Source organism: Streptosporangium sp. OZ121, assembly GCF_051918885.1.
Classification (GTDB): Bacteria; Actinomycetota; Actinomycetes; order Streptosporangiales; family Streptosporangiaceae; genus Streptosporangium.
In genome coordinates this window covers 1-204,668 of sequence record NZ_JBPXMC010000015.1, presented here as the reverse complement: position 1 = coordinate 204,668, position 204,668 = coordinate 1, and the positions used below count along the sequence as shown (strand labels likewise).

Here is a 204,668-nt window from a genome sequence, read left to right as displayed (position 1 = left end):
ATCGCCACGTGGAACTCCTTGTCTCCGGATTTCCATCATCCGGCACTCAAGGTGTCCACACATCGGGGTGAGGGCCCGGTCTCGGCCTACCCGACCACGCCCGCATGCTCTTCGGCCTGGCACCCCTCGACACCGCATCACCAACTGGCAACTACGGCGACCACCACCAGGAGCAGAGCGAGGAACTGACAGCCCGGATCGAAGCAGCCGCCGCCATCGACCCCACCATGGTCATGATCCTCACCACCGACACCAACAACCTGCGCCTCATGGACCGCCGACTCGGCGGCATCGCCATCGCCGACAAGATGCGCGCCCAGATCTCCCACGTTGAACACGCCCACCGCCACGCCGTACGCCCCGGCATCCGCGCCCAGCTCGCCCACGTCCTGGCCGAGACCGCCTCACTGGCCGGATGGCAGGCAATTCACACCGGAGCGCTCAACGACGCCTGGAACCACTACGAGCACGCCAAAGCCGCCGCCCGCGAAGCCGACGACCCCGCCCTCATCGCCTACGTCTCCGGCGAACAGGCATACGTCCTGATGGAACTCGGCCGCCCAGCCGAAGGCACCGAACTCCTCCAGTACATCCACGCCACCTACCGCGACCGCATCCCCGCCCGGCTACGCACCTGGATGTCCGCGGCCGAAGCTGAAGGCGCCGCGATCCTTGGCGACGAGACGACCTGCCGTACCGCCTTGGAACAGGCCGCCGCATTCCTGCCCGATGGTGACACCGACCCCGACATGCCTTACCTGTCGGTCAACGCCCACCACCTGGCCCGCTGGCGGGGGAGTTGCCTCGTGCGCTTCGGCGATCCGGGAACCGTCGAGGACCTGCGCTCAGCACTGGCCGGGATGGACGGCACCTACAACCGCGCCGAATCCGGCGTCCGCTGCGACCTGGGCCACGCCCTCCTCGCCCGAGGAGAGCCCGACGCCGCCCAACCCCACATCCAACGCGCCCAGCACCTCGCCACAATGACCGGATCCAGCCGGCAACGCTGACGCGTCGAAGAACTCGCCCGAGCCGTCAGCCGCTCGTTGCGCTGAGCCGATCCCGCGCCGCGAACAGACCGATCAACGTCCCCGACGTCCAGATGTCCCCGCGGGCGATCATCGCCGGGATCTCCGCCATCGGCACCCACTCGATGAGATCCGCCTCGATCTCCCCGGTCGGACTCCCGACCAGATCGGCACCCCGCACCAGGAACAGACTGTGCTCGGAGTCGACCATGCCCGCCATCGGCTGGTAGGTGATCAAAGGCTCAATCTCCTTGGGCCGGTACCCCGTCTCCTCCTCCACCTCACGAGCAGCCGTCGTGATCGCGTCCTCACCGGCTTCGACCAGGCCGCCGGGCAGCTCCCAGCCCCACCGGTCGAACAGGAACCGATGCCGCCACATCATCAGCACCCTGTTCTGCTCATCGACCACCACGGCGATCGCCGCCCGATCCAGATGCACCGCGTGATGCTCGAACCGCTCCCCGTCCGGGATCGCCACGTCAACGAGCCCCAACCGGATCCACCGGTTGTCATAGATGAGCCGTTCCCCGTGCACGATCCACCGCGACCGCTCTTCGTTGGTAGCCACACAGCGAAGTTGCAGGCCAACATCCCCGACGTACACGGGCATGAGCACAGAGCCATCGCGCTGCCGCGGAGCATTGTCGAATTAATCTTGTATGGATCAAGGCGACGGCGCGGCGCGCCGCCGTACTCCCGGCCCTGCGCCCGCCCGCCGTCCGGGCGTGCGGCCTGGGGGCCGGTCCCGGACTGCGGCGGGACACCGGGCCGGGCACCGCACGCCGCCCCCGCCGTACCAATCGAACGCACCGGCCGCGGTTGCCGCGCCGCATCCTGGTGTCTTCCGCGACAATCAGCACCGTGATCGATCATTACCGCAATCTGTTCGACCGGCACCAGTGGTTAGAGGGCGCGCTCTGCTGGACTGTGGTGCAACCCCTCGACGAAGAGATCAGTGCGGAAGGCCTCCTGCGACGGCTGAACGGAGGCCGGGACCCCCAGCAACGCATCATGGAATATCCCACGGAGGAGGCCTGGAGGGAGGATCTGCCGGTGCTCTTCGCCTTCGGGGGCGAAGGAACCTACGGCTTCCTGGAGTTCAGCTACGGCTATGCCACACCCGATCACATCCTCGTCGAACTCAGCAAGACGTCACGGGTCTGGATGACGACCTGGCACACCAACGGGGGATACACGATCCTCAAGGCGGCCGACGGCCAGATCAAGGCACGGATGGGCTACTTCATCTTCGCCGAGCACCGCATCCAGGAGGGCGACCCCAACATCCTGGCCGATTTCCTGCCCATGCTCGACAGCCTCGACCAGGAGGACTACCGCGGCAAGCTCAGCGCGGCATTCGCCTTCATCGAGGCGTCCACCGGCATGCGCCTTGAAAGCGAATGGCTGGATGTAGAAGAGGCACCCGTCATCATCCTCGACAACTGGAATGAGGACTGAACGCAGCTGACCGGACATAGCGCCGGTGACCCTCAAACCCATGCCTCCGGCGGGGGCGCTCCGACTCCGGGATCATCACCGCGTCCGCTGTCTGGGCCGTAGGTGGCGGAGGTGGAAGCCTGATCATCCCGCCCGCCATCGACCCGGGACAAGCCGAGCAGACCAGGGCCACGGGGTCAAGGTCGTTCGTCCGGTGGGGCGCTCCACCTTGACCCCGTGGCCCTGGCCCGCTTCCCCTTCGGGCGGGTCGACGACAGACGGGATGATCAGGCGGCCGGCGTGTGCGCGTCGCGCGAGAAACACCAGGTCGCGGGCTGATCGTCGTGCCATTAGCGTGCCATTAAGGGCGGTAACGAGGGGGCAACTACGGTCACTCATGACCGACCGCAGACCCAGGTCAACGCCCCTACAAGCCAAGATCCTTACAATTCCCAAGCTGACAGCGCGGGTTCGATTCCCGTCACCCGCTCCATTTTCCAGTCCTCCGTTCGTGACAAGGTCAGTCGGCCCAAGGCCGCGCCAACAGCACCACTCGATCGGTCTCGACATCAAACCCGAGTACCGGGTTGCCCGGATCCCAGTCCCCCTCCGGCGACATCATCACCGGCTTGCCCAGCCGCCGCCCGATCACCGTGATGAACTCACACAGGATGTCCAGCCGCTCCTGCCCCTGAAGCTCCCGCAGGTCGACGTCGAAGTCGATCGCGTCATCCGCCATGAACCGGAAGATCGCCAGTACATCAGGCGCCGGCCAAACGCGAAGCTCCGCGCACTCGGCATCCACAGGTCGGGATAGCACCTGCTCGGCACGGGGCAACGGCATGACGACGTCGCCTTCGCGATACTCGCTTCTCCAACCATGGACTTCGATCAAATCGAGGACCATCTGCCAGTCCTCAACCGAGGTGTCCGTAACCCAAACATCCGGCAGCGTCCCCATCAGGCCAGGATCGAAGAAACTCTTAACCTCATCCCACACCAAATCCGACACCCCGCCATGCTGCCCGCTGATGCGAGCTACCGCACCTCGCGTAGATCGAGCCATCATGATCGCGTGCCAGATCCGTGCCAGAACAGGCGGGGAACCACGGTCACTCACGGGGAACCACGGGGACTCGACCACTCCTGACCTGCACCCCCGTTTTCCCAGCTCAGGACAGCAAGGTCAGCAGATGATTCCCAAGCTGACGGCGTACGGACCGAACACGTGAGTTTGTCGGACCTCGCTGCCACGATCTTCGTGTCCATCGCTCTCGTGGGAAGGCATGAGAATGAGCAGCGCTACGGCGGCAGCCTACAAGTGGCTCTGCCAGGAGTTCAGTGACGGCCTCGGAGAGATATGGCTCTTCGCCGGCTTCGTCCGGGATCTGTCCCCCGAGCAGGCCCTACAACGCATTGGCGTCATCCCGGGGCCTCTGGGGGAATCCGGATTCGGTGTCGCGGCCTATGCGGCCGATGGCGGAACCGCTCTGATCGAATACGGCTGGGGCGGCATCATCTATGGCTGCGGTAGGGAACTGTCGGAGGGCACAGCCGCGGCCGCAGTGCGGGCGACCATCAACAACCGGGACTTCACCCACTCTGTCGACGGCCGCTTGATCACCACGTTCAGTCTGTACTCCTACCGTTTCCGGGAGGGGGACGACCCTGACCGGCTCCAGGCGGATGCCGAAGACCTCGGCATGGACATCAACAGCGACCAGCTCGACTTCCCCGACGACCCCGTCTCCAGCGCTCTGGCCCTTGCCGAACGCGCCACGGGCGTCCACCTGTCTCCCGCCCGTTTCGCTCATCCGGCTCTGATCGGATCCACCGACCACCTCCATCCCTACCGCTGACGCCCTTGGCTCATGAAGATCCAGAACATGGGCGGAATGGTTTCGGTACGTCACACCCGATGCGGCGCGAAACTTCAGGTCACGGCACCACGCGCCGCGTAGGAAGCCCGCCATTTGTAGTCCGCAGGTTCCCGGGGGAGTCGTGGGCTCCTCGGCCAAACTGTGGCTGTGCAATATGCGTGCAATGATTATGGTGGCAGGGGGTCTGTGAGCGTGCTGCGAACCAGGTCAGCGGCCATGTCACTCGAAGAACGGTCACGTCCTGTAAAACCGTCGGCTCAGCCTACGCAGGTTCAAGTCCTGCACCTGCCACACCAGCAGAAAAAGCCCTCTCACCAGCGGAAACGCGGTGCGGGGGCTTCTTCGTTTCTGATCTACGACTCCCCGTGATTCCCCGCCGTTTCCCGTGAGATCCGGCTTCCACCTCAACCGTCTACGGCCTTCGTGGTGCGACGTCGATCATCCCGGAGCCGAAGTGCCTCCGCCGGAGGCACCAAAGGCGCAGGAGCGCGCTATCCCGTCTTTCTGCTTCTAGGGGTGATCGAAGAGGATGAGCTCGCTACGATCGGGAGCCTCAAAGATCTCGGCCCACTGCTCGATCATGCTCCGGCTGATAACCGCTACGCCCGGCGACTCCTGCCTGTTGCGGGCCTCCAGTCGGCGCCATAACTCGTCAGTGGGGACCGGCAGGTAGTGCAACTCGACTGCGGCTCCGAGGGCGCGAGCACGAAGTCGCATCTCGTCGCGTTCGGCACGAGCCCAGAAACCGAACTCCAGGATCACACTCACTCCGAGCCGGACGAGGTCTTCTGATTGCTGCCGGAACAGCCCTTCCAGCCGATCACGTGGCTCTGCCTCGTGGAGGTCGATTCCCAAACGGGCCAACCAATCGTCAGGGCATAGGCGAACGGCCGGAATCTGGTCAGCCAGTCGCTTCGCCAGAGATGTCTTGCCTGCCCCAGGCAGCCCGCACAGCAAAATCAATCGCCCCGGCCGACCCTCGTTCATGCCAGACACCCTATGTCGCACCACCGTTCCGATGGTGCCGACCACCACCGAGCACACCCGCTGACAGACGATCGACACGCATGATCCCCGCCTGCCACCAGGGAAGGAGACACTCCTACCTCTGCCCGTAGTAAGGCCGGCGATCCATTTCGGAGGCAGGCCCGCATTGGGCCCGAGGAGAAGAATCACGGCGGGCGCGACGACGACGAAGGCGACGGGAATGACCATTCGCCACATCGTGGTCAGGGCATGGGCGGTCTCCTGAGCGGGGATCTTGGTGTTCAGCTCGCCCTTCGACTCTCCGTGGAGGGGACGGGCGCTGATCGTCGGATTGGCGACTGCCGAGGGGGCTCTTCAGCCGGCTCGGTGGTGGGGGACGGAGTCCGGGACGGCTCTGCTGCCACGGCGGTACGGGGAATGCCGGGTACCCGCGTCCACGTACGGAAATGCTCAGTCCACCAGGCCGGCGCGGTAGGCGGCGATGGCCACCTGTACCCGGTTGGTGACGGCGAGCTTGTCGAACAGGTGGGATACGTGGCTTTTGACGGTTGCCTCGCTCATGTGCAGGCTGGCCGCGATCTCGGTGTTGGAGCGGCCGAGCCCCACCTCGGTGAGCACCTCCCGCTCGCGGCCGGTGAGGGTTTCCAGCCGGGCGAGCGCGTCGCGGCGACGCCGGATGGGCACGTCGGTGGTGACCCGGTGGATCAGCCGCCGGGTCACCTGCGGGGACAGCATCGCGTCACCGCTGTGCGCGAGGCGTACGGCACGGATCAGATCGTGCGGCGAGGTGTCCTTGAGAAGGAATCCGCAGGCCCCGGCCTCCAGGGCGGTGAAGACGTGCTCGTCGCTGTCGAACGTGGTGAGGATCACGACCGCGGGCGCACGGGCGAGCCGGCGGATGGCCTCGGTGGCGGCGAGGCCGTCGGTCCGCGGCATCCTGATGTCCATCAGGACGACGTCCGGCCCCAGGCGGTGCACGGCGTCGACCGCCTCGTCCCCGTCCGCGGCCTCCCCCGCGACCTCCACGTCGGGCGCGGATTCGAGGATGAACCGCAGCCCGGCGCGGATCAGCGATTCGTCATCCACCAGCAGCGTCCTGATCATGTGTGTCCCTCGCGGACGCGTCCCACGGCAACCGGCCCTCGAGACGCCAGCCTCCCGCATCGCCGGGCGCGCCGTGTACCGTTCCGCCGATCAGCCGGAAACGTTCTGCCAGGCCCACGAGACCGGCCCCGGCGCCGGAAGGGCGCGCGGCGGGCCGGAGCGATCGCTCGTTGGTGACCGTGATCGTGACGCCGTCCTGCGGGCTCCCGGTCACGGAGACGGTGACGGGTGCTCCGGCGGCGTGCTTGTGCGCGTTGGTCAGCCCTTCCTGTACGAGCCGATAGGCGGCCCGGGCGGTCGCCACCGGCAACGTGCCGAGGTCGCCGTGCAGCGTGACGGCGTTGCCGGCCGACGTCCAGGACTCCACCAATCGCCGCAGGTCGGGAAACCCGTCGTCATGTCCGGCCCGCAACACGCCCACGATCTTCCGTAGCTCTTCGAGGGCCTCCTGCGCGGTGACCCGGATCAGCGCCGCCTCCCGCTCGATCCGTGCCGATTCCGCGCCGGGGTTGACCTCCAGCCCGCCGGCGTGCAGCGAGATGAGGGTGACCTTGTGCGCGAGCACGTCGTGCATCTCCCGTGCGATCCGGCCGCGTTCGGCGGCCTTCGCCTGTTCGTCGCGCAGGTGCCGTTCGGTCTCGGCGCGCTCCGCGCGTTCCCGCAGTGATCTGGTGAGCTCGCGGCGGGTGGCGGTGTACCCGCCGGCCACCAGCACGGCGGCGGTGGCGGCCATCGCGGAGAGCAGCGCGTCCGTGCTGAACCTGCCGTCGCCGACCCACTGCTGTGCCAGGAATCCCGCCACGCCGATCGCCGCCAGCGCCGCGAACCGCGGGCCCAGCCGCGCCCCCGCACCGGAGAACAGGCCGATCAGCAGCGGCCCGGGGTTGCCCGACAGCGCGTACGCACCCGCCCCGATGGCGGTGACCGCGATCGGCCACCGATCGCGGAACCACACGGCACCCGTGGCGACCAGCCCGGCGGACGCGATGACCACGCGCGGCAGCGGCGCCCACGGCACCCTGACCGCCAGGATGGCCAGGACCAGGCAGAACGCCACGGAGGCCGCGCTGATCGCGTGCGGGCCGAGTGTGACGACCCGCCGCAGCGCGTTCCGGTACGTCACCATCGGCCCAGCGTAGCCAGGGCGGCGGCGCGTCACCTCCTACGAACGTCGATGCCGTCCGTCCGGAAATCTCCCACTTAAGTGTGATGCGACCATGGCCGCGCCGGCGATGCGGCCACGCCCTCGCCGGCGGCACCGTTGATGACTCCCGACAACGTCAGGAGTCACGCCGTGTGGCCAGTCGCCCTTCCACGCCTGCTGCTCATCGCCGCGCTGTCGCTGGTGGCCGCCTGGCCGCCTGCCGCGGCGGCGGCGGCCTCGGCGCGCGTTCCGGACACCCGTCAACTGGCGGACTTCTTCGACGCCGCCATGCCGAGAGGACTGGAGGCCAACCACGTGCCGGGCGCGGTGGTCTCAGTGGTGGGCGCCGGGAAAACCCTCTTCAGCAAGGGGTACGGCCTGGCCGACCGCGAGAACGGGACGCCGTTCGACTCCGGCACCTCGTTGGTGCGGATCGCCTCGATCACCAAACTGTTCACCTGGACCGCGGTGCTGCAACAGGTGCAGCGGGGCAGGCTCGACCTGCACGCGGACGTGAACCGCTACCTCACCACATTCCGCGTCCCCGCGACGTACCCCCAGCCGATCACGCTGGCGCAGCTGATGAACCACACCGCCGGGTTCGAGGACCGCACCATCGGCGTGGGCGCGCGGCGCAAGGCAGACGTGCCGCCCCTGGGCACGTATCTCGCCGAGCACATGCCGGCGCGGATACGCCCGCCCGGAGAGGTGTCGGCCTATTCGAACTATGGCGCGGCGCTGGCCGGACACATCGTGTCGCAGGTGAGCGGGCAGCCCTACGACCGGTACGTACAGGACCACATCCTGGACCCGCTCGGCATGCGGCACAGCACGGCCTCCGAGCCGGTCCCCACCCGCCTGGCCGCGGGCCAGGCACGCAGCTATGACTACGAAGACGGGATGTACCAGCGCAAGCCCTTCGTCTTCGACAACCTCCCGCCCGACGGATCGATCAGCGCCACCGCGAACGACATGGCCCGCTTCATGATCGCCCATCTGGAGAACGGGCCCGTCCTCGACGAGCCCACCGCCCGTCTCATGCACCGGCGGTCCTTCGCCGCCGACCCCCGCATCGACGGGTACGCCCACGGGTTCAAGGAGCAGACCGTCAACGGGCATCGCGTGATCATGCACGACGGCAGCTGGGAAGGCTTCCAGAGCGCGCTCCTGCTGGTGCCCGACGCCGATATCGGCCTGTTCGTCTCCACCAACGGCATGGGCGGCATCGATACCGTCACCGAGCTCATACCCGCTTTCTTCAACCGTTTCCTCCCCGGCGACCGCGCCGCGCCCTCCGCCTCTCCCGGCAAGGCGGCCACGCCCGTGGCGGGCTTCTACAAGCCGGCCCGCACCGTCGAGTCGACCATCGAGAAGGTGCTCACCCTCACCGGCTCCTCCCGGCTGCGGGTCGAGGACGGCGGGAAACTCGCCTTCAAGGGCATGACGTGGAGCCCGCTGGCGCCAGGGCTCTATCAGCAGGACGGCGGTTCCCAGCGGCTGGTGTTCGTCACGAACGGCGCCGGCGTCACGTACGCGGCCACCGACGGGCCCGCCTACGAACTCATCCCCTGGTGGGACACCCCTCCGGCCAACCTCGTCGTCGTCTCGGTGTTCGCCGTCACCGCCCTGACGGCCGTACTCGGCCTGCCGTCGGCCGCCGCGCTCCGGCGACTGCGGAGACGTCCCGCTCGAACGCCTCGCGCCTGGCGCGCCGGCCGTCTCCTCGCCGGCCTGGCCGGCACCGTCGGGCTGGTGTTCGTCGTCATGTTCGCGCTGACGCTGACCGGCGAGACGAGCATTCTGTACGGCGTGCCGGCGACCCTCCGGGTCCTGCTGCTTCTTCCCCCGCTGTTCCTCGCCCTCACCGTCGCCGCGATCGCGACCACCGTGATCGGCTGGAGACACCGGCCCATCGGCATCCTGGCCCGCGGTCACCAGGTGACCCTGCTGGCCGGAATGCTGGCCCTCGTCTGGTTCTGCCTGCACTGGAACCTGCTCGGCTGGCAGTTCGGCTGATTGTCGCCCGCTGACAGACGATCCACCGCCATGATCTTCACCCCGCCACCACGACGTTCACACCCAGCCGCCACCACACCAGCCCGTTCTAATCGAAGCGCTGCTGACCGAGACCGAGATCGAGGCGGTACGACTGCCCTGAGCGCCTTGCCGACGAGCCGCCCATCCCCGTCGAAGGCCGCTTCCAGGGCGTTGGAAGCGGCCTTTGGCATCGGGGGATGTCCGCCGGCCGACCGTCGCGACCCGTCGGGCCCTGTGCCCCGACGTACGGGGGAGTCAGCGGCGCGGGTAGGTGAGGCGCCGCAGTGCGGCCTCGGCCGGTCCTCTTCGCCCACCGGGCGCCAGCAGCGCGGCGAGCACCACGGTGGCCAGCCAGGTCACCACGGCGATGCCGGACGCCGCGGCGTCGCCCACACGCGTGCCGAGCCCTCCGACGTACGGTGCGAACACCGCTACGAAGATCACCGATTGGAGGAGGTAGCAGGTCAGCGACCATTGACCGCACGCGGCCAGAGCCCTGACGACCGGGCCGGAACGGCCGCGCCGCATCCGGCCGGTGGCGAGTCCGATGATGGCCGCGTACGCGAGCCCGCCGGCGATGCCGGTCACGCTGTGCAGTGCGTACGCAGACACGGCCACCATGTCAGATGGCGTCCAGACGCGGGTGTCGATCAGCATCAGCGGCACTGCGCCGACGACGGCCGCCCCGGTGCCCAGGACGGCGACCCGGGAGAGCAGGTCCCGGTGCGAGATGGGGTCTTCCAGCAGGCGGCGCCTCGCCGCCCAGATCCCGAGCAGGAAGGCCGGCACCACGCTGGCGGCGAAGTAGGTGGGCGTCATCGCGGACCATCCGACGAGCCGCATCACGGTCGCCTCGATCGGGTCCGCCATGGCGGCGGGCGTGTCGCCCTTGGGCGCGGAGACGGTGAGCAGCCCGAAACCGAACAGGATCACGACGTGCAGCACCAGCCCTACGACGGCGGCCCGTAGCACGACCCTGTCCTCGCGCCGGATGAACCCGACGAGCACGAGCCCGACCAGCCCGTACGCTCCGAGGATGTCACCGAAGAACAGCAGCAGCGCGTGGCAGAACCCGAACGCCAGCAGCCACAGGCTCCGCCGGCGCAGCACCGTGCGCACTTGTGGCCAGCTCCTGCCCGTGGCGAGCTGCCGGTTGGCGAGCTGCACCAGGCCGTAGCCGAACAGGGCGGCGAACATGGGCAGCGCACGTCCGTCCACCAGCAGGATCTGCGTCCCGGCGACCAGTTGGTCCAGGGGGCCGCCGTCGAGCGCGTAGCCGCGGAAGCCCGCCTCGTGGCCTGACAGGTACATGTGCGCGTGCGCCAACGCGATGAGCAGCAGCATCAGCCCACGCGCGAGATCGGGCGCGAGCGCGCGCCGGGTGATCGGAGTGGCCCCGTGAACGGGAGCCGGTGGGGCGATGGACATGGTTGTCCCCTTGAAATTAGATACAGATGTGTAGCTAATGTTTGAGAGTAAGCTACAGTCGTGCAGCTAAGCAAGGGGGGGTGATGGGCGATCACAACGCCCGGACGCGCCGGCGCGGAGAAGAACTGCTGAAGGCCATCCAGGACGCCGTGTTGGAAGAGGTGGTGGAGGTCGGTGCGGGGCGGCTGACCATGGACGGCATCGCCCGGCGCGCGGCCACGCCCCGCACGACCCTGTATCGCCGCTGGTCGGACCCGCTGGAGGTGCTCCTCGACGCGCTCTACCACCAGCACCCGGTCGAGGAGCCGACGGCGGGGGCCGACGACCTGCGCGGTGACCTCATCCGCGCCCTGCGCCTCATGGTGGACTGGGCCCTCAGCCCGGCGGGCCGCGCTGTCGCGGCGATCCTCACCGATCCGAAAAGCGCCGCACTGATGTCCGAGGCCCTGTTCGAGCGGGTCTTCGCCAACCGGGGCGGCACGTTCACCCGCACCGTGCTGCGGCACTACGCCGACCGGGGCCACTTCCCGGCTGAGCTGCTCACCCCGGTCGTGGCCGACATCGGCGAGGCCCTCGTCACCAAGCGTCTGATCGACGCCGGGGCGCCGCCCAGCGACGAGGACCTCGCGGCGATAGTCGACCAGGCGATCCTGCCCGCGATCGGGATCCCCACCGGCAGCCGGTCCGGCCCCGGTGGAGGATCGCGTTGACGATCTCCCGCATCCCGTAGCCGGCCGCGTGACAACGGGCGCGGACGATCGCGAACGTCGACGGACGTGTCCGCCGCCGAAGGGGTCCGGTGGTGGCCGGGACCCTGATCGTGCGGCGCGCTTCTCATGCGGTCAGCGCGTCACCGATCCGCTTGTTGGCGACCTTTTTCTGTCCGGCGACCTCTTTCTGTCCGGTGAGGCCGAAGGGCCACGGGTCGGCCTCACCGGGGCGGAAGGGAGGATCGCTCAGTTCGATGCCCGCCAGGAGCGCGGGTCGTCGAGGGTGTTCCTCGGAGTCCCCTCGTTCGATCAAATCGGAGCTCGAACGGGCGGTGAGCTCTGATCACGAGTCGACGCCTGGAGGCTCCTCGTGCGGCAGGCTGGACGCGGTCATGTGCTCGGTCAGACAGCCCCTGACCAGGCTTTGCGGGCGAGCAGGTGAACCTCCTGGAACTGCCGCCGGTCGGTGGGCTGAGGCTCGCGAACCATCCGGGCCACCTCGGACAACCCGGACTCGCGCAGCATCGTGGCGAGGTGATCGGGCCACCACCGATAGGCCGGCGCGACTGTGTGATCGAAGACCTGCGTCGGGTGAGACGGATCATCGCTTGCCGAGAAGCCGACCAGAAGGTGTCCGCCAGGTGCCAGCACACGATGGAACTCCGCCAGGATGACGGGGATTTCCTGCGGCGGAGTGTGGATGATGGACCACCGTGAGAGTACGCCGCCCAGCACGCCGTCAGCGATGTTCAACGCGGTCATCGAGCCCACGTCGAACCGCAGGCCCGGATAGGCCTGTCGAGCCAGCTCGATCATCGCAGGAGAGGCATCGACGCCGAACGCCGCCAGCCCCAGCTCGTCCAGGTGAGCGGTGACATGGCCAGGCCCACACCCCAGGTCCGCGACCTGACCGTCACCACCCGCACGTACGACCTCGGCGAAGGCACCCAAGATCGCGCGGTCCAGGGGACTGTCACGCAGCGTGTCGCGGAACAGCTGCGCATAGGTGAGGGCAACAGCGTCGTAAGCCTCGCGGGTGGTACTGAGGACATCGTGTTCGGCCATGCTCGCGACGATAGTTCCCGGCCTCGAGACGAGCCGAGAGAATCACGATCTTCCTTCCCGCCCGTTCGCCGGCTCAGGGAGGCCTGAGGCAAGTGAGGTAGGGCGTACCTGCGTCACCGGTATTCAGGGGGGCTCCAGGCATGTCAGCGCGGCAGCCGACAGTCTGGAAACGCCCGAAACCCTGGGCCTCCCGACCCGAGGGCACCCCGGCTCGAAGCATCCGCGAAGAAGGTCAACGACTGATGCGGAGAATTCGCCGGGACGCGGTCAGGTGGCGTCATCCAGCTGTTCGGCCAGCTGCTCCAGGCCCCTCTTGATGAGCCGCCCGTACTCGTCGTCTCCCAGTGCGCCGATCCCGGCTCGCGCCTGCTGGAGGTGCTCGCGGGCGCGGCCGAGGTCGCCCAGCTTGCGATAGCAGTCGCTCAGGTTGAGGTGTAACGACGGATACAGGCCGGCCACCGAAAGCGGCACCCCGGCCTGCGCCACCTGCTCGTCGGTGACCAGATCGGCGGCGGCGAGCGCCCGCAGATCCCACATCAGCTCCTGGTGCACGTCATCCTGCACGTCGGCCATCGAATGGGCAAGGACGCAAACATGCAGTGGGTCGCCTTGCTCGCCGCCGATGTCGTCCCAGATCTGCGCGAACAAGTCGCGAGCGGCTTCACGCTGACCTCGGTGGTGATGCAGTTCCACCCCCTGGCCGATCCGGGCCATCGTCGGGTCGGCGGTCATCGGCGGCTCCTTCACCGTCGCGGGCGATCGCGGTCAGCGTACTTGCTTCACGTGACTCAAGGATCTTCAAGCTTCTGACCATCCAGTTCGCCTGACAACCCCACACCAGCGGAAACGCGGTATAGGGGCTCTTCTCGCACGCTCGGCTGTTCATGGTCGTCAACGGCGCTCTACGGTTGCTCGCGTCGTATGCGCGTCGTCGTTGGAGCAAGGTCGTACGGCCCCGAGCCCCGAACGGCTTGGTAGTGCTGTCCGGTGTACGGGACTCGTCGCACGGGCCTGACGGACATCCCGACCACGGAACTAGCCGCTCAGGCGCCGGCGCAGCAAGCAGAACTCGTTGCCCTCCGGGTCGGCCAGGACGTGCCAGGACTCCTCGCCCGTCTGCCCGACATCGGCGTGCCGGGCGCCGATGCTCAGCAGGCGGTCGAGCTCGGCGGCCTGATCGCGATCGGTTGGATTCACATCGATGTGCAGCGGAAGCCGACCCGCCTTGGGGGTATCGGTCGGGTTGAACACGATGGTCGGCCGCAGGCCGCCGAAGCCCTCCTTCGGGCCGATCTCAACGCTCCCGTCGACACGATCGAGCACCACGTAGCCGAGCACCTCGCACCAGAACGCCGCAAGACGCTCTGGTTCACGGCTGTCGAGCACCAACTCGCTGATCCGGCACGCCATGTGGTCACGGATACCCGCCGTGGCCCCCGCCATGCACGCGTCGAGTCGACAGACGGCACCCCCGACCGCCATGAGGGCCCACCTCGGCCTGGTCACTCCTTTCCCGCCATCCGGCGTGCCGCCGGCACAGCCGGGCCACATCGTGGAGCCGTTTACCGGGCGAGGCAAGGTCCCGGTCGATGATCGCAACCGGCCGCGGCCCCTGCCCGAGGTCGCGATGGCGGTCTCGCGCGAGGCCCGCCGTACCGGGTGCGGCGCTCGCCAACGTGGACGGCATCAAAATAGACTTTCCGTGCTTTCTGCATAGTGCTTTCCGCATGAAGGAGAAACATGGCGGCCGAGGGCTGGGAATCGATCGACTCCGCCGACGAGTTGCGGGAGCTGCTCGGCACCCCCAAACCGGCCGCGATCGCCAAGGAGCGGAAGACCCTGCACGAGCTGGACCGGGCCTGGCTGGCCGCCTCGCCGTTCTGTCTCGTCGCGACCTCGGACACCGACGGCGCCTGTGACGTCTCGCCCAAGGGCGACCCGCCCGGGTTCACCCTGGTCCTGGACAACTCGACGATCGCGATCCCCGAACGGCCGGGCAATCGCAGGGCGGACGGGTTCCACAACATCCTGCGCAACCCGCACGTCGGCCTGATCTACTTCGTCCCCGGCCGCGGTGACACCCTGCGCGTCAACGGCAGGGCGCGCCTGGTGCGCGAGGCCCCCTTCTTCGACCGGATGGTGGTGAAGGGGCACCGGCCGCGGCTCGCGATCGTGGTCGAGATCGAGCAGGTCTTCCACCACTGCGCCAAGGCGTTCCTCCGCTCGGAGCTGTGGCGCCCGGAGAGCTGGAACCCGCAGACCCTGCCCTCGCGGGCGCGCATCGCCCAGGCGCTGGAGCGGCCTGAGGACCCGATCGAGGAGCTGGAGCGCTACTACGGCCCCTCCTACGCGGAGGGGATGTACGGCTGAGCGGGCGGGCCCGGTCCGGAACTCCACGGAGCCCGCACCGCCACCGGCATCGGCGCCCGCATCACCCGGCGCGTCCTGACCCTGACCGCCACCGTCCGGCACGACCGCCACGCCGGCCGGCCCATCACCCGATCGCCGATCGCCTGCGACCACCGACTAGGCGTGCCAGAGGGCGGCGAGCTGCCGGGTGGCGAGCCGGGACGGTACGGCGCGCAGCAACGTGTCGCGAAGCCACGCGGCGACGCCGGTCTGGGAGGTCAGCCGCGACTGCCGGGACGCCGCCCGCATCATGCGGTTGGCGATGGGCCTGCGCTCGGCGTCGTAGCGCAGGAGCCGCCGGGCGACGTCCGCCGGCTCCGCGCCGGCCAGGTGGCGGGTCAGTGAGGCCGCGTCCTCGAAGGCCTGGCCGGCGCCCTGGCCGAGGTCGGGTGGCATGGCGTGCGCGGCGTCGCCGAGGAGCGCGATCCTGCCGACCGTGAACGAGGGCAGGGGTTCGGCCAGGCGAGCGATCGGGTCGACGTAGACGTCGGCGGGCGGGGTGGCCTCGATCAGTGCCGTGACGAGGGGGTGCCGGTCGGCCATCAGGGACAGCATCTGTCGGCGTGCCTCGTCCGCACCGGGCGGCGTGCCGCGCAGCGCCCGGTGCAGTTCCGCCCGGTCGATGATGGCGGGCGTTCCGACCTCCTGCCGCGCCTGGACCGCATCGGTGATCAGCAGCGGGCGCCCGCGCCAGTCCTGATCGCGCTCTACGGGGGTGCGCTGTTCACACTGGTCACCGCGCCGCCGGGGAGCGTCAGCAGAGACGTCGTCCAGAGCATGGTTCAGGTCATCGTGCACGGCTGTGCCCCGCACGAGGAAAATCCTGAATCGGTACGGCAGGACCGCCACACCTAGCGCGGCTTCCGGACCACGGCCCGTCATGGGCAGCCCTCTGGCGCCACCTCGTCGACCGATCCCTTCGGTACGGCACAGCGGGCCTTTCCCGAGGCAGCGCCCTGAAGGACGCCTCCGAGGTGACCGGAATTCTCACCGCGTCGCCATGGTTTCCGTCTACTGCCGACGCCGTTGAGAAGCGGTCGGGAAGTCGTTGGAAAGAGGGGGAGATGATGTCCGCATCGCTGGAGTTCGCGATCGACACGTTCGGGGACGTCACCGTCGACGCGGACGGAAACCGGCTGTCGTACGCGCAGGTGATCCGTAACGTCGTCGAGGAGGCCGTGCTCGCCGACAGCGTGGGGATCGACGCGATCGGGATCGGGGAGCACCACCGGGACGACTTCGCCGTCTCGGCGCCGGAGATCGTGCTGGCGACGATCGCCGGCCGCACCGAACGCATCCGCCTCGGCACCGCGGTGACCGTGCTCAGCTCGGACGACCCGGTGCGCGTGTTCGAGAGGTTCGCCACCCTGGACGCGGTGTCCCAGGGCCGCGCGGAGATCATTCTCGGCCGTGGCTCGTTCACGGAGTCGTTCCCGCTGTTCGGTTTCGACCTGGCGCAGTACGAGGAGCTGTTCGAGGAGAAACTCGACCTGATCTCCCACCTCCTGGAGGAGGGACCGGTCACCTGGCAGGGCCGCCTCCGTCCCGGGCTGAAGGACCAGCACGTGTATCCGAAGACGGAGTCCGGCCGGCTGCGCACCTGGATCGGCGTCGGCGGCAGCCCCGAGTCCGTGGTGCGCGCGGCGCGTTACCGGATGCCGCTCATGCTCGCGATCATCGGCGGTTCGCCGGAGCGTTTCGCGCCGTACGTCGACCTTTACCACCGCGCTCTCGACCAGTTCGAGTTCCAGCGGTTGCCGGTCGGCGTGCACTCGCCGGGTCACATCGCCGAGACCGACCGCCAGGCCCGCGACGAACTCTGGCCGCACTATCGAGCGATGCACGACCGCATCGGCCGCGAGCGCGGCTGGGGCCCCACGACCCGCGGCCGCTTCGAGTCGGAGGCCGACGAGGGCTCGCTCTACGTCGGATCGCCCGAGACGGTGGCCACGAAGATCGCGAAAACCGTCGGTGCGCTCGGCGTCGACCGCTTCGAACTCAAGTACAGCTCCGGGACGCTCGCGCACGAGAAGCTGATGAACACGATCCGCCTCTACGGAGAGGAGGTCGTGCCGCGGGTGAGGGAGCTGCTGGCCCAGACCCCGGCCGCGGCGCCGGCCGGATGATCGGAGCGGGGAGAAAGGCGGCGACGAGGTCGCCGACCGTGATCAGGTAAGCCCCTCCCGAGCGTACGCGGCCGCCGTGTCGAGCAGGGGCGAGAGGGCGTCGCGGAGGTCTTCGATCCGGCGGTGGTGGAAGGCGGTCATCCTCGCTCAGGTCGGCCCGGCGTGGTGAGCCGGGCGGCACGGGTGGTGAGGTAGTGGTGCTCCGGAGCGCTCGTCGTGCGGCTCGCCGCCGCGCGGTAGTCGTCGACGGCCGCCCGCAGGTCACCGGCCATCTCCAGGAGGTGGGCCCGGGCCGTGTAGAAGCGGTGGTGGCCCGCCAGCCGGCCGTCGGCGGCGAGCGCCTCGAGCATGTCGAGGCCGGTCGCGGGGCCGTGCGCCATGGCGGCGGCGACGGCGCGGTTGAGCGAGACCATGGGGTTGTCGGACATGCGTTCCAGCAGGCCGTACAGCGCTAGGATCTGCGGCCAGTCGGTCTCCCCGGCCGTCGCCGCCTCGTCGTGGACCGCGGCTATCGCCGCCTGGAGCTGGTAGGGGCCGACCGCGCCCCTGGCCAGGGTGCCGGTGATGAGCGCGACCCCCTCGGCGACGGCCTCGCCGTTCCACAGGCTTCTGTCCTGGTCCGCCAGCGGGATCGGGGTGCCGTTCGCGTCGGTACGGGCGGGGCGCCGGGCGTCGGTGAGCAGCATCAGCGCGAGGAGCCCGGCCACCTCGCAGTCGTCGGGGAGCAGGCCGTGGGCCATCCTGGCCAGCCGGATCGCCTCGCGGGCCAGCTCCACGCGCTGCAGGTCGGGGCCGGCGCTGCTGGCGTAGCCCTCGTTGAAGATGAGGTAGAGCACGTGCAGCACCGAGCCGAGCCGTCGCGCCCGTTCCGGGGGAGCCGGCATGCGGAACGGGACACCGGACGCCTTGATGCGCTGCTTGGCCCGGCTGATCCGCTGCGCCATGGTCGGCTCGGGCACCAGGAAGGCCCTGGCGATCTCGGCCGTCGTCAGGCCGCCCACGGACCGCAGGGTGAGGGCGATCGCCGACGCCGGGGTGAGCGCGGGGTGGCAGCACAGGAACAGCGTGGTGAGCGTGTCGTCCCTGTCCGCCTCGTACGCGTCGTCCGCCGGCGGCGCCGTCCGCCGGTCGGGGGGCGCCTGGGTGGCCACCAGCTCCTCCCGGCGGCGCCGCGCCTGCTCGTTGCGGAGCTGCTCGGTCATCCGGCGGTACGCGACATGGATGAGCCACCCGCGCGGGTTGGCGGGGACGCCCTCCTCCGGCCACTGGGCCGTGGCGTCGATCAGTGCCTCCTGGACCGCGTCCTCGGCGGCGGCGAAGTCTCCGAAGCGCCGGGTGAGCACGCCGACGACCTGCGGCACCAGCTGGCGCAGCAGGTCGTCGGCGGCCGGGCTATCCAGCGGTCACAGCTCCTCGGACGGGGCCGACATCACCTGGCGCAGCTCGATCGGCATGTTCAGCGGCCTGCCGCCGGGGCCGGGCGCCGCCGAGACGTGCGCGGCGAGATCGACCGCCCGCTCCGGGTTGTCGCAGTCGATGATCCAGTAGCCGACCAGGAACTCCTTCGTCTCGGGGAACGGGCCGTCCGTGACGACGGCGGCACCGCCCTCACCGGCCCGTACGATCCTGGCCTGGTCCGGAGCCGCCAGCCCCTGGGCGTCCACGAACTCCCCGGCGTCGACGAGCTTCCTGTTCGTGTCGTGCATGAACTGGATGTGAGCCTGGACGTCCTCGACGGGCCAGGTGTGGATCGGCGGCACCTCGTCCTGCGTCTGCCCGCCGAACTGCATCAACATCATGTACTTCATGTCTTCGCTCCTCATGTTCGAGCGCCCTCGTCGACGCTCTCCCCCACAGGTAGAAGCAGGCGACCGCGTTCTCGACATTCTGCCGGGCATCCGGCGAAAAAAGGGTCCGGTCACGGAGCCGGAACGCGAAGTGCCAGGATGGCCATGTCGTCGGTCATGTGTCCCCGGCTGTGGGCGATCGTGGCGTCCCCGATCCGCCGCACGATGTCGCCGGCGTCGAGATCCCGGCACTCGGCCAGCAGGGTGATCAGGCGTTCGTCGCCGAACAGGTCCTGCTGTCTCGGCGGATGCGCCTCGGTGACGCCGTCGCTGTACAGCACCAGCGTGTCGCCGGGCCTCAGATCGAAACGGATGTTCCCGAGCCTCGTCTCCTCCATGATGCCCAGCACGACGCCGGGCGTTCTCAGGGACTCCACGCTTCCGTCGGCCCGTCGCAGCAGGGCGGAGGGGTGCCCGGCCGTGGACAGCATTCCCGTGAAACCGTCCCCGTCCGGGCGGAAGATCGCGCACACCACCGTCAGGAACCGCCCGTCCCTGATCCGCTGTGCCAGCAGAGCCCGGTTCAGCTGCTCCAGCACCCTGCTGGGCGAGACGTGGCGGGGCGCGTCGGCCCGCAGCGTGTACCGGGCCAGAGCGGTGATCTGCGCGGCCTCCACTCCGTGCCCGCACACGTCGCCCAGGACCGCGCACCAGCGCGAACCGCTCGCCAGGAACAGGTCGTAGAAGTCACCGGTGACGTCCACCTCGCCCGTGGCCGGGATGTAGGTGGCGGCGGCCTGCAGGCCGGGAACCGTCGGCATCATCGGCGGCAGCAGGCTGTCCTGGAGGGTCCTGACCAGTCTCTCGGACACCTTGTTCGCGGCCTGCAGCTCCAGCACGTGCCGCTCGGAACCGGCCAGCGCGGCCCGGAGCCGGATCTCACCCGACACGGCGCGCGCCAGGATGGCCAGCGTCTGCGCGTCGGCGTCGGACCACGCGCGCGACACCGAGTCCACCACGCAGAGCCCGCCCAGGACCTCGCCGTCCGGGCCGTGGATGGGATACCCGGCCCACGCGCCGATCCCCAGCCGCTCCACCGCCGGCAGGTCGCGCACGCGGGGGTCGGTGGCGGCGTCGCCCACGAGAAGCGGCTCGTTCGTGGCGACCAGGATGTGGCAGGGGCTGTCGGCCACCGCGTTCTGCCGCTCGGACATGGACGGCTCGCCCATTCCGATCGCGCTCTTCCAGAACGACCGCCGGTCGTCGACCAGGGTCACGAACGCCCGCCGCGTTCCGGTCACCCGCGCGGCCAGCCGGGCGAGGTCGTCGAACGACGGCTCGGGTTCTGAGTCGAGCAGGCCGGTGGCCCACACCGCCGACAGGCGTTTGGGATCGAACACCGCCGCCGGGATCTCAACGCCCATGTGCGCGACTGCCTTCTTCCGGGTACGTCATCCACGATCACGCCGCTCATACCCGGAGCCACCGAAATCAGCCCGGTGCAGGCGATTGTGCCTCACAGGGCAGTGCAAACCACTACAGATCAAACTCTAGGCCAGCGTCCCTGAGACAGGGATCCCCACCCCGTCCCGAGCCACACGGTCTGTCCCGGGCCACGTGACTCCGCCGAGACGCGGTCCCGCTGCGAATCACGTGGTCGCGCGGTGGGCTCTCATGGCCGCGGCACGGATCACCGGGCTCCGCCGGGGGCTCTCACCGTCGCGGCGTGGCGGGCCGGGCGTGATCACAGGCCCATCTCGCGGGTCAGCAGCAGGTGCGCCTGTTCGATGTCCTCGGAGGTGTAGCCGGGAACGCTCCGGTCAAGCTGCTGGAGAAGAGCCATCAGGGCCTGTTTCTGTGCCATGTGCTGGACGGGGAGCTGGTCGAGATCCACGCTCAGGAGCCAGTCGAACAGCACCACCGCGTCGGCGGTCCACAGGCTCAGCGCGGTCATGTCCGAGGCTGCCATCCTCAGGCCGGGCGTTCCGCTCATGCGAGCAACTTACCCCTATGCATATATGCGAAATAACCCACTTTGTCATCCGGATGCAGCGATCTTATGGCGCGGCCGAAACAGGGGTCGACCAGTGGTCGAAAACAGTCGAAAATCGATGGAAAGGGATGATGAATGCCATTCACGTGTCGATGCGGGACGGTCGGTGACCGGGCCGCCCCGTGGCTCGGGGACGGGTCGGCCGGGGGCACTGCAGGGGCACTGTCGGGACACTGCAGGGGCACTGCCGGGGCGCCGCCCGGGCACTGCCGGCCGGGGGCGAGGCGCGCGTGACGGGGCGGCCGGGGCGCGTGACAGGGGGTGCGGGGGGCACCCTCACCCGTCGAGCGCGGCCCACAAGGTGTCGAACTCCTCGGAGGTCAGGGCGTTCAGGCCGAAGTCGCCGGGGTAGATCGGGCCCTCGGCCAGGAAGCCGTGCTCGTCCTCGATGTGCCGCCACGAGTATCTGCGGGCGAGGCCGTCCGAACCCAGTTCGGCGTGCCTCACGGGCCAGTACTCCCCGCCGCTGTCGAGGACGGTCTCGAACAACCACACGTGGCCGTCGCCGTCCACTCCGTGCCAGTACAGGTGCGGCCGGTCGCTCTCGTCGAGCGCCCGGATCGTGTCCCTGCGACGATCCTGCAGCATCATGCTCCTTGGTGTTCGGCAAAAGGCTCGGCGTTCCTCAAAAGGCATACTGTCGCCAAAAAAGGCTAAAAGGCGCATAACTTGCCTTTTGCTGTGGTGTGTGTTCTCGGTACCGCTCCAGGCGGAGGTCGACGGCCGTACGGGGACCTGGGCGCCTCCGGTGGCGGACTGTGGCGGACTGTGGCGGACTGCGCGGCCAGGCTCGTCGCGGCGGGCGGGCGCGTGGTCTCAGCCGATCGTTTCATTGATGACCCGTGGTCCGGGCGACCGCCGCCCGGGACGCCGGCCGCCCCGGCCTACGCGGCCACCCCTCGGCGGGTATCCGGCTCCGGACGGCCGCCGCGTACGTCCGACGGGCAGGGCGCCGTCGGGGGCGCGGAGCCCGGTGAGGCTGGGACGGCCGCCGCGTACGTCCGCCACGGGCCCGTACTTCCTGGCGAACGGGAAGGGGGCCGCTTCTTCTCATCCTGGACGGGGCCCGGCGCGGGGCCCGGCGCGAGGGACGGCGTGAGGAGGGGCGGCTTGAGGGACGGCGTGAGGAGGGGCGGTGCGGGGGCCGGCGGAGGTCTGGCGCGGGGGACGGCACGGGCGCTTCGAGGGGGGACGTGTGGTGGTCCGGGTGGACCTCAATTGATTTCGCATCCCGCTGCGGAGCCGTGTATGGTTACACCTGTCCGCAAGCGAGAGCGACACGGACAGGCCCCTTTAGCTCAGTCGGCAGAGCGTCTCCATGGTAAGGAGAAGGTCTACGGTTCGATTCCGTAAAGGGGCTCGACAGCCTAAAGGCCCTAACCTCCTGGTTAGGGCTTTCGGCTTGGTTGGCCTTGAAGGCAGGTAAAGGCGGGCCAGAAAATACTCAAGGTTCCTGACGCGCGAGCGGGCATACTGGGGCGACCCAGAAGAGATCGCCCTGACCTGCACAAGTACGCAGGCACTCTGCGGGTCGGGTATCCTTGCGGGGTCGGTCGATTTCGTCGGCCTCAAGGCGGAGTAGCTCAGCCAGGCAGAGCAAACGGCTCATAATCGTTGTGTCGCCGGTTCAAGTCCGGCCTCCGCTACTACCCATCCGGGGCTTCTCCCACCAGAGAGGTCCTGTCGTGGGTTGTCCACTGTCCAGAACGTAGAAAGGCACTCCCAAGTGGCTGCCACCGACGTTAGGCCGAAGATCACGCTGGCCTGCCAGGAGTGCAAGCACCGCAACTACATCACGCGGAAGAACCGGCGCAACGACCCGGATCGGCTTGAGCTGAAGAAGTACTGCCCGAACTGCAAGACGCACCAGGCGCACCGCGAGACTCGTTAGTCTGCGCGAAGCCTTCCGCTGCGGCGGGAGATGAGTGCTTCGGCACGCACACACTCCACGAGAACCGGCGTCCTCAGACGAGGCGCCGGTTTGTCGTATCCGTACAGTTTTCTGGCACGAGCGTTGACCACGGAAGAGATCCGGTGCGAGAGCGGGCCGGGCTACGGTTTCCTGATGACTCGCCCACCGGTGAACCGCTTTCCGGTAGCTCGCCGCCCGATGTCCCCCAGAGGGCACATACTGGAATCTTGTTCTGTCAATGTCTCGTCCGACCCGCCGGTGTCGGCCCCACCGGTTCGATATCCGCAAAGGAGCACGATGGCTCTGAACCGTGACTTCGTCGGGCGGGCGTCCGCGCCCTCCTCGCCGTACGAGGTCAGTCGCGTGAAGATCAAAGAGTTCGCGACGGCGATCGGCGACAACAACCCGATCTACCGGGACAGGGAGGCCGCCCAGGCTGCCGGGCACCCCGACGTGATCGCGCCGCCGACCTTCCCCATCGTGTTCAGCCTGGCCGGAGGGTCGATCCTGACCGACCCCGAGCTCGGTCTGAACCTCGCCATGGTGGTCCACGGCGAGCAGCGCTTCGAGTACCGGCGGCCGATCCACGCCGGGGACGAGCTGGTCAGCGTCTCCACCGTGACCGACATCCGCAGCATCGGCCGCAACGAGCTGATCACCGTCAGGAGCGACGTCAGCACCGTCGACGGCGAGTTCGTGTGCACGGCCTACAACACCATCGTCGAGCGTGGAGGGGCGGGCTGACATGGCCGCGACGGTCAAGTACGACGAGGTCGAGACGGGTCAGCAGCTCCCGCCCGCCGAATACGCGGTCCGCCGCGCCAACCTGGTGATGTACGCCGGGGCCTCGGGTGACTTCAACCCCATCCACTGGAACGAGCGCTTCGCCAAGACCGTCGGGCTTCCCGACGTCATCGCGCACGGCATGTTCACCATGGCGCAGGGCGGCCGGTTCGTCACCGACTGGGTGGGCGACCCCGGCGCGGTCGTCGACTACGGGGTGCGGTTCTCCTCCATGGTGGTCGTCCCCGACGACGACCAGGGCGCCGTCATCACGGTGAGCGGGATCGTCGAGGAGAAGCTCGAGGACAAGCGCGTGGTGATCGCCCTGACCGCCAGGTCCAACGACTCCCGGGTCCTGTCCAAGGCTCGCGCGGTGGTCCAGCTGGCATAGGCACCCTGCCGTAGCGGCCCTGTCGCGGGCGCCGCCGGTGCCCAACCGGCTCCGGCCCGGCTCCGGCCCGGCCCGGAGCCGGTTCAGGGTGCGGTGGGTCGGGAGGGGTTCACCCGGGCGGCCCGCGCCGGTCCGCCGGTACGGCTCGCGGTGGGGTCGGGGCGTGGTCCGCCGGTACGGCTCGCGGCGGATCAGGGTGCGGTTCGCCGACCTGGCCGTGGTTCGCGGCATGCTCGTGGGCCGGGGCCGAATCTTCTCCCCGTCCGGGGGTAGCTCCCCAGCATGAGCGAAGTACCTCCTAACGTGACCGTCCTGGCCGAGCGGCGGGCCAAGGCGCGAGCCGAGCACGATCATGCCGCCTCCGACGCGCTCCGTGACGAGATCAGAACCGAGGGCTGGCTCGTCCGGGACACCGCGGACGGCTTCGAGCTCATCCCCTCTCCCTCCTTCGACGTGTGGCCCACGGTGAGTTCCCTGCCCGAGGGGGGCTCCCCGGGAGCGGAACGAGGCGGTTCGAGCGGCGAGCCGGGAGCGTCCACGGCCCCCGGGCGGGTGAGCGCCACGAGCGGGGCCGGCGATGATGCCGAGGGCAGAGTGGACGCGGGGGACGTGGGGGGCGCGGCCGCCGGACGGGACGACTCGGCCGACCCCGGGCGGGTCGCCGAGGCCGCGGATCCCGGACGCCACCCGGGACGGCTCGGTGACCTGGACGCCGAGCGGGTCGCCGAGACCGAGGCGGCGCCCCAGCAGACGCCCGAGGGTTCGGAGCTGGTCGGCCGGGCCGACGACCTCGGTGGCCATCCCGAGCGGATGGTCTCCTCCCAGCTGCTGTGGGACGGCAGCCTGTCGGTCTCCCGGCTCGACGAGACCATCGTTCCCCCGGCCGGCGTCGAGGAACCGAAGGCCGCGCGGCCGACGGTGACCGTCGCGCTGCTGGTCGACGGCCGTCCCGACGAGCTGCGCGAGTGCGTACGCGCCCTCGTCGCCCGTACGGAGGCGAGGATCCTCGCCCTCGACCTGGGAGACGTGGACGGCGCGGGAGCGGTCCTGCAGGAGCTGGTGGAGGAGTTCCCCCGCCGGGTGGAGGCCTGGCACGTGGCCGAGACGCCGCACTGGCAGGGCGGCTCCGCGGGGTGGGGCGAGAGCCGTGACAGGTTGCTGCGCCTCGACACCTCGGACGTGCACGTCGTCATGGACACCTCCGTGGTCCTGGACGGCGACGCCGTCACCCCGCTGGTCAAGGCGCTGGACGACGACGTGACCGCGGCCGGGTGGAAGGGGATGAATCCCCGCGAGGACGGCAAGGAATGGCTGGAGGCCGAGCCCGGCGAGGTCCGGGGGTTGCTCGGCCACCTGTTCGCGGTCAGGCGCGACACCGCGCTCGCCGCGGGCGGCTTCCCCGCCGACGCCCGCTACTACCGCAACGCCGACCTGGAGTTCTCGCTCAGGCTGTCCGGCACTCTCGTCGCCCTGGGGAAGGATCTCCCGGTCCACCAGGAGCGGCACCGCCGCGACGACGGCGTGGACCCCGAATACCGCGACGGGGAGTCCCGGCGAACCTACGACCGGGTGCTGAGGCTGCTGCGCTCCCCGTAGGCTGGTCGCGGATTTCGGCCGGGTCGCGGGTGGGGAAAAGCGCATGACGGAGCGGATGGCGGGGGTGCGGCTGGCGCCGTACACGACGCTGGGGCTGGGGGGACCGGCCGGGGCGTTCGTGGAGGCGGGGTCGTCCGAGGAGATCGTCGAGCTGGTGGCGGCGGCCGACCGGGCGGGCGAGCCGGTGCTCGTGCTGGGGGGCGGCAGCAATCTGGTCGTCTCCGACGAGGGCTTCGACGGCCTGGTCGTGCGCGTCGCCTCCCGGGGCGTCGAGGTCGAGGGGGACCTGGTCACCGCGCAGGCGGGCGAGGACTGGGACGCCCTGGTCGAGCGCGCGGTGAACGAGGGCCGGTCGGGCGTGGAGTGCCTGTCCGGCATCCCCGGGCTGGTCGGGTCCACGCCGATCCAGAACGTCGGCGCCTACGGGCAGGACGTCTCCCAGACGATCACCGCCGTCCGGGCCTACGACCGCCGGGCCGGTGAGGTGCGGGACCTGGCCGCGCGGGAGTGCGGATTCGCCTACCGGCACAGCGCGTTCAAGGACGACCTGGGGCGGTACGTCGTGCTCGCGGTCACCTACGAGCTGGCCGGGGACGCGCTGTCCGGCCCGGTCGCCTATCGGGAACTGGCCTCCCGGCTGGGGGTCGCCCTGGGCGACCGGGTGCCGCTCGCGGAGGCCCGGGCGGCGGTGCTGGAACTGCGCGCGGGCAAGGGCATGGTCCTGGACGCCGCCGACCCGGACACTCGCAGCGCGGGGTCGTTCTTCACCAACCCGGTCCTGACCGCCGAGCAGGCCGCCGAGCTGGAGCTGCGGGCGCCGGGGTTTCCCCGCTGGGACATGCCGGAGGGGGCCGTCAAGGTCCCGGCGGCGTGGTTGATCGAGAACGCCGGGTTCCCGAAGGGCTACCGGCGCGGCCCGGCCCGCATTTCCACCAAACACACCCTTGCCATGACAAATCCGGAAATGGTGGCCTCGACGGAGGAACTCCTCGACCTCGCCCGCGAGGTCAGGGACGGTGTCCTGGAGAAGTTCGGCGTCACCCTGGTCAACGAGCCCGTGATGGTCGGCACCCGGCTCTGAGGCTCTCGGGATTCCGGGGTCTTTCGAAATTCTCCCGAGGCTCCCCGAGGCCCTCCGGGGCTCCTCGCCTTGACGTCCTCCGAGGTTCTTCGAGGACCTCTGAGGACCTCGGCGGTTCTCTGAGGCGGGAATGGCCATCCGATTTCTGCTGATATGGTCTGATGGAAAGACCCGAAGGGGAGTAGTCCCAATCGCGTGATCGACATGCTGGCGCCTGAGGCGCCCGGTCGCGCGGGCCTCGGATCCGGCCGGTTCGGCTCGGCTCCGTGGCGGACGAGACCTTCGGCCTGGCAGGCATTGATGGATGCCGCCGGGCCGAAGACGTGCCCGAGACTCCCCGGGTTCCGCCCTTCCGCCCGGCTGCGTATGCGGGAAGGGCACCCTCGTTGGAAGCGTTCTGGATCAGTCTCGCCGTGATCTTCGTCGCCGAGCTCGGCGACAAGAGCCAGCTCATGGCCATGACCTTCGCCACCCGGTTCAAACCGTGGCCGGTCCTCGCCGGAATCACCCTGGCCACCGCGGTGGTTCACCTGTTCAGCGTCGCCCTGGGCGGGCTGGTCGGCGATTTTCTCCCCACCACGGCGATCACGATCATCGCCGGCATCGCATTCCTGGGCTTCGCGCTGTGGACGCTGCGCGGGGACGAGCTGACCGAGGAGGAGTCGCGAAAGGCGCGGCGCACCACCCGGTCGGCGATCATCGCCGTGACCGTCGCCTTCTTCCTCGCCGAACTGGGTGACAAGACGATGCTCGCGACCATCACACTCGCCACCCAGTACGGCTGGTTCGGCACCTGGGTCGGCTCGACGGTGGGCATGGTCGCCGCCGACGCCCTGGCCATCGTGGTCGGACGGATGCTCGGCAAGCATCTGCCGGAGAAGATCATCCGCTACGGTGCCGCCGCGGCCTTCGCCGTCTTCGGCGTGATCCTGCTGCTCGAACCACTGTTCGTCTGATCAGTACGGCGACCGCGTCCCGCTCGGCGAGTACGCCGGCCTGGGCCCGCACCGGCCGGAGACTGACGTGCCCGCTCAGCCAGGCGGCTGAGCGGGCCGGGGTGTCACCAGGCGACCGGGAAGGTCGTCAGGCCGTACACGACATTGAACGAACGGAACTCCGGTTCTCCGGCCTCGCGCAGCCCGGGGAACCTGTCGAACAAGGCGGGGAAGGCGATCTGCATCTCCATCCGGGCCAGTGGCGCGCCGATGCAGTGGTGCGCGCCGTAACCGAAGGCGACATGGGGCATGTCGGGCCGCTGGATGTCGAAGCGGTCGGGGTCCTCGGCCAGCGCCGGGTCGCGGTTGGCGGCCGGGAGCGAGACCACCACCACGTCGCCCTTCGCGATCGGCACGCCCGCGATCTCGGTGTCGGCCGAGGCGACCTTGGTGGCGCCCTGGTGGATGATCGTCAGCCAGCGCAGCAGCTCCTCGACCATGCCCTTGACCCTGTCCGGGGCGGCACGCACCAGGTCGAGCTGGTCCGGGTGGCGCAGCAGGGCCAGTGTGCCCAGGCCGATCATGCTGGCCGTCGTCTCGTGGCCCGCCACCAGCAGCAGGCCGCCGATGCCGGCCAGCTCGTCGTCCGATATCCCCTCGCCGTGCTCGCGGATGAGCATGCCGAGCAGGTCCTCGCCCGGTTCGACCCGGGCCCGGCCGACCAGCTCGGCCATGTACATGGAGGCCTCCATCTGGGCCTTCCCGCGCGCCTCCGGTGGCTGGTTGAAGTCGAGGATCGACCGGGTGCGCGCCTGGAAGGCCTCCCTGTCCTCGTAGGGCACGCCCAGCAGTTCGCAGATGACCAGCGACGGGATCGGTGTGGCGAACTCGGAGATCAGGTCGGCCGGGGCACCGGTGCGTTCCATCGCGTCCAGGTGGTCGGCGACGATCTCGCGGATGCGGGGCTCCAGGCGGCGGATGCGGCGCATCGTGAACTCGGGGGTCAGCATGCGGCGCAAGCGGGTGTGGTCGGGGGGATCCATCAGGAGCAGCGCGCCGGCGCGCAACCGCCTGGCCTGCTCCTCGCTCATGGGCGGCAGGGTGATGCCGCTGGCGTAGCTGAACAGCTCGGCGTTCCTGAGCACTTCACGCACGTCGTCGTACCGGGTGACCAGCCAGGCTTCGCGGCCGTAGGGCGTCGGCACCCGTTGCAGGCCCGGCTGCTCGCGGACGGCGGCCAGTTCGGGATCGGGATCGAACTCCCGGCGGCGCATATGGAGGGGCAACATGGTCGTCTCCTGGGGGAATCGGTTACCCCAGCAAGATCCCGTCCTGACCCGCCCTGTGCAACCCCCCGCCGGTCACGGCTTCCGGGAACGACGGAACGACCATCGGCGCCGGCGGTCGTGACACCGCCGCCCGAGCCGTCCCGGAGGAGGCCGGCCCCTGATACGGGCAGCGCCCCGCCCAGCCGTACCGTCGTCGGTGATCGCCTTCGGCGAGGGAGCGGGAGTCAGCCGATCAGGGCGAGGCGGCGGGCGGCCGCGGCCGCCTCGCCCCGGGTGGAGACGCCCAGCTTGCCGAGGATGTTGGAGACGTGAACGCTCACGGTCTTGACCGAGATGAACAGCTCGGCGGCGATCTCGCGGTTGGACCGTCCCAGCGCGACCAGCCGGAGCACCTCCAGCTCGCGCGGGGTCAGCGGAGACTCCTCGCCCCCGGCCTGCCCGGTGGTTCCGGCCTGCTCGGTGAGGGAGATCCCGATCCTGCGGGCGAGTGCCTCGATCTCGGTGGCCAGCGGCCGGGCGGAGAGCGCCACGGCGATCGGGTGGGCCGCGCGCAGCCGGGACGCGGCACCGTCGCGGTCACCGGCGCCGGCCGCCGTCCGTCCCCCGTGCAGCAGCGACTTCGCCTGGGGGAAGGGGCGGCCCAGCCGTTCCCAGGCGGCGGCCGCGGCGTCGTGGTCGCGGGTGAGTCCGAGCCGGTAGGCCTCGGCGACGGGACTGTCCACGGCCATCGCCGCCGCGGCCCTGCCGACGTGGGCGCGCAGCGCCGCCACCCGTTCCGGCGCGAGCTCCTCGACCGTCTCGCAGATGCCGCCGAGCAGGCCGAGCGTCCGCCAGCCCAGCATGGGCTTGCTCGTGATCTGCGCTTCGCGGGCGACCCGTTCGGCGACCTCCAGCGCGGCCAGCGGCTCCCCGCCGAGCATGTGCAGGCCGATCATGAGCCGGGCGTTGGCGGTCAGCTCCTGCGTGAACTCCTCGGGGACGGTGCCGAACGCGCCCACCTCGTCCAGGACGGATCTGAGCACGTCCGTCTCGCCGCGGGCGACCGCCACGTCCCCGCGGACCCGCCGCAGGTGGTGGCGGGTGCGCAGGGTGGGGTCCTTGCCGAGGATCTGCTCGATCAGCCGGGCGGCCTCGTCGAACCTGCCCAGCGCCTCCAGCGCCTCGGCCCGGTTGTTGGCGATGAACGTGCCCTGGTCCCGGTAGCGGCCGTACTTCCTCGCCAGCCGCTCCCCTTCGAGCGCGAGCTCGATCGCCTCGGTGGAGCGGCCCATGTTGTTCAGCGCGTCCACGTTGTTGGCGATGGCGCGCAGGACGCTGCGGCCGGACTCGACGCGCTCGCCGATCGCCTGCGCGGCCTCGTTGAGCTCGATCGTGGCCTCGATGTGCCCCGCGATCGAGTGGCCCAGCGCGAGGTTGAGCAGCAGCTCCGCCTCCAGGGTCTCCTCGCCGCGCTCGCGCGCGATCCGCAGCGCCTCCTCGGTGAGCGCCGTCCCCTCCGCCAGCTCGCCGCTGAATATCAGGTACGAGCCCAGCTTGGACAGCACCTCGGCGCGCTCCAGCCCCGGTTCGGGGACCAGCCGCTCGGCGTAGCGGAGATCGTCGAGCACTCCCGGCCGCCGCCTGGCCTTCTTGAACTGCGATCTCCGTACGACCAGGTTCGCCACCCGGGCGGGCTCGGTCCGCTCGTCGAGCTCGTTCAGCGCGGCCTTGACGAACTTGCTGCCCCGGTCGACCTCCCCGCAGGCGCTCGCGGCCTCGGCGGCCTGCTCCAGGACGGTGGTGTGGTCCACGCCGATGCGCTCGGCGGCGTCGGGGACCTTGCTCCACAGCGTGAGCACCCGCTCCAGCAGCTGCAGCATCTCCCGGTGGGCGAAGGTCTTGGCGGCCTTGCCCGCCGCCTCCCAGGCGGAGATGAGGGCCCAGAGGTCGTCGCGGGCGGAGTGCCAGTGGTGGGCGATCTCGATGGCGGCCCGGCCGGGAGGCACCAGCGTGCGGTCGTTGCCGATCTCCTCGGCGAAGCGGGCGTGCAGCCGTACGTGCTCGCCGGGCAGGAGCTCGTCGTGCACGGCCTCGCGGATCAGCGCGTGCCGGAAGACGTAGGCGCGGCCGTCGGCGACCTGCAGCACGTTGGCGGCGATCGCGGTGCGCAGCGCGTCGTCGAGCTCGACGTCAGACAGCGCGCTGACCGCGGCGAGCAGGGCGTGGCTCACCCGGATGCCGCCGGCGGCGGCGATGCGCAGCACCCGCTGCGTCTCCTCGGGGAGCCGCTCCACGGAGCCGATGATCAGGTCGTGCAGGGAGTCGGGGAAGGTGCAGTCGCCGCCGCATTCCATCAGCGCCTCGACGAACAGCGGGATGCCCTCGCTGCGCTGGAAGACCTTGTCGACCAGGGCGAACTCGGGCGCGATGCCGAGGATGCCTGCCATCTGGGCGGCCACCTCGGGCCGGGTGAGCCGGGGCAGGTCCATCCGGAGGACCCCGTCCAGCCGGCCGAGCTCGGCGAGCACCGGCCGGAGCGGGTGCTGGCGGTGGAGCTCGTCGGAGCGGTAGGTGAGGACCATCAGCACGGGAGCGGTACGGAGGTTCCGGCTGAGGAAGGCGATCAGGTCGCGGCTGGAGCTGTCGGCCCAGTGGACGTCCTCGATGAGGAGGATCACCGGGTGGCGCTCCGCGAGCCGTTCCAGCAGGGTGAGGATCTGCTCGAAGAGCCGGGCGCGGGCGGTGTCGCTCTCCGTGTCGCCGCTCGGCTCGCCGAACTCGGGGAGCAGCCGGGCCAGGTCGCGCGCCCCGCCCTCGGGGAGCAGGGCCGCGACCACCTCGGCGCCGCACTCGCGGACGAGCTGGCGGATCGCCGCGGTGAACGGCGCGTAGGCGAGGCCCTCGGTCGACAGCTCCACGCAGCCCCCGTTGAGCACGTGGGCGCCGTCGGCCGTGGCCCGTTCCGCGAAACACCCGATCAGCCGTGACTTGCCGACGCCCGCCTCGCCACCGAGCAGCACGGTCACCGCCGCGTCCTTCCGGGCCTGCTCGAACGCCTCGGTCAGGTCCGCAAGCTCCCGCTCCCGCCCCACGAAGACGGGACTTACCGCCCGACCAACCATGTCTGCCAGCATGTCATGCCTTAAAGATGTGATCTCCCTATTTTTCGCTCGGTGAAATCGGTGGTTCAGGGGGGCAGTGAGGCCCGGCCGGGCAGATGGGGACGGCCGGGCGCTCGGGGCGGGGTCATGCCGGGATGATCTTGCCGAAGAAGCCCCTGCGGCGCTTCTCGGAAGAGTGGGCCTTCCTGTCCTCCTGCGCCTCGCGGGCGCGGCGGTAGTTGTCCGCCTCCTCGCGGAGTTCGGTGGTCCGGTGGGCGATCATCTGAAGGTGGAACTCGGGACCCATGAGGGTTCCTTCCTGGTGTGGCGCCTCGCGGCGCGCTTTCCTTACAGACTCAAGGTTCGTCCTAAGGCCCCCGGTCCCACATCGGGAGGATGTCCTATCTCCCGGACGCTTCCCGCCCCGGCACTACCTAGATCACGCCTAGGCCGTCCCGGCACTACCTAGACGGCGCCGATTCGCCTCCCCGGCAGGGGCCCCGGCCCCCGTGTCCCCCGGAACGACCCCGCGCCACCGCCGGGCCCCGGGCGGCAGGGCGCCCCCGCGCGCGGGGGGCGGTCGGCGGATGTTGACGAAAACCGGCGGGGCCGCTGGGCAGGGTCCAGTTTGGAAGTAATCACACCAGTAGGCATGCTGGAGAGGTGTCAACTATGACGACCTCGCTCACCGACGTGGCAACGTCCAACGTCGCGCTGCGAAGCTTCCTGCACGGCCTGCCCGGTGTCGACCGCGTGGGCGCCGACCAGCGCGCCGCGATGCTCGGCACCCGATCCATCAAGACCACGGCCAAGGCCCGGGCCATCGACCTCGCCATCGGCATGGTGGACCTGACGACCCTGGAGGGCGCGGACACCCCGGGTAAGGTCCGCGCGATGTGCGCCAAGGCCGTCCACCCCGACCCGGCCGACCCCTCCGTGCCCAGGGTGGCCGCGGTGTGCGTCTACCCCGACATGGTCGCCGAGGCCGCGGCGGCCGTGAAGGGCTCCGGTGTCAAGGTGGCCAGTGTCGCGACCGCCTTCCCCAGCGGGCGCTCCTCGCTCGACGTCAAGATCGCCGACACCACCTTCGCGGTGGCGGCCGGCGCCGACGAGATCGACATGGTCATCGACCGGGGCGCGTTCCTCTCGGGTGACTACCTCAAGGTCTTCGAGGAGATCGTCGCGATCAAGGCCGCGTGCGGCGACGCCCACCTGAAGGTGATCCTGGAGACCGGCGAGCTGTCCACGTACGACAACGTGCGCCGCGCGTCCTGGCTGGCCATGCTCGCCGGGGGCGACTTCATCAAGACCTCCACCGGAAAGGTGCAGCCCGCCGCGACCCTCCCCGTGACGCTGGTCATGCTGGAGGCGGTCCGCGACTTCCTGGCCGCGACCGGCCGCAAGGTCGGGGTGAAGCCCGCGGGCGGCATCAAGACCACCAAGGACGCGATCAAGATGCTCGTCCTGGTCAACGAGACCGTCGGAGACGGCTGGCTCGACCCCGACTGGTTCCGGCTCGGCGCCTCCAGCGTCCTCAACGACCTGCTGATGCAGCGCCAGAAGCTGGCCACCGGCAGGTACGCGGGTCCCGACTACTTCACTCTCGACTAAGGCGTTCACATGTTTGAGTACGCACCGGCGCCCGAGTCGCGTGACGTCGTCGACATCAGGCCGTCCTACGGCCTGTTCATCGGCGGCGAGTGGGTCGACTCCCAGGGTGAGAACCGCAACAAGACCGTCAACCCGGCCTCCGAGGAGGTCCTGGCGGAGGTCGCCTGGGCCACCGAGGCCGATGTCGACCGGGCGGTCCAGGCCGCCCGCAAGGCGTTCGGCGTCTGGTCGGCGATGCCCGGCTCGGAGCGGGCCAAGTACCTGTTCCGGATCGCGCGCATCATCCAGGAGCGCTCGCGCGAGCTGGCCGTGCTGGAGTCCCTGGACAACGGCAAGCCGATCCGCGAGTCCCGCGACGTGGACCTGCCCCTGGTGGCGGCCCACTTCTTCTACTACGCCGGCTGGGCCGACAAGCTCGGCCACGCCGGGTACGGTCCCAGCCCGCGCCCGCTCGGGGTGGCCGGCCAGGTCATCCCGTGGAACTTCCCGCTGCTCATGCTCGCGTGGAAGATCGCGCCCGCGCTGGCCTGCGGCAACACGGTCGTCCTCAAGCCCGCGGAGACCACCCCGCTGACCGCGCTGCTGTTCGCGGAGATCTGCGCGCAGGCCGACCTGCCGCCCGGCGTGGTCAACATCGTGACGGGCGCGGGCGAGACCGGCGCCGCCCTGGTGAACCACCCCGACGTGAACAAGGTGGCCTTCACCGGCTCCACCGAGGTCGGCCGCCGGATCGCCAGGTCGGTCGCGGGCACCGGCAAGAAGGTCACCCTGGAGCTCGGCGGCAAGGCCGCGAACATCGTCTTCGAGGACGCCGCGCTCGACCAGGCCGTCGAGGGCATCGTCAACGGGATCTTCTTCAACCAGGGCCACGTCTGCTGCGCGGGCTCCCGGCTGCTGGTGCAGGAGTCGATCGAGACGGAGCTGCTCGACGCGCTGAAGCGGCGGCTCGCCACCCTCCGGCTGGGCGACCCGCTGGACAAGAACACCGACATCGGCGCGATCAACTCCGCGGCCCAGCTCGCCAAGATCCGCGAGCTGTCCGACCTGGGGGAGGCGGAGGGCGCCGAGCGCTGGTCCCCGGCCTGCTCGCTGCCCGACAAGGGCTTCTGGTTCCCGCCGACCATCTTCACCGGCGTCGCCCAGTCGCACCGGATCGCCCGCGAGGAGGTCTTCGGCCCCGTCCTTTCCGTGCTGACCTTCCGGACCCCGGCCGAGGCGGTGGAGAAGGCCAACAACACCCCGTTCGGCCTGTCGGCGGGCGTGTGGACGGAGAAGGGCTCGCGCATCCTGTGGATGGCGGACAGGCTCCGCGCCGGCGTCGTCTGGGCCAACACCTTCAACCGGTTCGACCCCACCTCGCCGTTCGGCGGCTACAAGGAGTCCGGATACGGGCGCGAGGGCGGGCGGCACGGGCTGGAGGCGTATCTCGATGTGTGAGCATCACAGGGCCAGACGCCGCCCCCGCCGTGCCCAGAGCACCCGGGGCCACGGCTTCGCCCGCGCCGGACGGCCGGTGCTGCGGGGCTGGTTCGCCCACCGGTGCGGCGTGAGCCGTTGCGGTCAGATCTTCGTGCCGGCCCGGCTGGCGCAGCAGGAGAGCTCGTGGAGAGGGCTGGGAAATGAGTAAGGCGGAGCGGCCGGGCCGGGCGCGGGCGGGCAAGCAGGCGGGTGCCCCCGCGACGGACGGTACGGGCGAGGACGCCGGGAACCGTACCGGCGAGGGCGAGGGGAGCCGCGGGTCCGCGCGTCTCGCCGTGCGCAAGACGTACAAGCTGTACATCGGCGGGGCGTTCCCGCGCTCCGAGAGCGGAAGGTCCTACGCCGTGGCCTCCTCCAGGGGCGACTTCCTCGCCAACGCCTCCAAGGCCTCCCGCAAGGACGCCCGCGACGCGGTGACGGCCGCGCGCAAGGCCTTCGGCGGCTGGTCGGGCGCCACCGCGTACAACCGGGGGCAGATCCTCTACCGCGTCGCCGAGATGCTGGAGGGCCGCCGGGCCCAGTTCGCCGCCGAACTGGCGGAGACCGGGACGAGGAAGGCCGGGGAGGTCGTGGACGCGGCCGTCGACCGGCTGGTCTGGTACGCCGGATGGTCCGACAAGATCGCCGCCGTCGCCGGATCCTCCAACCCGGTCGCGGGGCCCTATTTCAACATCTCCTCGCCGGAGCCGACCGGCGTGGTCGCGGTGGTCGCCCCCGACGAGCCGCTGCTGGGGCTCGTCTCGGTGATCGCCCCGGTGATCGTCACGGGCAACACCTGCGTCGTGATCGCGAGCGAGCGAGCCCCGCTGCCCTCGATCACCCTGGCCGAGGTGCTCGCCACCTCGGACCTGCCCGGCGGGGTGGTGAACATCCTCACCGGCTCGGTCGCCGAGATCGCCCCCTGGCTGGCCGCGCACATGGACGTCAACGCCCTCGACCTCACCGGGGTCGCCGACGAGGGCCTGGCGGTCGCGTGCGAGGAGGCGGCGGCGGAGAACCTCAAGCGCGTCTTCCGTCCCGCCACGACCGCGACCGACTGGTCCGCCGATCCCGGCACCAGGCGCCTGACGGCCTTCCTGGAGACCAAGACCGTCTGGCACCCCACCGGCGTCTGACACGCCCGGCCCGCCGCGTCCGGCCCCGCCAGGTCCGCCTCGCGGGCTCCGGCGCGCCAGGCTCCACGGCGTCCGGTCCGTGACGCCTGGTCCGCCGGGTCCGGCGCGCCAGGCGTCGCCGTGTCCGGCCCCGCCGGGCCTGGCGGGGCCGGCGGGGCCGGTGGTCAGGGGAGCGGGGCGTGGCGGGTCCAGGGGTGGGCGGCCTCCAGCTGGCCGGCCAGGGCCAGGAGCTGCGCCTCGCCACCCGGTGCCGCGACGAGCTGGACCCCGATCGGCATGCCGTTGGAGTGCCTGCCGTACGGGACGTTCATGGCCGGCCAGCCGGCCATGTTCCACGCCGCGGTGGCGGGCGCGTAGGCCAGGTTGACGCGGACGTTGGCCAGCAGCCCCCGGCGGCCCCAGCGCTCGGCGGGCGGCGGCACGGCGGCGAGCGTCGGGGTGACGAGCACGTCGGCGTTCCCGAACCACTGGTCGGCGCCGTACGCGCGCCAGCGGTCGCGGCCCGCCGCGCCGTCCGCCCCGAACCTGGCGAGCAGCCGGCCCATCCTCGCCAGGGACCTGGTGCGCCGCTCCAGCCCGCGCGGGTCGAGGCCCTCGACGTCGCTCCTGGCGCACGCGAACCAGGTGGCCACGGCGGCGGCGCCGACCCGGAGGGACATCGGCTCGGCATGGTCCACCACGGTGTGCCCCGCCGCGCCCAGCGCCTCCGCCGCCCCGGTCACCGCCCGCTGGAACTCGGCGTCCACCGAGAGCCCCGGCGGCAGCGGCATCGGCGCGACCGCGACCCGCAGCCTCAGCGGTTCCGACAGGGTGAGCCCGCCCGGATAGTCGTCGATGGCGCGGCCCACGCCCAGGGCCTCGCTCTCCCCGGGCGTCGCCAGCGACATGTCGTTCGCCATGACGGCGAGGGCGAGGGCGAGGTCGGCCACGGTGGTGGCCAGCGGCCCGTTCTCCGACATCCCGTACCAGTCGTGCTCCGGCGGCGGGACCAGCCCGTGTCCCGGCTTGATCGAGAGCAGGCCGCAGCAGGCGGCGGGGATGCGCAGCGAGCCCAGCCCGTCGTTGCCGTGGGCCAGCGGCACCATCCCCGCCGCCACGGCCGCCGCGCTCCCGCCCGAGGAGCCGCCGGGGGTGCGGCTCGGATCCCACGGGTTGCGGGTGACGCCGTACACGCTGTCGGAGAATCCGGCCAGGCACAGCTCCGGCACGTTGGTGATGCCGACGACCACCGCGCCCGCCGCCCTCAGCCTGGCGACCACGGGATGATCCTCGTCCGCGGGCACGTCGGACGTCGCCGCCGAACCGTTGCGCGACGCCTCCCCGCGGGTCGCGACATTGTCCTTGATCGCGATCGGCACCCCGGCGAGCGGCAGCACGGACAGGTCCTCCCGCTCCTGCAGGGCCCGCGCCTCGGCCAGCGCCCGCTCGGCGAGGACCACGCGGAACGCCCCGACCCGCCCGTCGCGCTCGGCGATGGCGTCGAGGTGCTCGGCGACCACCACGGGTGCCGTGACCTTCCCCCGTCGCACGGCATCCGCGATCTCCACTGCGGAACTTCCCACCCACGACATGCACCGAGTGTGGTCTGGCGAGTGCGTAAGGGGAAGCGTCCCACGTCTCAATCAGATGACTTGTCCGGCTCATCGGCGTTATTTCGCCCGGCGCGACCGGGCTTCCGGCCCGCCGGGGTCAGCGGCGGGGATTGGTACGGCGGGTGGCGGTGGCCGACAGGGGATCGTCGGGCCAGGGATGCCGGGGATAGCGCCCGCGGAGCTCGGCGCGGACCGCGCGGTAGCCCTCGCGCCAGAAGGAGGCCAGGTCGGCGGTGACGGCGGCCGGGCGGCCCGCGGGGGAGAGCAGGTGGATCACCAGCGGGACCCCGGCGACGCGCGGGGCCTCGGCCCAGCCGAACAGCTCCTGCACCTTGGCCGCCAGCACCGGCCGCTCGCCCGAGTAGTCGATCCTGACCCGCGACCCGCTCGGCACCTCGACCCGCTCCGGGGCCACCTCCGCCAGCCGGGCGTTCCACGGGACCAGGCGGTGCAGCGCGGAGACCACGTCGAGGCGCTCCAGGTCCGACCGGCGGCGGGCTCGCGACAGCTCGGGCTCCAGCCAGCGGTCGGCCGCGCCGATCAGCGCGTCGTCGTCCGTCTCGGGCCACGGGTCGCCGAGCGTGCGGCGGCAGAAGGCCAGCCGCTCGCGCAGGGCCACGGCCTCGGGTGTCCAGCGCAGGATCGACAGGCCCTCCGCGCGCAGGCCCTCCAGGACGGCGGGCCGCACGTCGGCGCCGCGGAGCGCGCGGCTGGACAGCTCGATCGCGCCCAGTCGCTCCACCCGCCGCGCCGACACGTCGCCGCGCCGCCCTCCCGGCGGGGTGTACCAGGTGATCTCCTCACCGGAGCTGTACAGGGAGGCCGCGGCGAGCCTGGCGATCTCCTCGTCGATCACCACCGCCTGCCTGATCCTGGCGGACGCCGCTCCGGTGGGCCGGTCGGCGACCGCGACGGCCAGCCACTCCGCCGTCTCCAGCCGCGACCCGCGCGGCAGCTCCGCCGCCGTTCCCGAGGCCATCAGGTACGAGCCGCCGCGCCGTCGCGCCACCCGCTCCGGGTAGGCCAGCGCCACGACCGTCCCGGCCACGGCGTCGTCGCCGTTCCCCGGCCGGACGGCACCCGCCGCTTTCCGGCCCGCACGCCGGGCTGTGCCGGGCACGGCCCGCGCCAGGCGTCCCGCCTCCTGGCGCCAGCGGGCGGAGAAGCCGTCACCGCCCCGGCGCGCGGAGCGCCAGACCGCCACCAGGTCGTCGCCCGCGTCCCTGGGCAGTTGCTCCGACAGCAGCGCCACCACCTCGGCGGCCCGGGACCCGGCGCCGATCCCGTCCGCGCCGGTGTCCGTGCCGGCGTCGATCAGGGCACGGGCCAGGCGCGGATGGACCCCGACCCCGGCCATCCGCCGTCCCCGGTCGGTCACCCGGCCCGCGGGGGGAAGATCGGGCGAGTGCTCCGGCGCGCCCGGTGGCCGCGGCGTGCCGGGAGAGTCCAACGCGCCCAGGGCGTACAGGGTGCGGCGGGCGGCGTCCATCGCGGCGGCCGGCGGCGCGTCGAGCAGGGCCAGGCCGGTGGCGGCCGGATCGCCCCAGCAGGCGACCTGGAGGGCGAAGCCGGTCAGGTCGGCGAGCGCGATCTCGGGTCGCGCGTGCTCGGGCAACCGGTCGTGCTCGGCCCGCGACCAGCACCGGTAGACCACGCCCGGCGCCTCGCGGCCCGCCCGCCCCGCCCGCTGGGTGGCCGAGGCCCTGGACGCGCGGACGGTGGTGAGCGAGCCGAGACCGCGCGCGTGGTCGGTACGGGGCTCCCTGGCCAGGCCGGAGTCGACCACGATCCGCACGCCCGGCACGGTCAGGCTCGACTCGGCGACCGAGGTGGCGAGCACCACCCTCCTCCCGTCGCCCGGGGACAGGACCGCGTCCTGGACGCGGGCCGGGGCCTGGCCGTGCACCTGGAGGACCTCGACGCCGGCCTGGCCAGGGAGCATCGCGGCCACCCGGCCGATCTCGCCGACGCCCGGCAGGAAGCAGAGCACGTCCCCCTCGTGCTCGGCCAGCGCGCGCCGTACGACACCGGCGACGTGGGCCAGGAACGCCGGGTCCACCCGCATGCCGTGGGGCGGTGCGACGGTCCCGGTGGGCGGTGCCCAGACGGGCGTGACCGGGTGCATGGTGCCGGAGGCGTGCACGATCGGCGCGGGTTCGCCGGGTTCACCGGGTTCGCCGGGTTCACCGGGTTCACCGGGTTCACCGGAGGCATCGGAGGGGGCGGTGTCGCCGGGCGCGGGGGGATCGCCGGGGGAGCCGAGGAGACGGGCCCAGGGGGCGGCGTCGGCGGTGGCGGAGGTGGCGACGATCCGCAGGTCGGGGCGGAGCGCGGCGCGGACGTCGAGGAGGAACGCCAGCGCGGTGTCGGCGTCCAGGTGGCGCTCGTGGCACTCGTCGAGCAGGACCGCGTCCACTCCTTCGAGCTCGGGGTCGCGCTGGAGCCGCTGCAGGAGGACTCCCGTGGTGACGACCTCGACGACCGTCCTCGGACCCACCCTGCGCTCGCCGCGTATCGAGAACCCGACCTCCGCCCCCACCTCGGACTCCAGCAGCCACGCCATCCGCCTCGCCGCCGCCCGTACCGCCATCCGCCTCGGCTCGGCCACGATCACCCGCCTGGGCGCCGAGCCGTCGAGGAGCCCGGCCAGCGCGAGCGGGACGAGCGTGGTCTTGCCGGTGCCCGGGGGAGCGGTGAGCACGGCGACGCCCCGCCCGTCCAGCGCCGCGAGCAACTCGGGCAGAACGTGACGTACGGGTAGGCCGGACCAGTCGGAACGCACCCGTCCAGTGTCCCCGAGTCCGGTACCGGGTGAGACGCGGCGATCACCTGGAGCCCGTGGAGGCCGGGGAACCCGAGGAGACCGGACAGCCCGGGAAGCCCGTGGAGCCAGCGGAAGCCGTGGGGCCCAGGCGGTCCGGCCGGTCCGCGGTCCGGAGGTTCGTGAGATCCGGGGAAGGGGAGGCCCGCCCGCCACCGTGTGATCCATAACGCGGCGGCGAAGAGTGTGTCTCGGGAACATGTCAAACGGGTTACGACGGTTTTAACGTGCGCTGGTAAGGGCCGGTGATACAGGTCACAGGGCCACAAAGGAGCACCTCATGGCAGCATCCCTTCCGGCGGGTCTTCTCCGCATCCTTCTCACCCTGTCGCTCGGACTGCTCGGACTCCTCGGCGCGGCGACCGCGACGACGTCTCCCGCTCGGGCCGCGTCCCTCGTCCAGGTCGGCTCGTTCGGCAGCAACCCCGGCAACCTCACCATGTACAGCTACCGGCCCGACGGCTCGACCGCCGGACGCCCGCTGGTGGTCCTGCTGCACGGCTGCACGCAGAACGCGAGCGGCTACTTCGCCAACTCGGGATGGCGCAAGTACGCCGACCAGTCGGGATTCACCCTCGTGCTGCCGCAGACCGGCAGCGCGAACAACTCGTCGAGCTGTTTCAACTGGTTCGAGACCGGCGACACCACCCGGGGCCAGGGCGAGGCCGCCTCGATCCGCGCCATGGTCGCCTACGCGGTCTCCACCTACGGGTCCGACCCGGCGCGCGTCTACGTCTCCGGCCTGTCGGCGGGCGGGGCGATGTCGGCCGTCATGCTCGCCACGTACCCGGACGTCTTCGCGGGCGGCTCGATCGGGGCGGGGCTCGCCTACCGGTGCGCCGCCGGCCTGCTCCAGGCCTCCACCTGCCAGTACGGACCGGTCAGCAAGACCCCGCAGCAGTGGGGCGACCTGGTGCGCAACGCCCACTCCGGCTACTCGGGACCGTACCCGCGCGTCGCGATCTGGCAGGGGCTGTCCGACTACACCGTCGTCCCGGCCAACGCGGCCCAGCTGCGCGACCAGTGGACGAACGTGCGGGGCGTCTCGCAGAGCCCCACCTCCACGCGGAGCCTCACCGGCGGCACCTCCCTGAAGGTGTACGGGAACGACGCGGTGCGCGTGTACGAGATCACCGGCATGGGACACGGCCTGCCGATCGATCCCGGCGGCGCCGCCGACCAGTGCGGCAGCGCGGCGGCCTACTTCCTCGACACCATCTGCTCCGCCTACCACGACGCGCAGTTCTTCGGCCTGACCGGTGGCACGCAGCCGACCCCGAACCCGACCGTCACGCCGACCCCGACCCCCACCCCGACCCCGACGGGGCCCCAGACCTGCGTCAGGGCGAGCAACTACGCCCACACCGTCGCCGGACGGGCCTACCAGTCCGGCGGCTACACCTACGCCAACGGGTCCGACGACGCCATGGGCCTGTGGAACGTCCTCGTCACGCACGGTCTCAAGCAGACCGGTCCCAACCACTGGGTCGTCGCCGACAGCGAGTGCTAGCGATCCTGCGGACGGCGGGAACCCGAACGCGACCGGCCGACCGGCTGATCAGCCGACCGGCCGGTCGTTCGTTCGCGACATCGCCCGCGTCGCGGGCGCGCAGCGGCCGATGCACCTCGGTGTGTCCACGGCGCGTGCGATCATCCCGCGCCGATCGAGGACGAAGCCATCCGAGATCATCGACCCCGGCCGGAACCGGGGGCTACGGGCGCGAGGCGTCTCGCAGGGATTCGGCGGCGGTGAACAGGGAGGCTCCCAGAAGGACGACGTCCTTCACCAGGAACTGGCCCGCGAGGGAGAGCTTCGGCTCCCCGCGCCTTTCCTGCCAGGCCTCCGGCGTGGTGATCAGGAAGCTGAGCGTGGTGGTGAACATCCCCGCCGCCGCCAGGCTGCCGAGCGCCGAGGCCCTGGGGGCGAACGACCTCGCCGCGATCAGCGATCCGATGACGATCTCCGCCACGCCGATGAGCCTGGCCAGCCGCCGTTCGCCGAGCATGGTGGCGAGTCGCGAGAACGGCGGGCTCGAGGTGATCAAGGGGCGGATGTTCTCGACCTCGTAGTCTTCGAACTTGAGCCGCCCGATCATCACCAGGTTGAGCGCCAGTCCGAAACGAAGCGTGGAGGCCCCCGCGATCTGGAGATTGCCGGCGGCCGTGGATCGCGTTCTCATACAGGTATCCCCTCGCATGTGCGTCGCGAATGTCCTGCGTGTGGCCAGTCTACGCCGGGCTGTATTCAGGGCCGCCGAGCAGGACCGCATGCCGGACGGGGAGTGCGGGGGCATCGGCCCACGAGCCGATGGAGCGCTCCGTCGGCTCGATCGTTCTGGCGTGCCGCCACCTGCCTGGCACGCCCGGCTCGTCACCGGCGTCGGGAGTCAGGTGGTGTCGCCGATGGCGCGGGCGGCGTTGATCAGGCCGATGTGGCTGAAGGCCTGCGGGAAGTTGCCGAGGGGCTCCCCGGTGGCCGAGTCGACCTCCTCGGCGAGCAGACCGACGTCATTGGCGTACGACGCGGCGGTCTCGAACGCCCGTCTGGCCGCGGCACCCTCTCCCGTGAGGGCCAGGGCCTGTGCGAGCCAGAAGGTGCACAGCAGGAACGTGCCCTCCTGGCCGGGGAGCCCGTCGGCGGCGTGGTAACGGTGCACCAGGCCTCGATCGTCGGTCAGGTGGGTGGCGATGGCGTGCACGGTGGACCGCACCCGCGGATCGTCCGGGGAGAGGAACCCGACCATGGGCATGACCAGCACGGCGGCATCGAGGTCGGTGCCGTCGAACGTCTGGGTGAAGGCACCCGCACGCTCGTTCCAGCCCCGGGTCAGGATCGCGGCGCGGATCTCCTCGCGAGTGCTCGTCCAGTCGGCGATCCGGGCGTCGGCCCCCAGCATCGGGGCCAGCGCGATGGCCCGATCCAGTCCCACCCAGCACATCAGCTTGGAGTGCGTGAAGTGGCGGCCGGGCCCGCGGACCTCCCACAGGCTCTGGTCGGGCTCCCGCCAGCGACGGGCGGCGGTCTCAGCCACCCCGACCAGAAAAGCGCAGGTGAACGGCTCGAGAGGGCCGGTGTCGCAATAGATCTGATGGGCCGCGTCGAGCAGCTCCCCGTAAACGTCGATCTGGCGCTGGCGCCAGGCGTCGTTGCCGACCCGCACCGGCGCGCTGCCCCGCCAGCCGCGCAGGTGCGGCAGGTGCCGTTCGCTCAGGTCGCGCTCGCCGCCCACGCCGTACATGATCTGCAGGTCGACGCCCCGGTCGAGCTGGGTGGCGCAGGCGTTGGCGAGGAAAGTGAAAAAGGCGGTCTCCTCGATCTCGCAGGTGGCGGTGGACAGGGCCTGCAGGGTGAAGCTGGCGTCCCGGATCCAGGTGTAGCGGTAGTCCCAGTTTCGCTCCCCGCCGATGCTCTCGGGCAGGGAGGTGGTGGCCGCGGCCACGATGGCCCCGGTGGGGGCGTACGTCATCGCACGCAGCACCCGGCCGCTCTGGTTCACCTGTTCACGCCATGGGCCTTCATAGTCGGCGTGATGCCGTGACCAGGAGCGCCAGCCCGAGACGGTGTCCTTCGCCCGGCGTGCGATGTACGGGGGAGTGCGGCACGACGGGTCGGGCGCCCACGCCCAGCCGGCCTGCAGGGCGAACCCCAGGCTCTGCCCGGCGCGCAGGGTGACGGCGGTGTCCGCGACCGACCCGCTCACCCGCAGCTCGACGGGGCTGGACAGGGCGAGGACGTTGGCCCCGCCACGCGAGATCAGGCCGCCTCGGACAGGTTGCATCAGGGGGTGGACGAGCCCGAACTCGGGTCGCGGCACGTACGCCACCTCCACGGTCACGCGACCTTCGACACAGGTCACCTGACGCAGGAGCAGGCCGGGCGAGGACATGCCCAGCGAGTGCCCGCGTTCCCGGCTGCCCAGGGCGAGCGCGTCGAGGAGCACCACGGTTCCGTCCCGGCAGCGGAAGGTGGTCTCGAGCACCAGGGTGTGCTCCAGATACCGGCGGGTGACCTCGGTGGGGCCGGTGGGGCGGATCGACCAGTATCCGGCGTCCTCGTCGAGCAGCCGGGCGAAGAGCGCCGGACTGTCGAATCGCGGCAGGCACAGCCAGTCCACCGAGCCGTCGGAGGTGACCAGCGCGGCGGACCGGCAGTCCGACAGCAGGGCGTAGTCGTTGATCGGTCGCGTACTCAATGGGCACCTCGTCCATCCCCCGGGAAGGATCGTGGAGTTCGCGGCGAGCCATGCGGCCCAGGCGACCCGGGTGGTCCAGGCGGCCCGGGTGGTTCGGACGGGGGGAGGGGGCCTGCCCTGTCTCTTCCCGCTTTTCACCAAGGCCGCTCACTTGACGGGTGAAATTCTTTTCCCGGGCGAAGGGAGGGCCGGGAAGAGCGCGGTGACGGCCGGCTCCTCCGGACCAGCCGTGATCATTCGCCGGACAGGCTCTAGGCCGAGGGGTCGAGGACCCCGAAGCTCACCAGGGCGATGATGATGATCCCGAGGGCGATCCGGTAGATCACGAAGCCGGTGAAGCGGTGGGTGCTGATGTACTTCAGGAACCACGAGACCGCCAGGTAGCCCACGATGAACGAGATCACGGTGGACAGGATCGTGGGGCCCCACTCGGGCGCCGCGCCCTCGCCGATCTTGAACAGCTCCAGGAAGCCCGCGCCCAGCACGGCCGGGATGGCGAGCAGGAAGGAGTACTTCGCGGCCTCCTCGCGGCGGTAGTCCAGCAGCAGTCCGGCGCTGATGGTGCCGCCGGAGCGGGACACGCCGGGGATCAGGGCGAGCGACTGGGCGAAGCCGTAGATCAGGGCGTGGGTGAAGCTGAGGTGCCGCTCCAGGGTGAGCCTGTTGCGGGCGGTGTGGTCGGCGAACCACAGGATCAGGCCGAAGACGATCAGCGTCGTGCCGATCAGGCGCAGGTCGCGGAAGGCGCCCTCGATGGAGTCCTTGAAGAGCAGGCCGAGCACCACGATCGGGATGGTGCCGACGATGACGTACCAGCCCATCCGGGCGGCGTAGTGGCCGCGCAGGTCGGGGGTCCACAGGGACCGCGTCCAGGTGGAGATGATCTCCCAGATCTCCTTGCGGAAGTAGATGACCACCGCGGCCTCGGTGCCGAGCTGGACGACCGCGGTGAACGCGGCTCCCGGGTCCGGCCAGCCGAAGAACGCCGACACGACCCTGATGTGGGCACTGGAGGAGATCGGCAGAAACTCCGTCAATCCCTGAATCAGCCCGAGGACCACCGCTTCGAACCAGCCGATCACTTCAGCACCTTCCGTACCAGCGCGTGCGTAACCTACGCGAGGCTAGCGGAGCGGCGGAGCAACTGTGACCCGGCCGTTCGGCCGATGCCGGCCGCTCTTCTTTCGTGATCGGCCGTAAACCGAACCCGCCCGCCAGACGGTAGTCATCATCGGAGCACCGAGGCGGAGGCACGATGACCGAGTTCGCGGAGTACGTCGAGCAGCGCCATGAGCGGTTACTGCGAGCGGCGTATCTCCTCACCAGGGACTGGGCGATCGCCGAGGACCTGGTGCAGACCGCGCTGGCCAGGGCCTGGCTCGCCTGGCAGCGGATCGACGGCGATCCCGACCCGTACGTCTACCGGATCATCGCCAACACCCACGCCTCCTGGTGGCGGCGGCGCTGGCGGCGGGAGATCCCGACGGGGGAGCTGCCCGACCGGCCGGACGGGCGGGACTTCGCGAGCGACGTCGGCGACAGGGACGCGCTGTGGACGGCGATCGGCACCCTGTCCGGGCGCCAGCGCGCGGTGGTCGTCCTGCACTACTTCGAGCACATGCCGCTGACCCAGGTGGCCGGGGTGCTCGGATGCTCGGTCGGGACGGTGAAGAGCCAGCTCAACAGGGCTCTCACTCGGCTCAGGGTGGACCGGGGGATCCAGGCGACGACGGGAGTACGCGGATGAGCAACACCGAGAACGACCTCAGGATGCTCCTGGAGGAGCGCGGCGCGGGCAGCGGCGGGGGCGGGGACGGCGGGGACGGCGGGGACGGCGGGGACACGGCCCGGCTGGAGGCGATCCTCGCCAGGGGCCGGGCGATCCGGCGGCGGCGGACGGCGGCCACGGCCGCGGCGGTCGTCACCGCAGGGGCGCTCGCGGTCGCCGTGGTGGCGCCGTCGCTGTCCGCCGGGGGCGGGGCGGAGGCGCCGATCGTGGCCGTCGCCGCCGACCCCACGCCCGTTCCCACCGCCGTCCCACCCGTCTCCGGCAAGGACCTTCCCGCGACCGTCAACGACCTGCGGAATCGCCATGAGATGCGGCTGATTCACGCGTACCGGTCGAATACCTTGGGTGTGAAACGCACCCTGAAGTTCACCCCGACCAGTGTCTTCACCGGATTCCGGGTCGTCTGCGAGGACCCGAGGGCAGTGGTGGTCAAGATGACCGGGACGGGAATCCACAGATCGGGCTCCGCCCGCGAATGCGGCAGCGGCTGGCCGGGGCTGACCTCGCAGCACGACAAGGAGTCGGTGCCCCCCGACTGGACGTCGCGCGAGCAGAGCGCGACGGTCTGGGTGCTTCCCCCCAGGCCGCGCATCTCCCGTGAAGCGCTCAAAAAGCTGAAGTGCCCGGAGAAGGAGGTGGAGAGGACGGGGATGTGCCGCGGGCATTACATGATCTGGGACCTGATAGGCCCGCGGATGGACACGCGGGTGCTGGAGCGGGTGCTGGCGAACGTGGGCAGCAGGCCCGGCCGCTGGGCGATCGGCGTCTACGACCGACCGTCCTCCTAATGGCAGATACCGGGTCGGTCTCGCTGGCGGACTCGGTGCCTGGCAGCCGCTGGTGAGTGAGCACTCTGACCCGATCCCCCGGCCCTCGGGACGACTCCCGTCAGACGGCTCGGCCGCGGGCGTACCTGGCCGCCATCGTGTGGAACACCTCCTTCGGCGCCCAGCGCTCCCGGTCGAGCATCCTGACCACGCCGTAGGAGGCGAGGTCACCGTCCCCGACGCGGCCGAAGCCCGCGAAGGTGAACCAGAGCGCGGTGTCCACCCCCTCCTCCTCGAAGACGTCCAGCAGCTCGGTGAAGTAGCGCACCTGCTCGCCCTCGTCCCGTACGGCGTCCTCGGGCGGCAGCCAGGCCATGCCGCCGCGCTCGCCCGCGCCCCGCCAGGCGCAGGTGCCGAACTCGGTCACCGCGACCGGCTTGCCGTGCTTGAACTTCTCGCGCAGTTCCTCCCTGAAGGTGCCGGCGTTGTAGGCGGCCCGGTAGCTGTCGGCGCCGACGATGTCGAACGGGCCCCAGTCGACGAACTCCCATGGGGCCGCCGCGTAGGTGATCCGGCCGCCGAAGCGGGGCCTGACGACGGCCGCGCTCTCGGCCAGGAAGCCGTTGAGCCGTTCCAGGACGGGGCCGAGCGAGGACCACCACTCCAGGTCGGCTTCGTCTATCGTCCGCATGCGGTCGCGGTACGTGGCGCCGGGGATGAACCCGGGGCCGAACGCGCTGATCTCGCACCCGGCCACGAACACCACCTCGGCCCCGCCGCGCCGTACGGCCTCGGCCCGCTCCGCGGCGTCGGCGAAGGTCGAGAGCATCGCCTCGGCCGGGAGATCGACCGGGAAGGGGGCGAACCAGATCTCGAGCCCCGCCGCGGCGGCGTGCTCGGCGGCGACGCTCAGCCGCGCGGGATCGCCACCGGAGATCCGTACGGCGTCGCAGTGCAGCTCGCCGGCGATGACGTCCATGTCGTGCCGGACGGCGCCGGGGTCGAACACCTTGCGGGTGTTGTCCTGCCCGGGGAGGAACCCGGTGTCATAGTTGATCCCTTTCGCGCGCATTACTCTCCCGGTTGGTCGAGACCGTGTTCCAGTAGGTCGAAGGCGAGCTCGACGTCCCCGCAGAGGCGGCTGCCCGCCTCGTCCAGCGAGGCGCCGGAGACCAGGTGGCGGAAGAACCTCTCCTGCAGGGTCAGCACCGAAGCGGTGATCTGGGCGGCCATCAGAGCGGCCGTCAGCTCGTCGCGCTCTTCGGCGAGCACCCGCGCCAGCGCCAGGCGCTGGCCGTGGAGCAGGTCGTTCGCCCCGCTGCTGAGCGCGGGGCTGGAGAAGATCACTCGCATCTGGACGATCAGCGTGTCCCTGTCCACGGCCTCCGCGGGCTCGGTGGCGAATCCGCGGTAGTACGCCCGCAGTGCCTCAAGCGGTGACTGCCCGGGAGGCCGCGCGGCGACGATCCCGGCCAGGTCCTCCTGGCCCACTCCCCGCAGGACGAGTGACTCCTTGGTCGGGAAGTACTTGAACAGCGTCACCTTCGCCACCTCGGCGGCCTCGGCGATCTCGTTGACGGTCACCGCGTCGAAGCCGCGCTCGGCGAACAGCCGCAGCGCCACCGCGGCGATCCGCCGTCGGGTCTGCTCCTTCTTCCGCTCCCGTAGTCCTGCCATGCGAGTACGGTAAAGGCGAACCGGGTTTAAAAGCAAACCCAGTTCATTTTTCTTCGTGACGGGGACGGGGCACGACGGGGAGGCGAGCGGGCCGGTTGTGGCGTCCGGCCCGGCGAGGGTGGCATATTGCCTGGGCACGGCCCGGAGGACGACGATCGGAGAACGGGAAATGACGGAGAGGACGATCGCGGACTTCTGGTTCGACCCCTCCTGCCCCTACACCTGGATCACCTCCCGGTGGCTGGCGGAGGTGGAGCGGGTGCGGCCCGTCGAGGTGCGCCGGCACCTGATGAGCCTGTCGGTGCTCAACGAGGGCCGCGACGAGGATCCCGAGGGGGACACGGAGGGGTACCTGTGGGTGCCCGTGCGCGTCTGCATGGCCGTGCGGCAGGAGTACGGCCAGGAGGCGCTCGGGAGGCTCCACACCGCGATGTGGACCGCCGGGCGCGCTCGCGGGGACGACTGGGCCGGTTCCCTGCACGACTCCCTCGTCGCCGCCGGCCTGCCGCCGGAACTCGCCGAGGCCGGGACGTCGACGGCCTACGACGAGGCGGTGCGCGCCTCGCACGCGGAGGGCATCGGCCTGATCGGCGAGCACGTCGGCACCCCGGTGGTCGCCGCCACCGGCCCCGCCACCGGTGGCGAGCGCGTGGTGTTCTTCGGCCCGGTGATCTCCCGGACCCCCGTGGGCGAGCAGGCGGGCCGCCTGTGGGACGGGACGCTGCTGGTGGCCGCGACCCCGGGGTTCCACGAGCTCAAGGGAGCCCCGCACGAGGAGCCCCGGCTCGACGATCCGAGCTGACGGACCGCGGGCCCCGGAGGGCCCTTCCGCGAGCGGTCCCTTTCGAAGGCGGTTCCTCCGCGAGGGGTTCTCCCGCGAGGGGTGCGACCCGCGTGCCGGGCCGTCCGGAGAGGTTCCGGACGGCCCGTGGAGGGGAAGGCGCGGGCCGCACCCGGTCTCGCTCACCGCAGCCGGGTCACCGTCCCGCTCACTGGCTGGTCAGCTTGACGTCGTCCACCCCGGCCTCGACCAGGGAGGCGCCGGAGGCGTCACCGGCCTCGATCAGGATCCGGACGCTCTGCCCCGCGAAGGCGGAGACGTCGACGTTGGCCGCGCCCCAGGCACCGTTGCGGTTGGAGGCCGCGCCGAGCTGCTGGAACACCTGGGTGGTGGTGGAGCCGACGACCTTCACCCGCAGGAAGTCGGCGCTGGAGGCGTTGGAACCGTGCGCCAGATACCAGGAGAACGCCAGCTTGAGCGTTCCCGTCGACGGCAGGGTGACCGCCGGCGACCGGACGCTGGTGATGCCTCCGTCGATGTCGTGTTCGCCGGCCGAGGCGCCCGCGAGCCTGCCGGTGACCAGGTCGTTGGTGCCGCTGACGGTGGTGCCGAGCTGCTTGGCGCCGCTGGAGGTGGTGGCCGCCGGGTCGCCGCGCTCCCACTGGCCGGAGGTGGCGGTGTCGGTCCCGGACGGGTTGGTCGTCCAGCCGGTCGCGGTCTCGAAGGTGTCCTGCCAGACGACCGTCGGAGGTACGGCGGTCGCGGTCGTCCACACCGCGTAGGCGATGGCGTCGGCGTTGCGGTTCAGCGCGGTGTCGCTGATGTTGGACGTGGTGTCGCACGCCCGGTGGTAGCAGGGATCGAACGCCTGCCCCGCCGTACCGCCCCACAGGGTGGCCTGGGCGCTGGACTTGATGCCCTCGGCGCCGGTGAAGGTACCGCCCGCGGGGATGCCGACGGCGATGAACGGCCCGTAGTCGGAGCGGCCGTCGAAGTCGGTGCCCCGGGTGGCCACGCCGATCGAGGTGAAGTACGCCTGGAGCGTCGACTCCAGCTGCGCCGAACCCGCCGGGCCGGGGCCCGAGCCGACACCGTCGGAGTTGTCGCCGTCGTAGACGAAGTATCCGGCGTTGGGCGAGCCGACCATGTCGAAGTTGTAGTAGCCCTTGACCTTGGCCCGCTCGGCGGCCGGGAGGTTGTTCACGTAGTACTGGGAGCCGCGCAGGCCCAGTTCCTCCGCGCCCCACCAGGCGAAGCGGAGGTGCTTGGTGGGTGCCAGCGACTGGCGGGAGACCTCCAGGGCGGTCTCCAGGATGGCGGCGCTGCCGGAGCCGTTGTCGTTGATGCCCGGTCCGGCGGTCACGCTGTCGAGGTGGGCGCCGACCATCAGGATGTCGTTCGGGTCGCCGCCCGGCCAGTCGGCGATGACGTTGTAGCCGGTCGCGCCGTTGTAGGTGAACGACTGCAGGGAGGTGGTGAATCCCGCGCCGTCCAGCAGGCCCCTGATGTAGTTGGCCGAGGCCAGGTAGCCGGGGCGGCCGTGGGCGCGGTTGCCGCCGTTGGCGGTGGCGATGGACTGGAGCTGGGTGAGGTGTGCCTTCACGGCGGTCAGCGAGATGTCCGGTGGGACGGCGGCCGACGCCGACGGTGCGGTGAACGCCAACGGGATGGCCAGGATCGCCGCCATGCCCATGGTCCACAGACTGCGCATCATGCTCCTCGGGTTTGAGGTGTGGGGGTCCCCCGAGCGGCGCGCACCCGTGGCGGGTGCGCGCCGTACAGCGTGGTGGTGCGCTTGCGGAGCGGATCCCTAGCGGGCGGCGCCCTCGTGTGCCGCAGCGGTCCTCGCCGCGGACTTGGCCGCCGCGGCGTCGCGGTCGGGAATGCCGGTCAGGTCGTAGGCGAAGTACGCGGTGGAGTAGCCCACGGCCTTGGAGTTGCGCTCGAGCGCGGCGGCGTTGATGTTGTCGATGCCGTCGCAGGCGGAGTGGTAGCAGGGGTCGTAGGCGATGCCCGCGGTCCCGCCGAACTTGACGGCCTGCTCGGGCGTCTTGATGCCCTCGGCGCCGGTGAAGATGCCGCCGGCCGGGATGCCGTTGGCGATGAACGCGCCGTAGTCGGAGCGGCCGCTGAAGTCGGTGCCCTCGAACGGCAGGTTGCGCTTGGTGTAGAACGCCTCCAGGCGCTTCTCGATCTCGGGGGAGCCCGCCGGTCCTGCCGGGGCACCCTCGGCGTCGGAGTCGTCACCGTCGTACAGGAAGGTGCCGTCGTTCGGCGAGGCGATCATGTCGAAGTTCAGGTAGAGCCTGATCTTGTCCTTCTCGGCCTGCGACAGGCCCGCGACGTACTGGTCGGAGCCGAGCAGGCCCAGCTCCTCGGCGCCCCACCAGGCGAAGCGCACCTTGTACTTGGTCGGCACGTGGGCCAGCTTCAGCGCGGTCTCCAGGACGGCGGCGCTGCCGGAGCCGTTGTCGTTGATGCCGGCGCCCTCGGGCACGCTGTCCAGGTGGGCGCCGACCGCGACGATCTCGCCGGACTTGCCCCAGCGGGTGTCGGCGATCAGGTTCTTGGTACGGCCGACCGTGGTCTCGGCGTCGACCTTCAGGCGGACGGTGGTGTTCGGGCTGTCGGCCAGGTCAAGGCCGACGGCCGTGCTCGCCATCACGATGGGGAAGCCGAAGCGCCACTCGATGATGTCGAAGAGGAGCGGGTCGGTACGGCCGGGCTGGCCCTCGTTGAAGAAGATCACACCGGCCGCGCCGGCCGCCTTGGCGTTGGTGGCCTTGTCGACGAACGGGCAGGTGCCGCGCTGGATCAGCGCGATCCGGCCGGGGACGAACCCGGCGAAGTCAGAGGTCTCGCAACCCGCCGTCGAGGTGTTCGGGGTCGGCGCCGGCGGGATGACGGCGTCGACGACCTGCACCTGCGCGGTGACGTCGCCTCCGCTGGAGGAGACCACGGTCACGAAGTCGGCCGGGTTGGCGTAGGTCTTCGCCTCGGGGGCCGTCTGCTGCAGGACGGAGGGGCTCGCCTCCTCCCAGCCCAGCGGGAACTCGACGTCGGTCGTGGAGGTCTTGTACCCGGCCTTGCGCAGCTTGTCCTGCACGTAGGCGAGGGAGGCGTCGTAACCGGGCGTGCCCGCGGCGCGGTTGCCGCCGTTGGCGGTCGCGATCTCCTGGAACTTGTCCAGGTGCTTCTTGACGTTCTTGCCCTTGATCTGCGTCGCGAACACGTTGGCGAGGACGTCGGTGACGCCGGGGGACGTGGTGGTCGCGATGGTCGCGCTCGCCGGGACGGTGAAGGCGAGAGGGAGAGCGATGGCCGTGACCAGGGTGGCGGCCTGGACCATGCTGCGTCGTAACCTCAGGCGCATAGCGCTCCTCGGGGTGGAACGGAGGGGGATCCCCTATTACGTACATGGCGGAACGTACCGTGATCAACCGGTTTCGCCTAGATGCGCTGACGCTCAGGTGCACGAAAAGTTATCAAGGCGACCCTGACAGGGTTTTCTCAGGGATGTCCCGGGAACGGGTGAGTTCCGGTCGTTCGTTTGAAGAGACGAAGAACACCGATTCGGGGAGAGGTATCGTGCACCGTTCGAGAAACCACAAGATAATCGCCGGAGTCTGCGGCGGGATCGCGGAGACCCTCAACATGCCGCCCACCCTCGTCCGGGTGTTCTGGCTGCTGCTCTCGCTCATCCCGGGACCCCTGTGGGTCGCCTACGTGCTCATGTGGATCTTCGTCCCCAAGGCGCCCGCAGTCCGCTACTGAAAATAAGCTGGGGGCATGAGGCGACGCCCACTGTCCCTGGTCCAGGACGACCTGGTCGACTACGAGAAGGCAATGGAGCGGATGACCGACCTGGTCGGTCAGCGGCAGCGCGACGAGCGCCCCGACACGCTCTGGCTGCTCAGCCACCCGCAGGTGTACACCGTGGGCAGGCGAACCCCTGAGCAGCACCTGCCCGACCCCGCTCACGGCATCCCGGTCGTGAGCACGGGTCGTGGCGGGCAGCTCACCTACCACGGCCCCGGCCAGCTGGTCGGCTACCTGGTCGTCAAGCTCGACGAGGACGAGGGGATCGTCGACTACGTCCGCGAGGTCGAGCTGAGGCTCGTCGGCGCGCTCGGCGCGCTGGGCGTCCCGGCCGAGCGCCGCGACACCCCGCCGGGTTCTGAGCTGCTGACCGGTGTGTGGACGACCGAGACGGGACGCAAGATCGTCTCGATCGGCATGCGGCAGAGCCGCGGCGTCACCAGTCACGGGTTCGCCCTCAACGTCGACGGCGACCTGACCCCGTGGGGCTGGGCGGTGGCCTGTGGCATGCCCGACGTCGACATGACCTCCATGGGGCGGGAGGCCCCCGCCGCCGCGGCCATGGACCGGGTCCGCGCGGCGGTGGCGGAGGCCTTCGAGGCGAGCTGACCGGCCCCGGGGCCGGTCAGCCGATCGGCTCCTTGCCGGTCGGGTCGGCGGCCGTGCCGGTCGGGTCGAACGCCTCGGCCATGTCGATCGTGCGGCGCGGGCCGGTGAACCAGTGCCTGGCCGACAGCGTCCACCACAGGCCCACGGCCAGCACCATCACGCCGACCACGATCGGCGCGTAGTTGACCGCGGTCCAGGTGAAGTCGTCGCTGAACGGCACGGCGGCCGGGACCAGCGGCATGATGAAGTAGATCGAGACGATGAAGATCTCGACGATGGCGATCCAGCACATGACCTTGTACTTCGGCCCCAGCGTCCAGGGCCCCGGCTGGAACCGGTCGCCCATCCGCAGCCGGAGCCAGATCGGGATCGCGAAGGCGATGTAGAGGCCGATGACCGCCACCGACACGACCGCGTAGAAGGCCAGCGGCAGGCCGCCGGGGGCCTCGTACAACGCGGGCAGGGTGAGGATCAGCGCGGCCGCGCAGCCGAAGACGATCGCGTTGACGGGGGTCCGGTTGGCGTCCACCCTCGACCACAGGCGCCAGCCGGGGATGGCGCCGTCCCGGGAGAAGGCGTAGGTCATCCGGGACATCGAGGTCACGCAGCTCATCCCGCAGAAGAACTGGCCGATGGTGGAGATCGCGAAGATCGCCGTGGCCAGGTTGCCGGGGAGCGCGCTGTCGAAGATGGCGCCGACGAAACCGCCCGCCTCGTTGACCGCGTCCACGTCGGTGGCCGCGAACAGGAAGGCGAGCAGCACGATCCAGCCGCCGATCGCCGAGTAGAAGATCGACTGCCACAGGCCCCTCGCGGCGGCCGTGGAGGCGCCCTGGGTCTCCTCCGACACGTGCGCGCACGCGTCGAACCCGGTGATCGTGTACTGGGTCAGCAGGAAGCCGAGCGGCAGCACGTAGAACCAGTACGACGAGTCGGAGAAGCCGGAGTTGTTGATCGTCTCGGTGAAGACGAACGACATCGACTGGTGCGAGTCGGGGCCGAAGACCAGGATCAGCACGACCGCCGCCGCGCCGAACACGTGCCACCACACCGAGATGTTCTGCAGCGTCGAGATCAGCCGGTGGCTGAAGATGTTGATCAGGGCGTGCAGCACGAGGATGACCGCGAACAGGATGAACGCGTTGGTCAGGCTGGGGTCCCAGCCGGCGAAGAACCGGCTGAGGGTGATGTTCAGGAAGGTCGCGCAGCCGTAGTCGACCGAGGCCGTCACGGCGATCAGGCCGATGAGGTTGAACCACCCGGTGAACCAGCCGTGGATCGGCCTGCCCATCTTCGCGGCCCACCAGTAGATGCCGCCGGCGGTCGGATAGGCCGAGACCAGTTCCGACATGCACAGCCCGATGATCAGAATGAAGATCGAGATCAGCGGCCACCCCCACGCGATGGCGACGGGGCCACCGTTGTTCCAGGCCTGGCCGAACGTGGTGAAGCAGCCGGCCAGGATGGAGATGATCGAGAAGGAGATGGCGAAGTTGGAGAAGCCGCTCCAGGTTCTGGAGAGCTCCTGCTTGTAACCGAGTTCCGCGAGTCGCTTCGCGTCCTCGTCGACGGAGTCGACCGATGTTGGCTTGGTCACTCAAGCCTCCTTGCGTGGTGGTGCGGGGGGTGGGGAGATCCGGTGCTCGCGCTCCGGACGTCGTCGACGAGCCGTCCGAACCCGGGGTCGTCCAGGTCCCGTACGGCTTGCGAGAACTTGTCGGCCGCCTCCGCCTCGTAGTCGAAGTCGGCGTCGGCCGCCTGCTCCTTGAGCAGCCCGTGGTGCACGGCGAACCAGAGCGTCCAGGTCAGGTTGGACATGATCAGGTTGAGCCGGACCCTGGAGGTGAGGCGCCGCTCGTCGGTGCCGAAGTAGGCGCGGGCCAGCCGGGCGGTCAGGTCGGGGTCGTAGTCCGCCTCGGCCGCGATGTCGCCCAGCTCGAAGGCAGGGTCGTTGTTCCCGGAGAGCTGGTAGTCGACGATCCTGACCTCGGCGCCGCAGCGGATGAAGTTCTCCGGCAGCAGGTCGTTGTGGCACGGCACCGTGGGCAGCGGATCGGCGGCCAGCGCCCGTTCGATCTCCGCCGCCGCGGGAAGACGGTCCTCGTAGCCGTCGGGTGTGCTCAGTTCGTGGGTACGGCAGAGGGCGAGGAACTCGTCGAGCTTGCGGAAGATGGAGAAGTCGTTGACGAACCTGGGTCCGGCGTGCAGCCGGCGGCAGGCCGCCGCGATGGGGCCGGGAATCGTCCGTACGGCGTGGGCGTCCAGGGTGGCGCCGTCGAGATACTCCAGGACCAGCGCGCCCGGCAGCCGGTGCAGCACCCTGGGGCCGACTCCCGCGTCCGCCGCGTGGAGCGTGTTGGCGATCTCCTGGTCGAGCGGTATGCCCAGGCCTGCCTCCGAGACCCGGGGATCCAGCACGCGCAGCAGCCATCGCTGCCCGTCGGCCGTGGTGAGCCGGGAGATCCGGTGGCTGAGACCACCCTTGATCAGAGTCTCGGTCACGGGCTGGTCAGCCCATTTACGGACGTCCGCTAGAGGATCTGGCATGCCGCCCTCCTTTGGCCTACCTTCATACCATTGATCCAATTCTGTGGACTAGGTGTTACAGAGGGGTTGCGCGCCTTGAAACTTCCCAGTTCCGCGCGGGCCGTCGTGATCGGCGGCGGGGTGGCCGGTTGCAGCGTCGCCTACCACCTGGCGAGGCTCGGCTGGGCCGAGGTGATCCTCGTCGAGCAGCACGAACTCACCGAGGGGACCACCTGGCACTCGGCCGGATTCGTGGGCCAGCTCCGCTCCACGGTCACCCAGACCAAGATGATCATGTATTCGGCCGGCCTCTACCCCGAGCTGGCCGAGCTCACCGGGCTGGACCCGGGATGGCGCGGGGTGGGCGGCCTCCGCCTGGCGACCACGCCCGAGCGGGTGGAGGAGTCGCTGCGGCTGGCCGGGGCCGGGGAGACCTACGGTCTGGGCCTGGAGGTCGTCTCCGGCGCCGAGGCCAAGGAGATGCTCCCGCTGCTGCACGCCGACGACGTGCGGGCCGCGCTCTGGCTGCCCGGGGACGGCTGGCTGGACCCGGCGCTGCTGGCCAGGGCGCTGGCGGCCGGGGCGCGCAAGCTGGGCGTGCGGATTCACACCGGGACCCGCGTGACGGGACTCGACGTGGCGAAAGGCGCGATCACCGGGGTACGGCTCGCGTCGGGGACCGAGGGTTCCGAGGATTTCGAGGAGTTGTCGGTCCGGGCGGAGACCGTGGTCGTCGCGGCGGGCGCGGCCAGCGGGCGGGTCGGGCGGCTGGCCGGTGTCGATATTCCGGTCGTGCCAATCAAGCACCAATATGTCACCACCGAATCATTCGGGGTTCCGTCGTCCATGCCCACGGTGCGGGATCCGGACAACATTGTCTATTTCCGGGAAGAAAATGGCGGGATTCTGGTGGGCGGATATATTCGCGATCCAGAAATCTGGGACACGGTCGCTCCGTTGGACGAGCCGCGAACCGTCTTTCCCCCGGATATGCCGAAATTTCGGGAATCGTGGGAATCGGCGGTGCGACGGGTTCCCGAGCTGGGCCGTACCGAGATCACGAAGGTCGTGCACGGCCCCGAGGCGTTCACCCCCGACGGCGAGTTCCTCCTCGGCGAGACCCCGGTGCGCGGGCTGTGGGCGGCGGCCGGCTTCTGCGTCCACGGCCTGGCCGCGGCCGGAGGCGTGGGCAAGGTCATGGCCGAGTGGATCGTGGATGGCTCGCCCGAGTACGACATGTTCGGCATGGATCTGCGGCGCTTCGGGGCCCATGCCCGCTCCGCGTCGTGGACCCGGGCCAAGGCCCTCGACTCGTACTCGAAGTACTACGACATCGTCTACCCCGGCGAGGAGCGCACCGCCGCCCGGCCGCTCCGCCGCTCCCCGGCCTGGGTACGGCACGTGGAGCTGGGAGCGGCGTTCGGCGAGAAGTCCGGCTGGGAACGGGTCAACTGGTACGAGCCCGGCCGGGACCTTCTCCCGGACGACCGGAGCCCCCGCCCGGACGGCTGGGCGGGCCGGATCTGGTCGCCCGCCGTGCGCGAGGAGTGCCTGGCCACCCGCGACGCCGCCGGTCTCTTCGACCAGACCTCGTTCTCCAAGCTGGAGGTGTCGGGGCCCGGGGCCCTGGAGGGGTTGCAGCGGGCGTGCGCCGGGCAGCTCGACCGGCCGGTGGGCTCGATCGTCTACACCCAGCTCCTCAACGAGCGCGGCGGCATCGAGGCCGACCTGACCGTCACCCGTCTGGCGGAGGACCGCTTCCGCCTGGTCACCGGCACCGCCTTCGGCGTCCACGACGCCGCCTGGCTGCGCGGCCGGGGCCTCGACGTCCGCGACGTCACCTCGGCGCACGCCTGCTACTGCCTGTGGGGTCCCAGGGCGCTCGACATCCTCGGTTCCGTCTCCGGCGACGACCTCACCTTCGGCTACATGAAGGCCGGGGAGATCAGCGTCGGGAACGTCCCGGTACTGGCCCAGCGGGTGACGTTCGTCGGCGAGTTCGGCTGGGAGCTGTACTGCCCGTCGGAGTACGGGCTGACGCTGTGGGACACGCTCACGGAGGCGGGAACGCCGCACGGCATGCGCCCGGCCGGGTACCGCGCGATCGACTCGATGCGCCTGGAGAAGGGGTACCGCGTCTGGGGCATGGACATCACCCCGGAGACCACCCCCCACGAGGCCGGCCTGGGCTTCGCGGTCGCCCGCGACAAGGACTTCCTCGGCCGCGCGGCCCTGGAGGCCGGCGCGGGTGCGGGAGCGGGTGCCAAGGCCGACGCCGGTGTGGGCGCGGGTGCGGGGACCGGAGCGCCCGCGCGGCGTCTGTTCTGCCTGGTCCTGGACGACCCCCGCCAGGTCTGCCTCGGCGGGGAGCCGGTCCGCGCCGACGGCCTGCCCGCCTCGCGGGTGACCAGCGGCGGGTACGGCCACCGTGTCGACCGCTCGATCGCCTACGCCTACCTGCCCGGGGACACCGCCCCCGGCGACCGCGTGGAGGTCGGTGTCACCGGCACCTGGACGGGCGCCGTCGTCACCGCGGAACCCCTCTACGACCCGTCCTCGGAACGGGTCAGGCGCCTGCCGTCCTGACCGCCCCGGCAGGCGCGGGGCCCCGCCGGCCTTGCTGGGGTTCGCCCGGTTTCGCGGCTTTTCGCGGCTCTTTGTGGCTCTTCATGGGCCCTTCGCGGCCTCTCGCGGTCCTTCGCGGGCCCGGCGGCGAGAGGCCGTCACCCGTCCCTGATTTCCCATAGGTCCCGTCATGGACCCGCGTATCGGCCATCCTGTGACCTGGAGACCGGCGTCAGGCATACCCCCCGGGGGTTGCCGAAAAGGTGGTGGTGTGGCACTGTGGGCGAGCGAACGGATACCCCCTATGGGTATTGAGAAGGGATGGTCGAGATGAACGGCGCGATCAAGGTGGGTGCGTACGCGCTGGGGCTGGCCGTGCTGTTCGGTGGAGCCCTGGGGGCGGGCCGGCTGGCCGGTCCTGTGGGAAGCGCGGCGGCCGAGAGATCTCCCGACGCCGGCACCGAGCGGGGCGCGGGTCAGGACGCCGGGGCGGGCCACGGCGCCCATCAGGAGGCCGGGCAGGAGACGGGGCAGGAGGCGGTGGCCGCGAAGGCGCCGGCCGTTCCCGCGGGGCTCCAGATCTCCCAGGGCGGATACATGCTCATGCCGGAGACCGACGAGGTCAAGGCGGGCAAGCGGACCGACTTCCGCTTCACGGTGATCGGCCCCGACGGCTCCCCCGTCACCGGGTTCACCACCCAGCACGACAAGAAGCTGCACTTCATCGTGGTCCGCCGCGACCTGACGGGCTTCCAGCACCTGCATCCCACCCAGCTGGGCGGCGGGGTGTGGTCGGTCCCGCTCGAACTCCCCGACGCCGGGGAGTACCGCGCGTTCGCCGACTTCGCCCCCGAGGGGGCGCAGCCCCTGACGCTCGGCATGGACCTGTCGGTGGCGGGCGACTACCGGCCCGAGCCGCCCGCCGTCCCGGCCGAGACCGCCAAGGTGGGCGACTACACCGTCACCCTCAAGGGTGATCTCATCCCCGGCCGTACGAGCATGCTCACGCTCTCGATCGCCAAGGACGGCGAGCCGGTCACCGACCTGCAGCCCTACCTGGCCGCGTACGGGCACCTGGTCGCGCTGCGCGACGGCGACCTGGCCTACCTGCACGTGCACCCCGACGGCGCGCCCGGTGACGGGCGCAGCGCGCCCGGCCCGGACATCACCTTCTACGCCGAGGTGCCGAGCGCGGGAACCTACGGGCTCTACCTGGACTTCAAGCACGCCGGGACCGTGCGCACCGCCGTGTTCACCGCCGCCACGAGCCCGGACCCCGAGGGGGGCGGGGCCACGGCGCCGTCCGGAGACGGCCACGGGCACGGCCACCAGCCGTGAAATACCCCATAGGGGTTAGGCGTTCTGACAGCGAGGAGAGACACATGCCTGAGAGCCGCGCACGATGACGGAGAAGGTACGAGGAGATGCCGTGACGTCCACGACCACCGGCGAGGCGCCCGTCCACGGCGAGATCGAGCTCGCCATCGGCGGCATGACCTGTGCCTCCTGCGCGGCCCGCATCGAGCGCAAGCTCAACAAGCTGGACGGCGTGACCGCGACCGTCAACTACGCCACCGAGAAGGCGAAGGTCACCTACCCCGCCGGAGTCACCCCCGACGATCTGGTCGCGGAGGTGGAGAAGGCCGGATACACCGCCGAGCCGCCCGCTCCGCCGGTGTCCGCCGAGCGGGACGGGACGGACGAGGAAGAGGAGGAGGGAGAGCGCGCCGGGCTCGTTCCCCTCAGGCAGCGACTGACCACCTCGGCCGTGCTGTCGGTGCCGGTCGTCGCGATGGCGATGATCCCGGCGCTGCAGTTCGATTACTGGCAGTGGCTCTCCCTCGCCCTGGCCGGTCCCGTCGTGGTCTACGGCGGGTGGCCCTTCCACCGGGCGGCCTGGACCAACCTGCGGCACGGCGCCGCGACCATGGACACGCTGGTCTCGCTGGGGACGATCGCCGCCTTCTCCTGGTCGCTCTGGGCCCTGTTCTTCGGCACGGCGGGCATGCCGGGCATGCGGCACGGCTTCGAGTTCACCCTGTCCGGGGGTGACGGCTCGGGGAACATCTACTTCGAGGCCGCCGCCGGGGTGGTCACCTTCATCCTCGCGGGCCGCTACTTCGAGGCCCGCTCCAAGCGGCGCGCCGGTGCCGCGCTCCGCGCGCTGCTGACGATGGGCGCCAAGGACGTCGCGCTGGTCTCCGGGGAGGTCGTTCCGGTCGGCAGGCTCACGGCGGGCGACCTCTTCGTCGTACGGCCGGGAGAGAAGATCGCGACGGACGGCGTGGTCGAGGAGGGGTCCTCGGCCGTGGACGCGTCCATGCTGACCGGCGAGTCGGTCCCCGTCGAGGTGCGGCCGGGTGACGCGGTGGCCGGCGCCACCGTGAACGCCGGGGGGCGCCTCGTGGTGAGGGCCACCCGGGTCGGCTCGGACACCCAGCTCGCCCAGATGGCCAGGCTGGTGGAGGACGCGCAGAACGGCAAGGCCGCCGTGCAGCGGCTGGCCGACCGGATCTCCGCGGTGTTCGTGCCCATCGTGATCGCGTTGTCCGTGGCCACCCTCGGCTTCTGGCTCGGCACCGGTTCCGGCGCCGCCGCGGCCTTCACCGCCGCCGTGGCGGTACTGATCATCGCCTGCCCCTGCGCCCTGGGCCTCGCCACGCCGACCGCGCTGATGGTCGGCACCGGCCGGGGCGCCCAGCTGGGCATCCTGATCAAGGGGCCGGAGGCGCTGGAGTCGACCCACGGCATCGACACCGTGGTCCTGGACAAGACCGGCACCGTGACGTCGGGCACGATGACCCTCAGGGACGTCTTCCCCGCCGCCGGTGAGGAGCGCGAGGAGGTGCTCCGGCTGGCCGGGGCGCTGGAGGGCGCCTCCGAGCACCCCGTCGCCCGCGCCGTCGCCCGTGCGGCGGACTCCACCGCCCAGGTCGAGGACTTCGCGAACGTCGAGGGACTCGGCGTCCAGGGCGTCGTCGACGGGCACGCCGTGCTCGTCGGGCGGCCCCGGCTGCTCGCCGACCGGTCGCAGCACCTGCCGCCCGAGCTGGAGGAGGAGCTGGAGCGGGCACAGGCGCGCGGGGAGACGGCCGTCGCGGTCGGCTGGGACGGGAAGGCCCGCGCGGTGCTCACCGTCGCCGACGCGATCAAGCCCACCTCGGCCGAGGCGGTCGCCGCGCTGCGCGCGCTCGGCCTGCGCCCGATCCTGCTGACCGGCGACAACGAGACGGTGGCCCGCACGGTCGCCGAGGCCGTCGGCATCGAGGACGTGATCGCCGACGTGCTGCCCGCCGACAAGGTGGAGGTCGTCAAGCGGCTCCAGTCCGAGGGCCGTACCGTGGCCATGATCGGCGACGGGGTCAACGACGCCGCCGCTCTGGCCCAGGCCGACCTCGGCATGGCGATGGGCACCGGCACCGACGTCGCGATCGAGGCCTCCGACCTCACCCTGGTCCGCGGCGACCTGCGGGTGGCCGCCGACGCGATCAGGCTGTCCCGCCGCACGCTGCGCACGATCAGGGGCAACCTGTTCTGGGCCTTCGCCTACAACGTCGCCGCCATCCCGCTGGCCGCGTTGGGACTGCTCACCCCGATGATCGCCGGCGGCGCGATGGCGCTCTCCTCGGTGTTCGTGGTCAGCAACAGCCTGCGGTTGCGCCGCTTCAGGTGAGGGGCGCCCCTGCGGCGCGGGCGTTATGGTGGAGTCCGCGCGGCAGGGCGCACCCGGTCCGCGGGAAGGGCAGAGCCCACCTGAGCACCACACTGCTCATCGGCCGACCTCCTTTTCGGCCCGATCACGCGGACGTCGGGCGCGACGAAAGGGAGGCCTCCGTGCCTGTTCGCCGTCTTCCCGACAACCCCAGCCTGGAACACCTGAGAAATCAGGCCAAGCGCCTCAAGAGGGCGGTTCGCGCCGCCGACACCGCCGCGCTGGAGCTGGTCGCCGAGTTCCACCCCCGCCCGCTCCCCGGCCTTCCCGCGCGGCCCGCGCCGCCGCCGGCCGGGGGAGGCCCGCGCTCGCCGGAGGGGTTCACGCTGGCCGATGCCCAGCTGACGGTCGCGAGGGCGTACGGCTTCGCGAGCTGGCCCCGCCTCCGTGCCCACCTCGACGTCCTCGCCCGGCACTCCCGCTCACCCCACCTGGTACCCCGGAGCGCGGACCCGGTCGCGGAGTTCCTCCGGCTGGCCTGCCTGCCGTACGGGAACGACGACCCGTCGCGCCGTCACGAGGCGGCGCGCGCGCTGGCCCTGGACCCGGGACTCGCGGTCGCGAGCGTCCACACCATGGCCGCGACCGGTCAGGCGGAGGCGATGGCCGCGACGCTGGCGGCCGACCCGGCCCAGGCTCGGGCCGAGGGCGGGCCGTACCGGTGGGAGCCGTTGCTCTACCTGGCGTACTCGCGGGTCGAAGGCGGCGACGCGCCGGAGACCGCCCGGCTGCTGCTGCGACACGGTGCCGACCCGGACGCGGGATACCTGTGGGACGGGCTGACCTCGCCGTTCACCGCGCTCACCGGGGCCTTCGGCGGTGGCGAGCGCGGCGAGCCGCCGCACCCGCGCTCCGCCGAGCTGGCCAGGCTCCTGCTGGAGGCGGGCGCCGACCCCAACGACAGCCAGACCCTCTACAACCGGGGGCTCTGCGGGTTCGGCTCCGACGACACCGAGCATCTGGAGCTGCTCTTCGAGTACGGTCTCGGCCGGGGGGACGGCGGGCCGTGGCACCGGCGGCTCGGTCCCGCGCACGCGACACCGGAGCAGATGCTCCAGGACGAGGTGTACGCCTCGGTCATCAGGCGGCGGCCCCGGCGCCTGAGGCTCCTGATCGAGCACGGCGCGGGCCTCGACGGCCCCGGCACCGGCCATCCGGTCTTCCAGGGCCGTACGCCCTACGAGCTGGCCGTGCTCGGCGGGCACCCCGAGCTGGCCGGGATGCTCGCCGAGGCCGGGGCGAGGATCTCCCCCTGACGCGCCGACCGGTCGTCGCCGGTCACCGCGCCGCCGGTCCGCCGGGTCAGGAGATGGGACAGGGCCGATGATCAGGGCCCGGTACGGGGACTCCCGCGCCGGGCCCGGCGCGCTCCGACAGCTGGAGGATCTCCCCGACCGTCGCCTCGTCCGCGGTGTAGATGTGAGGCACGTCGACGAACACCCTCATCGACCCGCAGCCCACCATGAGGCCGTCCGCGACCTCGCTCTGGATGCCGCGCAGCGGTACGTAGTTCAGGTAGGAGGTGAACGCGTTCTGCGACCGGAAGGCGGCGGTCATGACCAGCCGCCCGGCACGAAGCCTGAAGGCCAGGCTGGTCAGGCACGGCACCGCGTCGAAAGGCTCGCCGGGAGCGGTGAGCGAGATCCAGCCGCTCTTGGTGTACGGCTTGGCGCGCAGCACGTCGGCGACCCAGCCGAGCTGGTCGACACCGAGGAACTGGCGGAGCCGCCCTCCGTAACTGTACTTGAACGGCGGGACGACCGACCGCTCGCTGAACTTGCTGGAGTACAGCGGGATCTTCCCGGCGTCGCCGTAGCATTTCAGCACCGGATCGTCCCAGGCCAGGCCGGTGACCTCGAACAGCACCGCCGGAGCCTCGATGATCGGGCCGCGGTCGTCCAGGGCGGGCCCGCCGTTGTCTGTCACGTGTCGCATCAGCCAGATCCACGTCTCCCCACAAGACGCGAATCTGAGGAGGTCGGACATTCAGGTCTCCACATTGGGGAAATGGAAGGGATTGTGTGGGAGCCGGCGTTGCCGGGAAACATTGGCGCGAACGTAGTAGACGAAATAGTGGACCAGCGCGAGCAGGCCGATGATCACCAGGAGCAGGGCCATGGCCGGCGCCGCCCCGATCATCCCGAGCACGCCCACCGCGATGTAGGAGCTGTTGACCAGGGCCAGCATCATCACGTTGATCCCCGGCCAGGCCATCGGCGCGTACGTCTCCGGATACCGGGGATCCACCGGCAGGTTGGGAGTCCAGCCGAGGGCCGAGAACTGGTCCTTGAGGTGGACCGCGTAGAGCAGGCGGAAGTTGTTGAGCGCCCGCGCGGTCCTCATGTGTGCGTTGACCGCCTCGATCAGCCGCAGGAAGGGCAGCACGCTGAGCAGCCCGAACGCGGCGACCATCGCGAACAGGTGCCAGGGGACGCTGTGCCAGGTGGTCAGCGTGACCGGGCTGACCACCTTCGCGCTGGCCAGCGCGACCGCGGCGGCGAACGGGGCGGCGAGCAGGCTCATGGACAGCCTGGTCATCTTGATGCGCTCGTCCTTGGCCGCGAGATAGACCTGGTACGTCCCGCTGAAGTCCACGGACACGAGGGCGAGGAATTCCCCCGGTGCCACGGGCAGCCCGTCCAGGGTCTCGGGTAGTGCTTCCGCGGTCATCCGCGGTGACATCTTCCGCATCGGGACCCCACTTTCGCCGGATAGTGGATTTTCCCGTAAGAAGATATTGACTCACTTGTCAGGCGAATGAGTGTGTTTTAACGACATACGTCTCAGAGTTCTGCGCGGCCTCTCTCGCCGGCGCTTCTTCCCTGGGGAACGGAACCGTCGTCCGCCCGTACGTCAGTGCTCCTCCGCCGCCCTGAACTCCTCGTCCAGCAGGGCCTCCTCCACGGAGGCGGCCATCGTGAAGTAGGCCAGGAGCCCGGTGGTGGCCATCATGTGGCGCAGCGTCCGGCTCGCCCCGGCCAGCACCAGGCGGATTTGGGTCTCCTGGCTCCTTCGCAGGAGCCACAGCAGTTCCGCGAGGCCGGTGGAATCGCAGAAGGTGAGCCCCTCCAGGTCGAGGATGAGCCGCGACCCGGCCTGGGCCCGCGTGTCCGGAGACGTCTCGAAGGTCTCCGGAGACGTCTCGAAGGAGGAGAGGATCTGTGGCGAGGGAGAGGGCGAGGCCATCGGGGAGAGTGATGGCAGCCCGTCCGGTGACAGCGCGTTCGGTGACAGCACGTCCGATGGTGGCGCGTCCGGTGGCGGCCTGTCCGGGGAGAGGGGAGAGGGGCCATCGGGGAAGATCGGTGGGGGGCTTCCCGGAGGCGGCGGGCTTTCCGGGGAGGGGGGAGGCGGGCTCCCGGGAAAGAACGGGGAAGGGGGCTCGGGCGACAGCGGTGACGGCGGATCCGAGGGGAGCGGAGCCCCCGAGGTCAGCGGGACTTCCGAGAGGAACGGCGTCTCGGAGCGGAACGGCGTCTCAGGGAGAAGCGGTGACGGACCGGAGAACACCGTCGGAAGCGTCGGGAACGCGGACGGCGAGTCGAGTGACGGAGGAGCCGGGAGCTCGGACCGCGAGTCGAGCGCCGGAGAAGCCGGGAGCTCGGACGGCGAGTTGCCTGCGCTCAGGCTCAGGGCCCTGACGATCTCTCTCCGGAAGGTCGGTGCATAGTCGTAGTCGAGCTCGCCGATCGCCCGGACCACGATGGCGCTTCCGCGCGCATCGGCCGAGATCGAGAGCGTGTTCACACCTTCGGGTGGCATGGAAAGACTCCTTAGACCCGCAGTTCACAGGGCGGGCGTTCCCTCCGTCTTACCAGGTATGCAGTTCTGGTCGCCCCTATGGGGGGGAATTACAGTGTACTTGCGAGATTTCGTCCTATCTGGCGGATGGCGGGGGAGGACCACCCGCTCGAAGCCCCTGGCCGGCGGGCCTTCGTTCCTGACGGACGGCCCCACCGCGTGCGCTCGATGCCGGGCGTCGGCGCATGCCGCGTTCGGACGCCGGCCGTGGTCCGATCTCCTTCCCGAGTCCCATCCGGTGGAGAAGCCACCCCAGGGCGCCGCCCAGGGCCACGACGCCCGCGCCGACCCAGAAGAAGGGGACGCTGGCGGCCACCATCGCCATCCCGGAGATCGCGAAGCCGGTGATGCAGACGATCGAGCCGGTCCAGCCCGCCACGGTGTGTCCCATGTCGTGCTCTTCGTGGATCTCCGCCAGCTCCGCGAGGTCTTTTCTTATCCCCACGATGTCTCCTCCGTCTGGAGCGCCGCCCTCCGCGGGCCGTGGCGGATCGCCGGGTGGCAGGCGCTAGGTTGAGTCCGCCCGTATCATTTATCTCACGAGCTAAGTTTCTTAGATAGTAAGGAGATTCTGCGGTGGAACGCAAACCGGAAGCCGGCGCCTCGCCGCCGGAGGTCCTGGCCCGCATGGACCAGCTGATCGCGTTGAGCCTGGTCGGGCAGCACTCGCTCGCCGAGCGCCTCGGCATCAACGTCACGGACCTGACGTGCCTGGGTTTCGTCCTCGGCGCGGGGGAGGAGGCGCTCACCGCGGGACGCCTCGCCGAGCTGGCCGGTCTCACCACGGGGGCCGTCACCGGGGTGGTCAACCGTCTGGAGGGCGCCGGCTACGCCCGGCGCGTTCCCGACCCTCACGACCGGCGCCGTGTCCGGATCGTCCCGGAAGGGGATTCGGCCGCCCGCATCGCGGCGGCGTACGAGCCCACCTACCGGCGGCTCACCGAGCTCTTCGAGAGCTACGGCCCGGACGAGCTGGCCGCCATCTCCGACTGGTTCACGCGTGCCGCCGACGCCATGCGGACCTCCCTGGCCGAGATCCGCGAATCTCCGGCTCCCTGAGGCCGGGCGTCCGTGACCCGGAGTGTCCACGGGTCATGGTGCTGATCATGGTGATGGCGCCGGCCGGGGCGCCGATCACCGGCGCGCGGGCGAGCTCGCGGCCGGTTCCCGCCGGGCGTTCATCCTCCGTCGCGGCGCGCGTTCTGCTTCGCGATCCCCTGGAGGACCTCGGTGACGTGGGGGGCGCAGACCGGGTCGCGGGAGTGCCTGCCGGAGAACCAGCGCGTTTCGATCACGTAGTCGGCCGGATGGCCGCAGAGACACTTACCGGGAGTTCCGGAATCCACCGGTACGACCGCCGTGCGGTGAGTCACCATGAGCTAACTTTAGACTCGTTTGACGCTTTTATGATATTTCCTCGCTCTTTTTACTAATAAATCAATCGAGGCTTGCCGGGAACCGTCCCGTCCTCCGGCGCGGAGGGTTTCAGGGCCGGAACGGCGGGGGCGGGCGGTGGTTCACCGGACGCCGGCGGGCAGCGGTTCGGCGATCCGCGCGCCGGCCAGATCGGCGCTGACGGCGAACTTCCCCGACAGCCCGCTGACCTTCAGCAGCCCGCGCACCACCGGTGCGGGCGCGATCAGCCGCAGCGTGCCACCGTGTCGCACGGCCCTGCGCAGGGTGGAGAGCAGCACGGCCACCCCGCTGGCGTCCATGGCGGTGACCATGGACATGTCGAGGAGGAGCCGGTATCCCGGACGGCCCAGCGCGGCCAGCAGGTGCTCGCGGAGCGCGTTGGCGGTGAAGATGTCGATCTTCCCTGCGACGTCGCAGACCATCCAGTCCGGGTGGGCGTGCGTGGACAGGTCCATGTGGACCTCCGATCGGCGACCGCGGGCATCAGCCCGTGGAGCGTCCGTTGGAATGGGGCGGGCGGTGTGACCGATCGATGCCGCTGTGGCGATGTCGAAAGTGTGCCACATCGGAGTGCGTTTCCGCGGTGCCTGTTCGTCATCACCGAGGTGTCCGGGGCGGCGAATCCGCTTTTCGCCGGCACCCGGCCCGGTGAGGTCGCTTCGCGCGGGACTCACCCGGCCGTCGGCGGGTCGGCCCCGAGCGCCGCCAGCGCGGCGGCCACCGCCAGGGGGCCGAGCGTCGCGGCCGGCACGTCGGCGAACTCCACGGTGCAGTCCGAGAGACCGCCGATGGCCACGACCGCGCGGGCGCGGGCCGCCAGATCGGGGTCCGGGCCCAGCAGCAGGGTGATGAGCCGCCGCCGCCAGTGGCCCATGTGGGTCCCCAGATCGAGGTAGGCCAGGGTGGACAGGTCGCGCACCACCATCACGGTCACCTCCCGGTGCCGGAAGGTGATGTCGAAGTAGTTCTGGAGGAGATCGCGAGGGCTCTGCGGAGCGTTCGCCTCGGTGTCGGCCAGGAAGGTGTCGACATCGTCGATCAGCGGCTGGACGATGCTGCGGAGCAGGTCGTCCCGCGAGGTGAAGTGGTAGTAGAGCGCGGGTTTGGTGATCCCGAGCCGGTCGGCGATGTCGCGCAGGCTCGTCTGCTGCACACCCTTCTCGGCGAACAGTTCCCGCGCGACCGCCTGGATGCGCGCCTTGGTGTCGGACGGCCTCGCCACCTGGTGTTCTCTCCTGTCCTCGCGCCGGACCTCCCGTACGCGCGGGCGTCCTCGTGCTCGGACCAAGGGTACCGGCATGGCGAAGGCAACTGACTTAACGATAGGTAAGTACTTGTGCGAGGTCGCTCGGATGACTTACCTTCCGTTAAGTAAAACAGATGAGCGGGAGGGAAGGGCATGCGAATCCTCGTCTCCGGAGCCAGCGTCGCCGGGCCGGTCCTGGCGTACTGGCTGGACCACCACGGCTTCGAGGTCACCGTGGTCGAGCGGGCACCGGCGCCGCGCAGGACGGGCGGGCACGCGGTCGACCTGTTCAAACCGGCCCTGGAGATCGTGGAGCGGATGGGCCTGCTCCCCGCGGTCAAGGAGAGGGAGACGGGCACCCGGCGCATCACCCTCACCGGCGCGGGGAGCAGACGGCCCGTGCGCGTGGACGTCGACCGCCTGATCGTCGCGTTCTCCGACCGGCACGTCGAGATCATGCGCGACGACCTGAGCGAGATCCTCCACGGAGCGACCCGCGACCGCGTGGAGTACGTGTTCGGCGACTCGATCGCGTCCCTCAGGGAGGACGACGGCGGGATCGACGTCACCTTCGAGACGGGCGCGCCCCGCAGGTTCGACCTGGTGATCGGTGCCGACGGCGTCCACTCGAACGTGCGCGGCCTGACCTTCGGCGAGGAGTCGCGGTTCGCCGAGTTCGTCGGCACCTACCTCGGGGTCTTCTCCCTGCCCGACCACCGCGACCTCGACGCCGAGATGCTCGCGTACGGCGACGTGGGCAGGATGGCCGCGTTCTACAGCGCGGCGCACCTGGACGAGGCGCGGGCGATCCTCCTGTTCCGCAGCGAGGAACTGGACTACCACCACCGCGACGTCCCGCGCCAGAAGCGGCTGCTGCGGGAGGCGTTCTCCGGGGCGGGCTGGGAGATGCCGAGGCTGCTCGACGAGATGGACGCGAGCTCCGCCTTCTACTTCGACTCGATCACCCAGATCCGGATGGACTCCTGGTCGCGCGGCCGGATCAGCCTGGTCGGCGACGCGGGCTACTCGCCGGGCGCGGCGGTCGGGGGCGGCACCAGCCTCGCGGTGGTCGGCGCCTACACCCTCGCCGGAGAGCTGGCGGCGGCCGGTGGCGACCACGAGCGGGCCTTCCGCGCGTACGAGAGCGAGCTCGGCGACTACGTGAGATACAGCTGGGAGCTGGGGCGCAGGATGGCGAAGACCCTCGTGCCGGACAGCCGGTTCCAGCTGTGGGCCACCCTGCGGGGCACATGGCTGCTCACCCGCCTTCCCCGCGGCCTGGTCCGCGCCCTGGCCGGTCTCCGGCGCACGAGCGTGCGCATGCACGACACGATCGAGCCGAAGGACTACTCGGGCAGGGAGCGGACCGGGCGTGAGCGGGCGTGAGACCGGTCGGTCCCGGTCACCCGAACCGCCAGCGCGTCGCCGTCCTGCCGTCCGCGCCGTAGCCGAAGGCACGCGTGGGCGTGACCCGGTAGAAGCCGTACTCGGGCGAGCCGGGAAGGTCGTCCTCGTGGACGGAGCCGTCGCGCACCGCGAGCTCCCACTCGTACTTCGCCCTGAAGGCGGCGGCCACCCGCCGGAGCTCGTCCTCGTCCCGTGCCCGGGTGGCGTTCCCCTCGACCACGAGGTCGAGGGTCTCGCCGGCGACGGTGATGACGCAGTGGGGGTTGGCGGCGAGGTTCCTGGCCTTGCGGGACGTCGGGCGGGTGGTGATCCAGGGCGCGTCGCCGGCCCAGACCAGCAGCACGGGCACGGCGTGCGCGCGGCCGTCGGGCCGCACCGTCGAGAGCCAGGCCTTCGGTGCGGACTCCAGGCACGCCCGCGCCTCGTCCCACGGTTCGACCGTCGCCTCGTCCGTGCTGAACGGCGTCGCGTCGGCCTCGCCGAACAGGAGTTCGGCGACGGGGGTCGTCTCGGTCATCACAGGTCTCCTCGTCCTCGGGGTCCTCGGGGTCCTCGGGGTCCTGCCCCTCGCCGGGCGATGGTCGGCCGGGCGGTGCTCACACCCCGTGCTCGTCGTACTCGTCGTGCAGGCGCCACCATGCGTAGGGCCGGCTCTGCGGCCGGCCTTCCGGGGAGTCCTCCCAGGTCTCCTGGCGGCCGAACGGCGTCAGGTCGAGGAAGGTCCAGCCGCTGCCGAGCCGTTCGACTCCCCGCCCCGTGGTGAAGTAGGTGCGGTAGACGGTGTCGCCGTCGCGAAGGAAGACGTTCAGCGCGAACCCGTCGCCCGCTCCCATGTCGTCGTTGAAGGTGGTGCCCAGCGAGGAGAACCACGGGATCGTCCAGCCCATGCGCTCCTTGAACGGGATGATCTCGGCCAGCGGACCCCGGGACACCAGGACCAGGGAGGTGTCGCGCGCGTGGAGATGGCTCAGATGCCCGACGTTGTCGGTGAACATCGAGCACCCCGAGCAGAAGGCGTCACCGCCCAGCCACATGAAGCTGTAGACGATGAGCTGGCGCCGCCCGTCGAACAGGTCGACCAGGCTCACCGGCCCGTCCGGGCCCTCGAACACGTACCCGCCGTCGTCCCCCTCCTCGCCGATCCGGACCATCGGCATCCTGCGCCGCTCGGCGGCCAGCGCGTCCAGCGCGCGGGTGTGTTCCTTCTCCTTCACCAGCAGCGCTTCCCTTGCGGCCCGCCAATCCTCGGCCGAGACGACCTGGGGGTGGTTCATGGTGCGCTCCCTCCAGTGGGTTCCTTCAAGGAACTTACTGGGGAGACGCTAGCAGGAGATCGTTCCTTAAGGGAACCCTCTCGCCTAGACTGTTCCCATGCAGCGAACCCGATTCGGTGACATGGCCTGCTCGATCGCCCGCACGCTGGATGTCATCGGGGAGCCGTGGTCGCCACTGATCCTGCGGAACATCTATGTCGGCATCAGCCGCTTCGACCAGATCCAGCAGAGCCTGGACATCTCACGCAAGGTGCTCACCGAGCGGCTCAAGTGGCTGGTCGAGAACGGCGTGCTGGAGCGGCGGGAGTATTCGAGCCGGCCGCCCCGCCACGAGTACACGCTCACCGCCAAGGGCCTGGAGCTGTGCGACCTGCTCCTGGTGATGGTGCGCTGGGGCGACCGGTGGACGGCGGGCGAGGCCGGTCCGCCGGTGCTCTACCGCCACCACGCCTGCGGCGAGATCAGCCACGTCGAGCTGCACTGCTCGGTCTGCGACCGGCGGATGGGCGCCGCCGACGTCGACGTGCTGCCCGGCCCCGGGGCCGAACCCCCGACCCCGTCACACGATCAGGCGGGCACGGACCGGTACGAGCACGCCGAGCCCTGAGACGTGCGCCTGCCCCCGGCGCCGGACGCGGCCGGTTACCGGCGAGGCGGAGCCCCGGCTCGCGGTGCCGAGCCTCTGCCGAGCCCCGCCGTTCCCCCGCCGAGCCCCGCCGTTCCCCCGCCGAGCCCCGCCGGTCCGGTGCCGGTCCGGTGCCGGTCCGGTGCCCGTCAGCCGCCCGCGGCGGTCGCGCGGGCGAGGAAGAGGGCCCGCTCGCGCTCGTTGCGGGTGAGCCCGGCGGCCCGCTCGAACTCCTCGCGCGCCTCGTCGAGGCGGCCCAGTTTCACGAGCAGGTCACCCCGTACGGCCGCCAGCAGCGGATAGCCCTTCAGCGCGCGCTCCGCCACCAGGCCGTCCACGATCTCCAGGCCGCGTTCCGGGCCGTACGCCATGCCCACCGCGACCGCGCGGTTCAGCTCCACCACGGGTGAGGGGGCGACGTGGGCGAGCACCCGGTACAGGGCGGCCATCCGCTCCCAGTCCGTGTCGCCGGCCGACGGCGCGCGGGCGTGGCAGGCGGCGATCGCGGCCTGCAGGCCGTACGGGCCCAGCGTGCCGAGCCCCTCGGCGCGGGCGAGCGAGTCCAGCCCGCGGCGGACGAGCAGCCGGTCCCACAGCCCCCGGTCCTGGTCGAGGAGCAGGACCGGCTCGCCGTCCGGTCCCGTCCTGGCGCGCGTGCGGGACGCCTGGATCTCCATCAGGGCGACGAGGCCGTGCACCTCGGACTCCTCCGGCATGAGACCCGCCAGGATCCGGCCCAGGCGCAGCGCCTCCTCGCAGAGCGAGGGGCGCATCCAGTCGTCGCCGGCGGTCGCCGAGTAGCCCTCGTTGAAGATGAGGTAGACGACCTCCAGGACCGACGAGAGCCGGTCGCCCAGCTCGGCCGGGGTGGGCATCTCGATCCGCACCCGCTTGTCGGTGAGGGTGCGCTTGGCCCGGAAGATCCGCTGCCCGACGGTCGGCTCGGGCACCAGGAAGGCGCGCGCGATCTCCTCCGTCGTCAGGCCGCCGAGCAGGCGCAGGGTGAGCGCCAGGCGTCCTTCCGTGGGCAGCACGGGGTGGCAGGCCGTGAAGAGGAGTCGAAGCACGTCGTCGCCGATGTGATCGTCGAGGGTGTCGTCCAGCTCGGCCTCGGCCGACTCCCGGCGGCTCTCCATGTCCCGGCCGACCTCTTCGAGCTTCCGCTCGTACCGGTTCCTGCGGCGCAGCAGGTCGATCGCCCGGTGCTTGGCGGTGAGCATGAGCCATGCGCCGGGATTATCCGGTACGCCCGTCCTGGGCCACTGCTCCAGCGCGATGACCAGCGCGTCCTGTGCGAGCTCCTCGGCCAGCCCGACGTCGTGCACCATCCGGGCGAGCCCGGCGATCACCCTCGCGGACTCGATCCGCCAGACCGCCTCGACCACCCGGTGAGCATCTCCGACCGTCATGCTCCCCGATCCAAGCACGTCGTCCCCGGGCCAGGGCGGCAGGGGGCGGCGCCCTGGAAGATGCCGGGAGACGAGGAGCGCCCCGATCCAGGTGAGGCCGGCGAAACAGGGCACCTGGATCGGGGCGTCAGAGCGCCGGGGCGCCGGGCCAACGCGGCGCCCCGGCCGGGGTTCCCGACGGGATCCCGGCCGGGGCGCCGCCGGCGACGGCTTCACGCGGGGGCGGCGAAGTCCTCGGGGCCGAAGACGCGGTGGAGGTCGCCCTCACCCTCCCAGCCCTCCCAGTGGTCGCGGTGGAGCCTCATGAAGCGGGAGACCCACTCCATCGCCTCCTCCTTCGACCTGACCTGGTAGAGGGCGTAGCTGATCAGCTCCTTCGTCTCGGCGAACGGGCCGTCCGTGACGCTCAGCCTGCCCCCGGTGAGCTCGATCCGCGCGCCCTGGGCGCTCGGCGCCAGCCCGCCGTTGTCGAGCAGCACGCCCGCCCTGGTGGCCTCCTCGCCGAGCTTCATGATGGCCTCCATCAGCTCGGCGGGCGGCGGGGTGTCGGGCCGTTTGGTGACCTTGAGGGTGGCCAGGTATCGCATCGCTTTTTTCTCCTTGATCCTGTTTCTCGAACGGTCTGGTCGGGTCTTCTCGAACGGTCCGGTCGGGGGGCGGGCCGGGTCAGGCACGCCGGGACGCGGTGCGCCGGCGGAGATGGAGCGACAGGGCCGAGAGCCAGCCCCAGACGACCACGATTCCGGCGACGAAGGCCAGGTTGGCCCAGACGGCGCCCCCGCTGCTCGCCATGGCGGCGAAGGTCACGAGGAACACCGCGCCGGTGAGCCGCGAGTGGACGGCCCATCCCGTACGGCCCTCCGCGGCGAACCGGCGGCCGATGACGAAGCAGGCGACGATCACGCACAGGAAGCCGACGGCGCCGCAGGCGAAGTGGAGCATCCCGTGCCAGCTGACCGGTCCCGGCCCCTCGGGCGTCCCGGCGGGAAAGCCCATCCCCGGGTCCGCCCGGAAGATCCCCGCGCCGACCAGGCTCACCCCGTACGCGCCGACGAGCCGGGGAGCCCAGGTCGCGCCGCGCCCCGGAACCAGGGCCCGGCGCAGGCCGATCGCGCAGGCGACGCTCGCCAGCCCGGCGACGACGAGGTTGGCGATCTGGATCCAGCCGAGGTCGCCGTTGGCGAGCATGCTCCACGCGTGGCGGGTGAGGTCGAAGCCCTCCCGGGTCAGCGCCTGGGCGAGGGACACCGCGACGTACACCGGCCCGGCGACGACCCCGTAGCCCAGGAGTGACCTGGTGAGGCTCGGCCACGGGTCGCGGGCCACCGTGCCGGCGGTCCTCGTCGTCTGCTGGGTCATGGTCTTCTCCTCACGCGTCCTGGGCCGGTTCCCGTGCTCCTTCCGGCCCTCTGACCACGCTTCGAACGGGCCCGGCCGGATTCGACACGGCGGCCGGATTTCTTTCAAGATTTTTCGGGGCGCGGATCGCCTCGATGTCCCCGGAGTGACCTATTCCCCTCTGAACTGCGAAAACAGGAGTCCGGGCCGGTGCGGGCGGAGCGAGCGTGATCCGCGGAGGGCGAGACACTCCCGGCGCCTGGGAGACACGCGGCGGTGGCGCGAGCGCGAACCGCCCGCGAGCCTCGGACGGCGCACCGCAGGGGTGGCGTGGGATGATTTCCCCATCATGCCCGCGACGATGCCCTTCCGCCTCGCCCGCGCGGCCGCCTTCGCCGCGGTCTGCCTGGGGCTGAGCGTGATGGCACACGTCCTCGCGGGAGGCGCGGTCTCCATGCCGACCGCGACCGTGGCCCTGGTGCTCGCCTTCGCCGCGGCCCTCGCCGTGTCGGGACGCGAACGGACGCTGGCGGTGATCCTGCCGGTGCTGGCGGGCGCGCAGGCCGGACTGCACGTGCTGTTCTCCCTCGCGCACGCCGCGTCCCCCGCCGAGATGATCGGGCATGTCCACTCGGGGCTGCTGCCCGGCCTGGGCATGCTGGTGGCGCACGGCTGGGCCGTCGGGCTGACCGCGCTGTGGCTGGCGCGCGGCGAGGCGGTGCTGTGGGCACTGCTCCGGCGGCTCGGTGTCCGGCTGCGCCGCGTGCTCATCGTGGTCGTGACCCCGGCGTACACGTCCTTCCTCACCGCGGGCGCGATCGAGCCGGGCGTCCTGCGCCCGGCCGTGCTGCGCCACGTCGTCAGCCGGCGCGGCCCTCCCCGGATCGTCACCGTCACCTCCGGCTGACCGCCCAGGTCACCCGGGGGCGTGACTCGTTCCCGAGCCCGCGCGTACGTGCGCGCGGGCCTGCGCCGACGCGGCCTTCCGGCTGCCCGGCGGACCGAATCAGCGTGACAATCCCGGCCGCGTGGCCGGCATGGCCCCATCGAGGCGGCGTTCTGCCGCGGCCTGCCGGTCCGGCCAGAAGAAAGGCGTCAACGTGTCTGCTCGTCGTATCAACCGTGCCGGAACCAGCCGTTACGGAGTCACCCGCGTCACCCGCGCCGGAGTCCGGCGTACCGCCCCCGCGGGCGTCCTGCTCGCGGCCGTGATGGTCCTGGGCGGATGTGGCTCCCAGGACAGCACGGTACCGGCCGCCGCCCCGAGTACCGCCGCACCCGCCGCCACCCCCGCCGCCCCCTCCACCGCCGCCGTGGCCGCCGTCGCGTTGACGATCACCGATCCGTGGGTGAAGACCGCGAAGAAGGGGATGAGCGCCGCCTTCGGCACCCTGGTCAACAACACCGACGCCGAGGTGACGGTCGTCTCCGGCGCCTCGCCGCTGTCCCCGAAGATCGAGTTGCACGAGGTCGTCGACTCCAAGGGAAAGATGATCATGAGGCCCAAGGAGGGCGGGATCGTGATCCCCGCGAGGGGCACCCACCTGCTCCAGCCCGGCGGTGATCACATCATGCTGATGGGCCTCACCAAGGCGGTGAAGCCCGGCGCGCAGATTCCCTTCACCCTGACCCTCAAGGACGGCAAGACCGTGGAGTTCACCGCGGTCGGCAAGGACTTCGCCGGGGGCAAGGAGGACTACCGGCCCGGCATGGACATGGGAGACGGCGACAAGGGCGACAAAGGCGACAAGAGTGCGGACATGGGCGAGAGCGACGGCTGAGCGGGAACGGAGGAGAACTCATGCGGGAACCCCGACTCAGCCGTAGGGGCCTGCTCGCGGGAGGCGCCGCCACCGCGGTCGGCGCCCTCGCCGCGTGCGCCCCCGACCAGGCTGTCCCCCCAGTCGCCCCCCAGGCCGATCCCCGGACCGCTCCGGCCGCGTCCCCCGTCTCGGGCGGTTCCCTGACGGAACCCTTCGACGGGGTCCACCAGGCCGGGATCGCGACGGCGCCCCAGACGTACGGGGTGTTCGTCGGCCTGGATCTGCTGCCGGACACCGACCGCGAGGCGCTGGTCCGGATGATGCGACTGCTCACCGACGACGCCCGGCGGCTCACCCAGGGCAGGCCGGCCCTGGCCGACACCGAACCGGAGCTGGCCGTCCTGCCCGCCAGGCTGACCGTGACCTTCGGGTTCGGCCCCGGCCTCTTCACGGCGGCCGGGCTGGCCGACCGCCGTCCGGAGGCGGCGGCGCCGCTGCCCGCCTTCGCGATCGACAGGCTCAGGAAGGAGTGGAGCGGCGGGGACCTGCTGCTGCAGATCTGCGCCGACGACGCCCTCACCCTGAGCCACGCCCTGCGCATGGTCGTCAAGGACGCGCGCTCCTTCGCGAAGGTCCGCTGGACCCAGCGGGGCTTCCGGCGCGGCGCGGGCACCCAGCCCGCCGGGCTGACCCAGCGCAACGTCATGGGCCAGCTCGACGGGACCGTCAACCCGGCACCCGGCACTCCCGAGTTCGACCGGGCCGTGTGGGTGAGCGGCGGTCCGGAGTGGCTGCGCGGCGGCACCACGCTGGTGCTGCGGCGCATCCGGGCGGAGATGGAGACCTGGGACGCCGTGGACCGGGTCGCCAAGGAGTTCACCGTGGGCCGGCGCCTGGACAACGGCGCCCCGCTCACCGGGCGCGACGAGCATGACATGGCCGACTTCGAGAAGCTCAACGCGATCGGCTTCCCCGTCATCTCCGAGCAGGCCCACATCCGCCGGGCCCATGTGGCCGACCCGAACCTGCGGATCATGCGCAGGGTCTACAACTACGACGAGGGGCTCACCCCGGACGGGCACGCCGACTCCGGGCTGCTGTTCGCCTCCTATCAGGCCGACGTCTCCCGGCAGTTCGTCCCGATCCAGCGCAGGCTGGCCGAGGCCGACCTGCTCAACGAGTGGACGACCCCGATCGGCTCGGCCGTCTTCGCCGTCCCGCCGGGATGCTCCCCCAACGGCTGGATCGGGGAGGGCCTCCTGGACTGAGAGGGGCCGCTCGCGCCCTTGACAGGTCCGGACCGTCCGCGTGCGAGGCGATCCGGAACGCAGAGGAGGCGGCCCTCGGTGAGGCGACGTCGTCCGTGCGGGCTCCGCGCCGGTTCCGCGAGGATGACGTCGCCTCCCGCCGGGCCTGCTCCAGGGGAGGGGCGAGGACCGGATTCACCGGATCCGATCCGGTCGCACGCGACGGCCGGGACGATCCTCCCCGCCGGGGGAGAGGCCGTCCGGTCAGGGAGCTAGCGGTAGTGGACGAAGACCGGGTTCGAGTAGAACCACAGGTCCTCCCAGGGGCTCTCCTTGCCGTCGGCGAGCGGCTCGGCCTCGTCGGTGCTCGTGCCGCGCACGCGGGCGTAGAAGTCGCCCTGCACGTCGCGCAGGGTGTGGCGGATGACGTACTCGCGTCCCGACCTGCGCCAGTCGCGCGGGCCGAACCGGGCCACGACCTTCGTGGTGGGGTTGGTGTCGGCGTCGAGGTTGGCGCTCGGGCCGGTGATCTGGCCGGTGATCAGGTCGACGCGCCGGACCTCCGGGTGGTCGCCGTTGGCGTTCTTGCCCTCCAGCGGCCGGAACCTGATCTCGATGTCGACGTCGGTGCGGTTGCGGCGGCTCACGGTGAGGGTCTCACCCGTGGTGGCCTGGCGGCCCTGGGTGCTCGCCATGACGTCGAGGCTGGTGATCAGGTCGCCGGTGCCGACCCAGATCCGCCCGTTGCGCAGGCCGTCCATGATGTCGGCGTAGTCCTGCCTGGCCAGCACGTGGGTCTTGCTGTACTCGCCCGGCCAGAAGTCGGCCCCGCCGCGCGTCCAGTGCACGTGGGAGTCCGAGGTCGCGGTGATCCACCAGCGACGCCCCTCGCCGAGCAGCGAGTCCCAGAGGCCGCCGACGCGGGCCGTCATCTGGTCGAAGCCGCCGTAGGTCGGGTGGTTGCCGTACCCTCCGCGCGCGCCGCCGTTGAGCGGGCCCGCCTGGTGGCCGGGAGCGCCCTCGAAGCCGACGTAGATCTCCGGTGCGACGTTGTTGCCGTTGCGGAACTCCCGGGGGGTGTCCTGCCCGTAGACGCCGAGACCGGGCGCCGACCGCGAGGCGTGGTGGGCGATCACCAGCGGCTTCTGCCGCATGTCCTTCGCGGCCTTCAGGAACTCCACCATCTTGGCCTCGGTGTCGCGGCCGGGGTCGGCGGGGAACGCGTCGTGCTTGGCGAAGCGGCTCTCCAGCTCGAACAGCTGCTGTGCCTCACCGGAGTGGTGGGGGATCATCAGCGTGTGGTGGTCCAGCGCCGGGGCGTCGAACTCCATCCCCCAGAACTGGAGGACCTCGGGCACGAGCACGCGCGAGCGCAGGAGGTCGGGGTAGGCCTGCTCAAGGTTCACCTTCGAGTGCGTCGGCCCGCCGTGGTCGGTGCACATCGCCCAGCTCAGCCCGAAGTACTTGGCCATGATCGCGTTGGTGACGATCGGGTACACGGCGTCGCCGCCCTTGGTGAACTTCGGCGGGTTCGTCGAGGTGTCGAAATCGCCGCTGTACTCCGAGTGCACGTGGTGGTCACCGGCGCGCCACACCCGGTCGCGGGAGTTGCCGCGGTTCTCGCTCCCGCGCTCGGGATCCGCCTCCGCCCACGCCGGGCTGCCGGTCGCCAGCGGGCTCGCGGCGACCAGCGTCGCCCCGAGGCCGGCGTACTTGACCAATCGACGCCGCGAGATCGACGAGCGCTCGGGGTCTTCGATGTTCTGGTCCTTCACAATGAAGCCTTTCGGTCATCTTCAACTTGGTCCCGACCCGCGAGTCTCGAAGGTCGCGCTGAACGCGACATGAACAGGGAACGGGACAACGAAGAACAACTGCCTCGGAAGGTTAGAAATCATCCCCGCGCGGTACCCGCCGGCCGCGTGGCACCATGACGGCCATGGACCACGCAGAGCTCCGGGCCTTCGCCGACCGCTGGATCGAGGACTGGAACGCCCACGACGTCGAGGCCGTCCTGTCGCACTTCGCCGAGGACGTGCTCTTCACCTCCCCGACCGCGGCCGCGCTGGTTCCCGGCTCCGGAGGTGTGGTCCGGGGCAAGGCCGCCCTGCGCGAGTACTGGGCCGCGGGCCTGAGGAGCGCCCCGGACCTGCGGTTCGAGATGATCGCCGCCTACGTCGGGATCGACACCCTGGTGATCAACTACCGCAACCGGACGGCGAGCGGCCGCCTGGTCAACGAGGTTCTCGTCTTCGACGGCCCCCTCGTCGTGGAGGGACACGCCACGCACCTCGACACCTGAGCGAGGCGCGGCGGCGGCGCCGAACGTCCGTGAGCGAGGGCGGGCTCCGGGCGGTGGGCGGTCGCCCCACCGGGTGATCCTCTCCAGGCGGGGCGGACCGCCGCCTGTCCGCGTGAAGCGGGAAAAGGGTTCTTACTTGAAACTGTAAACATTGTAAATAGCTGCCGTGCACGAATATCCGTGCCGATGTTGACGGAGATCTGTTCCGGCGTCACCGGGTATTTCGCCTCATTGTTAGGCCGTGGCAGAGTCCTGCCGCGAGAGGTACCCCCCGGACAAAGGCAGAGTCCATGGTCAAACGCGCCCTCGCAACCGCCGCCCTCTCCCTCACCGCACTACTCGGATTAACGCCGCCCGCCTATGCGGTGACACTGGAGCAAAAGCTCGCCGCACTTTCGAGTTTCAGCCAGCCCACCGCGGCCAGCGCCGCGAGCTGGCTTTCCGCCTGGCAGAACCAGGGAGCCTGGGGGGACTACGCCTTCGACTGGTCGACCGATCTGTGCTCGAGCAGCCCCGACCAGCCACTCGGCTTCGACTTCAGGACGCCGTGCCGGCGTCACGACTTCGGCTACCGCAACTACAAGGCGGTGAGCCAGTTCCCGGCGAACAAGGCACGCATCGACGACGCGTTCTACTTCGACATGAGGCAGGTCTGCGCGGGATATTCCACCATCCCCAGGGGCACCTGCAACAGCCTCGCCTGGACCTACTACCAGGCGGTCAAGGAATTCGGCACGCTCAACGTCACCGGGGCGCAGATCGAGCGGATCCGCCAGGCGGCCGAACAGGCCGCCCAGGACGCGGAGGCGTGACCCGTCCCGCTCCTCGCGAGGGCGGGATCATTTCCCCCCGCTGATCCGTGGCGGGCCGGCCTCGTGCCGGCCCGCACCGCGACGACGGTCCGCGACCCCTGACCGTCTCGCCCCGGCGGTCCGCGACCCCTGACCGTCTCGCTCCGGCGGGACACCTCGCCCATGTGAACGCCGGTGGGACACCTCGCTCATGTGAACGATCGGGCTCGCCGCGGGAGCCGCCCGCCCTCCGGGCCTCCCCAGGGCTCGCGTTCGCACCCGTTCGTACCTAATATGATGGGCTGCGAGTGACAGGACACAAGGGAGACCAGAAGTGATAGGTGACGACGACATCTCCGGGTGATACCGGAAGTGATCGGCCACCGGCCGGCGCGTAGGAGCGCCGTCGCCGTGGCCATGCCGTCGTTTCACTGATTCCTGTTCCCCTGCTGGGCGGCTTTCGGCGCGCCCGCGTCCCACACGAGGTTTTCTCGCATGTCCGATGCGTTCATCATCTGCTCGAACCTTTCCTTCTCCTGGCCCGACGACACCCCGGTCTTCCAGGATCTCTCCTTCACCGTGGGCGGCGGCCGTACCGGCCTCGTCGCCCCGAACGGCGCCGGTAAGAGCACCCTGCTCAAGCTGATCGCCGGCGAGTACCGGCCCGGCGGCGGGACCGCGTCCGTCCAGGGCGTGCTCGGCTACCTCCCGCAGAGCCTGCCGCTGGCCGGTGACCTGACCGTGGCCGAGGTCCTGGAGATCGCTCCGGTGATCAGGGCCCTGGACGCCATCGAGTCCGGAGACGCCGGCGAGGAGCACTTCACCACGATCGGCAACGACTGGGACATCGAGGAGCGCACCCGTGCCCAGCTGGACCGGCTCGGCCTCGGGGAGCTCTCCCTCACCCGGCCCCTGCACACCCTCAGCGGCGGCCAGGTCGTCTCCCTCGGCCTGGCGGCGCAGCTGCTGAAGCAGCCCGACGTCCTGCTGCTCGACGAACCGACCAACAACCTCGACCTGGACGCGCGCCGCAAGCTCTACGGCGTGCTGGAGGACTGGAACGGCTGCCTGCTGCTGGTCAGTCACGACCGGGCGCTGCTGGACCGGATGGACCGCATCGCCGAGCTCGACGGGGGCGAGATCCGCTCCTACGGCGGGAACTTCACCGCCTACGAGGAGGCCGCGCGCGCCGCGCGGGAGGTCGCGGAGAAGAACGTCCGCAACGCCGAGCAGGAGGTCAAGCGGGAGAGACGGGAGATGCAGCAGGCCCGCGAGCGGGCGGCGCGGCGGGCCGGCAACGCCTCCCGCAACCTCAAGGACGCCGGCCTGCCGAAGATCTTCGCCGGGACGATGAAGCGCGACGCCCAGGAATCGGCGGGAAAGGCGAACGAGGTCCACGCCGCGCGGGTCAACGACGCCAAGGCCCGGCTCGACGAGGCGGGCCGCGCCCTGCGCGACGAGCAGAGGATCACGCTGGAACTGCCCGGTACCAACGTCCCGGCCGGACGCACGGTCTTCCTCGGCGAACGGATGCAGGTCCACTACGGTGAGCGGGCCCTGTTCGCGGGAGAGGGCGCCGATCTGACGATCCGGGGACCCGAGCGGATCGCGCTGACCGGCTCCAACGGCGTCGGCAAGTCCACCCTGCTGCGTCTGATCGACGGCGATCTGGAACCGGAGGGCGGCCGGGCCAGGCGGGCCGGCGGCCGGGTCGCCTACCTGTCCCAACGACTGGACCTGCTCGATCTCGACCGCACCGTGGCGGAGAACATGGCCACGTTCGCCCCCGCGATGCCGCAGGCCGAGCGGATGAACCTGCTCGCCCGCTTCCTGTTCCGCGGCTCCCGCGTCCACCTGCCGGTCGGCGCGCTGTCCGGCGGCGAGCGGCTGCGCGCCACCCTGGCCTGCGTGCTGTACGCGGAACCGGCGCCCCAGCTGCTGCTGCTGGACGAACCCACCAACAACCTCGACCTGGTCAGCGTCGGCCAGCTGGAGAGCGCGCTCAGCGCCTACGAAGGGGCGTTCGTGGTGGTCAGCCATGACGAACGCTTCCTCGCGGAGATCAAGGTCGACCGCTGGCTGCGGCTCTCCGAGGGCCGGCTGCTGGAGGCGGGAGCCCCGGCGGGGACCGAGGCCCCCGTGGACGGCTCCGGGAACAGGTGACCCCGTCGGGGCGTACGAGCGGGTCGGTTCCCGTCCGGCCCCGCGCCCTGGACGCCGGCCCGTACCCGTTCGGACGGCCGGACGCGTACGGGCCGGTGACGTGGACGGGCCGATGATGCGGACGGGCCGGTGACGCGGACGGGCCGGTGACGCGGACGGGCCGGTCGCAGAGTGATGCTCGAACCCGTCGGCGAGCGCGGTCGCTCGTCGGTGACAGTGCCATGCGCGGTGGTTTTGCCCTCGCCTTTCGAACAGGTTTCGCCGAAACTTTCAAGTCTGGATGATGTGGGCGCACCATGGTCCGCGTCGCCCTTTGTTCTCGCCCGATAGCGGTAGTGCCGATCTGTGATTGGCCTTGAACAGGGAGAAGCTCTTTCTTCCGTGCGCGGCGATGCGAGGGCGACAAGAAATGGCGCGGTGGTGGCTGTGCTGTGTGCCAGGGGAGTTCATTGACTCGACACCTTTAGTGCACTTATCGTTCCGGCCGGGTTCCCGAAAGTTTATCTGAAACTTTGAAAGTTTCGGCGACCGCCTTGCGGATCCTGCGAGGAAGCGGGCGGTGCTCGGCCAACCCCGGCAGCGGTTCAGGAGGAACGAACGTGAGGTCACAGCTCATCCTGTTCGCGATCGACATCTGCACGGTGATGTTGCTCGTCTTCGGGCTCTACTTCCCACGACATCGCCGCCGCGATCTGGTCGTCGCCTACCTGGGGGTCAACGTCGGCGTCCTCGCGGTGGCGAGCGCGCTGAGCGCCAGCGACGCCGGTGCCGGGCTCGGGCTGGGGATGGCGCTGTTCGGCGTGCTGTCCATCATTCGCCTGCGCTCGACGGAACTCGACCAGCACGAGGTCGCGTACTACTTCTCCGCCCTCGCCATGGGCATCCTCGGCGCGCTGAGCACCACCTCGGTGTGGCTCAGCGGCGGCCTGATGGTGCTCATCCTCGTGGTGATGTACCTCGGCGACCACAGACGGCTGTTCCGGCACTACCGGCATCAGATCCTGGTGCTCGACTCGGCCATCACCGACCATGCCGTGCTCGTCGCGCACCTGGAACAACTGCTCGACGCCCGGGTGCACGCCGTCACCGTCCAGCGGATCGACATGGTCAACGAGACCACCGTGGTCGACGTCCGGTACGCGCTGACCGGACGCGGCCTGACCACCGAATCCGTCGCCCCCGCCCATTCCGGAGCGTACCGATGACCACGGCACCCCTCATGCCGGCCCTGGCGGGACTGGCCCCCGTCGGGCTCGCCGAACTGATCGACCGCGCCGCGCTGCAGACCAGGGTGGACCGCAAGTATCTCGTCCCGGCGGAGACACTGCCCGGCCTGCTGGGGCGGCTCACGCCGTACGCCCGGGCACTGGACATCGCCGGCGAGCGTACGTTCCGCTACAGGTCGGTGTACTTCGACACCCCGCGGCTGGCCAGCTACCACTGCGCGGCGTATCGCAGGCGCCGGCGTTTCAAGGTGCGCACCCGCACCTACCTCGACTCCGACCAGTGCTGGCTGGAGGTCAAGATCAGCGGAGCGAGGGGGAGCGTCACCAAACACCGGCTGCCGTACCACCCGCGGGACTGCGGCACCGTGCACCTGGGGCGCGAATTCGTCGACGAGGCGCTCGCCCGCGAGTCGATCGTTCCCGCCGCCGGGAGCCCCCTCGACCCGATCCTGGTCACCGAGTACCACCGCGCCACCCTGCTGCTGCCGGACACCGCGAGCCGGGTCACCATCGACACCGGGCTCGTCTGGCGGGACGCCGGCTCCACGCTGAGGCTGTCCGGCCTCGCCGTGGTCGAGACCAAGTCGACCCTGGCCGCCACGCCGGTCGACCGCATGCTGTGGCAGGCGGGGACGAGGCCCGCCCGCATCTCCAAGTACGCCACCGGTCTGGCCGCTCTCCGCCTGGACCTGCCCGACGCGCCGTGGCGGCGGACGCTGCGTCGCCACTTCCGGGACACCGCGTCGTCGGTGGATCCGGTGCCCACCATCTTCCACCTGCCCGCCTCCCCCCGACCCGAACAGGAGACGTCGTGCGTCTGACCCTCCGCGGCACCCGCGCCGCGGCCACCGCGGTGCTCCTCGCCGGACTCCTCGTCCCGCACCCGTTGCCGGCCATCGCCGAGTCGGGTTCCGGCGCCCGGCCGGGTGGTCACATCGCGAGCACCGCGGCCACCGACACCTTGGCCGCCAACGCCAACGCCAACGTCAATACCAGCGCCGGCGCCGGTGCCGTCGCCGCGGCCGCCGCGGCGGAGGACCTGGTCGGCGACATCGCCTTCTCCGTGCCGAGCGGCACCTTCCAGGGACAGGTGACGGTGTCGCTGAGCACCGCGATCAGCGGAGCCCAGATCCGCTACACCACCGACGGGCGGCTGCCCACCGCGCAGTCGGCGCTCTACCAGGGCACACCCCTGCGGTTCACCCGCACCACCCAGCTGCGGGCACAGGCCTTCGTCGGCCAGACGGCGTCCGGGGCGCCGGGAACGGCGATGTACGCCGCCCGCGACACCGCCACGGCGCACGACCTGCCGGTGATCATGATCGACTCCTACGGTGCGGGCAAGCCCGCCCGGGAGTACTTCGACGCCACCACCATGATCTTCCAGCCGGGCGGCGGCGGGACGACGTCGCTGGCCGCGGCTCCGGCGGTCGCCACCCGCGCCGGATTCCGGCTGCGGGGGCAGTCGTCGGCCACGTTCGAGAAGACGCCCTACCGCGTCGAGTTCTGGGACAACGACAACGACGACGCCGACTACCCGGTGCTCGGCATGCCCGCCGACTCCGACTGGGTGCTGCGCGGGCCGTTCACCGACAAGTCGCTGATCCGGGAGGCCTTCGTCTACGACCTCGGCAGGGAGATGGGCCTGCGGGCCCCGCGGTACGCGTTCGCGGAGCTCTACCTCAACACCGACGCCGGTCCGGTGGGCGCCGGCGACTACATGGGCGTCTACATGATCGTCGAGACGATCAAGAACTCCAAGGACCGTCTCGACCTCAAGCAGCTGGACGAGGACGACACGACCCTGCCGAAGATCACGGGCGGATACATCTGGAAGTTCGAGTGGATGGCCGCCGAGGAGCCGACGTTGCCGTGCAGCGGGTCGGCGGCCACCTGCTGGAACTACCTCGAAGTGGTCGACCCGTCCCCGTTGCAGCCCCAGCAGAGGGACTGGCTGCGCAACCACATTCAGGAATTCCACAACGTGCTGCGGGCGCCGAACTTCGCCGACCCGGCCACCGGCTACCGGGCGTACATAGACGTCGACTCCTTCATCGACCACCTGATCGTCAACGAGCTGAGCCGGAGCATGGACGCGTACGTCCGCAGTTCCCACTTCTACAAGGACCGGGACACCAAGATCTTCGCCGGTCCGTTGTGGGACTTCGACCTCACGTTCGGGGTGGGCGGATTCTTCCAGAACGACCAGATCGCGGGCTGGCAGTACCAGCAGACCCGGCAGCCGCTGGCCAACGACTGGTTCACCCAGCTCCTGCGGGATCCGGCCTTCGTCAACCAGGTCAGGTCGCGCTGGCAGACCCTACGCCGCGGCCTGCTCTCCGACACCGCCCTGCAGAGCAGGATCGACGCTCTCACCAGGCCGCTGCCCAACGCCGCGCAGCGCAACTTCCAACGCTGGCCGAACCTCTCGACGCCGGTCATCGGCTTCTTCAACACCCCGACCGCGCCCACGTGGCAGGGCCAGGTGCAGTACATGCGGGACTGGATGCTGCGCCGCACGGCCTGGCTGGACTCGACGGCTGGGTGGGGCGGTACGACCACCACCCCGACCCCGACCCCGACCCCCACGCCCACCCCGACCCCCACCCCCACGCCCACCCCGACCCCCACACCCACACCCACGCCGGGCGGCGCCTGCTCGGCGACGCTCCGGGTGGTCACCTCCTGGTCCGGTGGTTTTCAGGGTGAGGTCACGGTGCGCGCGGGCAACGCGCCGATCAGCGGCTGGACCGTGAACTGGGCCTGGCCCGGTTCGCAGACCGTCACCCAGCTGTGGGGAGGCGTGCGCTCGGGCTCCGGTTCGAACGTGACGGTGCGCAACGAGTCGTGGAACGGCTCGATCGCGGCCGGCGCGAGCACGACCTTCGGCTTCACCGCCGGAGGGTCCTCCGCCACCCCGGCGATGACCTGCGCCGGCCCGTGACCGCATCGGTCACGACCGGCTGAACGTCGGCGACCCGTGGGGACGAAGAGTCCGATAAACCTCGGGGTCCAGGTCGGGGATCGTTTCCCGACCTGGACCCCGGCGTTGGAGCGGGCGGAGGGAACCGAACATTCCGGCCGACGCCGCTCCCACCCGGCTCGGGCGGGCCCGTACTCGGCCTCGCCGTGCTCGGAGCCCTCGATCGTCTCCGGCCGTTCCCCGAGACGACTTCGACCATGCCCGGGAATCAGCCGGGATCAGGGTTGTTGTGCCACTTCTCGAAGGGGGGAGCGGGCGAACGGGTGAGTTCCAGGAACTGCTTCGCCCTGTCCAGGCAGCTGGGGCAGAGGGGTTCCTCGACCGATCTGGCCGTCGCCTCCGGTGTCGGTTCGCGGAGGGTGCCCAACACCGTCATGCCGGGAGGAAGGCCGCTCTCGGGGTCGATCGTGACGGTCGTCACGTTCGCGGGGATGAAACCGAAGGTGCGCTTGCATACGTAGCATTTGCCGATCGTCGTAATCTGCTCATCTGCCATATGGCGTCATCCTCCTTCATCGCACCGTACATCCCGGCCGGTTCCCTCTGGCGGGGCGCTGGTCCTCTCGCGCTTGTAAGGGGTCGATGGAGATCGCGGCGCCGGCCTGACGGCACGCGACCACGCCGTCAGGCCGGGTGTCAGCGCTGAGCGTCGGCGAGCTTGGCGCGGAGCGTCGCGGCGTCGGTGGGCACTCCCGGCGACTCCCAGAAGTTCTCGATCCCTCCCGCGTAGACGAAGCCGTACGCGGGGGTTCCCACCTGGAAACGCCACCCCTCCGCGAGTGCTCCCGCGTCGACGGTGTCATAACCGATCCGGTCGAGGAACGCGGTCGCCTCTCCCTTCGCGCCGGCGTCGTCACCCGCGATCGCCAGGGCACTGCGGTCCGCCGCACCGGAGGGCCGGGCCAGCGCCCGCAGGTGCTGGAAGTAGATGTTGTTGAAGACCTTGACGACTTTGGACATCGTCAGGTGCCGCTGCAGCAGTTCGCTGGACGTGACGGATCCGGCGTCGAGCTCCGGGAAGGTCCCGTCCCGCTCGGAGTAGTAGTTGTTGGTGTCGAGGACGGTCTTGCCGGCGAGCGGCTCCACCGGAACGTCGAGGTAAGCCCGCAGCGGGATGCTGACGACCACCAGGTCGCCGGCCGCGGCGGCCTCGGCGGAGGTCGCGGCGGCGGCCCTCGGCCCGAGCTCGTCGACCAGTTCCTTCAGGGTCCGGGGGCCGCGTGAGTTGCTCAGCACCACGTCGTAGCCCGCCGCGACGGCGAGCCGGGCGACCGTGCCACCGATGTTTCCGCTGCCGATGAATCCAACAGTTGTCATGACGACCACCAACTTCCGCGCCGCACCCGGCATTCCCCGCCGCTTTTCCATGGACCGCGGGCAACGCGTCCGGCGCCAAATCTCGATGCCGAGACCTGCGCGGGCCGAAGGGCGGCGATCCCGGCCGTACCGAAGCCCATGGGCATGGTGCCGCTGCCGCGAGCGGAAGGGCTTGCATAGACTCGTGGCCATGAGCGCCGGGCATGCGCACGAGGAGCCTCACCACCTGGTGGAGGGGTTCGATCGGCCGGCGTGACCGCCACGCTCGCGGACACCGGCCCTGTGATCGCTGTCGCCGATCGAGACGGCAGGCACCATGTCTCACGTGCGCGTCTTCTCTCGGAACCCGAGAGGCCACCGCCGATCTCGTCTCCGGCCCGCGCCTTCGGCGACGCCGAGGAGGGTGATCTCGGGCGGGGGGTGAGCGCGTACGCACCTCGCCGCCGCGGAAGCCGACGTGGAGGAGAAGCCGGCGCGGAAGCCGATGTGGAAGCCGACGTGGAGGAGGAATGATGAGTGTCCCGGAGACCATGACCGCGGCGTACATCACGTGGCCCGGGCCGGCGGACGAGATACGGATCGGCCGGTTCCCCGTGCCCGAACCCGGCTCGTCGGAGGTCCTGGTGAGGGTGCGGGCCCTCGCCGTCAACCACGTCGACACCTTCGTCCGCTCAGGCGCCTACCGGACGCGCCTGCCGTACCCGTTCGTCATCGGCCGCGACCTGGTGGGGACCGTGATCACGGCGGCGCCGGGGTTCGCCCCCGGCGACACGGTGTGGTGCGACAGCCTGGGGTTCGACGGTCGCCAGGGGTCCTTCTCCGACTACGCCGTCGTGCCCGCCGACCGGCTCTACCACCTGCCCGCCGGCGTTGATCCGGAGAACGCGGTCGCCTGCCTGCACACCGCCGCCACCGCGCACATCGGCCTGTTCAGGGAGGCGGGCCTGCGGATCGGGGAGACGGTCGTCGTGACCGGCGCGGGCGGCGGGGTCGGCACGGCCACCGTTCAACTCGCCGCGGCCGCGGGGGCGCGGGTCGTCGCGACCGCGCGCCCGGACGACTTCGACTGGTGCCGGCGGTGCGGCGCCGACGAGGTCGTCGACTACCGCGACCCGGGTGTGTACGGGAAGATCGCCGAACTCGCTCCCGGCGGGGTGGACGTCTTCTGGGACAACGCAGGCCGACACCACCTGGAGCGGACCGTCCCCCTGCTCGCCCGCGGTGGCCGGATGATCATCCTGGCCGGTCTCGGCGCCACCCCCGTGCTGCCGGTGGGACAGCTGTACACGCGCGACGCCAGCCTCCGCGGCTTCGCGATCAGCAACGCCACCGTGGCCGAACTCGCCACGGCGGCAACGGCGATCAACCACCTCCTGGCCCGCGGCACCCTGGTCTCCCGGATCGGGACACGGCTGCCGCTCACCGAGGCCGCCCGATCTCACCGTCTCCAGGAAGGCACCGAACCTCACCACCCCCGCGGGCGCATCGTCGTCCTTCCTTGACACGGTCCGTCTCCCGCGGGAGGCGACCGTCCCCGGCGGCTCTTCAGCCCCTGTCCAGGCGGCGTGCCACGCGCTTCGCCGCCCCTTCGGCCCATTCGTGTCCCAGCTCACCCAGGCAGTCTCCGAGCTCCGCCCAGGCTCGGTGCTCGTCCGGGCGCAGCGTCAGCGCCTGCACCAGCAGGTTCACCGCCTCGCCAGGGTCCCCGGACCGCCGGGCGACCTGGGCGAGCATCCGGTACGCGGGGGCGCACCACGGATAGTCCTCAAGCAGACGCCGCAGCAGCGAAACGGCCTCGGGTGCCCGGCCCTGGTCCATGCCCGCCGCCGCCTCCAGCGCGCGGCCGACCTCCGCCGCCCGCTCCTCCACACTCGGTTTGGTGTCGCCCTCCACGTCCCCCTCGCCCCTTTCCCGCGGGGCGAACGGCGAGCGCAGAAAGGCGGGGTCGGCCTCGTCCGCCAGGTAGGCGAACAGGTTTCCCGGCCGTACGCCCGGTGCCCGCCACCGCATGTCCAAAGGCGCGTCGAGCAACTTCGCCGGCACGAGCATCCGTTCGCGGCGGAAACGCCGCTCGGCAGCGGCCCGGTCGCCCGTCCGGTTCGCGATGGCCTCGATCACTTGAATCTCCCAGCCGATCACGCCCTCCAGCGAGCCCACCTCCATCGCCACAATGATCGCTAACGCGTCGGCCGCCAGCTCCTCCAACTGATCGAGGGCGGCCTCCACCGCCCGGGACGGTGATGCGAGGGTCCACCGGAGGACATGCCACACGAAGTCCAGGTACGCCCGCAGGCCGGTGAGCGCACACCACCATTCGCCCGCGTCGGACGCGGCCCGGATCGTGGCGACACGTCGCCAGGCGTCGGACAGCAGACCTTCCAGCAGGGGCGTGATCCGGGAGGAGCCGGCCACCGGATGCTGGAACCGCTCGTCGAGCAGGTCCGCCCCGTAGGTGACCAGACCGGCGCCGTCCGCCGGGGGGTCGCCGAGGATCTCCCCGAACAGTTCGGCGTCGTCCCTGGTGACAGCGGCGGCACGCAACAGGATCGTCGCCGAGAGAGCCACGTCGGACACGTTCAGGATCTGGCCGGTGTCGATGAGACCGACGATGTGGCGCAGTCCCGCCGCCAGGCCATGGCGTTGGCCGACCAGGAGTGCCGGGGTCAGGGCCGCCCCGAATGCGCGGTCGTCGCGGTCACGCTCCACCAGGATCCCCCAGCGCGTCCTGGTCGCGTACAGGGCGGCGCCGACAGGCGGTGCCGGGTCCAGCGCCACGTCGCCCGCGAGCGGCACGTCCGGCGGCCACGTCGCCAGGTGGAACCAGTAGGGGAGACTCCGGAGCCCGGAGAACCGGAGTCCGGCCTCCTGCTCCAGGACGACTGAGAGGTAGCCGACGACAGGATCGGCCCGCTCCAGGTAAGCGGCCATCACCCGTTTGGAGAAGTCGCTGTCCTGGACCCCTCCCCCGTGGTCGGCCGCGTACCGCCCGGCCAGGAACCGCTGTTCGAGCAGTCCCTCCGCGATCGCCAGGATCGGCCCGGCCTGTTCGGGCCGCTCGCAGGTCAGCAACGGTTCGGCGGATGTCATCAGAGCCCCAGCAGACCGACGAGGTCCCAGCCGCGTTCGGAGAGGAAGCGCCGTCCGCGGATCAGCCACTCCCGAAGGCTCGTGCGCCCCGAGCGCGTATAGGGAATCCGCTCGCGCAGCAGGCCGGCGGCCAGCACCGCCTGCCTGCCCGGTCCCGGCGGGCGGCCCGCCGCCTCGGCGGCGATCGAGAACACCTTGCGCAGTTTGGCCCGCACCGCCTCCGGTTCGTGGTCGTCGACGAGATGGACGTACACCACCTCGCTGTCGTGCCCGATGCCCTCGAAGAACGCGAGACCGGGCAGGGGCGGTACGGCCGAGGTGTCGAAGAGGTGCCGCACCATCGTGTACGCGGGCGGGGCGGTCGCGTCCAGCGTCAGCCAGGACCCGAAGGAGGAGTCGTCCACCGGCACCGGGGTCTCGGCGTTCTCGTCCAGGCAGAACATCACCAGGATGTCCGGGCCGCTGTCGGCCGAGAGCGCGCCGGAAAGCACGTACTCCTTCACCGCCTGGTCGACACCCGGATGGAAGGCGAGGAAGGCGAAGAAGGTGGCCACTTTTTCCAGGGCCGCCAGCCCGTCAGGTCGCAGCACCTTTTCCAGGTTGTCTATCTTCCCGGTCTGCCGGTGTTCGTCCGTCGCGGCAGACTCCAAGATCGTGACAATCGACAGCGCCAACATACCTGCCAGAATCGCATCGATCATTCGTCTTGCGGAGCCATATTTGATGCCGCTTCGGGTGAGGCTGACCAATGTCGTGGACCGAGGCCCCAGGGTGGAAGGGCACCTCGATCGGTCCGGTGGTCACGCCCCGGAATCGGTGAGTCGCGCGCACGGAAGGCCCCGCCCCGCTGATCATCCCGTCTGCCGTCGCTCCGCCCGCAGGGGAACCGCGACAGGGCCGGCGGGCTCTGTCGCAGGGGTGAAAATCGGTGGACACCGCGCGTACCTGTGGCGATCGTTGAGGTCATGCGGCAGGACGAGATCTGGGACGTCGACGCGGCCCGGCGCTATGACACGCCGGGCATCGGCATGTTCGCGCCCGAGGTCCTGGGGCCGGCGGTGGACCGTCTCGCCGAACTCGCAGGCGGCGGACAGGCGCTCGAGTTCGCCATCGGAACCGGCCGTGTGGCCGTTCCGCTCGCCGAGCGGGGAGTGCCCGTCACCGGTATCGAGCTGTCGCCACCGATGATCGACCGCCTGCGGACGAAGGTGGACGACGCGACGATCCCGGTAGTCGTGGGCGACATGGCGACCGCCGTTGCTCCAGGGAAGTACGCGCTCGTCTACCTCGTCTACAACACGATTTCGAACCTGCTCACCCAAGCCGAGCAGGTCGCGTGCTTCCGCAACGCCGCCCGTCACCTCACACCTGGCGGCAGGTTCGTGATCGAGCTCTGGGTGCCCGAGCTGCGCAAGCTCCCACCGGGTCAGCAGGCCACGGTCTGGCACTGCGACCCCGGCTACATCGGCCTGGACACCTACGATCTTCTGCGCCAGCACGTCGTTTCGCACCACTTCAGGTTCGACGAGAGCAGGAGGGCTCAGCTGTTCCGCAGCCCGCACCGCTACATCTGGCCGGCTGAGCTCGACCTCATGGCTCAGCTGGCCGGGTTCGAGCTGGAGACCAGGCACGCGGACTGGACCGGAGCCGAGTTCACCGCCGAGTCCTCTTCCCACGTGTCCGTCTACCGCATCCCGCCGGACCGTTAGCGTCGTCGGAAGACCCAGGCACTGTCTCGGGGTGCCGGTGACGGTTGGGTGGCGGCGGCCAAGGGCACGTGGCGGCCATGCGGAGATGCCGGGTCGGGGAGGGGAGGGTGTTCATGCTGATCAGGGCGGCGCGGGCGGACGAGGGCGCGGCGCTGGGTGCGCTGGTGCTGCGATCAAAGGCGCACTGGGGGTACGACGAGGTGTTCATGGCGGCGTGCCGGGAGGAGCTGACGGTCGCGGCGGCGCAGGTGGAGGCGCGGCGCACGGTGGTTGCCGAGCGGGACGGCCGGATACTGGGGATGGCCACGCTGGAGGGCGAGCCGCCGACGGGTGAGCTGGGCATGTTGTTCGTCGAGCCGGAGGCGATCGGCCAGGGGGTCGGGCGGCGGTTGTTCGCACACGTGACGGAGGTCGCGGCCCGGACGGGGTTCGCGCGGCTGGGCATCGATTCCGACCCGCACGCCGAGCCGTTCTACCTGGCGATGGGGGCAGTGCGGGTCGGCGAGGTGCCTTCGGGGTCGGTGGCGGGCCGGCTGCTTCCCCGGCTGATGGTGGACGTCTCCCGGGGCGCGAGGAGTCGGTGACGGAGCGGTCGTCGTTACGGAGGCCGTTGCGGGGCCGTTACGGGCCGTTACGGCGGCCAGATCGGTTTGCCTGAGGGGCTCGACACGCGGGGCGCGAAGAGGCGTTGAGATCGACTACTACGCGCATCCTCGTGGCGAGCTTTCGAGAACAGCCGGCCACGGCGATCGACCACGAGCCCCTGCGCGACCCCTGGATCTTCGATCGCCCGTGTGACTCGCCGGATCACTGGATCGCCTCGTGCACCATCCGGACCGCATGCCGCTTCAACTCGGGCGGGTATCGACGCCGGGAGGGATGCGAAGAAGATCGACCGGCCAGGGGCCCCGTCCTTTCCAACCGCAGGAGCCTGCATCAACGCCGGACGGGTTCACACGACAAGCTTTGGACAAGCCGGCGTGGCTAGCGTGCACCGTAGCCAAGTCGGGAGTCGCCATGTCTTCTTCGGTGTCAGCCGGTCCGCGAATTCGTTTGGGCAACAGAGATGGCGGCTCTTTCCAAATAGCGTGCGGAGCATTGATCGCGTTGAGCGGCGCGCTGACAGCCTTCGCCTTCAACGTGGTCTACGCGAAGGGCTGGATCGATCTGGAGGTTTACCGGGAAGGCGGAGCGGCGGTACTGCGGCATACCTCTGTATACGACTTGATCGTAGGTGAAAGGTGGCTGAAGTTCACCTATTCACCGTTCGCAGCGATACTGTTCACGCCTCTCGCCTTGGTCGGAATGGAGGTTGCCGTCGCCCTCTGGGTGCTGATCTCCATACTCGCCCTCGAGGCGTTGATATGGATCCTCGTCGGCCGTGCCGCAGTGAGGGGCCGTAGTCGCCGGGCAACTCACACGTTGCTGGTCGTTATCGCGATACTTCCCTTGTATCCAGTAACACTGACGCTGTGGAATGGGCAAATAGGTATCATTCTGCTGCTGGCGATAGTTGTAGATCTGACGCACGGCAAAGAAAAGTGGTGCGGCATAATAACGGGCATTGCCGCCGGCATCAAGCTCACCCCACTGATATTCATCCCCTATCTTCTCGTCACGCGTCGTTTCCGGGCCGCCCTGATGGCCGGCCTCGGCTTTCTCGGCACAGTGATACTCGGATTCCTGCTGCTGCCGGCCGATTCACGTGATTACTGGGGTGGTGCATTTTTCGACACGCAACGGGTGGTCGCCGAGCAGGGCGCAAACTTTTTCAATCAATCGCTTCGCGGCATGCTCATGCTCATGCTCATGCCCGGCTCTTGGCCCACCACGCCTCTCTGGCTCGCCCTGTGCGCGATAGTCGGCGCGGGTGGACTTCTGGTCGCCGCATGGACCGCGAAGAAGGCGGGCGAGATCGCAGGAATCACCGCCTGCGCCATCGTGGGGCTGCTTGTCTCACCTGTTTCCTGGCCGCACCATTGGGTCTGGTGCGTACCGCTCCTGGTGCTCTGGGCACAGCGCGCTCAGCGCGTGGACGCCACGCTTGAGAAGGTGGGCGTGGGGTTCTTGTGGTTCATCTTTCTACTGCCTGGATACATCGCCCTGGCGATACTTCTCATATATCCATCCCACGCCGGAATGTGGCTGATGCTGCTGACGGGTAGTTACGTTCTCGGCGGATTGTTGACATTGCTGGCGCTTGCGGTTTGTTTTGGCCGGAGTGATTGGCTGCAAAGAAGGCGCGGGTCGGGCGATGAATAGAGACCTTCAACGGTCAGAGTCATATGGCCTGTCCCTGAATGGTGCTGGATGGGCGTGATCGTGAGCCGTTATGAGGGATTGTTGCAGTACTCTTTGCGGTACTGCACCATTCCCTGGTTTTCCCGTTCCCCTCGAAGACAGGTTGTCGATGCGTCTACATCCAGGTGAGCCCGAGGCCGTTGGGTGGCGGGTGGTGACCGTGCGCGACGCCGTCCGGCAGCTGCGCGATGCGTCACCCGATGTCACCGGACGTCCGCGGGTGATCGCGATTGACGGCCGGGGCGGCGCCGGCAAGACGACCCTGGCCGGGAGGCTGCGCAAGGTGATGCCCGACTCCGCCATCGTGCACACCGACGACATCGCCTGGAACCACGCCTACTTCGACTGGGGCGACGTGCTCGTCGAGAACATCCTGCGCCCCCTGCGCCGGGGTGAGGCGGTGGACTTCCGCCCTGATGCCTGGATCGCCCACGATCGGCCCGGTTCGATCACCGTCCCCGCCGGTGCCGACTTCATCTGGGTCGAGGGCACCGGCATCATCCGCGAAGAGCTCGCCCCGTGGTTGGACGCCTCGGTGTGGATGCAGGGTGACCTCGATGAGCAAGAGCGCTTGTCGGTCGTCCGCGACGGTGACTCCCCCGAGCAACTGGAGCACGTGGCGAACTGGCTGCTGGAAGAACTGCCGTTCATGATGCGAGAACAGCCGTGGGCCCGAGCCACCATGATCGTCGCCGGCCCTCCGCAGATCGACCACGACCCGGACACCGAGTTGGTCGTCGCCCCGCCGACCAACCCTAGATCGGTCGACCCACCCGCGGAACGCGGATGAGCGGTCCGAGATCAAGAACGTCGGGATGGAGCGTCCTGAGGAACGCCCCGTGTCGACCGTCTCGGATTGTCCCGTGTTCACGCTCCCGACGGGCACGACACCCGCGACCCGCCCTTGACCTTCGGGCGGCAGCCTAGGCCTTCGAGTCCGGCTTCCAGTCCTGGACGAGGAGCCCGAGCAGCACCTCGTCCAGGAACTCACCCATGACCCAGGCCGAGGACCGCATCACGCTCTCGCGGACGAAGCCGTTGCGCTCGGCGGAGCGCAGCATCGCAACGTTGTCCGACAGCGTCTCGATCTGCAGCCGCTGTCGGCCACGCACGACGAAACCGTAGTGGCGCAGCACCGCGACCACGTCGGTGCCGTAGCCCTTGCCACGGGCGGACGGCACCAACCCCAGCCCGATGTGCGCGGACCGGTGATGGTTGTCGATGTCCCACAGCGTCGCGGCGCCGACCAGCGTGCCACCGTCCAGCTCCACCACGGAGAACGGGACGTGCCCTTCCTCCTTGTCGTCCACCACGAACTGCGACTCCTTCGAGCCGGGCGTGATCGGCCGCCACGGCCGGCCTTGGGCCGCGAGGAGCTGACCACGTCGTCGTGGAGCTCGGTCTGCAGGATCGGGATGTCGTCCTCGTGCCGAGCCCTGAGTCCGACTTCGCCGCCTTTCAGCATTACTGCAGGAGCTGATGAACCGGATGGGGCACTCGACCACGCGGGCCGCGCTGATCTATCCGCACACCGAGAACGGGCGGGATCAGGTGATCGCCGACGGCATGGGGAAGCTCGCCGAAGCCGTCCTCAAGAAAGAAGATCCATCGGGATCGGGCACGTAACGGGCACGGAAGATCGAAAGCGCTCCGGAAACGACAAAGGCCCCGGTCCGGATCCGCATCCTGACCTGGGCCTTTGTGGGTGGAGCGGGTGACGGGAATCGAACCCGTGCTGTCAGCTCGGGAATCGGCTGCTGGTGTTGGCGGGCTGAGCTGGGAAAGCAGGTGTGCGGGTAGACGAGGTGCGGTTCCCCGTGAGTGGCTGGTGTTCCCCGCCTGTTCTGGCACGGATCTGGCATGTGATCAACGCCGCCCAGGAGACCTGGACGAGTAACCAAGATCGAGAAGTGGATGCGGGGCAGACCTGGTTCTCATTCCCGCCAGGTGTGGCCATGGCTGCCAGGAGCATAGGAGGTAGGATAGAGAGCATGAGTGAGCCTACCGGTAAGTACTCGATCACCATGCCGCGGGACATCGCGGAGGCCGCACGGTCCCGGAGCGGCCCTTCTGGTCTGTCTGCCTACGTCGCCGCCGCCGTTGCCCGCCAGATCGAGCGCGACAACCTCAGCGAACTCATTCAGGTCGCCGAGGCCGAGCATGGCCCCGTTACCGACGACGAAGTCCAGGCACTGCGCGACCAACTCAACCAGGCCCGGCAGGGACAGGCCCACGGTGGGGCGGACGTTGCATGACCCGTTCTCCCGCCACCCCCGGCGGCACGCTGGTCCTCGACAGCGAGGGATTGGCCAAAGTCGTCCTGCGTGACCGCACGGTCACCACGTGGCTCGCCCTCGCCCGCGCCGACGACCTCCGCGTCATCACCTCCGCCGCCACCCTCGTCGAAGTGGTCCACCCCCGCATCAACCGGCCGGCTCTGGAGTGGTCGCTGTCCCGCCTCGTCGTTGAACCGGTTACCGAACCGATCGCCCGCCACGCCGCCACACTTCTGTCTGACGCCGGCCTGCACGGGCACAAGTACGCCATCGATGCGATGCTCAGCGCAACCGCCCTCGCTGCCCCCGGCCCCGTCACGGTTCTCACCTCCGACCCGGAGGACCTCGCCGCCCTGTGCGGCGGACGCGTCATCGTCATCAAGGTCTGAGCTGCGCGCGATGACGAGCATGACGGAGCGGTGGGAGCAACGAGAGCCAATGGCCCGAGAAGATCGAACAGCCCTGGAAACAATCAGGGCCCCGGTCGGGAATCCATCCCTGACCTGGGCCTTCGCTCTTGGAGCAGGTGACGGGAATCGAACCCGCGTTGTCAGCTTGGGGAGCGGCCACTGATCTTCGTGTGCTGACCTACGGAATCATAGGTCCTGCTAGGGGCGGTGTGACTCCCCGCTGTTCCCTGTGAGCCCGCTGCATCTGGCACGAATCTGGCACGACGATCATGAGGTCAACCAGTACGGATGCACCTGAGATTCGGCCCCTCGGTCTCGTGCCCAGTGGCCCTCGGCCCCCTCGGCCTGTGCACCCTCCGCGCCCTCCGAGACGGTGGGCCGGGCTGACGAAGAAAGCCCGGACCTTCGATTGCCGTCAACCGGTTCGATGATCAGCCACAGCGCGATCGCGACCTGTATGGGTGTGGTGGCTGACCCATGGCTAGGGCCAGACCAGGCCCTGGTCGGTCCAGATGACGCCCTTGTTGCGGCACAGGCAGAAGGGGTGGCCGATCGGGTCGGTGTAGACCCGCCAGCCGTAGCCGTTGGGGCCGATGAAGTCCTGCTGCAGTGTCGCGCCGAGGTCGAGGACGCGACGCTGCTCGGACTCGATCTCGTCCACTTCGAAGTCGAGGTGGAACTGCTTGGGGTGCTCGCTGTCGGGCCATTGCGGAGCGCGGTAGTCGTCCACCCGGATGAAGGCCAGCTCGACCTCACCGAACGTGATGCTGGCCCAGTTCTCGTGGCTGCCTTCCTTGACAGGGCGGCCCGTCACCTCGGAGTAGAAGGCCGCCAGCTTCATCGTGTCCGGGCAGTCGATGATGAAATCGGTGAATCGCAGCATTTCGCGATCTTTTCACAAGATCTTTGATACAGGCCTTAGCCACGATGGTGGGAACCGGGCGGCCACAGGAGCCTTGCCCGAGCTGTCCTCTGTGTGGACGCAGTGGCGGGGCCGGCGACGGCGCGTCCCTGGTCGGTGGGTGAGGCTTGGTACGGCGGGAACAGTCGGGCCGGTGACCGTCGCCAAGGCGTACCGGCTGCTCAAGGCGATCATGAACACAGCCGTGGAGGACAAGATGATCAAGTCCAACCCGTGTCAGATCAAGAGCGGCGGTAAGGAGGAGTCGCCCGAGCGTCCGACGCTCACCATGGAACAGGTCTTCACGCTGGCCGGTGCGATCGAACCATGGTTCCGGGCGCTGGTGCTCCTGGCGACGTTCGGCAGTCTGCGGTGGGGTGAGCTGGTGGCGCTCCGGCGTAAGAGCCTCAACCTGGATGCGCGCACGGTCCGGGTCGTGGCCTCCACCACCGAACTCAAGGACGGATCGGTGACCGTTGGCCTGCCCAAGTCCGTGGCCGGTACGCGGACGGTCGCTCTTCCCGAGGTGGTGGTCTCGGGGCTTCGCGCACACCTCGACACGTACACCGACGAGCATGACGAGGCGTTCGTCTTCCTCGGTGCGAAGGGCGCGATGCTGCGGCGGCCGGCCTTCAGCCGGATCTGGGCCAGAGCTCTGAAGGGGGCGAACCTTTCCGGCGTCCACTTCCACGACCTTCGCCATACGGGCAACACGTTCGCCTCGCAGTCGGGTGCGACGCTGCGGGAGCTGATGAACCGGATGGGGCACTCGACCACGCGGGCCGCGCTGATCTATCTGCACACAGAGAACGGGCGGGATCAGATGATCGCCGACGGCATGGGAAAGCTCGCCGAAGCGGCTCTCAGGAAAGAAGATCCACCGGCATCGGGCACGTAACGGGCACGGAAGATCGAAAGCGCTCCGGAAACAACTAAGGCCCCGGTTCGGATTCGCATCCTGACCTGGGCCTTTGTGGGTGGAGCGGGTGACGGGAATCGAACCCGCGCTGTCAGCTTGGGAATCATCTACTGACTTTGCTGCCCTGAGCTGGGAGAACGGGGGTGCAGGTCAGGGCGGGTCGAGTCCCCGTAAGTCTCCCTGAGTGACCGTGGTTCCCCGCCTGTTCTGGCACGGATCTGGCACGAAATCTCGATGTCGAGAGATTTCCTGACACTTTGAAAGAGAGTGGCCGGTCGGCAAGTAGCCGTTGGCGTGTACGCGCTGCTGCCGCGGGCGGAACCTTGCGTAGACTCGTGTTCATGACCGCTGGACATGCGCACGAGGAGCTTCACCACCTGGTGGACCGGCTTTCGCCGAACCAGGCGCGTCGTCTACTGCGCCTGGTGAAGACAGACCCAGAACTGGCGGAGGCCGCGGAGGATCAGCCGAATGAGCCCGGTCGACGTCGCCGGTTGTCGATTGCCGGGATCGGCGCATCCGGGGAGGGCGATCTGTCGGAACGGGTCGAAGATCTGCTGGCGGAGCGGTTCAATCGGTCAGTGTGAACGCCACGCTTCTGGACACCGGACCTTTGGTCGCCGTCGTCGATCGAGATGACAAGCACCACGCCTCATGTCTGCGCCTCCTGGAGGAACTGGAGGGACCACTGCTGCTGCCCTCGACGGTTCTTATCGAAGCTGGTTGGATCATCAACAGGCATATGGGCTCCGCAGTACACGCACAGTTCCTTGATCACGTGGTTGAAGAGTTCGAGCTGGTCGATCTGCTTCCTGTCGATGTGCGGCGCATGGCCGAGTTCGTGCGGCTCTACAAGGACGCTCGCCTCGACCCCGCTGACGTGTCCGTAGTCGCCATCGCGGAACGTCTCGGTGTTACCCAGATCGCCACGATTGATCGCCGTGACTTCACCCTGATTCGGCCTCGGCATGTGTCGGCGTTCGCATTGCTGCCTGAAGTGCTCAACTGACTGGTCTCAAAGCGTGGAGCGGGTGGCGGGAATCGAACCCGCGCTGTCAGCTTGGGAATCATCTACTGACCTGGGCTCCTGAGCTGGGGAAACGGGGGTGCAGGTCAGAGCGGGTCGAATCCCCGTGAGTCCCCGTGAGTGACCGTGGTTCCCCGCCTGTTCTGGCACGTATCTGGCACGCGATCATGCGCGGACGCGCACACTTCCCCCCGCCGGATCTTTCCGTCTGTCTTGTCCCACCCTGAAGGGGCAACAGCTCGGGGACGGAGTGAAGCGGTCCGCGTCTGATGGAGGCTTAGGCCCGATCTGCCTTTCCCCTTAGGTCAGATCTCCGCGGTACGAGGGGAGAGCCAGGCCATCATCGCGAGTGGCACGGCCTGAGAACCTCGTGCGGACGCACGCACCGCGCCCGCCGGATCTTCCCGTCTACCTCATTCCATTCCTCTCCGGGGCGTGCCGATGACGGTGGACGCCGAGGTGGACGGGCGATTCGCCGGCTCGGACACCGAACTCGGTATCGACAGGCTCCTCGTGGTCTCGCCGGTCGGGCTCCCGCTCACCGAGCCGGAGGATTTCGTACGAGCCAGCGCGCCGAGTGCGAGCAGCAGCAATCCCGCCGAGGCCCATGCGGCCCAGTCTCCCAGGGCGGTGTAGAGGGTGGCCGAGCCCTCCTGAGGCAGGGTGGCCGTGACCATGGCCATGCCCGTTCTGTCGCTGTGGCGCTCGGTCACGATCCGGCCGAGGTTGTCGCTGACCGTCAGCCGCCCCTCGCGTGCGGCACGGGCCACCGCCAGGCCGTTCTCCACGCCGCGCACCACCGCCATGCGGCTGTGCAGCCACGCGTCCTCGTCGAAGTCCCAGGCGGGCGCGAGCAGGGCGGCGACGCCGGCCTTGCCGTACTCCCTGACCAGGCCAGGGAAGTCCAGATCCTTGCAGATGATGAGGCCGAGCCGGTCGCCGTCGAGGAAGGCCAGACCGGTGCCGGGCCGGAACCCGCGCTCCACCCCGGGGATCATGTGGCGCTTGTCGTAGCGCACGCCGGAGGGATAGCTCACCGCGCTGTTGGTCTCCATGGCGATCCCCGCGATCACCTCCACACCCGGGCGGGTGAACGGCAGGTCGGCGTTCTCGAAAACCTTCTCGGGCAGCACCACGATCTCCGCACCGTGGGCCGCCGCGGTGTCCACCGCCTCGCCGTACCGGCGGACGAGATCCTCGGAGTTGTCCGTCGCGACCAGCGCGACCTTCCGTCCTCCGGTGTCGGCGGGCGTCGCGAGCCGTACGAAACCATGGCCGAGCGTGAGTGCGACCAGCACCCCCGAGACCACCGCCGCGCGTGGCCGCAGGACCGCGATGGAGGCGGGTACGAACAGCAGGAGGAAGGTGATGCCCCAGACCCCGGTGACCGAGGCGGTCTGCAGTACGGGCAGGAAGTCGGCTTGCGTGTACGCCAGGCTCCACCAGGCCCCGTGTGGTCCGGCGAGGTTCATGACGTACTCGGTGGTGACCCAGACGGCCGGTACGGCTGACGCCGCCAGGAGTGGCCGGCCACGTGCGAGCAGGGTGCGGAAGAGCAGCACGCCCAAGCCGTAACAGAGCGCGGGGCCGGCAATGAGGGCGGCGGCCAGCGCGGGCGGCATCTCAAGGGGTCCGGTGAAGTACGGCCACATCTGCGCCTGGGCCGCGAGCCAGACGAGCGCCCCAGCGGTGAAGGCCGTACCCCTGCCCGCCTGGCGAGCCAGGAACAGGACAGGTAGTGGTGCAAGCCAGGTGAGCCACCAGACAGGGTGGAGGCCGGTGCCGAAGTGCGTCAGGACGGCGGAGGTGAGAGTGAGAAGGATGCGTGCCATGCCGACGATCGTGCTTTCCCGCACTCCACCGGCGCGTCACTCGCAGGTGTGATCTTCGTTGTCACTCTCACCGGCGACCACCAGCCCGGACTCGTAGGCGAGTACCACGGCTTGGACCCGATCCCGCAGGCCCAGCTTGTTGAGCATGCGGCTGACGTGCGTCTTGACCGTGTGCTCGGTGACCACGAGCGCGGCGGCGATCTCCGCGTTCGACAGGCCGTGCGCGACCAGCTTCAGCGTCTCGTGCTCGCGTTCGGTCAGTGCGCCCAGCCTGGTCGTCAGGCGGGGGGCGACGCCGTGGGCGGGTCTGCGCACCAGGTCATCGAGTAGCCTCCTGGTCGCCGCCGGGGCCAGTAGGGCCTCACCCGAGGCGATGGTACGCACGGCGTGGGCCAGTTCGTCGCGCCGGATGTCCTTCAGCAGGAAACCGCTCGCTCCCGCCCGGACCGCGTCGTAGACGTACTCGTCGAGGTCGAACATGGTCAGTACGAGTACCTTGGCGGTGGTGGTGGCGCAGATCTCCCTGGTCGCCTCAATGCCGCTCTTGCCCGGCATTCGAACGTCCATCAGGACCACGTCCGGCTGAAGCCGTCTGGCCGCGGTGATCGCCTCCTCTCCGTCGGCGGCCTCACCGACCACCTCCATGTCCGGCTGCGCCCCCAGGATCAGCCCGAACCCCGCACGGAAGAGGTCTTGGTCGTCGGCGATGAGCACCCGTAACATGCGGGCTATTCAAGCGGAAATTCAGCTCTCACCATGAATCCCCTGTCCCGTCCCGCCTCGGCCCGAAGCGTCCCGCCGCATGCCACCGCCCGTTCCCGCATCCCGGCCAGCCCGTGCCCGCCGCCCCCGCCGCCCCTGCTCGGCCCGCGCCCATCGTCGGCGATCTCCACCGTCAGACTCTCCCCCCAGGTAAGAGCGAGGTGTACGGCACGCGTGCCAGCGTGCTTGCGCACGTTGGTGAGCGCCTCCTGAACGATGCGGTAGACGGCGGCCTCGACACTTTCGGTGACCAGGCGCGGGGTACCGGCGGTCGTGCTCACCACATCGAGACCGCTGCGATCGCGCAACGCGGGAAGGTTGGCCAGACGCGGCTGAAACAGCAACTCGCCCGGATGCTCGTCGGCATGGCCCCACACCGGTCCGCCGCTTTCGCCTGGGATCCGCAACGCGGCGAGCACCCCCCGGAGCTCGGTCAGCGCACCCCTTCCCGTGTCGGCGATCGTATCGAAAACCGCTTCGACCTTGTCCGGGTCGCTGCGCGCCACCACCGGCCCGGCTTCGGCCTGAACCACCATCAGCCCAACGGAATGGGTGACGATGTCATGCATGTCGCGCGCGATCCGGGTGCGTTCCTCGGCCACCGCCGCGATGTGCTCCTGCTCCTGTCGCCGCGCCCGCTCGGTCAGCTCGGCAGCCCGCGAGCGGCTCGCCCTGACACTGGTGCCCAGCGCGTAGGCGGCCACGAAGGCAGTCCCCACCAGTCGGAACGTCTCGTCGCTCTCCCCCGGCAGCACCAACGAGGAACCCACGGCCGCCACGATCACCGGAATCGCCGCCAGCCTTTTCCACGTGGGACTCAGGTCGGCAATCGTATAGACGGCCAGCAGCGGCCCGAAGGGCAGAAACGGCTTCTCCCACATCACCAACACCGACATCGCCGCCCCGACCACCACCGCCACCACCATCGGCGCCCGCCTGCGCCACCCCACCGGCACCGACGCCAGCAACCCTAGCCCGATGATCCACCCCGGATTGGGATCGGGCAGGAGAAGCGGCACCACCGTGGCCAGGACTACGCCCGCCGTAAGCACCCCGTCAACCGCCCTACCGGTCTGGACCGCTGCAAACATCCGCCTATTATCCGGATTTATCCGCCTGCTGCCCTCACTCTCAAGAGTGATCATTCCGGACAGGCCCTCAAACTGGATGGCGAATTCCGTCAGTCCGTGCTGGCCGGAGAGTTGCTAGGTGAGATTAGGGCAACGGGAGCGATCCTCTCAGGGCGGCGTACCGCAGAGCAGGCAGATCACTGGGATGGTGATCACGACGGTCAGGGTGTCCCGATCTTCGTGCTCAGTCATCGGCCATCCGACCCGGCCGTGGCGAACTATCCGCTGGTGACGTACGTGACCGATGGGATCGCCAGCGTGATGGCTCAGGCGAAGGCGGTCGCCGGGGACCGGAACGTGGATGTGATCGGCGCCTACACGGCGCAGCGGGCGATCGAGGCCGGGCTGTTGGACGAGGTGCAGATCCATCAGATCCCGGTGCTGTTCGGCGGTGGCCGGCGGCTGTTCGATGTGTTGTCGTCGCGCGTGGAGTTGGAGATCGTTCGGGTGATCGACGCGCTGGAGGCTACCCACATCCGCTACCGCATCCGTCGCTGAGCCGGTCGACCAGCGGCCTCTTGGTTGTGGTCGGGAGGGGTGTGCTCTTGGCGATCGTAAGGGTGTGCAGTGGCGTGGCAACCCCGACCGGAGCGTTCGGTCGGCACGGCACGGCACGGGTGCGGCGCCCGGCCCATAGTGAGGAAGCCCTGAAGGACGACGAACCCGAGTCTGACGAGCAAGATCCAGGCGGATCGGGCGCGTAACGGGCGCGGAAGCTCGAATAAGCCCCAGAAATGATCAGTCCAGGTCGGGAGATCATCCCTGACCTGGCTTTTCGTAGTGAGAGCGGGTGACGGGAATCGAACCCGCGCTGTCAGCTTGGGAAGTGCATCGATCACACCTTGTAGAGCGGCTGAGCTGGGCGTTTGGCCGGTCGTGAGTGACCGTGGTTGACCCCTCGTCACCCTGGTTAATGGCCCGCTAATGGCCCGAGAACCGGGTCTGTTCGGTTGACTCTCGACAAGATTGGGGGCGTGTTCTGGGAGGTGGAAGGCCCTATCATCCTCGACCGACTGAGCGGACGCGGGAATGTTCGAAACTCCGGTCGTGAAGGCGTGTGGCCAGGCATTCCCGGTGAGAGACGATGCTGGTACTGCCGGGGCCGTCGGCGCTTCGGACGTCCATGACCACGCCGTCGCCACCTGGGCTCAGAACAGTGTGCGTACCGCAGAAGTCGCATGGCCACTGGAAGCACTCCAGGTCCTGGCTACGCATCGTCAACCGTGCCCAGCTGGGCTGGCTGTACCGGCGGATTTGTTGTACGACGGCGTCGACCTCGGAACCGACACGGGGGTACTCCCAAGGGAAGGCACGATGGTTTCCCGAGGGGCTGTCGATCACTGTGGCGTCCACGGAGGCACCGATGTCCTCGTGACCAGGAATCACCACCATGACGCCCCACGGTTCATGGCCGGTTACCCGGACTCGAACTGATTGCCCAGGGACAAGGCTGGCCCCTGCGGCATCGAATCGCTGCATCCGATCATTCTCCCGAACGCAAACATTCCCGGCATCTCCCGATGGCCGGCTCGGCGGTCATATGGCCAAGATGCTGTCAGCTTGGGAAGTCTCTAACCCGCCTGGCCGCTGAGCTGGGAAGACGCTGACCTGCGGGGGAGCGGGGCGAGTACCCGTGGTTCCCCGCGAGTCCCCCTTGTTCACCCTCCTGACGGGCACGCAACGGACACGCCTGGAAGACTCTCCATCATGAGTGAGGTCATCAGAGATACACCGTTCCCGTTTCCTGATGACAGGTTCCCCCCGGAGTTGGGAGCAGTGGTTCAGCGCACGGTTGTAAGTGGCGAACTTCCTGTACTCATCGTGATCCACGACGAAGAGAACGACTGGATGATCGGCGATGGCGTTACGGATGCGAGCGATCCGACGGCGTCGATCATCAGCCATGTCCGCCATGTCGTCGAGCTGGATCCGACCGTGGAGGAGACAGCAAGCTTGCCTTGTGGCTACGTCGCCTACAGGTCGTCACGGTTTGCACCGTGGGTGATCGAGTCATGGAGCTATCCAGACGAGAACTCATAGCCAGTTTGGAAGATTGCGGCGCGCGTCCCCGTGGTCTGCTGCGGCCCAGGTAGGGGACGGTTTCGCTCTATCCGTGAGTCCCCGTGAGTCCCCCTTCGTGACCCTCCTGACGGGCACGCAACGGGCATGCCGGGCACGGCCTTCAGCTTCGCCGCTCGGTGGGCTGGGGCTGAGGAACGAAGTCCCGGACCGTCGATCGCCTCCGACCACGTACGAAGATCAGCCACCCTTAGGCGATCGTGAGGGTGGTACTGGCTTCGGCGCCGCATTACTGGCTTGAAGACAACGCCTGTCGTGGGATCGACGGTGGACAGCGTGGGCCAGGGCGGGCAGGCTGATCACACGGCGATGAGGGAGAGGTCATGAACTTCGGTGCCACGGGCGTGCTCTTTATGCTGATTGGCGCTCTCATTCAGTTCCTGATCATCTACTTCGCTGTACGCCTGGCGCTAAAGCATGACCGTGAACGTTCCGGGCGTGGTTGGCCGCAGAGGTAGCACCCCGGAGAGCGGAGCGGCCGGCGCCAATGCGAAGCACCCCAAAGGGGCCGCGAAGCGGTTGGGGCCGGTGGTCGGAGCGACCTCAAGGCGGCGGTGCGGCCCCACTGCGGTGGGCGATGGGCGAGTGCGGCGCGCGGGCGGTGCGGCGGGCGGGCCGATTTCCGCCGCCGTTCGGGACCGGCGCCCACGCCGCACGCCCGGACGGCGGGCGGGTGGAGGGCCGTGCGGCGGCGCGCCGCGCCGCCGCCTTGATTCATATAAGCGTAATTCGGCAGTCAAGTATCAATCGGGACGAGACAAGCATCAAGCGAGCCGAAGGGTGAGTTGCACAGCAGTAGGACCAGTTCACGGGCGAAGCATGGGCTGCTTGGAAGTGATGGGTCTCTGGCAGAAAATTTCCATGCTGGAGCGGTGGCCTAGCCAAGCTCCTGACACTAAGCTGCATAAAGGAAATACTGTAGCGACCAGCACAGGTTGCCGAGGAGCGTAGCGATGATAACGAAGCTCAGATTGAAGAACTTTAAAGCCTGGGAAGATAGTGGGGTTGTTGAATTCGGTCCCATAACTGCTTTTTTTGGAAGTAATTCATCTGGAAAGACCAGCTTTCTCCAAAGCCTACTACTACTCAAGCAGACTGCAGAATCTGCTGACAGGGGGAGGGTTTTTGACCTAGGCGGCCCCGCATCACTTGCCGCCCTAGGGACATTTCGTGATATCACATTTCGTCATAACGTAGATCATGTTGTGGGCATTGATATTGGATGGCGCGAGGAGAAGCCTTTCAAAATTCAAAATACGGAGACAAAGAAAAGGGATCCAATTGTTTCAAGTAATAGCCTAGGGCTATCGGTTCAGGTTAAGGAGCTAAAGTCTTTTCCCGTAGTTCAGCGCGTTGAATATGAACTCGGAGATTTCCACTTCGCCCTTTCGCGCATCAAGGGGGGAAAGGACGAGTACACTTTGGAATCAGACAGATATCCTTTTAAGCGCGTGTCCGGACGACCTTGGCCACTCCCCTCACCTGGGAAGTTCTATAGCTTTCCTGATCAAGTGCGCGCGTATTATCAGAATGCTGCTTTCTTGTCCGACCTGGAGCTCCAATTTGAAAATCTATGTAGTCGGATTTATTACCTTGGCCCCCTTCGCCAGGACCCTGAGCGCCAGTACATCTGGTCGGGAGGAAGGCCGGTTGACGTTGGAAAGAGAGGAGAGCTCGCGGTCGAAGCGCTCATTGCTTCGCAGGCAGACGGTAAGACCAATGCTCGCGGATTCGCTGTAAGAAAGGACGGCCTTCGAAGGACTAAATTGATCACCGTTGAAGAACACGTTGCAACGTGGCTTCAAGAACTTGGCCTGATCTCGGACTTTGCTGTTGAATCTGTAGACGACAGAGTAACGCTGTACCGTGTTCAAGTGAAGCGTTCGCCGAATAGTGCATCGGTTCTCCTAACTGATGTTGGTTTTGGGGTTAGTCAGGTTCTGCCTGTGCTCGTCCTTCTTGCGTATGCTCCCGAAGGATCTACAGTTCTTCTTGAGCAACCAGAAATCCACCTACATCCAGCTGTGCAAAGCGGGCTAGCTGATGTAATTATCGAGGCCGCGAAGGTTCGCAATATCCAAGTAATAGTCGAGAGTCACTCGGAGCATTTTCTAATGCGCCTTCAGCGCAGAATTGCAGAGAAAGATCTTGGAAGAGGGATAGTGCTTGAGCCTGAAGACTGTCGACTTTACTTCTGCGAAACTTCTGAGGGTCAATCCGTCATTTCTCATCTCGACATCGATCTGTTCGGTAATATTACGAACTGGCCTGACGACTTCTTTGGAAATTCTTTTGAGGAAGTTGCTGCCATGAATCGGGCGGCACGTCGTCGGGCGATTCAGGAGAAGTCCGCTTGAGTTTACCGTCGCGAGCTGTAATTGATACCAACGTGCTTATTGTTGCCAACGGCAAGGCTGATCATGTAGAACCTGGCTGTGTCATATCTGCCATTGATTTCCTGGAGCATGCCGAAAAAGAAGGTGTAGTCGTCATTGACTCTTCGTGGCACATCTTCGAAGAGTACGAAAAGCATTGTTCATACAAGGGGCAGCCGGGAGTTGGAGACCGATTCTTCCTTCATCTCCATCGGACTCAGGCGGACGCTCGAAGAGTAGCTAAGGTGGACGTGAATCCGGACGGACAGGGTTCTTATGAAGAAATCCCCGAAACGCTGCGAGGATTCGATCCATCGGATCATAAATTCGTAGCGACAGTTATTGCTGATGAGCGGCGCTCAGTCATAGTTAACTGCGCTGATTCCGATTGGCGAGAGGCTAGTAAAACGCTTCGTGAAAATGAAATAAATGTTGTAGAAATATGTGCTAATGAGCGTGAAGAAAATGCTAGATCAAATTCCAGGAAGCGGCGATCGCCGCAGGTTGGTAGAGATATCTAAGTGTGCTGTATAAAAATATTTTAGAGGTAGAAAATGAAGTGTTAGTCGAGTAATTCCGGGTGGCGGCCGTTGAGAGCTCGGCGAGCGGTGATGTAGCGCTCATGGAACTCTTTGGCGAGAACTTCACGATGGTAGTTCTGACGTAGAACTCGGTCGAGGTCTGCGGCGCGGTTGACGAGGTCGGTTAGGGATCGGCGCTCGATGTTGAACGCTGACATGCCTTGTTCTACAGCGGCGTCGAGGTTGCCTCGTCGGGCGTGAACGATACCGAGGTCTATGTGGGCGTCGGCTACTCGCATAGGGGCGTTGGACGTACCGTCCGGACGGGTGTGCATCTGGATCGTCTCAAGGGCGTGTTCTTCAGCGCGGTCGTTGTCTTCGAGCCAGGTGTAAGCAGTGGCGGCATAGAAGACCCACTTGGCATGGTCGAATACGAAGTGGTGATCCGGGTTGCCGGGGAGCGGGAGCTTCGCCAGGGCATCGGCTCCACGAGTGAGAGCCTTGTCGGCTTCGCGTCGGTCGCCGATGCGGGCCAGTCCGCGGGCTTCTTGCAAGGTGAGTTGAACTTGGGCGCTGGATTGGCCGGCGACGGCCTGGCCCATGCGGGCGGAATTGACGACGTCCTCATAGCGGCCTTCGACCAGGGCGAACCATGCCGACATCTCGTGTGCCCAACCCATGAGTTCACCGTGCCCGACCTGGCGGCCCATCTCGTAGGCGGCGCGGCGGGCAGTCTCGGCTTCCTCGCGCTCTCCCAGGTCGTAGTGAACGCACCCGAGTAGGGCCGTCAGCCATCCAGTAATGACGAGGAGTTCCCGGTGCTGGGCGAGGGTGATCCGTCCGCCGAGTAGACCGTTGACCTGAGCGAGACGCTTCTGGGTCCGATCGCGCAACATGGAGGCTGAGACGACGGGGTAGGCGCGGCAGAGCAGATCGACGGCCTCAGCGAGTGCTTCGAGCGTGCCGGTTCCGACATCGGACGCCTGGAGCTGCTGGGCGAGTTCCATGGTGCCGTACAGGTCGGCCTCGGCTCGCAACGCGTCCATGGGGATGATGCTGGTGGCTTCGATGAGCTGGCCGGCCCCGCGTCTGTTCGGCCGGAATCCCAGGTCTTCGGGTTGAAGTCCGGTCAGCTGGGTGATGGCGAGCCGGTAGGGAGAATGGGGCCACCTGACCTCTCCGGCCTCCCAACGTCGGATGCGCTCCTCATCGCACGCCAGGGACTCCTTGACGCCGACCGGTGTCGTGTTGATCCGGTGGGCCAATTCGGCGCGCGTCAGACGGTGCTCGTTACGCCAAGCCCGGAGTTGGACGTTGGGGATGTTGTCGGGCATCTGGGGCCTTCCTCCCGGCTGGGGGCTCAAGAGGGGGGATTCAGGGGGCCGTTTGGGGGTCCTGTCCTTCTCGGATTGCCGGTGGACTTGCCATCAAGCAACACGGTACGTCAGCCCGCTTTCCGCCGCAGGGAACGCGGATCAAATTCGAGGAGATGGCGACGGTGACCCGGCCAGAGGAGACCAGCGAGACACGCCCCTGCCCCGCGTGCCGGGGACGTGGAACCAAGCTGCGCAGCTCGCGCCGTGCCCTTCTCGTCGGCGAGAGCGGTGGTGATCCCGAGACGCAGGGAGAACAGGAATGTCTCGACTGCCTCGCAACCGGCCGGGTCGAAAGGAACGTGAGATGAATCCGATCATGCAGACCGCTGCGGCCTGCCTTCAGCAGGAACGCCAGCAGAACGAGGCGCATGCCCTCGCTCGGCTGCGGAACGCGTTGCTGCGGCTCGACGTGCGGGCCGAACTGCGCGACAACGACAGTGCGCTGATGATTCCCCGTCCACAGGTCGGCCTGCCGGTGTGGGTGTTCGTCGGCTACGGCGGCGCCTTCTACTCCTGGCAGTCGGCCGAGAAGCGCCACCCGATCAGCGACGTGGCGGGCGCTGCCCAGGTTCTGGCCGAGTACGTCGGTCGATAGGCGGGCGCGGCGGGGTGGTGTCCTTTGGTGCGGAGGGCACCGAAGAGCGTTACCGCTGCCCCGTCGCGTCTGATCACGTCCCGGCAGGTAGCAGAGACGGCGTATGCGGCCCCACCCGTGTAACCGCGGCGCCCTTCTTCCCTCTCTCTGCCTGCCGGGACCCTCTCTGTTCTCGCTCCCCTTGCCTTCCGGTGACGTGACAGGCAGGGGGAGGCCAGGTTACGCTCTGACTTGGTCAAACAACCTGTCGGGTGATGGACGGTCGTAATGTCACTAGAGTCCGTGCCTCCGAAGTACGCCCAACTTGTTCAGGCACTTCAACGGCGCATCGAGTCGGGGGACTACCCTCCGGGCTCACTCCTGCCCAGTGAGAACCAGCTCATCAACGAGTTCGGCGTCTCCCGGCCCACCGTCGTCGCCGCACTGCGCGTGCTCCGCGAACAGGGCTGGATCGACTCCCAGCAAGGCAAGGGCCGTTTCGTGCGGGGACGCCCGGCTCTCGCCTCGGCCGAACAGCCACGAACTGGACAGGCATATCTGATCGCTCCGGAGAGCGCGTCACAGGGCGAGGTCATCGAGACGGCGGCGATCACTGCCCCCAACCGCATCGCCTCCCTGCTCGGCCTCGCCCCGAAGAGCAAGGCGTTCCTGCGCCGGCGACTCGTCAGCCGGGACGGTGAGCCGACCGAGATGGTCTCGCTGTGGCTGCCGGTCGAGCTGTCCCAGGGCACCGACCTGACCAGCGCCGAACCTCTGGCCCAGGGACTCCGGGAGCACCTCCAGTCCCGCAAGGGCGTGCGCTTCGACCACGTGGTGGAGCAGATCACCGCACGCGTGCCCACGAGCGACGAGGCCAAGCAACTCGTCATGCCCAAGAACACGCCGCTGCTGGCTGTCTACGGTGCCGTCCGGGATGCTTCGGGTACGGCTCTGGCCGTGGTGGAGGTCCTGCTTCCCGCCGACCGGCATGAACTGGAAGACGCCTACCCAATCGGGTGACCAAACTGGCGCCTATGTGCAGTTCCAGTTCCAATCACTGTCGGTGATGGCTCCGAACTCCACGATGACGGCTCCACTCTCGTCGATGTCTTCGTCGGAGCCCAGAGAGACCTGTGCTTTCTCTCTGGCGTCGGCTCCGGCGATGGCGGCCTTCTCGTAGTAGGCCAAGATCTTCTCTTGTGGCAAGCCAGTTTGAAGCGTCAGTCGGATCTGATACTCACAGTAGTCGCCGTTTCCGCCGAATATCTTGCCGACGGTGGCGGCGCTGTCGCCCATGGTGCGGGTCTCGGGCGGTAGTGGATAGGCCAGTACTCGCTGGTGGAAATCGTCGAGTCGAGCCTCGTCACGCCACACCGGGATCATGATCAATAGGAACAGTCCGACCAGTGGGGAAATCACGCCTATGACTAAGCAGCCCCACAAGATTCGCACCAGATCCTCCTGGAATGTCGCTGTCGTTGCCCTGATGATTGTCCATCGGATCACCGACGCCGCCGTCATCTTCGCCTAGTCACTTGACCTACCAAGCTCGATCGTCGTACTCTCAAGTCAGTTGATAGGTTAAGTGCCTGTCAGTTGACAAGAGGAGTGCCATCATGGCCCTGCAAGGACCCATCCCCGTCAGCTTCGCCCAGGTCTTCCCGCACGGCTGCTACGTCGTCGGGGAGGTCGAGGCGGTCAAGGACTTCGACGCCTCCACCAACGGCCGCTTCGTCCAGTCCCGCGACAAGACCACCGGAGAACTCGTCTGGCAGGTGGCGGTCATGGACGCCGACCCGACCGTCAAGCCCGGACAGAAGACCGTGGCCGTCAAGATCCTCGCCCCGGTCCAGCCCGTTCCGCCGACCCCCATGCCGAACCTGCCCTTCACCCCGGTCGAGTTCGACCACGTCACCGCCACCCCGTACGTCAACGGCGCCGGACGCCTCGCCTACTCCATCAAGGTCCGCGAGATGCGTGCCCCGCGCACCGGTCCCGTCGCCTCAGCTCCCGCACCTGCCAAGCACACCTCCACCGTTGGAAAGGACGTCGCCTGATGACGCGTCGCAGGACTCACCGCATCAGCACCATCACTCTCAACACCGGCCGTGGCGCCCGTGCCACCAACCACCCCTACCCGGCCCGGACCCCGGTCCTGGCGCTCGACTTCGGCGCCGTCTCGCTCCTGGTCACCACCTCGGCCGGCGACCTCGTGACGGCCTCCGACGTCGAGTTCGCCCGCCAGCTCGCCCACGAGGCCGACCAGTTCGCCCGCTCGGTCGAGAGCAAGTTCACCACCCCGGCCAACGAGCTCGACCAGGGCAAAGCGGCCTGACACGTAAGTGGGGCCGCTGGAACTGGCATTCCGGCGGCCCCTCGTCTCCCCAGACAGCAAATCAAGAGAGGGCTCAAGCCTATGTTCAAAAAACTACCCGGTGACGAGGCGCAACACCTCGTCACCACGACCCCCGACACGGCTGTGGTGTTCCGCCCGGCCGTCCTCAAGACCCCCGCCATCGTCACCATCGTCATCTTCACCTGGCGGCTGCTGGCCGGTGCCGTGCGGCTGCTGTGGCGCTACCCGATCGCCTCACCTGTCGCCGTCGCTCCCGGCGCGCTGAGCTGGCTGTACGGCTGGCAGTGGGGCATCGCGCTTCTGGTCCTGGTGCCTGTCGCTCTCACCACGTGGCGGCTGGTCGATCGGGCCTCGTTCCTGCGCCTGGTGGGCTGGCGGCTGCTGGCCTGGTGGCGGCTGGTGTGGGTGTATCGGCGGCACTGGCAACCGGTGATGATCGTCTCCGGGCTCGGCCGGAACCTGCGCGGCCGGGACTACCTGCCCCGCCTCGTCCGCGTCACCTGCACCTCGTGGGCGGACCTGGTCACGGTGAAGATGCTCGCCGGACAGTCGGTCAAGGACTGGTCCGACCGCATTGAGCACCTGGCCCATGGCTTCGGCGCCACCTCGTGCCGAGTGACCGTCGCCCGGTCGGGCCGTCTGCTGCTGGCCTTCCCCCGGCGCGATCCGCTGGCTGTCCCCTTACCCGCTCTACCGATTCCCGCCGTGGCGTCGGTGGGGCCTGTCGAGATCGGCAAGCAGGAGGACGGCACCCCGTGGCGGCTCAAGGTCCACGGCACTCACGTCCTGGTCGCCGGGGCCACCGGGGCGGGCAAGGGCTCGATCATCTGGTCCACGATCCGGGGCCTGCTGCCTGCGGTACGGGCGGGCCTGGTCGAGATCTGGGCGCTGGATCCCAAGCTGATGGAACTGTCCTTCGGCCGTGACCTGTTCGACCGCTACGCCGCCGACCCGGCCACGTGCGCCGATCTGCTGGAAGCTGCCGTGAAGATCATGCAGGAGAGGGCGGGCCGGTTCGCCGGAGTCCAGCGCAACCACGTTCCTACCGTCGATGACCCGTTCGTCCTGGTGGTGGTCGACGAGGTGGCGTTCCTGACGGCCTACCAGTCCGACAAGGGGCTCAAGCTCCGCATCTCGGCAGCGCTGGCGACGTTGACCACACAGGGTCGTGCGGTGGGGGTCGGCGTCCTGGCGGCGTTGCAGGACCCGCGCAAGGACGTGCTGAGCATCCGCAACCTGTTCCCCGACAAGATCGCGCTGCGGCTGGACGAGTCCGAACAGGTGGACATGGTCCTCGGTGACGGCGCTCGGGATCGGGGCGCACTGGCCGACCTGATCCCACCTCAGCCGGACCTCGGCGCGGGCATCGCCTACACCCGTCTGGAGACCTCACCCGAGCCGATGCGTGCCCGTGCCGGCTACGTCTCCGATGCCGATATCCGCGACATGGTCGCCGTGTTCACCGCTGACACGCTGCCGCTGATGGTTGAGGGGGCCTGATGAGAGTCACCCTGCACGGCACCCCGGCCGAGATCGAGGGCCTGCCCTTCCGGCGGCTGCGGACGTTCGACGGCTCCGACCTCGCCGAAGTGACGGTGATCGTCGATCTCGACACCGCCCGGCTCCGCAAAGACCCCTACAGCGACGCCTGCCGGATCACCGCTGATGTGGTCGACCGAGAGGAGGCCATGTGACCGACACCCCTCCTGTTCCACCGTCCGCCACCCCGCCCGATGGCTCCGACCGCACCTTGCCCCGCCTCGCCCGTGACACCCTGCCCTTCGCCCTGGACGTCGCGATCGAGGTAGCCAAGAACAACGGCGTCTGCATCCGCCCGATCGAGTTGCGGCGCCTCGACACCCACACCGGCACTTCCGAGTCGTTCAACATCCCCTGCGGCGCCACGCAGGAGGCCAAGTGCCCGCCGTGCGCCACCCGCAACCGCCAGCTCCGCCGGGCACAGTGCCGGGAAGGCTGGCACCTCGACCACGAACCGATCGCCGAACCCAACCCCTCCACCGAAGACCAGCGGTGGCTGATCGAGTTCCGGGCCGATGTGCAGGCCAAGCGGGACGAGGCCGAGAGGGACGGGGAAGGCACCCTTGACTGGGACGAGGCGATCGCCGGGATCGATGCGGAGATCAACGCCGCTGGGATGCGGGGCAACGTCCTGGGTGGGCGGTCGACTCCCAAGCGCTCGCGCTCGACGAGGCGTCGCCAGGATGCGCCGGATCTGCCCAAGCGGGCCAAGCAGGACACGACCCTCGGGCGGACCTTCATCGCCTCTGACGGCAAGGTCTACCGGCCGTCCCTGTTCGTCACGCTGACGCTTCCCTCGTACGGGCGCGTTCGCAACGGTGTGCCGGTCAACCCGAGCACGTACGACTACGCGGCGGCGGCTCGCGATGCACTGCACTTCTCCAAGCTCGTCGATCGGTTCGTGCAGAACCTTCGCCGGGTGGCGGGCTATGACGTGCAGTACTTCGCCTCTGTCGAACCACAGAAGCGGCTCGCCCCGCACTTGCACATGGCGATCCGCGGGACCATGCCGCGTGCGGAGGTCAAGGCCATCGCCGCCGCCACCTATCACCAGGTGTGGTGGCCGTCCGTCGACGAAGTTCGCTTCGACGGTGAACACCTGCCGGTCTGGAGCGAGCGGGCCGAACGCGCTGAGCCCTACCCGGACGGGCAGGCCGGCGACTACCTCGACCCGGCGACCGGGGAACTGCTGCCAACGTGGGACGAGGCGCTCGACCAGCTCGGCACCGACGAGGCGGCCGAACCGCTGCACGTGGTGCGCTTCGGTACTCAAGTCGATGTTCAGGGCGTGCTCGCCGGATCGCCGGACGCTGACCAGTGCATCGGCTACCTGTCGAAGTACCTGACCAAGAGCCTCGGTGACCCCCTCGACCCTGAGGATCCGGACAACCACGCCCGTCGCGACCACGCGACCCGCATGGTCGAGGCGCTGCGCTACGAACCGTGCTCGCCGACCTGCCCGAACTGGCTGCGGTACGGCGTGCAGCCCAAGGGTGCCAAGGCGGGCATGTTGCCGGGCCGGTGCAAGGGCAAGGCGCACAAGGCCGAACACCTCGGCTATGCGGGCCGTCGCGTCCTGGTCTCCCGTAAGTGGTCCAACAAGACCCTCCGAGAGCACAAGCAGGATCGCCGGGCCTGGGTGCTCGACATGCTCGGCCTTCCCGACGAGACGGTGACCGATCCGCACCGCTACGTCTGGCGGCCGGTCTCCTCCAAGGATCCCAACCGCACCCCGCTGGCCAAACGGCTGCTGCGTGAGGTCGCCAACCGTCAGCGCACCCGCGCACGCCTGATCGAACTCCAGGCCAGAGCGGACGGCCTCTCTGTTCCAGAGCTTTCGGCAACTTCACTGGCTGCCTGACAGGAGAACCCATTGGACGAACTGCTCAAGGCGCACGAGGCCGCCGCACTGCTCCACACCTCGGAGCGCTTCATCCGTCGACTGATCGCGGAACGCCGGATCGAGTTCGTGAAGATCGGCCGTCACGTCCGCATCCGAGAGTCCGCACTACTCGCTTTCGTCGCTGCGGGGACGGTCGAACCCCTGGCGGCTTCCGACATCACCGGGAGGGCGGCCTGATGGCCAACAGAGACGGTCACCGACGTTTCGGCAACATCCGCAAGCGCGAGTCCGGCCGCTACCAGATCCGCTACCCCGGCCCTGATGGACAGATGCGCAGCGGTACCGACACCTACGAACGCAAGTCAGACGCGGAACGGGCGCTGTCGCTGATCGAGGCACAGATCATTCGGGGCGAGTGGACCGACCCGGAACGCGGCAAGATCAAGCTCAAGGAGTACGCCGAGACGTGGATCTCCCAGCGTCCTAGCCTCCGGCCGCGCACGATTGATCTCTATCGCTGGCTGCTCAAGAAACACATCACCCCGTATCTCGGCAGTGCCGCAGTCGGGAAGATGTCCACCGCGATGGTTCGGCAGTGGCGGGCCGACCTGCTCGGCAACGGGGTCTCGGTCAGCGTGGCGGCCAAGGCGTATCGCCTGCTGCGGGCCGTGCTGATGACGGCGGTCGAAGAGGACCACATCATCTCGCGCAATCCGTGCCGGATTCGCGGGGCCGGCGACGAGCACGCCCAGGAGCGCCCGGTGCTCACCGTGGCCCAGGTCTTCGAGTTGGCCGATCTCGTGGGTCGTCGTCCGGTCGGCAACGTCCGCAAGCTCAAGGACAACGCCTACCGGTTGCGCTTCCAACGGCACGGCGAGATGCGGACCCATCCCGAGGTCTTCACCGGCCGTGCCGACGCCGAACGGGCACTGTGGAAGATGGGGACGAGCGGACGGGCCGACTGCACTCATGACCGGCGCTTCCGCGCCCTGGTGCTCCTGGCCACCTTCGCCAGTCTGCGATGGGGTGAGGTGAGCGCGCTCCGTCGTACGGACGTCGACCTCGACGCGGGAACGGTACGCATCCGGGCGGTCTTCGTGGAACGCTCGACCGGTGGTCTGGTCCTCGGTCCGCCCAAGTCCAAGGCGGGCCGGCGGGTGGTCGGCATTCCCAAGGACATCGTTTCGGCACTGCGCGAGCACATCGCCACCTACGTTCAGGACGAGCCGGGTGCGCTGCTGTTCCCGGGTGCGAAGGGCGGGCCACTGCGGCGGAGCGGCTTCAACACCCGCACGCGCTGGGTGGACGTGGTCAAGGAGATGGGCATGCCGGGCCTGCACTTCCATGATCTTCGACACACGGGCAACATGCTCGCCGCCGAGTCGGGTGCGGGTCTCAAGGATCTGATGGCCCGGATGGGACATGACAACGTGCGTGCCGCGATGATCTATCAGCACGCCGTACGGGGTGCGGACAGGGCGATCACGGACGCGATCGACAGGCAATTGGAGAAGCGGAACGACGGCGACGCCGATGAGATGCCCGCAGGGTGATCACGGAGCTAATGGCCCGCTAATGGCCCGAGAAGATCGAACAGTCTGGGAAACAAGTAAGGCCCTGGTCGGGAATCCATCCCTGACCTGGGCCTTCGCTCTTGGAGCGGGTGACGGGAATCGAACCCGCGCTGTCAGCTTGGGAAGCTGATGTTCTGCCATTGAACTACACCCGCGTGCGGCGTGCCGCGAGTCACCACTCTAGCGGAAAGTTGGGCGACTCTCGTCCCTCCCGGGAGCAAGATTCATGCGTTCCCTCCGAAGGCGGGCTTCACGGCTCCGCCGTTGCCAGGTTCCTCTCCCGGGGGCGAGCTTCGAAGCTCCGCCGTTGGTAGGTTCCACACGTGCTGCTTTCCGATCGTGACATCGCCGCTCAGATCGAGGCCGGAAGGGTCAGGATCGATCCCTTCCAGCCGGAGATGATCCAGCCGTCCAGCGTTGACGTACGCCTGGACCGCTACTTCAGAGTCTTCGAGAATCACCGGTACCCCCACATCGATCCGGCGGTCGAGCAGCCCGATCTGACGCGGATGGTCGAACCGGACAAGGATGAGCCGTTCATCCTGCATCCGGGGGAGTTCGTGCTGGCGAGCACGTACGAGGTCGTCACGCTGCCGGACGACATCGCCTCGCGGCTGGAGGGCAAGAGCTCGCTGGGCAGGCTGGGGCTGCTGACGCACTCGACGGCCGGGTTCATCGACCCCGGGTTCAGCGGGCACGTCACGCTGGAGCTCTCCAACGTCGCGACGCTGCCGATCAAGCTCTGGCCCGGTATGAAGATCGGTCAGCTCTGCATGTTCAGGCTCAGCTCCCCGGCGGAGTATCCCTACGGTTCGGAGAAGTACGGGTCGCGCTACCAGGGGCAGCGGGGGCCGACGCCGAGCCGTTCGTACCTCAACTTCCACCGGACTCCCATCTGATTTCCATGATCGTCGGTGGGGGAGGGCGCGGACTCTCGTGAGGGGCCCGAACGCGGTTTAGCAAGGGGCCGTGATGGAAATCACCCTGATTGTTCGCGGGGGCGGCTGGTCTGCCCGACCACGGTGGATCTCGGGGAAACGTCGTGGAAGCGGGGGCTTCGGGGGGGAGTGGGGGCGACGCGCCGGACGATGATCCGGGGGAGAGAGTCCCATACGTGACCTGCCTTCGGCATAATGTGGCCGAAAACTAGCAAAAACGGTCACCGGAAAGATGCTCGCAAGACTGCCTCAAGCCGTGTGTCGCCGGGTACCCGCCGGGTAACGACATCACGAAGAGTGCGTGTCTGGCAGGTGAAGTTCGCATTTCCGCTGGTAACCCGTACCCTTCTCTGCGGACCATCCCCGCACATCTGGAGAACGACGTGCGCCTGCGTCTCACACCTAGTGAGGACAGCTACTACGACTTGTTCGCCGACTCGGCGAACAACCTCGTCACAGCGTCCCGTCTGCTGGTAGAGATCATCAGTGACGGATCGGACCGGGAAGCCCTGGCCGAGAAGATGCGCGCATGTGAGCACGCCGGCGACGAGCGCACTCACGCGATCATGAATCGGCTCAACGAGAGCTTCATCACCCCCTTCGACCGCGAGGACATCTACCGCCTCGCCTCGAACCTCGACGACGTCATGGACTACATGGAGGCGGCGGCCGACCTGATCGTCCTGTACCAGATCGACCACCTCCCCAAGGAGGTCGTCCGGCAGGTCGAGGTCCTGGAGCGCGCCGCCGAGCTCACCGCCGAGGCCATGCCGCGGCTGCGCTCGATGAAGAACCTCAACGAGTACTGGATCGAGATCAACCGGCTGGAGAACCAGGCCGACCAGGTCTACCGCCGCCTTCTCGCCAAGCTCTTCGGCGGGGAGTACGACGCGTTGACCGTCCTCAAGATGAAGGAGGTCATCGATCAGCTCGAGATGGCCGCCGACGCCTTCGAGCACGTGGCCAACACGATCGAGTCGATCGCGGTCAAGGAAAGCTAAGTGGATCTCACGCTCGCACTCGTCATCGGCGTGGTGGTCGTGGCGTTGGTGTTCGACTACACCAACGGTTTCCACGACGCCGCGAACGCGATCGCGACCTCCGTCTCGACGCGCGCGCTGACGCCGAGGGCCGCGCTGTTCATGGCCGCGGCCATGAACTTCCTGGGTGCGCATCTCGGTACGCAGGTGGCGGCGACCGTCGGCAAGGGCATCATCGACGCCCCGCAAGGAAGCCACGGTCTCGTCATCGTCGGTTCGGGTCTGGTCGGCGCGATCACCTGGAACCTCGTCACGTGGTACTTCGGCCTCCCCTCGTCGAGCAGTCACGCCCTGATCGGCGGCCTGGTCGGCTCCGCGATCGCCTCGGCGAGCACCGTCCACTGGGACGGAGTGCTGGAGAAGGTCGTCATCCCGATGATCCTGTCTCCGTTGATCGGCTTCAGCCTCGCCGGGCTCATCATGATCGGAATCCTGTGGGGATTCCGGCGCTCCCAGCCAACGAAGACCAACCGGGGCTTCCGCCACGCGCAGACCGTGTCCGCCGCGGCGATGGCGCTGGGCCACGGCCTCCAGGACGCGCAGAAGACCATGGGCGTCATCTTCCTGGCCCTCGTGGTCGGCGGCTACCAGAACGACGGTGACCCGATCCCCCAGTGGGTCATCCTCGCCGCCGCCACGGCCATCTCGCTCGGCACGTACGCGGGCGGCTGGCGGATCATGCGGACGCTCGGGCGCCGGATCATCGCGCTCGATCCCCCGCAGGGGTTCGCCGCGGAGACGGCCGCGGCGACCGTGCTCTACACCGCGGCCATCGGCTTCGGCGCCCCCATCTCCACCACCCACACGATCACCAGCGCGATCATGGGCGTGGGCGCCACCAAGCGCCTGTCGGCCGTGCGCTGGGGCGTCGCGGGCAACATCGTGACCGCCTGGGTCCTCACGATCCCGGCCGCCGCGTTCGTCGCCGCGCTGTCCTACTTCGCGCTCCACTGGATGGTCGAGTAGTCCTCGGGTGACCGCGCCGGACCGGGAGTGAACCCGGTCCGGCGCGCCCTGCTTCCAGGGTGCGTCCCCGCCTTTCGGTACGTCAGGCGGAGGACGTCTCTACTTCCGGTACATCACGTCGACGTCCCACCGGGTGAAGCCCAGCTTCTCGTACAGGCGGAGCGCCGCCGGGTTGTCCTCGTCCACGTACAGCATCACCTGGCTCAGGCCCCGCGACCTCAGGTACGCCAGGCCGGCGAGGGTGAGCGACCTGCCCAGGCCGCCGCCCTGCTCGGCGGGGTCGACGCCGACGACGTACACCTCGCCGAGGGGTTCGTGCGCGTGGTCGCCGTCACCGTGGACCTTGGTCCAGTGGAAGCCCACCAGCCGGTCGCCGTCCCCGGGACCGCCCGGCCGTACGGCGAGGAAGAATCCGGCCGGGTCGAACCAGGGCTCCCGCTCGCGCCGCTCCAGGTCCTCGATCGTCCACGCCCCCTGCTCGGGGTGCCGGGCGAAGGCCTTGGCGTTGAGCGCCACCCACGCCTCCCGGTCGGAGGTGCCGGGCTCGAACGTGCGCAGCCGTACCCCCTCGGGAAGCTCGAAGCCGGGGATGTCGGAGGACAGGGAGCGGCGCATCCGCCACAGGGACCTGACCTTGTCGAATCCCGCCGAGCGGGCGAGGGCCTCGGCGGCCGGGTGCCCGCCGTGCGCCCACAGGCGCAGGTGCCCGCCGGTGTGGTCGAGCACCGCCTCCAGCAGCCGCCGCCCGTATCCCCTCCCGCGGAACGCCGGGTGGACGACCAGTTCCCCGCTGGGTCCCTCGACGGGGTCGGTCGGGTCGACGTGGGCGTAGCCCGCGAGGTCGTCCCCGGCGTACAGCAGCACGGCTCCGGCCCGTTCGTCGCCGCCGTAGCGCAGGTGCAGCATCACATGTTCGTTGAGCGGCCTGACCCCGTCGGCCTCCGTGGCCGCCTCCACCACCGCGAGGACGCCGGACACCTCTTGCTCGCCGAGCGACCCTCGGTACTCCACACGCGCGTTCATGGTGTGGACTCTAAGCTGGCATGTCTTTCCCGAGCTCACCGGGGACTGGCAAAAGGCGCCATGCACCCGCCGGGTGAATCGTTACCTCTCGGTCATTCCTTGCACAGGTAGCCCCTTTAGTGTCGTGGTTCATGATGTCTCGTTCCTTCCAGCGGCTGGCCATGGCGGGCGTGCTCGCCGGGGCCGGTCTCGTGCTCGCGATGGGACCGGCCCAGGCGGGCAACAAGCCCGCCGGCCCCGCCGTCAAGCCCGCCAAGACGGTGCCGGTCCGCCTGCTCTCCCTCAACGACTTCCACGGCCACCTCGAGCCGCCGACCGGTTCGTCCGGCCGCATGGTCGACGAGACCGGCGCCACGGTCGACGCGGGTGGTGCCGCGTTCGCCGCCACCCACCTCAAGCAGCTCTCCGACAAGAACACGCTGAAGGTCGCCCAGGGCGACCTGATCGGTGCCACCCCCCTGATCTCCGCGGCCTACCACGACGAGCCCTCGGTGGAGTTCCTCGGCAAGGTCGGCGTCACCGCCTCCGCCGTGGGCAACCACGAGTTCGACGAGGGGTACGCCGAGCTCAAGCGGATCATGAACGGTGGCTGCCACCCGGTGGACGGCTGCTCGCCCGCCGGTACGTGGAAGGGCGCGAAGTACAGCTATATCGGCGCGAACGTCATCTTCAAGCGGCCGGAGCGGGGCGCGGAGAAGGAGGCGCTGGAGGCCCTGGGCGGGACGGGCGGCAGCTCGCTGCGCAACCTCCTGAAGGACTACGGCATCCCCGCGCTGCCCCCGGTCGCGATCCGCTGGATGAACGGCGTGCCGATCGGCTTCATCGGCCTGGTCACCCAGACCACCCCGAACATCGTCACCGCCGAGGGCATCAAGAACCTCGAGTTCATCGACGAGGTGAAGGCCGCGAACGTCGCGTCCAAGCTCCTCAAGATCGTCGGCGTCAAGGCCCAGGTCGTGCTCGTGCACGAGGGCGACCAGGTCACCGCGGGCCAGTCGCCCGACGCGTGCGCCGCCCAGCCCGGCGCGGGCAACCGGATCGCCACCCAGGTCGACGCCGAGATCGACATGATCCTCAGCGGCCACTCCCACCAGGCGTACCTGTGCCAGGTGGCCGACCCCAAGGGCGGCACCCGCCTCTACAGCCAGGGCGGCTCCTTCGGCCGGGTCATCACCAAGGTCGACTTCCAGGTGGACGTCAGGACCCGCGACGTCGTGCGCTCCTCGGTCGTGGCCGACAACCAGGTCGTGACCAGGACCGTCACCCCCGACCCGGAGATCGGCGCGTTCGTCCAGACGTGGAAGGACCGCGTCGCGGCGGTGGCCAACAGGCCGATCGGCCGGATCACCGCGGACATCACCAACACCGCCGTGGCCTCCGGGGAGTCCCCTCTGGGCAACCTCATCGCCGACGGCCAGCTCGCCGCGACCAGGACCGGCGGCAACGCCCAGATCGCCCTGATGAACCCGGGCGGCGTGCGGGCGAGCCTCACCTACGCGGGCTCGCCCGCCGGTGAGGGAGACGGTGTGGTGACGTACGGAGAGGCGTTCACGGTCCAGCCGTTCAACAACCTCATGCAGGTGGTCACGCTCACCGGGGCGCAGCTCAAGACCGTTCTCGAGCAGCAGTTCGTCGGCGGTCCCAACGCCCAGGCGTTCACCAAGATCCTGCAGCCGTCGTCGAACTTCACCTACACCTACAGCGCGAGCGCGCCGTGGGGTTCGAAGGTCTCCGACATGAAGATCGACGGTGTCGCCGTGACGGACACGCAGACGATCAGGGTCGCGGCCAACAACTTCCTGGTCGGCGGCGGTGACGCGTTCCTCGCCTTCAGGGACGGCGCGGACGTGTGGAGCGGCCCGCTGGACATCGACGCCTTCGCCGCCTACCTCGCGGCGAACCCGTCGATCACGCCCCCGGTGCCCGACCACATCACGGTCGTTCCGTAACGCGGGCGAAAGACACGCCACGCCGCGAGGATCGCGGTACGTCGTGAGGCATGGCAGACCGTGAAGGTGTGACACGCGCGAGAGGCCCGTCGGACGCGTCCGGTGGGCCTCTCCGCACGTGGTGCCGGCGGCGTTTCGCCGTACGTCGCGAGGAGCCCGGTGGGGCAGGAGGGCCGTACGCCGTGAGTTGGTGTCCGCGGCCCGGCCCCGGCCGGCGTACGTCCGGGGATGTACGGGCGACCTCCCCCTTCCGAGGGTCGGCACAGTGGGCACGGTGGCCTACCGTGTCAGGGGTGAGGACCCGGAGAACCGACGCGCTGGTCGCGGCCGGGGTGCTGGCGGGGATCGTCGGGGGCACCTACGGCGGGCTGTCCAGCTCGGGTTTCCCCGAGCGTCCGCTGGACACGCTCGGCCTGGCGCTGATCACGGTGTCGTCGCTGGCGCTGGCGTTCCGGCGGAGCGCGCCGCTGCCGGTGGGAACGATCACCGTGGCCTGTGCCGTCGCCTACTACGCCTGGCGGTATCCGGGGATCTTCGCCGCCGCGCCCGCCCTGATGTCGATCTACACGGTGGCGGTCCTCGGGCGGCGTCGTCTCGCGGTCTGGCTGGCCGTCGCGATGGCCGTGGGGGTCTACGGCCTCATCGCGCTGGCCGACGTCGACCCCGCCCCCGACGGCGGTTTCACCCTGCTCAGCGGCTGGCTGGTGGCGATGGTGGTCTTCGGTGAGACGGCCAGGAACCGCCGCGCCTACCTGAACGAGGTCGAGAGACGGGCGGCCGAGGCCGAGCGCACCCGCGAGGAGGCGGCGCTGCGCCGGGCCGACGAGGAGCGGCTGTGGATCGCCCAGGAGCTGCACGACACCCTCACGCACAGCATCTCGGTCATCAACGTCCAGGCCTCCGTCGCCGTGCAGCTGCTCGACCACGACCCCGCCCGGTCCCGCGAGGCACTGACCGCGATCAAGGAGTCGGGGCGGGAGGCGATGCGGGAGCTCCGCGCCACGCTGGGCGTGCTGAGGCAGGCCGATCCCGACGGTCCCGAGGCGGGCCTCGCCCGGCTGCCCCGGCTGGTCGCCAGGGCGGAGGCGGTGGGGCTGCCGGTCAGGGTCCTCGTCGTCGGCGAGCGCCTGGACCTGCCCCCGGACGTCGACCGGGCGGCCTACCGCATCGCGCAGGAGGCGTTCACCAACGTGCTCCGGCACGCGGGGCCCGCGTCGATCACGCTGACGACCGAGTACCGGCCAGGAACGGTCGTGCTGCGCGTCGAGGACGACGGGGAGAGCGCCACGGAGGTCACGAGATACGGGATGGGGCTGATCGGGATGCGTGAGCGCGCCGTCGCCGCCGGAGGGTCGCTCACCGCGGGCCCGCGCCCGCAGGGCGGGTTCGCCGTCCGGGCCGAGCTGCCCCTGGCGGGGCGGCCGTGATCAGGGTGCTGCCGGCCTGTGACCAGGCACTGGCGGGGCGGCCGTGATCAGGGTGCTGCTCGCCGACGACCAGGCGCTGATCCGCGCGGGCTTCCGGGCGCTGCTCGACATGGCCGGCGACATCACCGTCGTCGGCGAGGCGGGCAACGGTGTCGAGGCCGTCGAGATGTCCCGCGCGCTACGGCCGGACGTGGCGCTGCTGGACGTCAGGATGCCGCTGCTGGACGGCATCCAGGCCACCAGGAGGATCGGCGCCGACCCCGAGCTCGACGCGGTGCGCGTGGTGATCCTGACCAACTACGCCCTCGACGAGTACGTCTTCGCCGCGCTGCGCGCCGGGGCCGGGGGCTTCCTGCTCAAGGACATCGAACCCGCCGAGCTGCTGAGGTCGGTCCGGGTGGCCGCCGCCGGCGACGCGCTGCTCTCGCCCTCCGTGACCCGGCGGCTGATCGAGGAGTACGTGTCCACTCCGCCCAGGCCCGTCGCGGGGCCCGGCCTGGAACGCCTGACCGGCCGCGAGCTGGAGATCCTGGCGCTGGTCGCCACGGGTATGTCCAACGCGGAGATGGCGGAGCACCTGGCCATCAGCCACGCCACCGTCAAGACCCACGTCAGCCGGTCGATGACCAAGCTGGGGGCGCGCGACCGGGCACAGCTCGTCGTCTTCGCCTACGAGTCGGGGCTGGTCACGCCCGGAGCATCGGGAACGCCCAGGGCGTCCGGAGCATCAGGAACGCCTGGAGCGCTCGGAGCTCCCAGGGCGCTCGGAACGCCCGGAACGTCCGGTACGCCTGGCTCGTCGTCCGGTGGACGCGCCTGAAGGGCACGCACATCACACGCACGCCACGCGTGGCCGGACACGACACGACCGCGTACCCGTCTGGCGTGCCCGGCACAGGCCTGTCCGGCTCACCGCCCTCGCGAGAACTCCGCGGGACGGTGGCGGGAACGTGCCACGGCCGTTTCCGGCGGATCCCGGAAAGCCCGGGAACTCCAGGGAAACAGGGGCCTAGCGGCGCGCGGGCTCGCGCTCCTCGACGGGCTCGTTGCCGCGCTCGGGGACGAACCGGTAACCGACGTTGCGGACCGTGCCGATCAGCGCCTCGTACTCGGCGCCGAGCTTGGCGCGGAGCCGCCGGACGTGGACGTCCACGGTGCGGGTACCGCCGAAGTAGTCGTACCCCCAGACCTCCTGGAGGAGCTGGGCGCGGGTGAAGACCCTGCCGGGGTGCTGCGCCAGGTACTTCAGGAGCTCGAACTCCTTGAAGGTCAGATCCAGCGCGCGCCCGCGGAGCCTGGCGGTGTAGGTGGCCTCGTCGATCGACAGGTCACCGTTGCGGATCTCGTCCGGCACCTCCTCGGCGGCGGACAGGTGGAGCTTGCCCACGGCCATCCTGAGCCGCGCCTCGACCTCGGCGGGTCCGGCGGTGTCGAGGATGACGTCGTCGGTGCCCCACTCGGCGGTCAGCCCGGCGAGGCCGCCCTCTGTGACGATCACCACCAGGGGGCAGGCGACGCCCGTGGTGCGCAGCAGCCGGCACAGGCTCTTGGCCTGGACGAGCTCGCGGCGCGCGTCCACCAGGATCGCGTCGGCGGGCGGGGCGTCGAGCAGGGCGGATGCCTCCGCGGGCGCGACCCGTACCGAGTGCAGTAGCAGCCCCAGCGCCGGAAGCACCTCAGTTGAGGGCTCAAGGGCGTTGGTGAGCAGCAGGAGATTGCTCACGATGCCTCCTTCCCGCGTCATGTCGGCGATAGCCGTACAAACACGTAAGGACCCGGGGGCTACATTGCCCAGGTCCCGTAGTAGGTGAGGATAACCCACAAGGGTTCAGCGTCCAGCGAACGTCCACCTGGTGAACACACGTTCTCCATGTGGATTCACCGTAATGGCACGGTAACCGTACGTGTGCTTGGGGAGTTGATTCACTGATGGCGACGGTCATTGTCAGATATTGGGCCGCGGCGAAGGAAGCGGCGGGGATCGCGGAGGAGCGGTCCGAGGCCGCGACGCTTGCCGAGTTGATGACGAAAATCACATCGAATCGTGAAGGGCTGGCTCGCGTGGTGAGCCGGTCGTCGTTCCTGGTGGACGGGGATCCGGTGGGCAGGCGGGCCCACGAGACGATCATCCTGACGGACGGGGCGACGGTCGAGGTGCTCCCGCCGTTCGCGGGCGGTTGAGCGAGGTGGACGCTACCGCCGGCGCGGCGTTTCGGACAGGATTGCGGGGGGAGGTCACGCCAATGGCCCCTCTCGGGCCGGGGAACGAACAGGGAGTCGGATGCGCAAGCTGATCGGTTTTCTCCTCCTGCTTCTCGTTCTCGTGGTGATCCTCGACAGGGTCGCCGTCACGGGAGTCCAGCGCGAGATCGCCACGCAGGCCACGGCCAAGTACGACCTCTCGACCCCGCCGGAGGTCACGATCGAGGGCATCCCCTTCCTGACCCAGGCGATCGCCGGGCGCTACGAGGAGGTCAGGGTCGCCGCGGGCGCGATGACGATCTCGGGCATCCGGCTGTCGAGCGTCGACTTCACCCTGCGCGGCGTCACGGCCCCGCTGGAGGACCTGGTGCTCCGTCCCCAGCAGGTGGACATGCGCGCCGAGCGCGTGGAGGGGGCGGTGGTCGTCCCGGTGGAGACGCTCAACCAGCGGGCACCTCGCGGGATCAAGGTCAGTGTCGTGGGCGACGAGCTCAACGTCGGCGGGGAGATCACCGTGCTGGGGCAGAAGGTGCCCGTGAAGGCGGCGCTGAAGGTCGAGATCGTCAAGGGCGGCCTGCAGCTCGTCCCCGGGAAGGTGACCCTGGGCGGAGGCATCCCCGTGCCCGATCCCGAGCGGTTCATCAACTACCGCATCCCGATCGGCAAGCTGCCGTACAACCTCAAGTTGACCGAGGTCAAGGCCGTTCCCGAGGGGCTGCGCATCTCGGGCGAGGCCTCCGACGTGCCCCTGCGAGGCTGAACGTGCCCCGTGTCTGAACCGGATCGTCCCGCAGTACGTCGTGAGGATGTGAGCCAAGCCGGAACCGCCGACGAGCAACTCGTCAGGGCGCTCTTCGACGAGCACGGCGGGCCACTCTACGGCTACGTGCTGCGGCTGACGGGCGACTCGGGGAGAGCGGAGGACGTCGTGCAGGAAACGCTGCTGCGGGCCTGGCGCCATCCTGACGCGTTCGCCGGTCGCTCCATCCGCGCGTGGCTGTTCACGGTGGCCCGCAACCTCGTCGTCGACCAGCACCGGGCGCGCAAGGCGCGCCCTCCGGAGACGGGTGACGAGGCGCTCGCCGTGGTGCCCGCCGACGACGAGCTGGAGCGGGCCGTCGAGTCGTGGGCGGTCGCCGAGGCGCTGGCCGCGCTGCGGCCCGAGCACCGCGAGGTGCTGGCCGAGGTCTACTACCAGGGGAAATCTGTCAAGGAGGCCGCCGAGTCGCTCGGCATCCCCGCAGGAACGGTTAAATCGCGCACGTATTACGCGCTTCGGGCGCTCAAACTGGCGCTGGAGGAGCGGGGGCTCGCGCCATGATGATGACCTGTGACGAAGTACGGATGTCGCTCGGGGTCTACGCTCTCGGTGCCCTGGAGCCGGACGAGCGCGTGCTCGTCGAGGCCCATCTCGCCGAGTGCGCCGAGTGCCGGGCAGAGCTGGAGGAGCTGGCCGGGGTGACGGCGTTCCTCGGCAGGGTGTCCGAGGGCGACGTGGCGCAGGTGGCGAGCCCGCCCACGGCGGTGCTCGACCGGCTGCTCAGCGCCAAGGTCAGGCGGCGCCGTACGAACCGCCTGATGCTCTCGCTGGCCGCCTCGGTCCTGGTGGTCGGGCTCGGCGGCGGCGCCCTGTGGACCGTCACCCAGAGCTCCCGGGAGGTCGGTACGGCGTCGGCGCCTCTGGCGGACAGGCCGGCGACCTCCGCGGAGGGAGGACAGGAGAGCGCCCGGTCCTTCGAGGACCCGGCCGCGCCCGACGGCGACGCCGTGGCCAGTGCCCAGGCCAGGTCCTCCACATCACCGTCCCGGGAGACCTTCGGATCCCCGGCGGCCAGCTCCGCACCGGATACCTCCGGGTCCTCGACGGCCGGTCCCGCGCCGAAGACCTCCGGGTCCCCGACGGCCGGTCCCGCGCCGGAGGTCCTGCTCGCCCCCAGTGAGCTGCGGTTCAAGGGGGCCGACGACACGGGCACGGTCCGCGCGGTGGTGACCGCGTCCGCGGGGGAGGGGGCGACCACGATCAAGGTCACGCTCACCGGGGTGGCCAAGGGCACACGCTGCCGGCTGGAGGTGTTCGGGGAGGGCGGGCTCAGGGAGACGGCGGGCAACTGGGTCGTCAACCGGGCCGCCTACGACGAGTCGGGTGACTTCGAGGGCACCACGACGATCCCGCCGGAGCGGATCACGTCGTTCGAGATCACCACCGCCGGGGGACGGGTGCTGCTCACGATCCCCACCTCCTGACCCGTCCGGTGCGCCCGTCCCGCCGGGTCGTCCGCCCGGTCCGGGGAAGAGCCGTCCGCCCGGTCGGGGAAAACGGTCCGAGCGTGGGGACCGGCGCGGGAATGGCGCGGGGCGCACGCCTGTTGTCGTGTTCCGTGACCGGTTTGACGGTGGTGGTCGTCACCCTCGCCCTCGCCACGCTCGTGGGCGTGGTGCTGCGGCGACGGAACGGCGTGGCACGAGAGGTGAGGGGCGACGTGGAGCGGCTCACGTCCGGCGACATCCACGCGGAGCTGGGGGAGCGGGCCACGCTCGTGCAGTTCTCCACCTCCTTCTGCCAGCCGTGCAGGGCGACCCGGCGGATCCTCGGCGAGGTGGCCGGGATGGTGCCCGGCGTCGCGCACGTGGAGATCGACGCGGAGTCCCGCCTGGACCTGGTCCGATCGCTGAACATCCTGCGCACCCCCACCGTCCTCGTCCTCGACGCGTCCGGGCAGGTCGTGAGGCGCGCCTCCGGCCAGCCCAGGAAAGCCGACGTCATCGGTGCCCTCGGTCTGGCGGTCGGCGAATGAGCGGAGCACCCTATCGCCCATTGAACGATCATGTCTCAGAAATTGGACAGGGATGTGACAGATGGCGGGACGCCGGGGTAATGTCGTGGACATGAACTCCACGACAGAGCTGCTCACGAAGCGGCGCGCGGTTGATTTCTGCCGCGTGACCACCGCTCTCTGTCGCGTTTCCTAAGGGCGATCTCAAGCGGCCGTCGAGCCGCACCGATCTGCGCAACCCTTCAGGAGCATCAGGCGATGCAGGTTGATTCCCGAGCTCTCCGCTTCGCAGCGGCCGTCACTACCGTTGTCCTCGCACTCGTTCTCGTGACGGGCAGCGCGTGGCCGCTGGCGGCGCAGGCCGTCGTGTTCGCACTGGGCGTTCTCGGCACCTCGCCGTACGGGATGATTTTCAAAGGGATAGTGAAGAGCCCGCCGAAGGAACTGGAGGACGCCGCCCCGCCGCGTTTCGCGCAGGGGGTCGGACTCGCCTTCGCTCTGGTGGGCTTGGTCGGATACGTCGCACAGATCACGCCGCTGGCCCTCGGCGCCGTCGCAGCGGCCCTTTTCGCCGCATTTCTCAACGCCGCTTTTGGTTTCTGTCTCGGCTGCGAGATGTTTTTGATCATTCGCCGTCTACTACCCGCCGCACGATGATCCTGGAGGATCAAAATGAGCCGCTCCGCCGTCCTGGTCGACGCTGACTGGGTCGAGGCCAACCTCGACACTCCCGGCGTCGTCCTCGTTGAAGTGGACGAGGACGCCAGTGCATATGACAAGGGCCACATCCGTGGCGCCGTGAAGGTCGACTGGAAGCAGGACCTCCAGGACCCGGTCCGTCGCGACTTCATCGACCGTGAGGGCTTCCAGGCGCTGCTGTCGTCCAGGGGCATCGCCAACGACGACACCGTGGTCCTCTACGGTGGCAACAACAACTGGTTCGCCGCCTACGCGTACTGGTACTTCAAGCTCTACGGCCACGAGAACATCAAGCTTCTCGACGGTGGCCGCAAGAAGTGGGAGCTCGACTCCCGCGAGCTGGTCAAGGACGTCCCCGCGCGTCCCGAGACGAGCTACCAGGCCAAGGACCAGGACCTGTCCATCCGCGCCTTCCGTGACGACGTCGTCGCCGCGATCGGCAAGCTCAACCTGGTCGACGTGCGCTCGCCCGACGAGTTCACCGGCAAGCTGCTCGCGCCCGCCCACCTCCCGCAGGAGGCGGCGCAGCGCGGCGGCCACGTTCCCACCGCCCGCAACATCCCGTGGTCGAAGACCGCCAACGACGACGGCACCTTCAAGACGGACGAGGACCTCAAGGCCCTCTACGAGGGCGAGGGTGTCGACTTCTCCAAGGACACCATCGCCTACTGCCGCATCGGGGAGCGTTCGGCGCACTCGTGGTTCGTCCTCCACGAGATCCTCGACCAGGCCAGCGTGAAGAACTACGACGGATCGTGGACCGAGTACGGCTCGCTCATCGGCGTGCCGATCGAACTGGGAGAGGCCCGATAATGACTCAGGGATGCGCTGCTCCGGAACAGACTGTTGCCCTTCCGGCCGGGATCGACCTTTCGAGCCAGGCCGTCATCCAGGGCGTGGTGTCGGGCGCGGGCACGGCATACGCCCGCCTGCTCGACCACGCGGGAGAGTTCACCGGTGAGGTCGTGGTGTCCGACGAGGGCATCTTCCGTTTCTTCGCCGCCCCCGGTGACTGGACCGTCCGCATCATCGCGGGCGGCGGGGTCACCAAGGACATCCCGGCCCAGGCCCGCCTGGGTGAGGTCACCCAGCTCGCCGTGGCCGTCTGACCTCTCGGGGCCGGACTCGCCACAGCGAACAGCACGTTGACCGAACTGTACGAACAGCACGAACCAGCAGGGTGAGAGGACCGGCTCTTCTTCGGGAGGCCGGTCCTTTCCGTTGTGCCGGACGCGCCGGCCGCTCGCCGGTCCTGGCCGGAGGCTCGCCGGTCCTGACGGTTCGCTCGTCCCGCGGTTCGCCGTTTCGGGGCTCGCCGTTCCCGAGGGGGCGGAGTGGTGTCTCCGCCCCCTCGCGTCAGACCGTGAGACGTTCCGCCAGCCGGTTCTCGACACGATCGAGGGCGTCGACGTAGTCGCTCTCCGGGGACATGGCCGCCGCCAGGCGCAGGTGGGGCAGTGCCTCGGGGAGACGGTTGGCGCGTTCGAGGGTCCGGCCGAGCAGGAACCGGGCGTAGTGGTCACCGGGGGTGCGCTCCAGGAGCGCCTCCAGCGTCTCCCCCGCCCGGCCGAGCTGGGCCGAGCCGAAGTAGGCGCGGGCCGCCAGCAGCCGGACGGCGGGGTCGTCGCCGTGATCGGCCAGCAGCGGACGCAGCGTCCACAGAGCGCCGAGGGGATCCCGGGCGTCCAGCAGCGCCTCGGCCTGGCGCAGCCACCTGACCTCGTCGGGGAGTTCCCGACGGGGAACGGCGTCCCGTACCAGGTCGGCGAGGACCTCGGCCGGCTGCGCGCCGGAGACCACCGTGTCGCCGACCGCGAAGGTCGGCGAGGTGGCGATGCCCTCGGCCTTGCCGCGCAGCAGCTCGGAGCGGACCTCGTCCGCGCCGTCACCGCGGTCGAGCGCCTCGGCCATGCCGTCCAGACCGGCCTCGGCGGCGAGCGCCGCCAGGGTGGCGCGGTCCCCGATGTCGGAGCCCTCGACGAAGTGGGCACGCAGGATCCGCTCCACGACCGCGCCCTGGAGCGCGGCACCGCCCCGCCGGTGGGCGAGGGCGATCACCCGGTGGGCGTCGAACGTGTTCGCCCGCCACACGGCGCCCCGCGGCCGTCCGTTGTCACCGGCCCGCTCCCCGGTCGGGGTCGGGTGGAGGGCTCGCAGGGCGCCCTCGGCGACCGGGTCGCGCAGCTCCTCCTCCAGCGGCTCCGACGGCACCGGAGCCATCGGGTCGATGACGTACGGGCGCCAGACGATCTCCACGTCCTCGCCGAGTTCCGCCTGCTCCAGGCGTCGCATGCCGATGTAGGCCCACGCGCAGGCCATGTCGGCCCAGACTTCCATGCGCTTCATTGCCGCTGCAACAAACGAGGCCGGTCGTTTATTCGGCGGGCCCCGCGGCCTCGATCGGTCCGGGTGACGAGCGTGGGGAACCTGCGACGGTCACCGTCCCGGCGCCTTTCACCTGGCGGGGATCCGGCCGGGCTCGCGACGGCCGGGGAGGGGCGACGGGACCGGTGGGAGGCGTCGGGGGCGCGGCGTTCCACCGGCCTCGCCGGTCGGGCTGCGCTCCGTCAGGGGAGTCGTTAGCATGCGTCGGGTGCCTGAAACGCCTGTTATGCCCGCACAGTCGCCGGCAGTCGGCCGGAGGTCCGCCTCCCTTTCCGCGGCCTCGCTGCCCATGCACACGCTCAGGATCTTCGGCGCCTGCGCCCTGTCGCTGATCCTCTGGTTCTCGGCCGGCAGGGTGGTCCGGGGGCTGCTGATGGTGGCCGCCAGCGAGGTCTCCCACGGCGACTACCGGCAGGTACGGCTTGTCATCACGATGTTCGTCTTCACGTTGATCGTGTTGAACGAGCTCGTGATCATGGTCGGCATGCTGCACTCGGTGCGCGGGGCGCTGCGGGAGATCCAGGCGCGCAGGGAGGGCGGCGAGGCGGACGAGAGCATGTTCGGCGCGCTGAACCGTGCCACGCTGGTCTTCGCCACCATCTACCTCGCCTGGAGTTTCCAGAACGCGGACGCCAGGGAGTTCATCGCCGTCGACACCGCCAGGCGGGTCGACCAGGACTTCGCGGCGAGTCTCGCGGGGCAGGAGGCGGAGGGCGGCACCGGGCTCTCCACCCTGGACGTGCGGGTCTCCCTGGGGGTCGCCGTGGTGGCGTACCTGCTCAAGACGCTGTTCAGCTGGTGGCACGTCAACGGCAAGGTCAGGGGCAGCGGCGTGTTCGCGACCTTCTTCGAGCTGGCCTTCGCCTTCTACAGCATCAACGCCCTGTTCGCCTTCGCCGACGCGCGGGCGGAATGGCTGGACGACCGGGTCGTCGTGGCGGCGGCCAGGGGCTGGGCCGAGGAGGCGGGGGAGGTGATGCCGTGGTGGAAGGCCCTCTGGGACGCGGTCGGGGACGTCTGGCCCCATGTGATCGACGGTCTGGTCGTCCCGCTCACCTGGTTGACGGTCGCCTCGCTCGTCTACGGAGCCTTCGCCGAGGACACCCGGGCCGTCGTACGGGGAACCCGGCTCGACAACGTGGCCACCCGGATGGAGCGGACGCACAACCTCACCCAGACCACGATGACCCGTGCCACGGCCGGGTTCCAGGAGCGCTGGGTTCCCCCGATGAACGCCTTCCGGCTCGCCGTCCGGGGCGGTCCCGCGCTGTTCGGTCTCTTCTGCCTCGGTTATGTCGGGATCAGGGTGGTCACCGACTACGCGGACCGGGGCGTGCGGATGCTGATCGGCAACGAGGACCCGTTCGTCTGGCTGGCGCTGGCCGGGCCGGTGTCCTTCGTCAGGGAGATGGCGGTGCTGACGCTGACCGTCTGCCTGCTGGCGGCCACGTTCGACATCGCGGCCACCCGCAGTCGTGAGGCGGGGGAGGCGCTCACCGCCGGAAGCGCAGAACCTGGTCCTGAACAGGGTCCTTCTGCTCCGCGGCCTTCTTGAAGATGTCCTTCACGGACTCGTCCTCCACGACGTCGTACGTGGCGGGGCGGACGTGGACCTCGACCTGCCCCGCCAGTTTCCTGGGCACCACGGCGACCATGTTGTAGGTGTAGGCGGTGCCGATCCTGTGGTCCTTGGCCTCGTCCGGGACGTCGTCGCTCTCGGGGAGGACCTTCCACACGCGGCCGTCGGAATGCCTGATCTCGACCTGCGGATCGCCGCGCAGGCCGATGCCCTCGGCGTCCAGCGCGGTCCTCGTCACCTTGATCTTCAGCCACTGGCGGTCGGCCGGGAGGGGCTTCTGGCCGGGCAGGCTGTCCACCTGCTCGACCGAGGACTTCCACGACACGTGCATCAGCGTCATGGCACCCCCCGCCGCGACGGTGTAGATCCTGTCGGCGGGGTTGCCGGTCCTGTAGACGGTGTAGCCGTTCCAGGTGGAGACCGCGATGCCGAGTCCCACGAACACGATCGCCGCGCCGGCCCGCAGCACCGTACGGCGCCTCCTCGTCGGCGGGGTCTCCTCCGTGGCCGCCGCGGTCTCCCGCGGTGGGCGTTCCCCGGGCGGCGCGTCGGTGGGTGCGGCGGGGGCGGCCGTGGGCATCGCCGCCGCCCCGGTTCCGGTGGCGGAGGTTCTGGGCAGCGGGGACCCGGTGACGGAGGGGAACGGCTGGGTCGAGGCTCCCTCCGGTTCCTCCGCCGGCTCTTCCACGGGCGGCTTCGGTGGCCAGACCTGCTCGTCCGGGAACGTCCGCAGCGGGCCGGGCGTCCATTGGCCACCGCCCGGAGGTTGCCGGCGCTGAGGCGGGGTGGGGCGGCTCCTGGCCGGGGTGGGGGGCGCGGCGGGGAGACCCGGGGCCGGGGCGGGAGGCGCCGGTGACGCGGCGGGCCGGGGCCGGGGTGCGGGGGCCGGCCGCGTCGGGTCGGGGAGCCCCTGCCCGGCATGACGGTTCCCGGGCTCGGGCGGGTTCAGCCGCCGGGCCCGGGGAAGCGCGGGCCGTTCCGGATTCTGTCCGGTACGCGGCCGGTGGGCCGCGGGAGGTTCCGCGTGACGTCCGCGAGGTCGCGTGGGCGCGTCGTCGTCGGGACCGGGCGATGCCGGGGGCCTGGGGGGAGCGCCGGGAGCGCCGGGAGACATCGGTCCTGGCGGCGTCGGGCGCTCGCCGGCAGCGCCGGGAGGCATCTGGCCGGGTGGTGTCGAGCCGGGTGGTGTCGGACGCTCACCGGGGGTGCCGGGGGGTGCCGGCCAGGTGCCGAGGGTGGCGGGCCAGGGGCTGCCTCGGTAGGGATCGTGAGACGGCGTGGAGGAATGACCCTCCGAGGCGGGCCGGTTCTGCCGTACGGGCCCGTTCTCCCCCGCCGGCCCGTTCTCCCCTGCGGGCCGGGGCTCGCCCGCGGACCGTTCCTCCCGCGCGAGCCGTTCCTCCCGCGAGGCGAACCAGTCGCGGCCCTGCTCGTCCTCGGGACCTCCCCGGTGCGGCGTCCCCATCAGTTCCTGCTCGCCAACTCGTAGACGTCCTTCGCGGTGGAGGTCAGCCGTCGCGCGGCCGCCTCGTCCAGACCCAGGTCTATCTCGATCTCGGGTCCGTTCGGCTCGACGATGAAACCGGATGAGGGGGCGAGCAGGATCCGTGAGTCAGGGAGCTCCCCGGGCGGGATCTCGAAGACCGTCACGCCCTCGGTCCACCAGCCCGGCTGGATGTAGGGATGGGTGATGGTCGACATCTGGTCCACCCTGTCGGAGGCCACGTAACGGTGCCCGCCGCCCGTCAGCAGCCGGGGAGGCCCCAGCTGCTGCGGCTCCCAGGTCGCCGTGGCGCCCACCTCGACGATGATGAAGATCCCTTTGGCGGTCACCCGTTTCTGCTCGCCGCCGGCGTTCTTGGCCGCGATGGCCTTGGCCGCGTGCACCGCCTTGACCCGCGCGGAGATCCGGGAGCCGGTGACCTCCTCGTTGATGTCGCCGGTCGAGGTGAGGGGCGCGTCATGGTCGGCGATCCCCGAGCCGAAGGCCTGCAGTCCCACGGCGGAGGCCGCCAGCGCGATCCCGGCCAGCACGGCGCCGGCGGCGCGCCACCGGCTCGGCGGCGCGGTGGTTCTGCGGCGGGCGGGCGCCCCGGAGCGGGAGCGGGAACCGGGCCGGGGGTGGTTCTCCGGCCGAGGACGAGTCCCGGACCGGGGCCGGGTCTCGGGCAGCGGAGGAGTCTCAGGCCGTGTCTCGGGCTGGGAACGGGTCTCGGGCCGGGAACGGGAAGAGGCGTTCACGAGCGTGTTCCCTTCTGCGCGACGGGAAGCGTGACCTGGGCCGTCACCACGGGTTTCTCCTTGCCCGCATCGTTCTCCGTCACCAGGAACCAGCCCGGCGACAGGGTGATCCCCTCACGCCACTCGTACTTGCCGACGTCGATCGTCAGCTGCTTGGGAGCCCGCTGCTTGTCCTCCAGCTCGTACCTGACCACCACGCCGGTCGGCAGGGCCGGGTGGAGTTGTGCGCTCTCGCCCCCTCCGGTAGGGGAGAACACCGACGCGCCGTACTTGCCCTTTATCGCCGGGCTTATCTTGAGCAGGGACGAGCCGAAGGACCCGCCGGCCAGGCCGCCCTCGTAGAGCAGTCCCGTGCTCGCGGTCTCGTCGCCCTTGTTGGTGACCCGGAACTCGATCTCCAGGAAACGCTTGGCGGGGCTGCCGAACAGGCCGGGCTCGCTCACGGTGCGGGACCCGACGAATGTGGTCGTGAACTGCTCCTGGTCCACGGTCGAGCCCTGGCCGAGCCGCTTGGGAGGCTTGTCGGGGGCCGTGGCGAAGCCGCCGAGAGCGGCGGTGACTCCCAGACCGGCGACCGTCACCAGGGCGACGAGCGGGACCGCGATGGGGCGCCGTCTGGTGGGACCCTCGGGAGGCGGAGTCATGAGAAATGATGTTAATCGCTGACGTCCGTCTCATCCGACTCATCTGTCCCTTAAGTCCTGGCGAACCTGGGGAAAATACAGCGGATTGACGGGAACGCTGCCCGAATATGATGTCGAACTCTTACGCTGTCTCCGAGGCTTCCGATGAGCCCGATGGCGGAGGTTCCGTGGCGGACGTGCATCCAGAGCATGCGCAGCTCCAGGCGGACCGGATCTACCTGGGCTGGCAGTACGCCTTGTTGCACCCTGATCCGGGTCCGGCTCCCAAGCGACCCTCGCCCGTCGAGAATCCTCCCGAGCCGCTCGACCCCGAGTGGGTGCGCAGGGAACGCCTCAACGAGGACCTCCTGAACCGGCCGGTCAAGATCGTTCGAGGGTTCATGGCCGCGCTCGCCACCCTGATCCTCGTCCTCGGCCTCACCGAGATGCTCAGCTGGTCGTTCGCCGCCGTCGGGGTGATCGCCGCCGGTGGCATCGCGGCGTTCTGCAGCTACGCCGTCCATCAGGGCGACCGGGCGGTGCGCCACCGCATCAGGGAGCGCGAGGTGGCCGGTGACCGGCTGCGGGAGGAACGTGACAGGGAGCTCTTCCTCGCCCAGGAGGAGCACGCCGCCCGTTACCGGGAGTGGGCGGAGAAGAAGGAGCGCCACGACCGCCAGCTGACCTGGTACGCGGTGGCGGTGCCCGACGAGATCGACCGGATCGACGTGGCCGGAGGCACGCTGCCCGGCTGGTCGGCGCTGATCACCCTGCTCGGCGCGACCCGCCTCTACAGCGGCGGCCACCTGACCGTGCTGGACCTGTCCGAGGGCGCGATCGCCAAGGACCTGATCGAGCTCGCGCGCAGGGGCGGCGACGACCCGCTGGTCTGGGTGCTGCCGGTCGACCTGCCCCGGCTCGACCTGGGCGCGACGCTCGCCCCGGAGGCCTTCGCCGACGTCCTCGCCCACGTCGTGAGCGTCAGCGAGGAGCACCGTTCGACCAGGGACCTGTCGTTCGACAACGCCATCCTGGAGCGGGTCCTGGAGGTCCTCGGCGAGAGCGCCACGATCAACCAGGTCACCGCCGCCCTGCGCGCCCTGGCCCAGGTCGGCGACCCCCGCGAGGACCTGCGGTTCGGCCTGATCACCGCCACCCAGCTGGAGCGGATCGGCACGCTGTTCGGCCGGGGCGTCAGCGACCGGGTGGTGATCGAGCGGGCGTGGGCGCTGGAGTCGCAGCTGCGCAAGCTGGAGACCCTCGGCTCCGAGGCGGTGCGCCTGCCGCCCGCGCGCCTGCGGGTCGTGTCGATGGACCGCCAGGCGGGCGTCTTCGGCAACCGCGTCCTGGGCACGTACGTGGCGACCGCGCTCACCCACATCCTGCGCCAGTCGCCCGCCTCCGAGCGGCCGTGGTATCACACGATCATCGTCGCGGGCGCGGACAAGCTCCGCGGTGACGTGCTCGACCGGCTGATGGACGCCTGCGAGACCTCCAGGACCGGCCTCGTCCTCACCTACCGGTCGCTGACCCCGACCGTGCGGGAGCGGCTCGGGCGCGGGCACGCGGCGGTGACGTTCATGCGGCTCGGCAACGCCGAGGACGCCCGGGTCGCCAGCGAGCACGTCGGCACCGAGCACCGGCTGGAGCTCGCCCAGCTCACCGAGACGATCAGCGCCGCCGGAGCCGGGATGGACGGCGGCTACGTCTCCACGGTCGGCCAGGCCGAGGAGGGCGACGAGGAGCGCGACGTGAGCCACACGGACCTCAAGGAGGACATCACCGAGTCCACCGAGTGGGGCCGCCGCGCGACCAAGGCGATGGGGGAGACCGAGCGGGTGCTGCACCGCTCCAGGGAGTTCCTCGTCGAGCCCCACCAGCTCCAGCAGCTTCCCACCACCTCGGTGATCGTCACCGACGCCACCGCCGAGGGGCGCAGGGTCCGTCTCGCCGATGCCAACCCGGCCATACTGACCTTCCCCAAGACGACGCTGGGCGAGTTCGACGAGATCAAGGAAGCCGCGCTGGACCACGTGCACCGGGAGAAGAAGGCGGAGCCGCGCGCGTCGAGCGCGTTCGAGGACGCGCCGCCCAACCTCGGCCCGCCCCCGGCCAGGCTCGACTGGCGTCGCCGCCAATGAGATCCCGGCCCACGCCGACGAGAGCCCGGGTGATGCGGGCCCGGAGGGCGGAGGTCCGGGCGGCGCCAACCCGGAGGGCGGAGGCTCGGGCGGTGCGGGTCCGGGCGGCGTCAACCCGGCGGGAGGAGGTCCGGGCGAAGGAGGCTCGGGTGAGGACCGTGCGAGCGGCGGCGTTTTCACCGGGTGCGTCAACGAGCCGTCCGTATCTCGTAATGGGATGGTCAATGCCGGGGTGCGAGCCCCGAGTCAGGTTCGACCGTGGTTGCGGGGGTGACCTACCCTCGATCTCGATCTCGATCATGCGTCGGCCGGTACGACGGAGCGATCCGTGAAGCGTCAACCCTCCGGCCTGGAGCCGGGTCCCCCGGGTGGAGACCAAATGCAGCCAAGTGTGTCCCGTCCGCCCAATGCCCTGACCGGTCCCTGGTACAGAATCCAGGCGATCACGGCGCCCTCGCGCAGCTCCTCCGCCGAGTGGGACTTCGTCACCGTCCTGCCCGCCGTACTCTCCACGGCCCAGCGCAACCGGCCCTTCGTGGTCGGCTGGCTCTCGCGCGGGTCCGGCGCCCCGCTGGAGCTGATCACCAACGCGGGGCCGCTCACCCCGCCGCGCCCGCCCCGCAGGGCCGCCACCGAGGCCGAGCACGCCCCCGGCGGTCCCGAGCCGCTGCTGTTCCCCAGCGGTGCCCGTGGTGTCCGGATCGGCGACGAGTGGCTTCGCGACCTGTCCGACCTCGCCTGGACCGTCTGCCCGGGACGGCAGGCCCCGCCGCTGGGCGGGCGCCGCGAGCCGGACGCCGACGAGATCAGGCGGCCCACGCTCTTCGAGTCGACGCTGGTCACGCTCATGTCCCGGCCGTTCGCCTGGCTGGTGGTGGCCGAGCAGACCGACCTGCTCGACGCCGAGGTCGCGCACCTGCGCACCCAGCTCAACGTGCTGCGGCAGTACGGTGACGCCTCCGAGCGCTCCCGCTACGACGCCGAGCGGGCCGAGCGGCGCATGCAGGAGCTGGACGCCTTCCGCGAGGCCGGGCTGTGGAACGTCCGGGTGCTCGCCGGGGCCGCAGGGCCCGAGGAGCTGCGCCAGATCGCCCCGGTGCTCGTCGGCTCCGCCGAGATGAGCCACCACCCCTACCGCCTGCGCAGCGCGCTGTCCGGCCCCGTGTACGGCTTCGCCGAGGCGCTGGCCACGACCCTGCAGGACCCGGCGGACGGCGCGGCCTCCCCGTTCGCGGCCACCGCGGGGGCGCTCGCCGCGCTCGCCGGGCTGCCGCACCGGGAGGTGCCGGGGGTACGGGTCCTCGACGCGGGCTTCTTCGACGTGACCAGCGAGGCGGACAACGTGCCCGGCGCGCTCACCGTCGAGCTCGGGTCCATCCTCGACGGCCAGGACAGGCCGGTCGGCTCGTTCAAGGTCCCGCTGGCCACCCTCAACCGGCACGCGTTCATCACCGGCGCCACCGGCTCCGGCAAGTCCCAGACCGTCAGGCACCTGCTGGAACAGCTCACCGGCGCGGGCATCCCGTGGCTCGCCATCGAACCGGCCAAGTCCGAGTACGCCTCGATGGGCGGCCGGATCGAGCACCTCGCCCCGGTGACCGTGATCAACCCGTCGGCCCCGGAGAGCGTGCCGTTCAGCGTCAACCCGCTCGCCCCCGAGCCCGGCTATCCGGTGCAGGCCCACATCGACATGGTCCGTGCGCTGTTCATGGCGGCCTTCGACGCCGAGGAGCCGTTCCCGCAGATCATGTCGCTCGCCCTGCAGCGGGTGTACGAGGCCAACGGCTGGGACGTGGTCACCGGCTGGGCAGCCCCGGGCGCCGCGGTCAGGCCCGCCGTACCGACCCTCGAACAGCTCCAGCAGCACGCGATGGACGTGATCAAGGAGATCGGCTACGGCCGGGAGGTCCAGGCCGACGTGGAGGGCTTCATCTCGCTGCGGCTGCGGTCGCTGCGGGTCGGCTCCGCGGGCCGGTTCTTCGAGGGCGGGCACCCCGCCGACATCGGCGACCTGCTCCAGCGCAACGTGGTGCTCGCGATCGAGGACGTCGCCAACGACGAGGACAAGGCGTTCCTGATGGGCACCTTGATCATCCGGATCGTGGAGCACCTGCGGATGCGGGCCAGGAAGGAGCGCAGCAGCGGGCTCAAGCACGTCATCGTGATCGAGGAGGCGCACCGGCTGCTGCGCGACCGGGGCGCGGGGCGGGCCAGCACGCACGCCGTCGAGCTCCTGGCGGGCATGCTCGCCGAGATCCGCGCGTACGGCGAGGGCATCGTGGTCGCCGAGCAGATCCCCACGAAGCTGGTCTCCGACGTGGTGAAGAACACCGCGCTGAAGGTCATCCACCGGCTCCCCGCCGAGGACGACCGCCAGCTGGTCGGCGCGGCGACGAACCTGAGCGAGGAGCAGTCCCGGCAGGTCGTCTCGCTCCCGCCCGGCGTCGCCGCGGTCTTCGCCGACGGCATGGACCGGCCGCTGCGCATCCAGGTGCCGCTGGGCGAGGACCGCGAGCGCCCGGTCCCCGGCCACATGCCGCCCATCTGCGGTCGCCGGTCGGCGGCCTGCGGGCAGGAGTGCCGCACCGGCCGGGCGTGCACGCTGGTCGAGCTGCGCGAGGCGGACCTGCTCGCCGGGGCGTCCGAATGGGCCTGGCTGCGGATCTGGACCGACACGCTGGTGCTGGCGTTCTGCACCAACCGGCCGGTGCCCGGGGTGCCCAGGGCACTGGCCGACCTCTGGGCGGAGCTCCCGCCGCGGCGGCGCGAGTGCCTGCTGGCCACGGCGGTGGAGCGCTGCGTGGGCCGCCGCGCCTGGTCGCTGCGTACCGTCAGCGACCCGGTCAAGCTGACCGAGCAGGTCGCCACGATCGCGACCAGGCTGCTCGGTCCCGACCGTGACCCCGGCGAGCGGCCGGGGCCCGCCTGGGTCATCCCGCAGGTGCGGTGGCTGCACGAGGTGGACAGGCTCTTCCCGCACGGCCAGCCCGCGCCCAACCCGCGCGGCTCCGCACCGGTCATGGAGTACGCCCTGTTCAACCGTCCCGCGGGCGGCACCGAGCTGCTCGGCCACCGGGCCAAGGCGCTCCGCCACCACCCGCTGTCCATGGAGGTGGACAGGAACAGGGAGCTGGCCTGGCGGGTGATCCTCGGCGACGACGAGCGCGAGAGCGTGGAGCGCGACATCCTCACGGTCACCATCGGCGTCGACCCGGCCGACCGGCTCCGGCACGTGTCCCAGACGATGGGGGCGGGCTGGCTGGAGAGCGTGCTGTCGTGGCCGCACCGGTTCGTGCTGCCCTTCGACGCCGACTCGCCGGAGCCCGCGGAGCTCGCCTTCGCCGAGCAGTGAGGGCGGTTCGGCCGGGGTGTCCCCCGGCGTGCGGAAGGTTCGCTCCACGAGCTTCGCCATGAGCGTCGCCGTGAGCCTTTCCCCGAGCTCCGTCTTTCCGCCATGGGCTTTGCCCGGGTCCTTTCCGGTGTCCTCCGACCGGATCCGGGGGCTCGCGTACCTCACCGTCACCGGGCGGTGCGTGTGACGTGCCGCCGGGGGGTGACGGTGCCGAAGCAGGGCTAAGATCTGCGGCATGAACGATTCGGTGATTCCGGTCCCGCGGCCGGGCCGGTCGGCCGCCGGGTCGTCCCGCGACGGGTCGCCAAGCGAGGAGACGGCATGACTCAGCTTCCGCTGCGGGCGCAGCTCGCCACCGCTCTCGGCCGGACGGCCGCGACCCTGTCCCGGGTCACCGGGCGCGGAGACGGGTCGGTGATCGGGGGCCGGGTGAGCCTGGTCCTGGAGCCCGACCTGCTGCGCAAGCTCGCGCACGACCGCAAGCTCGTGCTGGTGAGCGCGACCAACGGCAAGACCACGACGACCCGCCTGATCACCTCCGCGCTGTCGGAGCTCGGCGACGTCGCCACCAACGCCTTCGGCGCCAACATGCCCGCCGGGCACGTCTCGGCGCTGTCGTCGGCCAAGCACGCCCCCTACGGCGTGCTGGAGGTCGACGAGAAGTACCTGCCCGAGGTGATCGACACCACCGGTGCCGGGGTCATCTGCCTGATGAACCTCAGCCGCGACCAGATGGACAGGGCGGGCGAGATCTGGCTGCTCGCCCAGAAGTGGCGGCGGGCGCTGGCCGGCAGGAACACCCACGTGATCGCCAACGCGGACGACCCGCTGGTGGCCTGGGGCGCCTCCACGGCCGCCTCGGTCACCTGGGTGTCGGCGGGCCAGCCGTGGAAGGAGGACTCCTGGTGCTGCCCCGAGTGCGGCGGCCCCCTCGACCGCAAGGGCATGGAGTACGTCCCACCCGGCAGCATCGGCGCCGGTGCCCCCTCGAAGTCGGGGGAGAACGACTGGGCCTGCCGCGAGTGCACCTTCCGGCGGCCCGAGCCGTCCTGGATCCTCGACGACGACGCGGTGATCGACCCGCGCGGGCAGCGCTGGGTGCTCGACATCCAGCTTCCCGGGCGCGCCAACCGGGCCAACGCGGCGATCGCGCTGGCCACCGCCGAGGTGTTCGGCCTGCCCGTCGAGCGGGCGCTTCCCCGGCTGCGCGAGGTCAGGTCGGTCGCCGGCCGGTACACCACGGTGGAACGCGACGGCCGGCACGCCCGGCTGCTGCTCGCCAAGAACCCGGCCGGCTGGCTGGAGGCGTTCGACGTGCTCGACTCCTCGCTCCCGGTGATCCTCTCCGTCAACGCCCAGGGGCCCGACGGCCGCGACACCTCATGGCTGTGGGACGTCGACTACCGCGTGCTGCGCGGCAGGCCGGTCTTCGTGGCCGGTGAACGGCGGCTCGACCTCGCGCTCCGGCTGGACGTGGCCGACGTGCCGTTCCAGCTGGCGGGCTCGTTCGAGCAGGCGCTCGCCGCGCAACCACCGGGCAAGGTCGACGTGATCGCCAACTACACCGCCTTCCAGCAGATCCGATCGGAGTTCGGTCGTGCAGTCTGACAGCGCCCTGCGCCTTGTCTGGATCTATCCGGACCTATTGAGCACGTACGGCGACCAGGGCAACGTCCTGGTCCTGGAGCAGCGCGCCAAGCGCCGGGGCATCCCGGTCGAGACCGTGCACGTGCGCTCGGCCGATCCGGTCCCGGAGGGCGGCGACATCTACCTGATCGGCGGCGGTGAGGACCGGCCGCAGATCCTGGCCTCGGAGAGGCTCCGGCGCGACGGCGGCCTGCATCGGGCCATCCAGCGGGGCGCCGCCCTGCTGGCCGTGTGCGCGGGCTACCAGATCATCGGCACCACGTTCGGCGGCGAGGAGGGCCAGCCGGTCGACGGCATCGGCCTGATCGACATCTCCAGCGGGCGTGGCCAGGGCCGGGCCGTCGGGGAGCTGGCGGGGGAGGCGGACCCGGCGCTCGGCATCCCGACGCTGACCGGTTTCGAGAACCACATGGGCGTCACCCGGCTCGGGGCCGGGGTCCGGCCACTGGCGCGTACGGCGGTCGGTACGGGCAACGGTGACGGCACCGAGGGCTGCCACATCGGCAAGATCGTCGGCACCTACCTGCACGGCCCCGCGCTCGCCCGCAACCACGGCCTCGCCGACCTGCTGCTCACCTGGGCGGTGGGTGCCCAGCTGCCGCCGATCGACGACGCCTGGTTCGACCGGCTCCGCGAGGAGCGTCTGGCCGCGGTGCTGCCCCGCTGATCGGGTGCCGCCTCGCCGACGGGGCGTCTCGCCGGTGGAGGCGTCCTGCTGACGGTGGCGTCCCACCGGCGTGGGAGACCGGCTGCCCGGCCTCGTCAGGCGGCCGGTGGCCCGGCGGCCGTGGGCTCGGGCTGGGGGCGGGCGTGTTCCGGTGGTCTCAGTAGACGAGGGCCTGGACGCCCTCGCCCAGCACCTCTTCCACGAAGGTGGGGGCGCCCGCGATGCGGATGCCCTCGATCACGTCGTCGACCGTGATGTCCCGCCGGGCCGCGCACTGCGTGCACAGGGTCACCCTGCCCCCCGCGAGCACCGTGTCGAGCAGGTCCCCGAGCTGGGCGGCGTGCGGGAGGGTGAACTCCTTCGCCCGGCCGGGAAGGGCGAACCAGGCGGATTCGCCCGTCAGCCAGAGCGAGACGGGAACCCCGCTCGCCAACGCCGCCGCGGCCACCGTGAACGCCTGATTGCAGCGCTCAGGTGAGTCTTCGCCTGCGGTAACCTTGATCACCAGTGATCGTGCCATGCTCGAAGCCTATGTGGCCCGGTGTCACCGGCGCGAACCGTACCTGGGCGGCCCTAGGCTCGTTTCATGGACGTTCCCGAACTGCATTCCGACCTTGAGCCGATCGCCTTCCTCCTGGGCCGATGGGAAGGCGCCGGGGTCGGGGGGTATCCGACGATCGAGAGTTTCAACTTCGGCCAGGAGATCGTCTTCGGTCACAACGGCAAGCCGTTCCTGACCTACAGCAGCCGCACCTGGCTGCTCGACGAGGCGGGTGACAAGGTCCGGCCGCTGGGCACCGAGACCGGTTTCTGGCGCCAGCTCCCCGGCCGCCAGCTTGAGGTGTGCCTGTCGCACCCCACGGGCATCGTGGAGATCTACGTCGGCGAGGTGGTCTTCAACAAGATCGAGCTCCAGACCGACGTGGTGGCCCGAACCGCGACCGCCAAGGAGTACACGGCGGGCCACCGCCTCTACGGGCTGGTCAACGGCAACCTGATGTGGGCGTACGACATGGCCTCCATGGGGCAGCCGCTCCAGTCCCACATCTCGGCCGAGCTCAAGCGGGTCGGTGACTTCGTCCCCGACGAGGTGTGAGGTCCGCACCCGGGGCCGGGTGAGGTTCGTCCCCGACGCCGGGTGAGGCCCGGGTCTCCGCCCGCTGCCCGCGATGGGGTGCGGCGGGGCGCTGGTTACCCTCTGAGCATGAGCACCCCCTTCACCCCCGACGTGGTCGAGGCCATCAAGCGCCACATGAACGACGACCACGCCGATGACGCGCTGCTGATCTGCAAGGGCCTCGGCGGGCAACCCGAGGCCACCGGCGCGACGACGACCGGCGTCGACGCCGAGGCGATCGAGTTCGCCGCCGTGGTCGGCGGGCGGGACGTCACGGTCCGGGTCCCCTGGAGCACCACGCTGACCGAGCGCGCCCAGGTCCGCACGGAGGTCGTCCGCCTCTACCGTGACGCCTGCGCCGCCCTGGGAGTCCCCGCCCGCGGCGAGCACTGACCGGCGGATCCGCGTTCTCTCCCCGTTCTTCACGCCGCCCGCGCGCCGGGCCGGATCCGGGTGGGGGCGGTGATCCGGCATGGCCCGTGCCGCCCGGCCGGCGTTCGCCAGGGACTCTCCTTTTCCGAACGGGAACCGGGAAACGGGAGGAGCAGGTGGGCCGGTTGATGACGGTCCGGTCACTGTCGAGACCGATCGTGACGTTCGTGGAAAGCTCCCAAATACCAAAATTTCCTGAAAAGGAGGCGCGGTGAAACCACGAGCACTCGTACTGGCGCCGATGCGAGGCCAGGAGTGGAACCGCCTGAGAGAGCTGATCGACGTCCACTACGACCCGGCGGACCACCGTCCCCACCCGGCGGACGAGCTCGCCAGGCAGATCGCGGACACCGGCGCGCGCATCCTCATCACCGAGTCCGACGAGGTCGCAGGTCCGGTCCTGGACCTTCCCCTGCTGGTGGTGGGCTGCGCCCGTGGCGAGGCGGGGAACGTGGACCTCCCGGTCGCCACGGCGAAGGGCATCCCCGTCGTCTGCGCCCCGGGACGCGACGCCGACGCGATCGCCGAGCTCACCCTCGCCCTGATCCTCGCGGTGACCCGCCGGGTGGCGGTCGGCGACAGGGAGATCCGGCGGGGCATGGCCTCCTACCGGCGGTACCGCGCGTGGGAGCTCGCGGGCCGGACCATCGGCCTGGTCGGTTACGGGGTGGTCGGCCGCGCGCTGGCCTGGCGGATGAAGGGGCTGGGCATGCGCGTCATGGTCCACGACCCCGACGCGGCGGAGAACCGGTACGGGCTCGACGTCCTGCTGGCCCAGGCCGACGTCGTCTCCGTGCACGCCTCCGCGTCCGGAGGCCGGTCGGTCGGGGCGGCGGAGTTCGCCGCGATGAAGCCCGGATCGATCTTCGTCAACACCGCGGACGCGGCCCTGCACGACATGGACGCGCTCGTCGGAGCCCTGAAGGCGGGCCATCTCGGTGGAGCGGCCCTCGACCGGTTCACCGGGGAGTGGCTCGACCCGGCCCACCCGCTCGCCGACATGGACAACGTGGTGCTGACCCCGCATCTGGGCTCGGGAACCTACGACACCGAGATCAACCACACCCGGATGATCTGCGAGGACATCGTCAGGGTCCTCGGCGGTGAGCGCCCGCTGCACTGCGCCAACCCCGGCTTCCAGGAGTGACGGTCTTGTAAAGGGACGGCTTCCGGAGGGGTGCTTCGCGGAAGCAGGACACTCCAGAAGGAAGGCGCTGGAAAGGGAAGAACCCCGGGCCACTTCCCCCTGCTCGGCAGGAGGGCCGGTGGACTACAGGCGGGATCGCCCGCCTCCGGCGGCCCGGGGTTCCGGTGATTGTCGTGGATTCGCCGAACGTCGCCTGACGCCCGGACAGAGTCCGGTCGCGGCGTCCTAGCGGACAGCCACCTCGCTAGCCCAACTATGATCAACCATCGTTCGGACCACCTCCTTTCGGCGTGCCTGTACGTTATGAAACTCCGCGCCCCCGGGGCAAATGAATTTTCCAGACCCGCCGCCGCCCACCAGAACCCGCCTTCTGACCAGCCCCGACGCGGCTCGACGAGGAGCCGGCGGGACGCCACGGCGGCCGGAGCCCGTCGTTCGACCGCCGTCGGCATCCTGTGCGGCTGTGGCCACTTCTAGCGATAATTTGATCACTTAAAGTGAACTACTTGCTATAGATGGATGGTACTATTCATCTATGAGGGCAATGCCACCTCTGCTGCTGCCTCTACTCCGCTCCAACGTCACAGGGGAGCTGCTCGCCTGGCTGTATCTACATCCAGAGAACGAGTATTCGATAACCGACCTCACCGCACGAACAGGCTCGTCCCAGGCGACGGTGAGCCGTGAGGTGGACAGGCTCATGGATGCCGGGCTGACCTCGGAGAGGCGACACGGCAACCTTCGTCTCGTTCGCGCCAATCCTGACACGATCGTCGCGCGGCCACTGACCGATCTGCTGGCGGTGACCTTTGGCCCGGCAGCCGTCCTGCCGCCTCTTCTTGAGCCGATCTCCGGCATCGACGAGGCTTACATCTACGGCTCCTGGGCTGCTCGATATGCGAATCAGGCCGGACCGCCGCCACGTGATATCGACGTTCTCGTCGTGGGATCCGCAGACGAGGACGAGCTCTACGACGCGGCGCGAGCGGCCGAACGAATTCTCGGTCGCGAGGTGAACATCAGCAGGATCTCCTTGGCGACGTGGACCGACGACGTGGACAACCCCTTCGTGGCATCCCTGCGAAACAAGCCTCTTCGCTCTCTGATGCAGAAACGGGTCGTCCCATGAGATGGATGCAAGGACGCGACCAGGTCGACAGCATGCTGGCCTCGGGGCAACTGGAGCGCGTCCCACCGAGCCGGGAACACGCGGACACCCTGCTGGCACAGGCCGGGCGGCATATCGAGCTCGCTCGCAGCGGCTTCAAAACGGACGCGACGGGAGCGTATCAACTTCTCTACGACGCCTCTCGAAAGGCCCTCGCGTCCATTCTGGAGAACCAAGGTCTGCGAGCCACCAGCAGAGGCGGTCACCTCGCCGTGCTGGACGCGGTCACCGCCCAGTTGGATCCTCCGCTCGGGCAGTCGCTCCGCTCGTTCGACCGGATGCGCCGCAGACGTAACAGCGCCGAGTATCCCCGCCCCGATACTCCGGAGATCACTCCCGAAGACGTCGTGCGGGACATGGCGAAGGCAGAGGAGTTCCTGGCGCTCGCCACCAAAGTGCTGGACCAGATGAGCCCCTACTGAAACGGGCCTGAGGGCTCGACTCCCGTCCGGCGATACGTGTTCAGGGTGCCTGGTGTGGTCGGGTCATGGGGCCCTTTCGAGCACCGGATCGTCGTTCCCCGGCCTCTCGGGCCGTAGGACGACGGGGAGAGCCCCGATGCTCATAGACTCTGGATATGACCGAGACGTCGTGGCATGAGGAACTGCGGGCACGCGGTTACCGGGTCACTCCGCAACGCCAGCTGGTGCTTGAGGCGGTCAAGGCCTGCGAGCACGCCACTCCAGAGGAGATCTGCACCCGGGTGCGGGAGACCGCGCGCGGGGTGAACATATCAACCGTCTACCGGACCCTTGAGCTCCTTGAGGAGCTCGGCATGGTCACCCACTCCCATCTCGGGCACGGCGCCCCCACCTACCACCTGACGGCCGAGGCCGATCATGTGCATCTGGTCTGCCGTGGCTGCGGGGAGATCAGCGAGGTCAGCCCCGACCTGGTGGAGAACTTCGTCGCCAACCTCGACCAGAAGCTCGGGTTCCTCACCGACGTGCACCACCTGACGGTCTTCGGCCGCTGCCGCAAGTGCCGCTGAGCCGCAGGGGAGGCCGTCGCCGGAGTACGTTCGCCGGGCCGCCGGGGAACCGGTGCCGGGGTACGTCACCGAGCCGCAGGGGGACACGCTTCGGCCTCTGTCCCGCCGAGCCGCCGAGGTGTGTCGTACGGCCCGGGACCCGCCGGGGGAAGAGTCGCCGCAGCCCTCTTCGGCGAGGCCTCGTAGGCTGTGTGCATGCGAAGCCCTCTGCTGGACACTCCCGGCGCGGTCGCGGCTGAGACCCCCGACGCCGACGTCGCCGGACACTACGGCGACCCGTTCGCCGAGCAGCGCGCGCTGCTCGCCGGGGAGGCGATGGTCGACCGGAGCAACCGCGAGGTCGTCCGGATCTCCGGTCCCGACCGTCTGAGCTGGCTCAACAGCCTCAGCTCGCAGAAACTCGACGATCTGCAACCCGGCCGGCCCACCGAGACGCTGCTGCTGGACGCCCAGGGCAGGGTGGAGCACCACCTCGTCCTCGTCGACGACGGCGAGGCGGTGTGGGCCCACGTCGAGCCGGGCACCGGCGCGGAGGTGGCCGCGTTCCTCGACAAGATGCGGTTCATGCTGAGGGTCGAGGTCGCCGACGTGACGGATCGCTACGCCGTGGTCTCCGTGGCGGGGGAGGCGCACCCCGACCTGCCCGAGGGAGCCATCGCCGTCGGGCGGGACATCCTGCTCCCGCGTGACCTGCTGGCCGGGCATCTCGGGTTGAGGCTCGCCGGGCTCTGGGCGTACGAGGCGCTGCGGATCGAGGAGCACCGCCCCCGCCTGGGCTTCGAGACCGACCACAAGACGATTCCGCACGAGGTGGGCTGGATCGGCACGGCCCTCCACCTCAACAAGGGCTGCTACAAGGGCCAGGAGACCGTGGCCCGCGTGCACAACCTGGGCCACCCGCCGCGTCGGCTGGTCTTCCTGCACCTGGACGGCAGCGTCGACACCCTGCCCAAGCACGGCGCCCCGGTGACCCTCGACGGCGCGGAGATCGGTTTCGTGGGAAGCTCGGCGCGCCATCACGAGCTGGGTCCGGTCGCGCTGGCCGTGGTCAAGCGGACCGTGCCGGTGGACACCACGCTGGAGGCCGCGGGAGTGGCCGCGTCCCAGGAGGTCATCGTGCCGCCGGACGCCGGGCGCAACGTCCAGATCGACCCGAACCTGCGCCGCCGCATCCGCTGACATCTGACGCTCGACGCCTGACGGCTCACGCCTGACGGCGTCGCCCCGGGCGGGCCGCTTCCGGCCCGCCCGGATGCCGCCGTCATCGTTCCCGGCTGTCCGGCCGCCCGGATGGCCGCTGTCGCGGTCCCGGGCCGCTCGGCCTTCCCGGGGCGCGCGCGTACGGCCCCGGGTGGTCAGATGTCCAGAACCAGGGTGATCGGGCCGTCGTTGGTCAGCCCGACCTTCATGTCGGCACCGAACACCCCTGTCTCCACGCGGGCGCCCAGCCCGCGCAGCTCGGCGCAGACCGCCTCCACCAGCGGCTCGGCGACCGGACCCGGGGCGGCGGCCTGCCAGGTGGGACGGCGTCCCTTGCGGGTGTCGCCGTACAGGGTGAACTGGCTGACCACCAGCAGGGGCGCGCCGATGTCGGAGCAGGACTTCTCGCCGGAGAGGATCCGCAGGCCCCAGAGCTTGGCGGCGAGCCTGGCCGCCTCGGCGCGCGTGTCGCTGTGGGTCACGCCGACCAGGACCAGCAGCCCCGGCTCGTCGATCGCCCCGACCGTCACGCCGTCCACCACCACCGACGCGGAACTCACCCGCTGTACGACCGCACGCATGCCCCCATCATCCCGTGCTCCCGGGCATCTCTAGACTTCGGGCGAAAGGAGACAAAGGTGTCTGCTGAGTCATTGTTGGTCGAGGTCGTCCGCTCGGGGTTCGTGGAGTCCACCCACCGGGCGCGGATGCTCGCGGTGGCCGCCGACGGGTCGCTGGTGCGGGTCCACGGGGAGGTGGACGCGCTGGTCTCGCCGCGCTCGTCCATGAAGCCCCTGCAGGCGCTCGCCATGGTCCGCGCCGGCCTCGCTCTGGAGGGGGAACTGCTCGCGCTGGCGTGCGCGAGTCACGCGGGGGAGCCGTTCCACGTGGACGGGGTACGGAGGATCCTGGCCGGGGCCGGGCTGGACGAGAGCGCGCTCGGCTGCCCGGAGGACCTGCCGGAGGACGTCGCCTCCCGCGACGAGGTGCTGCGCTCCGGAGGGAACCGGGCCAGGGTCTACATGAACTGCTCGGGCAAGCACGCGGCGATGCTCGCCACCTGCGCGGTCAACGGCTGGCCGCTGGAGACCTACCTCGACCCGGCGCATCCGCTGCAGCGGGCCGTGCGCGCCACGGTCGAGGAGCTGACCGGCGAGCGCGTCGCCGCCAGCGGGGTGGACGGTTGCGGCGCCCCGCTGTTCTTCGTCTCGATGCTGGGCGTGACGCGGGCGTTCCGCGCCCTCGTCCGGGCCAACCCGGACACCCCGGAGCGCCGCGTCGCCGACGCCTTCCGCGCCCACCCCGAGTGGACGTCGGGGACCACCCGCCCCGAGGCCCGGCTGATGCGGGCGGTCCCCGGGCTGCTGGTCAAGGCCGGGGCCGAGGCGTTCGACGCCTTCGTCTTCACCGACGGCCGCTCGGGAACCGTCAAGATCGAGGACGGCGGCCAGCGTGCCCGGGTCCCGGTCACCGTCGCGGCCCTGACCGCTCTCGGCTTCGAGGCTCCCGGGCTCGACGAGTTCGCCGCCGGGGTCCTGCTCGGCGGGGGGCGTCCGGTGGGCGAGATCCGCGTCAGGTAGCCGCCGCGGATTCGCGTACGGCGGTCCTCACAGGGAGCGGAACTGGCGGGTGGTGGAGATCGCCCCGGAGGTGGTCATGGTGAAGGTCCGCATCGAGTCGGCGAACCTGGACAGGTCCCACTCGGCCGGGCCGTGATACCAGTACAGGTGGTCGGCCTGCTGGCCGTTGCCGGTGACCGAGGAGACCACGCGGGCCCAGCGGTCGACGCTGTCGAAGATCACGGCGTAGGGCAGGTAGCGGGAGAACAGCTCCACCCGCTGGGCCACCGGGACGTCCCCGCCGATGTCGGCGCCGGACAGATACTCCCTGAAGCCCAGGGTGTGGGCGAGGGCACCCGCGCCCTTCGCGGTCTTGGCGGGCATGTACTGGCCGCCCACGGCCAGGGCGGCACCGGCGATGATCAGAGCCAGGCCGAGCACCCCGTAGGTGGTGAACCAGGCCAGCGCGACGGTGGCGAGGACGCCGAGCCCGGTGAGGACCACGCCGATGGTCGTCCAGCGGGTGCGGACGGTGTCGGGGCGGCGGGCGAACCAGCCCTGCGTGACCACGTCGCGGTAGAGCGCCTCACGGACCTTGCCCAGCTTGGTCCCGAACGATCCCTTGAGCTCCGACAGCAGCACCGCGTCGTGGCCGTCGAAGATGGCGTCGTAGAGCTCCCGCTCGTAGGGCATCAGCGAGGCGACCTGGGCGGCGGGCATCCGTACCAGCCTCCAGTCGGGGGTCTCGTACGTCTGCCGGGGCTGCTCGTCGATCCTGAGGTAGCCCCGGACGGCCAGGTCGACGATCGTGGCGGTCACGTCGATCACGTCGGCCTGCTCGTCCATGAGGGTGCCGATCTGGCCGGGGCGGACGCCGTCCGGCGGGGCGAAGTGACCGTTCTCGACACCGCTGAGCGAGCCCGACTCGTGGCCGACCACGCGGGCGTCGCGGCCCCGGGTCCAGTAGAGGAGACCGAGGCCGCCGAGCAGCAGGAGCAGCAGACCGGCCAGCGCGCCGCCGGTGACGGCGTTCAGGGTGAAGGCGTTGGACAGCTCGAAGCGGCGCTCCAGGATCGGCGCGCCCTTGGTCGCGCCGGTGGGGTAGCCGACGACCACGGTGAGCACCTCGCCGGTGCCGAGGTCCTGCTGCCCGAACTCGGCGGTGACGCCCGTGTGGTCCATGGAGGCCTCGGTGCAGGCGATCGCCGAGCTCAGGGGGCCGGCGAAGCACGACAGGTTCTGCATGGTGGCCGGCCCGCTCACGCTGACCTTGGCCTGCTCGACGGGGACGGACCAGGCGCCCACCGCGTACCACCGCAGCTCCTGGGCGTCGGCCAGCGGCGTGACGGCGCCCTGGACGTCGTACTCCAGGGTGGCGCTTCCGGTGCCCTTCAGGGTGATGGTCTCGCCGGCCAGCGTGGCGTCGCCCTTGAGACCGGTGACCCGGTAGAGCCGGTCGCTGCCGTCGTCGTAGCGGGTCCGGTCGACGAGGTCGCGCGACGGCGCGTCACCCTCGAAGACGACCTCCTCCTTGACGTGGAGCACGCCGTCCTGCCGGAGCTCCAGCTGGACCGTCGTGCTCGTCACCTTGCCGGCCTGCGCGGCCTGCCCGGCCCGTGCGGGCTGTGCGGCATGTGCGGCCTGCGCGAGCCGGGTGCTCTGCCCGGCCGGGGAAGGTCCGGCCGCGGCCCGCCAGGCCTGGGAGGACTCCGCGCCCGGGCCGCTCGCCGGTGCCGAGGACGCGAGAGCAGGGGACGCGCCGAGGGCCAGCGCGAGGATGGCCGTCGCGGCCAGGCTCCCGGCTGCCCGGCGGGAGAAAACCGTCCTGCGCGGGACGGCCGTCCTGCGCGAGGAGGCGGTCCTGCGCAGGGCAGTCGCTCGGCGCGAGGAAGCCGCTCGGTACGAGAAAGATGCCGCCATGTGTCGGGAGCTTAGCGAGATCCACCGGCCCGTGATGGCTCACCGCGTATCCATTTTTTCCCGCTCATAAACCCATATGTGTGTATATCCGCTAGATTGCCGCCCGGAGATCCACTCTTTGGAGAGGCGGTCGCATGCGCCCACGGGGGTCGAACCCGCTGGCCTTCGGCGTACTCGGTGTTCTCGCGCTGGCGTTCGCCATGGTCGTGGTGATCGCCGGTCTGGCCGGTGAGGAGAAGGCCGAGGTCCCCGCCGGCCCCGGAACCGCACCGGTGGCGACGGGAAGCACACCCCCTCGGCAGACGGGGGACACCGAGATCACCACGCCGGACTTCACCCCGCCGGAGAAGCTGGACCTCGGCTCGCTGGGCGGCGTCGAGATCGCGCCGGTCGCCGCGGCGCGGAACATGGCCGTCGACCTCCGCTACATGCGGCGCTCGGACACCACGGCCCGGCTCAAGCGCAACCCGCTGTACGGCACGGGCCTGATGCGCCGGACCACCTGCCGCGCCCCGCGGCCCTCGACCCAGCCCCGCGACATGCTGGCCTATCTCAACGCCGTCACCGACTGCCTGGAACGGGCGTGGGCGGCGAAGTTCTCCCAGGCCGGAGCGGTCTTCCTCCCGGCGCGCAAGGTCTACTGGGCCCGTCCGGGACGAGGCCCCTGCGGGACCTACCCCGACAACTCCGCCTCCGCCTACTACTGCCCGTCCAACCGGGGCATGTACATCGGCCTGAGCCATGTGATCGAGCAGAGCGGCGACGTCGACCCCGCCAGGAACCACGTGCCCTACCTGGCCGTGCTCGCCCACGAGTACGCGCACCACGTGCAGAGCATGGCCGGCATCGGCGGAGCCTGGTGGTGGGAGGTCTCCAACAAGTCCCGCGCCGCCCAGGACTCCCACTCCCGCCGCCACGAGCTCCAGGCGCAGTGCCTTTCCGGGGCCTTCATCCGTACCGTACGGGAGCCGCTGGGTGTCACCGCCGCCCGCTGGCAGGAGGTCCTGCGGACGGAGTTCGGGCGCGGCGACGACCAGAACGGCAACCCCCGGCGCGACCACGGCAGCGGCGAGCACTACGCCGCCTGGCTCCACCAGGGATGGAAGTACGCCAGGATCGCCTACTGCAACACCTGGTCCGTCGGCCCCTCCGATGTGAGCTGACCCACCCTCGCCCCGTTCCCCCGCCCGGGCCCGGTGGGACGGGGCCCGGACCGTCACGGTCCGGCGGTGCCGCTCCGATCCGGTGGAACCGCCGTGGCGCGGGCGATGCCGTCGCGGTCGACGAGCCGCCCTGATCCTGGGCGGCCGGGCCGGAGGCGCGGGTCCGATCGTGTCGTGTTCATGAGGCGGAGTCGCCGCGCTCGGCGGCGGACATCTGCAATCATGTCGGGAGTCCGACGTTTCCCGAGGTGGCATGCGCGCGCCCGTACGTAGACGACCGTGGACGCTCGCGGTCACGTTTCTTGTGGCGATTTCCTGCCTTATTTCGGGATGCCTCCTTGGCGGTGGCGCGATGACGCCGCCGGCCACCGGCACGGACCTCCCGCCCGCCTCACCGCTCCCGGCCCCGCTCGTCATGATCGTCGGCGACAGCTTCACGGTCGGATCGGGTCCCGTGCGGGCATGGGACGGCTATGCGGCCAGGGTCGCGCGGGAGCTGGGCTGGCAGCTGATCACCGCGGGCGCCGCGGGAACGGGCTTCGTCAACCCCGGCCGGGTGGGCCGGACCTTCGAGGACTCCTTCGTCAAGGAGCTCTCCTGGCGCCCCGAGCCCAACATGCTGATCATCTCCGGCGGGCGCAACGATCGCCGGATCGGAGCCGCGAGGGTCGAGAACGCGGCCGTCCACCTGCTGGAGCTGGTCAGACGGCGATGGCCGCACACCAGGATCGTGCTGGTCGGCCCGATCTGGATGACCAAGGCTCCCCGGTGGGCCTACGACGTGCGGGAGGCCGTCCTGCTCGCCGCCGACCGGCAGGAGGTGCCCTTCCTCGATCCGTTCGAACCCCTCGGCTCGCACGGCCGGGGCTGGGGTCGCGGAGCGGTCCTGCCCGACGGCGTCCACCCGACCCTCACCGGCCACGTACGCCTCTCGCGCTGGATGGTCTCCGCGCTGCAGAAGTACGGCATCGAGGCGCGTCCTTCCTGAGGGCACGGGACCGGTCGGCGGAAACGGCGCGCCCGGGAAAGTCAGGGAAGCCCCGGGAAGCCCCGGGAAGCCCGCGAAGCCCCGGGAACAGGTGGACGTCGCGCTCGTCCCGGCACCGTCTTCCGCCCCCTGAGCCGAACGCGGAGGCCCGTCCTCGGCCCGGTTCTCCCGGCCCCGTCCGTCGGCTCGTCTTCATGGACCACACCCCCCGATAGCACATAAGGGACATTTCATCATAAAACTACCCTTAAGTGTTCGGCGCTCACCATAAGCTGACAATCGTAGTGCAAAAGGATTGAATTATCGTTTATGGGCACAGAACGCAGGAAAGTATGACAAGCGGGGATGGGTCATATCTATCCATCACTAATGATTTCCGACTGATCCAGAAATGTCGGCAATCGGGGTAATTGAACCTTTCGAGGGGAAAAGCAATGCCCAAGTTCAAGAGTGTTATCGCAGGGCTCGCGTTCAGTGTGGCGCTGACCGGCGGGGTTGTCGGAGTAGGCGCGGCGACCACCGTCGCGAGCGCCGCCACGACGACCACCGCCGTCACCGCCGCGGCCTTCCCGACCTGGGGCGGGGGTGGCTGCCGCCGCGGCTGCGGCGGCGGCTGGGGCGGCTGGGGACGGCACGGCGGAGGCGGCCGCCACCGCGTCAAGGTGCGGATCAACAACCACAACAACAACAACAACTACCTGTCGAACAGGAACAGCAGCGGACGCTTCGGGTTCGACGACTGACCGGATCTCCCGATCGCCGGAGCACGCTCGCGACCTGATCCGGGCGCGGCGCGGGGGAACCCCGCGGCCGGTGTGAACCGGCCGCGGGGCCGCGGCGAGACCGCCGGTGACGGCGGCCTCGCCGTCGGCGTGCGGCCGGAGGGGCGGCTCGGCCGAACAGACCGGAAGGGCGGCACGCGACGTGGTTCGGCCCGGCCTGACCGTGTCCGCCCGCGGGCGCGGTGTCCGTAAGGTCGTTCCGGGACGGGCCGACACGGTGGGGCTCCGGATCCCGAGGTTCCGAGGTGGGTCCGAACAGGTCCCGGGAGCCGCCGGGGTACGTCTAGGAGAGGGTGGGGGCGGGCGGGGCGCCGGTGCCCGACCAGGTGCCGATGAAGCCGAAGACGACGGATCCCCCGGCGGGGACGGATCCGTTCCAGGCGGCGTTGGTGAAGGTGAAGACCGGGGGAGCCGCGGAGAGGGTGGAGCTCCACGACTGGCCGATGTTCACGCCGGAGGGATAGGTGAGGACGGTTCGCCAGTCGGTGACGGCCGAGGCACAGCGGACGGTGACCTCACCCTGGAAGCCGCCCTGCCAGAAGTTGCTCGTACGGTATGTCGAGGTGCAACCGCCCGGCGAGGCCGGGGTGGTCGTGAAGGTCGCCGCCGCCGAGGCGGCGGAGGTGTTCCCCGCCGCGTCGCGGGCGACGACGGTGACGCTGTACGCGGTCTGCGGGGTGAGCCCGGTCAGGGTGATCGAGTTGGTCGCGGACGAGCCGAGCTTGGTGGTCCCCCGGAATACGTCGTAGCCGGTGACCGCGCGGTCGTCGGTGGAGGCGGTCCAGGACAGCCGGGCGCCGGTCGAGGTGATGTCCGAGGCGGCGGGGGTGCCGGGGCGGGTCGGCGCCTGGGTGTCGGGGGTGCCGGTGCCGCCGTAGATCGTGGCCTCGACGGAGGTCTGCGCGATGCCGTTCGCCCCGTTGAACAGGCGCTGTCCCCAGGTGGTGAGCCTGGTGACGTCGAAGTTGGTCACCTGGTCGAGATACTCGACGCCGCCGCCGTTGCCGCTCCACGACCAGCCGAGGTAGCCGACCCCCCTGGCCTGCGCCTGGGCCATGATCGTGTCCTCGTCGGGGTTGCCGTCGGAGTGGTCGAAGCCGAACTCGCCGATCACCAGCGGCAGCCCCGCCGTCTGGAACGCCTGCAGGTAGGAGGTGACCTCGGCGGCCGTGTCGAACACCCCGTACATGTGGACGGAGAAGACCGTGTTGCGCTGCGGGTCGGCGGCGGCGACCGTGGCCGCGTTGTCGCGCATGGTGAAGTTCCAGTCCTGGCCCCAGTTGGGCGCGTCCACCATGATCAGGTGCTGGAAGCCGTTGCTCCGCAGCCGGGTGATCGCGGCCGAGGTGGCCTGGGTCCAGCCGGGGGTGGTCGCGTTGTTGCCGAAGGGCTCGTTGCCGATGTTGAGGACGACGTAGTCCTCCTGGCCGACGATCGCGTTCTTGACGCTGATCCAGTAGTCCACGGCCTGGTCGAGGGTGTACGCGCCGCTCTGCTCGCCGTACCCGGTGGTGTCATGATTTTCCAGGACACAGATGAGCTTGTTCTGCTTGCAGAGCGAGACGACGTTCGCCACGTCGGCCGCGCCGTTGGCGGTCCACCGGCCGCCGCTGAGCACCACCCTGACGGTGTTCGCGCCCAGCGACTTGATGTCCGCGAACGAGCCGGTCTGGGTCGCGTACCAGGTGTGCGCGTGGCTGGTGCCCCGCATGACGAACGCGTCGCCGTTCGCCTCGAGGATCCGCGTACCGCTCACGTGGAGGCCGACGGCGGCGTGGGCGGGCGGTATGGAGAGGAGGAACGGGAGGAGGAGCGCCGCGAGCAGCGCCAGTCTGGTGCGCATGACATACCTCGGTTGGGGGGTGCCCGGCCGGGCGGAGGGGTCGTCGCGCCCGGCCGGGGCGATGAGGCGTCCGGGGAAGGAGCGGACGCCTGGACAGCGGGGAGCGGGGCTCCGGTTCGCGGTGCGGGCCGACAGGGTGAGGGGGCTGTTCCGCCTGTCCGCGGAGTGTTCCGCCGGCCCGCGGAGTGTTCCGCCGGTCCGCGGTGCGGGCCGGCGGAACGGGGGTCAGCCGGTGGTGCAGGCCACCGGGGAGGGGACGCCGTTGGTGCCGTTCTGGCTCGCGGTGAAGCCGAAGGACGTCGAGGCGTTCGGGGCGAGTGTGCCGTTCCAGGCCAGGTTCCTGACCGACACGTCCGCTCCCGTCTGGGTGTGCGCGCCGCTCCAGAGCTGGCTGATCGTCTGGCCGTTGGGGAACCTCCAGGTCACCGTCCAGCCGGTGATCGTCGAGGTGTCCTCGTTCTTGACGGTGACCTCGCCCTGGAAGGCGCCCTGCCAGTCTCTGATGACCGTGTACGTGGCCGTGCAGCCGCCCGCCGGGGCCGTCGTCGTGGTGAACGCGGTGCTCTCGGAGGCGGTGGAGGAGTTGCCGGCCGCGTCCTTGGCCACCACGGACACGGTGTACGCCGTCGCCGGGGTGAGCCCGGTGAGGGTGTGGGAGGTGCCGGTGGCGGTGGCGACCTTCGTCGTTCCCCGGTAGACGTCGTAGCCGCTGACGCCCACGTTGTCGGTCGAGGCCGTCCAGGTCAGGGTGGCGCCGGTGGCGGTGATCGCCGAGACGGCGGGCTTGCCCGGCCGCGACGGCGCCACGGTGTCGTCCTCCGGGGCCGTCGTCGTGGTGAACGCGGTGCTCTCGGAGGCGGTGGAGGAGTTGCCGGCCGCGTCCTTGGCCACCACGGACACGGTGTACGCCGTCGCCGGGGTGAGCCCGGTGAGGGTGTGGGAGGTGCCGGTGGCGGTGGCGACCTTCGTCGTTCCCCGGTAGACGTCGTAGCCGCTGACGCCCACGTTGTCGGTCGAGGCCGTCCAGGTCAGGGTGGCGCCGGTGGCGGTGATCGCCGAGACGGCGGGCTTGCCCGGCCGCGACGGCGCCACGGTGTCCGCCGGCTCGTCGCCGGGCGGGTTGCCCCACACCTTCGTGGTGCCCGCGTAGACCGTCATGTTCTGCGCCCGCACCGGGGTCGCGCCCGGCGTGGTGGCGATGCCGGTGTACGACCAGTCGTTGGACGGGTCCCACGTCCCGGTGCTGGCGATGCGGAACTGCACCTCGCGCCGGTGCTGCGACTGCCCCGCCGGGGCGATCGAGGTGTTCGAGCAGTCGATGGTGACGTAGTAGGTCTTCCCGGACAGCAGGGTCGGCCCGGTCGGGGCCTTGCACTGGTTGTAGGCGGACGTCACGGAGACCTGGCTCGCGGTCGTGCTGCCGTCGAGGGTGAAGTAGTAGCGGAACGAGCCGTCGGTCAGCGGGCGGGCCGGCCAGGCCGACTGGTTCCGCACGATGGCCTTGATCTCGGTGAACGCCGAGCCGGAGGCGTTCACCCCGGCCTCCACGAAGATCTCGGGGCCGTCGGGGGTCTCCGCCACGGGGAAGTTCGCGGCGGGGGCCCCGCCGTACTCGCGGTAGAGGCGGGCGAGGGCGCTGGTGAAGCCCGCGTTGTAGTCGGTGGCGACCTCGTTCATCACGTAGTCGTCGCGCTTGTCGGTGTAGGCGTCGTTGGGGTCGGGCGGGCCGCCGACGAGGGCGCCGTACAGGGTGTGGCGGGTCTCGACCGGGTTGGTCATCTGGTCGGTCCACGAGCCGTGCGCGGTGCGGTGGTGCGGGTTCTTCGGCGGGTTCGCGCCGAACCCGATCATGTACGAGGAGTTGCGCGGGTTGTCGCCGAGCGCGTAGTTGATCTGCCTGACCGCGAAGTCGTGATATCTCGCCTTACGCGTCGCGTCGGTGATCGAGTCCGAGTGGACCAGCGCCGCGAACGAGGTGTTGGCCGCGTAGCGCAGCGACCCCCACCGGTCGAGCACGGCCTGCCCGCCCGGGGAGTACCTCACCCGCTGCCCGTTGACCCCGACCGTCCAGAAGTCGAGCCAGCGGTTGGCGTCGTCGAGATACTTCTGCTTGCCGGTCAGCTTGTTCAGCAGCACGTAGGCGCCGTAGGACTTGTCGTCCCAGGCGATCGTCCACTTGTAGGACTTCGTGGTGGACTGCGGCTCGGTGCCGAGGTTGTCGTAGTACGACTCCGCCTTGGCGAGGTAGGAGGCGTCCTGGGTGGCCCGGTGCAGCCAGATCGCGCCCCAGACGAGCTCGTCGTTGTAGCCGCTCCACGACTGGTAGTACCCGGACGCGTCGGTGATGCAGTCGCTGTACTTCTTCCGCACGGTGTCGGCGAAGGTGTAGAGCTGCTTGGCGTGCGTCACCAGCGTGTCGGCATAAGTCGGATTTGTCGGGCGGAAGACGATCGATGAGGCCGCCATCGCCGCCGCCGTCTCCCCGGCCAGGTCCGATCCCCCGCACGAGGCGTCGATCTTGTACGCGGGCCGCTCCATCTGCATCGCCTCGGCCGGGCCCCACCAGGCGTGGTCCTTGCCGCCGTTGCCGACCTGCCCGTACAGCACGTTCGCCGACGGGTGGGCCTTGATGAAGTAGTCGTTGACGAACTTGAGGTTGTTCAGCAGGTGGGTGAGCTGCCCGGAGGAGGCGTACGCGTCGCGGTACTCCACCGCGCCCCAGGCCAGCATCGTCGCGCTCGCCGCCATCGGCAGGCCGAACTTGACGTGGTCGCCCGCGTCGTACCAGCCGCCGGTCAGGTCGAGGCCGACGTCCTGGCCGTCGCCGAGCCCGGACGGACCGCGCCAGCTGACGCGGTTCCAGCTCGGCAGCGTCCCCGACTGCTGGGCCTCGTAGAACCAGATGGACTTCTGCAGCGCCTCGCCGTACGCGAAGGCGGGCGCCGCGGCCTGGGCACCGGTGGCGGGCACCGTCACCGGCACGGCCGCCAGCGCCAGCAGCGCGAGCGCCGCCAAGCTTCTCTTCATGGGGGGTGTGCCTCTCGGAGGTGGTGCTCGGGGCGTGGCAGCAGGTCAGGGGTGCCACCACGCCCCGAGGTCTCAGGGGGTGGAGCCCGGGCCAGGTTCGGCTCGGGCTCGGGTCGGGCCCGGGTCCGGCCCGGGGGAGAGCCGGACCCGGGGACGGGGGGTCAGGGGAAGAGGCGGCCGTACTCGGCGAGGGCGACGGCGACGTCCACCTGCGCCCAGAACCGGTGGTAGTTGAAGGACGGCGCGGGGCCGGTGCCCTTCAGGTAGGCGTCCACCTTCGGCCAGTCCGGGTCGTTCTTGTAGAAGGACCGGATGGACATGAAGGTCGAGCTGGAGTTGATCGTGTCGCCGTTGGGCATCTTGCCGGTCCAGCCCGGGGGCACGTAGACCGGGTCGTTGAGGCGGCTGTAGTCGGCCTTGGTCTCGGTGACCGACACGCCCTTGGCGTCCTGGTTGTTCCTCCACAGGCCGTCGAGCAGGCCCTTGGCGACGGCCTTGGCCGTGGCGTTGCCGGACTTGGCCGCGTAGTACATCAGCACCTTGGCGTACGAGCCCGCCACGCCCACGTCGGTCGTGTAGTCCCTGATGCTCACGTGCAGCCCGGAGTTGGTGCCCGGGTTGCTCGGGTTCCAGGTGTCGGGCTGGCCGGTCCACACCAGCGTCGAGGGGATCTGGTAGGTCCCGTCGGCGTTGATCGTGGTGTTGTCGGTGGCCCACTTGACCCACTTGTCCAGCACGATCTTGGCGTCGGCGTTGCCGGTCGCGTAGTACAGCTCCGCGACCCGCTCCATCGACCACGCCTGGAAGCCGAACCACTGGTTGGACGGCGGGTCGTGGTAGACCGGCTGCCAGTCGTAGGCCATCCCGTAGAAGGTGGGCAGCGTCGACGGCGGGGCCGCGTAGTGGCCCTGCCAGCTGTTGGTGGCGCCACCGGCGATCGCGCCCTCGGTCGACTGGAGCCAGCGGTAGAACTCCATCTGCCGCTTGGTGCTGGTGGTCCAGTCCTGCACGGCGGTCGCGCCCTTGGGCTTGAGCGCGTCCACGCTGGACAGCACCCACGCGGCCATCGGGTTCTGGTAGCCGGAGTGGTTGTGGCTGGAGCCGATCCGCCAGGCCCAGCCGGCGGAGGTGTCGTAGGCGCCGCCCCAGGCGTAGTACCAGCTCAGCAGGTAGGCCGAGCTGTCCTTGCCGGTTCCGGCCGGGCACGAGGTGCTGGTGCAGCCCTGCTTCTTGAAGTACTTGTCGTACATCGCGTAGCGCAGGTAGTCGCCCATCTTCGCGGCCTTGGAGATCGTGGACGAGACCTGGGCCTCCTTGCCCTGCTCCTTGGCCCAGGTGTGCGCCCAGTAGGCGACCTGGACGGCGCGGGCGTCGGCGTCGGGGGCGTTGGTGTACTTCCACTGCTTGGCGTAGGAGCTGTCACCGGTGAACAGGTCCAGGAACCCGTTCGGGCCACCGTGCTTGAAGGTGTCGCAGGACGGCTGCGGGATGGTCTCGAAGACCGACTCCTCCGGGCCGCGCTGGTAGGTGTTGATGTACGCGGGCTTGGTGGTCCCGTCGCCGCAGCGGCCGAAGCCGTAGGTGTTGTCCACGTCCAGCAGCCAGTGCATGCCGTAGACGTCGCTGGTGCCGTACGCCGTCTTGAGCTCGTTGGCGATCGGGTCGACGCCGACGCTCACGCCGCCGTCCAGCCTGGACGGGTACTGCTTGATGTCGTCCCACTCACCGGCGTACGTGGCCGGCTTGGACGGGTTGTAGTTGGCGTTGGTCGGCTGGTCGGCGGTGGCCGGGATGATGTACCTCTCCATCGAGGCCCAGGCCTCGTTGAACTTGGTCCAGTCGCCGGTCACCTTGCCGTACGCCGCCTCCAGCCACAGGTAGTAGCTGTAGGCCTCGGAGGTGGTCTCGTGCCCGTGGTCCGGAGCCTCGACGAGGAAGGTCTCGACGGAGTGGTAGGGAACGCCCTGCGGCGAGAAGTAGCCGTTCGCCGGGTCCTTGATCTTGTTGTACATCTCGGTGAAGCGCTGGATGTACTCGTTGTCGCCGCCGGTCGAGTCGTTGTCGACCTCGGTGGCGGTCGCCTTGGCCGCGGTGTGGCCGGTGGCGGTGGAGGTGAACTCGGCGCTGTCCGAGGTCTCGTCGGCGTCCTCCGCCGCCTCGACCCGTACCGTCTGGGCCGTGTTCCAGTTGGCGGTGGTGAAGGTCAGCGACGCGCCGGAGGCGACGGTCAGGTCGGTGTCGCCGCTCGTCCTGGCGGTCGTCACGGTGACGTTCGCGGACGGGGCCTTGGAGAGCTTGACCGCGAGGTTGGCCGAACCGCCCTCGGGGACGGCGATCGTGGCCGGGGTGACGACCACGGCGGGGGCCGAGTCGGCGGTGGCGGTGATCCCCACCGGGGCGGAGGTGGTGACCGCGCCCTTGTCGTCGGTGGCCCTCGCGGTGATGGAGTAGCTCCCGGCGGCGACGCCCGTCCAGTTGTAGGCGTACGGCGCGGTGGTGTCGGTGCCCAGCAGCGTGGTGCCGTTGAAGAAGTCGACCTTGGCGACGGTGCCGTCACTGTCGGCCGCGTTCGCGGTGATCGGCACCGTCGCGGGCGCGGCGAAGGTGGCCCCGGCCGCCGGACTGGTGATGCTCACCGTGGGCGGCTGGTTGACGGGGGTGCCGCCGCAGGTGGTGCCGTTGATCGTGAAGGCGGCCGGCTTGGGGTTGGAGCCGGACCAGGTGCCGTTGAAACCGATGCTGGTCGAGGCGCCGGTGGCCAGGTTGCCGTTCCAGGCGAGGTTCCGGGCGGTGACGGCCTGGCCGCTCTGCGCCCAGGTGGCGCTCCAGCCCTGGGAGACCCTCTGGGTGGTCGTCGGGAAGTTGAACCCGAGGGTCCAGCCGGTCAGCGGGTCGCCCAGGTTCTTGATCGACACGTTGGCGGTGAAGCCGCCCTGCCAGTCGTTGGTGGTGTACGTCACGTCGCAGGAGACGGCGGCGATGGCCGGGGAGGCTGCCAGGGCGGTGGTCGTCCCGGCCGCCAGGCTGAGCAGCGCCAGCGCGGCGATCCGTCTCCGGAAGCGTGGGAGCGCTCCCGCTTTGATGGGGAACAAATGCATGAAATGGGCCTCCGTGAGTGGGGATCGATGCGAAGTCGCTGGTGGTGGCGCCGCATCGGATCAAGCAAGGGAGAGAGGGGGTGGGAGCGCTCCCATAAGGGATTCTGGAGACGGTGAACGGGATGTCAATGGCATGCGCCCCCGGTTACGCCGATGTTTCGCGGCCCATGCCGCCAGGCTGCTGCGATCCGGACGGCCTTTTTCGCGAACCATGAAAGTTTCATGACTTTTGATCTTGCCAGCCGAGTGCTTGCTTGTGGATGCGCGTTCCGGCCCTCACCGCCGCCGCGTTCCGTGCCCGCCGGGACCGATGACGATCTGATGGAAATTTTGGATCGCGACTGATGTGTACGAGTGTGTCGCTCCTGTCGGTCCACCGGTGGGTCTGGTGGGATTCGTACGTGACCCCCGCCATGTTCACCAGCGGGGTCGCGCCCTTCCGCCGGCAGGCGGCGTGCGGTCCCGGACGGCTCCACCCGGGGCCCGAGCCGAGGAGCGGTTGATGTTCCTGCACACCAAACATTTGCAGTTCGAGGCCAAGCCGGAGAAGCCCGATCCGGTCTACGCCCACAAGCTCCAGGAACTGATCGGCGGCGCCTACGGCGAGATGACCGTGACCATGCAGTACCTGATGCAAGGCTGGAACTGCCGGATGTCCGGCAAGTACAAGGATCTGATCATGGACATCGCGACCGAGGAGATCGGTCATGTCGAGATGATCGCCACCATGATCGCCCGCCTCCTGGAGGGAGCGCCCGCCACCGCGACCACGAAGATGGCCGCCGCCGACCCCGTGGTCGGTGCCGTGCTGGGCGGCATGGACCCCCAGCAGGTCATCGTCTCCGGAGGCGGTGCCCTGCTGGCCGACAGCAACGGCTACCCCTGGAACGGCCGCTACATCGTGGCGAGCGGCAACCTGCTGGCCGACTTCCGCGCCAACGTCGCCGCCGAGGCCCAGGGCCGCCTGCAGACCGCGCGGCTCTACCACATGACCGACGACCCGGGCGTGCGGGACATGCTCAAGTTCAACCTGGCCCGCGACACCCTGCACCAGAACATGTGGCTGAAGGCCATCGAGGAGCTCCAGACCGACGGCCTGGAGGACGTCATCGTCCCGGACGACCTGTTCGACGAGGAGTACGCCGAGCACGCCTCGGCGATCTGGGACCTGTCGGAGGGAACCGAGGGGACGCTGGGGGGCTGGGCATCCGGCCCGCAGCCGGACGGCCGTCACGAGTTCTCCTACCTCCTCGATCCCCAGCCACTCGGCGGTCCCGCCACCGCGCCGCCGCCCGACCCCAAGCTGTACGCCACCTACGACGGCAGCATGGGCGATCCGGCCGGCCCGGCCCTCGGCACCGAGGCCGGCCCCCTGGGCAAGCTCAAGGACAAGCTCACCTGAACCGCACGCGACGCCCGCCGGCGGCCCGCCCCACCGGCCGCCGGCCGGTGGGGCGGGTTCACAGTTCTCCGGCCCGTTCTGTCAGCGCGCGTGGCGATGCTGCCGGAATCGTGGGTGGTGACGCTTGCGTTCGCGGTGCTTCGGCCCGAACAGGGTGTAGCTGCGCGGACGCCTCACGGCGTCCCGGCCCTTTCCGCCGTCGCCGGCGGTGGCGGCGGGAGCGGGAGCGGCCGGACCCGCCGGCGGCGCCGGGCAGATGCCCTCGGGGCCGACGGGCACGGTCAGCACCGATGAGGCGCTGGGTTCCAGCCGGTTCGTGCCCGCGAAGGCCGCCACGAACTCATGGGTGCGCGGCGGGATCTTGTTCACGATCAGTTTCGCGTGGCCGGCGGCGTCCGAGGGGGACTGGTCCTGGCGCACCCCGTTGGCGAAGAACTCGACCGGCCCGGTCGCGGGGGCCGCCCCCGAGGTCGTGACGGTCGCGATGAGGGTGAGGTGACCCGGCGCTCCCGGATCGCAGAAGGCGGCCAGCTTGGTGATGGTCTTCCGGTGCGGCACGGCCGCGCAGGCGGATCGTGTGACGGTGGCGCCGTCCAGATTGACGGTGCCCAGGCGGGCCAGAAGGCGGCCGTTCACGGTCGCGCCGCTGGCCGCGGTGATCGAGGTCAGCGCGAGGACGCTCCCGGCGAAGCGGGAGCCGGCCCCCAGCGCGGCCGAACCGCCGACCTGCCAGATGACGTTGCACGCCTGGGCGCCGTTGACAAGCCGCACGGTGCTGGCGGGCGCGGTGACCAGAGCGGGAGCCCTGAAGACGAAGACGGCGTTCGGATCCCCCCGCCCGTCGAGGGTCAGCTCCCCGCCGACCTGGAAGGCGCCCGAGATGGAGTTGTAGACGCCCGGCGCCACCGTGGTCCCGCCGAGCTGCGCGGGGAGGGAGGCGGTGCCGGGTCGCCTCGCCGCGTTGGCGTAGGCGACGGCCAGGTCTTCCTGGGCCTGTTCGGCGACGGAGTCGTCCAGGTAGACGGCGCCGACCACGACGCCCGGCGGGAATCCGGCGGTCGCCGAGCCCGGGCTCACCCCGACCTCGCCGGTGACGACGGTGGCTCCGGTGCCGGCGACCGTCGTGCCCGCCAGGACCGCGAAGTCCGCGGCCGCGCCGAGCGCCACCGGTACCGGTGCCGGCGTGCTCGCCGTGCCTGCCGCGTGCGCCGCGCTCGCCGTACGCGGTGTCGCGGCGACGCAGCCCAGCGCGACCGCGACCGTCACGGCTCCCGCCAGCCAGGAACGGACGGTATTTCGCGAAACGATATGGGAGTGACCAATGACTGTCACGGTTTCATCCTTTTCTTTTGGTATTTCTCCGTCCAGGCGCATTGCCGATGATGCGCCGTTTTTCCGAGACTACTGATCGGCGGCGTCGTGGTCGCCGTACGACATGCGGGTTGTTTTGTCGCGTTACTTATTCGTGGACAAATGAAAATGCGGTCATGTTGTTGTTTGTGGCGATATTCAGTGGGATGTCGTTCCGCCGACCACGGTCCAGCGGCGTTCGCGGGTCCGTTTCCACGACGAGAGGGCGTGCCGCCTGGCGGCACGCCCTCGATGGTCTCGAAACGCGGGAAGGCCGGACACGGACGGGCCCGGGGACGGCACGCGAACCGGCGCACGGATGTGCCGGGTGAGCTCCCGGCACGGGGCGCTAGCGCCGGTGGCGGCAGCACCTGACCCACGAGTGGTGGCGGTGATGCTTGCGCTTGCGATCCCTTATCTTGATCGCGTTGCCACTGCTCTGGTTGTTTCTGATGCTCTGACGGTCCTTGTCCTTCCGATTCGCCGCCGCCGCCGGTTCCGGTGCCGGGCAGAGGCCGTTCGGGCCGACGATCAAGGGCAGTGGCGGCGAGGCGCTGGCATCCAGGTCCACGTTGCGGAAGAAGGCGGCCACGAGGTAGTTGCCCGCTTCGAGGCTGGTCACGAACAGGGTGGCGCGGCCGTTTCCGTCGATCGGGGCCGTGCCCAGGCTCACCCCGTTGGAGAAGAACTCGGCCGGTCCCGTGGGCGGTATCGGCCCAGGGGTCGTGACGGTCGCGGTGAGGGTGAGCTGGCCCGGCACTCCCGTCGTGCACGCCGCGCTCAGCGTGGTGGCGGTTGTCCTGTCCTCTCTCGCCGGCGGGCCCGCGCAGTTGGCCAGCGTGACGAGGTTGGTGTCCAGGGTGACGGCGCCGTTGCGGGCCAGGAGGCGGCCGTTGACGTTCACACCGGTGGTCGCGGTGATCGAGGTGAGCGCGAGGATGTTCCCGGCGAAGCTGGAGCCGGTTCCCAGTGTGGCCGAGCTGCCGACCTGCCAGAAGACGTTGCACGCCTGGGCGCCGTTGATGAGGTTCACCGAGCTGGCGGACGCGGTGACCAGGGTGGAGGCGGTCTTGAAGATGAAGACGGCGTTCGGGTCATTCTGCCCGTCGAGCGTCAGCTCCCCGGTGATCTCGAAGGTGCCCGCGGCGGAGTCGTAGGCGCCCGGTGTCACGGTGGTCTCGCCCAGTTCCGTCGGGAGGGTGGCGTCGACGGCCTGTCCCGCCGCGTCGTTGTAGGCGGCGGTCAGGTCGACCTGGGCCTGCGCGGCGTCGGCGTCGGCGGAGTGGATGGTGCCGACCACGACGCCGGGCGGGAAGCCGGTGACCGCCGACCCGGGGCTCACCCCGAGATCCCCGGTGACCACGGTGGGGCCGGTGTTGGTGACCGTCGTCCCCGCCAGGACCGCGTAGTCCGCGGCCGTCAGAAGGTCCGGTGCCGTCGCCGCGCTCGCCACCCGCGGTGTCGCGGCGACGCAGCCCAGCGCGACCGTGACGGTCAGGACCCCGGCCAGCCAGGAACGGGCGGTATTTCGCGAAACGATACGCGAGTGACCAACTCTTGTCACAGTGCTGTCCTTTTCTTTTGGTATTTCTCCGTCCAGGCGCATTGCCGATGATGCGCCATTTTTTCTGACCCTACTGATCGGCGGTGTCGTATCTGTTATACGACATGCGGGATGCTTTATTGTGTAGTTATCGAGGCATATAAGAGAGATATGGCTATGTTGCTGTTTGTGAGGGTGCCCGGGATATTCCGGCGGGGACGGATCCGGCGGCGGAGACGGCGTCCGCACGACGAAAAGCCGCGTCCGCGCGGCAGAAGGCCGCGTCCGCGCGACGAGGGGACGCGTCCTTGCCCCGGCCACGGTTCACACCACGAGAGGGCGTGCCGCTCGGCGGCACGCCCTCGACGGTTCCGTGGAACGGGGAGTCGGGGATCAGACGCAGGTGATTCCGGACGCTCCGGGGGTGGAGGGCCCGTTGGCGGTGAATCCGACGACGACGGACTGACCCGCCGCGAGGTTGGCGGCGTGGCCCGGGGCCTTCGCGGTGAAGGTGGTCCCGCTCTGCGTGACGGTGGCGTTCCAGCCGCTGCCGAGCGTCACCCCGGACGGCAGGGTCCAGCTCACCGACCAGTTGTTCCAGGCCGAGGTGCCGGTGTTCTTCACGGTCAGCGCGGCCTGGAAGCCTCCCTGCCAGGAGTTCGTGAGCGCGTACGACGTCTCGCAGGCCGTGGTCCCCGGGGTCGGTGTGGGGGTCGGGGTGGGCGTGCCGCCGCCTCCGACCGGCGGGATCAGGTACGGCTGGAGGATGTCCTGCTTGTCCTGGTTGATGGAGGTCCAGTCGTCCTTGGCGATGCCCCCGGTGTCACCCGAGTTGGGATTCCACGACCAGTAGGTGAACGACATCCCGTTCACCCCGGTGCCCAGATACCTCATCAGCTCCTGGAGCCAGACCTTGTCCACGGCGGCCTGCATGGTGGTCCCGAACTCGCCGAGCATGATGGGGGCGATGTTCTGCTTGTAGAGGTAGCCCCAGTACTTGTCCCAGATCGCGGGCATGTTCGCCGGATAGTTCGGCGCGTCGAACCACGCCTGGCGGTAGACCGAGGTGGCGTAGTCGTGCGGCGAGTAGACCAGCCGGTTGGCCACGTTCAGCCGCACCGGGAACTCCCCGGCCTTCGACAGGTTGCCGCCCCACCAGCCGCAGTCCTCGTCGTTGCTCGGGTCGTTGTCCCAGACGTTCGACAGGCCCCCGCTCGGGCAGCTCACACCCTCGACGAAGATCAGCCAGTTGGGGTTGACCGACAGCACCGCGTTGCCCGCCCGCTCGGCGGCCAGCCGCCAGTCGCGCGCGGTGTCCCCGCAGCCCCAGCACGCCCCGGTGGCGGCCGGATTGGTGCCCTCGGCGTGCGGCTCGTTGTGCAGGTCGGCGCCGATGACGGTGGTGTTGCCCGCGTACCGCTGGGCGAGTGCCTTCCAGTCGTTGATCCAGGTGCTCTCCGGCGTCGCGGCGACGTACCACAGCGGCGACTGCCCGGCCGCGGTCGGCCGGTGCCGGTCGAGGATGATCCGCATGCCCTTGCTTCCGGCGTACGCGATGACCTTGTCGAGGATCTGCAGCGGGCTGTCGCCGACCAGGTCCGGGTTGACGAAGTCGTTCACGCCGCTGGCCACCGCGCCGGGCTTGAGGGCGTCGTTGGAGAACGGCACGCGAAGGGTGTTGTAACCGAGCGAGGCCATCTTGTCGATCTGGCCCCTCCACGGGTTGTTCGACCACAACCCGTGGAAGGTCTTGTTGTCGGTCTCCATGCCGAACCAGTTGATGCCGGTCAACCGGACGGTCGCGCCCGTGCTGTCAACGATCTTGTTGCCGGAGGTGCGCAGGTAGCCGGTGCCGGTTCCACCCGCGGCACCGGCCGGGGAGGAGCCGAGCGCGACCGCCAGCGCCGAGGTGACCACGAGCGCCGCGAGCGCCGCCGACCACCTGCGAACACGCAGGACTTTCATCAAGAGCCCTTCGAGGACGGGAGCTGTACGCGAGGGGAGGGCCCCGCGATCGAGAGGTGCGGCCGGTCGCGCTCGCCATGGTTCGGCGCCCACCCCGGTCCCGTCAACCGCCGCCAGGGCCGCCGGCGCCTTTCCACGGCGGTCGCGACCCCTCCCATCTCGCCCTGTACGACGATCGCCCCGCCGGGTACGAGGTGAAAGTTTCACCGGCCGGTGTAGCGGGAGGGCCGGGCATGCCCGTGGGAGGCTCGGCGTTCGAAGGGCCGGCGGGAACCGCGCACCGCACGGCCCGGCCGCAGGCTTCGAGATCGCGCCCCGGCGGCCGAAACCTAAGCCCCCTCCACCCGAGGCGAATTCGAGGGGGCTTAGCCGTACGTCTCGTCTTTCTAGCCGGCCAGCGCGACCGACACGAGCAGGAGTTGAGCCTCCAGAGCGTGGCGGAAGTCGTCGGGCAGCGAGCCCTCCCGGTGTCGGTCGGCGATCTTTCCCCGGATCGGGGCGAGGTCGCCGGAGCCCCAGACGCTGTTGGCCAGCACCTGCCGCAGGTCCAAGGCCACGTCCGGGCGGATCCTTCCCTCGTCCTCCCCCCTCGCCAGCACCGCGTTGAAGCGCCGCACGCTCTGGTTGAGATTGGGGGTGGAGAAGGGGATCGCCTCCACTCCCGGTGCGGGTTCCGCCGCTTGCCCGCCCCGCTTGGGGACGGGACCGGACGGAGAGGGACTGGGGCGCGGCGTCGTGCCCGGTTCGGGATAGGCGGTGGTGGGGTCGAGGACCGTGGGCGGTGCCGTCCCTCGACCCGGTGCTGCCACCTGTTCCTCGTAGGAGCCGGAGATCCGGCTCCACACCAGGAGACCCGCGAGCAGGGCCGCCACCGTCGCGACCACCGTCCAGCCCACCAGCCCGTGCGCGCGCGTCCAGTGGACCGGGGCCGTGGCCGGGGGCCTGAGGGCCGCGGCCAGGTCGTCGGCCACCTCCTGCGCCTTGGGCCTGGCCTCGGGCCGGTGCGACAGGCAGACCTGGCAGAGCGCGCTGATCCGCGCGGGCATGCCCGGCACCTCCGCCACCGGCGGCGGTCCCTCCCGGCGGACGTTCTCGATCTCCTCCCAGGTCCGTTCCGGGTACGGGGGATCGCCGGTGAGCATCTCGAACAGCAGCACGCCCAGCGCGTAGACATCACTCGCCGGGTCCGCGACCGTGCCGGTGAGCCGTTCGGGCGCCACGTAGGGAGGGGTCCCGTAGTCGGAGGCCCGGTCGTCGGCGTCCTCCCCGATGAACGCCGCGATGCCGAAGTCGAGCAGCTTGGCGCCCGCCGAGGTCAGCAGCACGTTCTCGGCGGTGACGTCCCGGTGCACGATGCCCCGCTCGTGGGCGGCGGCCAGCACGGTGGCCAGCCTGGCGGCGATCGTCGCCGCCTCCGCCCACGGCAGCGGGCCCTCGTTGATCCGGTCCGACAGCGGGCGCCCCTCCAGCAGGCGCATGACGACGTACGCGGCCAGGCGACCGTGCGAGGTCACGGTCTCCCCGTAGTCGTAGACCTCGATCGCGTCGGGGTGGATGAGGCGCGCGGTGGCACGCGCCTCCCTGCGGATCAGCTCGCGCTCCCCCAGGTCGACGCCCAGCTCGCCGTCGAGCAGCTTGACGGCGACCATCCGCTGGAGCGACTGGTCGAAGGCGCGCCAGATGACGCTCATGCCACCCCACGCGATCCGCTCCAGCAACAGGTACCTGCGGGTGAGCACGTCTCCCGCGCGAAGCCCGACCTGGTCAGGCGGACTCACGGACCACCAGCTCAGTGGGGAGGACGGGATTGTCACGGGGAGCACCGGCCGAGCTCATCGAGAGCAGCAGCAGCCGGGTGGCGAGCGCGGCGAACTCCTCCACCGGCTGGCGGACGGTGGTGAGCGTGGGAGAGGTCCGCCGGGCGGCGGGGGCGTCGTCGAACCCGATGACGGCCACGTCCTCCGGCACCCGGCGGCCGGCCCGGCGCAGGGTCTGCAGCGCGGCGGCCGCCATCACGTCGGAGGCGGCGAAGACCGCGTCGACGTGCGGCATCCTGCGCAGCAGCCACTGCATGCCGTGCACCCCCGACGTATGGCTGAAGTCGCCGTACGCGACCGGCACGCCGGTCATCCCGGCCAGGGAGAGGGTCTGCATGAACCCTTCGAGCCGGTCGCGGGCGGCCGGAAGGGCGGGTGGGCCCGCGATGACGCCGATGGACCTCCGTCCGCCGAGCAGCAGGTGTTCCGCCGCCTGCCGGCCGCCGTCGCGGTTGTCCATGTCGACGTGGGGGAGGTCGATGCCGTCCGGGGGACGGCCCGCACTCCGTACCGGAATGCCCGAGGCGGCCAGGGTCACCACGAGCGGATGCCTGTCACGTGCGCCGATCAGCAGGACGCCGTCGATGCCTCCGGCGACGAGCGGCGGCGTGGCGATGGTGGAGGTGGCCGCCGTGGCGGTCATCACGGCGAGTGGCACGCCGTGCCCGGTGAGGACCTCCTCCGCAGCCGTGATCATCCGCGCGTAGAATGGCTCGGTGAAGAGCCGGTGCGCGGGTTCGCAGACCACGATGGCCACGACCTGGTCGGATCGGCGACCGGAGCCGCCCCGGGGAGCGCGATGTCTTACGTAACCGAGACGCGATATTGCGTCATGCACCTGCCTACGAGTCGACGTGCTGACTCTGACTGAACCGGTGAGTACCCTGGACGCTGTGGCGGGGGAGACCCCTGCCTCTGCGGCGACCTGGGCAAGTGTGGGTAGATCGGTCATAACTTCCTCCACACCAAGATCCTGCACAGGTGGGAGCGCTCCCAGTGAACCTAGCATTGTTTCGGAAGTGTCAAAAGATGTTTCCGAAAAATCACCATGTGTATGTCAAATTTCCCTGACAACCCAGTCAGGGGCAAGTATCGCCATGATTACGGAGTCATACCATTCCCCGTTTAGGCGCAGAGCGTCACGGCAGACGCCCTCCTGGACGAAGCCGATCTTGCGGTAGACATGCGCTGCCCGCTCGTTGAAGGCGTAAACCTCCAGGGCCACCCGGTGCAGCGGCGTGGTGCGGAAGACGTGGTCGAGGGTGAGCCGGATCGCCTCGGTGCCGTACCCCCTGCCGTACGCCCGAGGGCCGATCAGCGCGATGCGCAGGTTGCAGGAGAGGTTGTCGGCGTCGAGCTCGTTGAGCACGATCTCGCCCACGTAGGCGTCGTCCCCGGCGGTGCAGATCGCCAGGTCCAGCCGGTCGCCGTGCTCGCCCCGCGAGCCGTACCAGGCCTTGAGCCCCTCGTAGTCGGGTTTGCCGTGCGAGCCGGTCAGCCGGACGGTCTCGGGGTCGTTGACCAGCTCCCAGAGGCCGTCCACGTGCTCGGGACCGACCGGCCGGAGCGTCACGTGCTCTCCGGCGAGCGTGGGCTTGCGCGCGAACATCATCCGGTGTGTCTACCGGCCGGAACCTCGCCGGGCAACCCGGTTTTCCTGAGCCGTCCACGGGCCCGCGCGAAACGACGGGCCCGGGACCGGTTCACCAGGGTCCGTACGGCCCCTGGTTGCCGCCGCCCTTGCCGATCTCCCGCACGGCGGGACGCACGTCGGCCAGGTAGATGCCCGAGGCGATGACGGACGCGATCGTGAAGATGCTCAGCACGCTGAGGTACTGCACGGCGGCGGCGAAGCCGAACAGGGCCGCCAGCCCGAGGATGACCAGCCACAGGTTCTTGGTCTGCTTGCCGGTGACCGCGAACGCCCGTGCCGGGGTCTTCACCGCGTGCACGAGCGCCCAGCCCGACAGCGCGAACACTCCGACGGCCAGGATCCAGAAGACCAGGTCCAGGGCACCGTGGATTTCGATCATCGTCTCTCCAGAACGTTCGCCTCGCCGGTCTCCCTCAGCCTAATGCCGAAAGCCCCGTTCGCGGCGTCCTCGGCCCGTACCGGCCGACCTTGGCGGCCCGTTCTCGCGCCCGCTCGTGCCGGCCCGCTTCCCCGCCCTCGCCGGGCGCGGGCCCTCGAACGTCGAAAGGCCCGCACCGGAGACGACGCCCGGGGCGGGCCGTGGAACCGGAGTCCGCGAGGGACTCGCTCAGCCCTTGGGAGGGGTGGACCTGCCGCCGGCGGTGGACCTGCCGGTCGTGGTGGACCTGCCGGTCGCGGGCTTCGAGGCGCGGGTGCCCTTCTTGGGCGTCCGGGCGGAGGCGATCGCGGGCTCGGCGGCCTCGGAGACCTCCTCCAGCTCCAGGGCGATCTCACCGCTGGTCTTGGAGACGACCTTGCGGCCGCGGTTGGCGAACTCCTCGTAGAGCTCGTTGGCCCTGCCCGCGATCTGGTCGGCGTAGTCGCGCGCCTTCACGGGGAAGTCCTTGGCGTATCCCTCGGCCTTGCCGGCGAGCTGCCTGGCCCTCTCCGGGAGGTCCTTCGCGGCCTCGCGGATCTCCTCGCGGCGGCCCTGCAGCCTCTGGATCTGCTCGGGAAGCTCGAGAAGCTTCTCGACGGCGAAGTCGCCGGCCCCGGCGACGGCGTAGAACGGCTTGGACTCGGCCAGCTTCTTGACTTCGGCGGTGATGGGCATGGGTTAACCTTCCTTGGTTTCCTCGGTGATGTGGCCGTTGCTCGGGGGGACCGCGTAGGGCTTCAACGCGGTGAGGTATTCCCCGGGGAGCGGCGCCTCGTCGTCAGGCGAGGAGTCCGCGTCACCCCGCCGGGGCTCCGGTGCGAGACGTGCTTTCTGGGAGGTCTGCGCGTCGTCGTCCGGGGCCTCGGCCTGCTGGTTCTCCTTGCGAAACGACTCGTAGATGTCGATCAGCACCTGGCGCTGGCGCTCGGTGATGAGGTGGTCGGCCCTGATCGCGGTCAGCACGTCGCTGTCCGGCTCGCGCTCCTCGATGAGGCCCGCCTGGACGTAGAGCGCCTGCGACGAGATGTGCAGGCCCTTGGCGATCTGGTTCAGGATCTCGGCGCTGGGCTTGCGCAGCCCGCGCTCGATCTGGCTCAGGTAGGGGTTGGAGACCCCCGCCGCCGCGGCGAGCTGTCGCAGGGAGATCTTCGCGTGCGTGCGCTGCTCGCGGATGTACTCACCGATCGAGCCGACCTTGGGTAGTGCCATGGACCGAGTCTGCCGCATTGTGCTTGCTATTGCAAACGGGTTGGCTAACACTTGCAAGCACTTTGGGGTGAGTTTGGCTATAGCCGGACGAATCCGGCCGGAACTCCAGGGTGAGACCCGGGTTCGGTATGCGGGCCGGTCGCATCTTCAAGGCGGGTCAACGCCCCACCTTCAAGGCGGGTCAACGCGGCATCTTCAAGGCGGGTCGACGCGGCAGCGGCCCCGGCGGGGCCCGGCGCGGGCCCGCTACGGGCCACGGCGCGAAGTTCAGTACGGGACCAGCCAGAGCAGCGGCGCCGACGATGTCAGGGCGACGGAGAAGGCGACGATGGCGTAGCGGATCCCGCGCGGCAGGACCGGGATCGGGTTCACCAGGCGCTCCACCCTCGCCATCACGGCGGCGGTGGAGTTCGCGGCGCCCAGCGCGCCGTGCGGGGCCGGGACGGCGCCCGCGGTGCCGAAGCGCAGCAGGGCGGTCGCCAGGCGGCGCGCGGAGCAGCAGCGGCGGGCGACGTCGTCGGCGGCCATCTCCACGAGCAGGCCGACCTCGCTCTGCGCGTCCTTGACCACGCGCGACCAGGGCAGCGCCCGGCGCAGCGCGGCGAAGGGCAGCAGCACCAGGTCGTGCCGCTCGCGCACGTGGGCGGCCTCGTGGGCGAGCACCGCGCTCAGCTCGTCGGCGGAGAGCAGCTTGAGCGCCCCCTCGCTGACCACCACCTGGGAGCGCAGGCCGGGCACGCAGTAGGCGGTGGCGCCCGGGTGGTCGAGCACCCGCACGCCGGGGACCACCGGGTCCTCCCTGGCGATCAGGGCGAGCAGGGTGCGGTGGCGGTGGCGGGCGCGGAACGTCTGCGCGCCCGCGGCGAGAAGCACCAGGATCAGCACGGCCAGCGCGGTGAGCCCGGCGGCGAGCGCGATGATCCTCGGCAGCTCGTACGGCTGGGGGAACCCGCGTCCGCCGGCGAGCGAGGAGGCCGCGAACTCGCGCAGCCCGTGCAGCACGCCCTCGCCATAGGGCTTCAGCGCGTAGCCGAGCAGGGCGCCCGTCCCGGCCAGGCCCCAGGTGACCCCCAGCGCCTGCCACAGGACGATGGCCACGTGCGGGGCGCGGTAGGTCCACCGCGCCCGGGTGAAGCGCCAGGCGCCGACCGCGCAGACCAGGGCGAGCGTCGCCAGGGCTGCCGCGGTCATCTACTCGTCCTCCAGCTCCTCCAGGTCCGTCAGGGCCCTGCGCAGGATGTCGGCTTCGGTGCCGGTGACGGCCTGGGCGAACCGGGTGAGGGCCGCCGACCGGTCACCGGTCATATCCAGCGCTTCCAGCATAAGCTCCGCGACGTAGGCGTCGCGGCTCTCCGCCGGTGCGTACCGCCACGCGCGCCCGTCCCGGGTGCGGAGCAGGAACCCCTTGCGGGTGAGCCGGTCGAGCACGGTCATCACGGTGGTGGGCGCCAGGTCGCGGTCGGCGATCAGACGCCCGACCTCCCGTGCCGTCACGGGAGATGGCTGTGCCCAGATGATGTCCATGATGCTGCGTTCAAGCTCGCCGAGACCCTTCACGCATCCAAGCCTAACTCCCGCACCACGAGGGGTAGTACTACGGGTTGTCGAGTGACCTGTGTCACAGCTGTTTGACCATGTAGATCTCGTCCCGGTCGTCCCCCGGAGCGAGGCGGATCGCCCGCGGGATCCGGCCGACCTCCACGTATCCCAACCGGCCGTAGAAGCCCTCGGTCCCGGTGCCGCCGCGGACCGTCAGGTGCAGCGCCTCCACGCCCAGGCCGCGGGCGGCGTCGTCGGCGGCGCGCATGAGCAGAGTCCCGTAGCCCTTGCCCTGGTGCTTGGGATCGACCATCACGCGCCACACCCAGCGCCAGTGCGCCCGCAGCCACGACTTCCCGTCACCCAGGACCAGCCAGCACGCCACCCGGCCCTCCGCGTCGAACCCGACGAGCAGATGGTCGGGGTTGTCGCGGGTGGTGTCGCAGGCGGCGAAGGTGGCGGCCGCCGTCTCCAGGATGTCGTCGGAGGTGACCGGGGGGACGAAGCCGACCGACCCTCCGGCGTTGACCACCTCGGTCCAGCACTCGACGAGCTCGTCGGTGAGCGCCGGGGTGAGTTCGGGGTCCACCACGAACCGCAGTTCTGCCATACGCGGACTTTACCAAATATACGTAAGCAACTTAGGGTTGCCTTACCAATGTTTCCGGGTCACCTCGGGGCGACCGCGGCCCAGGGAAGGGTGACCTCGCCGAGCCGCCAGCGAGCCCGGCCGCCCAGCGGCGGGTGCCCGGCCAGCGGCCAGGTCCCGGCGAGCGTCTCGGCCGCGGCGATCCAGCGCTGCCGGGAGCCGTACGAGCTCAGGGGGGCGTTGACGGCCCAGGCCCGGTCGAAGTCGCGCAGGAAGGCGTGGACGGGCTCGCCGGGGACGTTGCGGTGGATGAGCGTCTTGGGCAGCCGGTCGGCCAGGTCCGAGGGGCGCTCGAAGGCGTCGAAACGGGCCGAGAGGGTGAGCGTCCGGGGCCCCGAGCGGTCGAGCCCGGCCCAGACCGCGCGGTGGCCCACCTCCGAGCAGGTGCCCTCGACGATCGCCCCGCCCGGCGCGAGCCGTTCGGAGAGCATCGCCCAGTATTCCCACGCCTGCGCCTCCCCGTACTGCCGCAGCACGTTGAACGCCCTGATCAGCAGAGGCGGCCGCGCCACCGGCAGCTCGAAGCCGCCCAGCGTGAACGACAGTCCCGGCCGCTCGTACGGCTTGGCAGCCGCCACCCTGGCCGGGTCGATCTCGACGCCGACGACCTCGACCGAGGGGCAGACCGCGCGCAGCCGCAGGAACATCTCCAGGGTCGTGGTGTGCGAGGCCCCGTACCCCAGGTCGACCACCAGCGGGCGGACGGCGGAGCGCAGCAGGCGGCCGTGCGCGGCGACGACCCAGCGGTCGGCCCGCCGCAGGCGGTTGTGCCCGGTCGTCCCCCTGGTGATCGCCCCTACCGGCTTCTCCGTTGGCTTCCGCACGATCAGACGCGGTGGACCTTGTGCTGGGCGGCCTGGGCCCGGGGGCGGATGACGAGGCGGTCGACGTTCACGTGGGCCGGGCGGGTCACGCACCAGGCGATGGCGTCGGCCACGTCGTCGGCGGAGAGCGGGCCGGGCACGCCCTCGTAGACCCGTCCGGCGGCGGCCGAGTCGCCGCGGAAGCGGTTCAGCGAGAACTCCTCGGTGTGGACCATCCCGGGGGCGACCTCGACGATCCTGACCGGCTGACCGACCAGTTCCAGCCTGAGCACCTCGGTCATCGAGGTCTGCGCGTGCTTGGCCGCGTTGTAGCCGCCGCCGCCCTCGTACGAGACGAGCCCGGCCACCGAGGTCAGCATCAGCAGCACGCCGTCGCCCGACTCGATCAGCCTGGGCAGCAGGGCCTGGGTCATGCGGAGCGTGCCGATCACGTTGACGTCGTACATCCGCTGCCAGTCGGCGACCTTCCCGCTCGCCACGGGCTCCAGGCCGATCGCGCCCCCGGCGTTGTTCACCAGCACGTCGCAGCGCTGGAGCGAGGCGGCCAGCTCGTCCACCGACTCCTGTGACGTCACGTCCAGGGTGACCGGGCGGATGCCGGGCACCTCGGCGGCCAGTTCGTCGAGCCGCTCCCTGCGCCGCGCCGCGGCCACCACCTCGAAGCCCTCGGCGGCGAGCCTGCGGGCCGTCGCCTCGCCGATCCCGCTGCTGGCCCCTGTCACCACAGCTGTCCTCTTCATGGACCCCCATCCTGCCAGGAACCGCCGGGGCCTCCCCGCCCGTACCTGGTGCAGCTATGTGTCGGGAATGTTGCGGATTTTTCCATGGTTGAGCCCTCTCGGAGGTGGTGTCGGTGAGGCGACGGCGGGTCAACCGGGTCGCGACGATCAGCATGCACACGTCCCCCCTGGACCAGCCGGGGACCGGGGACGCGGGCGGGATGAACGTCTATATCGTCGAAGTGGCGAAACGCCTGGCCGAACTCGGGGTGGAGGTGGAGATCTTCACCCGGCAGACATCCCGGGACCTGCCACCGGTCGCGGAGATCGTCCCGGGCGTCTCGGTCCGCCACGTCACCGCCGGGCCGTACGAGGAGCTCGACAAGGGCGACCTGCCCGGCCAGCTCTGCGCCTTCCTGTCGGGGGTGCTGCGCACCGAGGCCATGTACGAGCCGGGCCGCTACGACGTCATCCACTCCCACTACTGGCTCTCCGGCCAGGTGGGCTGGCTGGCCAAGGAACGCTGGGGCCTGCCGCTGGTGCACACCATGCACACCATGGCCAAGGTGAAGAACCTCCTGCTCGCCGCCGACGACAGGCCGGAGCCGGCCGCCCGGGTGCTGGGCGAGCAGCAGGTCGTGGACGTCGCCGACCGCCTGGTGGCCAACACCCCGACCGAGGCCAGGGAGCTCGTCGAGCTGTACGGAGCCGCCCCGGCCCGCGTCGAGGTCGTCAACCCCGGCGTGAGCCTCAGGGTCTTCCAGCCCGCCTCCCAGGACGCGGCCCGCCACAGGCTCGGACTGCCGCAGGACGCCCACGTGCTGCTGTTCGTGGGCCGCGTACAGCCGCTGAAGGCCCCGGACGTGCTGCTGCGCGCGGCGGCCAGGATGCTCATCGACGACCCCTCGCTCAGGTCGAGGCTGGTCGTCGCCTGCGTCGGCGGCCCCAGCGGCAACGGCCTGGCCAGGCCCTCCTACCTCACCGACGTGGCCGCCTCGCTGGGGATCTCCGACGTGGTCAGGATCGTTCCCCCCACGCCCCAGCACGAGCTGGTCGACTGGTACCGCGCGTCCGACGTGACCGTCGTCCCCTCCCACAACGAGTCGTTCGGCCTCGTGGCCCTGGAGTCCCAGGCCTGCGGCACCCCCGTCGCCGCCGCGTCCGTGGGCGGGCTGCGCACCGCCGTACGCGACGGGGTGTCCGGGGTGCTCGTCGAGGGGCACGACGCCCATGACTGGGCGCGGGTGCTCCGCCGGTTCGTCTACGAGCCCGCCTGGCGGGAGACGCTGTCGGCGGGCGCGGTGGCCCACGCGGCGGCCTTCGGCTGGTCGGCGACCGCGGCCCGGCTGGCGGACGTCTACGCCGGGGCGATGACGAACCTGCACCGCCTCCCGATCGCGGTCAACTCCTGAAGGCCCGCCCGCGAGTCCCGCACGCGGGGCGCCCGCGAAGCGGATGGCGCGTTGTCCGTGTGAGGCCCGCTCGTAAGCTGACCCCATGCGTGAAGTGATCGAGGCGGCGCTGAAGAGCGCGGACGCCTCCTACGAGCAGCCCCGGCCGGGGGCCTTCCTGGTGAAGCTCCCCGGCCAGCACAAGCTCGCCACCATGACCTGGCTGATCGTCGGCGACCAGGCACTGCACGTGGAGGCGTTCTTCTGCCGTCAGCCCGACGAGAACCACGCCGAGTTCTACCGCTGGCTCCTCACCAAGAACGGCTCCATGTACGGGGTGCACTTCGCCCTCGATCCCATCGGTGACGTCTATCTCGTGGGCCGTGTCCCGCTGGAGGCGGTCACCGACGAGGAGGTCGACCGCCTTCTCGGATGCGTGCTCACCTACTCCGACGAGGGCTTCGACCGCGCCCTGGAGCTGGGCTTCGCCTCCTCGATCCGGCGCGAGTGGGAGTGGCGTGCCAAGCGCGGCGAGTCGCTCGCCAACCTCCAGGCCTTCGCCCGCTTCGCCGACCCCGAGCGCTGAGGGCGCCCCGTCCCACCGTTCCGAACCCTCGAAGGCAGGTTCCGAGGGCCGGGGCGGCCGGGTCCGCCGGCGGGCCGGGGCGGGTCCAGGCCGGGTCCAGGCCGGGTCCAGGCCGGGTGGAGCGCCGGAGACGCCGAGCAAGCGCCCACTAAGCTTGTCGGCATGTCGACTTTGGTGCTGCTTCGGCACGGTGAGAGTGAGTGGAACGCAAAGGGTCTGTTCACCGGATGGGTGGACGCGGGGCTCTCGGCCAAGGGCGAGGAGGAGGCGCGCCGCGGCGGGCGGCTGCTGCTCGACGCGGGGGTGCGTCCCGACGTGGTGCACACCTCCCTGCTGACCAGGGCGATCCAGACGGCCAACCTCGCGCTGGGCGCCGCGGACCTGCTCTGGCTGCCGGTCTCCCGGTCCTGGCGGCTCAACGAGCGCCACTACGGCGCCCTGCAGGGCAAGGACAAGGCGCAGACGCGCGCCGAGTTCGGTGACGAGCAGTTCATGCTCTGGCGCCGCTCCTACGACGTCCCGCCGCCCCCGATCGCCGACGACGACGAGTTCTCCCAGGCCGGCGACGCCCGCTACGCGCTCCTGCCGGGCGAGCTGATGCCGAGGACCGAGTGCCTCAAGGACGTCGTCGAGCGCATGCTGCCGTACTGGTACGACCAGATCGTGCCCGACCTCGCGCAGGGAAGGAACGTGCTGGTCGTCGCGCACGGCAACTCGCTCCGGGCGCTGGTCAAGCACCTGGACGGGATCGGCGACGACGAGATCGCCGGGCTCAACATCCCCACCGGCATCCCCCTCCGGTACGACCTGGACGACGCCTTCCACCCGGTCACCAAGGGCGGGCAGTACCTCGACCCCACCGCCGCCGAGGCCGCCATCGAGGCCGTGGCCAACCAGGGCAAGTAGCCCCGGCATCCCGGAACCGAAGAAAGCCATCCGGAACAGACGAGAACAGGGAGGGCCCGCCGGATCCGGCGGGCCCTCCCTGTCTCTCGGGCTTGTCGCGAAGACGTTCGTGAGGGGCGGCGGGGGTCAGAAGGCGGAGGCGTCCTGAGGGCGGGAGCCCGTCACCAGGTAGACCACGTCGTGCGCGACGCGGACCGCGTGGTCGGCGTAGCGCTCGTAGTAGCGGCCGATCAGTGTCACGTCGATGGCCGGTTCGACGCCGTACTTCCAGTCGGGGGCCATCAGGACCTTGAACAGCCTCCGGTGCAGCTTGTCCATGGCGTCGTCGTCGGACTCCAGCTCCAGGGCCGACTCCACGTCACGCGAGGCGATGCAGCTGCCGGTCTTGGTGACGAGACGCTCGGCGATCTGCCCCATCTCCAGGATGGTGGAGCGTACCTCCGGCGGGATGGCGGACTCGGGATGGCGAAGCCGGGCGATCTTGGCCACGTGCTCGGCGAGGTCGCCCATGCGCTCCAGGTCGGTGCCCATCCGCAGTGCCGCGATGATCATTCTGAGGTCCACGGCCACGGGCTGCTGCCTGGCCATCAGGTCGAAGATCGAGGCCTCGATCTCCGCGAAGATCCGGTTGACCTCCTCGTCCTGCGAGATGACGCTCTCGGCGAGGTGGATGTCGGCGTCCAGGAGGGCGGTGGTGGCCCGCGATATCGCCGACCTCACGAGCCGGGTCATCTCGACCAGCCGCTCGGTGAGGGCGTCGAGTTCTTCGTGATAGGCGTCGCGCATGGGACTCACCGTAGGGCGGTAACGGTGAACGAACCTCGACCGTAAAGTGAACTTTATGGGAAAGGCCGTGGTCATGCCCCCTTGGCAGTCCTCAATGGGAAAAGCCCGACCTACCATCGAGGCGTGAAGCCTACGGGAGGACCACGTGAGTGAGCTGATGGCGAGCCTGGCCGCACTGGCCGGTTTCGTCGTGGGAGCGCTGGCCGTGATGGTCGTCCGCCATAACCATGGACAGCGGAGTGCGATGACACCGGTTGACGGCGTCGAGCCCGGCGCGCTGCCGCAGGGGGTCGCCTCGGTGCTGGCCGTGCTGCCGTCCTCGGCGGTCGTGCTCGACAAGGAGGACCGCGTGCTGCGGGCCAGCTCGGCGGCACGCGCGTTCGGCCTGGTCAAGGGAGATCACCTGATGGCGGCCGAGCTGCTCGCCCTGGCCAGGAAGGTACGCAGGGACGGCGAGATCCGCGAGAGCGAGATCGAGGTGGCCGGCCACAAGTTCGGCCAGGAGTCGACCAACTTCGCGGTGCGGGTCGCCCCGCTCGGCTCGCACGGCCAGGTGCTCGTCCTCGCCGAGGACCAGACCGAGCACCGCCGCGTCGAGGCGGTGCGCCGCGACTTCGTGGCCAACGTGAGCCATGAGCTCAAGACGCCGGTGGGCGCGCTGTCGCTGCTGGCCGAGACCATCCAGGACGCCGCCGACGACCCCGAGGCGGTCACCCGCTTCGCCGGCCGCATGCAGCACGAAGCGGCCCGGCTCACCTACCTCGTCCAGGACCTCATCACCCTCTCCCGTATCCAGGGCGCCGAGCCCATCCCCACCCCGGGCCCGGTCCTGATCGACGAGGCGGTGCACGAGGCCATCGACCGCTGCAACACCACCGCGGCGGCCAAGGACATCACCCTCGTCGCCGGTGGGGTCGAGGGCCTGCGGATATGGGGCGACGACGAGCTCCTCGTCACCGCCCTGCGCAACCTCATCGACAACGCGGTCGCCTACAGCCCCGAGCACACCCGGGTCGTGGTCAGCGCCCGCGCGGCGGGCCCCAACACCGAATCCGTCGAGATCAGCGTGAGCGACCAGGGGATCGGCATTCCCGAGAGCGCCCAGGAACGGATCTTCGAACGGTTCTTCCGCGTCGACGCGGCACGCTCGCGGGCGACCGGTGGCACGGGCCTCGGCCTGGCCATCGTCAAGCACGTGGCCGCCTCCCACAACGGGGCGGTCACGGTGTGGAGCAAGGAAGGTTCCGGTTCCACCTTCACCCTCCGCCTGCCCGCCTTCGGCGGCATGGCGGTCACGGAACCAGCAACAGTCACGATTCCCCTGGAGGCCGCGCAGTGACTCGCGTGCTCGTTGTCGAGGACGAGGAATCGTTCTCCGACGCCCTGTCATACATGCTGCGCAAGGAAGGCTTCGAGGTGGCAGTGGCCACCACCGGGCCGGAGGCGCTGGAAACCTTCGACCGCAACGGCGCCGACCTGGTGCTGCTCGACCTGATGCTCCCCGGTCTGCCGGGTACCGAGGTCTGCCGCTCCCTCCGGCAGCGCTCCAACGTGCCCGTCATCATGCTCACCGCCAAGGACAGCGAGATCGACAAGGTCGTCGGGCTGGAGCTCGGCGCCGACGACTACGTCACCAAGCCCTTCTCCTCGCGAGAGCTGGTGGCCCGCATCCGCGCGGTGCTGCGCCGCCAGGGCGACGTGGAGGAGCTGGAGTCGGCGGTGCTGGCCGCCGGTCCGGTCCGGATGGACGTCGACCGTCACATCGTCGCCGTACGCGGTGAGCCGGTACAGCTGCCCCTGAAGGAGTTCGAGCTGCTGGAGGTGCTGCTGCGCAACGCCGGGCGGGTGCTCACCCGGGGCCAGCTCATCGACCGGGTCTGGGGCGCCGACTACGTGGGCGACACCAAGACCCTGGACGTGCACGTCAAGCGGCTGCGGGCCAAGGTCGAGTCCGACCCCTCCAACCCGCGCTGCATCCTCACCGTCCGGGGGCTGGGCTACAAGTTCGACCCCGCCGAGGTCTGACCCTCCCGAGGTCTGACTCCCCGAGGGCTGGGCCACGGAGGTCCGACCCGCCGGGTGCTGGGCCGCGGAGATCTGAGCCGCCCCGCCCGTTCCCGGACGATCGCCCGTTTCCGGGGCGACACCCGTCCGGGCGTGCCCGCCCCGGGCGGACGCTTCGCCTCCGGACGATCCGAGGGGCCGTACGGCGTGCCCGCGCCGTACGGCCCCTCGGCGTGTCCGGAGGCCGTCACCGGCCCCGGAGCGTCAGTGGCCCGAGTGCTCGTCCCCGGTGGTGGCGGAGGGGGTGGGCGACGGCGTGGGGGCCGCGGATGCGCCGGGAGCCTGCGGGTAGGCGGTGAACTCGCGGCTGCGGGTGATGACGGGGATCGTGAGCTGCACGATGCCGGCGTTGGCGAACTGCAGCTGCACCTTGAGGCCCTCGCCGCCCCTGAGAGGCTTCTTCAGCCCCTCGACGAGGATCGTGGGGGTCGGCTTGCCGACGTTCACCCGCTGGTCCTGGGGGAGCGTCACGGGCGCGCTCACCTTCGCCGTACCGAGGGCGGGGTCGACGCCGAGGCCGACGAGCTGGTCGGAGCCCGCGTTGGTGTTGACCACCGACAGGTAGAGCGGGGTGGCCGCCCCGGCCGGCAGCGTCGCGCCGGAGTCCGGCCCCAGGAAGAAGGCCTGGGAGATGTCGATGCCCTTCGTCTTGACCGAGAGCGCCTCGGTCGGCGAGTAGGGCTTGTTGGTGATCGCGTCGGATCCGGCACCGCAGCCGGCCAGGGCCGGAGCGGCTGCGAGGAACGCCGCGGCGACGATCGCCCGGTGGCGGATGTTGCGGGTCACGGTGCGAGTTCTCCTTGTCACGCGTGAGATAGGGCAAGGGCAACCCTATCGGCGACGTTTACCGGGTTTCCCGCCGCCCCGCCTCATCATCCGAAGCCGCAGAACGCAGGTCATAAGTGCTTTTTGCCCCTCTGATTCACACACTTGGGCACTTGTCAAGTCATAAGATGCGGCTTTGACCTGCAGTTATGGTGATTTCACTGTTCCGGGAGGCTGTGGATACGTGGTACTCTTGAGTACAGCGGAAGGGGTACTTGTCACATGACTTTCCAGGTCGGCGACACTGTCGTCTACCCCCACCACGGGGCTGCTCGGATCGAGGCGATCACGACCCGAACCATCAAGGGTGAGGAAAGGACCTACCTGGTTCTTAAGGTCGACAAGGGCGACCTTACCGTCCAGGTGCCGGCTGACAACGCAGAACTCGTCGGTGTTCGCGATGTCGTCGGACAAGAGGGCCTTGAGCGCGTCTTCGACGTGCTTCGAATGCCTCACACCGAAGAGCCCACGAACTGGTCCCGACGCTACAAGGCGAACCTTGAGAAGCTGGCGTCCGGCGACGTCAACAAGGTTGCCGAGGTCGTTCGCGACCTGTGGCGGCGAGACAGGGAGCGCGGACTCTCCGCAGGAGAGAAGCGGATGCTGGCGAAGGCCAGGCAGATCCTCGTCAGCGAGCTCGCGCTCGCGGAGAAGACGAACGAGGACAAGGCCGAGGCCCTGCTGGACGAGGTTCTCAACTCCTGAACAAGACATTTCCACGGGTGGGCGTCGGGGTCGACGTCCACCCGTTCGCTTCTGGCCGCGAGCTTCACCTCGCCGGTCTGCACTGGCCCGGCGAGACCGGCCTGGCCGGCCACTCCGACGGTGACGCCGCGGCCCACGCCGCCTGTGACGCCCTGCTGTCCGCGGCGGGTCTCGGTGATCTCGGCGGCCTGTTCGGCACGTCCGATCCCCGGTGGGCGGGCGCCTCGGGTGCCGCCCTGCTGGAGGAGACCGCGCGCAAGGTGCGTGCCGCGGGCTTCGAGATCGGCAACGTGGCCGTCCAGGTGATCGGTAACCGTCCCAAGCTCGCCCCCCGCCGCGTCGAGGCCGAGAAGGCCCTCAGCGCCGCCGTGGGGGCTCCGGTGAGCGTCAGTGCCACCACGACGGACGGGCTCGGCCTCACAGGGCGCGGCGAAGGCGTGGCGGCCGTCGCGACCGCGATCGTGGTGAACCTGTAGCGGGTGTCACGCGTCTTCCATACGGAACGTGGAAAACGTTCCGGCGGGCGGCGCGGAATGCTCGTCGATCCATATCGAGGCGGTGGCCCGTTTCCTGGCGCGGTACGGGCCACCCCTTCTTTTAGCGTGATCAATGAATGCGCTGGGTAACCCCTTGGTGACCGTGTCTCGTAACAGGGGGAGCCGGACATGATCGTCTCGATTGTCTCCGCAATCATCATCGGCGCCATCATCGGTGCCCTGGCGCGTCTCATCCTTCCCGGGCGCCAGAACATCAGCATCGGCCTGACGCTCATCGTCGGCATCGTCGCCGCGCTCATCGGCTCGCTCATCGCCGGAGCGCTCGGTCTGGCCAACACGCGAGGGATCGACTGGTGGGAGCACATCATCCAACTGGCACTCGCGGTGCTCGCGGTGCTCCTCGTCGTCCAGATGCAGGCGAGAAAGACGCACTGAAGGATTTTTTGCCGCCTGTAGGAATAACCGTGACTCAGGGGGTAGCCACCTCCCTGTGAGAGTGAAGGTCTCACGATCACTGGGAGGTTGAATATGACTATCGCGTCCATTTTGGGGGCAATCGTTATCGGCGCGGTCATCGGCGCCCTCGGCCGTCTCCTGCTTCCCGGTAGGCAGGCGATCGGAGTGATCCTGACCGTCGTCGTCGGCATCGTCGCCGCGCTTATCGGTACCGCCCTCGCCCAGGTTCTCGGTGTCGCCACCACGGACGGCATCGACTGGATCGAACTCGTCATGCAGGTGGGCCTCGCCATCGTCGGTGTCGGCCTGGTCGCCGGTCTCAAGCGCTCCAGGGTCTAGCGAACATCCCGGGTGAACCATCCCGGTGATCTCGCCGAGACTCGACTGGACCCCCTCCGGTCCGGAGGCGATCGCGGTGACGCGCACGATGTCATCGCGCTCCAGGAGAAGACCCGCTCGGTTCCATCTGGCCTGCCGAGCGGGTCTCGGTCGTTCAAGGCCGGTTCGAGCAGCGTGCCGAACCGGCTTCCGGCCGATCCCGGCCCGGAGGTGAGCAAATCGCCGGTCCGCAGCGGGGCGCCGTTCACACATGTGTGAACGAATAGCTGCGGGCCGGTCCAACACCCGGTGGCGAACGGTGGTTCCGGCAGGAGACCGCCGCTCGGTTCCACCGCGGCGTGCGGCCCGGGTCCCGCCGCCCGGCCGGCCTGTCCGGCGGCCGGGCGGCGGCGGGGCGTGGACGGGCCGTACCGCCCCGGCGGATCCACCGCGAAAGGGGCCGGGCCGCTCGCGGCGCCACGAGCGGACCCACCCGCGAAGCGTCGGACCGCCCTGGGACGAGACCGCCCGCGAAGCGACGGACCGCCCGGGGAACGACCCGGAGGTGTGGCTCGCCCGGGCGATGACGTCCCGGGGCCACAGGCCTTCTCACACCCGGAGAACGTGGTCTTCGAACGCCTGGACCACCTACCCAGCGCGTGCGGCGAGGCCGAAGGGGCGCCGAACCACGTAGCCGATCTCAGCGGTCTCGGCCATCCCGGCTGAAAGAACCCGCTGAGCGACGGCCCGAAGACCGGGTCAGCTCCTCCCAGGCCCCGGAGCTGACCCGACGGGCGTACGACCGGAGCACCGGAGCACCGGACATGGTGACGCTCTACGCCCTGCCGCCCTGTCCGACGGGCGTCCGCGGCCGGTCGCGCGGCACCGGATCGACGGCTCGACGGGTCACCGGGTCGTGAGGGAGCCGGGGCGCCGGAACGTCAGGCTCGGGGTTCGTGTCGTGCTCGACGGCCGCCTGGAGGCGGATCGGATCCGCCTCCCGCGATCAGGCCCGCCTCCCGCTCGCCCTCGTCTTCGACGCGCCCTCGATCTCTCACTCACCCGGGGGTACGGGCGTGCTGCGCATCCGCCCGGAGGGCGGCGCCGCGGCGCCGCCCTCGTCGTGCGACCGCGCCTCGGCCTCCTCCCCGGCCTCGGCGGCCTCGGCGCCATGCGCCGGGTCAGGGGACTTTCCGGCCTTCCGGCCCGCGGTGCGCCTCTCCCTCGCCACAGGCGCCTTCGCCGCGCTCTCCGAGGGCCTCTCCGCGGGCGCCGCCGCCTGCTCCGTGGCGATCTCGCCCGGCGGGACACTCGCCGGGCGGTCCTTCACGGCGAGGATCGGCTGGGTGTCGGCGTCGCGCTCGCTCACCTCGGCCGCCTGCTCCCGGGGAAGGTCGGTGTCGCTGTCCCACGTCTCCACCCGCTCGCTGACCCTGCCGCCGCTCTCAGGCTCGGGTGCCCGTACGGCCCGGCGGGGCGGGTGGACGAGCAGGTCGCCCTGGCGCGGCCGGACCAGGTCGCCCCAGCGCATCGGCTTGCCCGGCCGGGGGGCCGCGGGTTCCCGCGAGGGCGGCGGGTCCTGCGGGATGTCGGTGACCTCGGGCGTCTCCGGTGCCGCGGTGGGACCGACCACCGGCTCTCCCACCGGGAGGTCGTGGTGCGGGGCGGACTCCAGGGGCGGCGCGGAATGCGGGTCGAGCATGATCTCCGCCGCGGAGTGGTGCACCAGATGCCCCGGATGCACGGGGTGACCCGGGCGGTCCCCGTGACCGGGGTGGTCCCCATGACCCGGACGGCTACCAGGGTGGTCCCCGTGACCCGGACGGCTCCCGTGACCCGGATGCTCTTCGTGGCCAGGGCGGACGGTCTGCTCGGGGTGGGCCGGCGGGTCCTGCCACCGCTCCTCGGGGTCGGGCGCGGCGGGGTGGTCCGGAGCCGCCCGGCTCGCCTCGGGGAACGGCACGATGTCGCGCCCGGACGACGGCAGGCCGGACAGGGCCGCGTCGCTCGCGGCCCTCCGGGCGGCGGCGTGTTTGATCAGCAGGAGCCAGAGCCACAGGGCCAGGATCAGCATCACCCAGGGGGCGACGGCGACCACGACGGCCGCGCGCCCTTCGTCCACCGCCATCCGCATGGCGGTGGACACCTCGGCGGCGGCCGCGCCGGCGAACAGCAACGTCAGGATCACGCCCGCCTGCAGCCGTACCGGCCACCGGCCGCCGCGCAGCAGCAGTACGCCGATCATCGCGATGACGAGCAGGGCGTCGAAGGCGGCGGGATACAGATACGCGAGGCCGACGGGCGCCCTGCCCGCCACGGCGAGGGCGCGCAGATCCTCGAAGGAGAGCACGCAGGCCGCGGCGGTGAGCGCGGCCACGCCGACTCCGGTGACGGCGATCCCGGCGCGGCGCAGGGCGACGGCCACCCGGCTCGGCTCGGCGGCGATGGGCAGGGGCGGGGGCGGGGGCGGGGACGGGCGGGAGATCGAACCTGCCGCCCCGGGGGATTTGACGTCCATGGCCCTTTGAGCCTACAGAATCGGCATCTAGCATGATCGGGGAAGTTTTTCGAAGGCGGTCGAGGCAGAGAGCCGGCAACATCGTCCGAATCCCGCGCGCGAGATGTTCGACGCGGCGAACGTCGCCGCCGTGACGGGTCTCAACGGCGACGGTAGCCCGCGGGCGAGTGCCGTCCGACCCCGCCGGCTCTTACCGCCACCTCGTCCATGTCATCGCCGCGTGGAGGTAAGACGGTCTGATCCAGACGGGGCGTTCGCCCGGGAGATGACGTGCGAAGACCGGGGGAGAGGCGGGGCGAGCGGAATCTCCAGGTGGAGAGGGCGGTCGTCAGGATCACTGTCGGCCGTGTCTTCTGTCGCGATGCCGTTCTGCCACACCAACTGGGCGACATTCGCCGCCAATGGTCATAAAACACTCTGCTGAGTGTCTTCAACGTCCCGCAACTCGGTTTGTGAGGGGAGGTGAGGCATTAGCCTTGCCTTCGTGAGCCTGCAGCTATACGACACCAGCGTACGCACTGTCCGCGAATTCGTCCCGGTCGAACCCGGCCGGGCCTCGATCTACCTGTGTGGTGCCACCGTGCAGGCTCCCCCGCACATCGGGCACATCCGCTCGGGCGTCAACTTCGACGTGCTCCGCCGCTGGATGATCAGGTCCGGCTACGAGGTGACCTTCTGCCGCAACGTCACCGACATCGACGACAAGATCATTAGAGTCGCCGCCGCGGAGAACGTGCCGTGGTTCGCCGTCGCCGAGCGCAACCAGAGGGCCTTCACCTGGGCCTACGAGGTGCTGGGCTGCCTGCCCCCCACCGTCGAGCCCCGTGCCACCGGCCACGTGCCCGAGATGATCGAGCTGATGGACCGGCTGATCGCCGCCGGACACGCCTACGCCTCCGAGGGCGACGTCTACTTCGACGTCATGTCCTACGCCGACCGGTACGGCTCGCTGTCCAACCAGAAGCTCCAGAACATGCGGGCCGCGGGCGACACCGACACCGACTCCTGCAAGCGCGACCCGCGCGACTTCGCGCTCTGGAAGGGCGAGAAGCCCGGTGAGCCGACCTGGCCGACCCCCTGGGGCCGGGGTCGCCCCGGCTGGCACCTGGAGTGCTCGGCCATGGCCACCAAGTATCTCGGGTCCACCTTCGACATCCACGGCGGTGGCGTCGACCTGATCTTCCCGCACCACGAGAACGAGCTGACCCAGTCCCAGGCGGCCGGCGACGGCTTCGCCCGTTACTGGATGCACAACGGCATGCTCAAGATCGGCGCGGAGAAGATGAGCAAGTCGCTCGGCAACTCCCTGCTGGTCCCCGAGGTCACCAAGAAGGTCCGCCCGGTCGAGCTCCGCTACTACCTGGCGGCCCCGCACTACCGTTCCTCGATCGACTACTCGGAGGAGGCGCTGTTCGAGGCCGCCTCGGCCTACCAGCGCATCGAGGGCTTCGTCACCCGCGCGGCCGAGGTCATCCACGACGTTGACGCCCACGCGCCGCTTCCCCAGGCCTTCTCCGACGCCCTCGACGACGACCTGGGCACTCCCCAGGCGCTCGCCGTGGTGCACGAGGTGGTCCGCGAGGGCAACGTCGCGCTGGCCCAGGGCAACAAGGAGCAGGTGGCCAGGCTGCTCGCCGAGACGCAGAACATGCTCGACGTCCTCGGTCTCGACCCGCGCTCGGAGCAGTGGCGCTCCTCGGGCGGCGAGACCGGCATGCGGGCGACCGTCGACGCGCTGGTCGCCGTCGCGCTGGAACAGCGGCAGGCGGCGCGGGCGCGCAAGGACTTCTCGGCGGCCGACAGCATCCGTGACCAGCTTTCCCACGCGGGCATCCACGTCGAGGACACCCCCCAGGGACCACGCTGGGAACTCTCGCGGTGAAACCAGGCCGTACGCTATAGACCATGGCTGGTGGGGGTAAAGGGTCCGGGCGACCCGCGAAGAAGAAGAGTCCGACCAAGGGCACGGGCGGCAACGTCCGTCGTGGCCTGGAGGGCAGGGGAGCCACCCCGCCGGCGCATCTGCGGCACTGGCACAAGGACAAGGCGCGCACCGAGCGGATCGAGCGCGAGGAGAAGACCGGCAGGTCTTCCTCCCCGCGCACCCCGGTCCGCACCCGGCGGAGCGACGACGCGCCCGAGCACATCGGCGGGCGCAACCCCGTCGTCGAGGCGCTGCGGGCCGGGGTTCCGGCCAGCACGCTCTACGTGGCTCTGCGGATCGACAACGACGACCGCGTCAAGGAGTCGGTCCGCATCGCCGCCGACCGGGGCATCGCGATGCTGGAGGTCGGCAGGGAGAAGCTCGACCGCCTCACCGAGGGCGGGATCCACCAGGGCATCGCCCTGCAGATCCCGGCGTACGACTACGCCCACCCCGACGATCTGGTCCGCGTCGCCCAGGAGGCCGCGGAGGTCCCGCTGATCGTCGCTCTCGACAGCGTCACCGACCCCCGAAACCTGGGTGCCATCGCCCGCTCGGCCACCGCCTTCGGCGCCCACGGCCTGGTCATCCCCTCCCGTCGCTCGGCAGGGGTCACCGGCGGGGCCTGGAAGACCTCGGCGGGCACGCTGGCCACCCTGCCGGTCGCCCGCGCCGCCAACCTGACCGCCACCCTGCGGGAGTACCGCGAGGCGGGCCTGTTCGTGATCGGCCTGGACGGCGAGGGCACGGTCGACCTCGGTGAGGCCAACCTCCTCGACGGCCCGCTGGTAGTCGTCGTGGGCTCCGAGGGCAAGGGCCTGTCCCGCCTGGTCCGCGAGTCGTGTGACCTGGTCGTCCGCATCCCGATGCACGCCGCCGCCGAGTCCCTCAACGCCGGGGTCGCCGCCGGCATCGCCCTCTACGAGGTCGCCCGCCACCGCCGTTCCTAACGGTTCGCGATCGGCAGGGCATACCTCGGTGACGTACGGGGAGTAAGCCGACTACACTCGTCTGGCGACCGTGCCGACGTAGCTCAATCGGCAGAGCAACAGTCTTGTAAACTGTAGGTCAGGGGTTCGATTCCCCTCGTCGGCTCGCATGTGAAAGGCCAGGTCACCCGATATCCGGTGACCTGGCCTTTCGCCGTTCAGGGGAACTTTATGATCTTCCGTGCCCGTTGCGTGCCCGATGGCTTCTCGTGCCCGCCTGCCCGTGCCCGCTTGAACGCCTGCCCGAGCGCCTTGGCGATGACCCTGTCCCGGTCCTGGCTGGCGTGCTGGTAGATCAACGCCGCCCGCGTCGAGGAGTGCCCCATCCGGGACATCAGCTCTTTGAGGCTCGCCCCGGTGGAGGCCGCCAGGGTGTTGCCTATGTGGCGGAGATCATGAAAGTGAAGGCTGGGGAGCCCGACAGCCTTACGGGTCCTGTCCCACGTCCGACGAAACCCGGAGTGCTTCAATGGCCCACCGTTGGGGCCGGTGAACACGCGCCCCTGCTCTCCCGGCTCAGCGAACATCTCCAGATGCACCCGCAGCTCAGGAATGATCTCCGGAGGAATGGAGACCACCCGCCGACCGGCCCGCGACTTGGGGGAGTCGTCCAGCACCTTCCCACCGCCGATCTCGACCAGGGCGCCGACGACTCGAAGCACTCCCGCATCGAGGTCGAGGTGTGTACGGCGGAGCCCGACCAGTTCGCCCCACCGCAGGCTCGCGAAGGTCCCCAGGAGCACGAGCGCCCGGTATCGCTCCGGGACCGTCGTCACGATCTCCACGACCTTGGCCAGCGGGATCATCTCCCGTTCCGGAGTGTCCGGCATGCCGGCGCCCTTGATCCGGCATGGGTTCTTGCGGATCAACTCATCGTTCACCGCCGTGCCCATGATCGACTTGAGAAGCTGGTAAGCCTTGGCCACGGTGGACTGTCCGACGACGCCGAGCCGTTCCTTGCGCCAGCGCCGCACGTCGGCTTCCTTGATGTCGGCGAGGCAGCGGTTGCCGAAAGCCGGAGCGAGGTGGTTTTTGAGCAGGCCCCGGTACAGCAGCTCCGTCCGGTGCTTGAGCACCCGATCATCGATCCACTCGGAGGCATACGCCCCGAAGGTCACCTTGCCGGCCTCCGGACTCATCCAGTCACCACGCTGGATCTCGGCCTCCTGCAAGACAAGCCACCTGTCCGCGTCCTTCTTGGTGGCGAAGGTCTCCGGTGCGGGGCGATCCACGCCGTCAGGTCCCGCGTAGCGAGCCTGGAACCGCCCGGAGGGGAGTTTCCGCACCCGTCCGAAGCGTCGCTTGGTGGCTTTCCTAGCCCGTGACGGCCGGGGGTTCTCTTCCGGGGTGGCCAGAGCGGTTTTGGCCATTACGCGGCCCTCCTGCGGCGTGTGGTGGTGATCGGTTCGACCAGCCCGGCGGCGATGAACGCCTCTAGCGCCGCTTCGGGGATACGGACGTTACGGCCGACGTGAACGAAGGCGATCCGACGTTCCTCGATCAGGCGACGAGGGAAACGCGGGGTGGTGTTGAGCCGTTCGGCCGCCTCTTCGACGGTGAGCAGTCGGCCCCGTGCCAGCTCTGGGAGGAGCGAGACAGGCTCTTGCCTGGTCTTCCTGGTCATGCCGCCACCCCCAGAGCCGGAGTTGCCGAAAGGTCTGGAACAGGGAGGCCGTCCGCTCTGGCCTGGAGTTCGGTCAGGCGTGCTTTGGTGCGATGGCGATCGGCGACCCCGCGCAGCAGTCGTTTGGCCAGCGGGGTGCGGTTGGGATCCTTGGAGGAGACCGGCCGCCAGACGTAGCGGTGAGAGTCGGTCACGGTCTCGTCGGGCAAGCCGAGCATGTCGAGCACCCAGGCCCGGCGGTCGGCCTTGTGCTCCCGCAGGGTCTTGTTCGACCACTTGCGCGAGACCAGGACGCGCCGGCCCGCGTAGCCGAGGTGTTCGGCCTTGTGCGCCTTGCCCTTGCACCGGCCCGGCAGCATGCCCGCCTTGGCCCCCTTGGGCTGCACGCCGTATCGCAACCAGTTCGGACACGTCGGCGAGCACGGTTCGTAGCGCAACGCCTCGACCATCCGCGTGGCGTGATCACGGCGGGCGGGGTTCTCGGTGGCGGGGTCGTCGGGGTCAAGGGGGTCGCCCAGGCTCTTGGTCAGGTACTTGGTGAGGTAGCCGATGCGCTTGTGCGCGTCCGGCGATCTGGCGACGAGGCCCTGAACATCGACCTGAGCACCGAAGCGGACCACGTGCAGCGGTTCGGCCGCCTCGTCAGTGCCGAGCTGGTCGAGTGCCTCGTCCCAGGTGGGCAGCAGCTCCCCGGTAGCGGGGTCGAGGTAGTCGCCTGCCTGTCCGTCCGGGTAGGTGGCGCCGTCACCCAGGTCAGCCCGTTCCGCCCAGACGGGCAGGTGGTCACCGTCGAAGCGGACTTCATCGACCGATGGCCACCACACCTGGTGGTAGGTCGCGGCGGCGATGGCCTTGATCTCTGCGCGCGGCATGGTCCCGCGGATTGCCATGTGCAGGTGCGGGGCGAGCCGCTTCTGAGGTTCGACGGTGGCGAAGTACTGCACGTCATAGCCGGCCACCCGGCGAAGGTTCTGCACGAAGCGGTCGACGAGCTTGGAGAAGTGCAGCGCATCACGAGCAGCCGCCGCGTAGTCGTAGGTGCTCGGATCGACCGGCACGCCCAACCCGGAACGGATCTTGCCGTAGGAGGGCAGGGTGAGGGTGACGAACAGCGACGGCCGATACACCCTGCCATCGGGGGCGATGAAGGTCCGGCCGAGGGTAGTGTCCTGCTTGGCCCGCTTGGGCAGGTCCGGCGCATCCTGGCGACGCCTCGTCGACCGCGAGCGTTTCGGAGCTGTCCGCCCGCCGAGGACATTGCCGCGCATCCCGGCGGCATTGATCTCCGCATCGATGCCCGCGATGGCCTCGTCCCAGTCGCGGGTGTCTTCCCCGTCGCGTTCGGCCTCGTCCCGCTTGGCTTCCACGTCGGCCCGGAACTCGATCAGCCATTTCTGATCATCGGTGGAGGGGTGAGGTTCGGCGACGGGTTCGTGGTCGAGGTGCCAGCCCTCCCGGCATTGCGCCCGGCGCAGCTGCTGATTGCGTTTGGCGCACGGCGGGCACTTGGCTTCCTGCGTGGTCCCACAGGGGATGTCGAATGGTTCGCTCTGGCCGGTGTGGGTGTCCAGGCGTCGCATCTCGATGGGGCGGATGCAGACCCCGTTGAGTTTGGCCACCTCGATAGCCACATCTAGCGCGACGGGCAGGGTGTCACGGACGAGCCGGGGAAGGGTGCGATCAGCGCCGTTCGGCGGGGTGTCAGTTGAAGGGGTGTCGGTCGAGGGGATGGCGAGGGTGTCGGTCACATGGCCCCCTTCGGGTCGACGAGATCGGCGCAGATCCGGTAGGTGTCGTGGTAGGGGTGTTTGCGCAGCCGCGCGGAGCCGAGGTCAACGATCACCGTCACTTCGGCGAGGTCAGAGCCGTCAACGGTGTGCAGCCGCCGGAAGGGAAGGCCCGCGATCTGGGCCGGGGTGGCGTGCAGGATGATGCGCATCAGGCCGCCCCCTCCATCTCGATCGGCAGGGTGTCACTGGCAACCAGGGCCGCCATGTCTGTGATGTCGGCATCGGAGACGTAGGCCGCGCGGACCCGGATCGGGTCGGGTGAGGTCTCCAGTCGGACGTAGGCGATGCCCGCGCCCTGCTCGGGGATCGGGGAGATGTGATCGGCCAGTGCTCCCCTGTCGCGGGCGCCGTCGCCGAGGACCATGTCCACCTGTTCCGACTCATCCAGCCGGAGCGCGATCTTGTCGGGGAACAGGTTGCGGATGTTCATGACCTCCTTGCGCGGGTCCTGAAGTGCCGCCATCACGCCGAACCCGACCGCACGGCCCTGCGTGGTCAGCGTCGCCAGCGCAGCCGAGATCCGCAGCTTGAGACCCTTGTCCGACTGGTAGGCGGTCAGGAACGCCACCTCGTCGACGAGCACCAGGACGAACGGGTCATTGAGGGTGGGGGTGTGGGAGCGCTGGAGTCCGGCGTAACGATCAGCCCGCTCCTGCATGATCTTCACGGCTGCTTCCAGGAGATCCGCGCAGGCGGCTGGATCAGCGGCGTAGCGGTCTTCGAAGATCTCGCGTCCGTAGGACAGTTCCATCCGCTTGGGATCCAGCGCCCAGACCTCAGCGATGCCTGCCTGAACAGCCGGGAGCAGACCACGGATGGCCGACCACAGGAACGAGCCCTTCCCCGCGCCCGTCGCGCCCGCGATGAGTACGTGTGTGCCGTGCACCTTGAGCAGGTACGGACGACCGTCCTCACGCTTACCGATCTCGACCGGCCCCACCGAGGCGACCGCCGGGAGCGGAACCGCCGGCAGAGGGATGGCCAGCGGGTCATGACGGGGAAAGGTCAGTTGGAGACGACCGGCCCGCACCACGGCTACCCGGCAGGAGGAGGAGCCGAAGCCGTGGGCGAGGTGGTCGATGCGGTCGGACCAGTCCTTGACCGATTGGCCGCTGATCATCTTCACCGTGACCACATCGGCCCAGGACGTGCAGCGGATGCGGACGAGGTGGGGCAGGTAGTCGCGGCCCTGGAGGTGACGACCTAAGCCGGAGATGATCATCACTGGTTGCCAATGACGGCGGTAGATCCACACCAGGCGCCACCAGGCCAGCAGGCGCCAGCCCACCCAGCGCAGGAACGAGGCCCGATCCAGCAGCGCCCAAAGAGCCGTGTTCAGGACGAGCACGGCGAGCGGGGCGACGGCGAATTCCCAGCCGTACCAGAGGCCGAGCACGGCGGGAACGGCGAGCACGGTCACGATGACCGGGTGACGCCAGACGAGCCGGATCACCCCGACCAGCAGACGCCACAGGAAGATCGTGATGGTGAAGATGGCCGGGGTACGCACCACGGCCGGGCGAAACACCACGGCGGTGTCGGGGGTCGTGGTGACGAGGGTGCGTGCCTCGTCACCGGGCAGTTTTTTGAACATTAGGCTTGAGCCCTCTCTTGATTCGCGTCTGGGGAGAACCGAGGGGCCGCCGGAATGCCAGTTCCAGCGGCCCCGCTTTCATGTCAGGCCGCAGCGCTCTGCTTGGTCGAGGCCGCAGCGGATCGGGGAGCGCGCATCGCCCTGGCGCGCAGGGACCAGGCCAGGCGGCCGGTCTTTTCGGCGACGTAGGCGGTGGCGGTCATGCCGTCGAACTCCACCGGGACGAACGGCATGTTGGGCAGCGCGGGCGGGGGCACCGGCTGAACCGGGGACAAGATCTTGACCGCCACCGTCTTCTGCGTGGCCTTGAGGGTGGGGTCGGCGTCCATGACGGCGACCTGCCAGACGAGCTCGCCGGTGGTCTTGTCCTTGGCGTAGACGGTGCGTCCGCCGGTCGAGGCGGTGAAGTCCTTGACCTGCTCGACCTCGCCGACCACGTAGCAGCCGTGCGGGAAGACCTGGTCGAAGCTAACGGGGATGGGGCCTTGGATGGCCATGATGTGTTCTCCTGTTATCTGGTTGGTATGTCGCTAACTCGTACTGTCGAGTTGAAGCTAACTGATGAAACGCACACTCGACAGTACGAGTTTCCGTCTTAGCGTGTGGCCTACGTCACACTACAGAGAGTAGGTGTCTTCCAGCTCATGAAGCGTCCCCGGTAGGGCAACCTCAATGACCATGACCTGACGATTCCCGGCGAAGACCCGAGCCGTCACCCCCATGACCGCCGCCGTCTTGCCCACCCCCAACAGCTTGATCTCGTCCGCTGTCGGGTGGCGAGCCGCCAAGCGCTCGATGACGTGATCCAGCCGCAGACTCTTGACCGCCTGCACGTGCTGACGAATGCCCACCGTCAACGGCAGTGCTTTGCCAAGATCGGTTCCTTCGGCCAGTTCGATCGGACACCAGAAGGTGACCAGTTCGCACGGCTCGCCACTGTCGCTCAGCAGGACCCGGCGCATCATGATCGGTGCCCCGGTGGGCAGAGCCAACGTCGCCGCGATGTTCGCCGGAGCCGGACGCGATCCCGCCTCCAGCACCGCGGCGCCCTGGTTGGCTTCCGCGCGGTCCAAGACGGCACGGCCAGGCCGGGAGAAGTCCTCCTCAGCCAGCGGAGGCGCCATCTTCACATACGAGCCCTTACCGTGCTCCCGGTCGATGAAGCCCCGCAGCTGCAACACCTGGAGCGCCCGCACCACGGTAGGACGACTGACCGCGAACTCCCGGATCAGCTGCGTCTCCGAGGGCAGCAAGGAACCGGGCGGATAGGTACCGTCCGTGATCTTCTGCCGGATCTGCGCAACAATCTGGGCGTACTTGGGAGGCGCGTACTCCTCGCCGGAAGCAGACATATTAACAACCCAACTACTCGACTTATCGTCAGCATAGATGCGAACCCCCGACTTGAAAAGCGAGCACCCTCGCAGGTGGGGAGTGTGGTGGTGCGAGACCTCCGGCGCCCTCCGCAACCAGTCACCGCACCACCACACTCGTCTAGCGAGCCCGCCCAGCCAGCAACGCCGACCAGACGGCCCGAGCTTCAGTGATCCTCCATGGACGGGTGTCATGGATCTGATGATCGCCATCGCGTCGAACGGTCCGCCTGATGAACCCCTGGCCGGCACCAACATGGAGTTCGTAGATCGTGGCTCGACATCCGCACGTCCATGACTCTGGCTGCGCCCGTCCCAAAGCCCCGTTCGGCCTCCGCCACTCAAGGCGTACATGATCACGTTGAGCCAGAAGCACATGCGGACTGATTCCGAGGCATTCATCAGACAGGGTCAGCACGATGAGCCCCCGCCCTCGCAGCGGGCACCGGATGAGTCTTTTGGAGATCGGCGTAGCGGAGCGCCACCCGTCGCGCGACGCGTTCGAGGTCCTCCGCCGCATGCCAGGCATACACCGCCTGTCCACGCCTGGCGTCCCAGTTTCCCGTACGCCACCAGAAGATCAGGCCATCGGACCAGACGGTCAATCCCGTCCAGACCGACACCACGGCCAGCCCGTAACCGTCGTTGACATCGGCGTCGATGCCGCAGTGCTCCAACTCCGCTTTCAAGGACTCCGCCGCCCTCGCCGGGGAACGAATGTCGCCGAGGATCAGCCGTCCCGTAGGTAGTGAAAGGCTCATGCGCCGGTCCGCATCATCGACGCCGTGATGACCTTCTGTCCCTGACAGAGCGAGCAGTCATCTCGGACACGGATGAAAGCCAGGGCCGCTCCCGGTAGACCGCCGATCAGGCCGCGTCGCTGGCTGACGTACTTCCACCCTTTGCCGCCGCATGAGATGCATGGTTG

General features: G+C 69.7%; 194 protein-coding genes, 4 tRNA genes and 1 pseudogene. 108 read left to right on the top strand and 91 right to left on the bottom strand.

What is annotated here, in order from left to right; genetic code table 11:
• Positions 1–104: 104 nt before the first annotated feature.
• Positions 105–1,010 carry an XRE family transcriptional regulator gene (locus tag ACTOQ1_RS25620; RefSeq protein ID WP_440070563.1) on the top strand — a complete coding sequence of 302 codons (906 nt, stop codon included), beginning with the start codon at positions 105–107 and terminating at the stop codon, positions 1,008–1,010.
• A 25-nt stretch (positions 1,011–1,035) separates the two neighbouring features.
• Here the strand turns inward: ACTOQ1_RS25620 and ACTOQ1_RS25615 are convergent, their stop codons facing one another.
• The gene (locus tag ACTOQ1_RS25615; protein ID WP_440070562.1) at positions 1,036–1,596 is read right to left on the bottom strand and encodes an NUDIX hydrolase; all 561 of its coding nucleotides are present in this window, start codon (positions 1,594–1,596) and stop codon (positions 1,036–1,038) included.
• A gap of 293 nt (positions 1,597–1,889) precedes the next feature.
• Between ACTOQ1_RS25615 and ACTOQ1_RS25610 the strand changes: the two genes are divergently transcribed.
• The gene (locus ACTOQ1_RS25610; RefSeq protein WP_440070561.1) at positions 1,890–2,486 is read left to right on the top strand and encodes a hypothetical protein; all 597 of its coding nucleotides are present in this window, start codon (positions 1,890–1,892) and stop codon (positions 2,484–2,486) included.
• 499 nt (positions 2,487–2,985) lie between these two features.
• Here the strand turns inward: ACTOQ1_RS25610 and ACTOQ1_RS25605 are convergent, their stop codons facing one another.
• Positions 2,986–3,477: a hypothetical protein gene (locus ACTOQ1_RS25605; protein WP_440070560.1), complete on the bottom strand. Its 492-nt coding sequence runs from the start codon at positions 3,475–3,477 to the stop codon at positions 2,986–2,988.
• A gap of 280 nt (positions 3,478–3,757) precedes the next feature.
• On the opposite strand from ACTOQ1_RS25605, the gene ACTOQ1_RS25600 reads away from it, so the two are divergent.
• Positions 3,758–4,324 (top strand): DUF6461 domain-containing protein, encoded by a 567-nt coding sequence (locus ACTOQ1_RS25600; protein WP_440070559.1) that lies wholly within the window; start codon positions 3,758–3,760, stop codon positions 4,322–4,324.
• 531 nt (positions 4,325–4,855) lie between these two features.
• On the opposite strand, the gene ACTOQ1_RS25595 is transcribed toward ACTOQ1_RS25600, so the two are convergent.
• From ACTOQ1_RS25595 to ACTOQ1_RS25585, 3 genes are all read right to left on the bottom strand, one after another.
• Positions 4,856–5,410, bottom strand: a complete 555-nt coding sequence (locus tag ACTOQ1_RS25595; protein ID WP_440070558.1) for an AAA family ATPase — start codon at positions 5,408–5,410, stop codon at positions 4,856–4,858.
• A gap of 372 nt (positions 5,411–5,782) precedes the next feature.
• Positions 5,783–6,436, bottom strand: a complete 654-nt coding sequence (locus tag ACTOQ1_RS25590; protein WP_440070557.1) for a response regulator transcription factor — start codon at positions 6,434–6,436, stop codon at positions 5,783–5,785.
• Positions 6,411–7,562, bottom strand: a complete 1,152-nt coding sequence (locus ACTOQ1_RS25585) for a sensor histidine kinase (RefSeq protein ID WP_440070556.1) — start codon at positions 7,560–7,562, stop codon at positions 6,411–6,413. The genes ACTOQ1_RS25590 and ACTOQ1_RS25585 overlap by 26 nt, the downstream gene beginning before the upstream one ends.
• 168 nt (positions 7,563–7,730) lie before the next feature.
• Between ACTOQ1_RS25585 and ACTOQ1_RS25580 the strand changes: the two genes are divergently transcribed.
• Positions 7,731–9,596 (top strand): serine hydrolase domain-containing protein, encoded by a 1,866-nt coding sequence (locus tag ACTOQ1_RS25580; protein WP_440070555.1) that lies wholly within the window; start codon positions 7,731–7,733, stop codon positions 9,594–9,596.
• A 276-nt stretch (positions 9,597–9,872) separates the two neighbouring features.
• On the opposite strand, the gene ACTOQ1_RS25575 is transcribed toward ACTOQ1_RS25580, so the two are convergent.
• Positions 9,873–11,045, bottom strand: coding sequence for a DUF418 domain-containing protein (locus ACTOQ1_RS25575; RefSeq protein ID WP_440070554.1), 1,173 nt, complete (start codon positions 11,043–11,045; stop codon positions 9,873–9,875).
• A gap of 83 nt (positions 11,046–11,128) precedes the next feature.
• On the opposite strand from ACTOQ1_RS25575, the gene ACTOQ1_RS25570 reads away from it, so the two are divergent.
• On the top strand, positions 11,129–11,755 hold the full coding sequence (locus tag ACTOQ1_RS25570) for a TetR/AcrR family transcriptional regulator (protein WP_440070553.1): 627 nt from the start codon (positions 11,129–11,131) through the stop codon (positions 11,753–11,755).
• Positions 11,756–12,157: 402 nt separating this feature from the next.
• On the opposite strand, the gene ACTOQ1_RS25565 is transcribed toward ACTOQ1_RS25570, so the two are convergent.
• The 3 genes from ACTOQ1_RS25565 to ACTOQ1_RS25555 all read right to left on the bottom strand — a co-directional run bounded on the left by ACTOQ1_RS25565 (position 12,158) and on the right by ACTOQ1_RS25555 (position 14,230).
• Positions 12,158–12,820, bottom strand: a complete 663-nt coding sequence (locus tag ACTOQ1_RS25565) for a class I SAM-dependent methyltransferase (RefSeq protein WP_440070552.1) — start codon at positions 12,818–12,820, stop codon at positions 12,158–12,160.
• 267 nt (positions 12,821–13,087) lie between these two features.
• A complete protein-coding gene (locus ACTOQ1_RS25560; protein WP_440070551.1) occupies positions 13,088–13,552 on the bottom strand; it encodes a hypothetical protein in 465 nt (154 codons plus the stop codon).
• 303 nt (positions 13,553–13,855) lie between these two features.
• Positions 13,856–14,230, bottom strand: a complete 375-nt coding sequence (locus tag ACTOQ1_RS25555) for a VOC family protein (RefSeq protein WP_440070569.1) — start codon at positions 14,228–14,230, stop codon at positions 13,856–13,858.
• A gap of 330 nt (positions 14,231–14,560) precedes the next feature.
• On the opposite strand from ACTOQ1_RS25555, the gene ACTOQ1_RS25550 reads away from it, so the two are divergent.
• A complete protein-coding gene (locus ACTOQ1_RS25550) occupies positions 14,561–15,190 on the top strand; it encodes a pyridoxamine 5'-phosphate oxidase family protein (protein WP_440070550.1) in 630 nt (209 codons plus the stop codon).
• A 156-nt stretch (positions 15,191–15,346) separates the two neighbouring features.
• Here the strand turns inward: ACTOQ1_RS25550 and ACTOQ1_RS25545 are convergent, their stop codons facing one another.
• Positions 15,347–16,042: an FAD-dependent oxidoreductase gene (locus ACTOQ1_RS25545; RefSeq protein WP_440070549.1), complete on the bottom strand. Its 696-nt coding sequence runs from the start codon at positions 16,040–16,042 to the stop codon at positions 15,347–15,349.
• A gap of 251 nt (positions 16,043–16,293) precedes the next feature.
• On the opposite strand from ACTOQ1_RS25545, the gene ACTOQ1_RS25540 reads away from it, so the two are divergent.
• Entirely contained in the window at positions 16,294–17,355 is a 1,062-nt protein-coding gene (locus ACTOQ1_RS25540; RefSeq protein WP_440070548.1) for an LLM class flavin-dependent oxidoreductase, read from the top strand.
• Between the two features lie 137 nt (positions 17,356–17,492).
• Here the strand turns inward: ACTOQ1_RS25540 and ACTOQ1_RS25535 are convergent, their stop codons facing one another.
• From ACTOQ1_RS25535 to ACTOQ1_RS25515, 5 genes are all read right to left on the bottom strand, one after another.
• A complete protein-coding gene (locus tag ACTOQ1_RS25535) occupies positions 17,493–18,731 on the bottom strand; it encodes an RNA polymerase sigma factor (RefSeq protein WP_440070568.1) in 1,239 nt (412 codons plus the stop codon).
• Positions 18,732–18,758: 27 nt separating this feature from the next.
• Positions 18,759–19,163, bottom strand: a complete 405-nt coding sequence (locus ACTOQ1_RS25530; protein WP_440070547.1) for a YciI family protein — start codon at positions 19,161–19,163, stop codon at positions 18,759–18,761.
• Between the two features lie 110 nt (positions 19,164–19,273).
• Entirely contained in the window at positions 19,274–20,566 is a 1,293-nt protein-coding gene (locus ACTOQ1_RS25525) for a PP2C family protein-serine/threonine phosphatase (RefSeq protein WP_440070546.1), read from the bottom strand.
• 320 nt (positions 20,567–20,886) lie between these two features.
• Positions 20,887–21,135: a hypothetical protein gene (locus tag ACTOQ1_RS25520; protein ID WP_440070545.1), complete on the bottom strand. Its 249-nt coding sequence runs from the start codon at positions 21,133–21,135 to the stop codon at positions 20,887–20,889.
• Between the two features lie 336 nt (positions 21,136–21,471).
• Entirely contained in the window at positions 21,472–21,783 is a 312-nt protein-coding gene (locus tag ACTOQ1_RS25515; RefSeq protein ID WP_440070544.1) for a hypothetical protein, read from the bottom strand.
• Between the two features lie 699 nt (positions 21,784–22,482).
• On the opposite strand from ACTOQ1_RS25515, the gene ACTOQ1_RS25510 reads away from it, so the two are divergent.
• The 8 genes from ACTOQ1_RS25510 to ACTOQ1_RS25475 all read left to right on the top strand — a co-directional run bounded on the left by ACTOQ1_RS25510 (position 22,483) and on the right by ACTOQ1_RS25475 (position 27,914).
• A tRNA-Thr gene (locus tag ACTOQ1_RS25510) sits at positions 22,483–22,555 on the top strand.
• A gap of 212 nt (positions 22,556–22,767) precedes the next feature.
• Positions 22,768–22,841: transfer RNA gene (locus tag ACTOQ1_RS25505), tRNA-Met, on the top strand.
• A gap of 80 nt (positions 22,842–22,921) precedes the next feature.
• Complete coding sequence (gene rpmG / locus ACTOQ1_RS25500) at positions 22,922–23,086, top strand: 50S ribosomal protein L33 (RefSeq protein ID WP_030921771.1); 165 nt, start codon at positions 22,922–22,924, stop codon at positions 23,084–23,086.
• 318 nt (positions 23,087–23,404) lie between these two features.
• Positions 23,405–23,851 (top strand): MaoC family dehydratase N-terminal domain-containing protein, encoded by a 447-nt coding sequence (locus ACTOQ1_RS25495; protein ID WP_440070543.1) that lies wholly within the window; start codon positions 23,405–23,407, stop codon positions 23,849–23,851.
• 1 nt (position 23,852) lies between these two features.
• On the top strand, positions 23,853–24,281 hold the full coding sequence (locus tag ACTOQ1_RS25490) for a MaoC family dehydratase (protein ID WP_440070567.1): 429 nt from the start codon (positions 23,853–23,855) through the stop codon (positions 24,279–24,281).
• Between the two features lie 282 nt (positions 24,282–24,563).
• On the top strand, positions 24,564–25,877 hold the full coding sequence (locus ACTOQ1_RS25485) for a CysS/YqeB C-terminal domain-containing protein (protein WP_440070542.1): 1,314 nt from the start codon (positions 24,564–24,566) through the stop codon (positions 25,875–25,877).
• 43 nt (positions 25,878–25,920) lie between these two features.
• Entirely contained in the window at positions 25,921–26,958 is a 1,038-nt protein-coding gene (locus tag ACTOQ1_RS25480; protein WP_440070541.1) for a UDP-N-acetylmuramate dehydrogenase, read from the top strand.
• 386 nt (positions 26,959–27,344) lie between these two features.
• Positions 27,345–27,914 (top strand): TMEM165/GDT1 family protein, encoded by a 570-nt coding sequence (locus ACTOQ1_RS25475; RefSeq protein ID WP_440070540.1) that lies wholly within the window; start codon positions 27,345–27,347, stop codon positions 27,912–27,914.
• 104 nt (positions 27,915–28,018) lie between these two features.
• Here the strand turns inward: ACTOQ1_RS25475 and ACTOQ1_RS25470 are convergent, their stop codons facing one another.
• The 3 genes from ACTOQ1_RS25470 to ACTOQ1_RS25460 form a co-directional block, all read right to left on the bottom strand.
• Complete coding sequence (locus tag ACTOQ1_RS25470; protein WP_440070539.1) at positions 28,019–29,182, bottom strand: cytochrome P450; 1,164 nt, start codon at positions 29,180–29,182, stop codon at positions 28,019–28,021.
• Positions 29,183–29,406: 224 nt separating this feature from the next.
• The gene (locus ACTOQ1_RS25465) at positions 29,407–32,283 is read right to left on the bottom strand and encodes an ATP-binding protein (RefSeq protein ID WP_440070538.1); all 2,877 of its coding nucleotides are present in this window, start codon (positions 32,281–32,283) and stop codon (positions 29,407–29,409) included.
• A 124-nt stretch (positions 32,284–32,407) separates the two neighbouring features.
• The gene (locus ACTOQ1_RS25460; RefSeq protein ID WP_440070537.1) at positions 32,408–32,569 is read right to left on the bottom strand and encodes a hypothetical protein; all 162 of its coding nucleotides are present in this window, start codon (positions 32,567–32,569) and stop codon (positions 32,408–32,410) included.
• Positions 32,570–32,934: 365 nt separating this feature from the next.
• Between ACTOQ1_RS25460 and deoC the strand changes: the two genes are divergently transcribed.
• From deoC to ACTOQ1_RS25445, 3 genes are all read left to right on the top strand, one after another.
• On the top strand, positions 32,935–33,873 hold the full coding sequence (gene deoC / locus ACTOQ1_RS25455; protein WP_440070536.1) for a deoxyribose-phosphate aldolase: 939 nt from the start codon (positions 32,935–32,937) through the stop codon (positions 33,871–33,873).
• Positions 33,874–33,882: 9 nt separating this feature from the next.
• Positions 33,883–35,310, top strand: a complete 1,428-nt coding sequence (locus tag ACTOQ1_RS25450) for an aldehyde dehydrogenase family protein (RefSeq protein ID WP_440070535.1) — start codon at positions 33,883–33,885, stop codon at positions 35,308–35,310.
• 182 nt (positions 35,311–35,492) lie between these two features.
• On the top strand, positions 35,493–36,467 hold the full coding sequence (locus tag ACTOQ1_RS25445; protein WP_440070534.1) for an aldehyde dehydrogenase family protein: 975 nt from the start codon (positions 35,493–35,495) through the stop codon (positions 36,465–36,467).
• A gap of 164 nt (positions 36,468–36,631) precedes the next feature.
• Here the strand turns inward: ACTOQ1_RS25445 and ACTOQ1_RS25440 are convergent, their stop codons facing one another.
• Both ACTOQ1_RS25440 and ACTOQ1_RS25435 read right to left on the bottom strand, forming a co-directional pair.
• Positions 36,632–38,038 (bottom strand): amidase, encoded by a 1,407-nt coding sequence (locus ACTOQ1_RS25440; protein ID WP_440070533.1) that lies wholly within the window; start codon positions 38,036–38,038, stop codon positions 36,632–36,634.
• A 118-nt stretch (positions 38,039–38,156) separates the two neighbouring features.
• Positions 38,157–40,841 (bottom strand): ATP-dependent RNA helicase, encoded by a 2,685-nt coding sequence (locus ACTOQ1_RS25435; protein WP_440070532.1) that lies wholly within the window; start codon positions 40,839–40,841, stop codon positions 38,157–38,159.
• A 319-nt stretch (positions 40,842–41,160) separates the two neighbouring features.
• Between ACTOQ1_RS25435 and ACTOQ1_RS25430 the strand changes: the two genes are divergently transcribed.
• Positions 41,161–42,390 carry an extracellular catalytic domain type 1 short-chain-length polyhydroxyalkanoate depolymerase gene (locus tag ACTOQ1_RS25430; protein WP_440070531.1) on the top strand — a complete coding sequence of 410 codons (1,230 nt, stop codon included), beginning with the start codon at positions 41,161–41,163 and terminating at the stop codon, positions 42,388–42,390.
• 202 nt (positions 42,391–42,592) lie between these two features.
• Here ACTOQ1_RS25430 and ACTOQ1_RS25425 read toward each other — a convergent pair whose 3' ends face one another.
• From ACTOQ1_RS25425 to ACTOQ1_RS25415, 3 genes are all read right to left on the bottom strand, one after another.
• A complete protein-coding gene (locus ACTOQ1_RS25425; RefSeq protein ID WP_440070530.1) occupies positions 42,593–43,060 on the bottom strand; it encodes a DUF417 family protein in 468 nt (155 codons plus the stop codon).
• A gap of 207 nt (positions 43,061–43,267) precedes the next feature.
• Entirely contained in the window at positions 43,268–45,073 is a 1,806-nt protein-coding gene (locus ACTOQ1_RS25420; RefSeq protein WP_440070529.1) for a glycoside hydrolase family 15 protein, read from the bottom strand.
• A gap of 251 nt (positions 45,074–45,324) precedes the next feature.
• Positions 45,325–46,155: an undecaprenyl-diphosphate phosphatase gene (locus ACTOQ1_RS25415; RefSeq protein WP_440070528.1), complete on the bottom strand. Its 831-nt coding sequence runs from the start codon at positions 46,153–46,155 to the stop codon at positions 45,325–45,327.
• A gap of 173 nt (positions 46,156–46,328) precedes the next feature.
• Here ACTOQ1_RS25415 and ACTOQ1_RS25410 point away from each other — a divergent pair, with 173 nt between their 5' ends.
• Together ACTOQ1_RS25410 and ACTOQ1_RS25405 are read left to right on the top strand one after the other, a co-directional pair.
• Positions 46,329–46,820, top strand: a complete 492-nt coding sequence (locus ACTOQ1_RS25410; protein WP_440070527.1) for a SigE family RNA polymerase sigma factor — start codon at positions 46,329–46,331, stop codon at positions 46,818–46,820.
• A complete protein-coding gene (locus tag ACTOQ1_RS25405; RefSeq protein ID WP_440070526.1) occupies positions 46,817–47,650 on the top strand; it encodes a hypothetical protein in 834 nt (277 codons plus the stop codon). Before ACTOQ1_RS25410 ends, ACTOQ1_RS25405 begins: the two co-directional genes overlap by 4 nt.
• A 100-nt stretch (positions 47,651–47,750) precedes the next feature.
• Here ACTOQ1_RS25405 and ACTOQ1_RS25400 read toward each other — a convergent pair whose 3' ends face one another.
• Positions 47,751–48,701, bottom strand: a complete 951-nt coding sequence (locus ACTOQ1_RS25400) for a hypothetical protein (RefSeq protein ID WP_440070525.1) — start codon at positions 48,699–48,701, stop codon at positions 47,751–47,753.
• Positions 48,701–49,306, bottom strand: a complete 606-nt coding sequence (locus ACTOQ1_RS25395; protein WP_440070524.1) for a TetR family transcriptional regulator — start codon at positions 49,304–49,306, stop codon at positions 48,701–48,703. The genes ACTOQ1_RS25400 and ACTOQ1_RS25395 overlap by 1 nt, the downstream gene beginning before the upstream one ends.
• 169 nt (positions 49,307–49,475) lie before the next feature.
• Between ACTOQ1_RS25395 and ACTOQ1_RS25390 the strand changes: the two genes are divergently transcribed.
• Positions 49,476–50,108 carry a mycothiol-dependent nitroreductase Rv2466c family protein gene (locus ACTOQ1_RS25390; RefSeq protein WP_440070523.1) on the top strand — a complete coding sequence of 211 codons (633 nt, stop codon included), beginning with the start codon at positions 49,476–49,478 and terminating at the stop codon, positions 50,106–50,108.
• A gap of 187 nt (positions 50,109–50,295) precedes the next feature.
• Here ACTOQ1_RS25390 and ACTOQ1_RS25385 read toward each other — a convergent pair whose 3' ends face one another.
• The gene (locus tag ACTOQ1_RS25385) at positions 50,296–51,798 is read right to left on the bottom strand and encodes a M28 family peptidase (RefSeq protein ID WP_440070522.1); all 1,503 of its coding nucleotides are present in this window, start codon (positions 51,796–51,798) and stop codon (positions 50,296–50,298) included.
• A gap of 99 nt (positions 51,799–51,897) precedes the next feature.
• Positions 51,898–53,460, bottom strand: coding sequence for a M28 family metallopeptidase (locus tag ACTOQ1_RS25380; protein ID WP_440070521.1), 1,563 nt, complete (start codon positions 53,458–53,460; stop codon positions 51,898–51,900).
• A 215-nt stretch (positions 53,461–53,675) separates the two neighbouring features.
• Here ACTOQ1_RS25380 and ACTOQ1_RS25375 point away from each other — a divergent pair, with 215 nt between their 5' ends.
• Entirely contained in the window at positions 53,676–53,861 is a 186-nt protein-coding gene (locus ACTOQ1_RS25375; RefSeq protein ID WP_344743060.1) for a PspC domain-containing protein, read from the top strand.
• Positions 53,862–53,876: 15 nt separating this feature from the next.
• A complete protein-coding gene (lipB, locus tag ACTOQ1_RS25370) occupies positions 53,877–54,515 on the top strand; it encodes a lipoyl(octanoyl) transferase LipB (RefSeq protein ID WP_440070520.1) in 639 nt (212 codons plus the stop codon).
• Positions 54,516–54,531: 16 nt separating this feature from the next.
• On the opposite strand, the gene ACTOQ1_RS25365 is transcribed toward lipB, so the two are convergent.
• Both ACTOQ1_RS25365 and ACTOQ1_RS25360 read right to left on the bottom strand, forming a co-directional pair.
• Positions 54,532–56,112, bottom strand: coding sequence for an amino acid permease (locus ACTOQ1_RS25365; RefSeq protein WP_440070519.1), 1,581 nt, complete (start codon positions 56,110–56,112; stop codon positions 54,532–54,534).
• Complete coding sequence (locus ACTOQ1_RS25360; RefSeq protein WP_440070518.1) at positions 56,109–57,062, bottom strand: phosphotransferase; 954 nt, start codon at positions 57,060–57,062, stop codon at positions 56,109–56,111. Before ACTOQ1_RS25360 ends, ACTOQ1_RS25365 begins: the two co-directional genes overlap by 4 nt.
• Positions 57,063–57,137: 75 nt before the next feature.
• On the opposite strand from ACTOQ1_RS25360, the gene ACTOQ1_RS25355 reads away from it, so the two are divergent.
• From ACTOQ1_RS25355 to ACTOQ1_RS25340, 4 genes are all read left to right on the top strand, one after another.
• On the top strand, positions 57,138–59,627 hold the full coding sequence (locus tag ACTOQ1_RS25355) for a GcvT family protein (RefSeq protein WP_440070517.1): 2,490 nt from the start codon (positions 57,138–57,140) through the stop codon (positions 59,625–59,627).
• Positions 59,628–59,927: 300 nt separating this feature from the next.
• Positions 59,928–60,944, top strand: a complete 1,017-nt coding sequence (locus ACTOQ1_RS25350) for a hypothetical protein (protein WP_440070516.1) — start codon at positions 59,928–59,930, stop codon at positions 60,942–60,944.
• Between the two features lie 154 nt (positions 60,945–61,098).
• Entirely contained in the window at positions 61,099–63,279 is a 2,181-nt protein-coding gene (locus tag ACTOQ1_RS25345; RefSeq protein ID WP_440070566.1) for a heavy metal translocating P-type ATPase, read from the top strand.
• A 161-nt stretch (positions 63,280–63,440) separates the two neighbouring features.
• Positions 63,441–64,574 carry a hypothetical protein gene (locus tag ACTOQ1_RS25340; RefSeq protein ID WP_440070515.1) on the top strand — a complete coding sequence of 378 codons (1,134 nt, stop codon included), beginning with the start codon at positions 63,441–63,443 and terminating at the stop codon, positions 64,572–64,574.
• 46 nt (positions 64,575–64,620) lie between these two features.
• Here the strand turns inward: ACTOQ1_RS25340 and ACTOQ1_RS25335 are convergent, their stop codons facing one another.
• The 4 genes from ACTOQ1_RS25335 to ACTOQ1_RS25320 form a co-directional block, all read right to left on the bottom strand.
• Positions 64,621–65,253, bottom strand: a complete 633-nt coding sequence (locus ACTOQ1_RS25335; protein WP_440070514.1) for a hypothetical protein — start codon at positions 65,251–65,253, stop codon at positions 64,621–64,623.
• A gap of 51 nt (positions 65,254–65,304) precedes the next feature.
• A complete protein-coding gene (locus ACTOQ1_RS25330) occupies positions 65,305–65,988 on the bottom strand; it encodes a hypothetical protein (RefSeq protein WP_440070513.1) in 684 nt (227 codons plus the stop codon).
• A 183-nt stretch (positions 65,989–66,171) separates the two neighbouring features.
• A complete protein-coding gene (locus tag ACTOQ1_RS25325; RefSeq protein WP_440070512.1) occupies positions 66,172–66,555 on the bottom strand; it encodes an STAS domain-containing protein in 384 nt (127 codons plus the stop codon).
• Between the two features lie 640 nt (positions 66,556–67,195).
• Entirely contained in the window at positions 67,196–67,564 is a 369-nt protein-coding gene (locus ACTOQ1_RS25320; protein ID WP_440070511.1) for an HGxxPAAW family protein, read from the bottom strand.
• 131 nt (positions 67,565–67,695) lie between these two features.
• Between ACTOQ1_RS25320 and ACTOQ1_RS25315 the strand changes: the two genes are divergently transcribed.
• On the top strand, positions 67,696–68,178 hold the full coding sequence (locus tag ACTOQ1_RS25315) for a MarR family winged helix-turn-helix transcriptional regulator (RefSeq protein WP_440070510.1): 483 nt from the start codon (positions 67,696–67,698) through the stop codon (positions 68,176–68,178).
• A 119-nt stretch (positions 68,179–68,297) separates the two neighbouring features.
• Here the strand turns inward: ACTOQ1_RS25315 and ACTOQ1_RS25310 are convergent, their stop codons facing one another.
• The 3 genes from ACTOQ1_RS25310 to ACTOQ1_RS25300 all read right to left on the bottom strand — a co-directional run bounded on the left by ACTOQ1_RS25310 (position 68,298) and on the right by ACTOQ1_RS25300 (position 69,757).
• On the bottom strand, positions 68,298–68,495 hold the full coding sequence (locus ACTOQ1_RS25310; protein WP_440070509.1) for a hypothetical protein: 198 nt from the start codon (positions 68,493–68,495) through the stop codon (positions 68,298–68,300).
• Positions 68,496–68,636: 141 nt separating this feature from the next.
• Positions 68,637–68,990 (bottom strand): STAS domain-containing protein, encoded by a 354-nt coding sequence (locus ACTOQ1_RS25305; RefSeq protein WP_362678045.1) that lies wholly within the window; start codon positions 68,988–68,990, stop codon positions 68,637–68,639.
• A 215-nt stretch (positions 68,991–69,205) separates the two neighbouring features.
• Complete coding sequence (locus ACTOQ1_RS25300; protein ID WP_440070508.1) at positions 69,206–69,757, bottom strand: TetR/AcrR family transcriptional regulator; 552 nt, start codon at positions 69,755–69,757, stop codon at positions 69,206–69,208.
• Between the two features lie 177 nt (positions 69,758–69,934).
• Between ACTOQ1_RS25300 and ACTOQ1_RS25295 the strand changes: the two genes are divergently transcribed.
• Complete coding sequence (locus ACTOQ1_RS25295) at positions 69,935–71,167, top strand: FAD-dependent monooxygenase (protein ID WP_440070507.1); 1,233 nt, start codon at positions 69,935–69,937, stop codon at positions 71,165–71,167.
• Positions 71,168–71,183: 16 nt separating this feature from the next.
• Here ACTOQ1_RS25295 and ACTOQ1_RS25290 read toward each other — a convergent pair whose 3' ends face one another.
• Positions 71,184–71,705, bottom strand: coding sequence for a pyridoxamine 5'-phosphate oxidase family protein (locus tag ACTOQ1_RS25290; RefSeq protein WP_440070506.1), 522 nt, complete (start codon positions 71,703–71,705; stop codon positions 71,184–71,186).
• A 79-nt stretch (positions 71,706–71,784) separates the two neighbouring features.
• The gene (locus ACTOQ1_RS25285; protein WP_440070505.1) at positions 71,785–72,462 is read right to left on the bottom strand and encodes a DUF899 domain-containing protein; all 678 of its coding nucleotides are present in this window, start codon (positions 72,460–72,462) and stop codon (positions 71,785–71,787) included.
• A gap of 97 nt (positions 72,463–72,559) precedes the next feature.
• Here ACTOQ1_RS25285 and ACTOQ1_RS25280 point away from each other — a divergent pair, with 97 nt between their 5' ends.
• Positions 72,560–73,069 (top strand): winged helix-turn-helix transcriptional regulator, encoded by a 510-nt coding sequence (locus ACTOQ1_RS25280; protein ID WP_440070504.1) that lies wholly within the window; start codon positions 72,560–72,562, stop codon positions 73,067–73,069.
• Between the two features lie 167 nt (positions 73,070–73,236).
• On the opposite strand, the gene ACTOQ1_RS25275 is transcribed toward ACTOQ1_RS25280, so the two are convergent.
• The 3 genes from ACTOQ1_RS25275 to ACTOQ1_RS25265 all read right to left on the bottom strand — a co-directional run bounded on the left by ACTOQ1_RS25275 (position 73,237) and on the right by ACTOQ1_RS25265 (position 75,855).
• Positions 73,237–74,496, bottom strand: a complete 1,260-nt coding sequence (locus ACTOQ1_RS25275) for an RNA polymerase sigma factor (protein WP_440070503.1) — start codon at positions 74,494–74,496, stop codon at positions 73,237–73,239.
• A 212-nt stretch (positions 74,497–74,708) separates the two neighbouring features.
• On the bottom strand, positions 74,709–75,083 hold the full coding sequence (locus ACTOQ1_RS25270; protein ID WP_440070502.1) for a YciI family protein: 375 nt from the start codon (positions 75,081–75,083) through the stop codon (positions 74,709–74,711).
• Between the two features lie 79 nt (positions 75,084–75,162).
• Positions 75,163–75,855: a DUF998 domain-containing protein gene (locus ACTOQ1_RS25265; protein WP_440070501.1), complete on the bottom strand. Its 693-nt coding sequence runs from the start codon at positions 75,853–75,855 to the stop codon at positions 75,163–75,165.
• 328 nt (positions 75,856–76,183) lie between these two features.
• Between ACTOQ1_RS25265 and ACTOQ1_RS25260 the strand changes: the two genes are divergently transcribed.
• The 3 genes from ACTOQ1_RS25260 (at position 76,184) to ACTOQ1_RS25250 (ending at position 78,865) form a co-directional block, all read left to right on the top strand.
• A complete protein-coding gene (locus tag ACTOQ1_RS25260; RefSeq protein WP_440070500.1) occupies positions 76,184–76,741 on the top strand; it encodes an MFS transporter in 558 nt (185 codons plus the stop codon).
• Positions 76,742–76,934: 193 nt separating this feature from the next.
• The gene (locus ACTOQ1_RS25255; protein WP_440070499.1) at positions 76,935–77,615 is read left to right on the top strand and encodes a copper chaperone PCu(A)C; all 681 of its coding nucleotides are present in this window, start codon (positions 76,935–76,937) and stop codon (positions 77,613–77,615) included.
• Between the two features lie 20 nt (positions 77,616–77,635).
• Positions 77,636–78,865 carry a Dyp-type peroxidase gene (locus ACTOQ1_RS25250; RefSeq protein ID WP_440070498.1) on the top strand — a complete coding sequence of 410 codons (1,230 nt, stop codon included), beginning with the start codon at positions 77,636–77,638 and terminating at the stop codon, positions 78,863–78,865.
• Positions 78,866–79,116: 251 nt separating this feature from the next.
• Here the strand turns inward: ACTOQ1_RS25250 and ACTOQ1_RS25245 are convergent, their stop codons facing one another.
• Entirely contained in the window at positions 79,117–80,619 is a 1,503-nt protein-coding gene (locus tag ACTOQ1_RS25245; protein ID WP_440070497.1) for a phosphoesterase, read from the bottom strand.
• 164 nt (positions 80,620–80,783) lie between these two features.
• Here ACTOQ1_RS25245 and ACTOQ1_RS25240 point away from each other — a divergent pair, with 164 nt between their 5' ends.
• The 6 genes from ACTOQ1_RS25240 (at position 80,784) to ACTOQ1_RS25215 (ending at position 88,270) form a co-directional block, all read left to right on the top strand.
• Entirely contained in the window at positions 80,784–81,146 is a 363-nt protein-coding gene (locus ACTOQ1_RS25240; RefSeq protein ID WP_440070496.1) for a YybH family protein, read from the top strand.
• Between the two features lie 365 nt (positions 81,147–81,511).
• A complete protein-coding gene (locus ACTOQ1_RS25235; RefSeq protein WP_440070495.1) occupies positions 81,512–81,958 on the top strand; it encodes a phospholipase in 447 nt (148 codons plus the stop codon).
• A 474-nt stretch (positions 81,959–82,432) separates the two neighbouring features.
• Positions 82,433–84,100, top strand: coding sequence for a ribosomal protection-like ABC-F family protein (gene abc-f / locus ACTOQ1_RS25230; RefSeq protein ID WP_440070494.1), 1,668 nt, complete (start codon positions 82,433–82,435; stop codon positions 84,098–84,100).
• A gap of 599 nt (positions 84,101–84,699) precedes the next feature.
• A complete protein-coding gene (locus ACTOQ1_RS25225) occupies positions 84,700–85,305 on the top strand; it encodes a DUF4956 domain-containing protein (protein ID WP_440070493.1) in 606 nt (201 codons plus the stop codon).
• Positions 85,302–86,147 carry a polyphosphate polymerase domain-containing protein gene (locus tag ACTOQ1_RS25220; RefSeq protein ID WP_440070492.1) on the top strand — a complete coding sequence of 282 codons (846 nt, stop codon included), beginning with the start codon at positions 85,302–85,304 and terminating at the stop codon, positions 86,145–86,147. The genes ACTOQ1_RS25225 and ACTOQ1_RS25220 overlap by 4 nt, the downstream gene beginning before the upstream one ends.
• Positions 86,138–88,270, top strand: a complete 2,133-nt coding sequence (locus ACTOQ1_RS25215; RefSeq protein WP_440070491.1) for a CotH kinase family protein — start codon at positions 86,138–86,140, stop codon at positions 88,268–88,270. The genes ACTOQ1_RS25220 and ACTOQ1_RS25215 overlap by 10 nt, the downstream gene beginning before the upstream one ends.
• Before the next feature lie 247 nt (positions 88,271–88,517).
• Here the strand turns inward: ACTOQ1_RS25215 and ACTOQ1_RS25210 are convergent, their stop codons facing one another.
• The gene (locus tag ACTOQ1_RS25210; protein WP_440070490.1) at positions 88,518–88,805 is read right to left on the bottom strand and encodes a hypothetical protein; all 288 of its coding nucleotides are present in this window, start codon (positions 88,803–88,805) and stop codon (positions 88,518–88,520) included.
• A 140-nt stretch (positions 88,806–88,945) separates the two neighbouring features.
• Positions 88,946–89,626 carry an NADPH-dependent F420 reductase gene (locus tag ACTOQ1_RS25205; RefSeq protein ID WP_440070489.1) on the bottom strand — a complete coding sequence of 227 codons (681 nt, stop codon included), beginning with the start codon at positions 89,624–89,626 and terminating at the stop codon, positions 88,946–88,948.
• 512 nt (positions 89,627–90,138) lie between these two features.
• Between ACTOQ1_RS25205 and ACTOQ1_RS25200 the strand changes: the two genes are divergently transcribed.
• On the top strand, positions 90,139–91,128 hold the full coding sequence (locus tag ACTOQ1_RS25200) for an NADPH:quinone reductase (RefSeq protein WP_440070487.1): 990 nt from the start codon (positions 90,139–90,141) through the stop codon (positions 91,126–91,128).
• 43 nt (positions 91,129–91,171) lie between these two features.
• Here the strand turns inward: ACTOQ1_RS25200 and ACTOQ1_RS25195 are convergent, their stop codons facing one another.
• Entirely contained in the window at positions 91,172–92,713 is a 1,542-nt protein-coding gene (locus ACTOQ1_RS25195) for a tetratricopeptide repeat protein (RefSeq protein WP_440070486.1), read from the bottom strand.
• Positions 92,713–93,303: a hypothetical protein gene (locus tag ACTOQ1_RS25190; protein WP_440070485.1), complete on the bottom strand. Its 591-nt coding sequence runs from the start codon at positions 93,301–93,303 to the stop codon at positions 92,713–92,715. Before ACTOQ1_RS25190 ends, ACTOQ1_RS25195 begins: the two co-directional genes overlap by 1 nt.
• Positions 93,304–93,678: 375 nt before the next feature.
• On the opposite strand from ACTOQ1_RS25190, the gene ACTOQ1_RS25185 reads away from it, so the two are divergent.
• From ACTOQ1_RS25185 to ACTOQ1_RS25170, 4 genes are all read left to right on the top strand, one after another.
• The gene (locus ACTOQ1_RS25185; protein ID WP_440070484.1) at positions 93,679–94,422 is read left to right on the top strand and encodes a class I SAM-dependent methyltransferase; all 744 of its coding nucleotides are present in this window, start codon (positions 93,679–93,681) and stop codon (positions 94,420–94,422) included.
• Positions 94,423–94,535: 113 nt separating this feature from the next.
• Positions 94,536–95,006: a GNAT family N-acetyltransferase gene (locus ACTOQ1_RS25180; RefSeq protein ID WP_440070483.1), complete on the top strand. Its 471-nt coding sequence runs from the start codon at positions 94,536–94,538 to the stop codon at positions 95,004–95,006.
• A 514-nt stretch (positions 95,007–95,520) separates the two neighbouring features.
• The gene (locus ACTOQ1_RS25175; RefSeq protein ID WP_440070482.1) at positions 95,521–96,684 is read left to right on the top strand and encodes a glycosyltransferase 87 family protein; all 1,164 of its coding nucleotides are present in this window, start codon (positions 95,521–95,523) and stop codon (positions 96,682–96,684) included.
• 193 nt (positions 96,685–96,877) lie between these two features.
• Complete coding sequence (locus tag ACTOQ1_RS25170) at positions 96,878–97,513, top strand: uridine kinase family protein (RefSeq protein WP_440070481.1); 636 nt, start codon at positions 96,878–96,880, stop codon at positions 97,511–97,513.
• A gap of 133 nt (positions 97,514–97,646) precedes the next feature.
• Here the strand turns inward: ACTOQ1_RS25170 and ACTOQ1_RS25165 are convergent, their stop codons facing one another.
• Positions 97,647–98,036 carry a GNAT family N-acetyltransferase gene (locus ACTOQ1_RS25165; RefSeq protein WP_440070480.1) on the bottom strand — a complete coding sequence of 130 codons (390 nt, stop codon included), beginning with the start codon at positions 98,034–98,036 and terminating at the stop codon, positions 97,647–97,649.
• A gap of 166 nt (positions 98,037–98,202) precedes the next feature.
• On the opposite strand from ACTOQ1_RS25165, the gene ACTOQ1_RS25160 reads away from it, so the two are divergent.
• The 3 genes from ACTOQ1_RS25160 (at position 98,203) to ACTOQ1_RS25150 (ending at position 99,388) form a co-directional block, all read left to right on the top strand.
• On the top strand, positions 98,203–98,349 hold the full coding sequence (locus ACTOQ1_RS25160) for a hypothetical protein (protein ID WP_440070479.1): 147 nt from the start codon (positions 98,203–98,205) through the stop codon (positions 98,347–98,349).
• 365 nt (positions 98,350–98,714) lie between these two features.
• On the top strand, positions 98,715–98,978 hold the full coding sequence (locus ACTOQ1_RS25155; RefSeq protein WP_440070478.1) for a CopG family transcriptional regulator: 264 nt from the start codon (positions 98,715–98,717) through the stop codon (positions 98,976–98,978).
• Complete coding sequence (locus ACTOQ1_RS25150; protein WP_440070477.1) at positions 98,975–99,388, top strand: type II toxin-antitoxin system VapC family toxin; 414 nt, start codon at positions 98,975–98,977, stop codon at positions 99,386–99,388. Before ACTOQ1_RS25155 ends, ACTOQ1_RS25150 begins: the two co-directional genes overlap by 4 nt.
• A 502-nt stretch (positions 99,389–99,890) precedes the next feature.
• Here the strand turns inward: ACTOQ1_RS25150 and ACTOQ1_RS25145 are convergent.
• Positions 99,891–100,292 (bottom strand): VOC family protein, encoded by a 402-nt coding sequence (locus tag ACTOQ1_RS25145; RefSeq protein WP_440070476.1) that lies wholly within the window; start codon positions 100,290–100,292, stop codon positions 99,891–99,893.
• A gap of 172 nt (positions 100,293–100,464) precedes the next feature.
• On the opposite strand from ACTOQ1_RS25145, the gene ACTOQ1_RS25140 reads away from it, so the two are divergent.
• From ACTOQ1_RS25140 to ACTOQ1_RS25130, 3 genes are all read left to right on the top strand, one after another.
• Positions 100,465–101,208 (top strand): tyrosine-type recombinase/integrase, encoded by a 744-nt coding sequence (locus ACTOQ1_RS25140; RefSeq protein ID WP_440070475.1) that lies wholly within the window; start codon positions 100,465–100,467, stop codon positions 101,206–101,208.
• 362 nt (positions 101,209–101,570) lie between these two features.
• Positions 101,571–101,816, top strand: a complete 246-nt coding sequence (locus tag ACTOQ1_RS25135; RefSeq protein ID WP_440070474.1) for a hypothetical protein — start codon at positions 101,571–101,573, stop codon at positions 101,814–101,816.
• A complete protein-coding gene (locus ACTOQ1_RS25130) occupies positions 101,813–102,238 on the top strand; it encodes a type II toxin-antitoxin system VapC family toxin (protein WP_440070473.1) in 426 nt (141 codons plus the stop codon). The genes ACTOQ1_RS25135 and ACTOQ1_RS25130 overlap by 4 nt, the downstream gene beginning before the upstream one ends.
• Before the next feature lie 431 nt (positions 102,239–102,669).
• On the opposite strand, the gene ACTOQ1_RS25125 is transcribed toward ACTOQ1_RS25130, so the two are convergent.
• From ACTOQ1_RS25125 to ACTOQ1_RS25115, 3 genes are read right to left on the bottom strand one after another with little or no spacing between them, the layout of a single operon-like run.
• Positions 102,670–104,088, bottom strand: a complete 1,419-nt coding sequence (locus ACTOQ1_RS25125) for a hypothetical protein (protein ID WP_440070472.1) — start codon at positions 104,086–104,088, stop codon at positions 102,670–102,672.
• A 36-nt stretch (positions 104,089–104,124) separates the two neighbouring features.
• The gene (locus ACTOQ1_RS25120; protein WP_440070471.1) at positions 104,125–104,811 is read right to left on the bottom strand and encodes a response regulator; all 687 of its coding nucleotides are present in this window, start codon (positions 104,809–104,811) and stop codon (positions 104,125–104,127) included.
• A 5-nt stretch (positions 104,812–104,816) separates the two neighbouring features.
• The gene (locus tag ACTOQ1_RS25115; protein ID WP_440070470.1) at positions 104,817–105,941 is read right to left on the bottom strand and encodes a sensor histidine kinase; all 1,125 of its coding nucleotides are present in this window, start codon (positions 105,939–105,941) and stop codon (positions 104,817–104,819) included.
• A 96-nt stretch (positions 105,942–106,037) separates the two neighbouring features.
• On the opposite strand from ACTOQ1_RS25115, the gene ACTOQ1_RS25110 reads away from it, so the two are divergent.
• From ACTOQ1_RS25110 to ACTOQ1_RS25095, 4 genes are all read left to right on the top strand, one after another.
• Positions 106,038–106,478: a dihydrofolate reductase family protein gene (locus tag ACTOQ1_RS25110; RefSeq protein ID WP_440070469.1), complete on the top strand. Its 441-nt coding sequence runs from the start codon at positions 106,038–106,040 to the stop codon at positions 106,476–106,478.
• A gap of 1,209 nt (positions 106,479–107,687) precedes the next feature.
• Entirely contained in the window at positions 107,688–108,020 is a 333-nt protein-coding gene (locus tag ACTOQ1_RS25105) for a hypothetical protein (RefSeq protein WP_440070468.1), read from the top strand.
• Between the two features lie 992 nt (positions 108,021–109,012).
• A complete protein-coding gene (locus ACTOQ1_RS25100; RefSeq protein WP_440070467.1) occupies positions 109,013–110,416 on the top strand; it encodes a DUF3696 domain-containing protein in 1,404 nt (467 codons plus the stop codon).
• A complete protein-coding gene (locus tag ACTOQ1_RS25095; protein WP_440070466.1) occupies positions 110,413–110,955 on the top strand; it encodes a hypothetical protein in 543 nt (180 codons plus the stop codon). Before ACTOQ1_RS25100 ends, ACTOQ1_RS25095 begins: the two co-directional genes overlap by 4 nt.
• Positions 110,956–110,996: 41 nt before the next feature.
• Here ACTOQ1_RS25095 and ACTOQ1_RS25090 read toward each other — a convergent pair whose 3' ends face one another.
• Positions 110,997–112,289: a hypothetical protein gene (locus tag ACTOQ1_RS25090; RefSeq protein ID WP_440070465.1), complete on the bottom strand. Its 1,293-nt coding sequence runs from the start codon at positions 112,287–112,289 to the stop codon at positions 110,997–110,999.
• Between the two features lie 346 nt (positions 112,290–112,635).
• Between ACTOQ1_RS25090 and ACTOQ1_RS25085 the strand changes: the two genes are divergently transcribed.
• Positions 112,636–112,926: a hypothetical protein gene (locus tag ACTOQ1_RS25085; RefSeq protein WP_440070464.1), complete on the top strand. Its 291-nt coding sequence runs from the start codon at positions 112,636–112,638 to the stop codon at positions 112,924–112,926.
• A 267-nt stretch (positions 112,927–113,193) separates the two neighbouring features.
• Entirely contained in the window at positions 113,194–113,925 is a 732-nt protein-coding gene (locus ACTOQ1_RS25080) for a GntR family transcriptional regulator (protein WP_440070463.1), read from the top strand.
• A gap of 12 nt (positions 113,926–113,937) precedes the next feature.
• On the opposite strand, the gene ACTOQ1_RS25075 is transcribed toward ACTOQ1_RS25080, so the two are convergent.
• Entirely contained in the window at positions 113,938–114,324 is a 387-nt protein-coding gene (locus ACTOQ1_RS25075; protein ID WP_440070462.1) for a hypothetical protein, read from the bottom strand.
• Between the two features lie 197 nt (positions 114,325–114,521).
• Between ACTOQ1_RS25075 and ACTOQ1_RS25070 the strand changes: the two genes are divergently transcribed.
• The 7 genes from ACTOQ1_RS25070 to ACTOQ1_RS25040 all read left to right on the top strand — a co-directional run bounded on the left by ACTOQ1_RS25070 (position 114,522) and on the right by ACTOQ1_RS25040 (position 120,196).
• Positions 114,522–114,962, top strand: a complete 441-nt coding sequence (locus tag ACTOQ1_RS25070) for a plasmid replication, integration and excision activator (protein WP_440070461.1) — start codon at positions 114,522–114,524, stop codon at positions 114,960–114,962.
• A complete protein-coding gene (locus ACTOQ1_RS25065; RefSeq protein ID WP_440070460.1) occupies positions 114,962–115,240 on the top strand; it encodes a hypothetical protein in 279 nt (92 codons plus the stop codon). Before ACTOQ1_RS25070 ends, ACTOQ1_RS25065 begins: the two co-directional genes overlap by 1 nt.
• An 81-nt stretch (positions 115,241–115,321) precedes the next feature.
• Positions 115,322–116,761, top strand: coding sequence for an FtsK/SpoIIIE domain-containing protein (locus ACTOQ1_RS25060; RefSeq protein ID WP_440070459.1), 1,440 nt, complete (start codon positions 115,322–115,324; stop codon positions 116,759–116,761).
• Positions 116,761–116,955, top strand: a complete 195-nt coding sequence (locus ACTOQ1_RS25055; protein ID WP_440070458.1) for a hypothetical protein — start codon at positions 116,761–116,763, stop codon at positions 116,953–116,955. Before ACTOQ1_RS25060 ends, ACTOQ1_RS25055 begins: the two co-directional genes overlap by 1 nt.
• Positions 116,952–118,661: a replication initiator gene (locus ACTOQ1_RS25050; protein WP_440070457.1), complete on the top strand. Its 1,710-nt coding sequence runs from the start codon at positions 116,952–116,954 to the stop codon at positions 118,659–118,661. Before ACTOQ1_RS25055 ends, ACTOQ1_RS25050 begins: the two co-directional genes overlap by 4 nt.
• 12 nt (positions 118,662–118,673) lie before the next feature.
• On the top strand, positions 118,674–118,880 hold the full coding sequence (locus tag ACTOQ1_RS25045) for a helix-turn-helix domain-containing protein (RefSeq protein WP_089212647.1): 207 nt from the start codon (positions 118,674–118,676) through the stop codon (positions 118,878–118,880).
• Entirely contained in the window at positions 118,880–120,196 is a 1,317-nt protein-coding gene (locus ACTOQ1_RS25040) for a tyrosine-type recombinase/integrase (RefSeq protein ID WP_440070456.1), read from the top strand. The genes ACTOQ1_RS25045 and ACTOQ1_RS25040 overlap by 1 nt, the downstream gene beginning before the upstream one ends.
• 102 nt (positions 120,197–120,298) lie before the next feature.
• On the opposite strand, the gene ACTOQ1_RS25035 is transcribed toward ACTOQ1_RS25040, so the two are convergent.
• Positions 120,299–120,372: transfer RNA gene (locus ACTOQ1_RS25035), tRNA-Gly, on the bottom strand.
• A gap of 168 nt (positions 120,373–120,540) precedes the next feature.
• On the opposite strand from ACTOQ1_RS25035, the gene dcd reads away from it, so the two are divergent.
• The 3 genes from dcd to ACTOQ1_RS25020 all read left to right on the top strand — a co-directional run bounded on the left by dcd (position 120,541) and on the right by ACTOQ1_RS25020 (position 123,161).
• Complete coding sequence (gene dcd, locus ACTOQ1_RS25030) at positions 120,541–121,116, top strand: dCTP deaminase (protein WP_440070455.1); 576 nt, start codon at positions 120,541–120,543, stop codon at positions 121,114–121,116.
• 422 nt (positions 121,117–121,538) lie between these two features.
• A complete protein-coding gene (locus ACTOQ1_RS25025; RefSeq protein ID WP_030924556.1) occupies positions 121,539–122,156 on the top strand; it encodes a DUF47 domain-containing protein in 618 nt (205 codons plus the stop codon).
• Entirely contained in the window at positions 122,157–123,161 is a 1,005-nt protein-coding gene (locus tag ACTOQ1_RS25020) for an anion permease (protein ID WP_440070454.1), read from the top strand. It abuts the gene before it with no gap.
• Positions 123,162–123,260: 99 nt separating this feature from the next.
• Here the strand turns inward: ACTOQ1_RS25020 and mshD are convergent, their stop codons facing one another.
• Positions 123,261–124,184 (bottom strand): mycothiol synthase, encoded by a 924-nt coding sequence (mshD, locus tag ACTOQ1_RS25015; protein WP_440070453.1) that lies wholly within the window; start codon positions 124,182–124,184, stop codon positions 123,261–123,263.
• Positions 124,185–124,315: 131 nt separating this feature from the next.
• Here mshD and ACTOQ1_RS25010 point away from each other — a divergent pair, with 131 nt between their 5' ends.
• The 3 genes and pseudogenes from ACTOQ1_RS25010 to ACTOQ1_RS25000 form a co-directional block, all read left to right on the top strand.
• Positions 124,316–126,133, top strand: a complete 1,818-nt coding sequence (locus ACTOQ1_RS25010; RefSeq protein ID WP_440070452.1) for a bifunctional metallophosphatase/5'-nucleotidase — start codon at positions 124,316–124,318, stop codon at positions 126,131–126,133.
• Between the two features lie 293 nt (positions 126,134–126,426).
• The gene (locus ACTOQ1_RS25005) at positions 126,427–127,560 is read left to right on the top strand and encodes a sensor histidine kinase (protein ID WP_440070451.1); all 1,134 of its coding nucleotides are present in this window, start codon (positions 126,427–126,429) and stop codon (positions 127,558–127,560) included.
• Between the two features lie 43 nt (positions 127,561–127,603).
• Positions 127,604–128,257, top strand: a pseudogene (locus ACTOQ1_RS25000) (response regulator); the annotation flags it as partial.
• A 312-nt stretch (positions 128,258–128,569) separates the two neighbouring features.
• Here the strand turns inward: ACTOQ1_RS25000 and ACTOQ1_RS24995 are convergent.
• On the bottom strand, positions 128,570–129,283 hold the full coding sequence (locus tag ACTOQ1_RS24995; protein ID WP_344746945.1) for a winged helix-turn-helix transcriptional regulator: 714 nt from the start codon (positions 129,281–129,283) through the stop codon (positions 128,570–128,572).
• Between the two features lie 206 nt (positions 129,284–129,489).
• Between ACTOQ1_RS24995 and ACTOQ1_RS24990 the strand changes: the two genes are divergently transcribed.
• From ACTOQ1_RS24990 to ACTOQ1_RS24950, 9 genes are all read left to right on the top strand, one after another.
• Positions 129,490–129,741: a MoaD/ThiS family protein gene (locus tag ACTOQ1_RS24990; RefSeq protein WP_350969220.1), complete on the top strand. Its 252-nt coding sequence runs from the start codon at positions 129,490–129,492 to the stop codon at positions 129,739–129,741.
• A 100-nt stretch (positions 129,742–129,841) separates the two neighbouring features.
• Positions 129,842–130,522, top strand: a complete 681-nt coding sequence (locus tag ACTOQ1_RS24985) for an LmeA family phospholipid-binding protein (RefSeq protein ID WP_440070450.1) — start codon at positions 129,842–129,844, stop codon at positions 130,520–130,522.
• 48 nt (positions 130,523–130,570) lie between these two features.
• Complete coding sequence (locus tag ACTOQ1_RS24980; RefSeq protein ID WP_350969222.1) at positions 130,571–131,083, top strand: sigma-70 family RNA polymerase sigma factor; 513 nt, start codon at positions 130,571–130,573, stop codon at positions 131,081–131,083.
• Positions 131,080–132,006 (top strand): zf-HC2 domain-containing protein, encoded by a 927-nt coding sequence (locus ACTOQ1_RS24975; protein ID WP_440070449.1) that lies wholly within the window; start codon positions 131,080–131,082, stop codon positions 132,004–132,006. The genes ACTOQ1_RS24980 and ACTOQ1_RS24975 overlap by 4 nt, the downstream gene beginning before the upstream one ends.
• A gap of 212 nt (positions 132,007–132,218) precedes the next feature.
• Positions 132,219–132,557: a TlpA family protein disulfide reductase gene (locus ACTOQ1_RS24970; protein WP_440070565.1), complete on the top strand. Its 339-nt coding sequence runs from the start codon at positions 132,219–132,221 to the stop codon at positions 132,555–132,557.
• A gap of 61 nt (positions 132,558–132,618) precedes the next feature.
• On the top strand, positions 132,619–132,732 hold the full coding sequence (locus ACTOQ1_RS24965; RefSeq protein ID WP_362840590.1) for a putative leader peptide: 114 nt from the start codon (positions 132,619–132,621) through the stop codon (positions 132,730–132,732).
• 62 nt (positions 132,733–132,794) lie between these two features.
• A complete protein-coding gene (locus tag ACTOQ1_RS24960; RefSeq protein WP_440070448.1) occupies positions 132,795–133,193 on the top strand; it encodes a DUF4395 domain-containing protein in 399 nt (132 codons plus the stop codon).
• Positions 133,194–133,208: 15 nt separating this feature from the next.
• The gene (locus ACTOQ1_RS24955; RefSeq protein ID WP_362840587.1) at positions 133,209–134,048 is read left to right on the top strand and encodes a sulfurtransferase; all 840 of its coding nucleotides are present in this window, start codon (positions 133,209–133,211) and stop codon (positions 134,046–134,048) included.
• Entirely contained in the window at positions 134,048–134,344 is a 297-nt protein-coding gene (locus ACTOQ1_RS24950) for a DUF1416 domain-containing protein (RefSeq protein ID WP_329089613.1), read from the top strand. The genes ACTOQ1_RS24955 and ACTOQ1_RS24950 overlap by 1 nt, the downstream gene beginning before the upstream one ends.
• Positions 134,345–134,591: 247 nt before the next feature.
• On the opposite strand, the gene ACTOQ1_RS24945 is transcribed toward ACTOQ1_RS24950, so the two are convergent.
• Positions 134,592–135,581 (bottom strand): DsbA family protein, encoded by a 990-nt coding sequence (locus tag ACTOQ1_RS24945; protein ID WP_440070447.1) that lies wholly within the window; start codon positions 135,579–135,581, stop codon positions 134,592–134,594.
• Between the two features lie 328 nt (positions 135,582–135,909).
• On the opposite strand from ACTOQ1_RS24945, the gene ACTOQ1_RS24940 reads away from it, so the two are divergent.
• Positions 135,910–137,175, top strand: coding sequence for a hypothetical protein (locus ACTOQ1_RS24940; protein ID WP_440070446.1), 1,266 nt, complete (start codon positions 135,910–135,912; stop codon positions 137,173–137,175).
• On the opposite strand, the gene ACTOQ1_RS24935 is transcribed toward ACTOQ1_RS24940, so the two are convergent.
• From ACTOQ1_RS24935 to ACTOQ1_RS24925, 3 genes are all read right to left on the bottom strand, one after another.
• On the bottom strand, positions 137,114–137,887 hold the full coding sequence (locus ACTOQ1_RS24935; protein WP_440070445.1) for a hypothetical protein: 774 nt from the start codon (positions 137,885–137,887) through the stop codon (positions 137,114–137,116). The two genes, ACTOQ1_RS24940 and ACTOQ1_RS24935, sit on opposite strands and share 62 nt — an antisense overlap.
• A 776-nt stretch (positions 137,888–138,663) precedes the next feature.
• Positions 138,664–139,440, bottom strand: a complete 777-nt coding sequence (locus tag ACTOQ1_RS24930; RefSeq protein ID WP_440070444.1) for a hypothetical protein — start codon at positions 139,438–139,440, stop codon at positions 138,664–138,666.
• A complete protein-coding gene (locus tag ACTOQ1_RS24925; protein WP_440070443.1) occupies positions 139,437–140,084 on the bottom strand; it encodes a hypothetical protein in 648 nt (215 codons plus the stop codon). Before ACTOQ1_RS24925 ends, ACTOQ1_RS24930 begins: the two co-directional genes overlap by 4 nt.
• Positions 140,085–140,260: 176 nt before the next feature.
• On the opposite strand from ACTOQ1_RS24925, the gene ACTOQ1_RS24920 reads away from it, so the two are divergent.
• The 4 genes from ACTOQ1_RS24920 (at position 140,261) to ACTOQ1_RS24905 (ending at position 147,870) form a co-directional block, all read left to right on the top strand.
• Positions 140,261–142,204 (top strand): hypothetical protein, encoded by a 1,944-nt coding sequence (locus ACTOQ1_RS24920; protein ID WP_440070442.1) that lies wholly within the window; start codon positions 140,261–140,263, stop codon positions 142,202–142,204.
• A 379-nt stretch (positions 142,205–142,583) separates the two neighbouring features.
• On the top strand, positions 142,584–145,556 hold the full coding sequence (locus ACTOQ1_RS24915; protein ID WP_440070441.1) for an ATP-binding protein: 2,973 nt from the start codon (positions 142,584–142,586) through the stop codon (positions 145,554–145,556).
• Between the two features lie 321 nt (positions 145,557–145,877).
• The gene (locus ACTOQ1_RS24910; RefSeq protein WP_440070440.1) at positions 145,878–147,164 is read left to right on the top strand and encodes a MurT ligase domain-containing protein; all 1,287 of its coding nucleotides are present in this window, start codon (positions 145,878–145,880) and stop codon (positions 147,162–147,164) included.
• Positions 147,154–147,870, top strand: a complete 717-nt coding sequence (locus ACTOQ1_RS24905; RefSeq protein WP_440070439.1) for a type 1 glutamine amidotransferase — start codon at positions 147,154–147,156, stop codon at positions 147,868–147,870. Before ACTOQ1_RS24910 ends, ACTOQ1_RS24905 begins: the two co-directional genes overlap by 11 nt.
• A 157-nt stretch (positions 147,871–148,027) precedes the next feature.
• On the opposite strand, the gene ACTOQ1_RS24900 is transcribed toward ACTOQ1_RS24905, so the two are convergent.
• Entirely contained in the window at positions 148,028–148,390 is a 363-nt protein-coding gene (locus tag ACTOQ1_RS24900; RefSeq protein ID WP_440070438.1) for a DsrE family protein, read from the bottom strand.
• A gap of 66 nt (positions 148,391–148,456) precedes the next feature.
• Here ACTOQ1_RS24900 and ACTOQ1_RS24895 point away from each other — a divergent pair, with 66 nt between their 5' ends.
• The 7 genes from ACTOQ1_RS24895 to ygfZ all read left to right on the top strand — a co-directional run bounded on the left by ACTOQ1_RS24895 (position 148,457) and on the right by ygfZ (position 153,904).
• On the top strand, positions 148,457–148,966 hold the full coding sequence (locus ACTOQ1_RS24895) for an FABP family protein (protein WP_440070437.1): 510 nt from the start codon (positions 148,457–148,459) through the stop codon (positions 148,964–148,966).
• A gap of 108 nt (positions 148,967–149,074) precedes the next feature.
• On the top strand, positions 149,075–149,380 hold the full coding sequence (locus ACTOQ1_RS24890) for a DUF2470 domain-containing protein (protein ID WP_362503330.1): 306 nt from the start codon (positions 149,075–149,077) through the stop codon (positions 149,378–149,380).
• Between the two features lie 250 nt (positions 149,381–149,630).
• Entirely contained in the window at positions 149,631–150,566 is a 936-nt protein-coding gene (locus ACTOQ1_RS24885) for an NAD(P)-dependent oxidoreductase (protein ID WP_440070436.1), read from the top strand.
• A 535-nt stretch (positions 150,567–151,101) separates the two neighbouring features.
• Positions 151,102–151,695 (top strand): hypothetical protein, encoded by a 594-nt coding sequence (locus ACTOQ1_RS24880; RefSeq protein WP_440070435.1) that lies wholly within the window; start codon positions 151,102–151,104, stop codon positions 151,693–151,695.
• Positions 151,692–152,156, top strand: coding sequence for a hypothetical protein (locus ACTOQ1_RS24875; RefSeq protein WP_440070434.1), 465 nt, complete (start codon positions 151,692–151,694; stop codon positions 152,154–152,156). The genes ACTOQ1_RS24880 and ACTOQ1_RS24875 overlap by 4 nt, the downstream gene beginning before the upstream one ends.
• Positions 152,157–152,311: 155 nt before the next feature.
• Positions 152,312–152,725 carry a Fur family transcriptional regulator gene (locus ACTOQ1_RS24870; protein WP_440070433.1) on the top strand — a complete coding sequence of 138 codons (414 nt, stop codon included), beginning with the start codon at positions 152,312–152,314 and terminating at the stop codon, positions 152,723–152,725.
• 195 nt (positions 152,726–152,920) lie between these two features.
• Positions 152,921–153,904 carry a CAF17-like 4Fe-4S cluster assembly/insertion protein YgfZ gene (gene ygfZ / locus ACTOQ1_RS24865; protein WP_440070432.1) on the top strand — a complete coding sequence of 328 codons (984 nt, stop codon included), beginning with the start codon at positions 152,921–152,923 and terminating at the stop codon, positions 153,902–153,904.
• 176 nt (positions 153,905–154,080) lie between these two features.
• On the opposite strand, the gene dtd is transcribed toward ygfZ, so the two are convergent.
• The gene (dtd, locus tag ACTOQ1_RS24860; protein ID WP_440070431.1) at positions 154,081–154,506 is read right to left on the bottom strand and encodes a D-aminoacyl-tRNA deacylase; all 426 of its coding nucleotides are present in this window, start codon (positions 154,504–154,506) and stop codon (positions 154,081–154,083) included.
• Positions 154,507–154,563: 57 nt separating this feature from the next.
• Here dtd and ACTOQ1_RS24855 point away from each other — a divergent pair, with 57 nt between their 5' ends.
• Entirely contained in the window at positions 154,564–155,505 is a 942-nt protein-coding gene (locus ACTOQ1_RS24855) for an asparaginase (protein WP_440070430.1), read from the top strand.
• A gap of 27 nt (positions 155,506–155,532) precedes the next feature.
• On the opposite strand, the gene ACTOQ1_RS24850 is transcribed toward ACTOQ1_RS24855, so the two are convergent.
• A complete protein-coding gene (locus ACTOQ1_RS24850; RefSeq protein WP_440070429.1) occupies positions 155,533–157,404 on the bottom strand; it encodes a DUF2207 domain-containing protein in 1,872 nt (623 codons plus the stop codon).
• 134 nt (positions 157,405–157,538) lie between these two features.
• On the opposite strand from ACTOQ1_RS24850, the gene ACTOQ1_RS24845 reads away from it, so the two are divergent.
• The 3 genes from ACTOQ1_RS24845 to ACTOQ1_RS24835 all read left to right on the top strand — a co-directional run bounded on the left by ACTOQ1_RS24845 (position 157,539) and on the right by ACTOQ1_RS24835 (position 160,298).
• Positions 157,539–158,567, top strand: a complete 1,029-nt coding sequence (locus tag ACTOQ1_RS24845; protein WP_440070428.1) for a neutral zinc metallopeptidase — start codon at positions 157,539–157,541, stop codon at positions 158,565–158,567.
• A gap of 352 nt (positions 158,568–158,919) precedes the next feature.
• Complete coding sequence (locus tag ACTOQ1_RS24840; protein WP_440070427.1) at positions 158,920–159,555, top strand: SGNH/GDSL hydrolase family protein; 636 nt, start codon at positions 158,920–158,922, stop codon at positions 159,553–159,555.
• A gap of 434 nt (positions 159,556–159,989) precedes the next feature.
• Complete coding sequence (locus ACTOQ1_RS24835) at positions 159,990–160,298, top strand: hypothetical protein (RefSeq protein WP_440070426.1); 309 nt, start codon at positions 159,990–159,992, stop codon at positions 160,296–160,298.
• A 322-nt stretch (positions 160,299–160,620) separates the two neighbouring features.
• Here the strand turns inward: ACTOQ1_RS24835 and ACTOQ1_RS24830 are convergent, their stop codons facing one another.
• The 3 genes from ACTOQ1_RS24830 to ACTOQ1_RS24820 all read right to left on the bottom strand — a co-directional run bounded on the left by ACTOQ1_RS24830 (position 160,621) and on the right by ACTOQ1_RS24820 (position 168,305).
• Positions 160,621–162,180, bottom strand: a complete 1,560-nt coding sequence (locus ACTOQ1_RS24830; protein WP_440070424.1) for a cellulase family glycosylhydrolase — start codon at positions 162,178–162,180, stop codon at positions 160,621–160,623.
• 225 nt (positions 162,181–162,405) lie between these two features.
• Positions 162,406–165,207 carry a glycoside hydrolase family 9 protein gene (locus ACTOQ1_RS24825; RefSeq protein WP_440070422.1) on the bottom strand — a complete coding sequence of 934 codons (2,802 nt, stop codon included), beginning with the start codon at positions 165,205–165,207 and terminating at the stop codon, positions 162,406–162,408.
• Positions 165,208–165,368: 161 nt separating this feature from the next.
• Complete coding sequence (locus ACTOQ1_RS24820; RefSeq protein ID WP_440070420.1) at positions 165,369–168,305, bottom strand: glycoside hydrolase family 48 protein; 2,937 nt, start codon at positions 168,303–168,305, stop codon at positions 165,369–165,371.
• A gap of 502 nt (positions 168,306–168,807) precedes the next feature.
• Between ACTOQ1_RS24820 and ACTOQ1_RS24815 the strand changes: the two genes are divergently transcribed.
• Positions 168,808–169,707 (top strand): manganese catalase family protein, encoded by a 900-nt coding sequence (locus tag ACTOQ1_RS24815; RefSeq protein ID WP_440070419.1) that lies wholly within the window; start codon positions 168,808–168,810, stop codon positions 169,705–169,707.
• Positions 169,708–169,788: 81 nt separating this feature from the next.
• Here ACTOQ1_RS24815 and ACTOQ1_RS24810 read toward each other — a convergent pair whose 3' ends face one another.
• The 14 genes from ACTOQ1_RS24810 to ACTOQ1_RS24745 form a co-directional block, all read right to left on the bottom strand.
• Positions 169,789–171,039: an ice-binding family protein gene (locus ACTOQ1_RS24810; RefSeq protein WP_440070418.1), complete on the bottom strand. Its 1,251-nt coding sequence runs from the start codon at positions 171,037–171,039 to the stop codon at positions 169,789–169,791.
• A gap of 367 nt (positions 171,040–171,406) precedes the next feature.
• The gene (locus ACTOQ1_RS24805) at positions 171,407–172,621 is read right to left on the bottom strand and encodes an ice-binding family protein (RefSeq protein WP_440070417.1); all 1,215 of its coding nucleotides are present in this window, start codon (positions 172,619–172,621) and stop codon (positions 171,407–171,409) included.
• Positions 172,622–172,993: 372 nt separating this feature from the next.
• Positions 172,994–174,565 (bottom strand): cellulase family glycosylhydrolase, encoded by a 1,572-nt coding sequence (locus ACTOQ1_RS24800; RefSeq protein WP_440070416.1) that lies wholly within the window; start codon positions 174,563–174,565, stop codon positions 172,994–172,996.
• Positions 174,566–174,951: 386 nt separating this feature from the next.
• Positions 174,952–176,343 (bottom strand): serine/threonine-protein kinase, encoded by a 1,392-nt coding sequence (locus ACTOQ1_RS24795; RefSeq protein ID WP_440070415.1) that lies wholly within the window; start codon positions 176,341–176,343, stop codon positions 174,952–174,954.
• Positions 176,330–177,334, bottom strand: a complete 1,005-nt coding sequence (locus ACTOQ1_RS24790; protein ID WP_440070414.1) for a LacI family DNA-binding transcriptional regulator — start codon at positions 177,332–177,334, stop codon at positions 176,330–176,332. Before ACTOQ1_RS24790 ends, ACTOQ1_RS24795 begins: the two co-directional genes overlap by 14 nt.
• Positions 177,335–177,439: 105 nt before the next feature.
• Entirely contained in the window at positions 177,440–177,994 is a 555-nt protein-coding gene (locus tag ACTOQ1_RS24785) for a GNAT family N-acetyltransferase (RefSeq protein ID WP_440070413.1), read from the bottom strand.
• A gap of 91 nt (positions 177,995–178,085) precedes the next feature.
• Positions 178,086–178,415, bottom strand: a complete 330-nt coding sequence (locus ACTOQ1_RS24780) for a DUF2516 family protein (protein ID WP_329089733.1) — start codon at positions 178,413–178,415, stop codon at positions 178,086–178,088.
• Positions 178,416–178,643: 228 nt separating this feature from the next.
• The gene (locus ACTOQ1_RS24775) at positions 178,644–179,129 is read right to left on the bottom strand and encodes a hypothetical protein (RefSeq protein WP_440070411.1); all 486 of its coding nucleotides are present in this window, start codon (positions 179,127–179,129) and stop codon (positions 178,644–178,646) included.
• Positions 179,130–179,132: 3 nt separating this feature from the next.
• The gene (locus tag ACTOQ1_RS24770; RefSeq protein ID WP_440070410.1) at positions 179,133–179,663 is read right to left on the bottom strand and encodes a helix-turn-helix domain-containing protein; all 531 of its coding nucleotides are present in this window, start codon (positions 179,661–179,663) and stop codon (positions 179,133–179,135) included.
• A 267-nt stretch (positions 179,664–179,930) separates the two neighbouring features.
• Entirely contained in the window at positions 179,931–180,854 is a 924-nt protein-coding gene (locus ACTOQ1_RS24765; RefSeq protein ID WP_440070409.1) for a M56 family metallopeptidase, read from the bottom strand.
• Positions 180,855–181,220, bottom strand: a complete 366-nt coding sequence (locus ACTOQ1_RS24760) for a BlaI/MecI/CopY family transcriptional regulator (protein WP_362678251.1) — start codon at positions 181,218–181,220, stop codon at positions 180,855–180,857. It lies immediately after the preceding gene.
• Positions 181,221–181,281: 61 nt separating this feature from the next.
• A complete protein-coding gene (locus tag ACTOQ1_RS24755) occupies positions 181,282–181,812 on the bottom strand; it encodes an N-acetyltransferase family protein (RefSeq protein ID WP_440070408.1) in 531 nt (176 codons plus the stop codon).
• Positions 181,813–181,871: 59 nt separating this feature from the next.
• Positions 181,872–182,675, bottom strand: a complete 804-nt coding sequence (locus ACTOQ1_RS24750) for a class I SAM-dependent methyltransferase (RefSeq protein ID WP_440070407.1) — start codon at positions 182,673–182,675, stop codon at positions 181,872–181,874.
• Between the two features lie 2 nt (positions 182,676–182,677).
• Complete coding sequence (locus ACTOQ1_RS24745) at positions 182,678–183,415, bottom strand: SDR family oxidoreductase (RefSeq protein ID WP_440070406.1); 738 nt, start codon at positions 183,413–183,415, stop codon at positions 182,678–182,680.
• 107 nt (positions 183,416–183,522) lie between these two features.
• Here ACTOQ1_RS24745 and mshA point away from each other — a divergent pair, with 107 nt between their 5' ends.
• From mshA to ACTOQ1_RS24730, 3 genes are all read left to right on the top strand, one after another.
• The gene (gene mshA, locus ACTOQ1_RS24740) at positions 183,523–184,806 is read left to right on the top strand and encodes a D-inositol-3-phosphate glycosyltransferase (protein ID WP_440070405.1); all 1,284 of its coding nucleotides are present in this window, start codon (positions 183,523–183,525) and stop codon (positions 184,804–184,806) included.
• Between the two features lie 85 nt (positions 184,807–184,891).
• Complete coding sequence (locus tag ACTOQ1_RS24735) at positions 184,892–185,371, top strand: YbjN domain-containing protein (protein ID WP_440070404.1); 480 nt, start codon at positions 184,892–184,894, stop codon at positions 185,369–185,371.
• Positions 185,372–185,533: 162 nt separating this feature from the next.
• Positions 185,534–186,277 (top strand): phosphoglyceromutase, encoded by a 744-nt coding sequence (locus ACTOQ1_RS24730; protein ID WP_440070403.1) that lies wholly within the window; start codon positions 185,534–185,536, stop codon positions 186,275–186,277.
• Between the two features lie 126 nt (positions 186,278–186,403).
• Here the strand turns inward: ACTOQ1_RS24730 and phoU are convergent, their stop codons facing one another.
• Positions 186,404–187,063 (bottom strand): phosphate signaling complex protein PhoU, encoded by a 660-nt coding sequence (gene phoU / locus ACTOQ1_RS24725; protein WP_440070402.1) that lies wholly within the window; start codon positions 187,061–187,063, stop codon positions 186,404–186,406.
• 157 nt (positions 187,064–187,220) lie between these two features.
• Between phoU and ACTOQ1_RS24720 the strand changes: the two genes are divergently transcribed.
• Together ACTOQ1_RS24720 and ACTOQ1_RS24715 are read left to right on the top strand one after the other, a co-directional pair.
• Positions 187,221–188,402 (top strand): sensor histidine kinase, encoded by a 1,182-nt coding sequence (locus tag ACTOQ1_RS24720; protein ID WP_440070564.1) that lies wholly within the window; start codon positions 187,221–187,223, stop codon positions 188,400–188,402.
• Entirely contained in the window at positions 188,399–189,088 is a 690-nt protein-coding gene (locus ACTOQ1_RS24715) for a response regulator transcription factor (protein ID WP_362678267.1), read from the top strand. The genes ACTOQ1_RS24720 and ACTOQ1_RS24715 overlap by 4 nt, the downstream gene beginning before the upstream one ends.
• A gap of 243 nt (positions 189,089–189,331) precedes the next feature.
• Here the strand turns inward: ACTOQ1_RS24715 and ACTOQ1_RS24710 are convergent, their stop codons facing one another.
• Positions 189,332–189,913, bottom strand: a complete 582-nt coding sequence (locus ACTOQ1_RS24710; protein WP_440070401.1) for a copper chaperone PCu(A)C — start codon at positions 189,911–189,913, stop codon at positions 189,332–189,334.
• Positions 189,914–190,174: 261 nt separating this feature from the next.
• Between ACTOQ1_RS24710 and ACTOQ1_RS24705 the strand changes: the two genes are divergently transcribed.
• From ACTOQ1_RS24705 to ACTOQ1_RS24690, 4 genes are all read left to right on the top strand, one after another.
• Positions 190,175–190,657 (top strand): CarD family transcriptional regulator, encoded by a 483-nt coding sequence (locus ACTOQ1_RS24705; protein ID WP_030924410.1) that lies wholly within the window; start codon positions 190,175–190,177, stop codon positions 190,655–190,657.
• A 17-nt stretch (positions 190,658–190,674) separates the two neighbouring features.
• On the top strand, positions 190,675–191,133 hold the full coding sequence (gene ispF / locus ACTOQ1_RS24700) for a 2-C-methyl-D-erythritol 2,4-cyclodiphosphate synthase (protein ID WP_362678271.1): 459 nt from the start codon (positions 190,675–190,677) through the stop codon (positions 191,131–191,133).
• A 189-nt stretch (positions 191,134–191,322) separates the two neighbouring features.
• Positions 191,323–191,589, top strand: a complete 267-nt coding sequence (locus tag ACTOQ1_RS24695) for a GlsB/YeaQ/YmgE family stress response membrane protein (RefSeq protein WP_362678273.1) — start codon at positions 191,323–191,325, stop codon at positions 191,587–191,589.
• 93 nt (positions 191,590–191,682) lie between these two features.
• Positions 191,683–191,949, top strand: a complete 267-nt coding sequence (locus ACTOQ1_RS24690; RefSeq protein ID WP_440070400.1) for a GlsB/YeaQ/YmgE family stress response membrane protein — start codon at positions 191,683–191,685, stop codon at positions 191,947–191,949.
• A 1,033-nt stretch (positions 191,950–192,982) separates the two neighbouring features.
• Here ACTOQ1_RS24690 and ACTOQ1_RS24685 read toward each other — a convergent pair.
• On the bottom strand, positions 192,983–194,446 hold the full coding sequence (locus ACTOQ1_RS24685; protein WP_440070399.1) for a hypothetical protein: 1,464 nt from the start codon (positions 194,444–194,446) through the stop codon (positions 192,983–192,985).
• 484 nt (positions 194,447–194,930) lie between these two features.
• Between ACTOQ1_RS24685 and cysS the strand changes: the two genes are divergently transcribed.
• The 3 genes from cysS to ACTOQ1_RS24670 all read left to right on the top strand — a co-directional run bounded on the left by cysS (position 194,931) and on the right by ACTOQ1_RS24670 (position 197,465).
• Positions 194,931–196,328 (top strand): cysteine--tRNA ligase, encoded by a 1,398-nt coding sequence (gene cysS / locus ACTOQ1_RS24680; RefSeq protein ID WP_440070398.1) that lies wholly within the window; start codon positions 194,931–194,933, stop codon positions 196,326–196,328.
• Positions 196,329–196,351: 23 nt separating this feature from the next.
• The gene (gene rlmB, locus ACTOQ1_RS24675) at positions 196,352–197,320 is read left to right on the top strand and encodes a 23S rRNA (guanosine(2251)-2'-O)-methyltransferase RlmB (protein ID WP_440070397.1); all 969 of its coding nucleotides are present in this window, start codon (positions 196,352–196,354) and stop codon (positions 197,318–197,320) included.
• Between the two features lie 72 nt (positions 197,321–197,392).
• Positions 197,393–197,465: transfer RNA gene (locus ACTOQ1_RS24670), tRNA-Thr, on the top strand.
• Positions 197,466–197,517: 52 nt separating this feature from the next.
• On the opposite strand, the gene ACTOQ1_RS24665 is transcribed toward ACTOQ1_RS24670, so the two are convergent.
• From ACTOQ1_RS24665 to ACTOQ1_RS24630, 8 genes are all read right to left on the bottom strand, one after another.
• Entirely contained in the window at positions 197,518–198,531 is a 1,014-nt protein-coding gene (locus tag ACTOQ1_RS24665) for a tyrosine-type recombinase/integrase (protein WP_440070396.1), read from the bottom strand.
• A gap of 197 nt (positions 198,532–198,728) precedes the next feature.
• Positions 198,729–198,983: an excisionase family DNA-binding protein gene (locus tag ACTOQ1_RS24660; protein ID WP_350929674.1), complete on the bottom strand. Its 255-nt coding sequence runs from the start codon at positions 198,981–198,983 to the stop codon at positions 198,729–198,731.
• Positions 198,980–200,731 carry a replication initiator gene (locus tag ACTOQ1_RS24655; RefSeq protein WP_440070395.1) on the bottom strand — a complete coding sequence of 584 codons (1,752 nt, stop codon included), beginning with the start codon at positions 200,729–200,731 and terminating at the stop codon, positions 198,980–198,982. The genes ACTOQ1_RS24660 and ACTOQ1_RS24655 overlap by 4 nt, the downstream gene beginning before the upstream one ends.
• A complete protein-coding gene (locus tag ACTOQ1_RS24650) occupies positions 200,728–200,922 on the bottom strand; it encodes a hypothetical protein (protein ID WP_440070394.1) in 195 nt (64 codons plus the stop codon). Before ACTOQ1_RS24650 ends, ACTOQ1_RS24655 begins: the two co-directional genes overlap by 4 nt.
• Positions 200,922–202,367 (bottom strand): FtsK/SpoIIIE domain-containing protein, encoded by a 1,446-nt coding sequence (locus tag ACTOQ1_RS24645; RefSeq protein ID WP_440070393.1) that lies wholly within the window; start codon positions 202,365–202,367, stop codon positions 200,922–200,924. Before ACTOQ1_RS24645 ends, ACTOQ1_RS24650 begins: the two co-directional genes overlap by 1 nt.
• 83 nt (positions 202,368–202,450) lie before the next feature.
• Positions 202,451–202,864, bottom strand: a complete 414-nt coding sequence (locus ACTOQ1_RS24640; protein ID WP_440070392.1) for a plasmid replication, integration and excision activator — start codon at positions 202,862–202,864, stop codon at positions 202,451–202,453.
• Positions 202,865–202,984: 120 nt separating this feature from the next.
• Positions 202,985–203,719 carry a GntR family transcriptional regulator gene (locus ACTOQ1_RS24635; protein ID WP_440070391.1) on the bottom strand — a complete coding sequence of 245 codons (735 nt, stop codon included), beginning with the start codon at positions 203,717–203,719 and terminating at the stop codon, positions 202,985–202,987.
• A 422-nt stretch (positions 203,720–204,141) separates the two neighbouring features.
• On the bottom strand, positions 204,142–204,501 hold the full coding sequence (locus ACTOQ1_RS24630; protein ID WP_440070390.1) for a hypothetical protein: 360 nt from the start codon (positions 204,499–204,501) through the stop codon (positions 204,142–204,144).
• Positions 204,502–204,668 lie beyond the last annotated feature (167 nt).

Excerpts from the sequence above, each read along its gene's own strand:
- ACTOQ1_RS25620 (WP_440070563.1), top strand. The coding sequence starts at position 105 with ATGCTCTTCGGCCTGGCACCCCTCGACACCGCATCACCAACTGGCAAC.
- ACTOQ1_RS25600 (WP_440070559.1), top strand. The coding sequence starts at position 3,758 with ATGAGCAGCGCTACGGCGGCAGCCTACAAGTGGCTCTGCCAGGAGTTC.
- ACTOQ1_RS25590 (WP_440070557.1), bottom strand. The coding sequence starts at position 6,436 with ATGATCAGGACGCTGCTGGTGGATGACGAATCGCTGATCCGCGCCGGG.
- ACTOQ1_RS25585 (WP_440070556.1), bottom strand. The coding sequence starts at position 7,562 with ATGGTGACGTACCGGAACGCGCTGCGGCGGGTCGTCACACTCGGCCCG.
- ACTOQ1_RS25575 (WP_440070554.1), bottom strand. The coding sequence starts at position 11,045 with ATGTCCATCGCCCCACCGGCTCCCGTTCACGGGGCCACTCCGATCACC.
- ACTOQ1_RS25570 (WP_440070553.1), top strand. The coding sequence starts at position 11,129 with ATGGGCGATCACAACGCCCGGACGCGCCGGCGCGGAGAAGAACTGCTG.
- ACTOQ1_RS25565 (WP_440070552.1), bottom strand. The coding sequence starts at position 12,820 with ATGGCCGAACACGATGTCCTCAGTACCACCCGCGAGGCTTACGACGCT.
- ACTOQ1_RS25560 (WP_440070551.1), bottom strand. The coding sequence starts at position 13,552 with ATGACCGCCGACCCGACGATGGCCCGGATCGGCCAGGGGGTGGAACTG.
- ACTOQ1_RS25555 (WP_440070569.1), bottom strand. The coding sequence starts at position 14,230 with ATGGCGTGCCGGATCAGCGAGTTGGTGCTCGACAGCCGTGAACCAGAG.
- ACTOQ1_RS25550 (WP_440070550.1), top strand. The coding sequence starts at position 14,561 with ATGGCGGCCGAGGGCTGGGAATCGATCGACTCCGCCGACGAGTTGCGG.
- ACTOQ1_RS25540 (WP_440070548.1), top strand. The coding sequence starts at position 16,294 with ATGATGTCCGCATCGCTGGAGTTCGCGATCGACACGTTCGGGGACGTC.
- ACTOQ1_RS25530 (WP_440070547.1), bottom strand. The coding sequence starts at position 19,163 with ATGAAGTACATGATGTTGATGCAGTTCGGCGGGCAGACGCAGGACGAG.
- ACTOQ1_RS25525 (WP_440070546.1), bottom strand. The coding sequence starts at position 20,566 with ATGGGCGTTGAGATCCCGGCGGCGGTGTTCGATCCCAAACGCCTGTCG.
- ACTOQ1_RS25520 (WP_440070545.1), bottom strand. The coding sequence starts at position 21,135 with ATGAGCGGAACGCCCGGCCTGAGGATGGCAGCCTCGGACATGACCGCG.
- ACTOQ1_RS25515 (WP_440070544.1), bottom strand. The coding sequence starts at position 21,783 with ATGCTGCAGGATCGTCGCAGGGACACGATCCGGGCGCTCGACGAGAGC.
- ACTOQ1_RS25495 (WP_440070543.1), top strand. The coding sequence starts at position 23,405 with ATGGCTCTGAACCGTGACTTCGTCGGGCGGGCGTCCGCGCCCTCCTCG.
- ACTOQ1_RS25490 (WP_440070567.1), top strand. The coding sequence starts at position 23,853 with ATGGCCGCGACGGTCAAGTACGACGAGGTCGAGACGGGTCAGCAGCTC.
- ACTOQ1_RS25485 (WP_440070542.1), top strand. The coding sequence starts at position 24,564 with ATGAGCGAAGTACCTCCTAACGTGACCGTCCTGGCCGAGCGGCGGGCC.
- ACTOQ1_RS25480 (WP_440070541.1), top strand. The coding sequence starts at position 25,921 with ATGACGGAGCGGATGGCGGGGGTGCGGCTGGCGCCGTACACGACGCTG.
- ACTOQ1_RS25470 (WP_440070539.1), bottom strand. The coding sequence starts at position 29,182 with ATGTTGCCCCTCCATATGCGCCGCCGGGAGTTCGATCCCGATCCCGAA.
- ACTOQ1_RS25465 (WP_440070538.1), bottom strand. The coding sequence starts at position 32,283 with ATGGTTGGTCGGGCGGTAAGTCCCGTCTTCGTGGGGCGGGAGCGGGAG.
- ACTOQ1_RS25460 (WP_440070537.1), bottom strand. The coding sequence starts at position 32,569 with ATGGGTCCCGAGTTCCACCTTCAGATGATCGCCCACCGGACCACCGAA.
- deoC (WP_440070536.1), top strand. The coding sequence starts at position 32,935 with ATGACGACCTCGCTCACCGACGTGGCAACGTCCAACGTCGCGCTGCGA.
- ACTOQ1_RS25450 (WP_440070535.1), top strand. The coding sequence starts at position 33,883 with ATGTTTGAGTACGCACCGGCGCCCGAGTCGCGTGACGTCGTCGACATC.
- ACTOQ1_RS25445 (WP_440070534.1), top strand. The coding sequence starts at position 35,493 with ATGAGTAAGGCGGAGCGGCCGGGCCGGGCGCGGGCGGGCAAGCAGGCG.
- ACTOQ1_RS25440 (WP_440070533.1), bottom strand. The coding sequence starts at position 38,038 with ATGTCGTGGGTGGGAAGTTCCGCAGTGGAGATCGCGGATGCCGTGCGA.
- ACTOQ1_RS25430 (WP_440070531.1), top strand. The coding sequence starts at position 41,161 with ATGGCAGCATCCCTTCCGGCGGGTCTTCTCCGCATCCTTCTCACCCTG.
- ACTOQ1_RS25425 (WP_440070530.1), bottom strand. The coding sequence starts at position 43,060 with ATGAGAACGCGATCCACGGCCGCCGGCAATCTCCAGATCGCGGGGGCC.
- ACTOQ1_RS25410 (WP_440070527.1), top strand. The coding sequence starts at position 46,329 with ATGACCGAGTTCGCGGAGTACGTCGAGCAGCGCCATGAGCGGTTACTG.
- ACTOQ1_RS25405 (WP_440070526.1), top strand. The coding sequence starts at position 46,817 with ATGAGCAACACCGAGAACGACCTCAGGATGCTCCTGGAGGAGCGCGGC.
- ACTOQ1_RS25400 (WP_440070525.1), bottom strand. The coding sequence starts at position 48,701 with ATGCGCGCGAAAGGGATCAACTATGACACCGGGTTCCTCCCCGGGCAG.
- ACTOQ1_RS25395 (WP_440070524.1), bottom strand. The coding sequence starts at position 49,306 with ATGGCAGGACTACGGGAGCGGAAGAAGGAGCAGACCCGACGGCGGATC.
- ACTOQ1_RS25390 (WP_440070523.1), top strand. The coding sequence starts at position 49,476 with ATGACGGAGAGGACGATCGCGGACTTCTGGTTCGACCCCTCCTGCCCC.
- ACTOQ1_RS25385 (WP_440070522.1), bottom strand. The coding sequence starts at position 51,798 with ATGCGCAGTCTGTGGACCATGGGCATGGCGGCGATCCTGGCCATCCCG.
- ACTOQ1_RS25380 (WP_440070521.1), bottom strand. The coding sequence starts at position 53,460 with ATGCGCCTGAGGTTACGACGCAGCATGGTCCAGGCCGCCACCCTGGTC.
- lipB (WP_440070520.1), top strand. The coding sequence starts at position 53,877 with ATGAGGCGACGCCCACTGTCCCTGGTCCAGGACGACCTGGTCGACTAC.
- ACTOQ1_RS25360 (WP_440070518.1), bottom strand. The coding sequence starts at position 57,062 with ATGCCAGATCCTCTAGCGGACGTCCGTAAATGGGCTGACCAGCCCGTG.
- ACTOQ1_RS25350 (WP_440070516.1), top strand. The coding sequence starts at position 59,928 with ATGGTCGAGATGAACGGCGCGATCAAGGTGGGTGCGTACGCGCTGGGG.
- ACTOQ1_RS25345 (WP_440070566.1), top strand. The coding sequence starts at position 61,099 with ATGACCTGTGCCTCCTGCGCGGCCCGCATCGAGCGCAAGCTCAACAAG.
- ACTOQ1_RS25335 (WP_440070514.1), bottom strand. The coding sequence starts at position 65,253 with ATGCGACACGTGACAGACAACGGCGGGCCCGCCCTGGACGACCGCGGC.
- ACTOQ1_RS25330 (WP_440070513.1), bottom strand. The coding sequence starts at position 65,988 with ATGACCGCGGAAGCACTACCCGAGACCCTGGACGGGCTGCCCGTGGCA.
- ACTOQ1_RS25310 (WP_440070509.1), bottom strand. The coding sequence starts at position 68,495 with ATGGTGACTCACCGCACGGCGGTCGTACCGGTGGATTCCGGAACTCCC.
- ACTOQ1_RS25305 (WP_362678045.1), bottom strand. The coding sequence starts at position 68,990 with ATGGACCTGTCCACGCACGCCCACCCGGACTGGATGGTCTGCGACGTC.
- ACTOQ1_RS25295 (WP_440070507.1), top strand. The coding sequence starts at position 69,935 with ATGCGAATCCTCGTCTCCGGAGCCAGCGTCGCCGGGCCGGTCCTGGCG.
- ACTOQ1_RS25290 (WP_440070506.1), bottom strand. The coding sequence starts at position 71,705 with ATGACCGAGACGACCCCCGTCGCCGAACTCCTGTTCGGCGAGGCCGAC.
- ACTOQ1_RS25285 (WP_440070505.1), bottom strand. The coding sequence starts at position 72,462 with ATGAACCACCCCCAGGTCGTCTCGGCCGAGGATTGGCGGGCCGCAAGG.
- ACTOQ1_RS25280 (WP_440070504.1), top strand. The coding sequence starts at position 72,560 with ATGCAGCGAACCCGATTCGGTGACATGGCCTGCTCGATCGCCCGCACG.
- ACTOQ1_RS25275 (WP_440070503.1), bottom strand. The coding sequence starts at position 74,496 with ATGACGGTCGGAGATGCTCACCGGGTGGTCGAGGCGGTCTGGCGGATC.
- ACTOQ1_RS25270 (WP_440070502.1), bottom strand. The coding sequence starts at position 75,083 with ATGCGATACCTGGCCACCCTCAAGGTCACCAAACGGCCCGACACCCCG.
- ACTOQ1_RS25265 (WP_440070501.1), bottom strand. The coding sequence starts at position 75,855 with ATGACCCAGCAGACGACGAGGACCGCCGGCACGGTGGCCCGCGACCCG.
- ACTOQ1_RS25260 (WP_440070500.1), top strand. The coding sequence starts at position 76,184 with ATGCCCGCGACGATGCCCTTCCGCCTCGCCCGCGCGGCCGCCTTCGCC.
- ACTOQ1_RS25250 (WP_440070498.1), top strand. The coding sequence starts at position 77,636 with ATGCGGGAACCCCGACTCAGCCGTAGGGGCCTGCTCGCGGGAGGCGCC.
- ACTOQ1_RS25240 (WP_440070496.1), top strand. The coding sequence starts at position 80,784 with ATGGACCACGCAGAGCTCCGGGCCTTCGCCGACCGCTGGATCGAGGAC.
- abc-f (WP_440070494.1), top strand. The coding sequence starts at position 82,433 with ATGTCCGATGCGTTCATCATCTGCTCGAACCTTTCCTTCTCCTGGCCC.
- ACTOQ1_RS25220 (WP_440070492.1), top strand. The coding sequence starts at position 85,302 with ATGACCACGGCACCCCTCATGCCGGCCCTGGCGGGACTGGCCCCCGTC.
- ACTOQ1_RS25210 (WP_440070490.1), bottom strand. The coding sequence starts at position 88,805 with ATGGCAGATGAGCAGATTACGACGATCGGCAAATGCTACGTATGCAAG.
- ACTOQ1_RS25205 (WP_440070489.1), bottom strand. The coding sequence starts at position 89,626 with ATGACAACTGTTGGATTCATCGGCAGCGGAAACATCGGTGGCACGGTC.
- ACTOQ1_RS25200 (WP_440070487.1), top strand. The coding sequence starts at position 90,139 with ATGAGTGTCCCGGAGACCATGACCGCGGCGTACATCACGTGGCCCGGG.
- ACTOQ1_RS25195 (WP_440070486.1), bottom strand. The coding sequence starts at position 92,713 with ATGACATCCGCCGAACCGTTGCTGACCTGCGAGCGGCCCGAACAGGCC.
- ACTOQ1_RS25185 (WP_440070484.1), top strand. The coding sequence starts at position 93,679 with ATGCGGCAGGACGAGATCTGGGACGTCGACGCGGCCCGGCGCTATGAC.
- ACTOQ1_RS25180 (WP_440070483.1), top strand. The coding sequence starts at position 94,536 with ATGCTGATCAGGGCGGCGCGGGCGGACGAGGGCGCGGCGCTGGGTGCG.
- ACTOQ1_RS25160 (WP_440070479.1), top strand. The coding sequence starts at position 98,203 with ATGAACCGGATGGGGCACTCGACCACGCGGGCCGCGCTGATCTATCCG.
- ACTOQ1_RS25155 (WP_440070478.1), top strand. The coding sequence starts at position 98,715 with ATGAGTGAGCCTACCGGTAAGTACTCGATCACCATGCCGCGGGACATC.
- ACTOQ1_RS25150 (WP_440070477.1), top strand. The coding sequence starts at position 98,975 with ATGACCCGTTCTCCCGCCACCCCCGGCGGCACGCTGGTCCTCGACAGC.
- ACTOQ1_RS25145 (WP_440070476.1), bottom strand. The coding sequence starts at position 100,292 with ATGCTGCGATTCACCGATTTCATCATCGACTGCCCGGACACGATGAAG.
- ACTOQ1_RS25135 (WP_440070474.1), top strand. The coding sequence starts at position 101,571 with ATGACCGCTGGACATGCGCACGAGGAGCTTCACCACCTGGTGGACCGG.
- ACTOQ1_RS25125 (WP_440070472.1), bottom strand. The coding sequence starts at position 104,088 with ATGGCACGCATCCTTCTCACTCTCACCTCCGCCGTCCTGACGCACTTC.
- ACTOQ1_RS25120 (WP_440070471.1), bottom strand. The coding sequence starts at position 104,811 with ATGTTACGGGTGCTCATCGCCGACGACCAAGACCTCTTCCGTGCGGGG.
- ACTOQ1_RS25115 (WP_440070470.1), bottom strand. The coding sequence starts at position 105,941 with ATGTTTGCAGCGGTCCAGACCGGTAGGGCGGTTGACGGGGTGCTTACG.
- ACTOQ1_RS25105 (WP_440070468.1), top strand. The coding sequence starts at position 107,688 with ATGAGTGAGGTCATCAGAGATACACCGTTCCCGTTTCCTGATGACAGG.
- ACTOQ1_RS25100 (WP_440070467.1), top strand. The coding sequence starts at position 109,013 with ATGATAACGAAGCTCAGATTGAAGAACTTTAAAGCCTGGGAAGATAGT.
- ACTOQ1_RS25090 (WP_440070465.1), bottom strand. The coding sequence starts at position 112,289 with ATGCCCGACAACATCCCCAACGTCCAACTCCGGGCTTGGCGTAACGAG.
- ACTOQ1_RS25085 (WP_440070464.1), top strand. The coding sequence starts at position 112,636 with ATGAATCCGATCATGCAGACCGCTGCGGCCTGCCTTCAGCAGGAACGC.
- ACTOQ1_RS25080 (WP_440070463.1), top strand. The coding sequence starts at position 113,194 with ATGTCACTAGAGTCCGTGCCTCCGAAGTACGCCCAACTTGTTCAGGCA.
- ACTOQ1_RS25070 (WP_440070461.1), top strand. The coding sequence starts at position 114,522 with ATGGCCCTGCAAGGACCCATCCCCGTCAGCTTCGCCCAGGTCTTCCCG.
- ACTOQ1_RS25065 (WP_440070460.1), top strand. The coding sequence starts at position 114,962 with ATGACGCGTCGCAGGACTCACCGCATCAGCACCATCACTCTCAACACC.
- ACTOQ1_RS25060 (WP_440070459.1), top strand. The coding sequence starts at position 115,322 with ATGTTCAAAAAACTACCCGGTGACGAGGCGCAACACCTCGTCACCACG.
- ACTOQ1_RS25055 (WP_440070458.1), top strand. The coding sequence starts at position 116,761 with ATGAGAGTCACCCTGCACGGCACCCCGGCCGAGATCGAGGGCCTGCCC.
- ACTOQ1_RS25040 (WP_440070456.1), top strand. The coding sequence starts at position 118,880 with ATGGCCAACAGAGACGGTCACCGACGTTTCGGCAACATCCGCAAGCGC.
- mshD (WP_440070453.1), bottom strand. The coding sequence starts at position 124,184 with ATGAACGCGCGTGTGGAGTACCGAGGGTCGCTCGGCGAGCAAGAGGTG.
- ACTOQ1_RS25010 (WP_440070452.1), top strand. The coding sequence starts at position 124,316 with ATGATGTCTCGTTCCTTCCAGCGGCTGGCCATGGCGGGCGTGCTCGCC.
- ACTOQ1_RS24990 (WP_350969220.1), top strand. The coding sequence starts at position 129,490 with ATGGCGACGGTCATTGTCAGATATTGGGCCGCGGCGAAGGAAGCGGCG.
- ACTOQ1_RS24985 (WP_440070450.1), top strand. The coding sequence starts at position 129,842 with ATGCGCAAGCTGATCGGTTTTCTCCTCCTGCTTCTCGTTCTCGTGGTG.
- ACTOQ1_RS24975 (WP_440070449.1), top strand. The coding sequence starts at position 131,080 with ATGATGATGACCTGTGACGAAGTACGGATGTCGCTCGGGGTCTACGCT.
- ACTOQ1_RS24965 (WP_362840590.1), top strand. The coding sequence starts at position 132,619 with ATGGCGGGACGCCGGGGTAATGTCGTGGACATGAACTCCACGACAGAG.
- ACTOQ1_RS24960 (WP_440070448.1), top strand. The coding sequence starts at position 132,795 with ATGCAGGTTGATTCCCGAGCTCTCCGCTTCGCAGCGGCCGTCACTACC.
- ACTOQ1_RS24955 (WP_362840587.1), top strand. The coding sequence starts at position 133,209 with ATGAGCCGCTCCGCCGTCCTGGTCGACGCTGACTGGGTCGAGGCCAAC.
- ACTOQ1_RS24950 (WP_329089613.1), top strand. The coding sequence starts at position 134,048 with ATGACTCAGGGATGCGCTGCTCCGGAACAGACTGTTGCCCTTCCGGCC.
- ACTOQ1_RS24945 (WP_440070447.1), bottom strand. The coding sequence starts at position 135,581 with ATGAAGCGCATGGAAGTCTGGGCCGACATGGCCTGCGCGTGGGCCTAC.
- ACTOQ1_RS24940 (WP_440070446.1), top strand. The coding sequence starts at position 135,910 with ATGCACACGCTCAGGATCTTCGGCGCCTGCGCCCTGTCGCTGATCCTC.
- ACTOQ1_RS24925 (WP_440070443.1), bottom strand. The coding sequence starts at position 140,084 with ATGACTCCGCCTCCCGAGGGTCCCACCAGACGGCGCCCCATCGCGGTC.
- ACTOQ1_RS24915 (WP_440070441.1), top strand. The coding sequence starts at position 142,584 with ATGCAGCCAAGTGTGTCCCGTCCGCCCAATGCCCTGACCGGTCCCTGG.
- ACTOQ1_RS24910 (WP_440070440.1), top strand. The coding sequence starts at position 145,878 with ATGACTCAGCTTCCGCTGCGGGCGCAGCTCGCCACCGCTCTCGGCCGG.
- ACTOQ1_RS24900 (WP_440070438.1), bottom strand. The coding sequence starts at position 148,390 with ATGGCACGATCACTGGTGATCAAGGTTACCGCAGGCGAAGACTCACCT.
- ACTOQ1_RS24895 (WP_440070437.1), top strand. The coding sequence starts at position 148,457 with ATGGACGTTCCCGAACTGCATTCCGACCTTGAGCCGATCGCCTTCCTC.
- ACTOQ1_RS24890 (WP_362503330.1), top strand. The coding sequence starts at position 149,075 with ATGAGCACCCCCTTCACCCCCGACGTGGTCGAGGCCATCAAGCGCCAC.
- ACTOQ1_RS24880 (WP_440070435.1), top strand. The coding sequence starts at position 151,102 with ATGAGGGCAATGCCACCTCTGCTGCTGCCTCTACTCCGCTCCAACGTC.
- ACTOQ1_RS24875 (WP_440070434.1), top strand. The coding sequence starts at position 151,692 with ATGAGATGGATGCAAGGACGCGACCAGGTCGACAGCATGCTGGCCTCG.
- ACTOQ1_RS24870 (WP_440070433.1), top strand. The coding sequence starts at position 152,312 with ATGACCGAGACGTCGTGGCATGAGGAACTGCGGGCACGCGGTTACCGG.
- ygfZ (WP_440070432.1), top strand. The coding sequence starts at position 152,921 with ATGCGAAGCCCTCTGCTGGACACTCCCGGCGCGGTCGCGGCTGAGACC.
- dtd (WP_440070431.1), bottom strand. The coding sequence starts at position 154,506 with ATGCGTGCGGTCGTACAGCGGGTGAGTTCCGCGTCGGTGGTGGTGGAC.
- ACTOQ1_RS24850 (WP_440070429.1), bottom strand. The coding sequence starts at position 157,404 with ATGGCGGCATCTTTCTCGTACCGAGCGGCTTCCTCGCGCCGAGCGACT.
- ACTOQ1_RS24845 (WP_440070428.1), top strand. The coding sequence starts at position 157,539 with ATGCGCCCACGGGGGTCGAACCCGCTGGCCTTCGGCGTACTCGGTGTT.
- ACTOQ1_RS24840 (WP_440070427.1), top strand. The coding sequence starts at position 158,920 with ATGACGCCGCCGGCCACCGGCACGGACCTCCCGCCCGCCTCACCGCTC.
- ACTOQ1_RS24835 (WP_440070426.1), top strand. The coding sequence starts at position 159,990 with ATGCCCAAGTTCAAGAGTGTTATCGCAGGGCTCGCGTTCAGTGTGGCG.
- ACTOQ1_RS24830 (WP_440070424.1), bottom strand. The coding sequence starts at position 162,180 with ATGCGCACCAGACTGGCGCTGCTCGCGGCGCTCCTCCTCCCGTTCCTC.
- ACTOQ1_RS24825 (WP_440070422.1), bottom strand. The coding sequence starts at position 165,207 with ATGAAGAGAAGCTTGGCGGCGCTCGCGCTGCTGGCGCTGGCGGCCGTG.
- ACTOQ1_RS24820 (WP_440070420.1), bottom strand. The coding sequence starts at position 168,305 with ATGCATTTGTTCCCCATCAAAGCGGGAGCGCTCCCACGCTTCCGGAGA.
- ACTOQ1_RS24815 (WP_440070419.1), top strand. The coding sequence starts at position 168,808 with ATGTTCCTGCACACCAAACATTTGCAGTTCGAGGCCAAGCCGGAGAAG.
- ACTOQ1_RS24800 (WP_440070416.1), bottom strand. The coding sequence starts at position 174,565 with ATGAAAGTCCTGCGTGTTCGCAGGTGGTCGGCGGCGCTCGCGGCGCTC.
- ACTOQ1_RS24790 (WP_440070414.1), bottom strand. The coding sequence starts at position 177,334 with ATGACCGATCTACCCACACTTGCCCAGGTCGCCGCAGAGGCAGGGGTC.
- ACTOQ1_RS24785 (WP_440070413.1), bottom strand. The coding sequence starts at position 177,994 with ATGATGTTCGCGCGCAAGCCCACGCTCGCCGGAGAGCACGTGACGCTC.
- ACTOQ1_RS24780 (WP_329089733.1), bottom strand. The coding sequence starts at position 178,415 with ATGATCGAAATCCACGGTGCCCTGGACCTGGTCTTCTGGATCCTGGCC.
- ACTOQ1_RS24775 (WP_440070411.1), bottom strand. The coding sequence starts at position 179,129 with ATGCCCATCACCGCCGAAGTCAAGAAGCTGGCCGAGTCCAAGCCGTTC.
- ACTOQ1_RS24770 (WP_440070410.1), bottom strand. The coding sequence starts at position 179,663 with ATGGCACTACCCAAGGTCGGCTCGATCGGTGAGTACATCCGCGAGCAG.
- ACTOQ1_RS24765 (WP_440070409.1), bottom strand. The coding sequence starts at position 180,854 with ATGACCGCGGCAGCCCTGGCGACGCTCGCCCTGGTCTGCGCGGTCGGC.
- ACTOQ1_RS24755 (WP_440070408.1), bottom strand. The coding sequence starts at position 181,812 with ATGGCAGAACTGCGGTTCGTGGTGGACCCCGAACTCACCCCGGCGCTC.
- ACTOQ1_RS24745 (WP_440070406.1), bottom strand. The coding sequence starts at position 183,415 with ATGAAGAGGACAGCTGTGGTGACAGGGGCCAGCAGCGGGATCGGCGAG.
- ACTOQ1_RS24735 (WP_440070404.1), top strand. The coding sequence starts at position 184,892 with ATGCGTGAAGTGATCGAGGCGGCGCTGAAGAGCGCGGACGCCTCCTAC.
- ACTOQ1_RS24730 (WP_440070403.1), top strand. The coding sequence starts at position 185,534 with ATGTCGACTTTGGTGCTGCTTCGGCACGGTGAGAGTGAGTGGAACGCA.
- phoU (WP_440070402.1), bottom strand. The coding sequence starts at position 187,063 with ATGCGCGACGCCTATCACGAAGAACTCGACGCCCTCACCGAGCGGCTG.
- ACTOQ1_RS24720 (WP_440070564.1), top strand. The coding sequence starts at position 187,221 with ATGGCGAGCCTGGCCGCACTGGCCGGTTTCGTCGTGGGAGCGCTGGCC.
- ACTOQ1_RS24705 (WP_030924410.1), top strand. The coding sequence starts at position 190,175 with ATGACTTTCCAGGTCGGCGACACTGTCGTCTACCCCCACCACGGGGCT.
- ACTOQ1_RS24695 (WP_362678273.1), top strand. The coding sequence starts at position 191,323 with ATGATCGTCTCGATTGTCTCCGCAATCATCATCGGCGCCATCATCGGT.
- ACTOQ1_RS24690 (WP_440070400.1), top strand. The coding sequence starts at position 191,683 with ATGACTATCGCGTCCATTTTGGGGGCAATCGTTATCGGCGCGGTCATC.
- ACTOQ1_RS24685 (WP_440070399.1), bottom strand. The coding sequence starts at position 194,446 with ATGGACGTCAAATCCCCCGGGGCGGCAGGTTCGATCTCCCGCCCGTCC.
- rlmB (WP_440070397.1), top strand. The coding sequence starts at position 196,352 with ATGGCTGGTGGGGGTAAAGGGTCCGGGCGACCCGCGAAGAAGAAGAGT.
- ACTOQ1_RS24660 (WP_350929674.1), bottom strand. The coding sequence starts at position 198,983 with ATGACCAGGAAGACCAGGCAAGAGCCTGTCTCGCTCCTCCCAGAGCTG.
- ACTOQ1_RS24650 (WP_440070394.1), bottom strand. The coding sequence starts at position 200,922 with ATGCGCATCATCCTGCACGCCACCCCGGCCCAGATCGCGGGCCTTCCC.
- ACTOQ1_RS24645 (WP_440070393.1), bottom strand. The coding sequence starts at position 202,367 with ATGTTCAAAAAACTGCCCGGTGACGAGGCACGCACCCTCGTCACCACG.
- ACTOQ1_RS24640 (WP_440070392.1), bottom strand. The coding sequence starts at position 202,864 with ATGGCCATCCAAGGCCCCATCCCCGTTAGCTTCGACCAGGTCTTCCCG.
- ACTOQ1_RS24635 (WP_440070391.1), bottom strand. The coding sequence starts at position 203,719 with ATGTCTGCTTCCGGCGAGGAGTACGCGCCTCCCAAGTACGCCCAGATT.
- ACTOQ1_RS24630 (WP_440070390.1), bottom strand. The coding sequence starts at position 204,501 with ATGAGCCTTTCACTACCTACGGGACGGCTGATCCTCGGCGACATTCGT.